General features: G+C 44.6%; 186 protein-coding genes, 5 pseudogenes and 2 riboswitches (1 of these 193 cut by a window edge). Of the genes and pseudogenes, 97 read left to right on the top strand and 94 right to left on the bottom strand.

Translation table 11 applies throughout. From position 1 onward, the window contains the following. The 5 genes from R7127_RS02780 to doeA form a co-directional block, all read right to left on the bottom strand. On the bottom strand, positions 1 to 903 hold the 5' portion of the coding sequence (locus tag R7127_RS02780) for an aspartate aminotransferase family protein (RefSeq protein WP_318141781.1). Its footprint begins 501 nt before the window's first position; the window shows 903 of its 1,404 coding nt (coding positions 1-903); it begins with the start codon at positions 901 to 903; its stop codon lies beyond the left edge, outside the window. 41 nt (positions 904 to 944) lie between these two features. After that, positions 945 to 2,465: an NAD-dependent succinate-semialdehyde dehydrogenase gene (locus tag R7127_RS02775; RefSeq protein ID WP_104980449.1), complete on the bottom strand. Its 1,521-nt coding sequence runs from the start codon at positions 2,463 to 2,465 to the stop codon at positions 945 to 947. 155 nt (positions 2,466 to 2,620) lie between these two features. Next, complete coding sequence (locus tag R7127_RS02770) at positions 2,621 to 3,100, bottom strand: Lrp/AsnC family transcriptional regulator (protein ID WP_053349313.1); 480 nt, start codon at positions 3,098 to 3,100, stop codon at positions 2,621 to 2,623. Positions 3,101 to 3,224: 124 nt separating this feature from the next. Continuing rightward, the gene (doeB, locus tag R7127_RS02765) at positions 3,225 to 4,232 is read right to left on the bottom strand and encodes a N(2)-acetyl-L-2,4-diaminobutanoate deacetylase DoeB (RefSeq protein WP_005373782.1); all 1,008 of its coding nucleotides are present in this window, start codon (positions 4,230 to 4,232) and stop codon (positions 3,225 to 3,227) included. Between the two features lie 54 nt (positions 4,233 to 4,286). Continuing rightward, positions 4,287 to 5,474, bottom strand: coding sequence for an ectoine hydrolase DoeA (doeA, locus tag R7127_RS02760; protein ID WP_005373780.1), 1,188 nt, complete (start codon positions 5,472 to 5,474; stop codon positions 4,287 to 4,289). Positions 5,475 to 5,745: 271 nt separating this feature from the next. Here doeA and R7127_RS02755 point away from each other — a divergent pair, with 271 nt between their 5' ends. Beyond that, on the top strand, positions 5,746 to 6,321 hold the full coding sequence (locus R7127_RS02755) for a GntR family transcriptional regulator (RefSeq protein WP_236716936.1): 576 nt from the start codon (positions 5,746 to 5,748) through the stop codon (positions 6,319 to 6,321). 90 nt (positions 6,322 to 6,411) lie between these two features. Beyond that, entirely contained in the window at positions 6,412 to 7,179 is a 768-nt protein-coding gene (locus R7127_RS02750; protein ID WP_238796078.1) for a PLP-dependent aminotransferase family protein, read from the top strand. Between the two features lie 20 nt (positions 7,180 to 7,199). Here R7127_RS02750 and R7127_RS02745 read toward each other — a convergent pair. Further along, positions 7,200 to 8,212, bottom strand: a pseudogene (locus R7127_RS02745) (AraC family transcriptional regulator ligand-binding domain-containing protein). A gap of 131 nt (positions 8,213 to 8,343) precedes the next feature. On the opposite strand from R7127_RS02745, the gene R7127_RS02740 reads away from it, so the two are divergent. Genes R7127_RS02740 through R7127_RS02730 form a run of 3 tightly spaced genes read left to right on the top strand, consistent with a single transcriptional unit; the run spans position 8,344 to position 10,721 of the window. Then, positions 8,344 to 9,105, top strand: coding sequence for an SDR family NAD(P)-dependent oxidoreductase (locus R7127_RS02740; RefSeq protein ID WP_172563716.1), 762 nt, complete (start codon positions 8,344 to 8,346; stop codon positions 9,103 to 9,105). A 40-nt stretch (positions 9,106 to 9,145) separates the two neighbouring features. Beyond that, positions 9,146 to 9,658 carry a 2,4'-dihydroxyacetophenone dioxygenase family protein gene (locus R7127_RS02735; RefSeq protein ID WP_064376198.1) on the top strand — a complete coding sequence of 171 codons (513 nt, stop codon included), beginning with the start codon at positions 9,146 to 9,148 and terminating at the stop codon, positions 9,656 to 9,658. 4 nt (positions 9,659 to 9,662) lie between these two features. After that, a complete protein-coding gene (locus R7127_RS02730) occupies positions 9,663 to 10,721 on the top strand; it encodes a zinc-binding dehydrogenase (protein WP_172563717.1) in 1,059 nt (352 codons plus the stop codon). 82 nt (positions 10,722 to 10,803) lie between these two features. Here the strand turns inward: R7127_RS02730 and R7127_RS02725 are convergent, their stop codons facing one another. Both R7127_RS02725 and grxB read right to left on the bottom strand, forming a co-directional pair. Beyond that, on the bottom strand, positions 10,804 to 11,928 hold the full coding sequence (locus tag R7127_RS02725; RefSeq protein WP_005392746.1) for an alkene reductase: 1,125 nt from the start codon (positions 11,926 to 11,928) through the stop codon (positions 10,804 to 10,806). A 10-nt stretch (positions 11,929 to 11,938) separates the two neighbouring features. After that, positions 11,939 to 12,568: a glutaredoxin 2 gene (grxB, locus tag R7127_RS02720; protein WP_064376200.1), complete on the bottom strand. Its 630-nt coding sequence runs from the start codon at positions 12,566 to 12,568 to the stop codon at positions 11,939 to 11,941. Between the two features lie 198 nt (positions 12,569 to 12,766). Between grxB and R7127_RS02715 the strand changes: the two genes are divergently transcribed. After that, positions 12,767 to 13,702 (top strand): LysR family transcriptional regulator, encoded by a 936-nt coding sequence (locus R7127_RS02715; RefSeq protein ID WP_064376201.1) that lies wholly within the window; start codon positions 12,767 to 12,769, stop codon positions 13,700 to 13,702. Here the strand turns inward: R7127_RS02715 and R7127_RS02710 are convergent. Continuing rightward, complete coding sequence (locus R7127_RS02710) at positions 13,655 to 14,566, bottom strand: LysR family transcriptional regulator (protein ID WP_053307204.1); 912 nt, start codon at positions 14,564 to 14,566, stop codon at positions 13,655 to 13,657. The genes R7127_RS02715 and R7127_RS02710 overlap by 48 nt on opposite strands. Before the next feature lie 220 nt (positions 14,567 to 14,786). Here R7127_RS02710 and R7127_RS02705 point away from each other — a divergent pair, with 220 nt between their 5' ends. Beyond that, complete coding sequence (locus R7127_RS02705; protein ID WP_172563718.1) at positions 14,787 to 17,666, top strand: MGH1-like glycoside hydrolase domain-containing protein; 2,880 nt, start codon at positions 14,787 to 14,789, stop codon at positions 17,664 to 17,666. A gap of 105 nt (positions 17,667 to 17,771) precedes the next feature. Here the strand turns inward: R7127_RS02705 and R7127_RS02700 are convergent, their stop codons facing one another. Both R7127_RS02700 and R7127_RS02695 read right to left on the bottom strand, forming a co-directional pair. Continuing rightward, positions 17,772 to 19,205: a DEAD/DEAH box helicase gene (locus tag R7127_RS02700; RefSeq protein WP_318141782.1), complete on the bottom strand. Its 1,434-nt coding sequence runs from the start codon at positions 19,203 to 19,205 to the stop codon at positions 17,772 to 17,774. A 285-nt stretch (positions 19,206 to 19,490) separates the two neighbouring features. Beyond that, a complete protein-coding gene (locus R7127_RS02695; protein ID WP_033906339.1) occupies positions 19,491 to 20,201 on the bottom strand; it encodes a biotin/lipoate A/B protein ligase family protein in 711 nt (236 codons plus the stop codon). 225 nt (positions 20,202 to 20,426) lie between these two features. Between R7127_RS02695 and R7127_RS02690 the strand changes: the two genes are divergently transcribed. Further along, positions 20,427 to 20,753: a DUF4156 domain-containing protein gene (locus R7127_RS02690; RefSeq protein ID WP_025767966.1), complete on the top strand. Its 327-nt coding sequence runs from the start codon at positions 20,427 to 20,429 to the stop codon at positions 20,751 to 20,753. Between the two features lie 79 nt (positions 20,754 to 20,832). On the opposite strand, the gene R7127_RS02685 is transcribed toward R7127_RS02690, so the two are convergent. Beyond that, positions 20,833 to 21,861, bottom strand: a complete 1,029-nt coding sequence (locus R7127_RS02685; protein ID WP_033906340.1) for a hypothetical protein — start codon at positions 21,859 to 21,861, stop codon at positions 20,833 to 20,835. A 410-nt stretch (positions 21,862 to 22,271) separates the two neighbouring features. Continuing rightward, on the bottom strand, positions 22,272 to 23,420 hold the full coding sequence (locus R7127_RS02680) for a PLP-dependent aminotransferase family protein (protein WP_017819834.1): 1,149 nt from the start codon (positions 23,418 to 23,420) through the stop codon (positions 22,272 to 22,274). A 124-nt stretch (positions 23,421 to 23,544) separates the two neighbouring features. Between R7127_RS02680 and R7127_RS02675 the strand changes: the two genes are divergently transcribed. Together R7127_RS02675 and R7127_RS02670 are read left to right on the top strand one after the other, a co-directional pair. After that, on the top strand, positions 23,545 to 24,414 hold the full coding sequence (locus tag R7127_RS02675; RefSeq protein ID WP_033906341.1) for an AraC family transcriptional regulator: 870 nt from the start codon (positions 23,545 to 23,547) through the stop codon (positions 24,412 to 24,414). Positions 24,415 to 24,494: 80 nt separating this feature from the next. Next, the gene (locus tag R7127_RS02670) at positions 24,495 to 25,397 is read left to right on the top strand and encodes a LysR family transcriptional regulator (protein ID WP_005373741.1); all 903 of its coding nucleotides are present in this window, start codon (positions 24,495 to 24,497) and stop codon (positions 25,395 to 25,397) included. Between the two features lie 77 nt (positions 25,398 to 25,474). Here R7127_RS02670 and R7127_RS02665 read toward each other — a convergent pair whose 3' ends face one another. Next, entirely contained in the window at positions 25,475 to 26,278 is an 804-nt protein-coding gene (locus R7127_RS02665; RefSeq protein WP_005373739.1) for an SDR family NAD(P)-dependent oxidoreductase, read from the bottom strand. A 228-nt stretch (positions 26,279 to 26,506) separates the two neighbouring features. On the opposite strand from R7127_RS02665, the gene R7127_RS02660 reads away from it, so the two are divergent. Further along, positions 26,507 to 26,746 carry a YdcH family protein gene (locus R7127_RS02660; protein ID WP_005373737.1) on the top strand — a complete coding sequence of 80 codons (240 nt, stop codon included), beginning with the start codon at positions 26,507 to 26,509 and terminating at the stop codon, positions 26,744 to 26,746. Positions 26,747 to 26,818: 72 nt separating this feature from the next. On the opposite strand, the gene R7127_RS02655 is transcribed toward R7127_RS02660, so the two are convergent. After that, entirely contained in the window at positions 26,819 to 27,490 is a 672-nt protein-coding gene (locus tag R7127_RS02655; RefSeq protein WP_005373734.1) for a cupin domain-containing protein, read from the bottom strand. A 208-nt stretch (positions 27,491 to 27,698) separates the two neighbouring features. Here R7127_RS02655 and R7127_RS02650 point away from each other — a divergent pair, with 208 nt between their 5' ends. From R7127_RS02650 to R7127_RS02620, 7 genes are all read left to right on the top strand, one after another. Further along, on the top strand, positions 27,699 to 28,841 hold the full coding sequence (locus R7127_RS02650; RefSeq protein ID WP_005373731.1) for a hypothetical protein: 1,143 nt from the start codon (positions 27,699 to 27,701) through the stop codon (positions 28,839 to 28,841). Then, complete coding sequence (locus tag R7127_RS02645; RefSeq protein ID WP_064376205.1) at positions 28,831 to 29,757, top strand: metal ABC transporter solute-binding protein, Zn/Mn family; 927 nt, start codon at positions 28,831 to 28,833, stop codon at positions 29,755 to 29,757. The genes R7127_RS02650 and R7127_RS02645 overlap by 11 nt, the downstream gene beginning before the upstream one ends. 2 nt (positions 29,758 to 29,759) lie before the next feature. Beyond that, entirely contained in the window at positions 29,760 to 30,554 is a 795-nt protein-coding gene (locus R7127_RS02640) for a metal ABC transporter permease (protein WP_005373725.1), read from the top strand. Positions 30,555 to 30,854: 300 nt separating this feature from the next. Then, positions 30,855 to 31,574, top strand: coding sequence for a 3-oxoacyl-ACP reductase FabG (gene fabG / locus R7127_RS02635; RefSeq protein ID WP_064376207.1), 720 nt, complete (start codon positions 30,855 to 30,857; stop codon positions 31,572 to 31,574). 440 nt (positions 31,575 to 32,014) lie between these two features. Continuing rightward, a complete protein-coding gene (locus tag R7127_RS02630; protein ID WP_050550087.1) occupies positions 32,015 to 32,566 on the top strand; it encodes an AHH domain-containing protein in 552 nt (183 codons plus the stop codon). Beyond that, a complete protein-coding gene (locus R7127_RS02625) occupies positions 32,563 to 33,138 on the top strand; it encodes a hypothetical protein (RefSeq protein WP_033906347.1) in 576 nt (191 codons plus the stop codon). The genes R7127_RS02630 and R7127_RS02625 overlap by 4 nt, the downstream gene beginning before the upstream one ends. Positions 33,139 to 34,133: 995 nt before the next feature. Beyond that, positions 34,134 to 35,507 (top strand): carbohydrate porin, encoded by a 1,374-nt coding sequence (locus R7127_RS02620; protein WP_047123052.1) that lies wholly within the window; start codon positions 34,134 to 34,136, stop codon positions 35,505 to 35,507. 63 nt (positions 35,508 to 35,570) lie between these two features. Here R7127_RS02620 and R7127_RS02615 read toward each other — a convergent pair whose 3' ends face one another. Next, a complete protein-coding gene (locus tag R7127_RS02615) occupies positions 35,571 to 36,557 on the bottom strand; it encodes a LacI family DNA-binding transcriptional regulator (RefSeq protein ID WP_017633789.1) in 987 nt (328 codons plus the stop codon). Between the two features lie 235 nt (positions 36,558 to 36,792). Here R7127_RS02615 and R7127_RS02610 point away from each other — a divergent pair, with 235 nt between their 5' ends. The 6 genes from R7127_RS02610 (at position 36,793) to R7127_RS02585 (ending at position 45,075) form a co-directional block, all read left to right on the top strand. Further along, entirely contained in the window at positions 36,793 to 38,232 is a 1,440-nt protein-coding gene (locus tag R7127_RS02610; protein WP_025767958.1) for a sucrose-specific PTS transporter subunit IIBC, read from the top strand. A 165-nt stretch (positions 38,233 to 38,397) separates the two neighbouring features. Further along, positions 38,398 to 39,321, top strand: a complete 924-nt coding sequence (locus R7127_RS02605) for an aminoimidazole riboside kinase (RefSeq protein ID WP_213895371.1) — start codon at positions 38,398 to 38,400, stop codon at positions 39,319 to 39,321. A 31-nt stretch (positions 39,322 to 39,352) separates the two neighbouring features. Next, positions 39,353 to 40,807 carry a sucrose-6-phosphate hydrolase gene (locus R7127_RS02600; RefSeq protein WP_213895370.1) on the top strand — a complete coding sequence of 485 codons (1,455 nt, stop codon included), beginning with the start codon at positions 39,353 to 39,355 and terminating at the stop codon, positions 40,805 to 40,807. Positions 40,808 to 41,244: 437 nt separating this feature from the next. After that, entirely contained in the window at positions 41,245 to 42,102 is an 858-nt protein-coding gene (gene yghU, locus R7127_RS02595) for a glutathione-dependent disulfide-bond oxidoreductase (RefSeq protein WP_213895369.1), read from the top strand. 1,183 nt (positions 42,103 to 43,285) lie between these two features. After that, on the top strand, positions 43,286 to 44,455 hold the full coding sequence (locus tag R7127_RS02590) for a D-alanyl-D-alanine carboxypeptidase family protein (protein ID WP_213895390.1): 1,170 nt from the start codon (positions 43,286 to 43,288) through the stop codon (positions 44,453 to 44,455). Between the two features lie 212 nt (positions 44,456 to 44,667). Further along, positions 44,668 to 45,075: an SPOR domain-containing protein gene (locus R7127_RS02585; RefSeq protein WP_005373701.1), complete on the top strand. Its 408-nt coding sequence runs from the start codon at positions 44,668 to 44,670 to the stop codon at positions 45,073 to 45,075. Positions 45,076 to 45,125: 50 nt separating this feature from the next. On the opposite strand, the gene R7127_RS02580 is transcribed toward R7127_RS02585, so the two are convergent. The 5 genes from R7127_RS02580 to R7127_RS02560 all read right to left on the bottom strand — a co-directional run bounded on the left by R7127_RS02580 (position 45,126) and on the right by R7127_RS02560 (position 48,018). After that, positions 45,126 to 45,599 (bottom strand): peroxiredoxin, encoded by a 474-nt coding sequence (locus R7127_RS02580; protein WP_005373699.1) that lies wholly within the window; start codon positions 45,597 to 45,599, stop codon positions 45,126 to 45,128. A gap of 125 nt (positions 45,600 to 45,724) precedes the next feature. Further along, complete coding sequence (locus R7127_RS02575) at positions 45,725 to 46,741, bottom strand: adenosine deaminase (protein ID WP_017819853.1); 1,017 nt, start codon at positions 46,739 to 46,741, stop codon at positions 45,725 to 45,727. An 89-nt stretch (positions 46,742 to 46,830) separates the two neighbouring features. Continuing rightward, positions 46,831 to 46,930: riboswitch (purine riboswitch) on the bottom strand. Between the two features lie 237 nt (positions 46,931 to 47,167). Further along, positions 47,168 to 47,308 carry a PA3496 family putative envelope integrity protein gene (locus tag R7127_RS02570; protein WP_053307222.1) on the bottom strand — a complete coding sequence of 47 codons (141 nt, stop codon included), beginning with the start codon at positions 47,306 to 47,308 and terminating at the stop codon, positions 47,168 to 47,170. A 50-nt stretch (positions 47,309 to 47,358) separates the two neighbouring features. Further along, positions 47,359 to 47,568, bottom strand: a complete 210-nt coding sequence (locus R7127_RS02565) for a hypothetical protein (RefSeq protein ID WP_262584297.1) — start codon at positions 47,566 to 47,568, stop codon at positions 47,359 to 47,361. Positions 47,569 to 47,808: 240 nt separating this feature from the next. After that, positions 47,809 to 48,018, bottom strand: a complete 210-nt coding sequence (locus R7127_RS02560; RefSeq protein WP_005373691.1) for a cold-shock protein — start codon at positions 48,016 to 48,018, stop codon at positions 47,809 to 47,811. Between the two features lie 401 nt (positions 48,019 to 48,419). Between R7127_RS02560 and R7127_RS02555 the strand changes: the two genes are divergently transcribed. Further along, positions 48,420 to 49,268, top strand: coding sequence for a pirin family protein (locus R7127_RS02555; RefSeq protein ID WP_017635146.1), 849 nt, complete (start codon positions 48,420 to 48,422; stop codon positions 49,266 to 49,268). A gap of 142 nt (positions 49,269 to 49,410) precedes the next feature. Here R7127_RS02555 and R7127_RS02550 read toward each other — a convergent pair whose 3' ends face one another. The 10 genes from R7127_RS02550 to R7127_RS02505 form a co-directional block, all read right to left on the bottom strand. Further along, positions 49,411 to 50,259: a patatin family protein gene (locus R7127_RS02550; protein ID WP_025767954.1), complete on the bottom strand. Its 849-nt coding sequence runs from the start codon at positions 50,257 to 50,259 to the stop codon at positions 49,411 to 49,413. 257 nt (positions 50,260 to 50,516) lie between these two features. Continuing rightward, complete coding sequence (locus R7127_RS02545; RefSeq protein WP_017635147.1) at positions 50,517 to 50,855, bottom strand: hypothetical protein; 339 nt, start codon at positions 50,853 to 50,855, stop codon at positions 50,517 to 50,519. 690 nt (positions 50,856 to 51,545) lie between these two features. Then, positions 51,546 to 51,977, bottom strand: a complete 432-nt coding sequence (locus tag R7127_RS02540; protein WP_005373685.1) for a YccF domain-containing protein — start codon at positions 51,975 to 51,977, stop codon at positions 51,546 to 51,548. Positions 51,978 to 52,195: 218 nt separating this feature from the next. Further along, positions 52,196 to 53,128 (bottom strand): Gfo/Idh/MocA family protein, encoded by a 933-nt coding sequence (locus R7127_RS02535; RefSeq protein WP_213895368.1) that lies wholly within the window; start codon positions 53,126 to 53,128, stop codon positions 52,196 to 52,198. Positions 53,129 to 53,251: 123 nt separating this feature from the next. Beyond that, positions 53,252 to 54,907: a phosphoethanolamine transferase gene (locus R7127_RS02530; RefSeq protein WP_213895367.1), complete on the bottom strand. Its 1,656-nt coding sequence runs from the start codon at positions 54,905 to 54,907 to the stop codon at positions 53,252 to 53,254. A 21-nt stretch (positions 54,908 to 54,928) separates the two neighbouring features. Continuing rightward, positions 54,929 to 55,285 (bottom strand): diacylglycerol kinase, encoded by a 357-nt coding sequence (locus tag R7127_RS02525; protein WP_017635149.1) that lies wholly within the window; start codon positions 55,283 to 55,285, stop codon positions 54,929 to 54,931. A gap of 127 nt (positions 55,286 to 55,412) precedes the next feature. After that, the gene (locus R7127_RS02520) at positions 55,413 to 55,805 is read right to left on the bottom strand and encodes a hypothetical protein (RefSeq protein WP_005385575.1); all 393 of its coding nucleotides are present in this window, start codon (positions 55,803 to 55,805) and stop codon (positions 55,413 to 55,415) included. Between the two features lie 119 nt (positions 55,806 to 55,924). Further along, entirely contained in the window at positions 55,925 to 57,223 is a 1,299-nt protein-coding gene (locus R7127_RS02515) for an ATP-binding protein (protein WP_005373675.1), read from the bottom strand. Continuing rightward, complete coding sequence (locus tag R7127_RS02510) at positions 57,223 to 57,936, bottom strand: response regulator (protein WP_005373673.1); 714 nt, start codon at positions 57,934 to 57,936, stop codon at positions 57,223 to 57,225. Before R7127_RS02510 ends, R7127_RS02515 begins: the two co-directional genes overlap by 1 nt. Before the next feature lie 213 nt (positions 57,937 to 58,149). Then, entirely contained in the window at positions 58,150 to 58,446 is a 297-nt protein-coding gene (locus R7127_RS02505; RefSeq protein ID WP_017635151.1) for an isoamylase early set domain-containing protein, read from the bottom strand. Positions 58,447 to 58,724: 278 nt separating this feature from the next. Between R7127_RS02505 and R7127_RS02500 the strand changes: the two genes are divergently transcribed. Together R7127_RS02500 and R7127_RS02495 are read left to right on the top strand one after the other, a co-directional pair. Then, positions 58,725 to 59,105: a hypothetical protein gene (locus R7127_RS02500; RefSeq protein ID WP_047102736.1), complete on the top strand. Its 381-nt coding sequence runs from the start codon at positions 58,725 to 58,727 to the stop codon at positions 59,103 to 59,105. 83 nt (positions 59,106 to 59,188) lie between these two features. Continuing rightward, on the top strand, positions 59,189 to 59,788 hold the full coding sequence (locus R7127_RS02495) for a thiol:disulfide interchange protein DsbA/DsbL (RefSeq protein WP_005373667.1): 600 nt from the start codon (positions 59,189 to 59,191) through the stop codon (positions 59,786 to 59,788). 70 nt (positions 59,789 to 59,858) lie between these two features. Here R7127_RS02495 and R7127_RS02490 read toward each other — a convergent pair whose 3' ends face one another. From R7127_RS02490 to R7127_RS02425, 14 genes are all read right to left on the bottom strand, one after another. Then, positions 59,859 to 60,104: a hypothetical protein gene (locus R7127_RS02490; protein WP_017819860.1), complete on the bottom strand. Its 246-nt coding sequence runs from the start codon at positions 60,102 to 60,104 to the stop codon at positions 59,859 to 59,861. Positions 60,105 to 60,256: 152 nt separating this feature from the next. Next, the gene (locus tag R7127_RS02485) at positions 60,257 to 60,700 is read right to left on the bottom strand and encodes a DUF3429 domain-containing protein (protein ID WP_017819861.1); all 444 of its coding nucleotides are present in this window, start codon (positions 60,698 to 60,700) and stop codon (positions 60,257 to 60,259) included. Positions 60,701 to 60,710: 10 nt separating this feature from the next. Then, positions 60,711 to 61,256: a glutathione peroxidase gene (locus R7127_RS02480; protein WP_005373657.1), complete on the bottom strand. Its 546-nt coding sequence runs from the start codon at positions 61,254 to 61,256 to the stop codon at positions 60,711 to 60,713. Between the two features lie 104 nt (positions 61,257 to 61,360). Then, on the bottom strand, positions 61,361 to 62,017 hold the full coding sequence (ribB, locus tag R7127_RS02475) for a 3,4-dihydroxy-2-butanone-4-phosphate synthase (protein ID WP_005373655.1): 657 nt from the start codon (positions 62,015 to 62,017) through the stop codon (positions 61,361 to 61,363). A 113-nt stretch (positions 62,018 to 62,130) separates the two neighbouring features. Then, a riboswitch (FMN riboswitch) is annotated at positions 62,131 to 62,271 on the bottom strand. A 104-nt stretch (positions 62,272 to 62,375) separates the two neighbouring features. Next, a complete protein-coding gene (locus R7127_RS02470) occupies positions 62,376 to 62,993 on the bottom strand; it encodes a cobinamide adenolsyltransferase (RefSeq protein WP_053307224.1) in 618 nt (205 codons plus the stop codon). A 117-nt stretch (positions 62,994 to 63,110) separates the two neighbouring features. Then, entirely contained in the window at positions 63,111 to 64,964 is a 1,854-nt protein-coding gene (locus tag R7127_RS02465) for an MFS transporter (RefSeq protein WP_053307225.1), read from the bottom strand. A gap of 146 nt (positions 64,965 to 65,110) precedes the next feature. Continuing rightward, complete coding sequence (locus tag R7127_RS02460) at positions 65,111 to 65,869, bottom strand: helix-turn-helix domain-containing protein (RefSeq protein WP_182039581.1); 759 nt, start codon at positions 65,867 to 65,869, stop codon at positions 65,111 to 65,113. Then, a complete protein-coding gene (locus R7127_RS02455) occupies positions 65,870 to 66,508 on the bottom strand; it encodes an HD domain-containing protein (protein ID WP_017819864.1) in 639 nt (212 codons plus the stop codon). Positions 66,509 to 66,756: 248 nt separating this feature from the next. Further along, on the bottom strand, positions 66,757 to 68,034 hold the full coding sequence (locus R7127_RS02450) for a cytosine deaminase (RefSeq protein WP_085569158.1): 1,278 nt from the start codon (positions 68,032 to 68,034) through the stop codon (positions 66,757 to 66,759). A 9-nt stretch (positions 68,035 to 68,043) separates the two neighbouring features. Next, positions 68,044 to 69,282, bottom strand: coding sequence for a cytosine permease (gene codB, locus R7127_RS02445; protein ID WP_064354865.1), 1,239 nt, complete (start codon positions 69,280 to 69,282; stop codon positions 68,044 to 68,046). Between the two features lie 805 nt (positions 69,283 to 70,087). Next, a complete protein-coding gene (locus R7127_RS02440) occupies positions 70,088 to 71,434 on the bottom strand; it encodes a magnesium transporter (protein WP_064369371.1) in 1,347 nt (448 codons plus the stop codon). Between the two features lie 112 nt (positions 71,435 to 71,546). After that, entirely contained in the window at positions 71,547 to 72,869 is a 1,323-nt protein-coding gene (locus R7127_RS02435; protein WP_064376223.1) for an ABC1 kinase family protein, read from the bottom strand. Positions 72,870 to 72,970: 101 nt separating this feature from the next. Next, entirely contained in the window at positions 72,971 to 74,194 is a 1,224-nt protein-coding gene (locus tag R7127_RS02430) for an HlyD family secretion protein (RefSeq protein WP_005373637.1), read from the bottom strand. Beyond that, a complete protein-coding gene (locus R7127_RS02425; protein WP_017635162.1) occupies positions 74,194 to 74,520 on the bottom strand; it encodes an MFS transporter in 327 nt (108 codons plus the stop codon). Before R7127_RS02425 ends, R7127_RS02430 begins: the two co-directional genes overlap by 1 nt. Before the next feature lie 107 nt (positions 74,521 to 74,627). On the opposite strand from R7127_RS02425, the gene R7127_RS02420 reads away from it, so the two are divergent. After that, entirely contained in the window at positions 74,628 to 75,629 is a 1,002-nt protein-coding gene (locus R7127_RS02420) for an AraC family transcriptional regulator (protein WP_053304538.1), read from the top strand. An 86-nt stretch (positions 75,630 to 75,715) separates the two neighbouring features. Here R7127_RS02420 and R7127_RS02415 read toward each other — a convergent pair whose 3' ends face one another. Together R7127_RS02415 and R7127_RS02410 are read right to left on the bottom strand one after the other, a co-directional pair. Continuing rightward, on the bottom strand, positions 75,716 to 76,405 hold the full coding sequence (locus R7127_RS02415; protein ID WP_031778833.1) for a hypothetical protein: 690 nt from the start codon (positions 76,403 to 76,405) through the stop codon (positions 75,716 to 75,718). A 12-nt stretch (positions 76,406 to 76,417) separates the two neighbouring features. After that, positions 76,418 to 77,959, bottom strand: a complete 1,542-nt coding sequence (locus tag R7127_RS02410; RefSeq protein ID WP_158159475.1) for a hypothetical protein — start codon at positions 77,957 to 77,959, stop codon at positions 76,418 to 76,420. Positions 77,960 to 78,325: 366 nt separating this feature from the next. Here R7127_RS02410 and R7127_RS02405 point away from each other — a divergent pair, with 366 nt between their 5' ends. Beyond that, entirely contained in the window at positions 78,326 to 79,018 is a 693-nt protein-coding gene (locus tag R7127_RS02405; RefSeq protein WP_005373624.1) for a response regulator transcription factor, read from the top strand. Positions 79,019 to 79,021: 3 nt separating this feature from the next. Then, complete coding sequence (locus R7127_RS02400; RefSeq protein WP_158159476.1) at positions 79,022 to 80,344, top strand: ATP-binding protein; 1,323 nt, start codon at positions 79,022 to 79,024, stop codon at positions 80,342 to 80,344. Here the strand turns inward: R7127_RS02400 and R7127_RS02395 are convergent. Next, complete coding sequence (locus R7127_RS02395) at positions 80,325 to 80,981, bottom strand: pyridoxamine 5'-phosphate oxidase family protein (RefSeq protein ID WP_262584299.1); 657 nt, start codon at positions 80,979 to 80,981, stop codon at positions 80,325 to 80,327. The two genes, R7127_RS02400 and R7127_RS02395, sit on opposite strands and share 20 nt — an antisense overlap. A 100-nt stretch (positions 80,982 to 81,081) precedes the next feature. Here R7127_RS02395 and R7127_RS02390 point away from each other — a divergent pair, with 100 nt between their 5' ends. Next, a complete protein-coding gene (locus tag R7127_RS02390) occupies positions 81,082 to 82,527 on the top strand; it encodes a PLP-dependent aminotransferase family protein (protein ID WP_158159478.1) in 1,446 nt (481 codons plus the stop codon). Here R7127_RS02390 and yjeH read toward each other — a convergent pair whose 3' ends face one another. Beyond that, positions 82,528 to 83,790, bottom strand: a complete 1,263-nt coding sequence (yjeH, locus tag R7127_RS02385) for an L-methionine/branched-chain amino acid transporter (protein ID WP_318141783.1) — start codon at positions 83,788 to 83,790, stop codon at positions 82,528 to 82,530. A 327-nt stretch (positions 83,791 to 84,117) separates the two neighbouring features. Between yjeH and R7127_RS02380 the strand changes: the two genes are divergently transcribed. The 4 genes from R7127_RS02380 to R7127_RS02365 all read left to right on the top strand — a co-directional run bounded on the left by R7127_RS02380 (position 84,118) and on the right by R7127_RS02365 (position 86,911). Beyond that, complete coding sequence (locus R7127_RS02380) at positions 84,118 to 84,573, top strand: Lrp/AsnC family transcriptional regulator (protein ID WP_005373615.1); 456 nt, start codon at positions 84,118 to 84,120, stop codon at positions 84,571 to 84,573. Positions 84,574 to 84,613: 40 nt separating this feature from the next. Then, positions 84,614 to 85,528, top strand: a complete 915-nt coding sequence (locus R7127_RS02375; RefSeq protein WP_158159480.1) for a LysR family transcriptional regulator — start codon at positions 84,614 to 84,616, stop codon at positions 85,526 to 85,528. Positions 85,529 to 85,637: 109 nt separating this feature from the next. Beyond that, a complete protein-coding gene (locus R7127_RS02370; RefSeq protein ID WP_017819876.1) occupies positions 85,638 to 86,252 on the top strand; it encodes a LysE family translocator in 615 nt (204 codons plus the stop codon). 329 nt (positions 86,253 to 86,581) lie between these two features. After that, on the top strand, positions 86,582 to 86,911 hold the full coding sequence (locus R7127_RS02365) for a hypothetical protein (protein WP_005373609.1): 330 nt from the start codon (positions 86,582 to 86,584) through the stop codon (positions 86,909 to 86,911). 125 nt (positions 86,912 to 87,036) lie between these two features. Here R7127_RS02365 and R7127_RS02360 read toward each other — a convergent pair whose 3' ends face one another. Next, complete coding sequence (locus tag R7127_RS02360; RefSeq protein ID WP_021035939.1) at positions 87,037 to 87,258, bottom strand: hypothetical protein; 222 nt, start codon at positions 87,256 to 87,258, stop codon at positions 87,037 to 87,039. Positions 87,259 to 87,498: 240 nt separating this feature from the next. After that, positions 87,499 to 88,932: a glyceraldehyde-3-phosphate dehydrogenase gene (locus tag R7127_RS02355; protein WP_005373606.1), complete on the bottom strand. Its 1,434-nt coding sequence runs from the start codon at positions 88,930 to 88,932 to the stop codon at positions 87,499 to 87,501. Between the two features lie 615 nt (positions 88,933 to 89,547). Here R7127_RS02355 and R7127_RS02350 point away from each other — a divergent pair. Next, complete coding sequence (locus R7127_RS02350) at positions 89,548 to 92,184, top strand: ATP-binding protein (protein ID WP_158159481.1); 2,637 nt, start codon at positions 89,548 to 89,550, stop codon at positions 92,182 to 92,184. A gap of 74 nt (positions 92,185 to 92,258) precedes the next feature. Here R7127_RS02350 and R7127_RS02345 read toward each other — a convergent pair whose 3' ends face one another. After that, entirely contained in the window at positions 92,259 to 93,596 is a 1,338-nt protein-coding gene (locus R7127_RS02345; protein WP_005385628.1) for an MATE family efflux transporter, read from the bottom strand. Between the two features lie 121 nt (positions 93,597 to 93,717). Then, positions 93,718 to 94,032 (bottom strand): DUF496 family protein, encoded by a 315-nt coding sequence (locus R7127_RS02340; protein ID WP_005373603.1) that lies wholly within the window; start codon positions 94,030 to 94,032, stop codon positions 93,718 to 93,720. A 241-nt stretch (positions 94,033 to 94,273) separates the two neighbouring features. On the opposite strand from R7127_RS02340, the gene R7127_RS02335 reads away from it, so the two are divergent. From R7127_RS02335 to R7127_RS02300, 8 genes are all read left to right on the top strand, one after another. After that, positions 94,274 to 94,477, top strand: coding sequence for a hypothetical protein (locus tag R7127_RS02335; RefSeq protein ID WP_031777159.1), 204 nt, complete (start codon positions 94,274 to 94,276; stop codon positions 94,475 to 94,477). A 165-nt stretch (positions 94,478 to 94,642) separates the two neighbouring features. After that, positions 94,643 to 95,293 carry a YceH family protein gene (locus tag R7127_RS02330; protein ID WP_005373594.1) on the top strand — a complete coding sequence of 217 codons (651 nt, stop codon included), beginning with the start codon at positions 94,643 to 94,645 and terminating at the stop codon, positions 95,291 to 95,293. After that, positions 95,290 to 95,607 carry a GIY-YIG nuclease family protein gene (locus R7127_RS02325; protein ID WP_005373593.1) on the top strand — a complete coding sequence of 106 codons (318 nt, stop codon included), beginning with the start codon at positions 95,290 to 95,292 and terminating at the stop codon, positions 95,605 to 95,607. Before R7127_RS02330 ends, R7127_RS02325 begins: the two co-directional genes overlap by 4 nt. 330 nt (positions 95,608 to 95,937) lie before the next feature. Further along, entirely contained in the window at positions 95,938 to 97,035 is a 1,098-nt protein-coding gene (locus R7127_RS02320) for an autoinducer 2-binding periplasmic protein LuxP (protein WP_104980502.1), read from the top strand. Beyond that, positions 97,035 to 99,611, top strand: coding sequence for a quorum-sensing autoinducer 2 sensor kinase/phosphatase LuxQ (gene luxQ / locus R7127_RS02315; protein ID WP_017635176.1), 2,577 nt, complete (start codon positions 97,035 to 97,037; stop codon positions 99,609 to 99,611). Before R7127_RS02320 ends, luxQ begins: the two co-directional genes overlap by 1 nt. A 295-nt stretch (positions 99,612 to 99,906) precedes the next feature. Continuing rightward, positions 99,907 to 100,362: a transcriptional regulator SlyA gene (slyA, locus tag R7127_RS02310; protein WP_005373589.1), complete on the top strand. Its 456-nt coding sequence runs from the start codon at positions 99,907 to 99,909 to the stop codon at positions 100,360 to 100,362. A 35-nt stretch (positions 100,363 to 100,397) separates the two neighbouring features. Beyond that, positions 100,398 to 101,456 carry an HlyD family secretion protein gene (locus tag R7127_RS02305; RefSeq protein WP_005373588.1) on the top strand — a complete coding sequence of 353 codons (1,059 nt, stop codon included), beginning with the start codon at positions 100,398 to 100,400 and terminating at the stop codon, positions 101,454 to 101,456. A 12-nt stretch (positions 101,457 to 101,468) separates the two neighbouring features. Beyond that, positions 101,469 to 102,506, top strand: a complete 1,038-nt coding sequence (locus tag R7127_RS02300; RefSeq protein ID WP_017635179.1) for a DUF2955 domain-containing protein — start codon at positions 101,469 to 101,471, stop codon at positions 102,504 to 102,506. A gap of 2 nt (positions 102,507 to 102,508) precedes the next feature. Here the strand turns inward: R7127_RS02300 and R7127_RS02295 are convergent, their stop codons facing one another. Both R7127_RS02295 and R7127_RS02290 read right to left on the bottom strand, forming a co-directional pair. Then, positions 102,509 to 103,171, bottom strand: coding sequence for a flagellar brake protein (locus R7127_RS02295; protein ID WP_054576118.1), 663 nt, complete (start codon positions 103,169 to 103,171; stop codon positions 102,509 to 102,511). 94 nt (positions 103,172 to 103,265) lie between these two features. Beyond that, complete coding sequence (locus R7127_RS02290) at positions 103,266 to 104,192, bottom strand: DMT family transporter (RefSeq protein WP_064354860.1); 927 nt, start codon at positions 104,190 to 104,192, stop codon at positions 103,266 to 103,268. 148 nt (positions 104,193 to 104,340) lie between these two features. Here R7127_RS02290 and R7127_RS02285 point away from each other — a divergent pair, with 148 nt between their 5' ends. After that, entirely contained in the window at positions 104,341 to 104,796 is a 456-nt protein-coding gene (locus R7127_RS02285; protein ID WP_005373581.1) for an Lrp/AsnC family transcriptional regulator, read from the top strand. 5 nt (positions 104,797 to 104,801) lie between these two features. Then, positions 104,802 to 105,425, top strand: coding sequence for a class I SAM-dependent methyltransferase (locus tag R7127_RS02280; protein ID WP_017635182.1), 624 nt, complete (start codon positions 104,802 to 104,804; stop codon positions 105,423 to 105,425). 526 nt (positions 105,426 to 105,951) lie between these two features. Here R7127_RS02280 and R7127_RS02270 read toward each other — a convergent pair. Further along, the gene (locus R7127_RS02270) at positions 105,952 to 106,500 is read right to left on the bottom strand and encodes an ATPase (protein WP_262584301.1); all 549 of its coding nucleotides are present in this window, start codon (positions 106,498 to 106,500) and stop codon (positions 105,952 to 105,954) included. Between the two features lie 103 nt (positions 106,501 to 106,603). Here R7127_RS02270 and R7127_RS02265 point away from each other — a divergent pair, with 103 nt between their 5' ends. The 4 genes from R7127_RS02265 (at position 106,604) to secF (ending at position 110,828) form a co-directional block, all read left to right on the top strand. After that, positions 106,604 to 107,272, top strand: coding sequence for an SH3 domain-containing protein (locus R7127_RS02265; RefSeq protein WP_213901431.1), 669 nt, complete (start codon positions 106,604 to 106,606; stop codon positions 107,270 to 107,272). A 168-nt stretch (positions 107,273 to 107,440) separates the two neighbouring features. Beyond that, a complete protein-coding gene (locus R7127_RS02260) occupies positions 107,441 to 107,920 on the top strand; it encodes a hypothetical protein (protein ID WP_005373572.1) in 480 nt (159 codons plus the stop codon). Between the two features lie 164 nt (positions 107,921 to 108,084). Further along, positions 108,085 to 109,923: a protein translocase subunit SecD gene (gene secD, locus R7127_RS02255; RefSeq protein ID WP_053349261.1), complete on the top strand. Its 1,839-nt coding sequence runs from the start codon at positions 108,085 to 108,087 to the stop codon at positions 109,921 to 109,923. Between the two features lie 2 nt (positions 109,924 to 109,925). Then, the gene (gene secF, locus R7127_RS02250; protein WP_054577769.1) at positions 109,926 to 110,828 is read left to right on the top strand and encodes a protein translocase subunit SecF; all 903 of its coding nucleotides are present in this window, start codon (positions 109,926 to 109,928) and stop codon (positions 110,826 to 110,828) included. Between the two features lie 58 nt (positions 110,829 to 110,886). Here the strand turns inward: secF and R7127_RS02245 are convergent, their stop codons facing one another. Then, complete coding sequence (locus tag R7127_RS02245; RefSeq protein ID WP_017635186.1) at positions 110,887 to 111,153, bottom strand: hypothetical protein; 267 nt, start codon at positions 111,151 to 111,153, stop codon at positions 110,887 to 110,889. A 15-nt stretch (positions 111,154 to 111,168) separates the two neighbouring features. Beyond that, positions 111,169 to 111,789: a LysE family translocator gene (locus R7127_RS02240; RefSeq protein ID WP_021035942.1), complete on the bottom strand. Its 621-nt coding sequence runs from the start codon at positions 111,787 to 111,789 to the stop codon at positions 111,169 to 111,171. Between the two features lie 739 nt (positions 111,790 to 112,528). Between R7127_RS02240 and R7127_RS02235 the strand changes: the two genes are divergently transcribed. The 4 genes from R7127_RS02235 to phaC all read left to right on the top strand — a co-directional run bounded on the left by R7127_RS02235 (position 112,529) and on the right by phaC (position 116,724). Beyond that, complete coding sequence (locus tag R7127_RS02235; protein ID WP_005373555.1) at positions 112,529 to 113,269, top strand: SDR family oxidoreductase; 741 nt, start codon at positions 112,529 to 112,531, stop codon at positions 113,267 to 113,269. A 12-nt stretch (positions 113,270 to 113,281) separates the two neighbouring features. After that, positions 113,282 to 114,490 (top strand): acetyl-CoA C-acetyltransferase, encoded by a 1,209-nt coding sequence (locus R7127_RS02230; protein WP_170897050.1) that lies wholly within the window; start codon positions 113,282 to 113,284, stop codon positions 114,488 to 114,490. Between the two features lie 44 nt (positions 114,491 to 114,534). Further along, positions 114,535 to 114,882: a phasin family protein gene (locus R7127_RS02225; RefSeq protein ID WP_005373550.1), complete on the top strand. Its 348-nt coding sequence runs from the start codon at positions 114,535 to 114,537 to the stop codon at positions 114,880 to 114,882. Between the two features lie 66 nt (positions 114,883 to 114,948). Next, positions 114,949 to 116,724: a class I poly(R)-hydroxyalkanoic acid synthase gene (gene phaC / locus R7127_RS02220; RefSeq protein WP_054574707.1), complete on the top strand. Its 1,776-nt coding sequence runs from the start codon at positions 114,949 to 114,951 to the stop codon at positions 116,722 to 116,724. A gap of 170 nt (positions 116,725 to 116,894) precedes the next feature. Here phaC and R7127_RS02215 read toward each other — a convergent pair whose 3' ends face one another. From R7127_RS02215 to napF, 6 genes are all read right to left on the bottom strand, one after another. After that, entirely contained in the window at positions 116,895 to 117,029 is a 135-nt protein-coding gene (locus tag R7127_RS02215) for a TIGR02808 family protein (RefSeq protein WP_005373546.1), read from the bottom strand. 11 nt (positions 117,030 to 117,040) lie between these two features. Continuing rightward, positions 117,041 to 117,619: a NapC/NirT family cytochrome c gene (locus R7127_RS02210; protein WP_005373542.1), complete on the bottom strand. Its 579-nt coding sequence runs from the start codon at positions 117,617 to 117,619 to the stop codon at positions 117,041 to 117,043. Positions 117,620 to 117,647: 28 nt separating this feature from the next. Beyond that, a complete protein-coding gene (locus tag R7127_RS02205; protein WP_005389061.1) occupies positions 117,648 to 118,103 on the bottom strand; it encodes a nitrate reductase cytochrome c-type subunit in 456 nt (151 codons plus the stop codon). A 78-nt stretch (positions 118,104 to 118,181) separates the two neighbouring features. Continuing rightward, positions 118,182 to 120,671, bottom strand: coding sequence for a periplasmic nitrate reductase subunit alpha (gene napA, locus R7127_RS02200; protein ID WP_005389060.1), 2,490 nt, complete (start codon positions 120,669 to 120,671; stop codon positions 118,182 to 118,184). Then, positions 120,668 to 120,976 carry a chaperone NapD gene (locus R7127_RS02195; RefSeq protein WP_005373535.1) on the bottom strand — a complete coding sequence of 103 codons (309 nt, stop codon included), beginning with the start codon at positions 120,974 to 120,976 and terminating at the stop codon, positions 120,668 to 120,670. Before R7127_RS02195 ends, napA begins: the two co-directional genes overlap by 4 nt. A 47-nt stretch (positions 120,977 to 121,023) precedes the next feature. Further along, positions 121,024 to 121,509 carry a ferredoxin-type protein NapF gene (gene napF / locus R7127_RS02190; protein WP_082240183.1) on the bottom strand — a complete coding sequence of 162 codons (486 nt, stop codon included), beginning with the start codon at positions 121,507 to 121,509 and terminating at the stop codon, positions 121,024 to 121,026. Positions 121,510 to 121,756: 247 nt separating this feature from the next. Between napF and narQ the strand changes: the two genes are divergently transcribed. Continuing rightward, complete coding sequence (narQ, locus tag R7127_RS02185) at positions 121,757 to 123,493, top strand: nitrate/nitrite two-component system sensor histidine kinase NarQ (protein ID WP_025767926.1); 1,737 nt, start codon at positions 121,757 to 121,759, stop codon at positions 123,491 to 123,493. Between the two features lie 4 nt (positions 123,494 to 123,497). After that, on the top strand, positions 123,498 to 124,112 hold the full coding sequence (locus tag R7127_RS02180; RefSeq protein ID WP_031777156.1) for a response regulator: 615 nt from the start codon (positions 123,498 to 123,500) through the stop codon (positions 124,110 to 124,112). Between the two features lie 90 nt (positions 124,113 to 124,202). On the opposite strand, the gene R7127_RS02175 is transcribed toward R7127_RS02180, so the two are convergent. After that, entirely contained in the window at positions 124,203 to 124,376 is a 174-nt protein-coding gene (locus R7127_RS02175; RefSeq protein ID WP_005373524.1) for a hypothetical protein, read from the bottom strand. A gap of 261 nt (positions 124,377 to 124,637) precedes the next feature. Here R7127_RS02175 and R7127_RS02170 point away from each other — a divergent pair, with 261 nt between their 5' ends. Next, positions 124,638 to 125,501, top strand: a complete 864-nt coding sequence (locus tag R7127_RS02170) for a DUF6279 family lipoprotein (RefSeq protein ID WP_182038386.1) — start codon at positions 124,638 to 124,640, stop codon at positions 125,499 to 125,501. Between the two features lie 170 nt (positions 125,502 to 125,671). Beyond that, entirely contained in the window at positions 125,672 to 126,901 is a 1,230-nt protein-coding gene (gene pepT / locus R7127_RS02165; protein ID WP_033906377.1) for a peptidase T, read from the top strand. An 82-nt stretch (positions 126,902 to 126,983) separates the two neighbouring features. On the opposite strand, the gene R7127_RS02160 is transcribed toward pepT, so the two are convergent. Further along, on the bottom strand, positions 126,984 to 127,448 hold the full coding sequence (locus R7127_RS02160) for a dCMP deaminase family protein (protein ID WP_005373515.1): 465 nt from the start codon (positions 127,446 to 127,448) through the stop codon (positions 126,984 to 126,986). Between the two features lie 419 nt (positions 127,449 to 127,867). On the opposite strand from R7127_RS02160, the gene vmeY reads away from it, so the two are divergent. Together vmeY and vmeZ are read left to right on the top strand one after the other, a co-directional pair. Further along, complete coding sequence (vmeY, locus tag R7127_RS02155; protein ID WP_064369359.1) at positions 127,868 to 128,995, top strand: multidrug efflux RND transporter periplasmic adaptor subunit VmeY; 1,128 nt, start codon at positions 127,868 to 127,870, stop codon at positions 128,993 to 128,995. Between the two features lie 9 nt (positions 128,996 to 129,004). Further along, complete coding sequence (gene vmeZ / locus R7127_RS02150) at positions 129,005 to 132,157, top strand: multidrug efflux RND transporter permease subunit VmeZ (protein ID WP_064369358.1); 3,153 nt, start codon at positions 129,005 to 129,007, stop codon at positions 132,155 to 132,157. 90 nt (positions 132,158 to 132,247) lie between these two features. Here the strand turns inward: vmeZ and R7127_RS02145 are convergent, their stop codons facing one another. Further along, positions 132,248 to 134,017 (bottom strand): methyl-accepting chemotaxis protein, encoded by a 1,770-nt coding sequence (locus R7127_RS02145; RefSeq protein ID WP_318141785.1) that lies wholly within the window; start codon positions 134,015 to 134,017, stop codon positions 132,248 to 132,250. A 100-nt stretch (positions 134,018 to 134,117) separates the two neighbouring features. Further along, complete coding sequence (gene arfB / locus R7127_RS02140) at positions 134,118 to 134,531, bottom strand: alternative ribosome rescue aminoacyl-tRNA hydrolase ArfB (protein WP_017635196.1); 414 nt, start codon at positions 134,529 to 134,531, stop codon at positions 134,118 to 134,120. 76 nt (positions 134,532 to 134,607) lie between these two features. Between arfB and R7127_RS02135 the strand changes: the two genes are divergently transcribed. Beyond that, a complete protein-coding gene (locus R7127_RS02135) occupies positions 134,608 to 135,210 on the top strand; it encodes a beta-phosphoglucomutase family hydrolase (RefSeq protein ID WP_064369357.1) in 603 nt (200 codons plus the stop codon). An 88-nt stretch (positions 135,211 to 135,298) separates the two neighbouring features. Here R7127_RS02135 and R7127_RS02130 read toward each other — a convergent pair whose 3' ends face one another. Beyond that, complete coding sequence (locus tag R7127_RS02130; protein WP_005373499.1) at positions 135,299 to 136,291, bottom strand: OmpA family protein; 993 nt, start codon at positions 136,289 to 136,291, stop codon at positions 135,299 to 135,301. Positions 136,292 to 136,750: 459 nt separating this feature from the next. Here R7127_RS02130 and aroG point away from each other — a divergent pair, with 459 nt between their 5' ends. The 3 genes from aroG to R7127_RS02115 all read left to right on the top strand — a co-directional run bounded on the left by aroG (position 136,751) and on the right by R7127_RS02115 (position 140,902). Further along, entirely contained in the window at positions 136,751 to 137,803 is a 1,053-nt protein-coding gene (gene aroG, locus R7127_RS02125; protein WP_017635200.1) for a 3-deoxy-7-phosphoheptulonate synthase AroG, read from the top strand. Positions 137,804 to 137,957: 154 nt separating this feature from the next. Beyond that, complete coding sequence (locus tag R7127_RS02120) at positions 137,958 to 139,130, top strand: MFS transporter (protein WP_025767923.1); 1,173 nt, start codon at positions 137,958 to 137,960, stop codon at positions 139,128 to 139,130. A gap of 209 nt (positions 139,131 to 139,339) precedes the next feature. Continuing rightward, complete coding sequence (locus R7127_RS02115) at positions 139,340 to 140,902, top strand: methyl-accepting chemotaxis protein (RefSeq protein ID WP_005389027.1); 1,563 nt, start codon at positions 139,340 to 139,342, stop codon at positions 140,900 to 140,902. Between the two features lie 140 nt (positions 140,903 to 141,042). Here the strand turns inward: R7127_RS02115 and tkt are convergent, their stop codons facing one another. Next, positions 141,043 to 143,034 carry a transketolase gene (gene tkt / locus R7127_RS02110; RefSeq protein WP_042522667.1) on the bottom strand — a complete coding sequence of 664 codons (1,992 nt, stop codon included), beginning with the start codon at positions 143,032 to 143,034 and terminating at the stop codon, positions 141,043 to 141,045. A gap of 125 nt (positions 143,035 to 143,159) precedes the next feature. Then, on the bottom strand, positions 143,160 to 144,110 hold the full coding sequence (gene tal / locus R7127_RS02105; RefSeq protein WP_005373488.1) for a transaldolase: 951 nt from the start codon (positions 144,108 to 144,110) through the stop codon (positions 143,160 to 143,162). Positions 144,111 to 144,576: 466 nt separating this feature from the next. On the opposite strand from tal, the gene R7127_RS02100 reads away from it, so the two are divergent. Beyond that, complete coding sequence (locus R7127_RS02100; RefSeq protein WP_005387670.1) at positions 144,577 to 145,578, top strand: sugar-binding transcriptional regulator; 1,002 nt, start codon at positions 144,577 to 144,579, stop codon at positions 145,576 to 145,578. Positions 145,579 to 145,743: 165 nt separating this feature from the next. On the opposite strand, the gene R7127_RS02095 is transcribed toward R7127_RS02100, so the two are convergent. From R7127_RS02095 to moeA, 5 genes are all read right to left on the bottom strand, one after another. Next, a complete protein-coding gene (locus R7127_RS02095; protein WP_042522665.1) occupies positions 145,744 to 146,574 on the bottom strand; it encodes a sulfurtransferase in 831 nt (276 codons plus the stop codon). 129 nt (positions 146,575 to 146,703) lie between these two features. Next, entirely contained in the window at positions 146,704 to 147,204 is a 501-nt protein-coding gene (locus tag R7127_RS02090; RefSeq protein WP_130546363.1) for a hypothetical protein, read from the bottom strand. Positions 147,205 to 147,216: 12 nt separating this feature from the next. Beyond that, positions 147,217 to 149,322: an LruC domain-containing protein gene (locus tag R7127_RS02085; protein WP_172563736.1), complete on the bottom strand. Its 2,106-nt coding sequence runs from the start codon at positions 149,320 to 149,322 to the stop codon at positions 147,217 to 147,219. Positions 149,323 to 149,498: 176 nt separating this feature from the next. Beyond that, positions 149,499 to 150,248: a molybdopterin-synthase adenylyltransferase MoeB gene (gene moeB, locus R7127_RS02080; RefSeq protein WP_172563737.1), complete on the bottom strand. Its 750-nt coding sequence runs from the start codon at positions 150,246 to 150,248 to the stop codon at positions 149,499 to 149,501. Positions 150,249 to 150,257: 9 nt separating this feature from the next. Further along, positions 150,258 to 151,493 carry a molybdopterin molybdotransferase MoeA gene (gene moeA, locus R7127_RS02075; protein WP_172563738.1) on the bottom strand — a complete coding sequence of 412 codons (1,236 nt, stop codon included), beginning with the start codon at positions 151,491 to 151,493 and terminating at the stop codon, positions 150,258 to 150,260. 287 nt (positions 151,494 to 151,780) lie between these two features. Between moeA and folE the strand changes: the two genes are divergently transcribed. Then, positions 151,781 to 152,434 carry a GTP cyclohydrolase I FolE gene (gene folE / locus R7127_RS02070; RefSeq protein WP_005373478.1) on the top strand — a complete coding sequence of 218 codons (654 nt, stop codon included), beginning with the start codon at positions 151,781 to 151,783 and terminating at the stop codon, positions 152,432 to 152,434. Positions 152,435 to 152,479: 45 nt separating this feature from the next. Here folE and R7127_RS02065 read toward each other — a convergent pair whose 3' ends face one another. Together R7127_RS02065 and clcA are read right to left on the bottom strand one after the other, a co-directional pair. After that, positions 152,480 to 153,427 carry a TDT family transporter gene (locus R7127_RS02065; RefSeq protein WP_005373475.1) on the bottom strand — a complete coding sequence of 316 codons (948 nt, stop codon included), beginning with the start codon at positions 153,425 to 153,427 and terminating at the stop codon, positions 152,480 to 152,482. A gap of 261 nt (positions 153,428 to 153,688) precedes the next feature. Further along, on the bottom strand, positions 153,689 to 155,092 hold the full coding sequence (gene clcA / locus R7127_RS02060; RefSeq protein WP_005373473.1) for a H(+)/Cl(-) exchange transporter ClcA: 1,404 nt from the start codon (positions 155,090 to 155,092) through the stop codon (positions 153,689 to 153,691). Between the two features lie 456 nt (positions 155,093 to 155,548). Here clcA and R7127_RS02055 point away from each other — a divergent pair, with 456 nt between their 5' ends. Next, entirely contained in the window at positions 155,549 to 156,163 is a 615-nt protein-coding gene (locus R7127_RS02055; protein WP_080659228.1) for a hypothetical protein, read from the top strand. Here the strand turns inward: R7127_RS02055 and R7127_RS02050 are convergent. After that, positions 156,144 to 156,557: a helix-turn-helix domain-containing protein gene (locus tag R7127_RS02050; RefSeq protein WP_005373470.1), complete on the bottom strand. Its 414-nt coding sequence runs from the start codon at positions 156,555 to 156,557 to the stop codon at positions 156,144 to 156,146. The genes R7127_RS02055 and R7127_RS02050 overlap by 20 nt on opposite strands. A gap of 95 nt (positions 156,558 to 156,652) precedes the next feature. On the opposite strand from R7127_RS02050, the gene R7127_RS02045 reads away from it, so the two are divergent. The 6 genes and pseudogenes from R7127_RS02045 to R7127_RS02020 all read left to right on the top strand — a co-directional run. Next, the gene (locus R7127_RS02045; protein WP_005387688.1) at positions 156,653 to 157,561 is read left to right on the top strand and encodes an aldo/keto reductase; all 909 of its coding nucleotides are present in this window, start codon (positions 156,653 to 156,655) and stop codon (positions 157,559 to 157,561) included. Between the two features lie 367 nt (positions 157,562 to 157,928). Continuing rightward, positions 157,929 to 158,933, top strand: coding sequence for a response regulator (locus R7127_RS02040; protein ID WP_005373466.1), 1,005 nt, complete (start codon positions 157,929 to 157,931; stop codon positions 158,931 to 158,933). Further along, positions 158,933 to 159,370 carry a PAS domain-containing protein gene (locus R7127_RS02035; RefSeq protein ID WP_005373463.1) on the top strand — a complete coding sequence of 146 codons (438 nt, stop codon included), beginning with the start codon at positions 158,933 to 158,935 and terminating at the stop codon, positions 159,368 to 159,370. The genes R7127_RS02040 and R7127_RS02035 overlap by 1 nt, the downstream gene beginning before the upstream one ends. A gap of 86 nt (positions 159,371 to 159,456) precedes the next feature. Then, a complete protein-coding gene (locus tag R7127_RS02030) occupies positions 159,457 to 160,998 on the top strand; it encodes a bifunctional ADP-dependent NAD(P)H-hydrate dehydratase/NAD(P)H-hydrate epimerase (RefSeq protein ID WP_005387691.1) in 1,542 nt (513 codons plus the stop codon). Between the two features lie 436 nt (positions 160,999 to 161,434). Continuing rightward, a complete protein-coding gene (locus R7127_RS02025; RefSeq protein ID WP_005373458.1) occupies positions 161,435 to 162,478 on the top strand; it encodes a GMP reductase in 1,044 nt (347 codons plus the stop codon). A 1,773-nt stretch (positions 162,479 to 164,251) separates the two neighbouring features. Continuing rightward, a pseudogene (locus R7127_RS02020) lies at positions 164,252 to 164,432 on the top strand (IS5/IS1182 family transposase); the annotation flags it as partial. Positions 164,433 to 164,796: 364 nt separating this feature from the next. Here the strand turns inward: R7127_RS02020 and R7127_RS02015 are convergent. From R7127_RS02015 to R7127_RS01980, 8 genes are all read right to left on the bottom strand, one after another. After that, the gene (locus tag R7127_RS02015) at positions 164,797 to 167,277 is read right to left on the bottom strand and encodes a GH92 family glycosyl hydrolase (RefSeq protein WP_064376237.1); all 2,481 of its coding nucleotides are present in this window, start codon (positions 167,275 to 167,277) and stop codon (positions 164,797 to 164,799) included. 89 nt (positions 167,278 to 167,366) lie between these two features. Then, a complete protein-coding gene (locus tag R7127_RS02010) occupies positions 167,367 to 169,823 on the bottom strand; it encodes a GH92 family glycosyl hydrolase (RefSeq protein WP_115386551.1) in 2,457 nt (818 codons plus the stop codon). 72 nt (positions 169,824 to 169,895) lie between these two features. Next, positions 169,896 to 172,601 carry a GH92 family glycosyl hydrolase gene (locus R7127_RS02005; RefSeq protein WP_033906392.1) on the bottom strand — a complete coding sequence of 902 codons (2,706 nt, stop codon included), beginning with the start codon at positions 172,599 to 172,601 and terminating at the stop codon, positions 169,896 to 169,898. A gap of 47 nt (positions 172,602 to 172,648) precedes the next feature. Beyond that, on the bottom strand, positions 172,649 to 173,947 hold the full coding sequence (locus R7127_RS02000; protein ID WP_309304221.1) for a glycoside hydrolase domain-containing protein: 1,299 nt from the start codon (positions 173,945 to 173,947) through the stop codon (positions 172,649 to 172,651). A 121-nt stretch (positions 173,948 to 174,068) separates the two neighbouring features. Next, positions 174,069 to 175,469: a fructose-specific PTS transporter subunit EIIC gene (locus R7127_RS01995; RefSeq protein ID WP_005453038.1), complete on the bottom strand. Its 1,401-nt coding sequence runs from the start codon at positions 175,467 to 175,469 to the stop codon at positions 174,069 to 174,071. Between the two features lie 11 nt (positions 175,470 to 175,480). Beyond that, positions 175,481 to 175,921 (bottom strand): PTS sugar transporter subunit IIA, encoded by a 441-nt coding sequence (locus R7127_RS01990; RefSeq protein WP_064376240.1) that lies wholly within the window; start codon positions 175,919 to 175,921, stop codon positions 175,481 to 175,483. A gap of 233 nt (positions 175,922 to 176,154) precedes the next feature. Next, positions 176,155 to 177,372 carry a mannose-6-phosphate isomerase, class I gene (manA, locus tag R7127_RS01985; RefSeq protein WP_411977851.1) on the bottom strand — a complete coding sequence of 406 codons (1,218 nt, stop codon included), beginning with the start codon at positions 177,370 to 177,372 and terminating at the stop codon, positions 176,155 to 176,157. A 92-nt stretch (positions 177,373 to 177,464) separates the two neighbouring features. Continuing rightward, positions 177,465 to 179,372 (bottom strand): fructose-specific PTS transporter subunit EIIC, encoded by a 1,908-nt coding sequence (locus R7127_RS01980; protein ID WP_053349240.1) that lies wholly within the window; start codon positions 179,370 to 179,372, stop codon positions 177,465 to 177,467. Positions 179,373 to 179,757: 385 nt separating this feature from the next. Between R7127_RS01980 and R7127_RS01975 the strand changes: the two genes are divergently transcribed. Then, on the top strand, positions 179,758 to 180,600 hold the full coding sequence (locus R7127_RS01975; RefSeq protein WP_029802624.1) for a helix-turn-helix transcriptional regulator: 843 nt from the start codon (positions 179,758 to 179,760) through the stop codon (positions 180,598 to 180,600). 34 nt (positions 180,601 to 180,634) lie between these two features. Here the strand turns inward: R7127_RS01975 and R7127_RS01970 are convergent, their stop codons facing one another. Both R7127_RS01970 and R7127_RS01965 read right to left on the bottom strand, forming a co-directional pair. Continuing rightward, a complete protein-coding gene (locus R7127_RS01970; protein WP_318148295.1) occupies positions 180,635 to 181,411 on the bottom strand; it encodes a PTS sugar transporter subunit IIA in 777 nt (258 codons plus the stop codon). An 8-nt stretch (positions 181,412 to 181,419) separates the two neighbouring features. After that, on the bottom strand, positions 181,420 to 181,722 hold the full coding sequence (locus tag R7127_RS01965; RefSeq protein ID WP_005463048.1) for a PTS fructose transporter subunit IIB: 303 nt from the start codon (positions 181,720 to 181,722) through the stop codon (positions 181,420 to 181,422). Between the two features lie 267 nt (positions 181,723 to 181,989). On the opposite strand from R7127_RS01965, the gene R7127_RS01960 reads away from it, so the two are divergent. The 6 genes and pseudogenes from R7127_RS01960 (at position 181,990) to R7127_RS01940 (ending at position 187,537) form a co-directional block, all read left to right on the top strand. Beyond that, positions 181,990 to 183,858 (top strand): fructose-specific PTS transporter subunit EIIC, encoded by a 1,869-nt coding sequence (locus R7127_RS01960; RefSeq protein WP_318141786.1) that lies wholly within the window; start codon positions 181,990 to 181,992, stop codon positions 183,856 to 183,858. Between the two features lie 132 nt (positions 183,859 to 183,990). Continuing rightward, positions 183,991 to 184,770, top strand: a pseudogene (locus R7127_RS01955) (IS5 family transposase). 316 nt (positions 184,771 to 185,086) lie between these two features. Continuing rightward, a pseudogene (locus R7127_RS01950) lies at positions 185,087 to 185,737 on the top strand (sodium:calcium antiporter); the annotation flags it as partial. A 221-nt stretch (positions 185,738 to 185,958) separates the two neighbouring features. After that, positions 185,959 to 186,189: a mechanosensitive ion channel domain-containing protein gene (locus R7127_RS27030; protein WP_373924676.1), complete on the top strand. Its 231-nt coding sequence runs from the start codon at positions 185,959 to 185,961 to the stop codon at positions 186,187 to 186,189. 87 nt (positions 186,190 to 186,276) lie between these two features. Further along, positions 186,277 to 186,417: a hypothetical protein gene (locus R7127_RS27025; RefSeq protein WP_372061284.1), complete on the top strand. Its 141-nt coding sequence runs from the start codon at positions 186,277 to 186,279 to the stop codon at positions 186,415 to 186,417. Positions 186,418 to 186,961: 544 nt separating this feature from the next. Further along, entirely contained in the window at positions 186,962 to 187,537 is a 576-nt protein-coding gene (locus R7127_RS01940) for a hypothetical protein (protein WP_033906398.1), read from the top strand. A 311-nt stretch (positions 187,538 to 187,848) separates the two neighbouring features. Here the strand turns inward: R7127_RS01940 and R7127_RS01935 are convergent, their stop codons facing one another. Next, positions 187,849 to 188,823: a peptidoglycan DD-metalloendopeptidase family protein gene (locus tag R7127_RS01935; RefSeq protein ID WP_115386557.1), complete on the bottom strand. Its 975-nt coding sequence runs from the start codon at positions 188,821 to 188,823 to the stop codon at positions 187,849 to 187,851. A 253-nt stretch (positions 188,824 to 189,076) separates the two neighbouring features. Here R7127_RS01935 and R7127_RS01930 point away from each other — a divergent pair, with 253 nt between their 5' ends. From R7127_RS01930 to R7127_RS01915, 4 genes are all read left to right on the top strand, one after another. Next, positions 189,077 to 199,039, top strand: a complete 9,963-nt coding sequence (locus R7127_RS01930; protein WP_262584307.1) for a tandem large repeat — start codon at positions 189,077 to 189,079, stop codon at positions 199,037 to 199,039. 767 nt (positions 199,040 to 199,806) lie between these two features. Further along, positions 199,807 to 201,519 (top strand): hypothetical protein, encoded by a 1,713-nt coding sequence (locus tag R7127_RS01925; protein WP_033906401.1) that lies wholly within the window; start codon positions 199,807 to 199,809, stop codon positions 201,517 to 201,519. Between the two features lie 3 nt (positions 201,520 to 201,522). Then, complete coding sequence (locus R7127_RS01920) at positions 201,523 to 202,602, top strand: hypothetical protein (protein ID WP_033906402.1); 1,080 nt, start codon at positions 201,523 to 201,525, stop codon at positions 202,600 to 202,602. Then, a complete protein-coding gene (locus R7127_RS01915) occupies positions 202,602 to 207,347 on the top strand; it encodes an OmpA family protein (RefSeq protein WP_064376244.1) in 4,746 nt (1,581 codons plus the stop codon). The genes R7127_RS01920 and R7127_RS01915 overlap by 1 nt, the downstream gene beginning before the upstream one ends. An 80-nt stretch (positions 207,348 to 207,427) precedes the next feature. Here R7127_RS01915 and R7127_RS01910 read toward each other — a convergent pair whose 3' ends face one another. Further along, complete coding sequence (locus R7127_RS01910) at positions 207,428 to 209,059, bottom strand: sigma-54-dependent Fis family transcriptional regulator (RefSeq protein WP_172563742.1); 1,632 nt, start codon at positions 209,057 to 209,059, stop codon at positions 207,428 to 207,430. Continuing rightward, a complete protein-coding gene (gene tssH / locus R7127_RS01905; RefSeq protein ID WP_064376250.1) occupies positions 209,046 to 211,724 on the bottom strand; it encodes a type VI secretion system ATPase TssH in 2,679 nt (892 codons plus the stop codon). Before tssH ends, R7127_RS01910 begins: the two co-directional genes overlap by 14 nt. A 456-nt stretch (positions 211,725 to 212,180) precedes the next feature. Here tssH and R7127_RS01900 point away from each other — a divergent pair, with 456 nt between their 5' ends. The 13 genes from R7127_RS01900 (at position 212,181) to tssG (ending at position 227,701) form a co-directional block, all read left to right on the top strand. After that, positions 212,181 to 212,699: an Hcp family type VI secretion system effector gene (locus R7127_RS01900; protein ID WP_005373415.1), complete on the top strand. Its 519-nt coding sequence runs from the start codon at positions 212,181 to 212,183 to the stop codon at positions 212,697 to 212,699. Positions 212,700 to 212,771: 72 nt separating this feature from the next. Then, the gene (gene tssI / locus R7127_RS01895) at positions 212,772 to 214,850 is read left to right on the top strand and encodes a type VI secretion system tip protein VgrG (protein WP_005373412.1); all 2,079 of its coding nucleotides are present in this window, start codon (positions 212,772 to 212,774) and stop codon (positions 214,848 to 214,850) included. 2 nt (positions 214,851 to 214,852) lie between these two features. After that, positions 214,853 to 215,335, top strand: a complete 483-nt coding sequence (locus R7127_RS01890; protein ID WP_064376245.1) for a hypothetical protein — start codon at positions 214,853 to 214,855, stop codon at positions 215,333 to 215,335. 94 nt (positions 215,336 to 215,429) lie between these two features. After that, a complete protein-coding gene (locus R7127_RS01885; RefSeq protein WP_064376246.1) occupies positions 215,430 to 216,749 on the top strand; it encodes a hypothetical protein in 1,320 nt (439 codons plus the stop codon). Then, positions 216,730 to 217,722, top strand: a complete 993-nt coding sequence (locus R7127_RS01880; RefSeq protein WP_053307562.1) for a DUF2169 domain-containing protein — start codon at positions 216,730 to 216,732, stop codon at positions 217,720 to 217,722. Before R7127_RS01885 ends, R7127_RS01880 begins: the two co-directional genes overlap by 20 nt. Then, positions 217,715 to 218,659 (top strand): hypothetical protein, encoded by a 945-nt coding sequence (locus R7127_RS01875; protein WP_033906406.1) that lies wholly within the window; start codon positions 217,715 to 217,717, stop codon positions 218,657 to 218,659. Before R7127_RS01880 ends, R7127_RS01875 begins: the two co-directional genes overlap by 8 nt. Before the next feature lie 237 nt (positions 218,660 to 218,896). After that, a complete protein-coding gene (locus R7127_RS01870; protein WP_318142725.1) occupies positions 218,897 to 220,897 on the top strand; it encodes a serine/threonine protein kinase in 2,001 nt (666 codons plus the stop codon). Then, positions 220,884 to 222,458 carry a type VI secretion system protein TssA gene (gene tssA / locus R7127_RS01865; protein WP_033906408.1) on the top strand — a complete coding sequence of 525 codons (1,575 nt, stop codon included), beginning with the start codon at positions 220,884 to 220,886 and terminating at the stop codon, positions 222,456 to 222,458. Before R7127_RS01870 ends, tssA begins: the two co-directional genes overlap by 14 nt. A 26-nt stretch (positions 222,459 to 222,484) precedes the next feature. Next, positions 222,485 to 222,991 carry a type VI secretion system contractile sheath small subunit gene (tssB, locus tag R7127_RS01860; protein ID WP_005373381.1) on the top strand — a complete coding sequence of 169 codons (507 nt, stop codon included), beginning with the start codon at positions 222,485 to 222,487 and terminating at the stop codon, positions 222,989 to 222,991. Between the two features lie 8 nt (positions 222,992 to 222,999). After that, positions 223,000 to 224,475, top strand: coding sequence for a type VI secretion system contractile sheath large subunit (tssC, locus tag R7127_RS01855; RefSeq protein ID WP_005373378.1), 1,476 nt, complete (start codon positions 223,000 to 223,002; stop codon positions 224,473 to 224,475). Positions 224,476 to 224,536: 61 nt separating this feature from the next. After that, entirely contained in the window at positions 224,537 to 224,947 is a 411-nt protein-coding gene (gene tssE / locus R7127_RS01850; RefSeq protein WP_005373376.1) for a type VI secretion system baseplate subunit TssE, read from the top strand. Between the two features lie 10 nt (positions 224,948 to 224,957). Further along, the gene (gene tssF, locus R7127_RS01845) at positions 224,958 to 226,706 is read left to right on the top strand and encodes a type VI secretion system baseplate subunit TssF (protein WP_053307566.1); all 1,749 of its coding nucleotides are present in this window, start codon (positions 224,958 to 224,960) and stop codon (positions 226,704 to 226,706) included. Continuing rightward, positions 226,703 to 227,701: a type VI secretion system baseplate subunit TssG gene (gene tssG / locus R7127_RS01840; protein WP_005373373.1), complete on the top strand. Its 999-nt coding sequence runs from the start codon at positions 226,703 to 226,705 to the stop codon at positions 227,699 to 227,701. Before tssF ends, tssG begins: the two co-directional genes overlap by 4 nt. Before the next feature lie 54 nt (positions 227,702 to 227,755). Here the strand turns inward: tssG and R7127_RS01835 are convergent, their stop codons facing one another. Together R7127_RS01835 and tssM are read right to left on the bottom strand one after the other, a co-directional pair. Continuing rightward, on the bottom strand, positions 227,756 to 228,208 hold the full coding sequence (locus R7127_RS01835) for an Lrp/AsnC family transcriptional regulator (protein ID WP_005373369.1): 453 nt from the start codon (positions 228,206 to 228,208) through the stop codon (positions 227,756 to 227,758). 31 nt (positions 228,209 to 228,239) lie between these two features. Then, a pseudogene (tssM, locus tag R7127_RS01830) lies at positions 228,240 to 230,600 on the bottom strand (type VI secretion system membrane subunit TssM); the annotation flags it as partial. Positions 230,601 to 230,686: the final 86 nt, after the last annotated feature.

Here is a 230,686-nt window from a genome sequence, read left to right as displayed (position 1 = left end):
CACGCCAGACAGCGGTTGATACGCTGAGGTTAACCCTTTCGCTACCGTGATGAGATCTGGTTTCATGTCGTAGTGGAGTGAGCCAAAATCGGAGCCGAGGCGACCAAAGCCACACACCACTTCATCCGCAATCAAGAGTACATCGTATTTGTCGAGTACTTTGCGAATCGCCTGCCAGTACCCTGCTGGTGGTGACACAATACCGCCAGTACCGAGCACTGGTTCCGCAATCATTGCTGCTACCGTTTCTGGGCCTTCTTCCAAGATCATCGCTTCGAGTTGATCTGCGCAATATTGAGAGAATTCAAGCTCAGACATACTCTCGTCTTCACGGCGATAATAATATGGCGCGATGGTGTGTTTGATACGCTCAAGTGGTAAATCAAAATGGGCGTGGAACAACGGTAAACCTGTCATTGAACCGGACGCGATACTTGAACCATGGTAGCCGCGGTCACGCGAAATGATTTTTTTCTTCTCTGGTAGACCACGAGCATTGTTGTAATACCACACCAACTTAAGTTGAGTTTCGTTCGCGTCGCTGCCTGACATGCCGTAGTAAACTTTGCTCATGCCTTCAGGCGCCATTTTGATGATGCGATCTGACAGTGTCACGAGCGCTTCGTTCGTATGGCCGACGTACGTGTGGTAGTACGCCAGTTCTTTGGCTTGTTCATAAATCGCATCGGCCATTTCAGTCCTGCCATAGCCAATGTTCACACAATACAACCCGGCAAAGCCGTCTATCAGCTCGATGCCTTCTGAATCGGTGATGCGTATTCCGCTTCCGCTCGAGATAATTCTTCCCGAAAGCTCCCCGGCCGCATACTGCTTCAGGTGGGTTGAGGCATGAAATACTCTCTGACGATCGATCTCTAAAAGTTGTTGGGTTTTGTTACTCATGATCCTTCTCCTCGAATAATTGGATATCCATATTTCGTGCCTCAACTGCCACTGACGGTTGGTAAAGCGCCTAAGCAGCAGTATTTGATTTCGCTGTATTCTTCAAATCCGTGACGGCTTCCTTCTCGTCCAAGACCAGACTGTTTCACGCCGCCGAATGGGATAGGGTGCCCTGTCATTTTAACGGAGTTCACGCTCACCATGCCAAACTCCAAACCGCGCATGCAGTGCCAAATTTGGTGAATATCGTGACCATAAACATAGGCAGCTAAGCCGTACTCAGTGTCGTTGCTCATTTCAATCACGGTATCTAAGTCTTGGTAAGGCAATACGCCTGCCACAGGACAAAAGTTCTCTTCGCGATACACCGCCATTTCAGGGGTTACATCGGCTAGCAATGTCGGCGCGAAGAAGTTTTCGCCTGGTACGGGCTGGTGGTATCCCGCTACCAATCGCGCGCCTTTGTCGAGCGCGTCACGCACCAAATCATGCGCTTTATCCACCGCAGTGCGATTAATAAGCGGTCCCATGGTGGTTTTTTCATCTAAGCCATTGCCCAAAACGATGTGGCTCATTTCTTTGGCAAACGCTTCCAAAAACGCTTCGTACTTATCGTCAGGGACGAAAATACGGTTTGCGGCCAAGCAGTCTTGTCCTGCGGTTTGAAACTTCGCATCCACGGCGGCTTTGGCTGCTTGCTCGACATCCATATCTGGCAGCACGATGAAAGGGGCGTTACCACCGAGTTCCATACTGCACTTCTTCACGGTTTGTGCCGCGTCGCGTAGCAATAGTTTGCCTACTCGAGTTGAGCCTGTGAACGAGAGCGCTTTGACTTTATCGGAGTGACACAAGGTTTGTGACACCATCACCGCATCGCCAGTGATCACGTTAAACACACCAGGTGGAAAGCCAGCTCGATCTGCTAACTCTGCCAACGCTAACGCAGAAAAAGGCGTTTCACTGGCTGGCTTAATGAGCACCGGACAGCCTATTGCTAGTGCGGCTGCGGCTTTGCGTGTGATCATGGCATTAGGAAAGTTCCATGGCGTAATCAGTGCTGCGACACCAATTGGCTCGCGCACCGTTGATAGCTGCGCATTCGGAATATGACTTGGGATGGTTTCGCCATAACAGCGGCGTGCTTCTTCGGCAAACCAACGAACAAAGGATGCGCCGTAGTCAATCTCACCTACAGCATCACCTAGTGTTTTTCCTTGCTCCATCACCATCAAATGAGCAAGGTCTTGCTTTGATTCTAGAATCAGGTCGTGCCAACGCATGAGAATTTCAGCGCGCTCTTCTGCTTGCATTTTTCGCCATTGACGAAAGGCTTGGTCGGCTTCATCAATCGCTTGATAGAGTTGTTGCTGAGATAGCTTAGTGATGTAACCGATGACCGTGCCATCTGCTGGATTATTCACCGGATGAAATTGATCACCACTTACCCATTTGCCATTCACGTACGCTAAACCTCTCACCAAACGTACGTCTTTCATTATCGCCATCATGTCGTGCGAGGCTTTTAATTCTTCAGCGTGTAAGCTGTGCAGTGCTGCCATGAGTCCTTCTCCCAGCATCGTTGTCCATAATGAAACTGTAATGGAGAAGTGACCGAAATAATTTCTGATACCGAGGTTTAAAACGTCAGAACTTTCTTTTTAGTGCCGTTAAATATGGTGTTTTTTCTGTTCACGCCTGATACGCATTTTCCCTTTTATAACAAAGCGTTTTGGTTTACTTCGAATGTGCCCGCATCACGTTTGATTGTTTTTGTCACAATGTAAGTAAAGTAGCGCTCAATGCCCACATCTGAGTCTAACCAGTTGTCGATAAGCCGCTGATATTGGTCGATATCTTCTGACTGAATTTTAAGGATGTAATCGACACCACCGCCCGTGGCATAGCAATCAGTGACTTCTTGTGAATGTTGAACCAGTTGCTCGAAGCGTTTGAACGCTTGGGCGTTGTGTTCTTTGAGCGTAACTTCAACCATAACTGACGTTCGTTTGAACAAAATATCGGTATTTACTTTTGCTCCGTAACCTTCAATGATGCCTGCTTCTTCCAGTTTTTTGACACGCTCCCAGCAAGGGCTCACGGATAGGTTGATGGCCTCGGCAAGGTGAGATTTGGTGATACGACCATTATCATGAAGTATTTGTAGAATTTTTACGTCGTAGCGATCGAGGCGCATTATGAGTCTCCCTGTTGAATACTAATCATTTCATGAAAGGCTGATGACTGGTCGCTGTTATAAGTTGCTTTCCAGTTTGCTTCTGGTATGCCATTTGTTTTGATTTCTTTAGTTGGTTTTTCAATCAGCCTATCTCGCCGCAGTCTTCGGCTATAACTGCGATAGTGTCACCGATATTCACCATAGCAGGAAAACGACGCGCCGCGAAAATACCATTGCGCTGTGACTTGTACTCAACGGGGGCGGTACCTGTGCGCTCGGTCGAGAAGATTCTCACTAATACATCGCCCTTTTTGACGGTATCGCCAAGATCAAATAAGTATTCTGTGATGCCGTGGTGTTGGCTTTGCACATAACAACTTGCATCAGGCATATCTAATAACTTAGTTGGTTGGGTTGGTTGTTCGTAGTCACCGGGCAAGTTGCCTGAGAAGCGTAAGAAGTTGCGAATGCCACGGTCGGAATAAGCGATGGTTTCTGGAGTGCTGGTTCCGCCTCCTCTTAGTTCGGTGGTAACAAAGATTTTTCCCTGAGACTCCACGGCAGTGTCATACAGGCTGGTGGCGTCCATTTCGAGCAAGATCATGGTGTAAGGTGCGCCAAACAGTTTTGCACCTAATATGCAGGCTTCTTCTTGATCGAGATTGTCGAGACGATGGGCAGCGGCGAACGGAACGATATCTAACGTTTTACCACCTGAGTGAATGTCTAACGCAAAATCGCACTTAGGAACTAGGTAACGAGTAAAATAATCCGCAATTTTCTCGGTCACTGTGCCTATGGGGTTGCCGGGAAAGCTGCGATTTAAATTCCCCTTATCGATAAACGACGTACGTGAGGCATTTTGTACCGCAGGTAAGTTCATCATGGGTACAATAATGACACGACCTTGGATTTGATCTGCCTGAAGCGAGTTCGTCAATTTTAGCAGGCTGGTGATGCCTTCGTATTCGTCTCCGTGATTACCGCCAGTAAGCAGTGCGGTTGGTCCGTGACCATTTTTGATCACGGTGATAGGTATCATAATACTTCCCCAAGCGGAGTCGTCATGTGAATAGGGCAGCGTTAAAAAGCCGTGCTGTACACCTTCTCGGTCAAAGTCTATGGTGGCTGTGATCGAGCTTTTTTGCATATCAAGTCCTTTTAGTTCTCAGACCTAGCTCAACAGAGCCTGAGGTTTGAAAAATTAGTGTTTAACAAATAAGTGGCGTGGAAAGTCACACAGCGTTTTTGCTCCATCATGGGTAATGACGATACTTTCCGTTGTTTCTAACCCCCAATCTTTGAACCACAGCCCCGGCATAAAATGGAATGTCATGCCTTCTCTCAAGATGGTTTTATCGGTGTCTCGCAAACTCATGGTTCGTTCCCCCCAATCTGGTGGGTAGCTCAAACCTATTGGATAGCCACAACGGGCGCCTTCGCGTGAGAATCCCGCTTTATCGAGAACCTGGTTTAGTGCATTGGCGATGTCGGCGCAGGTATTTCCGGGCTTTGCCACTTTCAAGCCCGCTTCAAGTCCTAGAGTTAGGGCTTCGTCGGCTCGTTTAAACTTGTCGTCAGGCTCGCCAAGAAAAATAGTGCGTGAGAGTGGGCAATGGTAACGGCGGTGCGCCCCTGCGATTTCAAAAAACGTCCCTTCGCCTTTCTTGAAGGGTCTGTCATCCCAAGTCAGGTGAGGTGCGGAAGCATCAGAACCTGATGGCAAAAGCGGCACAATCGCGGTGTAATCGCCAAAGTGGTCTTCATGCCCGAGCACGGCTTGGCGGTTAATCTCGGCAACAAGGTGGTGTTTCGGTAATCCTGGTTCAATCATGTCGAACGCGACACGGTGCATATTTTCAACAATGCGAGCGGCACGGTACATGTACGCCAGTTCTTGATCGGATTTAACGGCGCGGCACCAGTTGACTAGTCCAGTTGCATCGAGAAGTTGAGCATTCGGTAGGTGCGTGGTGAGTGATTCGTAAGCGGTGGCGCTAAAGTAATAGTTATCTTTTTCTACACCGATGCGACCACGATCCCAAAGGCGCGGAGCCAGTACGGCTTCGACCAGGAAATCCATCGGGTGTAGCGGCGGATTCATTACATAATGGTCTGGATAGTAGGTGATGTTTTCTGCCGACATATACGCAGTCCTGTATGCTCCGTTGGCATCTTGGCAGCGTCCAAACCAAACTGGCTCATCAGATGGACCAACAACGACACATTGTGGCACGTAAAAAGACCACCCATCATAGCCTGTCAGCCACGCCATGTTAGAAGGGTCATGAATGATAAGGACATCCAATTCTCTTTCTTCCATCGATTGCCGAACTTTCGTTAACCGATCCTGGAACTCATCCAGTGTAAAATGCAAAGCAACGCCTCTCATATTTTCTCCTTGTTAGAAATCCGACGCCTTATGGGCCTTCGGAGACGCTGAGGTATTTCTACCTTCTACCAGCTAGCCAGATCTGCGTTAAAAATGATTGCAATTTACCTCTGGGGTTGTATTTGGATTAAACGATGCTGTTTAACATGTTTGTTTAACCCATACATTTCATGTCAATCATTACAATTGTGGTTTATTTTTGTGCATTTCACCTCGTTTTGTGAGTTAAAGTTCGCCATTTGTTAAATGGAAGTTACAATGAGCGTTAAAAATGAATCAATTAAAATATTGTGTCATGACAGTTTCTTTGAACCCGATCATTCGGCCAGGCACCGCTAAATACATCTCCATTGGTAACTATCTTGTCGAATGTGTCCGCAGTGGTTATCTAAAACCGGGGACTCGATTACCCACACATCGTGAGTTTGCAGAACAAATTGGCGTCAGCGTACAAACGGTGAGCCATGCATATGGTTATGCAGAGAAAAAAGGGGCGATCGAGTCTTGGGTTGGGAATGGTACTTTTGTCAAATCAGGTTTTGTGGATGAAAGTACGGACACGGAGTTCATGCTGACACAAGAGATGAAAGAAACGCCGGATGAAATTGATATGTCGATTGCACATCCAGTGGTGACCGATCGCCACATTACGCTTTTTAATCAGGCGTTAATGGAGATTGCTGGGCAAACAAACAATCGTGGTTTGATCAGTAAAGCAAAGCCGGTAACAGGTCAGCCTCATCATATTGAGTCAGGAGCACGATTTCTAAGTAGCCAAGGGCTGGATGTGGGTGCCGATCAAATATTACTCACAAATGGTGCATGCCATGGTTTAACGTTGGCTTAAAGCACAGTTGTTGAACACGGTGATTTAGTTGCTTGTGGTCACTTGGTTGATCATGGCTTGATCTCTCGCTCGAGAATGCTTGGATTTAAGTTGCAACCACTTGAAATGGATGAGTTTGGTATAACGCCGGATGCATTTGAATGGGCATGTAAACACAAACCAATCAAGGTATTGTGTTGCACACCGAGCATGGCTAACCCGACTAGTGCGCATATGGATGTTGAACGCCGAGAGGCGATAGCGAATATTGCGCAGCAATACGACATCTATGTCATTGAAGATGACGTGTATGGAGCACTAGAACCTAACCGTGTCCCACCCCTTGCCACATTGTTACCCGAACAAGCTTTCTATGTCACCAGTTTAACCAAAGTCGTAGCGCCAGGCATGCGCACTGGCTATCTGACGGTCCCACGTCATTTTTTGCAGCACGCGATTGGTCGTTTAGCAGCAACGAGTTGGTCTGCGACTCCATTACCATTTGAAGTTGCTCATTTGTGGATCGAGAACAGTACGTTAAATCGACTTATTCGCTTTCAAGTCAATGAGTTTGCTAAACGACAGCGAATAGCAAAAGCCGCTTTAGAAGGGCATGTTTATAGCTCGCACCCGAATGGACAGCACATTTGGTTGAGACTACCCGAGCAGTGGAATAGCGATGACCTGGTTGCTTCGGCTAAGCGTTCAGGGGTGCAGATTACGGGATACAAACCGTTTGTTCTCGATACTAATCAGCCAATGCCTTACGTGCGAATCAGTTTGGGAGTAGAGACTAATCGAGGCTACATCAAACACGGGTTATCTGTGATTGCTGAAATTCTCGATACCAACCCTCCCACCTCACACTTTTTGGTCTGAGCGATAGGTTATCTATGCTTTTATCTGATGGGCTTAAACGTTTGTAACTGAGTTTTTTCTTGTCGCCATTGTCTCGGCGATTTCCCCGTCCAACGGCGAAAGTGGCGGCTGAAGACCGCAGTTTCTGCATAGCCCAGTTGCAACGCGATATCGGTAATACTCTGAATATTCTCATGCAATCGCTGTTCGGCGAAATCCTGACGCACTTGTTGCAATAGCTGTCGATAACTCGTGCCCTGCTGCTTTGCAGCATTCTCGGGTGTAAATCCAATGCTCTGGCGACACGCTCCACGCTGCATTCTCCAGTCGATAGCAAACGACCAATCATATTGGCCGCTTGGTCACTGAGATTATTAGGGTAACGGGTCTGCAGCTCTTTGAGGTGCTGCTGAAAATGGCGCTCTAGCGCGTCTTCATCTTGGTGGTTCTTAGCGTTAAGTAGACTCGCTTTAAGTAGGATACCGTCAAACTTATCACCGAAACGCAGTTTGCTCTGCTGGGCAAATGCGCTCTGTTCTGCCTCGAAGCTGGCGTGTTGGGTGAGGTGTAAAGAGAAGTGGCTCGCTTCAATATCAAGCAGGCTGGCAATAAACATCGCCAGATGCGACACACTCAATTGCATCAACTGCGCGATACCGCGTTCACTGTGCACATCAATACTGAGCGACAACCGTACCCAATCATCTTGTGGCGTCATGTTGAGAGTGACCCCTGACGAATGCAGATAGAGAAAATCATTCACCCGCGCCAAGGCATCACCAACCGTTTCTGCGCGGGAAACCAACATCGGCAAATCGCCCAAACTTTGCAGGTTTTGGCGATCGGCGAGTAACGCACCAAACAACGGTTGCTGACAACGAGCAGCCGCTTCCTCCAGTAATTCAGCCAACCTTGGATAAGCGAGATAGGTATCGGGATCGCGAAATTGCGCCGCAGACAACCCGACGGCAGCCATAATTTCAACCGGATTCTGCCCTAGTTCGGAAACCAAGCTATCAAATTTATCGGCAGCGCCACTTCGTACGATATACATGTCTCGATTTTTAAATGTTAACAGGTTGTAAATCGCAATGTATCAAATTTACTTCGCAAAAGGTCAAGTGAGTGTCAGTGAGTTGCTCTAGGTTACATTTTGATAACAACAACGCATGGATGAGAAGGTGTATGGAACTTATCAATAAAACGGCCATTGTGACTGGGGCATCTGGTGGAATTGGCCAAGCCATCATTGCAAAGCTGAGAGAGCAAGGAGCCAAAGTGCTTGCTGTCGATATTTCAGAACAATCACTGCAAATGTACACAAGTTTTGACCCAAAGCAGTTGGGAACCTTTGTCGCGGACGTCTCCGATTACCAACAAGTTGAAGCTATGGTGAAGTGCGCGGTCGAACAGTTTGGCTCGCTTGACATCATGGTCAACAACGCAGGCATTGGCGCGCCGAAACCTCTGCTTGACCACGACCCAATTGCCGATTTTGAGCCGATCTCAAAGGTCAACCAAAATGGTGTCTACTACGGCATTCTCGCCGCTGGGCGACAATTCCAAGCGCAAGGCACGCCGGGCGTGATCCTCAATACTTCTTCTGTTTACGGACGAATGGCGTCTGAGATGACCTTTACCTACAACGTCAGTAAAGCCGCAGTCGATATGATGACCAAATGCGCCGCATTAGAACTCGCACCATTGGGTATTCGTGTTTGCGCTGTCGCTCCGGGACGCGTTGATACTCCGATGTTAAGGCAATACGAAGAGGTTGGCCTGTGGGACCACATCCGCAAAGAACAGATGCGTCAAAACTTCACACAACCAGAAGAGATTGCTGATGTGGTGGCGTTTCTGGTCAGCGAGAAAGCCAACTGTATCAACGGTTGTACCATCAGCGCATCTGACGGTTTCGAGAATTTTAAGTACCCACTTATGGGATAGGCGAGTACGCCACATTACAGCAATAGCGAGGATGTAAGTTATGTCATTACCAGAAGTTATTCAGCACCAAGATTTCTTATTAACTCTTAATACCAATGAAGAGTCGATCATCAAAGACGCGCTACCGGGTGTGGATGTTTACCCATTGTTTCTTGATCCAGAAAACGGTACGTGGGTGATTCGCGCCAAATTCAAACCGGGCGTGACTTTACCTAAGCACTTCCATACTGGTGTGGTGCATTTCTATACACTGAGTGGCGCTTGGCACTACATTGAATACCCAGACCAAGTCCAAACCGCTGGTAGTTATTTGTATGAGCCAGGTGGTTCGATTCATACCTTTCACTGTCCAGAAGAGTCGGGTGGTGCTGATGGCTTTATGGTGATCCAAGGTGCGAACATTAACTTTGACGAAGAGGGTAACTTCATCAACATTATGGATGCAGGTTGGATTGAGCAAGTGGTAGTTGCCGCTGCCAAAGCGCAAGGCTTCACTGCGCGCTATATCAAACCGGGTGCGATTGCTGGCCTAAGCGATGAGCTAGCGGAGTAACCCCATGCAACAGATGAACAGTATTGTAATGCAGGATGGCCGAGTCCGCCTGCAGCAAGTCGAAATCCCCAAACCCGCTTCGGGACAAGTGTTGGTTCGCAGCCTTGCCTGTGGCATTTGTGGCTCCGACCTTCACATTACTCGACACGCGGATGAGGTATTTGATGTATTCCACCAGCTCGGGTTGATACCTGATGAATCCGGTGAGCACGCTCAAGTGATGTTGGGGCATGAGTTCTGCGCGGAAATTATCGAATACGGTGCCGATACGCAGCAAACGTTGTCCGTTGGTAGCCGAGTCACCTCAGTGCCGATGTTGCTCAGCCAAAATGGCGCGGGCGTTGGTGTTACTCCGGGTACTTATGGCGCTTACTCTGAGTACTTCCTGCTTGATGAAGCGTTATTGCTACCTGTCCCAGACGGAATGCCATCTGAGGCGGCGGCACTGACTGAACCACTGGCGGTCGGTTTGCACGCGGTCAATCGCAGTGAAATCGAGACGGAAGAAACAGCGCTGGTTGTTGGTTGCGGTCCTATAGGGCTGGCTGTGATTGCTGCACTGAAACAACGTGGCGTCAGCAATATTCTTGCGGTCGATCTTCAGGAAGAAAAGCTGCAACTTGCCAGCGAGTTTGGCGCAAATCGATTGATCAACCCGACCAAGGAAGACGAGATCGCCGTTGGTGATCAGTACGCGATGAACTCACGTCTGGTCATTTATGAATGTGTGGGCAAGCATACCTTGATTGACGATTTTATGCGCCGCGCCCCTGCCCGAGCGCGAATCGTCATCTCGGGTATCCATACGACACCCGCAATCATTAACTACGCGTACGCGACGGTAAAAGAGCTCGACTTGAGATTCTCTTACTACTACCAACCGCACGAGTTTGAGCAATGCCTACAAGCGATTGCCGAACATAAGTTGCCTTGGCAGAAAATGCTCACTGCCAAAGTAGGGATCGATGGTGTGGAAGATGCGTTTAGACAGTTAATGACTCCCAACGACCACATCAAAGTGGTTATCGAACCTTGGCGCAGCGGCGCGTTAGAAGTGATTTAACTCTTAGCCAGATTTAGCTAGCTAAAACCAATTTTAGTTTGGTGACAGCCCCAACCGTAGCAGCTAGGTTGGGGCTTTTTTGTTAGGCCTGTTCTGCGCATTCCTGTTGCAGAGCAGGGTAATCGGTGTAGCCTCGTTCGTTTCCGCCAAACAACGTTGAGCCATCGAGTTCTGCCAACGGATGGTGATGTTGCAAGCGAGAGACTAAGTCTGGGTTTGCTACGAATGGTCGTCCGAATGCGACAAGATCCGCGTAGCCTTTCTCTAACACTTCGTTTGCTCGTTGAGGATCGTAGCGACCTGCGACAATGATAGCGTTGCGAAAGCGCTTTCTAAGTTCGATTCGGAACGTCTCTGGAATCGTTGGTGCATCGGCCCAATCGGCCTCGGACAAGTGCAAGTAGGCAATGTCGCGCTCCTGTAGCTGTTTTGATGCCTCTAAGATCGTTGGCACGATATCTGGGCAGTCCATATCTTTAAACGTAATGAATGGTGCCAATCTCACTCCAACTCGATGCGCACCAACAGCGGCGATAACTGCATCCACTACTTCGATAAGAAAACGGATACGATTTTCTCGTGAACCGCCGTAGTTGTCTGTTCGATGATTTGAGTTGGTTCTTAAGAACTGATCGATCAGATACCCATTCCCGCCATGGATTTCTACACCATCAAAACCCGATTCAATGGCGCGTTTGGCTGCGTTCGCGAAATCACCGACAACTCGGTTGATATCCGCTTGTGTCATGGCGCGTGGCTCAACACAATCGACCATATTGCCGTTGCCTTGTTCATCTGCAATCCAAACTTGCGTCTCTACCGGAGCGAGCGCAGATGGCGCGATAGGCTGTTCACCATTTTGGAATGTTGGGTGAGAGACTCTGCCCACATGCCATAGCTGACAAAACATCGCTGCGCCTTGTGATTTGACCGCTTGGGTCACACCCTGCCAGCCCGCCACTTGAGCATCGGTGTAAACGCCAGGGGTGAACGAATAGCCTTGAGAATCGTCCGAAATTTGTGTGGCTTCGGAAATGATCAGCCCGGCAGAAGCGCGCTGTTGATAATACGTTGCCATCATCTCATTCGGGATGTTGCCCGGCTGAGTGGTGCGTGCGCGAGTCATTGGTGCCATGACAATACGGTTTTGTAGTGACAACGCTTTCAGTTGAGCTGGTTCAAACAGCTTATTTGTTCTTTGTTTCATGATGCGCTCCTTAGATAAGTACTGGCACGTTGGTCGCTTTACGAGCGGTTGCCATCCAATGAAGTACGGCTGGATCCCATTGCACTTCGGGCGCACTGAAAAAGCCGCGTAGAATGGAGAACATAATGGCTTGATCAACCAGTGACGTTTGCTTTTCTGAACTTAGGTTGAGCAAGGGTTTAGTTTGTTCTATCAAAGCGGCGACTTCTTTCGCAATCGCAGGTGTATCGTTAATCAAAGCTTCAAAATTTAACGCTTCGGTTTCTTTTTTTGCACGCCATGCTTGTTTCGCGGTTTCTGTTGCAAATTCCGGTAACGTCATGTTTGACCAACGCGGATACCCGACTTTTTGTAGCGGTAAAAACGCTTGTTTTTGCCAGTCTAAAACCGGTGTTGAGGGTTGGCTGCTTTCATTGGAAGATGCCAATTCAAGGAAGTAGTTGATGATGTCTAAGCTTTCCGCCATGGCTTCACCATCGTCTTTGATCAAAAGAGGAACTTGTTTGGCGCCGATGATGTTTGTGGTGGTGCTCTCGTCGTCATAAGCAATGTTGACGACGTCGAGCTGAATATTCAGCATGCCTGCAACAAAACGGACGCGGGCGCTAAAGGGGCAATGTTCATAAATGTACAGTTTCATGTTTTGTTTCCTATCTCTGGCTGGGCAGGGCGTGTTGTTGTGCGTTGTACAGCGTTACGGCGTTTAACTTTGCCCTGTCACATAACGTTCTGGGTCTAAACAATGTCGATAGGGTCAGTATATGGATTCGATTTAATTTGATAATTGGGTAATATCTGAATTGATTATTCAGTTTTTCCAAACAACAAGGGCGCGAAGATGGATAAGTTTTCGGATATGACGTTGTTTGTCAGCATCGTTAAACATCAAGGTCTGGCAGCGGCGGGAAGGGAGTTAGGTTTGTCTCCGGCGACGGTAACGGCAAGGCTGCAAGCGATAGAAGAACGCTATGGCGTAAAGCTGCTCAACCGAAGCACACGCCACGTATCACTGACAGACGCAGGGGCAATGTACCATCAAGCTTGTCTGAACATCATTGATAGCGTGAAAGAGACGGAAAACTTACTGCAAACGGGTATTTCGGAAGTGCGCGGAACGTTGAAAATTTCAGCTCCACGAGATATTGGCAAACAAATTATTTCGCCGATGGTGTCGGCTTTTTCTGAGCAATATCCGGATGTGACGCCTTATCTTTATCTTAATGATAATTTATCGAACTTGGCTGAATCGGGGCTCGATTTAGTGATTCGTTACGGTGAGTTAGCGGACAGCAATCTCATTTCGCGCAAGCTGGCGTCGAGTCAACGTGTGCTGTGCGCGTCACCTGATTATTTGTCGAAGCAAGGTATCCCAAACAGCCCACAAGATCTCGCGGACCATCGCTGCTTAGCCATGGTGCGCAGCAATGAAGAATTAAAAACGTGGCACTTTAAAGATGAAGAGTCTCACCAATCGATCACGGTCACGCCAAAGCGATTTTCTGATGATGGTGAAGTGATTCGACAATGGGCGTTGGACGGTGCGGGGATTGCGTTGAAATCGATTTTAGATATTCAGCAAGACCTCAAAAAACAACGTTTAGTAACGGTTTTGGATGGGTATATGAAAAACTTCAGCGCCTTTTCGCAAGGCGCTGAAGCGGATCTACATGTCATTTATCAAAGCCGCCAATATCAACCGAAAAGAGTTCGCCTGTTTTTGGACTTTCTAATTGAGCAATTTAGCGCGCTGAGTGATACCAGCAATCAGATCTAGATGCGATTCCGAGGTTTCTCGGCGGTGGCGATAAATCCCGACGGTGCCAGGGTTTGGTTCGTTTTCCATGGTTAAGCATCGTAAGCCAAAGGATTCCAAATACGGTTTGAGGTGGCCGGTATAAGACATCACCGCGACGCTTTCTTTCAGTACATCAATGCTGGCGAGCAGAGAATCCACTTCGTAAGTCGGTCTGTCATCCAGTTGCTGCCTTTCGCGTTCATTTTGCTTCGGGATTGGGTTATCGATGACGTGAGCGAATTTCTTAGCGTCATAAGTGACCGAAAGAGCGGGGTATTCGTGCAGCATATCTTCGGTGACGGTTTTCCCTAGAAGTGGGTGGTTTGGGGAAACAAAATAGGCATCAACCGTTTGAAATAGCGGAATAAACGTAACATCACATTTAGACGACAAGCCGACAATCTCGTGGCCGATGAAGAATTCAATCTGTTCGCTGATTAATGAATCCATCAAGCCTAAGTGGTTGCCAAATTCGACGTGCGTAGATGCCGATGGCTGCTTGCTCAGATGTTCATTGAGTGCTTTTTTGACGAACAGCGGCCACCACGCATCGCCAGTACCCATTTTAATTTTTCCGACTTGGTATTGTTTCCGTTCATCAATGCTTTGCATCATTTGGTTGTATTCATGCTGCATCGCGTTGCTATGGCGATAGAGGATGCGTCCGTATTCGGTCAATACCATGCCATTAGGGTGACGTTCAAACAGCGTCACGCCGAGATTCTCTTCCAGCTTCTTTAAATTGCTTGTTACCGTTGGCTGGCTTAACCCTGCCATTCTTGCCGCAGCGCTGATGCTTTGGCAGCGTGCAACCAGTAAAAATTGCTGCAGAGATTTGTCCATTTTCTTTCCCCTCTAAGAACGAGGGGTATTTTGCACAATTTCATTTATAAATCACAAATCTGTAATCTCATTTGATTGAAATTATGCGCATTTCATAGATCTACATCACTGTTGGGGTTTGACGTATAGATGTTATCTATAGCTCGCTCCTGACTTCCTATTTTCCCCTCAAAAAGGTGTTCTTTAGACTGTCGCCAAAACAACAATCTAAGGGATGAACATGAAACCGAGTTTTATTGCGCTTGCTGTCGCGTCTTGTATTGGTCTTGCTGGATGTGGGTCAGATTCTTCTGATGCGCCAGTGCCGGTCGACAAACCAATTATTTCAGCCGACTTATATTTACGTGGTTTAAATGGGGATTGGGGCACGGCAGAGCATGCCAAGCTAAACTATTTGGGTAATAACGAGTACGAAACCGTACTGCGCGTCGCTCGAGGTAGTAATCAGTTCAAGATTGCTGATCCGGGTTGGCAGATCCAATACACCTACTTTGAGGAGCCCGCGGCGTTCGATAAAGCTCAGGAGTACCTGCCAAAACCAGACACGAATGAAGCGTGTATGAACGATGATTGCAACTCTGAGATCACGTTTGAAGACAAAGGGTATTACAAGTTTTCTGTGAGCTTTGCCGATGAAAGTCGCGCGACAATGACTGTGACGAAAGCAACACAAGAAGAAGCGGAAAAATACTACTCTGATGCGATTCTCGACCCTGCAATGGTGCATGAAGGGCATCAGAGCAAAGAAATGAAACTGTTCGCCAATTACGATGACTCGAGTGATACCGTGATTTTCTCGGTGAAAGATCCTAAAGCGGAGCTGCGTGAATTTGGTATTTCAACGACGACAGAATTGCGTGATGCGCTCGACCAAGGCTTAGTGATTAATGAGCAAACAGGGCCGCGAGTGGTGTCGGGTGATGTCGCGTTTGACGCGTTGTTTGCATTGACGATGAAAGAGCTAGACCAGCTTGCCGTTTCTGAAATCAAAGACGGCAATTACAACTACAACAACCCAATCAAAGCGGAAGTTTTTGAGACGGGCGCGAAGTGGCATTACGTATGGACGCGTGATTTGGCGTACGCAGCAGACCTTTCGCTTGCATTGATGAATCCAACTCGGGTGCAAAATGGTTTGAATTTCAAATTGTCTGCTTTCCGCGACACGACCGATCAGCAATACGATGGCGAGCAGATTGTGCAAGACACGGGCACTGGCGGCAGTTGGCCAATCAGTACCGATCGCACGACTTGGGCGCTTGGTGCTGAACGCTTACTTTCGGCATTAGATGGGGAAGAGTACAACCAATTTTCTGAGCGCGCTTACAAAGCGATCAGCAATACACTTGAAGCCGATCGCCTGGCGGCTTTTGATGCGAAATCCGGTTTATACACTGGTGAACAATCATTCCTCGATTGGCGTGAGCAAACGTATTCAACGTGGACGCCAAACGATGTCAATACAATTGGTAGCAGCAAAGCGTTATCGACAAACGTGGTTCACTACCGCGCGATTCAGCTCGCGGCTAAGTTGGCAGAGAAGTACGATTCAACCAACGCGGTCAAATACACCAATTGGGCTGAGCAGTTAAAAACCGCTATCAACGAGCAGTTTTGGAATGCCGAACGCGGTATGTACGTAAGCTATTTGTTTGACAATGGCAAAGACATCGCGGTCGACAAATATGACATGTTGGGCGAAGCGTTGGCGATCATCAGTGGCGTGGCAAGTGATGCGCAGGCGAAGCAAATCATGGCCAATTACCCCCACAGTGAGTTTGGCGTGCCGGTTTACTTCCCTCAACAACCGGATGTGCCTGTGTACCATAACCGCGCAATTTGGCCATTTGTTACCGCGTACAGCTTGCGCGCCGCGCATCAAACACAAAACGTGGCTGCGGCGAACAATGCCATTCAATCGTTGGTTCGTGGTACAGCGACCAATTTATCCAACATGGAAAACTTAGAGTGGCTTTCTGGTAAGTCATTCATCATCCATAGTGATCATGGCGAAGATCCGAGCTTGGATGGCCCAGTGATTAACTCTCAGCGTCAGCTTTGGTCTGTGGGTGGCTACTTGAACATGGTGGTAGAGACCTTATTCGGCATCCATACCGAAACGGGTAAGTTGGAAGTGAAGCCATTTATCACAAGTTGGGTGCGCAATAACTTGTTGGCTCAGTCTGAACAAATCAAGTTGGAAAACTTTGCCTTCAAAGGAAAGAACTACTCGGTAACCATTGATTTGCCTGAAGTAAGCAAAGATGAAACGGGCTACTACCCAGTTGAAAATGTCACAATGGACGAAGAGGGGCATTTCCACGTGACACTGGGCGCGCTAGTGAACGTAGATAGCAGCATTACTTTAGTTTCTGGTGTGAAACCGTATGTGAGTGAAGATAGCCGCGTTTATTCTCCGCAAGAGCCGACATTGGTGGTAAAAAGCGTTGATAATTCTGTTTCGATTGACGTGACGAGCAAGTACAACGTGAACTTGTATCGCAATGGCGAGCTGATTCAAAAGAACGTGATTGCTCAATCTTATTCCGATACGCCAACAGGTTTTGCTTGTTATTTGGCTGAAAGCATTAACGATAAAGGCTTCCGTTCTAACCCAAGCCAACCTGTTTGTGTCGGTGAAGAGATCCGCATCAAACTCGATGGCGAATATCAGCCACTCAAAGACAATGTCTCAGTGGTTACGGTGAGTAAAGACAGTGGCATCGTAAAAGGTACAGAGTCGTTTACAGCGCCTGTAACGAGCACTTACCAGTTCGATGCTTGGTACAACAATAACCTAGGGCAACTTAATACTGGCATCACGAACACCGTGAAATTGTTAGAGGTATTGGATGATGCAGGTAAGGTGGTTGGCCAAGGTTACTTGCAGATGGGCCATATTGGTGAAAACCAAGGTATGCGTTACTCAACGCCAATTGAAGTAGCGTTGGAGCAGGGAAAAACCTATCAGATCGCGCTGAAGGACCACTTCAATATGAGTTACCTCAAATCGAATGAAACCTACATCTACGCTGGTGGTATTGAGGGTGAAAAGAACGAAGCGCAAATCGCAGATATTCGAATCACACCTTTAATGTAGACTGTTTTAACAAAGCTGTATTCTAAAAAAACTGTGTTTTAAGAAAAAAAGCCGCTGAGATTATCAGCGGCTTTGTTGTATTTGCTATCGGTGGCCGTTTACAGGTTAGTTTGCAGCCTGCGGACGAGGTTTACGGCGCTGACCTGACGGTTTGTTTCCTGCAGGCTTAGCATTGTTTGGCTTGCGGTTACCTTTAGGCTTGCCTGCACCGCCTTGGTTGGTGCTGTTTTTGTTGCCGTTGTTACCAGCGTTGAAGCGACGCTTAGGTTTGTTTGCACCATTGCCTGCTTTCTTATCGGTTGCTGGGGCGTTTTCACTTGCAGCATTTGGCGCTTTTGGTTTTTTCGGCTTCTTAGGTTTTTTCGGTTTGATTGGGCGAGTATCCAGTTTAGATTCTGGCACCACATTGGTTGGCGCAAAACCTTCCAGCTCTTTACGTGGTAGTACTTCTTGAATCAAACGTTCAATCGCAAACAACTCAGATGCTTCTAGCGCACACACGAGTGAAATCGCTTTACCTACTTCGCCCGCGCGGCCAGTACGACCAATACGGTGAACGTAGTCTTCTGCCACTTTAGGTAGCTCAAAGTTCACCACTTGCGGCAATTGAGGAATATCGATACCGCGCGCAGCAATGTCCGTCGCGACCAACACACGAATTTCACCCGATTTAAAATCCGCCAGTGCTTTGGTACGTGCGCCTTGGCTCTTGTTGCCGTGGATGGCAGCAGCCGGTAGGTTTTGTTCGATCAGGAACTTCGCTAGACGGTTTACGCCGTGTTTCGTTTTCGTAAACACCAGCACTTGCTTCCAATCGCCGTCTTTGATCAATTTAACCAACATCGGTGCTTTCTTTTTCACGTCTGCTGGGTAGATGCTTTGCTCAACCGTTCTTGCCGTCGAGTTTGCCGGGTTCACTGAAATCTCAACCGGGTTGTTCACCAAGCCTTTCGCAAGGTCGCGGATTTCATCCGAGAAAGTCGCCGAGAACAGTAGGTTCTGACGCTGTTTTGGTAGCAGAGCTAGGATCTTACGAATGTCACGGATAAAGCCCATATCCAACATACGGTCTGCTTCATCCAGCACTAGCACTTCCAGTTGGTCGAACTTCACCGCATTTTGGTTGTACAAATCCATCAGGCGCCCTGGTGTCGCGACCAACACATCCGCACCTTTGCGAAGACGCAGCATTTGCGGGTTGATCTTCACACCACCAAAAACCACCGCACTGCTTAGTGGAAGATGACGGCCGTACATAAACACGTTTTCTTGCACCTGAGCCGCAAGTTCACGCGTTGGCGTCAGGATAAGTGCACGAACTTGGTTAGCACGAACGCGAGGGCCGTTCGATAAACGCTCAAGAATCGGTAGCGTAAAGCCTGCAGTTTTACCTGTACCAGTCTGCGCTGCTGCCATTACGTCTTTCCCTTCCAAAATAGCAGGAATTGCTTTTGCCTGAATTGGCGAAGGGGTGTCGTAGCCTTTCTCTTGAATAGCTTTAAGGATTGGAGCAGATAGACCTAACGAGGTAAAACCCATATGTATGATTCTCAATTGTAGAGTTAGATAACAACGCGCCGAAAACAAATCGGTGCGAAAAGTGCGACATTCTGAGGCTTTTACGCGCAGGCTTCAACTAATTCCGTCATGGATAAATATTTGAACTGGATCTCATTTCTTTTTGGCAGGCAAAACTGATAACTGGTTTGGTCGATCGATTGAATGGTTTTACGTTGGCGATGCCCATTCTTACATCGTTATCACGGTATGCAGTTTTAGTTTATCAAATGCTGTTCGGAGTGTGGGGGAGGCTTGCTCCTTTCATTACTTCGCTTTTGCATGCGTTAAAAACGCACTCGTCAATTGCTGAAAGAGCGAATCTACCGATGGGCGGTCGGATACATGATGGAAGAGCGGTGTGTGGACATCACCACGAATATCATCGCTGTGACCGCAAAGCTGATTACACATTCGTACTGGTTCGACAATCTTCTCGACGTCGGCATCAATCAGAATGCATGCTTGTGACAATACCACTTGTCCGCCGCCTTTTTTAAGTAAAACACGCTGCGCGGTTCCCACGACTTTTTGCCCGCCAATGTTGAGGTTGTACTCGCCATCGCAGTAGGAATAAGGCGTAGCATGAACATCCACTTTCACGCCGAGCTGTTTAAAGAAAACCGTTAATATCGCACATAAATCGAGATACGCTTTTTTGATGTTGTAAGGCTCGCCTTCTGGCCAGTGGTAAATGTGGGATAGATTGATAATACCTGGCACCTGAGGGACTGGGGCACCACCGGTTTTACGAGAAAAGAGCTTCCAGCCAGACGTATTTAACGCATGTTCTAACTCATTAGACACTGGCCATTTCTTACCCGCGGGAAGCACGAGCGTTGGACTTTTTACTTGCCAAAGTAATAGCACTTGCGAGAGTTGGTTGGACTGAACTTGTTTAATGAGCTCATCTTCTTTGTCAAATGCATCAGCGACTTCCGTAGCTGTGTAGCGAATTAGCTTATTTTTAGCAACCAAACTCTATCCCTCGCGGCTATTTAATCATTACTGTTGTATCTCAGATACAGCTTTATTGCTAGGTCTGTGATTATTAGGTTTTTGCTCGCTAGCTGCATGATCACCTTTTGGATCTTTTCCGTTGTCCATTAATTCTACTTGAACACGCGATAAAAAGTTTTTGCTAGTCATCACATCAGCCATTCATAAAATCTGCCATCTATGAAAAATTTTGGCGATATAAGTATGAAAAAGCGAGTGATGACTCTCGCGTTAGCGGCATCATTAACGGGATGTGTGACGTTCCCAACTCAAGAATCTGAGCAAGTACAGGTGCTTTGGGACAATGTGAATGCGATTGAAAACTGTGAACTAATGGGTACCGTGATCGGCTCAGAAGGACACTTTTACGACTATTGGCTTCACGCCGATAAAGACATGGTTTGGGGGACGCTAAACCAAATGCGCATCAAGGCGGCAGATTTAGGCGCAGATACCTTGTACTTATATCAACCGTTGAGCTTTTCTACGTCAGTGACGATGTTTGCAAATGCTTACAAGTGCAAACAGTAGCTATTGGCTTGATCATAATTGAAAGACAGGCGTTGCTCGCCTGTCTTTGATGCGCTCTACAAATACTGGCTACCTTGCGTTAATTGACGTTTGCTGTCGCCACCGCTGATGTATCAGAAAACGACAATGTAAAGTCTCGCTCAGTATTAAGCACTTTGGCTGGAAACTCTAAGCTCAACTGCGTATGTGGCGCGACTTCTGAAGCAATGCTAGTAACGAATTTTCGGGTTTCTCCAGGAGAGATCGATTTGTCACTTCCACCTTGTGATGAGAGCTCAGCGATACCCATTGTTTCAAGTGTGTTACCTGCAGTATCCGCCAGGTGTAATAAAGATTCTGACTTGTAGATTAATTCTCCACTTTCGGTGCGATAGGCATTAAACGTGTTGAAATTTGGTTGTAATGATCCTTGTGATCCAATGTTAGTAACGGAAAATGTCACATTAGCGCCATCAAAGTTCTCGACTCTTACGAGTACGTTACCGTCTTGGTAACGAGCGGCTGCTGCCGCGGTTGCTTGTTGTTTCTGCCGCTGTTTCTCTTTTTCAATGTCGCTTAACTGTTTCTGCTCATTAGCGATTCGATTCTTTGCCATGGAGTACGACTGATCGACCATTGCTATTAAAGCGGGGATTGAATACAAAGTGAGGCCTTCCAAATGGTCAAAGTCGATTTTGGCATGTTGAGTACGTTTATGATTAGAAAATTGGCAGTAACCATCAATCAAACTGATGAAAGCCACTTCAAAAGTGCCCTGTAATCGGCTTACTTCCTGTGCTGCTTTCTCTAGATTTGAGCGGACTTTCCGAATCTCTTCCAAACTCTTTTGTGAAAGACGACCGTTTGGCGATACGTCGTTAGAAACCGAAACCAGTTCTTCGGTCACAAATGGATTGTTTTCGGCTGGAATCACCGTAGTTATACGGTTGGATTTGGTGATGTCTTCGCCCAATAAAACCATCATTTTTTGCGATGCGGCGGTTGTGTTGCCCGCTAATACGTCACTACAGTTTGGCGACGTATTGGCATACACGGCGAATGCGGTAAAAAGTGAAAGTGTAACGGACCAGCCGATGGTGACGAGTCCTGTCGTGGTTCGAGTATTCATCCTGATAACCCCTCTGTCATTTGGTGCGATTCACTGACGTAATTGCCAATCAAAAGATTGGCTCGCGACATTCAGAATGGTTCTGGTCAACCCTTCGTAGTGGGTCTGCCCACAGATGCTTTTTTAGTCGTTTATCAACCGCTAAGCCACGATTGATAAAGTGTCTGAAATTGAGAGCATTAACGCTGCGAAGTTGATGTCTTTGACTGAAAGATAGACGTAACTTTTCTAACTATCAAATACGTGATTGAGTTCTCATTTTTATATGAGTGAGAGGTTCAAGAGAAAACAGGCACTTACTGTAGAGAGTTGATTTGAAGGAAAAATATAAATTTTTTTGGGGAACTTTTTTGATGCTGCCTTTGAGACTTTTTTGAATCTCAAAGGCAGGTTCTTACACTCGCGCTCAATTACAACGTGTTGAGGACATCCGCGAGTCGAGAGACAGCTGTCGTCAGTTCTTCTGGTGTAGCATTGGTAAAGTTAAGACGCAGAGCGGCTTTTACCTTTGAACCTTCTGGATAAAAGACCGGGCTAGGCACTACAGCAACCCAGTTTGCGAGAAGGTTTTTCGCCAGTTCGAAGGTGTCGCATTCTGGAATTTCGACCCAAACGAACATACCACCATCGACGGGTTTGAGTACGCAACTTTCTGGCAGCTGTTTTTGCAGTTCAGCAAACATGACATCGTAACGTGATTTGTAAAGCGCACAGATGGTTGAAATGTGCGTTTCGAAGTTGTCATGTTGCAGTAGACCATGCAGCAAAGCTTGCATAGGAATACTAGAGTGCAGATCGGCACCTTGTTTAATTTTGATGAGTGGCTCAAGGTAGCTACTCTTGCCCGTAACTACACCAATACGCAAGCCTGGTGAAGCTATTTTGGAGAAAGAGCGCAATACGATGGAGTGCTGTGGGCAGAAGTCCGAAACCAGTGGAAGCGCTTCACCAGAAAAACGTAGCTCGCGGTATGGTGCGTCTTCAATGAATGCCACGTCGTATTGTATACAAAGCTCGGCAACTTTTTGGCGAGTCTCTAGCGCCCAGCACACGCCCGTTGGGTTGTGAAAATCGGGCACAGCATAGAACATTTTCGGTTGCTGTGTAGCAAAGCATTGTTCAAGTTCTTCAAGGTTTGGACCACACTCGGTTTGTGAAACGGTCACGATGTTGGCTTGCACTAGACCGAATACTTGCATAGCACCAAGGTAGCTCGGTGCTTCCATCACCACTTTATCGCCCGGATTCACGTACGCACGCGCAATCAAATCTAGCCCTTGCTGAGAGCCCGTTGTGATCATAGCCAAATGAGATTCCGGCAGCTGGTAATAATCGGTCAAAAAGTTAAGTAGCGGGGCGTAGCCTGCTGTTGCGCCGTATTGAAACACCTCTGGCATATTCGCGAGGTTTTCGAGCGTCGGTTTCATTAAGTCGATCGGGAAGGTTTTTTCGTCCGGCAAGCCACCTGCAAGAGAAATGACGTTCTTATCGCTCGCTGCTGCGAGGATCTCTCGGATGTAGGATGACTTAGTTTGTTGTAATGACTGTGCGATTTCCATGTGCTGTGCTTCTCGTAAATGTCTTTTTTATGTCAGAAATAGTATAGGTAAATTGCCAAGCTTGGTGTGTCCATTTATGCTGTTAAACATGTCCACTTATGCTATTTAAGCGAAAGTTTACTCCGTGAGCCATCAACAAGTTTCCAGAATCAATGACGTGCTGTTTTACATTCACCAAGACATTAGCAGAGATTTATCGGCTAAAGAGCTAGCAGATGTAGCAGCCTATTCTGAACAGCACTTCCATCGTATTTTTAAAGATGTGGTAGGGGAGTCTGTCCATCAATATATCCGTCGCACAAGAATGGAATACGCCGCCAATCAACTGATGTTTGATACCAGCTCATCGGTGTTAGACATTGCTAACAAGTGCGGCTTTAGCTCGGTATCTTCTTTTAGCCGAGCGTTTAGAGCAACGTTCGCTATGTCTCCTGGCGCGTGGCGAAAGCATGATTTACAAGTCGCAGAAAAGCCGTATCTAAAAGATCCGGAAGTGGCTGCGGGTTATCATCGGGTTGCTAAACGCGAGTTGCCAGAACCTAAAATTATGGAGGTTCCACAACGCTTTGCGGCTTATGTGCGACATGAGGGTTATAGCCGTTCTATTCGCAATGCGTGGCTGATTTTGAAGGCGTGGGCAAGCTCTGAGAATCGGGACTTTTCGGTTCAATACGGTTTGCATCACTCCAACCCCGCTTGGGTCGAGCTCGATAAGTGTCGCTATGTGGCTTGTATGGCGATTGATAAGCCGCTTAAAGTACGCGGTGTCGTGAATCAAATGACGATTCCGGGTGGTTTGCATGCTGTTTTTCGCTTAACAGGGGTATATGGAGAGCTTCTTCCTCAATTGAGTATGGTGTTAGAAAAGTGGTTGCCGAATTCAGGCTTTAAGCAGCGTTCTACTCCCGCTTATGTTCACTATCATAAAAACCATTTCCTCAGCCATGATGAGGCGTTTGAGCTGGACTTCTATCTGCCCATCAGCTTTTTCTAACTGGAGTATTTATTTACTATCCGTAAGGAAGAAAATGCTAAGCTCTATATGGTGATTTTTTACAAATAATTGAAAATTAAATGAACATCGATCATGTAAAGCTATTTGTCCGTTTGGCTTCGACACACAACATCAGCATGGCTGGTCAGGAGCTTGGACTTTCTCCTGCTGTCGCTAGCGCACACATCAATAAACTTGAGGACAGCTTAGGAGTTCGTTTAGTTCATCGCACCACACGCAAAGTTTCCTTAACTGAAGAGGGGCAGGCATTTTTACCTCACGCGGAGGAGGTCCTTGCAACAGTGGAGGCAGCAAGGGGAGCTGTTGGCTCAGGGCAGAGCGCGCCAACGGGAGTATTACGTATAACCGCCTCTGCAACTTTTGGTCGCTTGCATATTGTGCCCGCATTAAAAGGTTTTATGGCGCGTTACCCAGGGTTAACCGTGGACTGCCGATTTTCTGATTCCATTATGGATCTGGTTGAGGGAGGTTTTGATGTCGCCATTCGTGTCGCTGAGTTGAAAGATTCTTCATTGGTCGCAAGAAAGCTTGCGCCAGATCGTCGTATTATCGTTGCATCACCAGATTATATTGAACAATTTGGGAGACCCAACAAGCCCCAAGACTTGACGAATCATGAGTGTATTAACTTAGTTGGAATGAATAATTGGTCATTCAATACAAAAGATGGAATGTTCAATGTAAGAACTTCTGGTCGTTTTAAAACCGATAATGGTGATGCGATGAGAGACGCGACGGTAAACGGGTTAGGTATTTCTATCAACTCGGTTTGGAGTGTTTATCAAGAATTACAAAGTGGTCAGCTAGTGGAAGTACTCGAAGATCACCCTTTAGCGATGGATGCTGGGATTTGGGCTGTGTACCCAAGCTCTCGTTTAATTGCGCCTAAGGTGCGTGCCTTTATTGATTACTTTGCTGAATACTATGGCACGCCACCTTATTGGGAGTTTGCGGAAAAGTGATAACAAGTTTCACTTATCGAATACATTGTTTTTAAGGTCCGAATAAAAACGAACCTCAAGATAATTCTTAATTGTTATTAATAGAGTTTGCTTAAGATTAATTCAATAGTATCAATTATCTGCTGTGTTTTGCTTTGATCTAATGCATCAGGGTGTGGGGGCGCGAATGCTTCAATGTCATTATCGAAGTACATACCATGCGCTTGAGCAAACTCTTCTGATAGCGCAGCGCGAGTTAGAATATCTGCCCCTAAGCGGATATCACCACCAGCAACCCCATAAGCATCTTTAACCATCTTACTACCTAGGAATGATTTTGGGTTTACTGATACCAACATAGGGCCAGTGTTCTTAAGCTTTAGTCCGATTGCTCGTGACCACATCGTTAATGCCAATTTGCTTTGGGCATATGCTTCGCCATCTGACAATGGTTTATTACCGACTAAAGCGCTAGTGTTCACTGTTGTTTGTGCAGCTGAAGACAAATTAACCACACGACCCGTATCTCCGAGCAACGGCAATAGCTCTCTAGTGAGTAAGTAGGGAGCAATGGTGTTGACTGCGAAGCGTACATCAAGACCCTCTTTAGTTCTTGGATTTGGTGTTGCGTACACACCAGCATTGTTAATGATGACGTCTAAATGATTGAACCGTTCTGTTATCTCCATCACTATCTGTTTTACCGCATTGGGAGAGGATAAATCAGCAACAAGGCTTTCAACTTTACCACTTTTCATCTCCCTCAAACTTTGCTCAACTTGTTGAACTTTCTCTATATTCCGGCCATGGATTATTACGTGTTGTTCACGGTTAATTAACATTTTCGCGGTTTCTAAACCAATACCGTCAGTAGATCCAGTAACTAGAATTGTCTTTCGCATGATCGCTCTCATTGTTGAGGGTTATTATAGAACGATCATAGTGGCATCTATTGCATTCGACTATTGAGACTAAAAAGAAAACACTTTCTAGGAAAAATTGAAAATAACTTTGTTGTTCTTTTTGTGGGCGGTGCGACGAATTAACGTCTCATTAGATGCTACGGTTATACATGTGGTGCTCGAAAATTAGGCACTAGTTTGTACTCAAATAATAGCCAAGAGGTCTCTATGTTAGGTGAAAATCACTCATTAACTCATGAATTCCCAGAACATTTGGATACCATTACTCAGCTTACCGAAAACGATGCATCATTTGCTGAAACCGTTAAAAACTACAATGCTTTAGATAAGGAAATCCGCGTACTAGAACTTCAAGGAAGCCCGATTGATGATCACGAAATGAACGTGTTAAAACATAACCGGGCTGAGCTCAAAGACTGGCTCCACTCGCGAATAATGGGTTCTTAGTGACGAAATGATCATCGGCTCGTAAATTGCGGGCCGATTTTAGTTCCAATGGACGATGCCAGTGTGCAAACATTAGGATTGCTGAGCAGGAGCTTGGAGTGGCAGGTGGCCTGTTTTTACCCAAATGATCGTTTCTTGCTCTACAAAAGGAAAATGCTCACTCATATGTGGGCTTCGGATCCAAGAGAGAGCGGGATAGGTACCGAGCTCGTCTCTAAACTCTCCTGACAATACGAAAATTTCTTCACCACCAAAGTGACGGTGTGGTTGAAACTTCTCACCTTTTGGCCATTTAACCAACGCGACATGTTCGTGCTCAAAATTATGCAGCGGCATGACTTGCAACCCACCGACACCACTCTGCCAGCTCGCTTGGTTTGTATTAATGCGAACTGTTTCAAGATCCTCAGATTCGAACTGATTTAGTTTAACTAAAATCACACAGCCTTCTTCGCTAAATGGTGCGTGTTGACTTCCTGGAGGGTTACGAAGGTAAGTGCCGGCAGGGTAGTCACCGTATTCGTCAGAGAATACCCCCTCGAGCACCAATATTTCTTCTCCTTGAGGGTGAGGATGAGTCGAAAACTGCGAATTTGGCTCGTACTTAACGACGCTGGTGGTATGCCCTGATTCTTTGGCTTCTCGTTCCAAAGGTTTGCGCCACACACCTTTGGAAGGGCTGGCTATCCATTCCTGTTGAGCAGTATCTATCACGATTCTTTTTGAAAAATCCATATTCAACATATTGAAATTCCGTTACTTATTTAATTACTAATTCTCATTAGTATACGTATAAAAAACATCAATTGATTCATTTGTTGATAGCCCAATTCATGGATTGAGTACGAACAGGAAATCGGAACCTAATTTAAATTTCTGCTTGTGTAATGAGAATTGTTATATTATAACATCGCAAAATTAAATGTTATAACATAACAAAAAGGAAAAAGTAGTGAATAAGAAATTGGTGTCTCTCGTGATCGGTAGCATTTTTGCATCCCCTGTTTTTGCCGACACACTATCGAACCCACAGATTGGTGTTGTTGTTGATGGCTACTACCAAGATGGCCAACGTCATAATTCTGAGCGCGAAGAAGGCTTTGGTCTAGGCCATACGGAATTAAACTTCTCATCGAATATCGACGACAAGTTTTACGGTGCATTGACCGCGGTTCTTGAAAGTCACGGTGATGAGACAGAATTAGAGCTTGAAGAGGCATTCATCGAAACTTTGGCATTGCCATATGGTGTAAATGTGCGCGCTGGCCGATTCCTATCTGACTTTGGTTACCTGAACAACCAACACATGCACACCGATAGCTTTGTCGAGCGTCCAATTGCTTATCGTACTTTCCTTGGCTCGCACTACTACGATGATGGTGTACGTGCAAACATCGTGTTGCCAACCGACCTTTATGTAAAACTTGGTGTAGAAGCGCTCAGTGGTAGCAAAATGTCTTCTGTCGAAGATGGTTCTGAAGTTGGCGTGTACACCACGACGCTGAAGCTTGGTAGTGACTTCTCCGAATCTTCAAGTTGGCAGTTTGGTTTAAGTTACCTGCGTAACGAAAACGGCAAGGTTAAAGAATTCGAAGATCACGACCACGGTCATGAAGAAGAGCATGAGCACGATCACCATCATGGCGCAGCAGTGACAGGTGCGAACCTTTACGGTGCTGATTTTGTTTGGAAATGGGCACCAGACGGTAATTACAAATACAGCAACTTCACGCTATCGGCTGAATACATGCTGTTAGACGGTGTGGTAGATAGCAAATATAAAAACGATGCAGAGTCACCAAACAACTTAAGCGCTTACTATGTTTCGGGTGTTTATCGCTTCAACCCAAGCTGGTCAGCAGGTCTACGTTACGGCGAAGCAGAAAGCTACGATGGTCATGCACATGGCGACCACATGCATTTTACTGAGCTGAATGATAAAGAAATGGATGCGATGATCGCATGGGATTCTTCTCACTTCGGTACTATCCGTGCGCAATACACTCGCATTGATAACCAAGACAGTGAGACAGACAACGTGTTCACTCTGCAATACGTGATGACATTTGGAGCGCACGGTGCTCATGCGTTCTAAGCTGACATTAAATAAATGCAGTTTGGTGATGATGGCGGCAGGAGCTGCCATCATTGCTTCGCCTGCTTTGGCTCTAAACATTTTCGTTTGTGAGCCAGAATGGAAAGCCTTTCTTGAAAGCCACGCGCCAGATGCCAGTATTTATTCAGCGACAACGGCTAAGCAAGACCCACATTACGTACAAGCTCGTCCTTCTTTGATTGCGAAGATGCGCCAAGCGGACATGGCAATGTGTTCGGGCGCAGAGCTAGAGGTGGGGTGGTTACCTATGCTGCAAGTTCGTAGCAGCAATGCGGCGGTGCAAAATGGTGCGCCGAGCATGATCTACGCGACGGACTTCGTGCGCATGTTAGATACTCATGCTCACGTTGACCGTAGCATGGGAGATATACACGCTCACGGTAACCCACATGTTCAATTTGCGGCAAATGACATGATTCCATTATCTCGTAAAGTCACGGAGCGCCTAAAAGCGATTGATCCCGACAACGCACAAAGTTACCAAGTGAATGGTATGAAGTTTCGTGCTCATTGGCGTAAAAAGCTTAAAGAATGGAATGAGAAAGGGGCTGCTTTAAAGGGTAAGCAAGTTGTCGGTTATCACGCGACGTATCGTTATTTGTACGATTGGCTCGGAATGAAGCAGATTGCCGATCTCGAACCTAAACCGGGCATTTCACCGACCACATCTCACCTGCAATCACTCACCAAGTTAAATGCCGACAGTTTTGATGCGATTGTTTACTCCTCTCATCAGGATCAGCGTCCAGCGAACTGGTTGCAAGATCATACTGACAAACCTGTGATTCAACTGCCATTGACCGTTTCTGAGGGTGAAAGCTTGGATGAGATGTACGATCAGGTCATTGATGATTTACTGGATGTGTTAGTGCCGCCCGTTCCTGTGAGGATCTAAGTATGGCGGATTATGCATGGCTTTTACCTGCGGTTTTGTGTGGTTTAATTGCGTTGGTTGGCAACATCGTTCTGGGGCAACAAGTTCTTAATCGTCAGATCATCTTTATAGATTTGGCGGTGGCGCAAGTTGCGGCATTGGGGGCAGCACTAAGCCACTACTGGTTGAGCCAATACGCGCTGTTCTCAGGCTCATTCTTTGGCGAAATGATTGGCCCTTGGGTGATGTCTTTGATGCTTTGCGGTTTGATTGCCTTAATGGAGAAACGATACCAGCAACATTTAGAGCCCATGATTGGCAGCTTGTTTGTCGTGTCTGCATCGCTGGCGATCCTGCTGGTGAGTAAAGACCCACACGGCGGAGACTTTATTCAAGGCATTCTTAATGGGCAATTGTTATGGGCGACTTGGGCAGACGTTTGGCCTCTGGCACTCATTACCGCTGCGATGTTGCTATTGGTTTGGTTAAAACCTGCGTTTATGCGCGGTAGTGGTTTTTATCTGATCTTTGCTATTCTGATGCCCATTACGGTCAAGTTAACCGGCATTTATTTAGAATTTGCTTTGTTGGTGATTCCAGCTTTATGTGCGGCAGCATTGAAGGGAACTCGATTCTTTGTCGCCAGTATCAGCATTGGTATTGTTGGGATCTTATCGGGTATTGCCGCATCGGCTCGCTATGACTTACCGAGTGGTGCGAGTATTGTGATCACCCTGTTTATTGCTGGCATGTTGTTTAATCTCTTGCTTCAGCCTTTTCTGGTGAAAATAACAAAACCAGCTTTTGTAAGAGATTAAGAGACAAGTAATATTGGTCTGATGAAGTAGTATTTGATTAATCAGACCAATACTTTTCTATCCAAGTCCTCCAATCGCGTAACTTTGCGCCTTCCAACACACTTTCTTACGTTGATCTTGCCATAGTCATCAAGTTGCCTTGATTAGTTCACATTCGACTCCCAGACTGTTTCTATAGTTTTTATAAGATATAAAAGACCCTGCGTATGAGAAGCGCAGCTGTAACGCGACTAGGCATAAAAACAAAAAACGCTAGGGATACAAGCGAATTTGTAATCTCAACATTTAAGGAAGACCAAGATGAAACCGGAAAAAGTAGCAGTAGTCACTGGTGCGGCTCGTGGTATTGGCCAAGCGATTTGTGAACAATTACTGGAGGATGGATTCCACGTAATCGGGCTAGATATATCGCCCGTGGAATGGAGCCAGTCGGCGCAGCTAAGCAGTTATCAAGTCAACTTGTGTGATGCCAAAGCCGTCAGTGAAGTAGTAGAAAGTGTTGTAGAGCAGCACGGAAGAATCGATGCTCTGGTTAACAACGCGGGCATCACTCGAGATGCACTGTTGCCAGACATGTTAGAGCAAGACTGGGACAGCGTGATCGACGTGAACCTAAAAGCGGTGTTCTTACTCACCCAGCGCGTTGCTCCTGTCATGCTAGAGCAGGGTACAGGCAGTATTGTTAGCATTTCTTCTATAGTGGGAACGGATGGTAATATCGGCCAGAGCAACTACGGCGCAAGTAAAGGCGGCGTCATCTCAATGAGCAAAGGCTGGGCGAAAGAACTTTCAAGAAAGGGTGCACAGATACGCGTCAACTGTGTCGCACCAGGCTTTATCGCCACCGACATGACCAAGAACTTGCCAGAGAAAGTCATTCAAATGATGGAAGGCAAAACCCCATTAGGGCGCATGGGCTCAGTTCAAGATATTGCCAATGGCGTCTCTTTCCTAACCTCAGATAAGAGCGCCTACATCACAGGCCAAGTGCTCAAGATTGACGGTGGGCTGGTGTTATAGCTCGCTAATCAAAACGTCAAATAACAAACGCCCTTTATTTATGTGAAGGGCGTTTTTGTTTGAGGAACATTAATTGACCTGCTGGTATTTTTTTGCTCCTAAATGATTCAGTGGAATCAGTCAATAGTACGTGATGGAAGGTATAATTGCTTACTTTTATTAGCGAAGAAACTGATTGTATTGAGTGTTTTGTAGCCACTTGTTTTCTGGTAGCTTACAGCTCTTATTAAAGCTGTTGTGCCAGTCACATCTAATTGACCAAACATACAAGGAAGGAATTGTGAAGTATACGCCAAAGCCTATTCGACCTAGCAACCCATCTGCATTAGAGTTGGTTATTTATTACTACGAATGTCAAGCGGCCTGAATATCACGACAAAAAGAATAGTGTTGCGCTTAACAATGAATCTAAAGAAGCTTGCAAGCAGCGTACTGATGCTTTGGAAAAGGATTGGGCACACCTTCAGCATGAGCGAAAAAAGATCACTTCTCAGGTGATGCTACAGCAGGATCTTGAAACATGCCGTGCTGAAAACAAGTTGAAAGATGAAGATGAGTTGTTCGAGGAGGCTCATCATCCGACTTGTGTGCTGGCTCGTAATCTCACTGCAGTTGGTGAACCTAAGCCGAGTAGCATCCATGACCCACATCATATCATTCCGGGTAAAGGGCGGTTTCAGCAGGTTAGACTTGTTGTGACACGATTAGCTCTTCATGCTCACGGTATTGGAATCAATGACCCGTTGAATGGCGCTTGGCTACCTCGCTATAAAAATGACAAAGGTCACTGGGCAGGCAGTGAAGCACCAGCTCATCGAGAGATACATCGGTATAACTATGAATCATGGATTGTGAATACGTTTAGTTCTCCAATGCTGCCTGAGCAGGCAATGATTAGTCGCTTACAAAGAGTAAAGCACAAACTTCTGCATGGTGGATATCCGCAGAAAATTATTGAAAAGAAAGACACTAGCTGGAGCGGTCAATCATGAAAATCTACCAGTTAAAGCAACGCCCTGAGGAGTTTAAAACTCTAACTCTGGATATTATGAATCTTGCTAATCAGCTTGGTAATAAAAAGCTAGTAAGGCAACTCCGACTGCAGCCTTCTACTAATGAGCCTTTACTACCAATTTGGAAAGATGGTGTGGTTGGCGATTTTGAGGATGTTTTAGGAAAAAACTCTACGATGCCGGACATATCAACATGGTATAGCACATATCTAGCGCTAACTGCAGGTGCATGCGATAAGCTAGAATCGGTACTAGCGTCTGAGGGGGAGTTCTTGCCTATAAACGTTGGTGACGAAACCATATATGCTTTTAATTGCCTTAGTTTTGGCGCTGAAGATGAGTCTATGTGCCTTAAGAAACATACCGATGGTTTTGAAGATGGTCTGGAAACCATTGAATTTGATGAAGAGGATATCGAACCACGCTATGTATTCAAATCTCGCTTACAAGGCTGTACAGTGCTCTATGCTACAGAATCTTTCAAGCTTTTGTGCGAAGAGCATGGACTAGAAGGACTTAAGTTTGATGAAGATTTGCTGGATCCGTTTTAGTAGTTGACCAATGGGGTTAATGAATCCAACCACTACACTAGAAATTTGCAATACCTAAGCTAATGTTAGTGGGTTAATCGGGTCGTGGTTTTTCACAGTAGAGCCAAATTAGAAGTTGCATTTATTGCTAGTTCTGTCTTTTCTTTAGTAACAGTAGAATATGAAATCATGCAGTCGAGGCGTCAGGTGGCGGGATTGCAAAGCAGTCTTTATCTCTAGTATCAAAGAGGACGGGGAGCCGCTTTTTACAGGCGACTATATCGAATACACTAATTAGCGCAGTTTTAATAAGCGTAATGAAAATGAGAAGCTGAGAAAGCCCGAGAAGAACTATTAAGTCGAGATTCCTTTCTAATATGTAGTGAGTGGGTTGATTTGGCCAACCGACAAAAGGATTTGTAACATCTATAATTGTCCATTAAATGCTAATTTAGCAAAACCTACAACTCAATTTTCCAAAAATGAGTTTCGTTAGCTTGAATTAGAATAGCAAAGCGCTCTTCACGAAAGTTAAGGGCGTTAACAGCCTTTCATGTTGTTTGAACCAAGGTATCGAGATCCGCTTCGCTCTTAGTTACGTTCAACCTTAGCTGCTACTTTTCATCAACAAATAGAGATGAGTTACCATCAAGTAGCATAGGGAAGCGCGTGAGCACTATTCTCTCAAATGAACACTAAACCCCTTCTTTGTAGCCTGTCACCTTCAAACTACTTCCTCTAGCGCTAACAATTAATTCAAATGTGCGCTGGTTAATGATTTTTCTGTAAGTAACACAATTGAACGTGATAGAAGTAACAAAATCACCTCTTTGCGGTAACGTTCCCGAAAAGTTTATATATTATCGCCCTCATTGATATAAGTAGTAGAGACGCTCTGAGTACGAGCGCTCTGAAATTCAGGCTTTAGATGGACATTTAAAGTCACCATAAGTTTGCGATTTTTCTTGGGAACGTTTGCAATATGCCTAAGTATAAATTTACGTGAGACTATGGAAATGAAACTACACACTTTGACGATGGCAGTAGCGCTTGGACTGGTTACTGCACCTGCATTCGCAGCAACAGATGTTGACGCTCTTGAAAAGCGAATTAATGAATTAGAACAGAGACTTGAGCAGACAGAAAAAGCATCCACAGAAGCAAATGAGAAAGCCTCAAGCTTTGAGTTTCATGGCTACGCTCGTTCCGGGCTACTGATTAATGACGATCTGAATGGTGCAGTGGGTACTGGTCCTTACATGACGGCAGCTGGTGCTATTGGCGCTCCAGTTGGGCGATTAGGGGTAGAGGATGATCATTATGTGGAAGCAAACCTTATTCACAAACGTTTTGCAGATGATGGTTCCAGCGCATTGTTCCGAATCATGTTGGCAGATAGTACGGAAACCAATAACGAATGGACGGCGAGCGAGAGTCAATTAAACGTTCGTCAGGTATATGCTGAGCTAAACAAGTTGAGTATGTTCTCTGAATCAAGAGCTTTTGCTGACGCGACGTTTTGGGCTGGTAAACGATTTGATCGTGATAACTTTGACATTCACTTCTTTGACTCGGATATTGTTTTCTTATCTGGCACTGGTGCTGGTGTGTATGACGTCCAAATGAGCGAATCATGGAAAGCAAACTTCTCGATCTATGGTCGTGATTTTGGTGAGATTGATAGCTCGTCAACGGATGTTGAAAACTATATCGCGACAATGAACAACCGCTTCGGTAATTGGCAATTGATGCTGAGCGGCATGACGTCAGCTGATAACAATGATCGCGTAGAAGGAGCAGCGGACAAAGGTTTACATGCGATGTTTGCCTACCATGGCGATAACTTCTTTGGCATGAGTGAAGGCTTCTCTAAAACCGGTATTTTGATGGGTGATGGATTGGGTGCGGAACTTAAAGGCATCGGTTCAAACGGAGATTTGTTAGAAGACGCAAAAGCCGTACGCTTGTTTAGCTATGGTGTAACACGCATCGGCGACAACTGGCGTGTAGCACCTGCGTTGCTAGCAGAACACAGCCAAGATCGCTTTGCTAAAAATGATGAATTTACGTGGGCTTCGTTCAACATCCGCTTAGCGCAAGAGTTTACGCAGAACTTTGAGATGGTTTATGAAGGCTCATACCAATACATGGACCTAGACAATGCGATTGATAAAGCAAGTGGCAGTTTTTACAAAGCGACAATTGCACCAACGCTTAAGATGTCTACCGCTGCAGGTTTCTTTGACCGTCCGGAGCTACGTTTTGCAGTTAGCTACGTTGATTGGAGCGAAGACTTGAATGGCTACTCGATTAGCCAGGATGCGGGTGCTGCAACGATGGGTGATGGTGGTGAAGTTCTGTTTGCACTGCAAATGGAAACTTGGTTCTAAAGGGACCTAACCTACAAAGAGTAATAAGAAAAGCGCCAACTGATTTCAGTTGGCGCTTTTTCATTAACAGGACTGACGCTCAATAGTTTTGAAGGTTAGTACCATCTTACTCATTTCAAAACTTCTGTTGGCAATTCTATCTAGTAACAGTTTCGCACCATTTTCCCCTGCTTTATCAAATGCATAGTTAAATGTTGATAAGGTTGGGGTGCACACTGATGCGAGCTCATCATCACCAACGCCTAGCACTAAAACGTCTTTACCCGGTGTTAACCCGAGCTCTTGAATCGCTCTCATCGCACCGATAGCAATACGGTCTGTCGCACAGAACAAGCCATCTAGCTTAGGGTTCTTTGTTAAGTGTTGTTTTGCCAATGAATAGCCAGAATCGATGGTAAAGTCACCACGAGCATGGAAGGCGAGCTCAAAACCATGATGCTGTAGCGCTTGAACAAATCCTTCAGAGCGTTGCTTATCTACCGCGATATCGTCACCTTGCACACCAATAAAACCCATAGTTTGGCAACCTTTTGCAACCAGTCTATTTCCCGCTTCAAACCCTACTCGTGCGTCATCATGAATGATGCTTGGAATGTTAAACATGGAACCATCTTGACCGACGAGCACAACTGGAACGGCTGAGTTTTGAATTGCTTTTACCAGCTTGGAATCGAGGTGGGTGGCGTAAAGAATGATCCCTTCAACCCGTTTTTGGTTAAAGATCTGAATGTATTCCAGTTCTTTTTCGTGGGCTTGGTGAGTGCTAGCAAGTAAGACATGTTTCCCGGCTTTTTCAAGGACATCGGTTAATCCATCGACACCTTGGGATGTGGCATGAGAGGAAACCCGAGGAACAATGACACCAACCAGATTGGTCTTTTGAGATTTTAGATCTTTAGCGACTTGGTTCGGCACATAGCCACACTCCGCTACTGCTTGGCGGACCTTCAGTTTTGTCGCTTCTTTTACGCCATATTCATCGTTTATAACCCGTGACACTGTTGATTTTGATACGCCAGCCAGACGGGCGACATCATGCAGACTCGCCATTGTTCCTATCCATTCTGTTTTTCGTTTTTGGGATTGTTTGCAAAGAGAAGATGAAAAGCTCTTTGATAAGTAGCGATTCTAACCTCCTATACTGCTCTTAGGGAGAGAATTTGACGATCATTCTCACATTCTCTCTGCTTTATCTTTGATCATTTGGTTTTATTGAGCAAAAATCTGTTTTGCAAACGTTCCCGAAAATTTCGCAAGCTCAGATAATAATCCAATGGGGTATGAAATGAATTATCCGGCAGTAGCAAAAGAGTTGTTAACTCTATTAGGTGGTAAAAGCAACATCACCGCACTTGCGCATTGTGCGACACGCTTACGCCTTGCCGTTGCAGATGAGCAAAAAATAGATGAACAAGCGATTGATAGCCTTGAAGGAGTAAAAGGGCAGTTCAAAGTTGCGGGTCAGTACCAAATCATTTTTGGATCAGGCATCGTAAACCAAGTTTATGCAGAAATGGCGAAGTTGACGGGGATGAGTGAAATGTCCACCAACGACGTTGCGTCTGCTGGCGCAGAGAAACAAAACATTGTTCAGCGCGCGGTGAAAGGGCTGTCTGATATTTTCGTCCCAATCATTCCCGCAATCGTCGCTGGTGGTTTGTTGATGGGTATCTATAACCTATTGACTGCTCAAGGCTTGTTCATTGATGGCAAATCTTTGATTGATGCCAACCCAGGACTGACAGACTTGGCGAACATGATCAACACGTTTGCGAACGCGCCGTTTGTTTACCTGCCTATTCTGCTGGCATTTTCAGCCAGTAAGAAGTTTGGCGGTAACCCATATTTAGGGGCGGCGCTAGGTATGTTGATGGTTCACCCTGACTTGCTGAATGGTTGGGGATTCGGCGGCGCATCTGTGTCTGGCAACATTCCGGTTTGGAATATTCTTGGCTTTGAAATCCAAAAAGTGGGTTACCAAGGTTCGGTGTTACCGGTTTTGGTATCGGCATTCATTCTTGCGAAGGTTGAGCTAGGCTTACGTAAAGTCATACCTTCTGTTTTAGACAACCTTTTAACGCCATTACTGGCGATTTTCATAGCGGGTTTGCTGACGTTTACTGTCGTCGGTCCGTTCACGCGTGATATCGGTTTCCTATTGGGTGATGGTCTGAACTGGCTATACAACACTGCTGGCTTTGTTGGTGGTGCGGTATTTGGTCTTATTTATGCTCCGTTTGTTATTACTGGTATGCATCACAGCTTCATTGCGATTGAAACTCAACTTCTTGCGGATATTGCGACGACGGGCGGCACCTTTATCTTTCCTATTGCGGCGATGTCTAACGTTTCTCAAGGAGCGGCAGCGTTGGCGGTGGGCGTGATGAGCAAAGATAAGAAGATGAAAGGTATTGCGATTCCATCGGGTGTTACGGGTTTGCTGGGTATTACAGAGCCAGCCATGTTTGGTGTTAATCTAAAACTACGTTACCCATTTATTGCGGCAGTTTGCGCTGCGGCGTTATCGAGCGCGTTCATTACAATGTTTAATGTGAAAGCTCAGGCATTGGGTGCAGCAGGTCTTCCAGGCATCATTTCTATTACGCCAGAGAAGATTGGATACTACATCGCGGGTATGGTGATCGCGTTCTTGACCGCATTTGTTCTCACCATTGTTCTTGGTATGCGTGACCGCGCTAAAGTTGGTAGAAAAGCAGCGGCTTAATCTGAACTCCTTAAGGGTGGAGTCCCCCAAAATCCACTTCTTTTCCTAAATGTTTGGGGTGCTAGCCAAGCACTAATGGCTTGGCTAGCCTTTTTCAATTTTTACTTGGTAGTGAAGGTGTTCAACACGTTGGACTATCAGGGCTTTAATTTCAAGGTAAGCAAGATGAATCAAGTGTGGGTAACTGGTGATGCTGTTGTCGATCTAATACCGGAATCTGAGACTTCTTTACTCAAATGTCCCGGTGGTGCACCAGCGAATGTCGCCGTAGCAATTGCTCGTCTATCTGGTAAGAGTGCGTTTTTTGGACGTGTGGGTGATGACCCATTTGGTCGCTTCATGCAATCAACGCTCGATCAAGAGGGCGTGAGCACGGAGTTTCTCGTTAAAGATCCTGAGCAAAGAACATCAACAGTGGTGGTGGATTTAGACGAGCAAGGTGAGCGCAGCTTTACGTTTATGGTAAAACCGAGCGCTGATCAGTTTATGTCTGTTGAAGACATCCCAAACTTTAAGCAAGGTGACTGGCTACACGTTTGCTCAATTTCACTGGCAAATGAGCCAAGTAGAAGCAGCACGTTTGAGGCGATCAAAAGAGCAAAAGCCGCTGGTGGTTTCATTAGCTTTGACCCTAACTTGCGCGATGAAGTGTGGCAAGATCAATCAGAGATCCAAGCTGTCGTGATGAAGGCTGTAGCGATGGCTGATGTGGTTAAGTTCTCTGAAGAGGAGCTTTTGTTCTTAACTGACTCAACATCGATGGCGCAAGGTTTACAACAAATAGCCTCTTTGAATATTGCTTTGGTCTTGGTGACACAAGGTGCTAAAGGCGTTTGGCGCGTCTTTGAAAATCAGAGTGAGCTGATCACTGGTCAAGTCGTTAGTCCGATTGATACCACAGGTGCGGGTGATGCTTTTGTCGGAGGGCTACTGGCATGTCTGTCTCAGCATGACGATTGGAAAAATCATCCTGTTGTTAGCTCTGCGATTCAATGGGCAAATGGCTGTGGTGCATTAGCGACGACGCAAAAAGGCGCAATGACTGCGCTTCCGACCCAGACTGAGTTGCTGCAATTTATTGGGCAATGATCTCCAGATCCAATTTCAGTTGAGAAAAATTATGAGCTTAAACAACCGTTGGACTGTAGAGCAAAGATATCGCCGACTTGAGCAAATCCCTCAGTGTGATATCGAAGAAATGACACTTTTACGTCAGCAAGATAAAGGCTTTCCTAGTTTTCATATCGCCCCTAGATTTGGGCTGTTAAATGACCCAAATGGGTTGTGTTATTTCAATGGTGAGCACCACATCTTTTACCAGTGGACGCCTGTGGGACCAGTCCATGGAATGAAGTATTGGTATCACCTTTCTACTAAAGACTTCATCCATTTTACTGATCATGGCGTGGGTCTTCATCCTGACCAAGACTACGATTCACATGGTGTATATTCGGGCGGCGCTTTGGTGGAAAACAACAAGGCTTTGCTGTTTTTTACTGGCAACAAGCGTGACCAAAACTGGAATCGAATCCCAACACAGTGTTTTGCCACCATGGATTCAGACGGCAACATTGAAAAGCATGGTGTGGTCATTGAGAACGAACATTACACGGAGCACTTTCGTGATCCAAAAGTTTGGAAGAAAGGCGACGACTATTTGATGGTGGTGGGTGCTCAAACCAAAACCGAGCATGGTTCAATGGCGCTCTATCAAAGCAAAGATTTGAAAACGTGGCAGCATAAAGGTCCTATCAAGACCAAGTTTTCTGACCTTGGGTACATGTGGGAGTGTCCTGATTTCTTTGAGATTAATGGTCAATCGGTGATGCTGTTTTCTCCACAGGGCGTGAGCAGTAATAATCCTTATGATTTCAAAAACATCTATTCTGTTGCGTATATCGTGGGTGATCAGTTGAACCTAGAGTCGATGATTTTAGAAAACCACCAAGATATTTTGCAGCCAGATTATGGGTTTGATTTCTACGCCCCACAAACCTATTTAGATGAGAATGGGCGTCGCATTCTTATTGCATGGATAGGGTTGCCAGAAATCGACACACCATCGGTCACACACCAGTGGGCAGGAATGTTGTCTCTTCCTAGAGAACTAACGTTGAAAGATGGTTTTCTTGTTCAAGCTCCGCTCCCTGAGCTGAAGAGTTTAAGAAAAGAAGAGGTGGTCTTTGCACAATCCCATACACTGGAAAGCACAAGTTGTTTGATCCAATTAGACCTTGAGGGCGATGGCTTTGAACTTGAGCTGAGTAACCTCAAAGGTGACAACATCGTCTTTAGTGCGACAGAGCACGAGTTTATGTTGGACCGTCGTCACATGTCTCATTTGTATGCAGAAGAATTTGGTAGCATTCGAAAAGCACCAAGATTGGACGCTAAGCAGACGATTGATATATATATCGACAATTCTGTCATCGAGATTTTCATTAATGGTGGCAAACACACGATGACCAGTCGTTTCTTTATTGATGACCTTAGTAAAGTAACGTTGATAGGGTTGGAACAAGCAAGGCTTTTCCCTTTGAAAGGTATAACTGGTTTGTTTGAATCAGCTAAGTAACGGTTTCGAATACATTAAAACGCCCTTCATTGATTTAGTGAAGGGCGTTTTTCTTTCTAACTATCTAACTTAACTGCCTATCACGCACGTAAGTTGTTTGAACTAAGGTATCCAAAACAACTTCACTCTTGGTCACTGTATAGTTTAGCAGCGGTCCTAAATCACCAAACAGAGGAGCGCAGCCGAGTGTAGCTTACTCATCGTTGGCATCTCGAACCTAGTTCACATTACCGTGACGTTTTTACTTATAGCGTGAAAGAAAATCCCATAACCAAAGGTTCTAACTAAAAGAGATTGCAGGACTTTTATTTAGCGAATTCGACCTAATATCTTGAGTATGCCTAATCGCAGTTGGCGAAGAGGTGATGTTAATAATGCTTGCTGGCGCGTAAGACCCGTCAGTTTGAAGATGCATTCAAACACAATAAGGGAAAACAATGGCTAACGAATACATTCCACCAAAAGTTTGGACAAACGATAATGAAAACGGCGGTCAGTGGGCGAGCATCAACCGTCCGGAATCTGGCGCACGTCATGAGCAAGAGCTTCCAGTTGGTGAGCACCCATTCCAACTTTACTCAATGGGTACCCCAAATGGTCAGAAAGTGACGATCATGTTTGAAGAGCTTTTGGCGGCTGGCGTAACGGCAGCAGAATACGATGCATACCTGATTAAGATTGGCGATGGCGACCAGTTTGGCTCTGGCTTTGTGGCTGTTAACCCAAACTCCAAAATTCCGGCATTGGTTGACCGTTCGGGTTCTGAGCCAGTGAACGTGTTTGAATCTGGCAACATCTTGTTTTATCTAGCAGAGAAGTTTGATCATTTCTTACCAAAAGAAGGCGCTAAGCGTGCTGAGGTAATGAACTGGTTATTCTGGCTGCAAGGTTCTGCGCCATATCTAGGCGGTGGTTTTGGTCACTTCTACGCGTACGCACCAGAGAAGTTCGAGTACCCAATCAACCGCTTTACAATGGAAGCAAAACGTCAGTTAGATGTATTAGACAAGCGTCTTGCGAACAATGAATTCCTAGGTGGCGATGAGTACAGCATCGCTGATATCGCAACATGGCCATGGTACGGCAACCTTGTGTTGGGTCGTGCTTACGATGCGGCTGAATTCTTAGACGTAGAAAGCTACAAAAACGTTGTGCGTTGGGCAAAAGTAATTGATGAGCGTGAAGCGGTAAAACGTGGTCGAATTGTGAACCGTTCATGGGGTGAAGAATGGGAGCAGTTACCTGAGCGCCACAGCGCAGAAGATATTGATAAAGTATTGAAACTTAAGCCATAAGCAATCTTGGCCTAGCTACGTCAAATGAGTTTAGTTTTATCTATGCTTATACAGTGACCTTAATCAAATCTATAGCGCACCATATACGGTGCGCTATTTTTATTCTCATTTAGTCTCGAAATGCTAATTTATATCACCTCTTGAAGAGCATTTAGTTCGTAGATGAATCTTTAATGTATTTATATATTATGATGCAAAACAAAGCTCATATTTCCATGTTAAATATGGACTGGTCATACTGCTTTCTAATAATTAAATTATTTAAAAATTATAAACTAATTTTATATCCATTATAAATAAAATTAATGATAATTAATATTTGACATAACCACTAAATTTATGTGGAATATGCGGGTTGATTTGTTTTGAAGAAATAAAATTAATTTCTAGTACTTTTATTTAAGACAAGCTTAGCTTTTAGCGATGTTTAATTATTAATGCTTATATCATGAAAGAGGATATGTATGATGTCGTCGTTTGAGTCGTACTGGGTTGGGATACGTCAAAGAATAGCCGTACAAACCGAAGGTAACCGCAGTTTAAAGTCTCTAGTCATTAAAAAGCAGCGTGTGAACTTAAATAACAGTGGGTTATCCTTTCGCGCTAAGTCCGGATGCCTTATCCCTCACTGTTATACCAAGTTCTCTGATGAGATAAACCTAAAAACATCGAAAAAATCGTCTCTTAGTTTTAAAAAAGGAAAGCTGTATTTTTCTCCAGTTTAATAATAAATGAAATTTGCATAAATTATAATATTAGGTTTTTAAATTTATCGATAATTAATTACGATTTTATGATGCGTTTTCAATATGTTTTCTTGGTAAATAATTAGCTGGGCTTATTGTTGATTGTTTTTGTTGTTTCCTATTTAGATATGGATAAAAGCTCAACTACTTTTCCTATACCAACTTACTCCCTGAATTGACTTGCGCGCTTTTTCTCCCCTCTCAAAAAACATAGCGTTACGGAATTATTTTCGCTCCTGTTTCATTCTTCAAGACGAAAGCTCTACCTACCTCTCATTATTTTCGACAAACATTGAGTAAAAGTAACCAATCGTAACAAGGTGGCTGTAACTGAGCGCCGTTTCAATATACTCGTTTTTTAACTAGGTAATCCCGCGCTTTGAATTCATTCGGGTACCGTTTGTAAGCCTTAAATGCTACTAAGATAAGATGTCATGATGAGAAAAAGTACTATATTACACACAATGTTAATTACAGGGTTCGCTGCTGTATCCTCGTTAGCTTATGCTGCGCCTTCAGTTGTGCCAAATGCGCCGGAACTCAGTTCTCGTGGTTATGTTTTGATGGACTTCCATACGGGGAAAGTACTGGTTGAACGTGATGCCCACAAACGTTTAAACCCCGCGAGTTTAACGAAGTTGATGACTGCTTATGTAGCTGGTCAAGAAATTAATACAGGCAATATTACGTTGAATGATGAGGTTGTCATCAGCCGAAATGCTTGGGCAAAAAATTTCCCAGATTCTTCAAAAATGTTTATTGAAGTCAATACTTCCGTTTCTTTGTCTGACTTATACCGTGGTCTGATTGTTCAATCTGGTAACGATGCCAGTGTTGCTATTGCTGAGCATGTTGCGGGAAGTGAATCAGGGTTTGTGAGTTTGATGAATAGTTGGGCCGACAAGCTTGAATTGTCTAACACGGCATTCACCAACCCTCACGGCCTAGACAGTGACGGTTTATATTCGACACCTTATGATATTGCCAAGTTGGGCCAAGCGATTATTCGTGACTTACCTGATATCTATCCGCTGTATAGCGAAACCTCGTTTACTTACAATGGCATCACTCAATACAACCGTAATGGCTTGCTTCGTGATCGTAGTATGAATGTCGATGGCATGAAAACTGGTTATACAAGCGGCGCGGGTTATAGTCTAGCGACTTCTGCAACACAAGGTGATATGCGTTTGATTGCCGTAGTGATGGGAGCGAAGAGTGAGAATGTTCGTGAATCAGAAAGCAAGCAGCTGTTGAGTTATGGCTTCCGCTTTTACGATACGGTAATGCCGACTGAGGCGGGTGCGGAACTTGCGAAAGCTCGAGTTTGGATGGGCGAAAAAGACGAGCTTACTGTCGGCGTAGCTAACGATGTTTATCTCACTTTGCCAAAAGGAGATGTAAAAAATCTGCAAGCGGAAGTTGAATACAACGGTGATTTAGTTGCGCCAATTTCTGAGCAACAAGTGGTTGGTAAAGTGCTTTACAAAGTCGACGGTAAGGTCGTAAATGAAGCCGAGCTCGTTGCATTGGAGTCCGTGGAGGAAGGCAGTTTATTCAAGCGAATTTTAGACTGGTTTAAGCAATTGGTCGCTAGCTGGTTCTAAACAGTAGCGAACTTCTGTCTATATCACTCTATCTTGTTAATGTTCTATTAAATCAATTTACTAAGGCGACCAACGTGGTCGCCTTACGTTTTTGGAATACTCGTTGCGTTAAAACACAGGCCCTCTTGTAAGGGTGTGTTTTTACCTGACCAAGAGCGTTTTGTGTTTTTGGGTGCGAGAGAAAAGAAACTAGAACAAGAATGGAGTGACACGTGCACAAGATTTTATCTTTGACATTGATTTTATCGCTCATGGGCTGCGCTATGCCTTACCAGCAGGAGGTCGATAGCGGCCAATGTGTTGGAGTCATGACCTCTCAGGATGCATATGGTTATTTAAACCCAAACCATTACACGATGCAGGTACTCGCGCTAAAGCAAGAAAAAGATGTGAAAGATTATATTCGCTATATCGATCCTAAGCATCCGGTTTGGGTTAACTGGAAAAACAGCCGAGGCACGCGTTGGTATACGGTAACTGTTGGTGATTTTAAAACGAAGCAGGATGCCTACAATGCGCTTTCTTCATTACCAAGCCGTGTAAAGCAGTCATCCCCGTTTGTGCTGACTTTTGCGGAAATGCAGCGTAAGCAACAAACGAGTGTTGTCAGAATGCGTTAGCCAACAAAAAACGGAAGCGATGGCTTCCGTTTTTGTATTTAGGAGTAAGCTTAAAGCGCCGCTAAAATCGTTTCTGCTTTGCTTGCTTCAAACTCTTTTGGCTCTTCAACGTTAAGCTTAGTCACTGTGCCGTTTTCAATGATCATCGCGTAACGTTGTGAGCGAATACCACCAAAGCCGCCTGTATCCATTTCAAGACCTAATGCTTTAGTAAAGCTAGCGTCGCCATCACCCAACATCAGAATCTCAGAAGCGTTTTGAGCTTCGCCCCACGCTTGCATCACAAATGCATCGTTTACAGAAACGCAAGCAATTAAATCAACACCTTTTGCCTTTAGCTCATCAGCTAATACCACATAGCCTGGTAGATGAGCTTCTGAACAGGTAGGGGTGAATGCGCCAGGTACAGCAAAGAGTACGACTTTCTTGTTCGCAAACAGTTCTGTAACGTCGTGGTTAACCATACCATCGGCAGTCAACTCACTAAGAGTTGCAACTGGTAGAGCTTGGCCTTGTTGAATCATGATTCTATTCCTTTTTGTGTGCTAGTTTAGCTTTCTCAGTCTAGCGTTTATAAATGCGGTTAACCACAGAGTCTTTGTAGGGTTTTAATACCTACGCGTTTGACCTAAGGCGTGGCACTATGTCTTTATTGCAACGCTTCGTGCTGGTTTACGTATTGGCTAACAAGGTGACGATATTTCGCCTTTAACTCGTTATCGATAAAGCTGGCATCAATCGCGTTCATTGTAAATTGGGCAAGTTCACTCTTACTCATTGGATGTGCGTTGTTGACGGCCAGAAAGTTATCCGTCATGTAGCCACCAAAGTACACAGGATCGTCTGAGTTAATCGTTACGGCGACACCTTTTCGTAGCAAATCCACAATATTGTGATCTTTCATATCGTCGAATACACATAGCTTAAGATTCGATAACGGACACACTGTCAGTGGCATTTGGCTTTCGATTAAGGATTCAACTAATGCTTCATCATCAACACAGCGAACACCGTGATCCACGCGGCTCACGTAAAGCATTTCAATGGCATCGCTAATATTTTGTGCGGGGCCTTCTTCTCCTGCGTGAGCAACGGTAAGTAAGCCTTCTTCTACTGCTTGTTTAAATACGCGCTTGAATTTAGCTGGCGGATGACCTTGTTCTGAAGAGTCTAGTCCAACACCAATGATCTTATCACGGTGTTTCAGAATAGCCTGTAGGGTCTCTATGGCGCTCTCTTCTGAAAGGTGACGGAGAAAACACGCAATAATTTGCGAGGTAATGCCAAGTTTTTCGTGACCATCTTTTAGCGCACGAGCGATTCCATTGATAACAGTGTCAAAGTCTATGCCGCGTTCTGTGTGTGTTTGAGGGTCAAAAAAGATTTCGGTATGAATAACGTTGTCTTCTTTACAGTGCAGTAAGTATTCCCAAGTGAGATCGTAAAAATCTTGCTCAGTACGCAGAACTCCCGCTCCTTGGTAATAGAGGTCGAGAAATGATTGTAAGTCTGTGAACTGATATGCGCTGCGTAGTTCACTCGGAGAAGAGTAAGGGATCTCGATGCCGTTTCGTTTTGCTAATTTGAATAAGAGTTCCGGCTCAAGTGAACCTTCGATATGTAAGTGCAGCTCTACTTTTGGAAGACCTTGAATAAATGCGTTCATATTCCACCTTATGTGTATTGTGGATGCAGTTACTCTAAGAATAGGTATAGATAGAAATAAATCGAACGCTATCACAAAGAGTAAGACCCACGATGATCTCAACTCTTCGTAATCAGCACTTTGCGGGAACTGGTAGAGACCCCCAAACCATATCATTGGGGTTATACGAAGCAAACGAGAGGGATTATACGCAAAAATATCGCTTTGGCTATACGCAAATAACCTAACTGTCATTAGTCACGGGTTTTCCTGTGAGCGAAACGACTATTTGCAAGTCACTTGAGTATAGAGGAGCCAGTTGTTTTTGCGTGTGTGAGAGGCACGTGTAATTAGAAGAGTAGTCTAAAAGAGTGGAGATTCGTTTGAGCAAAGGTAGGTGGCGGTACCTTGCACAACGATAAAGGCAGAGAAAGCACTAGAGAGCATTTATAGATCGAATAACTTATCAAATTCTCTTTGTTCCATAATGTCTTCTATGCGGCGTCGAGTTTTCTGCTTTACCGCCGCCGCGTTTTGTTCAGACTCTTTTGTGTCTTTTTCTGACTGCTTCTTACTTTTTCTAGCCATTGGATACCTTCCAAATTAGTTGCATTATCCATTAATGCATGAAAACTGAATCAGTTAACAGTAAAACTTCCTAACTTTGAACCTGAATCACAGAGAATAGTTCCAGATTGCGTTTTCTCACAATATTCAAAATCGATCATGAAGCTATGAGAAAGAAGTTTCGGTAATACGTGCCTTCGTAAAATATCACCATTTAATTGATGTATTTTAACGTTCCAAGAGGTTTGAGGTTGTTCTAAATTAAATTCAATTTCTAACATTTATTCTCCTGTTTTTTAGTGATTTTCTCTTTGTTAAGTAATTGATACCAATGCCTTTGACGGCCAGTTCTTTTTGAGGACATGATTTTTCCTATAAATAATAAATTAAGCAGTACTATTCAGTTTATTTTAGATAGCACAAAGCAATGCCTAAAATTAGGCTGAGTGATTGATGAAAGAATATTTTTGAAGGAGAGAGGTTTGGTGCAGCATGGGCATGCTACACCAAGAAAAGCAGTCTTATAGAGGAGTTACTTCAGTCGCTTGAGGACCTTTTTTACCTTGCTCTACATTGAAGCTTACTTTCTGACCTTCAGTCAGTGTTTTGAAACCGTCAGAAACGATAGCGTTAAAGTGTACGAATACATCTTGGCCGCCGTTGTCTTGAGATAGAAAACCGAAGCCTTTAGTTTCGTTAAACCATTTTACTGAACCAGTTACTTTAGACATAAAAATACCTTTGAATTAAACATTAAAATTATGATTTGTTTTGTGGATCTTTTCTAAGCTATTGAATGTTCAATCAAGAGGAAGTTGTACGCAGGTGTCTGAATTGGGGATTCAAGATTTTACTGAGAGGAAACTTAAACTAAATGTTGCATTAACAGCTCTCTTCTAAGAGCCAAGGCACACTATACACCTTGTTTAGAAAATAGCTACATTTATTTTAGATAAATTAAATGTGCTCATTATTAACTCGATAAATTGTATTATTCGAAAAAGTTGAATAAGTAGAACGAATAGTATGGCTCATAATTTTAGCTCATCAACCTAAAATAGAACCTTATCGATAGCCATAGATTGAACATGCGACTTGCAAGCGGTCACAAAGATAAACTAGGAGAACTAGTATGAGTACATTCAGAGAAATTCGTCAGCTTATTCCTGCACAACCTACTGCTGATGGTGATGGAGTGAAAATTCGCCGTGTAGCGGGTTTCAATCATGCTAGCTTTTCTCCATTTTTGATGATGGATGAACTCAAATCAGAAGACCGCGCTGACTATATCGGCGGTTTCCCTCCGCATCCGCACCGCGGTATTGAGACGCTTACTTATATGTTGAAAGGTCATTTCCAGCATCGTGATCATATGGATAATGTTGGTGAGCTTCGTTCCGGTGGTGCACAGTGGATGGCGGCAGGAAGAGGCGTCATCCATAGCGAAATGCCTATTATGAAGGAAGGCGAATTGCATGGTTTCCAAATTTGGATTAACCAGCCTGCGAAAAATAAGATGCAGCCAGCTCAATATCATGACTTTCAACCTGAAACGATCACTGAGTTTGATACTCCGAATACGGGGGTTGTACGTTTGATTGCGGGTCATATGACTATAAACAACGAACGAATTCAGGGGCCGCTAACAGAGACAGGTGTTGCTGCCACGGTAGCCGATTGGAGAGCGATGGGGGGGCAAGCTTTGAATTTGAACACGGATCAAGACAACAACATGATGCTCTATGTCTATAAAGGTCGTATTCAATTAAAAGGTCGTGAGATCAATCAAGGCGAAATGGCCATTTTATCGAAAGGTGAATGGGTTGAATTGCAGGCCGAAAAAGAGAGTGGTGCACTGATCTTTATTGGTGAGCCAATTAATGAACCCGTGGTGCATTATGGCCCTTTTGTCATGAATAGCATGGAAGAGATAGAACAAGCCATCCAAGATTACAACTCTGGGTTGTTTGAAACTTACTAGTTTGGACTGCCTACTCGCTTTTTCAGTTAGCGAGCAAATTAAAACAGTTTTGAGCCTGAATATTGGGCTCGACCAGAAGCAAATACGATAATCCACTGCCATCGAATTTGCGTTAGCCACGTTTAATCCACGTGGCTTTTTTCTACTTCTGACTCCATCGTATGATGGCTTCCTTTCCTGCTTCAATTCCTAACTCATAAGCATGACGCAGTGGTGCTGGCGATCGACTCAGCCGTTTCAACTTGAATGTTTCAGGAGGACACACTTGAATGATTTCGATACCAGGTGGTGGGTTGTTGATCAGCGCTAAGGTCTGATTGTAGCGAACTTCACGTGTCAACATAGGTTCAATTAATCCGGGCGTTTCTTTCAACATCCTCCTAGTTAGGGCGCTGAATTTTCCTCTTGGCTTTTGATAGCTTGCGGGCTGACTGCGTAAAACCATAATCTTTTTGGCTCCTCGCTTTATTGCTTCTGCAACAGGAAGTGCGTCTGAGACGCCACCATCAACGTATTGAATTCCGTTCAGTGATACGCCATTTCGGTAAAGTACAGGCAGTGCGCTGCTGGCTTTCATTGTTTCTGCCAAGTCGTCGATATCAGGAAGGTGGTACTCCGCTTGCCCATTGTCTTGACGCGTCACGCCTAAAAAGAAAGGTCGTGAATCAGCTTTGAGCGCAGATTTATCGATGCCAAGTTCTTCGAGGGTGACATTCCACATCCAGTCTAAGTTCATCATATCACCACCACGTAGAAGTTGAGATGGAGAGATAAATTCTTTTCTTAAGCTGTAATCGAGGTAGATTTTTAAGTTACGTCCGGGCATTTTAGCTAAGTAGGCAGCCAAGTTGCTAGCACCCGCAGACACTCCCCAAAAGCTATCAAATGGAGAGAACTCGCTAGCAAGAAAATGATCGAGTATGCCGCATGAAAATACGCCTCGCATGGCTCCACCTTCGACAATCAATGCTCGAGAGCCTACTTTTTCCATCACTTCGCTCCACTCTTTATCAATCGGATAATAGCGTGCAGCTTAACGCATAATGGTTTTATACCCAAGTGGGCCAAAGGTCTAGGTTGTGTTCCTTTGAATAAAAAGGGCATCAACGGATGCCCTTGTCACTTTTAGCCTATGGAATTGCGGGTAATTGAGTCGCTAATTTAGTGAAGGAGACCGAGCCAATTAGCCCCCTTACATAGAGCCATACCTGTAGTCCCATACTGATCGTTGTTGGAATAGTTTGATGATCACTTGTTAAATAGGCATACAAACACTATCCAGAGCGTTGTAAGCAAAAGTAATGGGGTGAATACTTTCTGGATAGAAGCGCCATCAGTTAAATTGTAAATTTTGATGGATTCATTATAGAACGCTCGTTTGAATTCTTTGAAGCTAATGTCGCTCTTCGCATGCGACTGTTCATAGTGCTGGTGCGCAGCGTCCGATAGCTGGTATTCCAAGTCTTGGAGCTCGTACTCCTTGTTAAAAAACGCATCCCAAGCCGAAAGGCGGGCTATCGTTTTAGGAGATGGATCCCCATTTAGTTTCTCTAGACGCTTAGCATAAGCTGCTTGATATTTATCCACGGTATATTCCTGTCTGAATAGACGTTGAGTTAGAACATATGTAAAAAGAAAAATAAGTAATAAAAGGTTTTTTACGTTCTATACCTGTGATAAATGCTAAAAAGTTCAATGCTCTAGCACTCCGATGTCGCAAATGATATTGATGGAATTGCTCTGCGACAAATAAAATAATTACTCTAGATAACAACGAATTTTTGTTGTTTTTTAAAAAAACTGATCATGAGATTGAGTGGGGAGTTTTACCGAGAAGAATTTCGCTACTGTAACTCTCTATATTTACTCAAAAAGAGAAAATCTTAGAAGCTTTCTTTGATTGATGTGAGATATTTTAGGTCGAAAAGCATTAATTTTGGCTATGATTATAGTTCGTCTTTTTGTTGTTGAACTCTACTTCGAGGGAGAGAGAACCCATATTTCGAGCATAGGATAGCTCGCTTTTTCGTTACGTCGTTCTTGGAGTTTGAGTCAGTGACGACGCTATGAGTCTAGCATCTTGAACTCGATTGGGCGTATTAATTAATTATAAAAGTAAAGCAGTGCTGAGCTAGGATAAACTTCAACGTAAAGGTGACGGTATGAATATACAATCAGCCATTATTGAATATGCGATAGCGATTATAGGCTTACTTTTGACGGGCGTTACCCTCTGAGCATGACTGCCCAGAGGATAGAAAGTGCATTAGCCGATCGCTAACGATTGATGTTATATCGAGCCATTGCAGCTTCTTCAGACGATACAACCGTTTTACCAATTGGTGCGAGTGAAATAACCGCTAGTTTGAGGTGTTGGAGCGCAAACGGAATGCCGATTATGGTGACAAAGCATGCTGCTGCAGAAAGTACGTGACCGATAGCTAACCAAAGGCCTGCAAACACAAACCAAAGGACGTTACCAATAACGCCGAGCGGACTCGTGCCAATGTCCATTTCATTGGTCAATTCATCGCGTGAGATGGCCTCTTTACCGAATGGGAAAAAGGAAAAATTACCCATAACGATACACGCACGCCCCCAAGGTATTCCGATGATGCTAATAAAGGCCAAAATACCAAAAAACCACCATAGCAACCCCATAAATACGCCACCAAATACAAACCAAATGATGTTACCAAGTGTTCTCATTCTATTTCCTTTATTCTTGAATGTGATGATTCAGATACCTGAGAGCACCGTAAAACAAATCTAAACCGTCTGTTTTGTCAATGTGTGCTTTTGTGCCCTCATTCACCTGATTGATAGAATAATCGCCGTAGTCTTAACAGAGAATGAATGCCTTCCTTAATGCAAGTCTTTTTAGTATAGAGCGTAATACTCAATCAAGCATATAGCCAAGAATCGCATTATATAGAGACAACTTTCTCGAGATATTGACAAATTTGCTCTGCCAATCGATGGCTGGCAATGTTGCGTGTTACTACTTCATCAGCAATATTTCCAGACTCAACGACGCCAAACCAATCGAGCAACATCGAATGGAAACCTTTACTCGTCAGCATTGGCGTCCAGTCTTTCAAATTGATTTTTTGCTCTTGGTTAGCTTGCCATAGTTTGCCTTCAACGAAGGAGTCGAACTCAACTGCCTTGTTTGCATAACAAGCTTGAACGCGCTCTGTAGTGATACCGAAGTGGCGATTCATCGAGGCGTGGAGCAAAGTATCTCCATGTTGCCACTGAATATCTAAACGCGCCAACTGACCACCTTCAAGTTGATGAGTTACATAAGCATCTTTTAGATCTGCTTTGGCTGTGACGTTAACGCTGTCTAATGGGTGAATAAAATCATCAAATATAAAGGTACGAACATCCCCCGGTAGTTGGTGACGGTTCTTTTCCCAGCGTAGCGACTTTAAGTCAGATATGTTGCCTTGCTGCACTTGTGGCATATGTTGGTTATAAAGTGGAATGTGACGACGGTTAAAGCCCACATAGAGTGGCTGTCTCTCTTTTTCGGCAATATCGTACAGCTTTTCGACGTCATCAGCACTGTTCGCTAATGGTTTGTCGACAAAGGTTGGGATTCCATGTTGCAGAAAAAATGCCGCTATTTGAAGGTGTACGCTTGTTGCCGCATGAATCATGACGGCATCGACGCCAAAGTGCAGAAGTTGTTGGTAGTCCTGGCAGATCTCTGAGATTCGATACTGCTTAGCCAGGCTCTCAAGTGTGTTTGGGTTGCGGGTACAAAATACAAGTTCGATATTTGGAAGCTGAGTGATAACAGGAAGGTATGCTTTCTGAGCGATATCCCCTAGACCAATAATACCAATTTTCATCCTAGTCCTTATCTCGATGTATGGATCGCGGACTGTCAGTATAACGCTTGGCGCGGCGATGAGTTTAAATACCTTGTTAGAAAAAGCCTGATTCACACTTTGAGCCAGGCTTTATTGAATGATTTAGGAAACGGCTCGGCAGGCTTTGAATATATCTAACTTGCTATCGTAGGCTTGAGTTTGTACATCCATAATGCCTAATAAAGAGTGGAACACGTTATCATGTGAGTATTGGCCTGCATTCTGTGCTTGTTTATACAAACAGTCGGTATTGATCTGCTTCGCTTGTTTAAAGCCCGAAGACAGCCACATAATCAAAGGAACGCGTTTTTGGAAATCTGGTGCAAGGCCATAAGGCATACCATGTAAGAACAATCCGTTTTCGCCTAGTGACTCACCGTGATCCGATATGTAAATTAGCGCGGTATTATACTCAGACTCTAACGCTTTAAGTTTTTTGATGGTTTCTGCCAATACAAGATCGGTGTAGCGTATTGTATTGTCATATGTGTTCACTATTTGTTCGATGCTACAGTTTTCGATATCTGCACGTGGACAGTCTGGTTTAAAGAAGGCGTTGTCTCTTGGGTAACGCTGAAAGTAGGTCGGACCGTGGCTTCCTATAAGGTGCATGGCGACCACTCGGTTACCGTGCATATCCGCGACTTCCTGATCAAAATGATCTAATAGCGCCATGTCGTAACAAGTTTGGCCATTACACATAGGGCTTACTTGCTTTCGATCCACTTCGATTTTCTTGATCTTGTGGGCTACTTCTTTATCCCCACCGTCATTTTCTTTCCAAATGAGGTCAACCCCGGCGCGCTGCATTATATCGAGAGCATTGTCCTGGTTATCCGCTTTGGCGCGTTCAAACTCGTTTCGCGTGAGCTGTGAAAACATACAAGGCACAGATACAGCAGTCGCGGTGCCACAAGACGCGACGTCTTGAAATGAGATAACATCCAGTTTACTAGTATAAAGGTTTGTCTCTCGTGTATAGCCATTGAGTTGGTAGTTCTGAGTTCGAGCGGTTTCTCCTACGACAAAAACCAGTAGTGTTGGTTTGCTCTGTGCTTGCTGTACGGCGCTATTTGACTGCTTTGCATCTGTGCCGATTTCTCGATATGGCTCTGGCGTGGTGAAATATTTTTCCTTCACATACCCGGTCGCGCTATAAACGAACTGGGTGGGTATGATGATTTTTTTCAGGTGGCTATTGTTGCGCCCTACAGATGCGTAGTCTTGATAGTACACGCTGGCAATGACGGCGATGACAGCTAGCGACGACAGCATCGATACTAATTTGGTAACAGAGAAGTACAGTAATTGGTGGCGTTGAGATTGCAGCTTGACCTTAAAGACAATTATCGCTGGGATAACTCCCATAATCAGCGTCCAAATTACAGAGTGAGCACTCAGGTAAGAACTCGCCTCGCTCGAATCGGTTTCAACAATATTGGCAATCATTCCAGAATCGAAAAGTGTGCCATAGTTATAGCTTGCGTAGCTCACCATACTTGAAACAATGATTAAAATTATAAAGAACGGCTTGCCGATCCAAGGCCAACTAAATAAATTAAAAAGGAAATTGAGCGCGGCAAGAAAGAAAATTGGTATTGTGATAATGAATCCAATCTTGACATTATCTAAGTGTGTAAAGATGCCGATTAGTTCTTTATAAATAGGGATATTTACGACGAGAGCGAAATACAGCGCCAACAAGAAAGTAAAGGTAACGTAAGAGATACCTCTCTGTTGTAAATCATGTGTCTTCATAATGAGTGTCTTGAATAAAAATTAGAGCAAGAACGAAGCCCAAATAAAAAGGGCAAGAGTTAACGCAACAAATACTGCTGCTGAGCCAATATCTTTGGCTCTACCACTGAGCTCGTGCCAGTCATCGCTAACACGGTCGACAACCGCTTCTACGGCGGAATTAATGAGTTCGACGATCAATACCAAGAACAGGCTACTGATCATCAGCACTCTTTCGTATGTGGTGACAGGAAGGAAAAAAGCACAGACGGAAAGCACCAAGGCGAGAATCAATTCTTGTCTAAAAGCGGCTTCGTGTGTCCATGCGGCTTTCAATCCTTGAAATGAATAGCCGGTCGCATCCATGACACGGCGTATACCTGTTTTACCTGGCTTCAAAATATGACCTTACTATTTAAGCATTGGGATGGAACACATATCCCAGAGAGGTAACGAGATTAATCGTTACAGCGTGAAACATTTGTGAATAGAATCCATCGCGCGATAATTTAAGAAAAGTGCTTATTTAATCAAGATCGTAGACGGTATAGCCTTTGTGCTGGAGGCATTTACGCAATACGAGAGATTGAGTTTTGGTTGAATCATTTGTTCCACTCAAAGCACCAGCTCCAGCTCCTACAGCACCGCCGGCAGCAGCACCGACAGCCGCTCCACCTAATCCGTCTTCTAGCGCACCAGCAGCTGCGCCGATCAATGCGCCTGTAACTGCCCCATTAGTGGCTTCAGATTTCGCTGCCTCTGATTTGTCGACATTTTCTGCATAGCCTTGGCAGTAAAGAAAGTCTTGTTCATATGTACTAGGGTCGACATTGGTCATGTCGACGACAGGTTTTTGGTTGTAGGCGCAAGCTGTAAGCGTAGAAGTAAGCGCCATAATCAGGATAAAAGATTTATACATGAGTACTATCCATTTAGTGTGTGAATCTTATGGATTAAATGTACACTGTTTTATTGTTGGGCTCTGTCGCTTGAGTGTATTGAAGTGTCGTCTTCTGTAAACGGGGTAGGAAGGTTAAGTTAACTGTCTGATTTTTTGAGGCTAAGTGTGAAGCAAGCTCCTCCAAGTGGGCTATGGCAAATCGAAACTTCTCCACGTTGAAGCTCCATTATCTGTCTGACAATCGCCAAGCCGAGCCCAAACCCGCTCGTCTTTTTGTTGCGAGATTCATCCGCACTGTAAAATGGTTCGAATAGATGAGGCCAATGCTTTTCTTCAATACCTATGCCATCATCATGAACATTGATGAAGCAGCGGTGCTGATCGTGTTTTATCTCTACTAAAATCTGCTTATCCGCGTACCGCATTGCATTGCGCAGCAAGTTATCTAAGGCTCGCTTTAACAATTTTGGGTCAGCAAACGCGAGAACGTTTTCTGAGTTTACTTCTTGAAGCGAGATAGCGAGCGTAGTCTCTTTTTGCCATCTCTGTCGTAATTCTTTGACTAAGTTGAATAGGACGACTTCTTCTTGAGTTTGTAATGCTGTGTCAGGACGCTCCATCTTTGCGTAGTAAAGCAATTCTTCAACCATTTCTTCCATCTCGTCAATGTCTTCGACGATACTGTAAACATACTTTTTCTGTTGTTCAGTTAAGGTTGAATCCGATAACAAATCTGCTTGCCATTGTAAGCGGAAGATTGGGGTACGCAATTCATGTGCAACGGCGTTAGTTAGCATTTTATTGCTAGTGATCAAGCGAGATACTTTATCGGCCATCGTGTTAAAGCTTTTGTTTAACGTCCCAACAGACTTAGCGCTTGAGGTACTAGCTCGAGCCTTGAAGTTACCTGAGGCAAACTCAACGGTCACTCTCTCTAGCTCTCGAATCCGACGGCTTAAGAACCAGATCAACAATATGCAATACAGAGCAAATCCAGCTAAAAAGAACAACCAAACGATATTGTCATCAAAGTTGGCTGCTTTAACCACAGGACTATTCGGATTATCGCTCATTTTAAAGATAGGCGTGCTCGCATCTAGGCGGAACCAGATATCCCTTTCTTCATCGTAAGCGACGTTAACGGAGGTATCACTTTCAAACGCCTTTTTGATGTCTGTTGGAAGCTCTTCAAGCGTATGAGGCACCAACAAACGATGGCTTGATGTGGCAAATTGTTCCAACTGTTGTTGAGTATATTCTAATCCGTGTTCTTTATAGATAGGGTAGATCAGATCGTGAAAAGCTTGACCCTCATGCTCTTGTAATAGGTAGTCATAATCTGTGTTGATCTCATAAACTAAGAACTCGTATCCCCACAAGCTAGCCATAAACAGAATGATAAGGCCAACAAAGCTTTCCAGATAAATCCGTCTCATTATTCATTCCATGCATCAGGCATAAATAGGTAGCCTTTGCCGCGAACGGTAATGATTTTTTGTGGTGAGCAAGAAGCATCGCCTAGCTTCTTTCTCAGTGTCACTATGCGATTATCAATGGTGCGGTCTGTTCCATCGTATTCAATACCACGTAGTGTTTTGGTCAGCCACTCACGTGATAGTGTTTTTTCAGCATGCGTAGCAAGAACCCACAACAAATCGAACTCGCCGTCTGTCAGCGCAATTTCTTCTTGGTTCATTACGCACGATTTACGCAATCGGTTTAAACACAGAACACCAATTTGTAGGCCGTTTTCGGACTCGGTAGGCGCCGCCTCTTTTCTTCTTAATAGCATGCGAATACGAGCCAGTAATACGCGAGGTTTGATGGGTTTAGTAACAAAGTCATCTGCGCCTATTTCTAATGCGGCGACATGATCGAAGTCATCATCACTTGCTGTTAGCATCAACACTTTGCCTTTGTAGCATTCTCGGATTTGACGACATACACTCAGACCATCTTGCCCGGGTAGCATCAAATCTAACAGCACCACGTCTGGTTGTGTGTCAATAATCGCATTGGGTGCGTCCGTCCCATTGTCGATACATTTGACCTGAAAACCTTGTTCAACAAAATACTCACCCAACATAGTTTGTAATTTGGGATCGTCTTCCACAATGATTAGAGATGGTTTGATTTGTTGTGCGTTCATTTAAGTGATGTATACAATATTTAATATCAATGGAACTTAAACAAATTTACGAATTATTTCAAATAAAGCTTTCTCAGAATAAGGTTATCGGATGAGTTAAATGGATAAAATTGCCAATTAATGTTTTAAATCTAATCACTAATCACATTTCGAGAGATGTAAAAAGGCGCAACGTTTGCGCCTAGGTATGGAATCTTAAAGCGAAATTACCGCTTATTCGGTGGTACACACGACGCTGTTGTCGCTGCCAAAAACATTTGGAACGTAAGCATCAGCTTGTGGGTCATTTTCCCACTTCGCATCATCGAGCAAGTAACGGAACTGAACATTCTGCGCTTTAGGTAAGCGGGTTTTAAATTTAAACTGACGACTTTTCTTCACTAATTTCATCGGTTCTGGCTGCCAGTTGTTGAAGTCTCCAGCAATTTGGACAGAGTCCCACTGATCTTTATCTAGCTCGAACGTGACTTCGACTTCATCTTTTGTCTTAAAGAATCTTTTTTTAAGCATTGATCTTTCCTTGTTCGTACAAAAACTGTTCTAACTATTACTCATGTTTCATAATGATTTCAAGTTTTATCGAATTGTTGCTGGTATCTGATGAGGGGAGTATCCGAACGGTGAATAGCTCGTTGTGCTGATTTCGTGTACTGAGGGAGCGTTAGAGAGAAAATTCACTAGCCTAAAATGGTCAAAGAACAGAGTTTGTTAGCGAGCCGAGAGTCCGTATCTTGAAGTCAAATCGTTATCATGTATTATCTTAAATCACCATTTTCCTTGATGTAGCTATGTTGAAGTTTAACCGTACATTGTTGACTGCGATAGTTTGCTTAGTTGCTATGCTTTTGAGTAGTGTCGCTCCTGTGGCGCAGGCTTCCGCTCCGATGAAAACAATTGAAGTACGCGATCTTATTGTTCAACAGGCTGCTCTGCACAAACAACTTGGCATCAATGACGACTGCGTAGAATCACATCACGATGAGTCAGCCATCAATAAGGCACAACAATCTCACACGAGTTGTAGCTCTTCCTGCATGGTCAAAATTCCCGCCAACTTATCTCAAAACGACTTACTGCTTCTTCCTTATAGCCTTGCATTGATTGATAGGCCTCTAGTCGAAAAAGTAGTGACTGTGATCACCAAGCTTTATCGTCCTCCGATTGTTTAATTCCTCATCTCAAATTACTTGGGGTTTACCCCTTTTTACCAAATGAAATGATTTGGCATTTGAATGCCACAAGGAAATAAACAATGAAAAAACTACTTGCCTTATGTAGTGCACTTTTACTGACTTTTACCGCTCATGCAGCGCAATTTGAAGAAGGGAAGCACTACAAAGTTCTGGATGTTAAGAAAGCATCGAAACCTGTTGTGACGGAATTCTTTTCTTTTTATTGCCCACATTGCTACAAGTTTGAGTCGCTTATTGAGCGTTTAAAACCTGCTCTGCCAAAAGAGGCAAAGTTTGAAAAGGTGCATGTGGGCTTCATGGGCGGAGATATGGCGATTCCGATGGCCAAGTCCTACGCGACGATGGTGTCGCTAGGAGTTGAAGATACAATGATTCCTGCCATGTTTGCCCAAATTCATCAAAAGCGACAAGCGCCAAAAGACGAAGCTGAGCTGAAACAGCTGTTCGTTGATAATGGCGTCGAAGGTAAGAAGTTTGATGCGGCGTACAATAGTTTCGCCGTAAACTCAATGCAGAAAGGTTTTGATAAGCAATTCTCTGCTAGCACGTTGAGAGGGGTTCCGGGTGTGGTTGTGAACAATAAATACATTGTTTTGGCCAACGAAATTCGTACTTACGACGAGTACAATCAATTAGTTAATTACTTATTGACTCTGTAACTATAAATAGCATTGAAGCTTAAAAATGGCGACGGTAGAGTCGCCATTTTTTATGCTTATCACTTTCGTATTATCTAAGAACGCTTGTACATGCTTGAGTCGGAACACTAGTCATAAATATGGCATGCGGATAAAACAAGCTAGCAGCAGTGATTGCAACATTACATGGCTGAGCAATCGTGGTTTTAATCACATTGGTAAGCACAGTGCCTGTATTATTTACTGTTTGAGCGGCGGCTTGTTGTGCCTGGTAAGACACGCAACCTGTCGTTGCGTTGATCATCGCAGTGCTAAACAAAAGTTTGCGAAAAAACATATTCATATCCTTTGTGAATGCTTTGAATTACTTATATGTGGATTGATTCATAAATGAAACAAAACAGTGTTCAAAATATGTGTGCATTCACGAAATGAACATTGTTTTATAAAAAGACGTTTTTTTGTGATCTTAGTACTGGACAGACCAGGTTATGAAACTAAAGCCAATCCGTGCATTACGATTACGCCGAAGGTCAGTTTGCTCCTCATTCCTTGATATCCCTTGGGCTCGGCGTCTTGTTCGACTTTCCTCACGAGCTTTTCTGCATACCAAACAGCAAGATACCCAATTGCTAAGAGTAGGGTAGCGACCGCGTAATGTTTGTGGCCCTGCAGTAATGCGCCCCAAGCCAGTAAGACAAAAAGGTTGCTGAGAATTAATACATTTCGGCTAAGGCGGTGGTAGTAATGCTCAATGCCATTACCCCAAAGGATGCCAGATAAAAAACTTAATATAACGGCGCTATATGCGATGAAAAATTGCTGACCACTTAAATTGAAGAGTGAGATGTCAGTGAAAATCAGCCCTAAACTAAACACAAATGGAACCAGGCCTAAGTAACCGAGTTGTAGCATGGTTGAGCGTGTTGTCATGGTCGTCACCTTACAATTGTTGCTCTATCATATTGGTAAGCGTAGTACTTGTCGGTGATGTGGAGCTTGGAAAAGTAGCAATAACTTTACCTTCAGAGCTAATCAGAAACTTGTAGAAGTTCCATTTTGGTTTTATGCCTGCTTGGTTGGTAATTTGGTTGAAGACTGGGTTCGCATCTACACCTAATACTGAAGAGCGAGCCATCATTGGAAAGGTTACCCCGTAATCGAGATAACAGACTTTCGCAGTGTTCGTTTCGCTTCCTCTATCTTGTCGAAAGTCATTGCTCGGGAAACCGATAACGGTGAAGTTTTGGTCTTTGTAAGTTTGATAGAGGGTTTCTAACTGTTCGAACTGAGGAGTGAAGCCGCACTGGCTTGCTGTATTGACGATTAGTAGTGTCTTTCCCTTAAAGCTTTCGCATAGATCGACTTCTTCCGTTGAGTTTAACAACCTTTGCTTACCTTGAAGAATATCAGGGCACTCAGATGCAAGAGCAAGCGAATTCATGGAGAGAAAGCTAACGAGAGCGGCGAAGTTCAGTAATCCTTTCATGGTGTTGTTCCCCTTGTTTTCAATAAGTATAACTACTTAAGTGCAAAGAGGATCGATCAAAAAAGCCGCACAAATGCGCGGCTTTTTCAAGAGCTGAGATCTGACTATGCCAGTTTCAACTCGAACTGGTTCAGGTACATTACCATGTCTTCAATCGTCAGTACCGGCATGTTGTGCAGGCGACCGAATGCTACGATCTCCGGTGCCTTTGCCATCGTGCCATCTGGATTGGTCACTTCACACAGTACGCCAGCGGGTTGAAGCCCTGCCATTTGCATCAGATCAATCGTACCTTCTGTGTGACCACGGCGAGTCATTACACCACCTGGACGTGCGCGCAGAGGGAATACGTGACCCGGGCGAGCAAGATCTTCCGGTTTTGCGTGCGGGTTTGCCGCCGTTTTAATGGTCGTTACGCGGTCTGCTGCTGAAACACCCGTTGTTACACCAACTTTCGCTTCAATAGAAACCGTAAATGCGGTTTGGTTTGCGCTGTTGTTGTTTACCACCATTGGAGGCAGCTCCAGTTTGTCTGCTTGAGCATCTGTTAAGCACAAACAAACGATGCCGCTACATTCGCGGATCATCAATGCCATTTGCTCGTTAGTGAGGTGCTCGACTGAATAAATGATATCGCCTTCGTTTTCGCGATCTTCATCATCAAGAAGCAGTACGCCACGGCCTTCTTTTAAAGCGATAAGTGCGTTTTCAACGCGAGTAATTGGGTCGCCGAATTCGGCAAGTAGTGATGACTGATTCATGGTTAACTCCTAAATTTCACCAGAATCAGGGCGGTATGAGAGATCGCCGTAAAATACGATCAAAAAGAAGTGCACCGGCATTTTTAGCGATCTGACTCGCTATGCTGGTGTATTCTTATTCTCTTTCATCCGGACTATAACCGTCGGCTCTGGCATCTCACCAGATCTGCTGACCTCGACGAATCGAGCGCTCGCGGGCTCACTTGAAAAAGTATACCGCCGGTGGGGAATTTCGCCCCGCCCTGAGAACAATTAAAAATGTACCACTTCATCCAAGTTGTGAAGAAGTGGAGCTAGGATAGTACTGCGAACTGAATAGCTTGGAAAGTCGATTCCATCTGTATGATGGAAAAGTGTGCTATCGACGGAAATAATCTGTGCGAATAAAGTGATCAATCTGCTGCGGCACGAAGGTGTTGTAAATCAGGCTCGTATGCGTTTGCTTCACTTCGATATGATCTTGCATACCGTCCAGTCTTGTCTCTTCTACGGTAACGGTACCGTCCGACATGGTGTTGTCATTACGGATCAACAATGGGCGAGCGCCAATCGGCATCGTTCCTGCGATACTGCCGAGTTTTTGAGGGAAATCCCAAGCGTCATCATGTTTGTTTAATCCGTGGTGTGGCGAATTGCCTAAAATTGCACCCAATCCGAGATCTTGAATTCGACCTACAATGGACGCGCCTTTCAGAGGCGAACCGATAGCGACAACATGAGAGATTAAGTTAGTGCTCGGTTTTCTGTTGGCGAGATAGCGCTTAATCATCAAGCCTCCCAAGCTGTGTCCCACGAGCACGTTTGTGGTCAGTGGATTAAGCGAATGATCAATAGAATCAAACAGTGAAGGCTCATCGATAGCAACGGTGTTATAGCTGAGTACTTGCGTTTCGTATCCGAGTTTTCTCAGCTTTTGGCTAAGAGGCTGCATGACCAGCCCATGCATATAAAGACCATGTAAGATGATGATTTTCATAATACCTCCTAGATTTATGACATCGTAGATATCCTACTCTAATTAACAAGGAACTACTTGTGCTTTGTGGTGCATATTTACGTTTTTCTGCAAAGTTTGACTGCTGTAGCAAGCGACTCAGCCCAGTAAATCCTGTACTTGTTGTTGCAATTGATGACGATTTAAAGACGCAGGACTTAACACTTCACCGATAACAACATCCACTTTTGACCAAAAACGAGTCGGTCGTTTTGTGAGAGCATGTCCGCCTTTATGGCTGAAAAAAGAACCCCAAAGCCCTTTTAACGCCATAGGGATGACAGGAACAGGGTTACGTTCAAGGATTTTTTCCACACCAGGGCGAAACTCACCCAATTGACCGTTAGACGTTAAACGACCCTCAGGGAAGATACAGACAACCTCACCGTCGTTAAGTGCTTGTTCAATCTGTTCAAATGCTCGTCGGTAAGTGTCGGCACACTTACGTGGAGAACAGATCGGGATAACACCGGCATGACGGAATACATATTTAAGAACAGGTAGCTCGCTGATGGACTTGTCCATCACAAAACGAACCGGGCGAGTAGAGGTTCCCATCAAAATCAATGCATCGACATAGCTAACATGGTTAGCCACGATTAACGCAGCACCTTGTTCAGGAATATGTTGGCGCCCCTTTACGGACACACGATACATACAATGGCTGAGTAAATAACTGATAAAGCGTTGTGTAAATTCCGGTACTTGGCGATATACATAGATCGCCACGAAAAAGTTACCTATTGCCATCATGGCAAACAGTTCCACAATAGAAAGCTCTAGTACGCTGAGTACAACGATCGAAACCAAAGCAGACACCACCATAAACAACGCATTCATGATGTTGTTAGCAGCAATGGCACGTGCACACTCCCCTTTGTTTGAACGCGATTGGATGAACGCATAAAGAGGAACAATAAAGACACCGCCGCTTACACCAACAAGGAACAGGTCAATCATGACGCGCAGATGTTTTGATTCAGCAACGAAGCTTTGCACATCATAAAAGTGCACCGGAAGTGATGGATAACTTGGGACTGCCCATAGCAAGTCGACGCCAAAGACTGTCAGACCAAGGATACCGAATGGCAAAATACCAAGCTCAACGTGGTTGAAAGAAAGTTTTTCACACAACCAAGAGCCTGTCGCGATACCAATCGAAAACAATGCCAACAGTAAAGAAACGACAGTGCTATCTGCGAACAAATGTTCGCGTGCGAAGTTAGGGAATTGAGTTAGGTAAGTCGCACCCATGAACCAGAACCAACTGATGGCAAGAATAGACATCCAGATGCCTCTCTGTTTTTTTGCCACTTTTAACGTGTTCTTTAAACCAGAAATCGGTTCAAATTTCGCTTTGTCATTCGATTGGCTAGGCATCGTTGGAATATTCACGCTGCTCATGAACCCAAGCAAAGACAAGGCAATCACGGTACAAGAAGCAATCAAGGTACCATTAGGAATGGCTAGCAGCAGGCCTGCGCTAAGCGTACCTATAAGAATCGAAAGAAACGTGCCCATTTCAACCCAAGCATTTCCTCTAACAAGCTCATTTGGTTTGAGCGCTTGTGGTAACAAGGCGTATTTCACGGGGCCAAAATAGGCCGATTGAGTGCCTGTCATAAACAGCAGAACCAGCATCAGCATGGCACTTTGGGTGGCAATAGCGGTTGCTGCGCAAGACATGATAGCCAGCTCGATGAGCTTTAGACGTCGGATTAATTTGGCTTTGTCCATGCTGTCAGCGACGGCACCAGCATGCGCTGAGAATAGAAAGAAAGGTAGGATGAATAAGCCTGCCGCCAAATTAACGAATAGATTGACGGATATTGGTAGGTTATCAATTTGGCTGTATGTCACCATCAATAACAGAACGTTTTTGTAGATGTTGTCATTGAGTGCGCCAAGGCATTGCGTCACAAAGTAAGGAAAAAAGCGTTTTGAGAAAAACATACGGGCCCCGATTAAACAAAGTCGAATGAGATGGGAGCACTTTATGCTCAATGAACGATTAAACCAGCTTTCTCTTTCAAGTGACGTTGTATGCCACCAAAAGTAACGAAATTCGTTACTTTCATTTCCATTCGTTTATTGAGTTACTAATTCCGAGACTTCTGAGCAGGTTTTCTTTCCCATGGTTCAAACAAAGGGAACGTCCAACGACGCATCGCAATAATCAGAGAGGTGCCGTGCTTTTCGTCCATATCGAGAGAGCTATCATTTTGGCAAGCCTGATAAAACTCATCGATGACCTTTTGCAGTTTCTGTTGTAGCTTCTTGTTGCTTGGTACACTCATCAGTCCTGTTGCCATGGAGAACTTTTCATCTTCACCAGAAAAGTAGCTTTGGAAAAAGGCGTCTTGAACTTGCTGTTGGAAGAACCGTTGAATAGGGCCGCCCATCTGCCACTTAAATGTCGGAGATATACGCAAACGAATTTTGTTATTTGGCTGCAAGTCGATGATGTTCAGACGATCCAAATGAGCAAGCTTTTGCACCAGTTCAAACTCATTGAAGGTGTATTGCTGAACGATTTGCTCAAACTGATAGCCATTTACAACACAGATTGCCACGAGTAGCAGGGCTTTATCATCAACCAACTGCTTTTCTTGCTCTAACGTTAGCGACTCTAGACCTTTATTGTGCGCAGCCGCGATCTTAAACAGTTCCGCCATTTCTAAACCAATCAATTGGCAAATGCGTTCTAAGCGTTCAAGACTAATGTGCTGACCTTCAGCGAGTAAACGTTTGACGCTTCCTTCACTTAAATTAAGGTGTTGTGCAACATCCGCATAATGCAGCCCAGCTAACTTTAGTTGGCGTTTAAGCTCTTTAATTAACGTATAGCTTTCTGACATTTACGCTGTTACCTCGTCGTGTAACTGCTCTAGGTACGTTTGCATAAAGGTTTTGCGTTTTTGCGCTTCGCGTCTCGCTGACTCCGTGTTCATGGTTTCAGCGATTTTGAATAACTTGGTTTGAAAGTGATCCAGAGTGAATTGTTTATCGTTAAGTTCACGTTCTTCGGCAAATATATCGCTGTCGTTGTAAAGTTGCGCGTTAAATTGAGTGCTGACTTGAATGCATCGCGTCACGCCAATTGCGCCTAAAGCGTCCAGACGGTCGGCATCTTGGACGATTTTGGCTTCCAACGTATTTGGCCTGATGTTTGCGCTAAAGCTGTGTGCCTCTATCGCATGAGCAATGGCATCATGATATTGCTGCGGATAATCGATACTCTCTAAAAATGCGACCGCTTTTTTGGCTGCGATGATTGAGCTCTCTTTGCGATTTGGGTGATCTTTCGGGTAAGTAAAGCAATCATGCAAATAGGCAGCCGGTAATACAATCGCGATGTCTGCATTTTCTTCTTTGCAGAGCTGTTTCGCTGTTTTGACCACGCGTTTTACGTGTTTAAGATCATGAGCTGCATCTACTTGCATCTCTTGCTGCATAAATTCCAAAAATTGCGGTTCTATCTGGCTTAATGACGTCATGGTTCATATCTACAACTAAAATGAAGTCAGAAGTATGCCCAACGCTTAGAATAATTTCCAAGTGCGATGGTGTAATTGAGATTCAGCCACCAGAACCTTGTGCAACGTTTGGTACTGAGCCGTTTTATATGGCCTTTCAATGTGTTCAGTGGTTTATGAGACAAGAATAGACAGAGCGAGCAGTGATGTTTACCAGTAGAAAAAAGGCCTGACGATGTCGTCAGGCCTTTTTCGTTTCGCCGATCTTTTTAGCGTTTGAACGTTACTTGCTCTGCTTGTTCAAGATGAATATGAGTTGTCGCAGGCTGTGTTTCTGCAATCACTTTACCGTGACGAACAGAGTAACGAACCGGCACTTGGCGACGTACTGCGTCAAAACCATTTTCTGCGGGAAGAATCAGTAAACTACCTGGTTTGCCTTCTTCAATGCCGTGCTTGTCTTGAATGTTCAGTGTACGTGCTGAATTGTTGCTGATCAGATCCAGTGAGTTGTTGATTTGGTCGTAACCCATCACCTGACACACGTGCAGACCCATATGCAGTACTTGCAGCATGTTTGCAGTGCCTAGTGGGTACCAAGGGTCAAATACATCATCGTGTCCAAAGCAGACGTTGATGTTGGCATTCAGCATCTCTTTCACTCGTGTTACGCCGCGACGTTTTGGGTAATCATCAAAACGTCCTTGTAAGTGAATGTTCACCAATGGATTTGCCACGAAGTTGATACCGGACATGCGTAATAAACGGAACAGGCGAGATGCGTATGCACCGTTGTAGGAACCCATCGCTGTGGTGTGACTGGCCGTGACTTTATTCCCCATATCAAACTTGTGCGCTAATGCTGCCAGTGTTTCAACGAACCGAGATTGTTCGTCATCGATTTCATCACAATGCACGTCGATCAGGCGGTCGTATTTTTTCGCTAACTCGAATACGTAGTGCAGCGATTCAATGCCATATTCGCGTGTGAATTCAAAGTGTGGAATCGCGCCAATCACGTCCGCACCTAATTTGACGGCTTCTTCTAGCAGCTCTTTGCCATTTGGGTAAGAGAGAATTCCTTCCTGCGGGAAGGCGACGATTTGGATATCTACCCATTCTTTCATCTCTTCACGCACTTCTACCATCGCTTTTAGGGCAATTAGGGTAGGGTCTGAAACATCGACGTGGGTACGAACGTGTTGTACGCCGTTTGCTATCTGCCATTTTAAGGTTTGTTTTGCGCGCGCTTTCACGTCTTCAATCGACAGCATTTCTTTGCGCTCAGCCCAACGTTCAATACCCTCAAACAATGTGCCAGAGATGTTCCAGCTTGGCTCACCTGCGGTTTGAGTTGTATCTAAGTGAATGTGTGGCTCGCAGAAAGGCGCAACCGCCATACCGCCTTCAGCATCGATGATGTCACCGTTATGACTAAGCTCCACATCGTTGCTTTCAATGCGCTTGAATTGACCATCTTCAATCAAAATTTGCTGCAGACCTTCTTGTCCTTTTAGCGTTACGTTTTTGATCAGTAGTGTTGTCATGATGGTTCCTTACGCTGGCTGTGTAGCCAGTGCTTTTTTGTTGAGAACAGGATTAAGAATCAGGAAGCTAATTGCGCCGCCAAGTACAGCGTTAATCGGCACTACGCCAGGCAGGAAGTGTCCCGCACCAACGCCAATCACGACAGCGATAATGCCAGCCCAGTTAACGTTTTGGAATTGGGCGGCTTCAAAGTTTGCGTAGCGTTTACGGTTCGTGAAGAAGTCAGCGATGATCACACCGCCAATCGGTGGAATTGCCAAAGATAAGAAGGTCAGCCAGCCAACAAAGTTATTGTAGAGCCAGAGAGCGCAAAGTGTGCCAACAAGACCGTTCGCCATTGAGATGTATTTACTTGGTAAGCCTGTGATGTTGGAAAATCCAAGACCCGATGCGTAGAGCGCGTTGTCGTTGGTCGTCCAGATGTTCAAGCCAAGAACGATGATAGCTGGAATAAGAAGACCTTGCGCGATCATCACTTCAGAGATGTCTGATTGACCCGTCACCGACGCACCTGCCGCGCCAAAGATAAACATTAACGAGTTACCGATGAAAAATGCCACCATGGTGATCATCACGGCGCTGCGCGGCTTTTTACCAAAGCGTACGAAATCCGCCGTTAATGTACCAGCACTGACAAAAGAGCCGACAACCATCGCGAGAGCTATTGAAAAATCGAGTGGCTCGGTTGGTTGAACCTGTTGTAGTTCGCTTATACCGCCAACACTATTTACTGCCTCGATGACAGAGTAGCCGCCAAGTAGCGCAATGGCAGGAACGGCAATTGCTGACAACACCATCAGTGCGGAGATGCCAAAGTAAACGGTCGCGGTCATGAGCAAACCGGAGACGAGGATCAAAGTATTGGTATCGATGCCCGTTGCTTTGTGCACCGGAATCGCAAACATCGCGACACCAACTCCAAACCACCCAACTTGAGTACCGCCAAGAAGAGCAGAAGGAAGCCAAGAGCCTTTAGAACCAAAAGAGAAACGAGCAAGAAGGTGAGTAGAGAGACCAGTAGAAGCGCCGATGTAACCGAGGAAAGAAGTGTAAATACCGAGGATTAGGTTACCGATGAGAACAGCGAGGAAAAAATCATTAAAGGAGAGCCCAGTACCGAGAGAACCCCCAGTCCACATACTTGCGGAGAAAAAAGTGAGTCCTAACATCACCATTGTAAGTGACGCCACGCCTTTTCTGGCCGTGTTAGGAACTGGTCCAAGACTGTAGTTATTGTCTCCAGCCATTATTACCTCCGCACATTGAAATATTAAATTATAGCACCTGATTTTCAGGCAAACGGCGCGTATTATCGTGATGTAAATTTAATAGTCAATGATAAAATTGCAATTTAAACGTTTGCTTTGTTTTTGATGTGTATTTTTTCTTTTAATAACAATGGTTTGATTTTTAAATTCTAAAAGTGGAAATTTTGATTTTACGTATTTTCTATGATTTATAGACAGGTTTTCTATTTGAAATGAATGTTTTGAATTGCTATTTGTTTTTATGGATTAAATTTATCTATAACTCTGGATTGTTCAGTCGATTTCTATGAAAAGAAAACGATTTCATGATGAGGTTTTTGGTTTGGACGTTATTTGTTCTTTTCTTGGGTGTGTTTTCTTGGTTTTATTTTGTGTAGGTGATTTATTTTTGTTGAAGCTGGCATTTCTAATGGTTTAGTGGGCGAATATTTGAATTTTATAAACAGTAAACAATCTGTTGTGGGTAAGAAAAGTACAACCGAGCTCGGTCAGAGGATAAGAGGGCAATAGCCACATAAAAAAATAGCCAACCGCAAAGAGTGCGATTGGCTTATATACATGTGAACAAAATCAAGTTCACTAACAACGTCAGTTGGCTAGGTGACCCTCGGCTTAAGAAGGGTCGATTTATATAATGCAGTTACTGTGCCAACTTTAATATGCCCTAAAATACGTAGTTTCTGTGACATGCGTTGCTTAAAGTTTGAGTGTGTTTGCAATTTGCAACTGCGTTATGCAATTTGACTCTATTATGCTAATGATTGATTAATAAACAATGAACCTTTTAAAGCATGACTAAACTCGCCGTTCCTAAAAAGGCGAAAAAACCAACTACATCTGTCACTGTTGTTAGAATCACCGAGCCAGCCAAAGCGGGGTCCAATTTAAACTTATCCAGAATGATGGGAATCAGCACACCAAATAAAGCTGCGGTAATAATATTGACGATAATGGCCAGCGCGATGGTTCCCCCAAGAACCGGAGATTGAAACCACAATCCGGCGAGCCCGCCGATGATTAACGCCCAAGCAATGCCGTTCAGAGAGCCAATACCCAACTCATTTTTCAATAGCTTGAAACGGTTACCTGGGGTGATCTGATTAAGCGCCATCGCACGAATCATTAGAGTGAGCGTTTGGCTGCCAGCAATGCCCCCCATGGATGCAACAATTGGCATGAGCACCGCCAAAGCCACCACCTGCGCAATTACATCTTCAAATAGTCCGATAGTGACAGACGCCAAAATCGCAGTAAGCAAATTGATGCCTAACCAAACACCGCGCTTATGCGAGCTTTTTAATACTGGCGCAAACAAGTCATCGCCTTCATCCATACCTGTACCGGCCATCAAACGTGCTTCGTAGATTTCACGCTGTGTACTCAATGCAAACTGCCAATCGACTTCACCGATCAGTGTTTGGTCTGCATCAGTTACAGGGAGAGCGGGCAGTGTGCTGTGTTCTAATGCCTCTACCGCTTCAGGAAGCATCATTTTACTGTCTAGCACCGTCACAGCCTCAATAACGAGTGTTTTTAAGCGAGTATCGGGGTCACCACGCAAGATATCGAAGTAGTTGACCGTTCCACGATACTGTTTATTACGATTAATCAGATACACCTGTTGAGGCGTGTCGTAGCTATAGCGCTCCATTAACTGCTTAGCTGTCCCAATCGTAATGTTGAAGGGCAGGGTGATGATCTTACGTTCAGCCCAGTGGCCGAGTTCTTCATCAGCATACTCGTTTGCTTGATCGTAAAGTTCCAACTCATCTTTTTCTATCAACGAGAGCGCTTCGTTGATGATCGACTCTGGCAACGAATCGGCCCATTCGATGAGCGACAAGTTGTCGAGTTTAGCGAGAGTGAGCTTTAGCTCGACTTCAGATAACGCATTGATGATAGAGAAACGTACGTCCGCACGCATTTCCGTTAACACGTCGATATGTAGCTCTAGTGGTAAAGCTCGCCATAAGCGAACACGATCGTCGATTGGAAATGCTTCTAGAATCAGGGCAACCGCGCCGGGCTCGAGGCCCGCTTCAATAGATTCATTGAGCGTTGCGACTTGATCCGCTTCTTCGGCTTGGCCAATTTGCTGGATTAGAGTGGAGAGATCTTGAAACTTGCTCACCGAGTACCCCGATAGTTAATTCGTTTTATGGAAGTATGGCATGTTATTGAGATGCACAACTATGCATCTTAACCTTGCTCAAGGTACTTGAAAGTAACAGAAAAACAATAGGCTATTCGCTGTTGATGGTGAGATATGGCTGTACCAATTGGCGAATGTTCACTTTTGCGCCAATACGGGCTGCCAGCAAGTACATTCCGCCGATTTTTCTGTGTAAAAATAGGGCATCTGCTGGTGGAGTATGCCAGTATTCTTGCTCCATGCTTAGAATGGTGCCAGCCTCGCGAAGCTTTTGTGCTAAGCCGCTGACTTTGAAATCATAGGGCTCATCGACCAACATAGGTTCACATGCCATTTTCACTAGATCGAGAATCGCTTGGCGTTGGTCTGGAAGGATGGTTTGGCTGAAGAAGCCTATTTGTTCAAGCGCATTATTCAAGCCTTGTTCGTCATTGTTAACGACAGATGCGAAAGCTTGGCGATAACCAGTGCTGAACCGCTCGCTGTACTCGCGAGTGGCCCCGAAATCTAGCAAGCCGATTTGACGAGTGTTTTCGATATATAAGTAGTTGGCGAAATTTGGGTCGGTTTGTACCATCTTAAATTCGAACAGCTCTCGAAACAGTAATTCGAGTAGGCTGTGCATGACAAAATCTCGCGTACTCTGATCATAATGTTCGATTTGCTCAATCGGACTGCCATCAATGAATTCCATCGCGAGAACGGAGTCTGAGCAACTTTCAGTATGAATCTTGGGCACCACAAAATGAGGGTGCTCCTTCAAAGCGTCATGATAACGAATGGCAAATTGTGCCTCTCGTGCGTAATCGGCCTCGTCATGTAGCTGCTTTTTCGCTTCTTCGAGCAATCCTTTGTAGTCGACAGACTCGGGAATCAACCCAACGACCTTGAGCAGTGTACCGACATTATCGACGTCGCTATCGATACTTTTCCGTATGCCCGGATATTGCACTTTGACGGCTAGGTTATCGCCCGCATCGCTGTAAGCTTGGTGCACTTGTCCTATTGATGCACTGGCGATTGGTTTGAAGTTAAATGACAGAAACTCAGCTTTCCAATTCGTTCCTAGCGAACTTTCCATTACTGCGTTGAGTTGTTTTGCAGGCATTGGGTCTGCGTTGGAACGAAGACGGGAAAGAATATCGGCAAGTTCAGGTTCTAAAACATCACCAGCATCCATTGACAGCATTTGACCAAGCTTCATTGCAGCGCCACGTAGGTGAGCAAGTTGGTCAGTTAAACGCGCGATGTTCTGTGGCGTCAGCAAGAGGTCTTTCGCTTTTGGTTTGTTGCCTTTGGCTATCTGCTTCGTGCCTTCTGTAATCACATTGCCTGCGACACGGGTAGCAAGTGAAGCGAACTTGCTGAATCTTGAGATGCGATGGGTAGGTAGGCTTCTTTCCTTTGCCGACATGAATCTTCTCCGCTATTTACTAACTAATTGTTATACGGGAAAAGGATATGTTTGGATACAAATGAAAAGAAAACCGCCAGCGTAACTGGCGGTTTGCGAGTTTAGATAGAGTAGAAGAAGTACAGTTGAGACTTCATTCGGATGATGATCCCGCGAATCACATCCAAGAAGGCCATGAAGCCTATCGGTTTTTCACCGCTGACCCATGCGAGGCCAACAGAGCCAACAGGGATGTCGTAGCCTTCTGGCTCATCAATCTTAAGACGAACAAAGTGGTGTTTGTTCTGTAAGTTCTTTCCAGTGGTGACACGTACGGAATCATCGAAACCCAGTAGATTACCTTGTGACTCACCTGTTGCTTCAACAATGCCTTCGACGGTCGCTGAGAAGATCTTACCTGGGTAAACGGACGAAGAGAATTCCGCTGGCTGACCCGGTTTGATGTTACGAATCGCCTGGTGGTTGACTCGCATCAGCACGTACTTCTCGTTAGTGTACATGTTGATACGCGGCATCATCGATACACGCTGACCTTCACGCAGGATAAAGTTGGTGACAAAGCCATCTGTTGGGGCATGAACTTTTGTGCTATTCAAATCCCATTGCGCTTTTGCAATTTGCTCTTCAGCTTGGCGCAGTTCGGCTTGTTTAGTTTCAACTGCAAGTTCCGCTTTATGAATCGCCAGTTTTGCACGGGAAATATCGACTTGTTTCTTCTTGATTTGAGACTCAAGGGTCAACACGTTGTGACGTGCCATATCAACCGCACTCGATTGTTTGTCGATATCGCTTTCCGTGATGGTGTTGTGCACTACTCGGTTTTGCTCAACATAACGATCTAGCATTTTTTTCTGCAATTTGTAGTCAACTTTCGCCGCTTCCAACTGGCTCTTTGATGTTTCTAGATCTTGCACTAGCGCTTCGTGGTTGGCTTCTTCAATCTCGATGTCGCCTTTTGCCGTAGCTAATGCAACGCGAGCAGAATCAGCGGATACGTTCGCTTGATTTAATGCGATTTTGTATTGCGTTGGGTCAAGTTCATAAATTAGCTGACCTTCTTTAACTTTCTGATTCGGCTCAATGTAAATGTGGTCAACTTTACCTTTTACATTGGTTGAATCTGGACGCAATTGGATGTGTGGTGACTGCACGACAGAACCGCCGGATAAATCCATCGGGGTGAAGTTAATCAAACCTACCCAGACGAACATTAGCCAACCCAAGCCGCCAAGATAAGCGAACGATTTGGTTGCTTTGTTCCAAGGCATGCCAACCAAACGCAACAGATAGATGAAGAGTGCCCATACCGCTAAACCTTCTAACATTATGCTTCCTCTTTTGGCTGTGTTTCTGTTTGCGGTTTACTTTTCCATGTATCACGCAGATTGATGATGGCTTTTTCCATATCAACAAATGCAAAGATCACGGCTAGCACCCAAACCCAGTGCCAGACAAACCCTATCCAGGTCAGCGCAGTGATGAGCCCTATCTGATGATGGTCTTTGCTGTGTGCTTTATTGATAGGCAATTCATGGATTTTCCAAAAGCCGTAACACGCGCCCGCGACACTCGCGATTAAAACGACAGCAGCGACAACATGTAACGCCGTATCTGCGCCTGTACCGACAAATGGGACACTCAGTAAACTCATTAAACACTCCTCTATCAAACTGTTGGCGTATTGTGATCTGAATTTGATTTGCGGCTTTCTTTGTGACAGATTCAATCACTATAGGATTAAATTTGATGTAATTAGTTATGAAAACGGTTCGGTTTATTCGCGCGATGGGCATTCTAAACATGCATAACCTCGCGTTATCTAAATACAATTTGGACTCGGATGAGTTAGGGATCCCAGCATCGGTGTTTCGTAACCCAATGACACTGATCCCGCTAAAAGCCGTTGCGGAATGGTATCGTTGTGTTGAACAAGCTAGTGGTGACCCGGATGTGGTGTTGAGTCTCAGCCGAGGTATTGAACTGCAAAAGCTAGGGCCAGTGGGACGCTGGTTATTCTCCGGCAATGATTTAGCCAGTACCATTCGGCGAGTGAATTATGGTGTGAGCAACCTACAATCAGGGGCGTTTTTTGCTGGCGAACAGTCGGGTAAAATCATCAAATGGACTTACCACAACCCGTTTATAGAAACGTCAGTAAAGGTGCACGATAGTATCCGCTGTGCGGTATTTATGATTAAGGTGTTGCGCGAATTTCTTGGCAAAGATTATCAGCCTTTACGTGTCAAGGTTTCAGGCTCGAGAAAAAATACTGAGCGATACCGGGAATATTTCGGCTGCGAGGTGGAATGGAGTCAGCCAAAAACAGAGATATGGATCCCAGGAGATGACCGACTAGCCTCCCGCCAAGTGAGCCATCGAGAAGACAGCCGTCTAGCGATGAGTTTTTCCGACTTGGATGATTTGCTTAATATGCCCGATCCAGAAGACGAGTTGAAAGTGATTTATGAAGTGGTGAACTACAGCAGCCATTATGGATTGCCAACGTTAGAGCGCGTGTCTTCTCTGCTTGATTTATCTGAACAGCAGTTTCAACGTCGTTTGCATAAATTAGGGCTCAATTTTTCGACGGTTTCTGGCTATGTATTGAGTAATATTGCAGCTGGTTTGTTGAGTAAGCGCGTGAGTATTGATGACATTGCCACGCGCCTTGGTTACACCAATGTGGCGAGCTTCAATCGTATGTTTAAGAAACATCGTGGATTAACGCCCAAGCAGTATACGGGAAGATTAGAGAAGTAGTGCTCCACTTATCTCTATGAGTACAAGCAATAAAAGCCCTCAAAGTTGAGGGCTTTGTTATTTTTTTGTGTCGTTTTATGTGGTGGCTATTTCTTAGGACGCCAACTTAGTGCACTTGCAACAGCGCCGATGGCAATTACATCCTTTTTTTGTTCGCTAAGTTCAGGGAGCATCTGTACCGCAATGGTACCGTTCGTCTGCACTGCGGCAATTTCTTGTGTGCCCTCCTTAAAGCTATAACCCAATGGAATGTCTACCGCCATCATGGCGTCAGGACTAGTATGTACAGTTTCTACATTAAAGTGGGTGCTACCAATACGCACTACGCCCGTCTCTTTTTTTTCAAAGCTGATGTCGATGAGAGCCGATTTTGGCTCCATCGCAAACTCACCGACTTTTTTACCATCTTGAGTAATGTCACAGGTGTAAGGATCATTCCCACCAAAATCGACGCCCATGTAGTTAACCGACATACCGCCTCCGGTGCAGTTCAAAAGCCAAGTTTCTCCGCTGTCGATACGAGTCACTTCTGCGCCCATTGAACCTTCTTTGAAAGAGATACGGTTAAACCAACTTGAGTTAGAAGCACTGCGTGAATACTTGCCTTTGTACTTACCAGCAAAATCAAAATGGCCATCTGCACCGAATCCCCAAAAATCACCGTCGGTTTTGATCAGCATTTCTGGTTGTGCTTTTACGGCATCAGTACGATCCATGACGGCTAGGCCACCACAACCAGCAAGGAGCAAGGGAGCGAATAGAATAAGTTTCTTCATGTTTTTCATTGTTTATAGCTTGGTTACATCTAGGGTTTGGTCGGTGAATTGGATGTTCTGAATGTCGTACAACTCGTCAGTGCCTGTATTTGGGCACTCAACAGAAACGCTCTTTGCTTTGATAACAGTACATTCCGCCAGTTTGTGTGGCACGATATAGGTGTTGATACCGCCTTCACCATAAATGCTGTTGTCTTTGCTGTTGCCTTCAAAAGTATTGTTTTGATCATTACCGATCACATTCATCGCGTCGTCGCCAATGATCTTCACTTTTGTTAACCACTGAGATTTGTAGGTGTACGCTTCTATCAAACCGTCTTTGTTGGGAGCCATACGGAAGGTAGGTACTGTGCCTGGATTTGTCTTTTCTGTGTAGAGCTTGACGCCCGCAGAGTCGATATTCGCGGTATATTGCAAGTATCCGTGGAATAAGCCACTGATCCAATCAACGGCTTGTGGATCTTGGGTTTGCATTTCTTCACGCGTTAACGCTTGGTAGCCATCTAAACCATGTCCGTTTGCTTTTGCTACACCCATGTAAGCTTCAAAAGCGGCAGCAAAATATTCGTGAGAATATGAAGGGCCCGTTTTTTTAACACTTTCAGGATCGAAGTCGTCCGATTTCCAATCGTCCCAGTCATACTGAGTAGGGCGCCACACCGTCGGTTTGCCCGATTGAATATCGTTATAGATGCTTAACGCATGAGCTTGAATGTCATTTTGCAGTGCCGCAGTCGCCGTGTTAGGTGCAATACCTTGCGCTTGGACCAAGTGTAAAATTTCTTCAAAAGCGGCGTCTCGTTCGGCTTTTTTACCAAGATTGGCGCAGTAATCGGCAAAATTACTCATGTAATGGCAATCGCCTTCAACTGTCAGTTCTCGATACATTAAAGATTGGCTATTCCTTAGCCAGTTTGGTGTTTCTTTACTAGTTACTAATGTTGACGCGATAGATGTGACAAGTGTATCCATATCATCTTCGTTAAGTACCATCATGCTTACAACAAACTTTTCTAGAGAACTCGTATCAAAAGAGTGTGCTAAGCCCGAGCTTGTAACTGCATCGTTCAATTTGCCTTGGCGAATCAGTTCGTTGATAAAGATTTTGGTTAGCATCTCATCATTCTGTTCGTCGTTTTCGGTCAGCATTAGTGTGGCATCACGCTCGGCTAATGTCTTAGCGATACGAGACTTGTCAGCGCCGTACTTAGAGTCTGGTTGGTTTGTGAGAAGGTGTTGGATGATTTTGGCTGCACGAAAGATTTTTTCATTATTCGCACCGTCATCAACAGCCACAATGTGAAATGTATCGTTGTTGTTTGCTTCGGAAAGGGAGATTTTCACATAGTGGGTGAAGCCAGCATCAGCAGCCACTTTTAACTTGGCTGGAAACTCTGTAGAAACGACAGTTGGGATTGTGACAGTGCTCAATGTTGGCACTGGTGGTGTTGGAGGTGTCGTTGTCGATGGTTTCGAATTAGATTCACTGCCGCCACAAGCAGTTAGACTTATCGCGCAAAATATGGCTAAAGGTGTTAATTTGGAATATCTCATTTCATGTTACTCGTAGACTTTATTAGAGCAGGAAACTTAGAAGCAACATAAAGTCCTGTCTATATAAGCAAACTAAGTCATATATGTTGATATTGTTTTTTGGTAAGACCTATTATTCGATATATTTAAAAATATAGTGGATTTTTATTCCGAATTTTATTTTCTATGTGAAGCTATATTCTGATAATGAATAAAACCTCAGGTTATTGCATGGTTTTAGGGGTATAGAATGATTAGGATTATCGTATATGTATGGTTTGTAAGCGTATGTAAGCCTGCGTTTTATTAAAATTATCATTTAAGTAGGTTGCGCAGTATAGGACGAGCGATATACTCCCTCCATCATATTGGTGGAGTAAATGATTCATGGTGGGTAATACAATCTTACTGGTAGAAGACGACTCAGAGATTGCTCGATTAACCAAAATGTACCTCGAAGCCGAAGGATATACGGTAACTGTCATCGATAACGGTCAAAATGCATTAGAAACGATTAAGGGGCTCAAGCCGGACCTAGTGCTGTTAGATTTGATGTTACCAGGAAAAAATGGCGCAGAAATATGCCAAGAGGCGCGTAAGTTTTATCATGGTATTATCATTGTTTTGACTGCGACCGATGATGAAATGAGCGAGGTGAGCTTATTTAAGTTCGGTGCTGATGATTACCTTACCAAACCGATAAAAGGCAATATCCTTCTCGCCCGTATTGAAGCAGCGTTGCGTCGCTATTGTCGTCAAGTTGATATCGTTGAAGAAGAAAAGCTGAGCCGATATGGCATTAGTCTTTGTCTTCGTCGCTCCCAAGCATTTTATTTGCAAAAAGATATTGGTTTAACGAGCTCTGAGTTTGAAATTCTAGAGCTCCTGATGCTGAATGTCGATAAGCCAGTATCTCGTGAATCATGTTGCCGTCTTGCCCGAGGCATTGAATACTGTATTACTGATCGTTCGATTGATATGCGTATATCCTCACTGAGGAAGAAATTCTCTAAGGCTCATATCCATACGGCTACCATTAAAACCATACGTCACCACGGCTACATGCTGACAGGTAAATGACGCATGTTTTCCCTGTTTACTCGTCTATATGTGGGGTTAGTAACTGGCCTTGCGCTGACTGTTGCTTTGTTTCTCTTTATGGGGGAAGAGTACATGCGCAAAACAGAAGTCGGTGTTTTTTTGAACGATGGTGCTTATTTTGTCGATCAATACATTGAGCAACGAGGCACTCCGGATTCTCTCTACAAGAAGTTAACCGAAAACGGCAAGCAAGATTTCTTTATCTTTGATTTAACATTGGTTGAAAACTGGGACGGATCACCACCTTGTCGAGATTGTAATCTGCTGTACCGTATGCAAGGGATACCTGTTTATCTTATTGACGGCAGTACCTATGCTGCGGTATTCCCTTTGCCTAACACTTCGAAGAGTTTAGTTTTCAAAGAAAAAACGGATTTCTTTAGCCCACACGTTGATTGGAATGAAGATTCTGAGATTGTATTTATACTTACTCTACTTTTGGTTGTTGTATGCAGTTTAGGCATTATGGTTTACATACCTGTACGACGTCTTGACCGCCAAATTCGGCAACTAACGGCTGCGCAACAACAATTTGGTTCTGGTGAGTTGAATACGCGAGTCGAGCTAAAGCAATTTTCGCAACCCGTGAAAGAGCTCGCCCAAGGCTTCAACTGCATGTCTGAAGAGATTGAGAGACGAGTGCGCCAAACACACATCTTTACTCAAGCTATTCCTCATGAAGTGCGCACTCCGCTGAGTCGTATTCAGCTAGCGACGGATTTAGCTCGACGCACGAGTGGTGAAATGCAGGCAGAGTTACATGACGATATTGAACGATACGTTGATGTCGTGACGGATTTAACGTCCGACATTGTCATGCTGTCTCGCTTGAGTGTGAAAAACCACTCATGGATCGATTCTGTTGAAACCATGGAACTGCCACTTTGGTGTAAAAGCCGCATGAATTACCTAGGCTTAGAGTCCGCCATGTTGAGAGCAGAAAATAAACTCGCGAACCAATTGATTCACTTTCAGCCTACTTTGGGTAACCTTGTCCTCGATAATTTACTGCAAAACGCCAAGCGTTATGGTGAGTCCTGCGTTGAGGTGACGATTCGAACGGTAGCGGATTGCTGGAGCATCGATATTGAGGACGATGGTCCGGGCATCCCTGAGGCAATGCGAGAAGAAGTATTTATGCCATTTTCGCGCTTAGACAAAAGCCGCAACGCCGACATGAAAGGCTTTGGTTTAGGGCTTGCCATCGCTACCAGTGCAGCGCGGCAACTGGGGTGGGAGCTTTCTGTCGGCGAGAGTCACTTAGGCGGCGCACGTTTTACGGTGCTTATTCCTGCCAACGGTTAGAGTAGGCACTGCGGTAGTCTGGCTCTGCGATACCTTCATACAAATCGTCACAAGCTTGCAGTGGACCTATGACGGTTCGGTAGGGTAGGACACCTGCCCAAACAGGGATGTCCATGTCTTCCGCATCGTCGTTGACGCCAAAATTGCTGATTTTCACTGATGCCTCCGTGAGCGGGATACGCAGTAGCATGGTGGCTTTGAGTTCTTTTTCATTACTCAAACGGACTTGTTCTGTTCTCCCCGGAGCGATCTGTTCAATAAAGTGATTCAGCAACCTGTCTTTCTCTTGGTTATCTTCCACCACCTCAAACTGGCCAAAGGCCACAGCACTGCGATAATGCGCACTGTGGTGAAACGCACTTCGAGCCAATACCCAACCATCAAACAAAGTAAAGGTTAAGCACGTTTGCACTCCTTGTTTGAGTGAGCGTAACAGTCGACTGTTGTTGGCACCATGGATATACACGTAATCATCGACACGCCATGCCAGCATAGGGATGACCACAGGGCCTGACTCGTTGGTTATCGCAATATGAGCGATTAGGCTTTCATCTATGATGGCGTGCAGTTTGCTAACATCAGAGACGGCTTTATGTGCGCCTTTCTTAATTTCCGTTCTATTGGTGTTGGATAGCATTTTCTCTCCTTGTTTGCTCACGATTACGAGCGATTGATCCTCATTCTTTGATTGCAATGTAGCGTTTAACTGGTAGCTTAAAGAGAGCCACTTTTAACTAATGGATGGATCCAGTTTGTCTTTGATTGATATCGGTGACCTGCATTTAAAAGACAGTGATGGAACGCGTCAGCAAGCGTTGTTTTTTGCTATTCGCAAGAAAATTGTTCAAGGACTGTGGATGAAGAATGGGAAGCTGCCTTCTACGCGGAAGCTTTCACAAGAGCTTAATCTAAGTAGGAATACCGTGATTTCTGCCTACGAACAGTTAGTGGCGGAAGGGTACTTGAACAGCCAAAAAGGTTCTGGTTTTTATGTTGCCGTAGAACTGCCAGAGCAGTACTTGCCTGAACCTAGTTCAGTTCAGAGAGACTCATCACCGAAAGCTCACTTTGATATCAACCGCGCATTTGCACCGGGTGTACCGGATTTGGACGCATTTCCGATGGCGCAATGGCAAAAGTTACTCACTCGCCATATGTCTCGTACTTGCTTGCTGGGTAATCAAGATATTCAGGGTAGTTGGGCATTGCGCTGTGCTTTAGCTGACTACCTCGCATCAAGCCGTTCAGTGAATTGTTCTCCAGAGCGCATTATTATTACCTCCGGGGCGCAGCAAGCGTTGTCAATTGCGACGATGGTAGTGCTCAAACAAGGTGATAAGGTTCTGATGGAGCAACCAGGTTACGCGCAAATGCGGAAGTTGATTCAGTTCCAAAACTATCAATTTGAGCCTTTGTTCGTAAGAGAGAAATTAGGTTTTGATGTGGAAGCGGTGACCTCAAGCGATGCCGATGCGCTGTATATTACACCAAGTAATCAATATCCGATGGGCACCACACTCAATACCGAGCAAAGAGGAAAGATCATCAACTGGGCGGTCGAACAATCAAGTTGGATCATCGAGGACGATTATGACAGCGAATTTCAGTTTGCTCATCGTCCCTATACCAGTTTACAGGGGCTAGCAGCTCAAATGGGTCGAGATGATCGCGTGTTGTATGTGGGTTCCTTCAGTAAAGTGATGTTTAACGGATTGCGGCTTGGCTACCTTGTAGTTCCTGAACGTTTAGTAGAGCAATGCTTAGTGGTTAAGGACGCGTTAACTGGTGATTCGCCGACGCATACACAAGAAGCATTGGCAGATTTTATTACTGAAGGTGGGTTATTACGTCATATTCGAAAAATGCGTCGACTGTACAAAACTAAGCATGAACAGATGCATGTATCCATTCAACAGTATTTTGGCGACCGTGTTTGCGTCGTTAGCCAAGCGGCGGGGCTTCATATTACGTTGAAATGGCAAGACGGTATGGATGAGCAGCGTTTTACAAAACTGGCAGAGCATGAAGGGATCATCTTGCGACCTTTGAGCTATTATGAACACCCAGATTTTCAAGCACGTCACTGGCATGGTGCCGTGCTTGGTTACGGCAATATCGCGTTAGAGAACATAGACGCTGGTATCCAACGTTTAGCTCACATATTTCGAAATGGGAAGCGATGACTATTCAGCTACACGTGTTTGTCGCTCATGTCGCCACTGTTTCCAAGGCAGTAAAAGTAGAGTAAAAATGCCAAGTGCATAAAACATTGACCAGCCTAAACATATAAAAACACCGGTACAAAGCAGTAGGGACAGTCCCGCAAGTGTTTTACCAAATCCTCGAAGCAATTTAAAAGCGGCTAACATCGCCAACATGTAAACCAGAACGAATACACTGTTTGCGAGTTTTAGGAAAAACTCCAGATCGAGCTGTGATAGGGTTCCTATCACACAAGATATCAATAATATGCCGCCAACTAATATGGTGGCTGAGAAAGGGACACCGCGACGTGAAATCTTGGCTAGTGGACTAGAAGGACGATGTTCACGAGCTTGAGCCCAGACCATTCGCGCTAGGCTCTGTGTGTATAAGTTAACGCTCGCGAAACAAGCGGAGAAACCTATCAAGCTGATTATCCATTTGGCTCCATCGCCTAGTAGTTGGGCACTAAGCCAGGGGATGGATGCGTTATCAAATTGAGCGTTACCATACGCGCCAAATTTTAAAATAACGACAGAGCATGCCCAATAGGTAGCCCCTGCTACAAAACAACCGACCACAATGGCAATAGGGAAATCTCTTTGAGGGTTTTTGAACTCTTCCCCCATATGGGCAAAAGCCTCTATGCCAACAAAACACCAGAACATCACGCCTAACGCTGCGGTAATAGGCCAAATTGACTCTTGTGTGATGGCGGGCATCACAAGATCGGCGCTGTTAACGTCGCCTTTCCATAAAAATGCGCCAACAAGTGCGAAGACACTCAAAGCAATAAGAGTTTGTAAATGACCTGATGATTTTGTGCCCATCAAGTTGACGAACACAAGAAGTACTACCGTGAGAACTTGTGCAAACAGATTGTTGCTAATAGGCTCTGGCAATATTTGTTGTAGAAAGCCTGCGGCGAGTGCAATCGCGGCCGGAACCCCTACCGGAATGACACTAACAAATAGCCAAGCGACACTACTTTCCAGCTTGGCGTTAAAGGCTTTGCGTACAAAAAAGGCTGTTCCGCCCGCGTTGGGGTATCGTTTACCCAGTTGAGCAAAAGTCAGCGCAATAGGACAAATCGCGATGAACAATAAAATCCAAGCCCATAGTGAAAAATGGCCAGCTATACCTGCTGCGATAGCCGGGATCATAAACAGCCCCGTTCCCATTAATGTGGTGGATAACTGTGCGATACCTGATGTGAGTGAAATGTCTTTTTTGAGCTCTTCCATGCGAATTGATTCATCCAATGTTATGAGGCTTATTACGAAAAAGCTTGTGGCTTCTGGTTATTTCGTTTTATGTGTTTAAGCGATGCTATTTATGTGCTGAGTACTTAAGTTGGGAATTTGATTTCAATGTGTTATCTATTTTCTGTTGAAATGGATAACAGCACTCATCTCATGCCCGCCAAATAGCATATCCAAAATGTTAATAACAAAATGATTTACTAAACCGTCAATATGACGGTTGTTTTAAATAATTCCAACAAAATGTTGGTTTCTTATGCAGTTAGAATCGGTATAGAATGAGAAAAATAAGGAAAGCTTGGTAACGGTATGGACAAGTTTGATCATAAGATTGTGGATCTGCTCAGGCACAACGCTCGGCTGTCGGTGACTGAAATTGCGGATAAAGTAAACCTTTCTCGTTCTGCGGTAACGGCCCGTATTCGCAAGCTAGAGCATGACAAAGTGATTCTAGGGTATCACGCTGAAATTGCGCCTTCGGGTGGGGATTCGATTTGCGCCTATTTTGCCTTAAAGTTCGATAAATCAACCTCTACGTATTATTGCGAATCATACGCGGACGAGTTATACAAAATTGATGGCGTAAAATGGTGTCATGCGATCAGCGGTGAGACGGACATGATGGTTTTTGTCGAAGTGCCTACTATGGCTCGCTTGAATGAAATCAGAGATCAAATTCAACGATATCCAGAGCTTCGAAACCTGATGACTCATACCGTCTTAGCTGAATTCTTTAACACGACTGGGAACCTGTTTGTGAAGTGACCATGAATGGATGCCATGTTGAAAACCCTTCTGAGCGAATATGTTAAACAACATTAATTTGCATCTACTTAGATCCTTGCATGTACTTTTAGAGGAGTGTCATGTCAGCCGGACCGCAGACCGTTTGCACATTACGCAGTCTGCCGTCAGTCGACAGCTTGCACAATTGCGCGATCTGTGTGGTGACCCACTGCTTATTCGTCAAGGTAATCAACTGATACCAACGCCACGAGCAATAGCGTTAAAATCAAAGCTTGATGCATTACTGGCTGAGTTTGACCATTTACTCGATGACCAACCTTTTGAGCCGCGGCAGTGGCAAGGTGAGCTTGTTATTGCTTCTAGTGACTACGTGGCGCAATACGTATTGCCCGATATTGCCTCTCACTTGGGTGAACAAGCGCCACAGTTAGATATGGCGTACCGACTGTGGCAACCCAACTTTCTTGATAAACTTCATGAGACGGGCATCCATATCGCGTCTTCTATGTATCCAGAAAAACCACAGAGTGTGTCGAGCGTTAAAATTGGTGAGGATTCATCAGTTTGTTTGATGAAATCTTCTCATCCGTTAGCAAAGCAGGACCAGATCAGTATTGAAGACTTGATTTCATATTCACACATCAAAGTGACTGGCGGCGGAGACAAAGATTCCTACACTGATTTAGCATTGAAAGAGCTAGGGCACACCCGCCACGTTACCTTTAAGGTTCCATTCTTCTCTGCTGCGATCAATCGCTTAGTTGCAAGTGAGCACCTGATGGTGGCTCCTGAACATATTGCCGTTAACCTCGCTAAGCATTGGGACTTAACCCATAAAGCATTACCACTCGAAACACCTATTCATCAATATTGGTTAATGTGGCACCCCAAATACGACACGGATCCTGCGCATAAATGGGTGCGAGAAGAGATTCGCTCAGTAATGCAAATCTCTGAATATTCCATTCGCTAATACGTACACCGTTTAGCTATGACTTGAAGTCATGATTAGTATGAATAACTTTGATTTCTAATTATACCTCTTCCGTTGATAGAGTGAGCTTCAAAGAGGGGAGATTCTTATGACACTAACAGTTTGGTTATCACTTTTTACCGTGTGTTTATTAGGGGCTATGTCACCAGGTCCCAGCTTAGCTATTGTCGCTAAGCACTCGTTGGCTGGTGGACGTATCCATGGATTAGCTACGGCTTGGGCTCATGCGTTTGGCATTGGTATATATGCGTTTATTACCTTGATTGGTCTCGCTGTTGTTTTGCAGCAAAGCCCGATGCTGTTCAAGACGATTAGCCTTGTGGGTGCGGCATATCTTGCGTATTTAGGGTTTAATGCTTTGCGTTCAAAAGGTGGTGTGGCTGCGAAGTTGGAGTCAGGTGAGGAAACAACGGTAATCCAGTCTGCGCGAGAAGGCTTTTTTATCTCGATTTTAAGTCCCAAAATTGCTTTGTTTTTTATCGCATTATTCAGTCAGTTTGTCGCGCTCGGTAATGATTTGAGTAATCAGATGATCATTGTTGCCACGCCGTTTGTTGTGGATGGGCTTTGGTACACCTTTATTACCCTAGTGCTATCGAGCTCTAAAGTCGTTGACAGAATTCGCTCTAAGGCAGTGTTGATTGATCGTTTGTCAGGGGTAGTACTCATGCTGCTGGCTCTTAGAGTGGTCGTAACGGTATAGACAAGCTCGCAAGACAGAAATACTAAAAGCAGCCCGTGTGGCTGCTTTTTTGTCTACTCTCAGTAACCCTTACACAATTTACGTAATTCTGACGCTAAACGTTGCTAAAATTAATATTATCAATAGTGTTACTTTGGTTCATATTCTCATTTGCTGTGAAAGCTACTTTCCAACGCATTGTTATAATGAGAACGATAGCCACTTAACGTTAATACTAACAGTGTCGCATATTAAGTCGAGAGTGCTTTATTGGATAAAAACGGACTTTCCTCTTACTTACCCTATGAAAGGGGTAGAGACTCCATGACCGTTTAGAAGGTGAGAGCAATATGCAAAGAATAGTAGATTTAGCTCCAGTAGTAATTTTGACCAGTGTTTGCAGCGTTGCTTGGATATTCTTTTCAACAAAGAGCATTTGGGTGTTTTTTGAACTGTTTGTATTTACGATGCTTGGCTTTGGCCTTTTGTACGGGTTACTACAAAAGGCTGATCCTAAACACTTTGACTTTGTTTTAAACCACATCGATGAAATTAAGAAGGAAGGCAAAGATGCTTGCCTAAGCGGCGCTCCGAAAGAATCCAACCCATACTCTGGTGTCGATGGTGATTTATGGGAGGCTGGTTACACAGCCTCCTACAACAAAAAGATAAAGCAATAAACCGCTAGGTGTTTATTCAATATTGTGCTTTTCAAAAAAGCACCCTGCCATTTTAAGGACAGGGTGAAAGCAAGAAGTTTCTCAGGAGCGGTCGGGGGAGAGAAACTCATCTAAATCTTATTTACTTACCGGCGAACCTCTTCAAATTCACCTTCAATCGCATCTGCTTTACCTGTATTAAATTCATATTCTTCGTGCATTTCTCTCTGCATTTTCTTGACGCGATTTTCAATACGCTTGCCGGTAATTAATGCTGCGATGGTCAACGGAATCGCAATGATCAAGCTAAATACTAACGTAAAAAAGCCGGTAATCAGTGCTAGTGCAGTTACAATAATCCGATTCATAATCATGACCTCTCTGTAATTTATGTGCTCAGATTAATGCTGTGAACATGAACAAAACATGAATGCTGACGTTCACTTTGTCCGGAGAGTGTCAAATGAATGAAACGAAAAAACGCCTGAGGGTGATCAGGCGTATAAACGGGGAAAAATATTAGTAATGCGCATGGCGCTTATTATTTAGAACAAATATGAGATATTGTCCGCTACGCTATGTGGTTAACGTTGTGGAGCAAAGTTCACCTATCGAGGGAATGTTTGGTAACGAACACCCATCATTTGTTCCATACAGTGCACAACTTGGCAGCTGTAACCGAATTCGTTGTCGTACCAGATGTAAAGTACACAACGCTTGTCTTGTGCGATAGTCGCTTGACCATCTACGACGCCTGCATGGCGAGAGCCAACTAAGTCAGTTGATACAATTTCTGTTGAATCGGTGTAGTCAATCTGTGCCGAAAGCTCAGAGTTCAACGCCATTTCACGCAAGTAATCGTTCAGTGAATCACGGTCTACGTCTTCACCTAAGTTTAGATTAGCGACTGCCATAGAAACGTTTGGTGTCGGTACGCGAATCGCGTTGCCTGTTAGCTTGCCTGCAAGCTCTGGCAATGCTTTAGCAACTGCTTTTGCCGCACCTGTTGAAGTCAGAACCATGTTTAGTGAAGCACTACGTCCGCGACGGTCACCAGAGTGGAAGTTGTCGATCAAATTTTGGTCGTTTGTGTATGAGTGCACGGTTTCAATATGGCCAGAAAGAACACCATATTTATCGTTCAGAGCCTTAAGGACTGGCGTGATTGCATTTGTTGTACAGCTTGCCGCAGAGATGATGGTGTCATCTTCTTTAATTACCGACTCATTTACACCGAATACAACGTTTTTGATGTCACCTTTACCTGGTGCTGTTAGCAGTACTTTCTCTGCGCCTTGACACGCTAAGTGTTGGCTCAGGCCTTCAGAATCACGCCAAACACCTGTGTTATCAACAACTAGCGCGTTATTGATACCGAAAGCTGAATAGTCTACTTCGCTTGGGTTATTTGCGTAGATAATTTGGATGTAGTTGCCGTTAACGATCAGTGCTTTACGCTCTTCATCGATAACAATACTACCGTTGAACTGGCCGTGAACTGAGTCACGACGCAGCAGGCTAGCACGCTTCTCCAAATCGCCTTTTTTACCGCCACGAACCACAATCGCACGTAGTCTTAGTGGGTAACCTGGACCACTTTTCTCAATGAGAAGGCGAGTAAGTAGTCGACCAATGCGACCGAACCCGTAAAGAACCACATCACGCGCTTTCAATGAAGAATCTGCGTCGCGAGCGCCATCAAGTGCAGTGATAAGGAAATCGTTTAGAGAGCTTGTATCGTCATGTTCATTCCAGTACATAGTTGCCAATTGGCCAACATCGACACGGCATGAAGAAATGCTCATTTCACAAAGCGCTTGAATAATAGGCATCGTGTGCTCAAGCGAAAGTGGGTTACCGGTATAACGTCTTGCAACGCGATGAGTTTTGAGAATGTCTATAGTAGTAGCATTAATAAGCGTTTTACCAAACAGAACCACTTCGATTCCTTTTTGACGATATAGCTTACCAATTAGAGGGGAAATAGATTCAGCAATCGTTTGGCTAGTTTGCCAGTCTTGGAGATATTTCTCTGGACTCATTGTTGTATTAGACCTTTCACGTTTTGGGGGCTAACCATACTCTCTGCTGTTGCCTCTTCGGCAGCGTGCAAGAGTGTGGTGGGTTATGTAATCGGGTTGTAATAGTTATGTGTGCGGATTCTAAGGTCGGAGTCCTTATTCTGCTAGGAAAATTAAATCCAGTGTAAAACACTACTTAAGGGGACGTTAGTGGTGGATTAATGTGACTAAAGCAGTGGTTTTCACGTATTGACATTTAGAAAGTAACTTACTTTTTTTGCGATGATAACGTTTGCTTTCAAATTATTTTTGTTGACAAAAATGGATATTTTGCATTTTTGTGTGATTTAACTCGATAAGGCAACTCAATAGGTAAACATACAATAGATGATTTCCTGAAAAGTGATGCGACTCTTAGTTGTGAGTGAAACTTTATTGTTTGCATCCAACTTTAAGATCAAAAAATATGACTTGAATCACAATTGCCACTTCATTAGCCGATGATAAAACACTCACAATAACCATAATCTAGGTAGGTGAATGTTGTTTGAAAGTAACAATGTCGTATATGCCTTTCAATGCAAGAAACTAGTCTAATATTAAATAAACGGATGAAATCAACCATTAGGCTGATGGATGTTGAGATTATCAATAAAAACACGCTTAGCACTCCTCGCACTATTACCCGCTGTGGTAATAGTGGTGTTTGCAGTTCAGCAGTTTTCTGATAATGCGTTGCGCGTGAGCCGTCTCAATCAAACGGTTAGCAATATTCAAGGTTTCCAATTGATATCCAAGGCCTCCCACTTTATTTACTCCATAGAGAAAGTACGCCGACAGCCTGATCTTCAAGTCTCTGCAGCCATTAATATTGAAGAACAAGGTGAAGTTATTTCTTCTTTGCATCAAAAGTTTGTGAGTAACCCTAATACTGCTGAGTATGCTGATGAACTGAAAGAAGCCATGCTGGGGGTATTGTCAGGTAGATTGAGTGAGATGGACGACCTGGGTGATTGGGCATTTCAACAGCTCCAAAATATGTCGCGCTCTTTGTTGCAAAATCATCAATGGTATGGCAGTGACGATGGCATTCGCATGCAAAATTTTATTGCCTACCTTGCTCAGCTCTCTTTTTGGACACAGAAAGAAGCTTGGCTGACGAACCGTTTAGTCCAAGACCCTAAGAGTCGGCTAAGTCAAAGTATGTTTTATCAGGCGATTGACAGACAGCAGCAAAATTTGGATGCGTTTTTAAACTTAGGTGGGTCATACGAGCAAGTGGATAAATTGCTTGGCTTGTTTACTTCGCCGAGATATCAGAGAAACTTGGCGTCTCGCGGACAATTAATGTCAGGAGACATGTCACAAAGTGACTACGCCGCGTATTTAAAAGAACTCGATTTTCGTGTGCAGCGCTTACAAGTGCTCATTGATGGGTTCACCAAACAAACTGAGCAGTCGCTTCTCACGCAGGTTCATGAACAAAAGGCCAATATAGCGATGATCAGTTTTGGCGTCGCCTTAGTGGTTATCCTGCTTTGTTGGCTCGGATTTAGTACTTGGTTCCGAGTTAACAGCAAACTCGATGCGATCATTCATACTTTAAACGCGTTGATCAACTCCGAAGAGAAGCAAACAAAAGTCAAAGTTGATGGAAGTGATGAACTGACCATTTTTGCTCAGCAAGTGAATCGAGTGGTTGAAGAAATGCAGAGACAAACTGAAGAAATACTGCATGCAAAAGAGTCAGCAGTGTCGGCTAATCGTGCAAAATCTGTGTTTCTTGCCAACATGTCACATGAAATCCGCACGCCCCTTAACGGGATCATGGGCATGACAGAAATACTCTCTCAAAGTGAGTTGTCTTCGCATCAACAAGAAGTTGTTGATGACATTGACTCATCATCTCAAACGCTGCTTACTTTACTTAACGATATATTGGATCTCTCTAAAATCGAGTCTGGACGATTGGAGCTGTCACTAGTAGAAGCGGATATCCGAGAAGTCGTGTATCAGTCGATGATTTTATTCCAATCCAAAGCAACATCTAAACAGCTAAAGTTAGGTATTAATTTAGCTGAAAATATCCCCATTCGCGTGATGGTCGATGATCATCGTGTCAAACAGGTAGTTACGAATCTGGTATCGAATGCGGTTAAGTTTACCGAAAGTGGGCATGTATGCGTTGATGTTAGTTATGAAGAGTTACCTGAGAAAGAACGTGGAGTGCTGACGTTTAAAGTAGAAGATACCGGAATAGGCATTGATCAAGATAAGTTAACCACGATTTTTGAACCCTTTACTCAGGAAGATGAAGGAGTGTCGAGGCAATTTGGCGGCACAGGGTTGGGTTTGGCAATTTGTTGTCAGCTTGTGTCGATGATGGGGGGCAAGCTCGTAGCAACATCTACAAAAGGGGTGGGCACATGCTTTGAATTCTCGATTGAGGTTGAAGCAATTCCGGTGTTTGGCTGGCGTTCTGAGGTGATTAATAAAGGGCTTTTGATCTGCTCAAATTACGACTACGCCGACCAAGTATTAAAAGAGTGTCGCTTAGCGAAAATCAATCTCTTTGGTGTTAATAATGTGAATGAAGTGCAAGCGATAAATGATGACTTTGATGTCATATTTCTGTGCCACAGTAACGACGCTAATACCGATGAAATCTTGGATAATCTATCATTTAATTACGATCTTCGCCGTGTGATTATTTGCCAGCATCATTTATCCACTCCCTACGAAAATGCAGAAAAAGTACATGCCGTACTCACATTACCTTTCCTTGGCAATCGATTTAAGCATGTCATTGATGATTTAGCTAAGGTTGAAAAGACTATATCAAGTGACAATGTCACCAATAATGTTGTCAGCTCTGAATATCGAGCGTCGCGCTCTCATCGGAGGATCTTAATTGCGGAGGATAACTTGATGAACCAGAAAATAGCGAGTTTCTTTCTGGATAAAGCAGGTTATGACTATTTGATAACAAGCAACGGTCAAGAAGCGTTAGAAGCCATCACAAAGGGAGAAGAATTCGATGCAATTTTAATGGACTGCATGATGCCCGTGATGGATGGACTGACCGCGACGAAAGAAATTCGTCGTTGGGAAAAGAAAGCAGGACGTGAAAAAACGATGATTATCGCACTCACTGCGAGTGTTTTGGAAGAAGACATCCACAACTGTTTTGCGGCAGGCATGGATGCTTATTTACCTAAGCCGTATAAATCGAACCAGTTGTTTGAGCTCTTTAGTGAATTAAAACTCGCCTAGCTAACATTTCAACTTAGACAAGGTGTCAAAACGATTAAGCCCCATTTCAGGGGCTTAGTTCTGATTATTCATCGTTACGCGTTGGCTTGAGCGCCTGCGAGTTTGCGTATGGTTTGGCGATAGGTTAGGTATGCGGAAACACCAGCTAACAGGTTGCCGATACAAGCGCCTAAGAGTAAACCTCGGATTCCATCCATTTGAGCGCCAACCCACAAGCACGGTAGGAAAAAGACAAACAAGCGCAGCGCTGAAATAGTGAGCGCGGTGTAAGATTTGCCTAATGCATTACAAAGAGAAACCATTAGCATACAAACCCCTAATGAACCCAAACTGATCGGCACTATCAGTAAATGCATTTCCAAGACTTGCTCCACTTGCACATCACTTGTCATCAATAATGCGAGTGGGTTTGCGACGGCAAATGTAATGGCAGCAATCAAAAGTTGGAAACCTAGAATGAATTTTACGGCAATACTGACGAGCCTTTGGATATCTTCATAGTTCTTTGCTCCAAGTAAGCGTCCAACCATTGGAGGCATAGACATTGTCAGCGCCAAGACCGAAACGATAGCAAAGAACTCATAGCGTGAACCAAGCGCCCAAGCGGCGACTGCTGCGGTTCCAAAGCTTGCCAATAATTTTGTTGCTAGCATGGAAGACAACGGTGGCAGCAGTTGGCTAATCATCGCAGGGCCCATAATGTTACCGATAGATGCAACACTTTTGGCTACGTTAAGATCTTGCCATTGTGTCGTTGCCCAGTGATTCTTTTTCACGCGAGGAGCGACGACTAAAATACCAAACCCAAAAGCGACGATGGTTGCTATTGCCGCTCCGTTAATACCCAAGTCAAATGTGAAAATAAATAGCGGATCGAGCACAAGGTTCACGCCGCTGGTTATCATCATCATTGTGCCAGGTAACATTGTATTGCCATTAGCTCGGCAGATACTGTAATAAAAATACAAAACCGCACCAGTCCATGAGCTTAATAACCACCAAGGCCAGTAACTGTCGATTATCGGCATAACAGATTCTGGAGCGCTTAATAGAGCTAAAATGGGGTAGCGCAAAAGCCAAATTAGCCCGCCAAAAATAGCGACACCAATTGAGCCGATCATCAATACTAATCCGCCCAGTTGTTTGGCATACCGACTTTCATTCGCCCCAAGAGCTTTAGAAATGACCGCTGTCGTTGCGATCCCTAGACCGACTTGAATGCCGATAATGACCATTTGCAAAGGCAGAGTGAAACCTTGAGCGGCTAACGGTAAAACGCCGAGCTGACCGATAAACGCGCTATCCACAAGCTGAAAGCTCATTAAAGACAGAACGCCAAAAAGCATTGGCCAGGTCATCGTAAATAATTGTTTTGCAAGCGTTGGTTGTGTACTTGTCGTAGTTGAAGACATAGAAAGCTGAATGCGTTAGGAATAAGAGTTAGATTGATTGTACACGGCGGTTAGTTTAGAGACAAAAATAAACCCCGAGGAAGATATTCTTGCTCGGGGTTCGAAAATCTAGCTTACGCGTTTATTTTTTGCCGCTAGTTTGCTTGTCTTCTTCAGTCAGCTCACGAATGCGACGGCTGATGTCACGACGTGCTTTAGAGATCTCAGCGCTTTTAATGATGTGGTCATCTACACGATCTTCATAGTCTGCTTTCATATTTTTGATGATTGCGACGATTTCATCGTGAGTCATTTCTGGTTTGATGTAGTCTAGAAGGTTTTCTAGAAGATCAACACGTTTGCGGTTATCACGAACTTTCTTCTCGTTATCAAGAAGCTCACGTTTTAGTTTGTTTTTACGACGAGCTTGGTTAACGATTTCAAATACGCTACTCATAGTTCTCTTTCCTAATTTTATGAATATCTTCCTCGATTAAAGCACAACATCCAGTGGCATAACAGTCTTTAGATCAATAGCAATGCAGAGTTGAACATTTCTCAACCAATTGCGCTGTGTACATATAATCGTGCTGCTTTCTTCGAGTTTTGGCCAACATCGTAGAATCCATCGATTCATTGTCATAACGTGGCCTTCACTATATTATCAACACCATTGAATGCAAAATGATGAACTTGATATGGACTCTGGTAACACTGCGGAGCAAGTAAATAGTCAAGATAATGAGCAAGTCACTCGCTCTGTGGCTGAAAAGTTAAAAACGGCGTATATCAACGCCCGTGAGCAACTCGAAATCATCGAAGTTGAGCTTAATCGTTCAAAAATAATGATGGTCGACCAAGATGGCAATTTGACGAGAGTGCCGATTCTCTCGGAGCATTGATACCTGACCCTATTCGTAAGGGGTGTCAGGTCTTACGCTATGCTTTAGCCTGACACCAACACCTGAACCGCTAACGCTTCTTGCACTGCTGTGTGAATTTATGGCGTATGATTTCGAAGCGATTTAGGTACAAAGTCAAATGCAAAAATAATAAGGAAATGCATTATGAAAGTTGAGCTAACGGCAATTGAAGCACGAGTTATTGGTTGCTTGATCGAAAAAGAAGTCACTACCCCAGATCTTTACCCCCTCAGCCTAAACGCATTAACCAACGCGTGTAATCAAAAAAGCAACCGTGATCCTGTGATGTCACTCTCTGAGTCAGACGTTCTCGATGCCGTTGATGCTCTTATTGAGCGCAGGCTTGTCAGTGACGAAAGTGCGTTCAACAGCCGCGTCAGCAAGTATCAACACCGTTTCTGTAATACGGAATTTGGTGATTTAAAGCTGACAGAGCAGGAGAAGGGCATTGTATGCTGTATGCTTTTGCGCGGTGCTCAAACACCTGGGGAAATTCGTACTCGTACTAATCGTCTCGCGACATTTCATGATGTAAAAGAAGTGGAAACGGTCCTTGAGCATTTAGCAAGCGAAGAGAAAGGACCATTAGTGGTCAAATTACCACGTGAGGCTGGTAAGCGGGAGTCGCGTTATATGCATTTGTTCTGTGGTGATGTTGATGCGTCCGAACTTGCAGCGCCTGTGTCTGCTGCAAGCTCGAGCTCCGATCGAGTAAGTCAGCTAGAGCTCGAAGTCGCTCAGCTGAAAGAAGAGCTGGATGAATTAAAAGCTAAGGTTGAGTCACTGCTTTCATGATGGAAAATACAACGCAGCGTTGGAGTGTCTACCTGATACGAAATAACCGCAACGCGTTGTATTGTGGTGTTACCAATGATGTTGAACGAAGATTCAATCAGCACCAAACCGGAAAAGGAGCGAAAGCTTTGAAGGGAAAAGGCCCTTTGGTATTGGAATGGTCATCGGATTTTGACTCAAAGACGCTTGCCATGCGAGCAGAGTACTATATTAAGCAACTAACTAAAGCGAAAAAAGAGCTGCTCGTTATGTCAAAAGCAAATATTGTCGTCGACGAACATCAACAAATGATGTTAGAGATAGTGGCACTCTGATAAGCCCTTGCTACGCAAAGATACACGGAAACCGCCTATGTCACATTGGCGGTTTCTTTTTGTTTTTGGAGTACCATGTAGGAATAAACTGACGCATAATGGGCTGGTGTTCTGTTTAAAGGTCCTGAATATGAAAAGCGCGAAATGTCTCTACGTCATCGAGACAAAGGAAGCGACTCAATGTACTTTATTTGCATCCACTCAGACCAAGAACCAATTTACTATTGAAACAGACACTAAGAGGAAGGTAGATTACAAGAGTATAGGATGACTCGGCTAGGTAATGAATAGAGCTGAATTAGGCTCATAAAAAAGCTAAAAGAGCAGTAGATGAAAAAAGCGTTAGTATTCTCCCTGATTTCAATGGCCGCTTTTACGCCGAATGTGCAGGCCACCCAAGTTCTTAATGGGTATTGGGCATATCAAGAATTTTTAGACCAGTTTCCACAACAGAAGCAGCTAACTAGTGCGTTGGCTGAAGTGGTAAGAGAAACCCCTGTACCCGTAGCAAAAGACAAAAAGCGTCCACTGAAAATTTCTGTTGTTTATCCAGGGCAGCAGATCTCTGATTATTGGATTCGAAACATCGATGCGTTTGAAAAACGCCTAGATAAGCTTGATATCGACTATCAACTAAATCAAGTGTTTACTCGTCCTAATGCAGATATAAAGCAGCAAAGTTTGTCTTTAATGGAGGCGTTGAAAAGCAACTCCGATTACTTGATCTTTACTCTAGATACCACAAGACATCGTAAGTTTGTTGAGCATGTCTTAGATTCAAAGAAAACCAAGTTAATTTTACAAAATATCACCACACCTGTTAGGGATTGGGAACATCATCAGCCGTTTCTTTATGTTGGTTTCGACCACGCAGAAGGAAGTCGTGAATTGGCCGTTGAGTTTGGCAAGCGTTTCCCTAAACATAGCCACTATAGTGTTCTCTATTTCTCGGAGGGCTACATTAGTGACATCAGAGGCAACACTTTTATCAACCAAGTGAACCGCGATAACCAGTTTGAACTACAATCTGCTTACTACACCAAAGCAACAAAGCAATCTGGGTATGAAGCTGCAAAAGCCAGTTTGGAGAAGTATCCGGACGTTGATTTCATTTACGCGTGTTCTACCGATGTAGCATTAGGTGCTGTTGACGCTCTTAAAGAGTTAGGTCGTGACGATGTAATGATCAATGGTTGGGGCGGCGGTTCAGCAGAGTTAGAGGCGCTTTCTAAAGGGGAGTTAGACGTTACTGTTATGCGTATGAACGATGATACAGGTATTGCAATGGCTGAGGCCATTAAGTGGGATTTAGAAGGAAAGCCAGTTCCCACCGTTTACTCTGGTGATTTTGAAGTCGTTACCAAATCGGACTCTCCAGAAAGAATTGAAGCATTAAGAAAACGTGCATTTAGATACTCAGATAATTGATGACAACTACATCAAAAACAAGAAAGCGTCGCTCACTGTCGACGCTTATTACCAAAATAATTATTCTCGTACTTGCTCCGATCATTCTAGGCATCTTTGTTCAGAGTTATTACTTCTCGAAGCAGATTATTTGGCAGGAAGTCGACCGAACCAAGCAGCAGACCTCTGCCCTGATCCTGAACATTTTTGATAGCCATTTTGCAGCGATTCAGATTCATCACAACAGCAATTCGAAAAGTGATGTTGTATTGGATTTTTATACAGAACGTGATGAAGAGGCACTCAATTACTTTTTCATGAGTATTGACCAGAGTGATCCTTCCCATACACCGGAGTTTCGTTTCCTAACCGATCATCAAGGTATTATTTGGGACGATGGCAACGCGCATTTCTATGGCATCAACAACCTGATACTTAGCCGACTTGCCAGTCAGGTGACCTTTAGCAACAACTGGTATTATCTACCCTCACAGACCCCGATGGGAACTCGCCATCTGTTACTTCGTCGCGTACCCGTTTTACAACCTAAAACCGGTGAAGTGATGGGGTACTCTTACAATGTTGTTGTTTTAGATAATAACTTTGGGTTGATGGAAAGGTTAAAAAATGAAGGCAACGTCGACAATGTTGTGTTGGTCGCTAACAACACACCATTGGCAAGCTCATTAGTAGGAGATGAGGCTTATCAAATATTTGACGTACTCAAACGACGAGAGTCCCAGCACAAGCTTGACCAATTATTGATCATCAAAACCCCTATTGAGGTAAATGCTGCCGAGACTGACTTGTGCTTGCTTACTGTGCAAGACAATCAGAGCGTGGTGACATTGCAAATCCAACACCTGCTAGCAATGCTAGCCTCAGTTATCGGTATGGTCATGATTGCGCTAATGACTAAAGAATGGATCGAGAATCGAGTAGTTGAAGAGTTAGGATCCCTGATGGCATATACCCGCTCGGCTCGTGAAGAAAAAGGATTTGAGCGTTTTGAGGGGTCAGATATTGAGGAATTCGATCATATTGGTTCGACACTAGAAAACACTTTTGAAGAGCTTGAAGCACAAAAGCGCTCTTTCCGCGACCTGTTTAACTTTGCGTTATCACCTATTATGGTGTGGTCTGAATCGGGTGTACTTGTCCAAATCAATCCGGCAGCACGCAAAGAGTTAGTCATGGAAAACGATGTTGAAACCATGCACCCAGTGTTCAAAGGTTTCAAAGAAAAGTTGATGCCACACCTTCGCATGGCGGCTCAGGGAGCTACGTTGACAGGCGTTAATGTGCCAATTGGAGACAAAGTATATCGCTGGAACTTATCGCCGATTCGAGTTGATGGAGATATTAGCGGTATTATTGTTCAAGGTCAGGATATAACCACGCTTATTGAGGCGGAAAAACAGAGTAACTTGGCGCGCAAAGAAGCAGAAAAATCTGCTCAAGCCCGTGCCGACTTTCTGGCTAAAATGAGCCATGAGATCCGAACGCCAATCAATGGAATTTTAGGGGTTGCTCAATTGCTAAAAGACTCTGTGGAAACAGAAGAGCAGAATAACCAAATTGACGTACTTCGGCATAGTGGTGAGCACTTACTTGCTGTTTTGAATGATATTTTGGACTTTTCGAAGATTGAGCAGGGTAAGTTTAATATCCAAAAGCACCCGTTTTCTTTCACTGATACAATTCGAACGTTAGAAAACATTTATCGTCCTATTTGTGAAAGTAAAGGCGTCAACCTTGTCATTGAAAACAAAATAGATCCCAATGTTGAAATTTTTACTGACCAAGTTCGTCTGAACCAAATTTTATTCAACCTAGTCAGTAACTCAGTAAAGTTTACGCCCTCGGGTAGCGTGCGCTTGCATGCTGAACTTGAGCAGTTCTATGGCGCTGACAATAGCGTGCTGGTCGTGGAAATTACGGATACAGGTATCGGCATCGAGTCTGACAAACTCGACCAAATGTTCGAACCTTTTGTTCAAGAAGAAGCAACAACGACTCGAGAATACGGTGGCAGTGGCTTAGGGCTGACCATTGTGAAGAGCCTTGTCGACATGCTGGAAGGTGATGTTCAAGTCCGCAGTCAGAAAGGCTTAGGAACGACTTTTGTCATTACAATGCCAGTGAAAGATCGTGAGCGAGTACTCACCCCTCTTGATTCGAGTTTGCGAGTTAAGCCAGGTGAACTATTTGCAGAGAGTCTCAAAGTGTTGTTGGTAGAGGATAACCATACTAACGCATTCATTCTAAAAGCGTTTTGTAACAAGTACAAAATGCAGGTTGATTGGGCGAAAGATGGGTTAGAAGCAATGGAATTCTTAAAAGATCATACTTACGATTTGATACTGATGGACAACCAACTTCCGCATCTTGGTGGAATTGAAACGACCAAAGAGATCCGACAAAAGCTAAAACTAGGCACGCCAATTTATGCGTGTACTGCTGACACCGCGAAAGAAACCAGTGACGCCTTTATGGAATCGGGTGCGAATTACGTGCTTCTCAAGCCGATTAAAGAAAATGCGCTCCATGAAGCATTTGTGGATTTTAAGCAGCGGTTCTTAGTCGAGCGAACATGAATAATTGGCTCACTACGGGATAACCCAATTATTCATTATCTGAAAAGCACAACACCATGACTGTGGGTTGTGCTTTTTTGTATCTGACCCTTTTACTCTTATACAAATCAGACTTTATTGGTCTCGACGTTTGTTGTGTACATCGCTGCATTTCAAATTCAAACATAGTGTTGTGTTACTTAGATTTCTGCCCCTTCACTGACACACCCAGCGTGATTTCAATCACAAAAAGATATTTACTTAGCGTGCTAACTATTTTATATTGCTTAGCACGCTAAGTAATTGAGTAGATCTTATGATTCAAGACATCAACAGTTTGCGAGACCTTTCTCTGGCTGAAAAATTATCTCGTGTTGCTCGTTTGTGGAAAATGGTTGCAGATCGCGAGTTAGAGCCTTTAAACCTGACGTATCCGCGTTGGACTGCGTTATGGAAGCTTTATCGAATGGGTGACAACATCAGTCAGAAGCATTTGGCTGAAGCGCTTGAGATCGAGTTAGCGTCGTTGATGCGAACATTAAAATTATTAGAAGAGCAATCTCTGATCACTCGCCATTGCTGTGAACACGATAAGCGAGCACGTATTGTTAGCCTCACAGAAGAGGGGAAAACCCTACTAAAGCAAATGGAGGCTCGGATTCTTCAAGTTCGAAGCAAGCTCCTAACGGACATCAACGACCAGGAACTTCAGCAGCTTTCATTGATTCTTGATCAGATTGCTCACAATGCGCTTGATTCACTTAGCGAATAAGTCAGAAAACCGAATAAAAAGAGAAGTAAACGCCTATGACTCCAGATCAAAAATTCGCACGTTGGATCAAATATTCTTGCGTCGCGTTTGTCCTTGTCTTTGCCTATTTTCTAGTTGCAGATCTCGCTATGCCGTTGACGCCTCAGGCAATGGCAACGCGTGTGGTAACTAAAGTGGCCCCCCGTGTGAGTGGGCAGATTACGCATCTTTATGTTGCCAACAACCAAGAAATAAGCCAAGGCGATCTACTATTTCAGATTGATCCCCAGCCTTATCAGCTCGCCGTAGAAAAGGCTCAACTTAACCTTGAGCGTGTGATTCAAAACAACGAACAACTTGATGCTTCTATTGCTGCGGCAAAAGCAGACGTTGAAGCGAGCAAAATCGTGGCGGAACAAAAAGTTCGCGAAGCAAAACGTCTTAATACTCTGTTTCACCGTAATGGTACTTCACAACAGCAGCGCGATGACGCACAGAGCAGTGCAACGGCAGCTAAAGCGAACTTACTGGCCGCACGTGCTCGTTTAAAAGAGTTGGAAGTAAACCGCGGTGATTTAGGCGCGACGAATGTGAATATCCGCGTAGCGCAAAACCAGCTAAAACAAGCGGAACTTAATCTGTCTTACACTCAAGTCTCGGCGGAACATGATGGCGTTGTCGCTAACTTGCAGCTGGAGACGGGGGCCTATGCGGCAGCTGGTACACCTCTTGTCGCTTTAGTCTCCGATGACGTGGATATCATTGCCGACTTTCGTGAAAAGAGTTTACGACACTTTAATCAGAACAGCCGTGCGTTAGTGGCTTTTGATAGCTTGCCTGGTGATGTATTTGAAGCTCGTATTACGAGTGTGGATGCCGGGGTCAGCTCGGGTCAATTCGATGCGGATGGTCGCTTAGCAACACCAACTGACTCAAACCGTTGGGTGAGAGACGCGCAGCGCTTACGTTTACATTTAGCTATCGATGAACCTCAGCAGCGCGCATTTCCAGCAGGGGCACGAGCAACCGTGCAGTTGTTGCCAGAAAACGCATTATCTGGCTGGTTAGCGAGGTGCCAGATCCAATTCTTGAGTCTTCTTCATTATATTTATTAACGAGGAGGCGATATGAAGTTATGGGACCACCCCATGTCGGAAAACGACTTCCGTCAGTGTTTGCGCATTGCAACTGGTGCGACCATTGGTTTCACTTTATGTAAAGTATTTGGTTGGAACTATGGCGTATTCTTTACTGTAACCCCGATGCTGTTACTTGGAATGGTGCCAGTCATGAGTCTACATGCCGCACGACAACTGATTTTTTCAGCGGTTGTGTGTGGATTAGAAGTTGGTGTTCTTGGTGGGTTATTTGGTGGGCACCCTGGCATGATGACAATCATTGCATTCGGGTTGTTTCTGTATAAATTCGCCTGTATGTCAAAAGGGAGCTTATTCTTATTTGGAGCGAACAGCGTACTGAGCTTAAGCATCATGCTGCATTTTGCGAGTTATCCAACCACTGACTTAAATGACCTAATATTTAGCAATCTGCAAGCGAATGTTATTTCAGTGATCGTTGCTTATGTGGTGACATTTTTGATTCCCGATGCGGAACCTCGTCAGCCACCAGCGAAACCGTCGCAGCCTAAACAGAGTCATCGCATGCGTCATGAAGCCCTTATGGGGGCGAGTATCGCTACAATGTCTTTCCTTGTATTCCAGCTATTTGACCTCAGTGACTCTATGTCTGCTCAGGCGACAACCTTGCTTTTATTGTTTCCTATGCATTGGAACGGTGCTTTAGGGTATGCGCGAAAAAGAGCAATGGGGACCTTGATGGGGGTGACCTTTGGTATCGTCGGACAACTTGTATTATACGATTGGTCGGATACCTTATTGTTTATCGTCCCATTGCTTTGGATTGGGGCTATGATGTTCAGCTATATGCACGTGAAAGAGTCTAGCGGTTCGGGAGCCGGATTTGGCGGCTTAACCACATTAGGCATTTTGTTCGGCCAATATCTTACTCCGGATGGTGACTTAATGTTCAGTGCGCTGTATCGCGTGAGCAGTATTTTGTTTGCTATTGTTGCGACGCTGCTTGTGACCTATACGGTTCACAGAATACTCAACAGCTTTGAGGCGACGCGCTTTAGCGAGCAGTAAGTTCAGACGTTACTGGTTAGAAAGGATTGCTCCAGTAACTCTGTTTTTAGTTCGTGAGTCATCGCAATGGGACTGGCAAACTTAATTCCAACTACCCATCCCTTCACCAATTTCTTAATGTTGGCAATGACACATCGATTTTCTTCTCCGATATAGTGGCTTAACGGGCATTCGATGGTAACACTCTCACCCACGTTGAATTCGGGTTCAATCAAGGTTGATATACCAACACCTGCTAGAGAAAAATCGATAAGGCTACCGTCGTAGACATTCCCTGCATGAATAACGTTACAGTCCATTTGCAACTTGTAACGCTCATGTTCCCGAACTGGTTTGGTTGCAAATGTTCCTGGAATGCGGATAAACAAAAGGGGGGATGGTCGAACGGTCGTCGTCAGCACGCTGGACTTAAACGCAATGACATGGCCTAACTCCGTATCTGATACTCCACGCACGATGATATCGGCGTTGGGGAGTTTTCTCATCACTTGCTCTTCAAGCAAACGCATTGGTATATCAAGAATCAAATAAGCATTTTCTTTCATCCCAAGATAAGTGGTGGAATACGTATATTGATCCTTAGGCCCAAATTCGAAATTAGTAGAAAGTTTCATTCCCGGTTTGAGAAACCTATGCAGTTCATCTTTAGTATGAGTGGCTGGCATCACATTGGCGTTTTAATTTTTAGTTAAGCTGAGGCTATCAAAACGCCATTTTGTTATTCAAGATAGTAAGGCATAAGTTTTTGTAAAATCATCGCTATCTGTGAAGTGGTGGGCGATAAGTTTGGCTCATTCCACCTTTCATAAAGATTTGGCTTGCCACAATACTGCCGCATGTGACCAACATCAGCGCTAACCAAGTGAGAGAATCTGGTTGTTCACCAAAAATTGGAACGGCAAGAAGTGTCGCGACGACTGGAGTTAATGAACCAAAAGCTGCGCTGGCTTCGGCACCGATGATCCTAATTGCATAAATGAAAGTGAAAGAAGCGATTAAACCTGCGCCAACACCTTGTAGCATCGCGTGGCCAAATAACTCCTTCCATGGCCACTGGCTGAACGGTGTTACCACCAAATAACTGTCTACCCACCCGAAACCAACGGCGATGATGAGTAGAGCCAAAGACGCGATTGCAACGAATCCTGCACAGACGTGTGCATTAAGATTAGCGACACGAGCGCTGATGGTGAAAGCAGCCCACATGATGCTGCCAGTTAGAAACAGGATATGCCCTTGCAACTGAGACCAGTTGTACTCTGCGCCGCTATTAGAAAGAAGGAATACGAAAATCCCTAACAACACCGTAGAAAGCCCGATTAAGCGGTGAGCACTCAGCGACTGTTGATAACAAAGTACCGCGATAGCAGAAACAAACAATGGCAAAGTGCCAGGTACTAATGCACTGCCGTGCGCCACGGGAGCGAAATGCATAGCCGTTCCGACGACCAGAAGATAGGGAAGGCCGCTTCCAACCACAACACCAACCAGGTAGCGTTTAGGCACTACGCGTAGCGACTGTTTATGCTTAATCACAAATGGTAATAAAATTATACTTGGGATTAGAAAGCGAACTAACGCGATATCGGCTGGCTGCAAGGCAGAAATTGCGCCCCCTTTTAAAGAAATAAAGAAACCAGACCAAAGCAGTAAGGTCGTTAATATAGCTGCGTATCCCAAGATCATTATCGACATATCCATTTGTAAATGATGTGTTAATTGTTGAATAAAACTCTTGCCAAAGGGAGGCAAAGTTTGACGTAATTAGGCTTGATGTTGGTGATAAATTGCGTATAAATGTTAATTATTAGTGATTAAAGGCACAGAAGAATAAATGGATAAAATTGACAGGCAACTTATCAACCTAATGCAGAAGGATGCCACTCTGACAACTGCAGAACTTGCTGACCAAGTAGGGCTATCGGCATCACCTTGTGCAAGACGCATTAAGCGTTTGGAGCAGGAAGGTGTAATAAGTGGTTATCGAGCTATTGTGTCCAGAGACACTGTAGGCATCGCGATGACTGTATTTGTTGAAGTGAGTTTAAATAACCACCAAGCTTCTTCGATTGATGAGTTTGAACATGCCGTTGTTGAGATGGATGAAGTGATCTCATGCCATGTCGTATCAGGGGCCTATGATTACCTGTTAGAGGTGGTCAGTAAAGATCTCGCTGGTTATGAAACATTTACTAGAAAGTTACAGCGATTAGAAAATGTGAAAGATATTCATACCCACCTGGCGATTAGACAAGTGAAAGGAAATGGCAGTTTGCCGATTTATGCATAAGAAAGATGAAATTTTTCGATAGACTTAAGATTGCCCACTATCATCGAAAGCGATATAGACAGTTTGGTAAAGACAGAGCCCGAACTCTGGGATGGGCAGATAAGTATAGTCAGATCAGCCGTTTTGAGGCGTTGTGCCGAGGGTTAACGTTAGACGGTTCAAGTATTTTAGATATTGGGTGCGGCTACGGAGACTTGTTAGCGTTTATCGAACTTACGGGGGGGCTTCCTCAAAGCTATATTGGCATTGATCAGCAAAAACAGTTTATCTCTGAAGCCAGAAAACGAGATTTTCGTACGCAAAGTAAGTTTATATGTGGCGACTTTTCAACGTTGGTATTGCCTCGTTGCGACTTTGTTTTTGCTTCCGGATCATTGAACTATCAATCCACCAACCCAAATCATACCATTGAAATGATTGATAAAATGTACCGAGCGACAGAGAAAGGTTGTGTGTTTAACTTGTTGGATGAATCCAAACTACCCAGCATGAAAATGTTAGCGTCGCACAATAAAGAAGGTGTCTTTCGCTATTGTCGGTTGCTGTGTCCGAATACACGATTGATTGAGGGGTACTCCGAGCACGACTTTACGATTGCCATGATCAAAAAAGCGGGGTCCGTTTCCTGACTCCGCTTTATAAATTCTTAAGCCTTATTGGTTTTTGTATTGTGAGATTTCACAGTTACCTGTGTATCTATCAACCTTGAATGAGAACGCGGCTGAATGGTATTCCCTCCCATCACTCCATATTGTTTCTCCGAAGATTTTACAAAGATCCAAATCACTGATTGAACCGAACTCTTTTACGTGCCTAACTACTGACAAAAACTTGGCTTTGGTAGCATTAGGACATTCCCTGTTACTTAATCGATTGATAACCATGTTTGTAGCATCATCTCCAGCCAAATGTGACTTTTTATTAAATTTTATTAATGGCTAAACTAACCAAAAAATGTCCATAAGTAAAGCATTAATGTGACGTATGTCTCTATAAATTGATTGTCTTGGTCATGGTTTAGTCAAGTTTGTCAAAGGGAACAATCCCATTATTTACATTTGATATCATTCACGACTAAGGAAAGATAAAAAGCACGAATAACGTCCAATATTGGAGTGAAAAACCAACATCGTCTATTCAAAACTGGCTCTGTTTTTACTTCGAAACATCTTGAGCGTATTGAAGCGCTCGAGCTTCTTTATCATAGACTTGTGACAGAGTTTGATATTGTGAAGAGAGGCGCTTGTAATCTTCAGCAAGTTCCAAAGCGTTGGTGTTATACCATTCCGCAGTTATTTGATTGGCTGTTTTGTTTGACTCGCGGCACTTCTGGGCCAGTATCTCCCACCCATTTGCTGACCATTGGGATTGTGTGCTCAATTTAAGCAGCTGATTCGCTTTAGTTGTGAGCTCTTCTTTGTATTGAATCGATGCTTTTAATTGCGCTTTGAACACATTTTGGTTCGACTTGGCACGCCAAAGTAGCACGAGCTCATGCAGTGAAAAGGTTTCGGACAATAACTGACGCTGTTTATGTTCGGTCAAAAGTGTATTGAATACCTCAACATGCTGATTGTAATTGGACTCTAAACGATTGAATTGGGTAAGATTGTCATTCCACGACGATGGGTTACATTGAATATTGGCGTGCCCCGTTATCGGGAACAGAAGAAATAGTTGTATCCAATTGAGTCTGTTGATCATTATTGCTCGCGTTAGTTGACCTGCTCTTTTGAGTATATACCCAAATTTCTACGACATGCGTGCTGCTGGTGGGATAAGAATAAAGAATGAAAAGGAAAAGGGCATGAAGAAAATTCTCGTCGCATTGATTGTCATGCTGTTGCTCGGCGGAGCGGGGGCTGGATACTATTTCTTCTTTATGCAGAAAGATGAACCTGAAGCACCAAAGGCTACACAAGTCGAGCAATCGTCACTGCAAAAAGAAACATCCAAACCGATTCTGGATTTAGAAGCCGTTCCCCCGGAAGTTACCGAGTACTACGTTATTGAGCGTCGTGTCAATGTTTACAACAAGCCTAACCTTAATGCTTTAGTTGTCGATACGCTCTATAAGGGAGAAAAAGTATCGGTGTTAGAAAAAGTAGATGGGTGGTACCGAATCTCCGGCTATCTTGTCTATGAAGAGGGTGGAGAAGAAAAAGCCGAATGGTTGAATGCTGAAGGGTTATCGGATGCAGAGCCAGTTATTAAAGAGCAAGAGCGCTTAGAGATATTGGATGAATACCTACAGAAGTCGGATGATTTAAAAGTTCACTTGGATATTTTCCGTAAGAAAACACAGCAATTGTTAGACGATGAAACCTGTGATCCGAGTGATTTTGAGGAGCTCGGGGGTTGGGTGCGTTCTGTGACGTTCAAAAAGCGCAACGTTTACTTCATCTATTGTGGCGGTTTGGAGCAAGAGAATAAGATCTACTTAGATGTTGATAAGGGCGATATTTTTTATCGATAACTCACCACCAATTACACTCGTTCTCTAAAGACGTTTTAATAAATGCAATAACGATGCAAACCTGAAATCAGAGATTTATAACTTTTTAGTTGTGAACCATAATCAATAGGAATACTATCAACGAGTCAAGTGACCTAACTTGGCTCTTTGTGTTTTTAGTGAGTTCCTATGCCTTGGATTTACCTTAGAAAGTTGATTTTGCTGCTATTTGCAATGGTATTGCTACCAGTGCATGTATCTGCTGCGCAAATCGACCACAAGGCTCACGTACCGCACTTTTCTAAGCTACAACCTTTTGTAGCCGTAAGTGTATCGCCAAACTCTTCCGTCGATTTTTCTGAAGTTTCAGAAGAAAGCTCTCAATCTCCAGTATCTGAAGGCCATGCAAGTCTCGATTCCGTTGCTTTGTTTAACTCTCAGCGCTGGACGTCTTACTTACGGGAAGGGCTTGATGACGAGCACGTAGATTTTGTCGGCGATCTCACTACTCCGTTTTACGCTGATGCGGGTTACGCATACAGCTTGATGGACATTAACTGGCGTCACAACCAGTCCACATTTTATCATTTCACAAGCGATCATCGCATTTCTGGTTGGAAAGAGACCAATGCCATGTACGTCGCACTCAATAGTCAGTTTTCTGCCTAAACACCATCTATTTGCACCATTGTGCACTCTTAGCACGACGATTGTATTCGACAGGACGTGAGCGTTCTGAGCATTTCATACCCTGAATTTATTCTGGGAGCATCTGTCGTGTGTTAAGCCTTGTTATTAAAAGCTTCACTTCATTGTGAAGGGATGATGTTTACATGAAAAAAACACCAAAGCAGCAAAAGAACAGAAAGCTGATGAATCACTACTCAGCTTGGAAATATGTCGTATTAATCACGACAGTCATTATTTTAACCCTAAGTGCTATACCAACTTGGTTTGGTGAACAGCCTTCTATCCAGTTGACGTTTGCGGATCAAAACAACAGCGAAATGTCGGTTGTTCATCTGAATCAACTGCTAAAAACCAACCATATTTCAGCCGACAAAATCATCGAAAAAGACGGCAAAACAACCATTGTATTCGATGGTGAAGATGCGCAAAGTAAAGCTCGTGCGTTGTTAAACAAAGAGCTAAATAAAGACGACAGCATCACTTTCTCATACGTATCGGTTGCGCCAGAATGGTTAAATGAGATGGGCTTTAGCCCAATAAAGCTCGGTCTTGACCTTCGTGGTGGCGTTCAGTTCTTGTTGAATGTTGATGTGAATAAAGCGTTTGAAGAACAACGTGATGCGTTGATTGATGAAATCAAAGCGAACCTACGTGATCAACGTGTTCGTGGTGTGCAAGTTCGAGCAGAGAGCGGCAACCGAATTACGGTAAACAGTGACAGCGAGCAAGCATTGTCGGAAGTGAACAAGTTCTTGCGTCAAAACTACCCGGGCTGGATTTCAAAAAGTTCATCTCGTGGCTTTGTGCTTGAACCGAGTGAACAAAATATCCAAGAATTTCAATCGTCGACTCTTCAACAAAACCTGAAGATCATGCGTGGTCGTATTGAAGAACTTGGTATCACAGAAGCACTAGTGCAACGCCAAGGTAAAGAGAGCATTCGAATTGAACTCCCTGGTGTACAAGATCCTGCTCAAGCGAAAAACGTTATTGGTGCAACAGCAAGCTTGGCGTTTTATGAAGTGAAAGATGCGAGCCAAGCACACAGCAGCCAAGATCTTGTTCTTCAAGATAATGATGGTCGTACTGTGATTTTGTCAAAACGACCAGTTCTAACGGGCGAGCACATCGTGAACGCTCGTGCTGGTGTCGACAAAATGGGCATGTCAGAAGTCAATATTTCTCTTGACCACGCTGGTGGTAAGAAAATGAGTGACTTCTCAGCAACTCACATCGGCAAGCCAATGGCGACCGTTTACCGTGAATACAAAACAAACGATCGCGGTGTAACTGAGCGTAGTGAGCGCGTTATCAGCGTCGCGACTATTCAATCTCAGCTTGGTAGCCAGTTCCGTATTACTGGGGCAGGTAGCATGGACGATGCGCAGCAGTTGGCGCTATTGCTTCGCGCGGGGTCACTGACCGCGCCGGTTACTATTGTGGAAGAGCGAACAATCGGTGCTTCTCTGGGGGCAGAAAACATTGAAAACGGTTTTGCAGCACTGGCTTTAGGTATGGGACTAACACTGACCTTTATGGCACTTTGGTACCGCCGCTTAGGTTGGGTAGCAAACGTGGCGCTTTGTGCCAACATGCTTTGTTTGCTTGGCTTAATCGCCTTGTTACCAGGAGCGGTTCTAACGCTTCCGGGTATTGCCGGTTTAGTGTTAACCGTCGGTATGGCAGTAGACACCAACGTTATTATCTTTGAACGTATTAAGGACAAAATGCGTGAAGGCCGCAGCTTCGCTCAAGCGATTGATCTTGGCTTTGACAGCGCATTCTCGACCATCCTTGATGCCAACATTACTACCATGATCACCGCCGTGATTTTGTACGCCATCGGTAATGGCCCAATCCAAGGCTTTGCCTTAACACTCGGATTAGGTTTGTTAACCAGTATGTTTACAGGCGTATTTGCCTCTCGAGCAATGATCAATTTAATTTGGGGCCGCGATGCCCGTCGTGATGTGAGGGTTTAATCATGGTCGAAATGCTAAAACAAAATATTCGTAAAATTCGCTACTTTACTACGCTAGTTTCCATCATTTTAACGGTGATCGCGATCGTCGCTCTAGGCTTTAAAGGGTTGAACCTAGGTTTGGACTTCACTGGCGGTATGGTGACAGAAGTAAAGGTAGATAAGCAGCTAACTAACCATGATCTGCTTGACGTTCTGCAACCAAAGCTTGGTGAATCTGCGTCAGTGACACGCTCTGGTGAAGATGGCCGTTGGGTGATTCGTTACTCTGCGCCGGAAGATGGACAAACGTTGCCAAGTGTAGAAGAGGTGTTGAAGCCAATCTCTCACCAAGTTGATGTTGTCAGCAACAGTATAGTTGGCGCTCAAGTTGGCCAAGACTTGTTTGAACAAGGTGGCTTAGCATTGTTGATTTGTGTGTTGAGTATTCTCGGTTACTTGTGTTTCCGTTTTGAGTGGCGTTTGGCCAGTGGTTCACTGTTTGCTTTGGCCCATGATGTGATCTTAGTGCTTGGTTTTTTTGCAGTTACTCAAATGGAGTTCAACTTAACCGTTTTTGCAGCGGTGTTAGCAATTTTAGGTTACTCATTGAATGACTCTATCATCATTGCAGACCGAATCCGTGAGCTGTTGATTGCGAAACAGAGTTGGAAAACAGAAGACATCAATGATCAAGCTGTTATCGCGACGTTTTCACGCACCATGGTGACATCTGGTACGACATTGATCACTGTTGGTGCATTATGGATTATGGGAGGAGCGCCTTTGGCTGGTTTCTCAACCGCCATGTTTATTGGCGTTCTGTCGGGTACATGGTCTTCGATTTCGATTGGTACTGTTCTGCCGGAGTGGTTGAAACTGGAGCCGAAACATTATCTTCCAGTTGAGATCGACGCTGCGCCGTAGCATTATTTTTAAGGTAAAAGTGCTTGCGCCACTCATCTTGAGTGGCGCTTTTTTGTGCTTATTTCACGCGCATCAAGCGATGTTTCACAAGTCCCAAATCGAACTCTAAGACTTGTGAGCGCTTCATTGCTTCGACTTTATTCAACATCGACTCTTGGTAGCCTTTCTTCTTCATCCACTGAAGAGGTACAGAGAAAGCATCTTCATTAACGACATAAGACTCGCCTTTATGCTCACCGCTATAGACGTTCACAACCCAAACTCGGGCTTGAAAGTCCAATACTTCACCCATGACTTTAGCGATTTTATTCAGAATATTTTTCATTGTTTCCAGTTTGCCTTAGCTTAGTAGCAACCAAACACCAACTCCCATCATTAAAGTGCCTGCGATACGGTTCATTAGGCGTACATTCTTAGACTGACCTAATACGTGTTTCAACCCTTTACCACCAGTAGCGTACAGAGACATGCAAATGAACTCAAACAGTAAAATAATAGAGACAAGTATGATCAGTTGCGGTGCAAGTGCTGCGTTTTGGTCTATAAAAGGCGGTAAAAGAGAAATCATAAATGCCCAGCCTTTTGGGTTTGCGATTGCAGTAACGAAGCCTTGCATGATCAGTGCGATATTGTCACTCTTTGGTGTTTCTAAGTTGTCGACATTAATCGCAAGTTTCCCTCGCGATCGCCACATTTCAACACCAAGATAGAGTAAATAACCGCCACCAATGAACTTTAACGCGATAAACATCCAAGGATAATTGAGCATAATCGCAGCGATACCTAACACCGCAGAGACTGACACCAGCGCAACACCGAGAAGTTCTCCTATCATCATCCATAACGTGCGACGATAACCGATACTCATACCTAACGTTAGGGCGAGAGTCATGCACATACCAGGCGTGATTGAGACAAAAAAGAAAGTAGGGATGAACATACTGAGCAATGCAAGATTCATATCTGTTGATGATTTAGTGATTAAAGAGAAGCCACAAAGATAGTGCAAAGTGGAAAAGGATGCTACTACAAAGCGAACGATTACTTTCACTAGTAGCTAGTTGATGTTCTTCGAGTATATAAATTTAAAATGAAATTATATTTTAATCTATGCGTCATAATAGTGCGTATTGCACCAGTATGAGACAAGCTCTTATATCATGTTTAGATTAAATATGTTTAATTTATTATATTTTATCGGTATTAATCATCACTGTATTAAAATAATCTAATTGATAACTAAATTATCATTAAATGCAGTAATTAAATGATATGTTTGATAATTATTTTTACCGATAATTGAATTATTATTCTAATCTCAAGTTTGTTGTAATCATATAGGCTTAAAATTCAGATCTTAAATCATGACATAATGTAACGTCTACCATTCTGTATGTAAGCTCATGATATTTAATAATTATGTTTCTATTTCTGTTGGTGTGGCTTTTGTGGAAGTGTGATTTAAAACAATGACTTATGTAAAATTAACCATTTTATAACATTTCACGGGTAATGAGATCTAAATCAATCTTATGCAATTGGGTGAGTTTTTTATTTGAAATGTAATATTTCTAGGTTAACTTAAAATAAAGGCAGCACGGGATTGGTTGTCAAAAGAATAAATAAACACGTCAGTTGGTGAACTATTTCATCAGTGTATTAAGTTTGCTTTTTAAATGCCGTTAAGAATGGAGTCTTCAATGAAGAAAGTCGCTTTGATCACTGGATCAAAAGGCGGAATTGGTTCTGCTATTTCCTCTCAATTAGTCAATGACGGTTACCGTGTAATCGCTACTTATTTCACAGGTAACTACGAATGTGCGCTGGAGTGGTTCAACAGCAAAGGGTTTACCAAAGATCAGGTTCGCCTTTTTGAGTTGGATGTAACAAACACGACAGAGTGTGCAGAGAAATTGGCGCAATTGCTTGGGGAGGAGGGAACCATTGATGTTGTTGTCAACAACGCAGGAATCACACGTGATGGCGTGTTTAAAAAGATGACTGCGCAAGCTTGGAATGATGTCATCAATACCAACCTCAATAGTTTATTCAACGTTACGCAACCCCTCTTCGCTGCAATGTGCGAAAAAGGCGGTGGTCGTGTCATCAATATCTCTTCAGTCAATGGTCTTAAAGGGCAGTTTGGTCAAGCAAACTACTCGGCGGCGAAAGCTGGGATGATCGGTTTCTCTAAAGCCTTAGCATACGAAGGTGCTCGCTCGGGTGTGACAGTTAATGTTATCGCTCCGGGTTACACGGGTACGCCAATGGTTGAGCAAATGAAGCCAGAAGTGCTGGAATCCATTACGAACCAAATTCCAATGAAACGTCTTGCGACACCAGAGGAAATTGCAGCATCAGTGAGCTTCTTGGTCAGCGATGCGGGCGCCTACATCACCGGAGAGACTTTGTCGGTGAACGGCGGCCTATACATGCACTAAGGAGAGAAGATGATGGAAAAAGTATTTATCGTAGCGGCGAAGCGTACTCCAATTGGTGCTTTTGGTGGCAGCCTGAAAAATACTTCTGCTGGCGATCTGGCAGCAGTAGCGATTAAAGGCGCGTTGGAAGCGGCAAAGTTGCCTGGCGACAAGGTTGACGAAGTGATTGTTGGCAACGTTGTTGGTGCAGGTCAAGGAATGGGTGTTGGCCGCCAAGCGGCACTGTTTGCGGGGATTCCTGAATCTGTTCCTGCATATGGCGTAAACATGGTTTGCGGTAGTGGCATGAAAACGGTCATGGATGCCGTGTCCCATATCCGTAGTGGCGATGCTGAGATCGTTGTTGCAGCGGGTGTTGAAGTCATGTCTCAGATTCCGTTTGCCGCACCAAGCAGCATTCGTGATGGCAACAAAATGGGCAATCTGGAGCTAAAAGATCTGCTCGTAGCGGACGGTTTAACCGATGTTTACAACCAATATCACATGGGTGTGACGGCAGAAAACGTAGCAAAACAAATCGGCTTAACTCGCCAGCAGCAAGACGAATACGCGCTGTCTAGCCAACAGAAAGCGGTAGCCGCTATCGAAGCTGGCAAATTTCAAGACGAAATTGTGCCAGTGGAAGTAAAGCAACGCCGTGAAACCGTGATGTTTGATACGGATGAATACCCAAAAGCGAACGCGACAATGGAAGCCTTAAGCAAGCTACGTCCTGCTTTTGACCGCGAAGGCACTGTGACTGCGGGTAATGCATCAGGTATTAACGATGGCGCGAGTGCGATTATCGTGGCGTCTGAAAGCGCAGTTAAAGCGCATGGATTAACGCCGCTTGCTGAGATCGTAAGCTACGCGCAATCGGGTCTTGATCCGAAGATCATGGGCCTAGGTCCTGTTGAGTCGGTCAATAAAGCACTCGCAAAAGCGGAACTCAGTGTACACGACATCGACGTTTACGAGTTAAACGAAGCATTTGCAGCGCAAGCACTTGGCGTGATTCATCAGTTGGCGGAAACAAACCAAGTTCCAGTTAACGCGATTCAAGACAAAGCGAACTTTAACGGTGGTGCTATCGCGCTAGGACACCCGCTTGGTGCTTCTGGCAACCGAATCTTAGTCACGCTGGTTCACGAGCTTCATAAGCAAAATGGTCAATATGGCGTTGCTTCACTTTGTGTGGGCGGCGGCATGGGCACGGCTGTGGTTGTAAAGACAGTTAAGTAATTATTTAAACGGACATTTTTAATTCTTTCTCTAGGAGACAAACCATGTACACAGATTTCTTCAAAACATTTAGCGATCAAACTGAAAAAAATCTAGAACCTTACTTGAAGTTCAACAAGCTAGTGACAAAAAACGTAGAAGTGTTGACCGAGCTTCAATTGAACGCCATTCGCACATACAGTGAAGTGGGTCTAAACCAGATGAAAGCAGCGACAGAAATCAAAGACGTAACGTCATTGACTGCTTTCAACAGTCAGCAACTAAGCGTACTTACTAAACTTTCTCAACAAATGATGGATGACAGCAACAAGCTTCAAGCGATTGCAAAAGAGTTCAAAGAAGACGTTGAGAAAATGACTTCGGAAAATCTAAAGACTGTTACTCCAGCGTAATTTGTCCGATTCTCGCCGCCCCTAGATTTGGGCGGCGTTGTTTTTTCCGAATATAGGAGTAAGACTATGTTTCAACACTTCTTTTCGGACTATCTTGTGAAGCTTCAGGAAACCAATCATCAGTGGTGGCATGATTTCGAAGTGAACAAGGCAGTCGTGAACTCTCCTTTAAACAAGGCCATGCAAGAAGTGAACTTTGAGGATACTGCCAAACTGTTCGAACAAGCTGCGAATCAGCCTGCTGCGATTTTAAAGCTGCAAGCACAGTGGTGGGAACAGCAGCTGCAAATTTGGCAGAATGTTGCATTGGCAGGGAACCAAGCACAAATCGTCGAAGCTGAAAAAGGGGATAAGCGTTTCTCAAACGAAGCGTGGCAAAATGAAGCCATGTATAGCTTCATCAAACAATCCTACCTTTTATTTAGTAAGACCTATCTGGACACCATCGAGTCTTTGGAAGGCTTAGATGAAAAGACGAAAGAACGTATTATTTTTTTCTCTCGCCAAGCCATTAACGCCCTTTCTCCTTCCAACTTCATCGCCACTAACCCAGAGCTTTTGAAGCTGACACTTGAGCAAAACGGTCAAAACTTACTGGCAGGCTTAGAGCAGTTGAAAGAAGACGTTGAGTCGAGCGCAGACATTTTAAAAATTCGTATGACGAATAACAATGCATTCCGCGTGGGCGATGACGTTGCGACGACACAGGGCAATGTGGTTTTTCAAAACGAATTGTTTGAGTTGATTCAATATCGACCTCTAACAGAGAAAGTGAATGCGACGCCGCTGCTCATCGTCCCACCTTTCATCAATAAATACTACATCCTTGATTTAACAGCAAAGAACTCAATGGTTCGATGGTTGTTAGAGCAGGGGCATAGTGTATTTATGATGTCTTGGCGCAATCCAGGCAAGGCACAAGCGCACATAGAGTTTGGTGACTACGTGACAGAAGGCGTAGTGAAAGCCGTCGCTGCAATTGAAGATATAACAGGACAAGAGCAAATCAATGCTGCTGGTTATTGTATCGGTGGTACTGTTTTAGCAAGCACGGTTGCCTACTACGCTGCAAAACGTATGAAGAAGCGCATTAAGTCTGCCACTTTCTTCACCACGTTGCTCGACTTCTCTCAACCAGGTGAAGTCGGCGCGTATATCAATGACACCATTGTTAGTGCAATTGAAGCGCAAAATAACGCAAAAGGGTATATGGACGGCCGTTCCTTAAGCGTGACGTTTAGTTTACTGCGTGAAAACAGCTTGTACTGGAACTACTACGTCGACAATTACTTGAAGGGTAACAGTCCGGTTGATTTCGACTTGTTGTACTGGAATAGCGATAGCACCAACGTCAGCGCTGCATCTCACAATTTCTTGCTTCGCGAGCTCTATTTAGAGAACAAGCTGGTGCAAGATAAAGGCGTCAAAATTGGTGGAGTATGGATTGATCTAAATAAGATCAAAATTCCTAGCTATTTTGTGTCAACGAAAGAAGACCACATTGCGTTATGGCAGGGAACTTACCGTGGTGCGCTGAACACGGGTGGTAACAAAACGTTTGTCCTCGGTGAGTCTGGTCATATTGCGGGCATCGTGAACCCTCCAGCTAGAAATAAGTATGGTTATTGGTTGAACGATAATTTGGATGACTCTGCTGATGAGTGGTTGAATAACGCGGAACACAAAGAGGGATCGTGGTGGACACACTGGAACGAGTGGTTACTCCAATTCAACCCTAAAGAGCAAGTTGAGCCTTTCCCTATTGGCTCAGAAAACCATCCGGTTATTGATGAAGCGCCAGGACAATACGTCAAACAGGTTCTGCCAGTGAAAGAATCTTAAACAACTCCCTATAGCAGTAAATCTTAGCGGCCTTTATGGTCGCTTTTTTTATGTATGATTGCTTGTTTATTGTTGGCAAGTACCATTGAGTAATAAATAAAAAGCGCCGAGCATTTGCTCGGCGCTAAGTGTCAACAAATAGGCTAGTTGACGAGTAGAGATGCGTTACGTTACACCTCTTTATCCTTACCAAATGACAGCAGCCAGAGAGAGATTGCTGCTACCGCCACAAAGCCGGAAAGAATAATCACTGGCATAGCACTGTAGCCAAGGATATGCCAAATTACAGATTCTAATGTACTCATGGTAAGTCTCCTTAGTGCCAGCCTTCAACGCCGCTCATGTCGGGTAGTTTGTGCGCAATACCTTTGTGACAGTCTACACATGTTTTCTCGCCTGAAGCTAGAGCGGTGGAGTGCTGTTCTGCCGCACGTGATCCTTGCTGAGAGTAATCCATGAAATCAAACTCATGACAGTTACGACATTCAAGAGAGTCATTCTTTTTCATACGTGCCCACTCTCGCTCTGCGAGGTGTCCACGACGCTCTTGGAACTTCTCTGGCGTATCGATCGTCTTCGTTACGAAGTGTGCAAATAGCTCTTTAGATGCCTGTACTTTACGAACGATCTTATCCGTCCATTCATGAGGAACGTGACAGTCTGAACAAATCGCACGAACACCAGATCGGTTGGAGTAGTGAATTGTTTCTTGAATTTCAGCAACGATCGGCGCGTGACAGCCAGAACAGAATTCTTCTGTGTTGGTTGCTTCCATACCTGTGTTGAATGCGCCCCAAAATAGAAGGCCACCAGCGAAGCCTAGAAATAAAACCACACCAGCGGCAGCTTTACTCGGGCTCGACAGTCTCTTCCAAAACGCTTTAAGTATTTTCATAAGTAACCTCTTAGTACTCGCGTTTCAATTACTGAAGCGAATCGACTGCCTTAAACTCGTTTTCCACTAGTGGTTTTGCATCCGTTTGTGGAACGTGACATTGCAAACAGAAGTAACGACGAGGAGACATATCTGCCAGTACCGCATCTTCTCTGTTTACATAGTGCGTTACGCTAATTTTAGTCGCACCTGACTCTTTTGCATTTTTCCAGCTATGGCATGCAAGACACTTGTTAGCATTTAACGAAATTTCGTAGTGACGAATGCTGTGTGGGATCAACGGTGGTTGATAAACATAGCTGTCTTCAACAATTTGATCTTTAGGGAAGTCTTTGAACTCGTCTGCTGGACGCGTATCTTCCAATTGAGACATTCCACGTAAAGATTCTAGACCTCCAATACCACCTGGATTATCCAACTCAGCTTGCGCAATGCCTGTCACTAACGCACCTACAGATAAAACTGCGACAAGTAATTTTTTCATCATTTCATCTCCGCCTTTATGGCTTAAATTCTTTATTAGGCCGCCATAATGACGGCCGTAGCATTCAGTATCTGAAGGTTAAGCAATCTTAGTGATTTTGACTGGGCACTTCTTAAAGTCTGTCTGTTTAGACAGTGGATCAGTCGCATCTAGGATAAGCTTGTTAATCAAAATACGTGCATCAAAGAACGGTACGAATACCAAGCCTTTTGGCGGACGGTTACGACCGCGAGTTTCAACACGAACGCGTACTTCACCGCGTTTGTTTGCCATGAGTACTTCTTCACCACGACGAACATTGCGTGCTTTTGCGTCTTCTGGGTGCATGTAACACACTGCGTCTGGTACTGCTTTGTATAATTCAGGTACACGACGAGTCATGGTGCCTGTGTGCCAATGTTCAAGAACACGACCAGTACATAACCACATATCAAATTCATCGTTCGGTACTTCTGGTGGCGCTTCGTATGGCGCGGAAATGATCTTCGCTTTGCCGTCAGCATTGCCGTAGAAGTCCCAACCAGAACCTTCTTTCGCGTATGGGTCTGAACCTTCTTTAAAGCGCCACTGTGTTTCTTTACCATCAACAACAGGCCAACGTAGACCACGTACTTGGTGGTAGCGGTCGTATGGAGCCAAATCATGCCCGTGACCACGGCCAAATGTTGCGTATTCCTCAAACAGACCTTTTTGAACATAGAAACCGAAGTGGTGAGCATCGTCATTCAGTTCACGAGCTTCTTCGATAGGGAATTTGTCGACGTTACCATTGCGGTAAAGTACGTCGTACATTGTTTTACCACGGTATTGAGGCGCTTTCGCTAGAAGCTCTTCAGGCCACACTTCTTCCATTTTGAAGCGTTTCGAGAACTCCATTAGCTGCCAAAGGTCGGATTTTGCTTGACCGACTGTGCCCACTTGTTGGTACCAAGCTTGGGTACGACGCTCTGCGTTACCGTAAGCACCTTCTTTTTCAATCCACATTGCGGTAGGAAGAATAAGGTCTGCTGCTTGTGCTGTTGCTGTCGGGTATGGGTCAGACACAACGATGAAGTTTTCTGGGTTGCGGTAACCTGGAAGACGCTCTGTGTTGATGTTTGGACCGGCTTGCATGTTGTTGTTACATTGAACCCAGTAACAGTTCAGAACGCCGTCATTCAGCATACGGTCTTGCAATACGGCGTGGAAGCCAGGTTTTGGTGGAATCGTACCTTCTGGCAGTTTCCAGATGTCTTCTGCAATCTTACGGTGTTTAGGGTTAGCAACCACCATGTCCGCTGGTAGGCGGTGAGCAAACGTACCAACCTCACGAGCGGTACCACATGCTGATGGTTGGCCCGTTAGTGAGAATGGGCTGTTCCCCGGAGTCGAGATCTTACCGGTTAGTAGGTGGATGTTGTAAACCAAGTTATTCATCCATACACCACGAGTATGCTGGTTCATACCCATCGTCCATAGAGACATCACTTTCGTGTTTGGATCCGCGTATTGCTTCGCAAGCTCGATAAGCTTCTCTTTCTCAACACCAGAGATTTCAGATGCTTTCTCTACTGTGTATGGCGCTACTGATTTCTTGTACTCTTCGAATGAGATAGAAGTGAGTTTGCCAGAGTTCGGGTTCTTCGCTGCTTTTTGTAGCGGATCATCGTCACGTAGACCGTAGCCGATGTCAGTGTCTGCTTGAGTGAAGTTCGTGTGTTTGTTCACGAAGTCCCAGTTTACTGCATCGTTTTCGATGATGTAGTTTGCGATGAAGTTAGCAATTGCAAGGTCAGACTGAGGATTGAAAATGTAGCCGTGGTCTGCCAACTCAAATGAACGATGGTAGTAAGTAGAAAGCACGTTCACTTTAACGTGAGGGTGGCTTAGGCGGCGGTCAGTAATGCGAGTCCATAGAACCGGGTGCATCTCTGCCATGTTTGAGCCCCAAAGAACGAAAGCGTCTGCGTTCTCAAAGTCATCGTAACAACCCATTGGCTCATCGATACCGAATGCGCGCATGAAACCTACAACGGCAGAAGCCATACAGTGACGAGCGTTTGGATCAATGTTGTTTGATCGGAAGCCTGCTTTCATTAACTTTGACGCAGCGTAGCCTTCCATTACTGTCCATTGGCCTGAGCCAAACATACCTACGCTTGTTGGGCCTTTTTTCTCGAGGGAAGCTTTCCATTTCTCAGCCATGATGTCGAAAGCGTCATCCCAAGAGATAGGTGTAAATTCACCATCTTTGTGGAATTTGCCATCTTTCATTCGTAGCATCGGTTGAGTTAGACGGTCTTGACCGTACATGATCTTAGAAAGGAAGTAACCTTTGATGCAGTTCAGACCTTTGTTTACTGGTGCTTCTGGGTCACCCTGTGTTGCTACCACTTTGCCGTTTTGAGTGCCAACAAGAACAGAACAGCCTGTACCACAGAAACGACAAGGTGCTTTGTCCCATGTGATTTTGGTTTGATCAGAGCTTGCAATCAGGTTGGCTGCAGATGCTGGTAGTGTCACACCTGCGACAGCAGCAGCTGATGCAGCCGCGTTTGCTTTCACAAACGCACGTCTTGTCATTTTCATACTTCACCCTCGATTTGGGAATGTTGTGTTCCAGTGTCTTCTTCATCCGTTTCTTCAAGCCCAGTTTCGATTTGGTGATAAACCAATACCGTGCTTAAGACGTTCGGTAAATTGTTAATGGCATCGATAGTGTCTGTGATGAAACCTTGGTTCTCAGTTTCAAGTACGACGATAATCTTGCCTTCAGGACTGTCACCATAGATTTCCGCATTTTCGTGTGCTTCTATCTTTTGTTTGATTTCGTCCAAATGTTCCGGCAGCACATGTACTACCAAACTTGAAATATGCACTTCATTTAGTGACATATAGCTCTCTCATTTATTTTTATTGCCTTTGGCCGACGACATTCGGCTTAGGCTGTTATATTGCTCACATTGATGGATGAAGTCGGGCACACTGAAACACAGGCGCCGCAGCCGTTACACTCATCAAGGTCTAAATTGGGTTGTGCTACTTTCCCCAGTTCTAATTTGAACTGAATTGCCATCGGGTCGCACATATCCCCACAGCTTCGGCATTCGACATTTTGTTTTGCTAAGCAGTTATCGTTGATACTTGCTTTTGCTTGCCAAGGTTGTTCTGTTTTTGGCAAGAAAAGGGGCTCAGGACAGGCGTTTGCACATTGATAGCAAAATGTGCATTCATCGATGGAAAAATCGACCGAGGGGAATCCGCCATCACTTTTGGTTATAATCTTTGTTTCACAGGCCTCAATGCATTTACCGCAGCGAGTGCAATCGTCCGTAAACTGTTGCGGTTTAGTTAACCAAGGCAAACGTACGGCGTTGTCGGGGTGCGCTTTTCTTGCAAAGAGTCTTCTTCTGGAAAGGTCTACCACTTAGTCACCTCGAAACTTGGAACCCAAACTAAGCATAGTCCACAATTTTCATTAATAAACTGTCATTTAAACTAACGAAATTGTAGTTTTTGACATATTTGTATAAATACCTCTTAGGGGGTAAATGGTATGCAATATTGTTTTGGATCAATAAATTCCGTCGCAGGTGATCACATATTGATAAAGTTGAAAGGTAATGGGTTCATTGCACGTACAAATAGGATTGTTAATGGGCGAGGAACTCAGATTGTTTAAAAATGTGAAAAAGTCAGTGACGCGCACGATTGCGTCCGCGATGCTTCTTATTTTGCTGCTCTCAGTCGCTACGACTGGTTTTGCGATTTTTACGTTAGCGTCCAGTTTGAACGATGCTGAAGCCGTCAATGTTGCTGGCTCGATGCGAATGCAAAGCTACCGTCTGGCGAATGATATTCAGGTTAAATCTGTTGACTATTCTTCACATATTGACGCATTTGAACATTCGATATATTCACCTTCAATGAAAGCGCTTCAGCATTGGTCTGTGCCTGAAGACATCACTCACGATTACTACCGTCTTATTATCAGATGGCATGAACTCAAGGCGGTGCTGAGAGGAGACAACCCGGCAGAATATCAACTCCTAGTGGCCGGTTTTGTTGAACAAATCGATGAGTTTGTATTTAAGCTGCAAAGCTTTTCGGAGCAAAAACTGATTAACTTAGCCTGGATCGGCGGGTTAGGGTTGGGTGGCATCCTTTGTGTCAGTATGTTTGTCGTTCATTTTGTGCGCCTCGAAGTTGTTCGGCCTCTGCGTGCCTTAGTTTTTGCTAGCGAGCAAATTAAAAATCGCTCATTCAATATATCGCTCAATGTATCTAGCGACAATGAAATGGGAATACTGACTCGAACCTTTAACCGGATGGCGACAGACCTTGGTAAGTTGTACCGAGGATTAGAACAAGCGGTTGATGAGAAAACACGTAAATTGCAGCATGCCAACCAGTCTTTAGAGGTGCTGTATGACTCGTCAAAAGAACTCACGGCGTCGCGTATTAATCAAGACAATTTCCAGGCGATTTTGCAGCATATCGTCAGTCTTGAGGGCATTAAAGCGGTCAAACTTGAAATCGAGCAGCTGGGAGAACCGAGCTGGATATTGATGGAAGGAGAAGAATGCTGCCAAGATTGTGATGAAGATTGCCACGGTAAAGCCCTGATGCTAGATGGCGAGCACTTGGGCTATTTATATTGGAAAGCAGGGTTACCTTGTCCGAACGAGGCTCTTATTGACAACTTCGTGCAGATTTTATCACGCGCCGTGTATTACAATCGGGCGCAGCGCCAAGCAGAACAAATTCTGCTGATGGAAGAGCGAGCCACTATTGCTCGGGAGTTGCATGATTCATTGGCTCAAGCACTCTCTTACTTAAAAATTCAGGTCGCTTTGTTGAAGAGAAGCGTAAAGAACTTGCCTGACGAAAAGGCGATCGCGCAGGCTAATCAAGTTATTGCCGAGCTAGATACGGGCTTATCTGCCGCTTATACGCAGTTACGCGAGTTACTGACGACGTTTCGTCTTACGATTAAAGAGGGCAGTTTTGGCCAAGCATTGCAAGACATGGTTGAAACGCTCAGTGAACAAACTGCTGCGGACATTACGCTAAAAAATAGACTTTCATCAACTGAACTGGATGCACATCAGCAGGTTCATTTACTACAGTTGATAAGAGAAGCGGCAATTAATGCTATCAAACATGCGCAAGCAGATAATATTCACATTCAATGTCTCGATAATGATGGAAAAGTCACAGTAACCGTTAGCGACGATGGAATAGGCTTTGAACATCAAGACGAAAAATTAAATCATTACGGTATGAGTATCATGCAAGAGCGGGCCGCTAGACTGCATGCCGATCTTCACATCGAAGCATCGATAAACAAAGGTTGTACCGTAAAATTAGAATTCCAACATAGTAAGGAAGTAAACAGTGACAGTGTGTAAAGTAATGCTGGTGGATGATCATCCACTCATGCGAAGAGGTATCCACCAGCTTTTAAGCTTTGAGCCTGAGTTTGAGGTCATTGCAGAAGCAAGTAATGGCGCGGATGCAGTAGCGAAAGCGCATGAGCTGGAACTGGATCTTGTACTTCTTGATCTTAATATGAAAGGCATGTCTGGCCTTGATACTTTGCAAGCACTGCGTGCAGATGGCTGTGAAGCCAGAATTGTCATTCTAACCGTTTCGGATAGCCCAGCAGATATAGAAGCAATAGTTCGAAGTGGTGCCGATGGCTATTTATTGAAAGACACTGAGCCCGATGAGTTGGTTGAGTTGCTAAAACAAGCGCACCAAGGGGACAAGGCATACAGCCAAGAAGTTTCTAAGTATTTGAGTGAACGTTCAGAGCAAGAGGACGTGTTTGATACACTGACCGATCGTGAATCGCAGATCTTAAGAGAGGTGGCAAGAGGTTTCCGCAACAAGCAAATTGCCGATCGTCTTTTTATCTCTGAGTCTACGGTTAAAGTACATATGAAGAGTTTACTTAAAAAGCTACAAGTTCCTTCTCGTACTGCAGCAACCGTCCTTTATCTTGAGCGCTTTGGCGACATCAAATAACATTGTTGGATTTGAATCTGTAATAATAAATAAAATCAACCAGTTATATTGATTCTGACGAATAAAAAAACCGCCTGTTAGGCGGTTTTTTTACTTGTCTGGGCGAATAGAGTACAAGTCACTGTTGTGCTTACCACACTCCAAATAGTACTGATAAGCCACTTTTTTGCTTTCAGCAATGACTCTCATGCAGTGCATTTTCCCCTGTTCAAAATATCGAATCTCATATTCTACACTGGTATCAAGTTGCTCAGCGGCTGCCATACTTCGCCTCCATAAACCATCCAAAAAACATCCATGCAAATTATATGCCGTTATAGGGAGCGTCGTTCGGTACGTTTTTTAGCCGATAATTGCGCTCTAACTCACTTTTTTGCGGATAGCTGTGATCAAAAAGTTAATTTCAAACTCTATATATTATTAAGGTGGCAATCAATATTTGTCACACTGGTGTAAGTTTGCCGCAATACTAAGTGATACAGGTTGAGTATAGAACTTAATCAACAGAAAAGGGAATACGAATAAGTGACTAAATTAAAGGATGTATCTAATAAGGCGCTTCGTTATGGCCTTCTATTTTGTTTCGTATTTCTGCTTGCCGGTTGTGCGAAAAAGTTTTTATACAGCAATATCGATTGGTTCGTGCTCGATTACTTAGAGGACTATATCTCGTTGCAAGGGGAACAAGAAGTCCTAGTGGAAGAGCGCTTATTACTGTTGGCAGACTGGCACAAGAAAGAGGAGTTACCATTATATATCGAACATTTAAAAGACCTTGAGAGATTAAAAGCGAGCGATATCACCTTAAATTACTTACAAAAAAATCGAGATAGAATGCGATCGCATTACGATAGAGTGGTCAGCAAAGCAGCACCAGATCTTTTTGCGTTAAGTTTGCAATTAACGAAAGAGCAAGAACGCGAGTTTTTGAGTAATGTACAAGAACACTATCAAGAGCGAAACGCAAAATATGCCGATAAGACAGAAGACGAAGTGCGTGAAATTATTCTGGATAACACTGAAGAGTGGATGGAAGAATGGCTAGGGAATCTATCAGGAAATCAGCGTCAATTAGCTCAAACATTTTCTCAGCAAGTTATTTTAAACAGCCCTTTATGGAGAGATTATCGAGCCACGGTATATCAAGAGCTCGAATACTTGTTCGACAACAAATCTAATGTTGTGACTTATCAAGATATATTTATGCGACTCTTGTTCGAGCCAGAGAGTTATTATAGTGAGCAGCTTTCTCTGAATATTGACTCTAACTTTGCATTGGTTGATCAACTGACATTAGATGTTTCTCGTTCGATGACCGATAAGCAATGGCGTCATTTTCGTGAAAAGGTTAAAGAGTGGCGAGTACTGGCAGAGGAACTTTTAGATTAAATTCATGCTTCAATGAGCGAAAGCAAAGCGCAAAAGCCTTTCTTATCAAAAAATGATTCAAAGCAAATTCTTATTGAACTAAGAGCGTAACATAGCGTGAGGTTTGATGAGGCAACGTCAGCTTATCAATGCGTGATAAGGCCTCATCGTACAAAACAATGAGAATAAATATGAAACATTTAGTTGAAAGATTTCTTCGATACGTCACGTTTGATACCCAATCCAATCCACATGTGACGCTTTGCCCAAGTTCACCTGGTCAGCTTGTGTTTGCTGAGTTACTTAAAAAAGAGATGATCGAGCTTGGTTTAAGTGACGTGACTTTGGATAAAAATGGCTATTTGATGGCTAAACTGCCAGCCAATATTGACTATGAGGTTCCTCCTATCGGCTTCATTGCCCATATGGATACCGCGCCGGATGCATCTGGCAAAAACGTAAAGCCGCAATTCATCGAAGATTACCAAGGTGGCGATATTGCATTAGGGTTGGGGGATGAAGTGTTATCTCCCGTGCAATACCCCGATTTACATCACCTACATGGCCACAATCTTATTACTACCGATGGCACTACATTACTTGGCGCGGATAACAAAGCCGGTATCGCAGAGATTCTTTCCGCGGTAGCTCTGCTACTGGAAAACCCAGACATTCCACACGGCGACATTTGTATCGGTTTTACTCCGGATGAAGAAATCGGTCGTGGTGCAGATTTGTTTAATGTTAAAAAATTTGGCGCGAAATGGGCATACACTATAGATGGTGGCCCGCAAGGTGAGTTGGAATACGAAAACTTTAATGCAGCAAACGCTGATGTAATTTTTCATGGTGTTAGCGTTCATCCAGGTACTGCAAAAGGCAAAATGGTCAATGCGATGAACTTGGCTGCGAAATTTCAAGTTCAAATGCCCCAAGATCAAACTCCGGAAACAACCGAAGGTTACGAAGGGTTCTTCCATCTAAAATCGGCAGAAATGGGCGTTGCACGAAGCGAGCTAGGTTACATTATTAGAGACTTTGACCGTCAAAGACTTGAGGATCGAAAAGCCTTTATGCAGAAACTCGTCGATGAAATGAACACGGGTTTACGCCATGGTTCTGTAGAGCTAAAAATAAAAGACAGCTATTACAATATGAGAGAAATGGTTGAGCCTTACCCTCATATCATTGAGCTGGCAAAGCAAGCGATGGAAGCGTGTGATGTGGAACCGATTATAAAACCTATTCGTGGTGGTACAGATGGTGCTCGTTTATCTTTTATGGGTTTGCCGTGCCCGAATATCTTCACCGGCGGTTTTAACTTCCACGGAATTCATGAGTTTATTTCTGTTGAAATGATGGAAAAATCAGTACTCGTTATCGTCAAAATTGCTGAGCTTACAGCGAAAAAACACAGTTAAAAGACTACGTCGAGACCTCTTGCAGATTTAATAACAAAATAGCCCAGATCTTCCTGGGCTATTTAAATATTAAGATGGAATACTAGCGCACGTCTTTGTCTTCAATTTCAATGTCTTCTAGTGGTAACCAGTCGACTTTCACACCCGCTTGATCGAACATATCTTGACTGACTTGGATTTTATCTCCCCAGCGAGATAAAAAGTCTTCAGACTGCTCAGGGCAGTGTACGTGTGAGATCCCTGTTTGAATGATCTTTGCCGCGCAGTTAGGGCAAGGAAAATGCGTTACCCAAATATCACATCCGTCTAAGTCACGTTTTGAGAACAAAATTGCGTTCTCTTCCGCGTGCAGTGTTTTAAGGTATTTCAACTCGCGCTCATCGGTGTCGACACTGTCAGAAACACCATGCGGATAGCCATTAAATCCAACAGATACAATGCGATTCTGTTTAGTAATAACGGCACCGACTTGTGTTGATGGGTCCTTACTCCAAGATGCCACTAGTTCTGCCATCTGGTAAAAGCGTTTCGCCCATTTAGAAATCATAGTCATCCTCTCTGTCGAAGGCGTTGAATTAATTGAATGATAACCCATTTATATTAAAAAAATAGTCAAAATCGGGGTCTTGAGTATGAAGGCGTCACTTTTTACCTTTTTAGCCATAAAACGTTCTTATCTTGAGCACTGAATCTCACTTTACGCCCGAATACAATACTCCCGTTAGTGTTTCCAAACTCAAATTAAAACTCGCGATCTCCTAAGGCGTATATTAAATAGTTATGATTGAGTTGTATGTATATTGCTCATTGAATACCACTGTTAACTAAATTACTTTATTTTCCTTTTGTTTCTCATGTTTACATTTAGAAACACCTTGGGCGCTTTTCAGTGAAGTTTTCAGTGGCAGCAAGGAGTAAGGTTGATAGGAATTCAACAATATCCTGTTCTATAAAGACGGTAAATACATGCAAAAGAAACCACTTGTCGCACTAATGGCGGCTACAGCAATCCTCGCTGGATGCGGGGAAGCTAATAATGCCCAAACGAAAGGTCAAGCGCCTCTCGTAGTGACTCAGGATGTCACGGTTATCGACTACCAACCGAGCAAGTCTTATATCGGTCGCATTGAAGCAGTAGAAGATACCAATATTACCGCGCAGATTTCTGGCTACTTAAAAGCTCGTCACTTTGAAGAGGGGCAAATGGTAGAAAAAGGGCAGCTCCTTTACTCTATCGAGCCATCTTCTTTTGAAGCCCAAGTCGCGAGTGCTAAAGCCGCACTTGCACAAGCTAAAGCGGCGCTAAAAAAAGCCGAATTAGATCATACTCGAGGTAAAAACTTGTTGCCTCGCGGTAGTATCTCTCAATCTGAGTTTGATGCTTTAACAGCGGCACTTCTTGGTGCGAGAGCAGAGCTAGAAGCGGCAAATGCTCAACTTAAACTTGCTGAAGTTAACCTTTCCTATACTCAAATCCGAGCACCTTTTAGCGGACGTATTAGTGATACCAAAGTGAGTACGGGTGATCTGGTTTCTCCATCATCTGGCGTGCTGACGACATTGGTGAGCTTAGACCCAGTGCATACTTCATTTAGTGTGAGTGAGCGCGAGCGTTTAGCCATGGGTATGGATCAAGTCAAAGGCGACGGCTCAGCAGAATCAAACCGCGTTGAAGTTCAGCTTGAGCTGGAAAATGGTCAGTTTTTTGAGCATCTGGGTAAGCTCGATTTCTTAGGTAATCGTATTGACACCAAAACGGGTACGATTGCAATGCGTGCGCTAGTGCCAAACCCAGAGCAGAAGTTACTTCCGGGTCAGCACATCAAAGTGAACTTAAGAGATAAGAATACGAAGGACGTTATTGTTATTCCACGACGTGCCGTTCAGACTGACTTAGAAGGTGACTTTGTGATGGTGATGGCTGAGGGAAATGTCGCAGAGCGTCGTAACGTAGAGCTTGGCCCTCAGGTTGAACAAGGTATTATCATTCGAGAAGGGCTCGATCAGGAAGATACAGTTATTACACAAGGCCTACAACGTGTGCGTAATGGTGTAGAAGTGCGCCTTCAAGCACCTGCTGAAGATAAGCAGTAGGGGGGCACTATGTTAAGTCGTTTCTTTATTCAGAGACCTAAATTCGCGCTGGTTATTTCGATCATATTAACGCTAGCCGGCGCGATCTCACTGGCGATTTTGCCAGTGGCGGAGTACCCACAGATAAGTCCGCCATCAGTCAGCGTTTCGGCATACTACACCGGTGCGAGTGCGGAAGTTGTCGAGCAGGCCATTGCTGACCCCATAGAGACCTCAGTCAACGGCGTTGAGGATATGATATACATGTCTTCAAAGAGCGCGAACGATGGCTCTTACAGCCTAAACGTCACGTTTGATGTCGGCACCGATCCAGATATGGCGCAAGTTAACGTGCAAAACCGCGTGTCACAGATTGAGTCAAAACTGCCTCAAGAAGTTCGCATGGTTGGTGTGACGGTGAAAAAGCGTTCACCTGACTTGCTGATGGTACTTAACTTCTATTCACCTGATGGCAAATACGATGATCAGTTCTTGATTAACTACATTAACTTGAATGTAAAAGATCAGTTGGCTCGTGCGAAAGGTATCAGTGAAGTTAACGTGATTGGTGGTGGCGAATACGCAATGCGTGTTTGGTTAGATCCTGAAAAAATGGCCAACCTTAAGCTAACCACGTCAGACGTATACGCCGCTTTGGCTGAACAGAACGTTCAAGTTGCGGCAGGGCGTGTAGGTGCAGCACCATACAACAATCCGCAAGAAGTTCAGTTTAACCTTGTGACCAAAGGTCGCTTGGAAAGCGTGAATGAGTTTGAGAACGTAGTCCTTCGAGCTAATCCCAATGGCTCTACGGTTTATCTGAAAGATGTTGCTCGCGTTGAACTAGGCAAAAAGTTCTACGATGGTAACGGTAAGTTCCGTGGCCAGGACGCGTCAATCGTTGCGTTGTCTCTTCAATCGGATGCGAATGCGTTAGAAAGTGGTCAGGCCGTCATGGAGCTCCTTGAAGGCTTGAGCAAAAACTTCCCAGAGGGAATGGAATACGAGACCAGCTACGATACAACCGTGTTCGTATCTGAATCGATCAAAGGGGTAGTAAAAACACTGATTGAAGCGATTCTATTGGTGATTGCTGTAACTTACTTGTTCTTGGGTAGTGCGCGTGCAACGTTGATTCCTGTTGTCGCGATCCCCGTTTCTCTGATTGGTACGTTTGCCATCATGCAGGCAACGGGCTTCACCATTAATACGGTTACTTTGTTTGGCTTGATCCTTGCGATTGGTATCGTGGTGGACGATGCGATTCTGGTTATCGAAAACGTCGATACTACCATGGCGAAAGACCCAACCATCTCACCGCGTAAAGCGACGTTGCTAGCGATGAAAGAAGTAACGGGCCCAATCATCACGTCGACCTTGGTTCTACTTGCGGTATTCATACCCGTCGCCATGCTGCCAGGTATCACCGGTATCATGTATCGCCAGTTCGCTTTGACCATCTGTATTTCGGTTGTGATTTCATCCATCAATGCATTGACGCTGTCTCCAGCACTTTGTTCTCTGGTATTGAAGCAGGGTGGGGGCAATACCGCTAACTGGTTCCAGGCTTTCAACCGAGGCTTAGAGCGCATCACTACGCGTTATGGCCAGATCGCTGGTTTCTTGGTGAAGAAGTCTTTACTGCTCGTGACGTTCTTTATAGTTGCTATCGCAGCGGTCACTTTCTTTGCGAAAACTACCTCTACAGCGTTTGTTCCTCAAGAAGATAAAGGCATTTTGCTGGTTAACGTACAGCTACCAGATTCAGCCTCTTTATCACGTACTGAAGAAGTCACCAATGATTTAATGAAAATGATCGGTGAAGAACCTGGTGTGGATGGTGTGACGGTTGCGAACGGTTACTCGTTTATGACAGGCGCAGCAGCATCAAACGGTGCTTCTGTATTTATCAAATTGCATGATTGGGATACTCGTAACTCGCTGCAAGGAGAGCACTCTGCTAATGCTATCGCGGCACGTATTAACGGGCGAGCGGCGACAGAGTTACCTCAAGCGGTTGTTTTTGCGATGGGACCACCGGCGGTTCCAGGTATGGGCGCTGCGTCTGGTTTTGAGTTTGTGCTTGAAGACACGCTAGGGCGAAGTCGTACCGACTTGTCGATGGTCATGGGAGAAATGATCCAAGCGGCTAACCAAGCGCCTGAAATTGCCTACACGTTTAGCACGTTCCGCGCGAATGTTCCGCACTACTACGTTGATATCGATCGTGAGAAAGCGCAGCAATTAGGTATTTCGCTGTCGTCTATTTTCCAAACCTTGCAAGGCAACTTAGGTTCGCTTTATGTGAATGACTTCACCATGTTTGGTAAGAACTTCCGCGTAACCATGCAAGCTGATAGCCAGCACCGTAGCAGCATGGAAGATCTAGAGCGTTTCCATGTTCGTTCTTCGAACGGTGATATGGTTCCGTTAAGTACGCTAGTGAGCTACGAGCAAGTGTTTGAGCCTGATGTGGCGTGGCGTTACAACATGTACCGCAGTGCTATCATTCAAGGCCAACCAGCACCGGGTTACTCTAGTGGTGATGCGATTGCCGCAATGGAACGCGTTGCTGCTGAAGTTCTTCCACAAGGGTATACGTATGAATGGACAGGTATGGCTTATCAGGAAGTGCTTGCGGGCAACCAAGCCATTTATGCGTTTGCGCTGGCTTTGATATTCATTTACTTGTTTATGGTGGCTCAGTATGAGAGTTGGAGTATTCCACTGGCTATTATTTTGGTGGTCCCAGTAGCAACGTTAGGTTCCTTCCTTGCGTTGAATCTAACTGGCACGCCGCTTAACTTGTATGCCCAAATTGGTCTTGTCTTGCTCATAGCCTTGGCGGCGAAAAACGCAATTTTGATTGTGGAGTTCGCCAAGCAAGAGCGTGAAGAAAAAGATGCTGATATCGATAGTGCAGCGGTTAAAGGAGGCACGTTACGTTTCCGCGCTGTGAATATGACATCTTGGTCATTTATCCTGGGTATCTTCCCGCTTATCTTTGCCGCTGGCGCGGGGCACGTGAGTCAAAACTCACTCGGCGTGTCGCTGATTGGTGGTCTATTGTGTGTGCTTTTAGCAGGTACATTCTTGATCCCAGGCTTCTACGCTCTGGTGCAAAGACAGCGTGAGAAAGTTCATGGCGGCAACACCAAGCTGGTTCCTCTTGATAATGAATAATCACATCCGAAGTGCGCAGTAAGCACGAAGTGACAATTGAAAAAAAGCCCGAAGCAATGGTTGCCTCGGGCTTTCTATTTTGAAAAAGGGTTATTTTAGCGCAGTTTTGAATTGTGCAACGGCTTCATCCATATCATGAGCTTGAGCAGAGACAGAGTTCACTTCATGCAAGCATTCCTGAGCGGATTGCATGTTATTCTCAGATATTGCGTTTAGCTCGGTGATTGAACCGCTAACTTGGTTCATCACGATACCTTGTTCTTCAATTGCTGAAGCTATGCGCTCCGAATTACCTTGAATTGAATGCATGTCAGTGATGATCTGTTGCAGGCTAGAATCCAGTTTTTCAGAAGCATTAAGTGTTTGTTGCCCTTGATCGTTACATTGATCAATATCAGCAACAACTGTAGACATTTGAGTTTGAATATCTGCAACGACCCGCGTGATTTCCTCTGTGGATTGATGAGTTCGGCTAGCTAGGGCGCGTACTTCATCGGCAACAACTGCAAACCCGCGGCCTTGTTCGCCTGCTCGCGCGGCTTCAATTGCTGCGTTGAGAGCTAGTAGGTTGGTTTGCTCTGCAATTTCTTGGATGATGTTCACGGCACCACCAATTTTATCTACATGCTGATTCAGCGAGCCAATCGACTGCTGGCTGTTTGATAAAATCGTGGTTAGTTGACCGATGTTGGTTACCGTCGCCTCAACAACTCCTCGACCTTGTTCGGCATTATTCGCTGCCTGATGTACGCCTTCTACCGCAACTGATGTGCTTTCAGAGATTTCACCTATTGTGGCAACCATTTGCTGAACTGCCGTCGCCATTGATGCAGTGTGGTCAGTTTGAGTGTGGAATTGCTCCATAACGCCTTCTAACTCACGATGCATATTATCGGTACTTGCAGTGAGTTGCGCCGATTTTTCTTGGGTACTACTAATTAGATGCTCAAGCTTATCCAATAGGTCATTGAGGTGATGACTGATATCAAATAGCTCGTCTTGACCTTTCAAATCAGATCGAAGTCCCATGTTGTTCGTTTCGCTGATACTTCGAATGGTGCCAAGTAAGCTATTCACTCGCGTATTGATTGAACGTGAAATTTGCCAAATCAATGCGAAAATAACGACTAAGATCAGAGCTGTAATGACCTGCTTGATGGTCGAAATTTGTTCATCACGTTGTGCGGCAGCAGAGCTAAGGGCTGTGGAAAAGGTTTCAAATTGCTCTTCTACGGCATGAGATAATGCGCGAGTTTCACCGAGTAGGCCTTTGTCATAAGCAACCCCAACAACTTGCTTTTGGGCCGCCAATTGCTTACCTGTTTTGATAAGCTCCGGAGCATATTGCCCCTCAAGCAAGTCACTATTGAATAGTCCTGCTTTTACCGCAGAGTCAAAACGGACTAATGCCAATAACTGCTGGTGGTCTGAACGTTGTTTTGCTTCTAATAGTGCTTGTTCGTAACCAGCGAGAAGTCCACTCTTTGAATCAAGCCCGTATCGTTGGTAAGCGCTGACCAGATTCTGAAAGCCCCTTTGGTATGCGAGCAAGTCTTGCTTAAATTGTTGACTGGAAGGTAATTCATTACTCTTGAGTATGTTCGCAAGCTCTTTTTCTGTGTCTATAAACTTGTCAACATTGGCGTCAAACTTATTTAGATATTTGTCATTACTACGTAGTAGGAAATCTTTTTCATTTCTGCGTAAGTTTAGTAAGCGTATTTCTAGATCACCAACGAGTTTGATGGCGTGATTAAGGTCATTGCTCTTATTTTCAAAATGGGATGACGTACCCAAAAGGGCTACGATGCCTAAAATGGCGATAACTCCGAGGAAGTAGAGTTTTTGCCTAATAGTCATATTGTTGTTTCCTGAATAAGTAACTAAAAAGAGAAATCCAATGAGATTTCCAAGGGCTAGCAAACGTTGTTCAACTAACATGTCGAGAAAACGACATGCACTAATACAGCACTTTTTTACGTTGCTGTTTTTTCGCTCCGTGCTTGTTTTTTGTATCAAGTCGTCGGCGTTGAGAAGCGCGGGTTGGTTTCGTTTTAATACGCTTCTTCTCCTGTAAAGCGGCAGCTTTTATCAATGCTTGAAGCCGATTTAGGGCGTCTTCCTTATTTTGTTCTTGTGTCCGAAATTGTTGCGCTTTGATGATGATCACGCCATCTTTACTTATACGACTATCAGAAAGTGCAAGTAATCGCTCTTTGTAAAAGTCAGGTAAGCTTGAATGCCGGATATCAAAGCGCAGGTGTATAGCGGACGCTACCTTGTTAACGTTCTGGCCACCATTCCCTTGAGCTCTAATTGGGGATAATTGAATTTCCCACTCTTGAATTGTGACGGAGTTCGAAATTTTGAGCATGATAAGTAAATGCCGGTAAGGACGATTGAAAGAGCTGATAAATTAACATTACAGATGCACAAATAGAAGAAAAGACATGAGCACGATTGATTTTAGACCCTATGAAGGATTCATATTTGATATGGATGGTACTCTAATCGATACCATGCCAGCCCACTTGGCAGCTTGGCAAGCAACTGCTGAGCGTTTTGATTTTCCGTTTTGTCAGGAGTGGTTTCACAGTTTAGGAGGGATGCCGAGCTTTAAAATTGTTGAGGAACTAAATCGTGTGCATGAGCTTTCATTAGATCCTAAAACTGTCGCGACATTTAAAATGGAAACATTCGCTGCTATGGAGCTTCATGGTGACGTTATTCCTTGCACGAACATCGTGTTAGAGGAATATTTAGGCCATAAGAAAATTGCAGTCGGGACTGGCAGCCAACGAGAAAGTGCCATGCGCTTATTAAGTCATGCAGGTTTATTAGACAAGTTGGATGTTGTAGTAACCGCGAGTGATGTAGAGAACCATAAACCCTTTCCAGATACCTTTTTGGTGGCCGCGCAACAACTCGACGTGGAGGCGTCACAGTGTCTTGTGTTCGAGGATACTGAGTTGGGGAAGCGAGCGGCGCATGCAGCTGGTATGGATTGCGTTATGGTGCAAGATAATGAGTTGATCTTTTTCCCAAAACCATAGTGGCAATATCCCTTAATATGAGATCAAAATGGGGTGCAAATGCACCCCATTAATTTTTACCACATCATCGATCATGAATCATAGATGCTTATTCTGGTTGAACTAGCTCTTGGTATTCAAATGAAGGTACCACAACTTCTACGCGACGGTTTTTCTCACGACCTTCGCGAGTGCTGTTGTCAGCAACTGGGTTTTCTTCACCCATACCTTTAACTGTCAAACGATCTGAACCAATGCCAGCTGCGGTTAGGTAATCAGCAACAGATTGAGCACGACGCTCAGACAGTTTTTGGTTGTATGCCGCAGGGCCTGAGCTATCCGTGTAACCAGTAATCTCTACTTGAGCTTGAGGATATTCGTTCAAGAATGAAACAAAGTTGTCCAGACGTTCAGAAACGGACTCTGTTAACTTAGCACTATCGAATTCAAACGTACCTGTACCGTACTCTTCTTTGTGCACCTTGCTCATCATCACTGGTTCTGGATCTGGCTCGATCACTTCTTCCGTTACAACTGCTGCAACAACTGGAGCTGCTGCGAATTTGTAGTTAACACCGATACCAAAGAAGTTAGCATCCATGTCGTCCCACACGTCGTCAGACATATCTTGGTAGCGTTGGTATTCAGCGCGAACACTCCAGTTTCTATCGATCGAGTATTCAGCACCCAAAGAACCTGTTGGGACAAAGTCTGTTTCGTCATCAGACATCATGTAAGCACCACCGATCTTAGCAAATAGATTCCAAGAGTCGTTTAAGTGCCAGTTGAATTTAGGTGCAAGTGTTAAAGCCGTTAGATTGCCGTCAATCGTATTAATCGTATTAGCCCCTGACCTAGAGTTTCCTTCATAGTCGCCTAAGAAGTCTACGCCGTACTCTAGCCCGATGATATCGGTAAAGTCATAACCGATATGTAGTCCTGCACCGAACGCTTCATCATCACAAGGGCTATTTAGATAGCAAGCGTCGTCAAGTGTAGTCATGCCCACTTTGCCCCCGATGTACATTTCAGCTTGAGCAGAGTTTAAAAGCGCGCTACTACCAGCTACCACTGCTGCTACTGCAATTGCTACTTTGTTCATAATGTTTCCTTGTATTGATTGCATATTAACTTCTACTTCGTTTTATCAAAAAATTAGAAAAAACCAGCGTTTATAAGAAATTAGTTTAATATTCTAATCATTTCATATCAAGCAACAATATATTTGAACTTGATCAACATTTACTACCCAAAAATACCTCACAAACTTCTGATATTTCTTACATTGTAGTAAAGATTTTTTGGTGCATAAGAAAATTGATGATTATTTTGAACTTTTTTTCGTAAACTTTACTTTACATTGTGCGCGGTGGTTAACGGGTGGTTTTTATTTGCATTTATTTGCAAAAACTGATTGCAAGTCTACGCCTAAGCCGATAAGTTACTTAGACGCTAGACAGAAAATGACCACAGCCCTTGATGCTGCTCGCTTTGTGAACAATGTTGCAATGAGTTCAGTTGGTGAAAATGGGGTCGGAAATAAAACCAGGAAGTAGAAGTAATGTTTCAAACTGATGATGTAAGAATAAATAGAGTAAAAGAGTTATTGCCACCTGTTGCAGTATTAGAGAAGTTCCCAGCGACTGAAACCGCTTCTTCGACCACTTTTGATTGCCGTAACGCCATTCACAATATTCTTGAAGGAAAAGACGATCGATTACTCGTGATCGTTGGCCCGTGTTCTATTCACGATCCGGCTGCCGCGGTTGAGTACGGTAAAAAGCTAAAAGTACTACGTGATGAACTGGGCGAGCAGCTTGAGGTTGTTATGCGAGTTTATTTTGAAAAGCCGCGTACGACCGTTGGTTGGAAAGGCCTTATCAATGACCCTTACTTAAATGACACCTATAAGCTAAATGATGGTCTACGTATCGGACGTAAACTTCTTCTTGATCTAACCGATATGGGCTTGCCAACGGCAAGTGAATTCTTAGATATGATCACACCTCAGTACGTGGCGGATTTGATCAGTTGGGGCGCTATCGGTGCTCGTACGACAGAATCTCAGGTTCACCGCGAGCTAGCTTCTGGTCTTTCTTGTCCTGTAGGTTTCAAAAACGGTACAGACGGGAATATTAAAATAGCGAGCGACGCGATTCGTTCTGCAAGCGCTTCCCATCACTTCCTTTCAGTAACAAAATACGGTCATTCCGCGATCGTAGAAACCGCTGGTAATCCAGACTGCCATATTATTCTACGTGGCGGTAAAGAACCAAACTACAGTGCAGCACATGTAGCTCAAATTAAAGATGAGCTGGACACTGCAGGTCTACCGAAAAAAGTGATGATTGATTTTAGCCATGCTAACAGCTCGAAGCAGTTCAAGCGTCAAATGCTGGTGTCTGATGATGTATCCGAGCAAATCTCTGCTGGCGAAGAAGCCATTTTTGGAGTGATGATCGAGTCTCATTTAGTTGAAGGTCGCCAAGACTTAGTGGATGGTAAAGCAGCCACTTATGGTCAGTCGATTACTGATGCATGTATTGGTTGGGAAGATACGGAAACGGTACTTCGTCAGCTTTCTGATGCAGTAAAAGCGCGCCGCAACAAGTAAACTCAACAGAAAAACTTTTTTTAAAAGTGAATAGTGAAGAGCCAGAGGTACTATGCCTCTGGCTCTTTTTGTTGAGAATTACTCTCATATCTTTCTATTGCTTCTGCTTTCCTATATGTTATCTGTATACGTTGTAACCAAAAGGAATTTGGAATTGAATCGTAATGTATGGCTTCTATCCCTCTGCCAAGCCTTATTAATGACAGGGAATATTTTACTCATATCTGTTATTGCCCTTATTGGCAAAACACTTGCGCCGTCATCAAGTTTTATCACATTACCAGTTGCACTGCAGTTTTTGGGACTGATGGCCGCGACAATTCCCGCGTCGCTAATTATGGGCAAGTTAGGGCGTCGCCTTGGTTTTAGCCTTGGTAATGTCATTGGCATTTTGGGTGCTAGTCTAGCGACGTATGCATTAAGTCAACAAAACTTCTATCTGTTCTGCATGTCTACGTTTTTGCTTGGTGTTGGTATAGGTTTCGGTACTCTATACAGGTTTGCTGCCATTGAAGTGTGTGAAGAGTCGGCAAGGCATAGGGCGATTTCGATATCTATGGCGGGTGGGGTGTTAGCGGCGATCCTTGGACCTAATTTGGCGGTGTACTCACAGCAGTGGTCAGGTGATGGCTTATACATTAGTGCATTTGCTGTGCTTGTCGTGCTTTATATAACCGCGTTGGTTGTGCTACAAACCATTCGTTTTCCACCTGCACACACGCAGGCGCTACACGCTAAGGCGGATAAGCTGAGACTGATTATTCGTCGACCTAATTTCATGCTGGCCGTTATCGCGGCAATGGTTGCGTACGCGGTGATGAACATTTTAATGACAGCAACTCCTTTAGCGATGATTGGTTGTGGCTTTGATTTTGATAAAGCGGCGGGAGTGATCGAATGGCACGTGTTGGGTATGTTTGCACCTGCGTTTGTCACGGGCCGTCTGATAGAGCGGTTTGGCGCTAAGAATATGATTTTGGCGGGTGGATTGCTATTTGTTGCTTGTATTGGAATTAATATACATGGAGTGTCTATCTGGCATTTTAGTCTTGCTTTAATCCTGTTAGGAATAGGGTGGAACTTTATGTTTATCGCAGCAACCGGGCTGTTTAGTCAAAGCTATGAAGCGAAAAACAGAAGCAAGGCTCAAGCGTTTAATGAATTCTTCGTGTTCAGTTGTGTCACCATCACCGCATTACTATCTGGTTGGCTTGAGTCTACCGTAGGTTGGCAGAATCTTAATTTGTATGTTCTTCCATTTGTGTTACTCGTTATCGCGATGTTTGCGTTAAAAACGAATAAAAAGCCAGAATCACAAACCGCTTAATTAAGGCTTAATATATAACCCGGCCGATCGTGTCGGGTTTGTTTATTAGCTCAAATCAACAATCTCTTCTTTATGTTTTTATCGATAATGTGAATTCCCACAATAAAAATGTCGATTTGATAAGACTTTTTATCTAACTTTTTGTAATAAAAATAAAAATCCTGTATATATCTTGCCGAAAATCAATAAAAACTAAAGAAGTTTCGTCTATGTCAGCCAATATTTCTCATAAAGCTCAAGAAACTCTCGTGAGGGAGTCTGAGGAACTCGTCTCAACAACGAACTTACAAGGTGTTATTACATATTGTAATGAAGCCTTTTGCCGCGTTGCTGAATACACTCACGAAGAACTTGTCGGTCAGAACCACAATATAGTTCGTCATAATGATATGCCTAAAGCCGCTTTCGGTGACATGTGGGCACGCCTTAAACAAGGTAAAGCCTGGCGTGGAATGGTTAAGAATGCCACTAAGTCTGGCGGTTACTATTGGGTTGATGCTTATGTCACCCCTATCTACGAAGACAACCATGTTGTTGGGTATCAATCAGTGCGCGTGAAACCAAAGCGAGAGTGGGTTGATATTGCGACAAAAGCCTACAAAAGCATGCGTGCTGCAGAGAAGTCTGGTCGAACTTGGTCGTTGAAAATCAATGAAACCATTCGCTATGCGATTCTACTTGGTGCACTAACCGCACCTGCAACCGCATATGCGTTGTCTGTTGAAGGGCCGTTGGCTTGGCTTGCAAGTGCGTTACCTGCAAGTGTTCTGGCTCTGTTATTCCGCCAAGAGTTAATTGATACACCTCAGCAACTTAAAAAGTTACAAAAGCAATATGACAGCGTAAGTCGCTTGATCTATTCCGGTAACACGGCATTTTCGATTGCCGATTTCCATATCAAAATGCTATCCGCAAGAATTCGAACCGTGTTAGGAAGAATGACTGACTCCGCATTGCCTTTGCAGCATTGCGCCGAAGAGCTCAGTCAAACAACGGCAGAAGTCTCGGCTGCATTAAATCAGCAAAATACCGATATTCATCGTGTGCGAGATGCTACCCAAGAGGTGGAGTCGTCGGCAAATTCGGTTTCTTCGAGTACCAATGATGCCCATATGTTGATTGATGATACATTGAAGTCATGCTTGATGGCGAAGGAGACCATTGATCAAACGCACACCAATCTAGCGCAATTAAGCCTTCAAGCTGAAAAAGCGACGGAAACGACGTATCAACTGAGTGATCAGGCGCAGAAGGTGAACCATTTGATGGAAGAGATTGGTGGGATCGCAGAGCAAACCAATTTACTGGCACTTAACGCGGCGATTGAAGCAGCAAGGGCAGGGGAGCAAGGTCGTGGTTTTGCTGTTGTAGCTGATGAGGTCCGCGCGCTTTCTGGGCGTACATCCAATGCAACTGAACAAATCCAAGCTTCTATCTCCACTATGTTGGCAACGATTCAAAGTTGGCAGAAAGATATTCTGGCAAACAAAGAGCAAACCGATGCCTGTTCTCAAGTAGCAGAACAAAGCGCGTTGCGTTTGTCTGAAGTTGAACAGATGATGCAAACCATGAGTGGGCTGATGGTTGATGTAGCAGAAGCGGCGAATAACCAGTTAAAGCTATCTAGTGATGTAAACCAGCACATTCATTCTATCGCTTCGACCGCAGAACAAAACTTGGCAGCAACACATTCAGTTGAGCAAAATAGCCGACAGTTGAAAGACCAAGTACAAGATTTCTATCAGCTCGCACTTCGATTTGAAGACAAATAGTCGTAACGAAAGTTGTGATGTTTATGCCCTGGCTGCGTTTATGCGAATAGGAGCCAGATAAAGAAAGCCCCGCCATTGCTGGTGGGGCTTTTCAGTTTTCACATTCGCAATAGAGAAAACTGACTATCTTTTTACTGCAATTACGCGAGTAGCTCTTTTGCTGTGTTCACTACGTTTTCAGTTGTGAAACCAAACATTTTGAATAGTTCGCCAGCTGGTGCAGATTCACCGAATGAAGTCATACCGATGATGCGACCGTCAAAGCCTACGTACTTGTACCAGAAGTCAGCAATACCTGCTTCAATTGCGATACGTGCTGTTACGTCTGATGGCAGTACAGCTTCACGGTAAGCGGCGTCTTGTTTGTCAAATGCGTCTGTTGATGGCATTGAAACAACGCGTACTTTCTTACCTTCAGCAGTTAGCTGTGCTGCTGCTTCTACTGCTAGTTCAACTTCAGAACCTGTTGCGATAAGGATTAGCTCAGGCTTGCCTTCGCAATCTTTCAGAATGTAAGCACCTTTCGCGATGTCTGCTACTTGTTCTGCTGTGCGCTCTTGTTGCGCAAGGTTTTGACGAGAGAAGATAAGTGCTGTCGGTGCATCTTTACGTTCAATCGCTAGTTTCCAAGCTACAGCGGACTCAACTTGGTCACATGGACGCCATGTGCTCATGTTTGGTGTTAGGCGTAGCGATGCCATTTGCTCAACTGGTTGGTGAGTTGGACCATCTTCGCCAAGACCGATAGAGTCATGCGTGTACACTTGGATGTTCTGAATTTTCATCAGCGCAGCCATACGCATTGCGTTACGTGCGTACTCCATGAACATTAGGAATGTTGCGCCGTAAGGAACGAAACCACCGTGTAGCGCGATACCGTTCATGATCGCTGTCATACCGAATTCACGTACGCCGTAGTGGATGTAGTTACCAGAGAAGTCGCTTGCTTCTAGAGACTTAGAACCAGACCACATTGTTAGGTTAGAAGGTGCTAGGTCAGCAGAGCCACCCATGAACTCTGGTAGTAGAGCACCAAATGCTTCTAGAGCATTTTGAGACGCTTTACGTGATGCAATGTTTGCTGGGTTAGCTTGAAGATCAGCAATGATTTGGCTTGCTTTCTCTTCCCACTGTGCAGGAAGCTCACCGTTTACGCGGCGTTTAAATTCAGCTGCCAGCTCAGGGTACGCTGCTTCATAAGCTGCAAATTTCTCGTTCCACGCTGCTTCCTTAGCTGCGCCTGTTTCTTTCGCTGACCATTCTGCGTAGACTTCTTGCGGAATTTCAAAAGGACCGTGCTCCCAACCTAGTTCTTTGCGTGTTGCTGCGATTTCTTCTGCACCTAGTGGCGCACCGTGACAATCGTGTGAACCAGATTTGTTTGGTGAACCAAAACCGATGATAGTCTTAGTACAGATTAGAGTAGGGCGAGGATCCGCTTTTGCAGCTTCAATTGCTGCGTTGATTGCGTCAGCATCGTGACCATCGACTGCAGGGATTACGTGCCAACCGTAAGCTTCGAAACGCTTAGGTGTGTCGTCAGAGAACCAACCTTCAACGTGACCGTCGATAGAGATGCCGTTGTCATCCCAGAATGCGATCAGCTTGCCTAGACCAAGAGTACCTGCAAGAGAACATGCCTCGTGCGAAATACCTTCCATCAGACAGCCGTCGCCCATGAACACGTAAGTGAAGTGGTCAACGATGTCGTGGCCTTCTTTGTTGAATTGCGCTGCTAGCGCTTTTTCAGCTAGAGCCATACCAACCGCGTTAGTGATGCCTTGACCTAGCGGACCCGTTGTGGTCTCGATACCTGGCGCGTAACCATACTCTGGGTGACCAGGAGTTTTAGAGTGAAGCTGACGGAAGTTTTTCAGATCGTCGATAGACAACTCGTAACCTGCAAGGTGCAGTAGAGAGTAAATCAGCATTGAGCCGTGGCCGTTAGACAGTACGAAACGGTCGCGGTCTGCCCACTCAGGGTTTGATGGGTTGTGGTTTAGATGAGAGCGCCAAAGAACTTCAGCGATGTCAGCCATACCCATAGGTGCACCTGGGTGACCAGAGTTAGCTTGTTGAACACCATCCATGCTTAGCGCACGGATTGCATTTGCTAGATGTTTACGATCCATAGTGATTACTTCTCGATATTTGATTTAAATAGAGGGAACTCGCCGAAACAAGTTCAAATAGAGTTTTTTGAAAATAGTGCTGATGGTAAAAGCGAGTAGACGGGCTACTCGCTTTTGGTAAGCAATTAAAGCTTAGCTTCGATCATCGCTTCTAGTTTGCCTTGGTCAACGGCGAAGTTGCGGATACCTTCAGCCAGCTTCTCAACAGCCATTGGGTCTTGGTTATGTTCCCATAGGAACTCAGCGTGAGTCATTGGTGCTGGACGCTCAGCTGCGCCTTTAGAATCAACTAGTTTCTCAACTACTTCACCTTCAGCTGCTTCTAGTTCTGCAAGTAGAGCAGGAGCGATAGTTAGACGGTCACAACCAGCTAGTTCTAAGATCTCACCGATGTTACGGAAGCTTGCGCCCATAACTACAGTTTTGTAGCCGTATTCTTTGTAGTAGTTGTAGATCTTAGTTACAGACAGTACGCCTGGATCTTCTTGAGCTTCGAAGTCACGGCCTTCTTTCGCTTTGTACCAGTCCATGATACGACCAACGAATGGCGAGATTAGGAATACACCCGCTTCTGCACAAGCACGTGCTTGAGCGAACGAGAATAGAAGCGTTAGGTTACAGTTGATGCCTTCTTTTTCTAGGATCTCAGCTGCGCGAATGCCTTCCCAAGTTGAAGCCAGTTTGATAAGGATACGGTCGTTAGTGATGCCAGCATCGTTGTACATTTTCACTAGTTGACGAGCTTTCGCTACGCTGCCTTCCATATCGTAAGATAGACGAGCGTCTACTTCTGTAGAGATACGACCTGGGATAGTTTTTAGGATTTCTTTACCGATGTTTACTGCAAGCATGTCACAAGTATCTTGAACTTGTTGAGCTTTGTCGTTGCTCTGTGCTTTAGCGTATTCGATTGAAGCATCGATTAGAGGTGCGTACTCTGCGATTTGAGCGGCTTTAAGGATAAGAGAAGGGTTAGTTGTTGCGTCTTCTGGCTGATACTTTTTAATTGCATCAATCTCGCCAGTGTCTGCTACTACAGTCGTTAGTTTACGAAGTTGCTCTAACTTGTTGCTCATAATCGATCATCCTATTTAAATGGGCTTAAGCGTGATTTTTGTTATCACAGCTTGTGCATTTGCAAGCGAGTTAGCTAACCGTCTCATCGCATTTAATGAGACATCTGCTCAGCCAACTACGGAAAATTTCGTTACCGAACAAATGCTATGAACATTTGATCGATAGCTGAGTAAATGATGTGTCCATATTTATCCTATCTATGCTGAAAGTCAATCGCTGAAATGGACTTATAGTGAACTTCATCAACGTTTTTTTACTGTGTGTTTAGTGGTTAACCCAAATAAACGTTTGCCCTTATTGTTCAAAGCTTGAGCGTTGTCCAAGAGGGTAAAAAATTGTAGTGAGAAAATGTTATTGCGATGAGCAAATGTAGCGTTTAAATTGATAAAGAACATATGCTAAGTCAATGAGCATATGTTCACTTATTGCATACAATATCGATCCTCTTAAAGGGCGAGAGAAACCATGAGCAGTTCTAATCAAGATATTTCCATTGAAAACACGGATTTGTTGACAGAGATTTCCGTCGCGTATTATCAAGACGGTGCGACTCAGGAAGAGATATCGAGAAAATTTGCCATATCACGCGCAAAGGTCGGGCGAATGCTCAAGCAGGCGCGTGATGAAGGCATTGTTGAAATTACCGTTAAATACCATCCGGTGTTCAGCGCCAAGATTGAACAACGTTTGATCGAGCGATTCGGCGTTAAGCGCGCGCTTGTTGCTCTTGATCAACCGAATGAAGAAGCGCAACGACTACAGGTATCGGGATTGGTGTCCAATTATCTCACTAGCACGCTCAAAAACGGCATGGTGGTGACGGTCGGACAAGGGCGCAACGTGTCGTCTGTCGCTCACCATATTGGTGTTATTACGCCGCGTGATTGTAAATTTGTGTGTGGCATTGGTGGTATTCATCCGCGTGGCGGTATGTATAACGCCGACCATATTTGTCGTCAGTTGGCGAAGAAATATGGGGGGACCTCTGAAACACTTTATGCGCCGGCTTACGCAGAAAACAGAGAACAGAAGTTGGCCTTTATGCAAAATGCAACCGTGAAACAAACGCTCGACCTAGCACGTAAAGCCGATGTCGCTTTGGTTGGTATTGGTGACATGAGCGAAAACAGTTACATGGTCGACTTAGGTTGGTTTACGCCTGATGAAGTGGTTCAGTCGAGACTTCAACAAGGTGTGGTAGGGGATTTTGCAGGTTATGACTTCTTTGATATTCACGGTAATGTAGCGAACACGGTAATGAGTGACCGAGTAATTGGACTTGGTATTGAAGAGTTTCGGCCGATCTCGGAAGTCATTGCGATCGCAGCTGAGAACAGCAAGCCACTCGCTCTACTCGGAGCATTAAGAACTGGAGCGATAGACGTGATCGCCACGAGCGTTAGCAACGCATTAACCGTGCTCAACTTAGATGAGCAAATGCACGGCAACGCGACATCTGAACGCTAACGGAAATAGTCGGCTTTTGATGTAGTCAGGCTATGAGGGGTGACAAATCACTCATAGCCAGTTTCTATTTCGAAATGACAAGTTTGGTTTAGAAGCTGCGTTTAGTATATTGGAACACATCATCTTTAGATAAACGTAAGATACTTTGTTAAACAGACACTTGTCTTAACGCTCGATAGGTAGAGAGTGGTCTGCACCCCATTCGGTCCAAGAACCGTCGTACACCGACAGATTGTCCAGACCAATTTGATACGCCGCGAGTAATAAAATGCATGCGGTCACACCGGAGCCGCAACTAAAAATAATTGAAGTGTCACTATCTATCGTTAGTGCGCTAAATATCTGTTGCAACTCTGAATTTGGTTTAATGTGACCGTTGGTTAAGAGTTCTTGAAACGGTAAGCAAACCGAATTTGGAATGTGCCCACTACGTAGACCTTCTCGTGGCTCAGGCACTTCACCAAGGAAGCGTGCTTTGGCTCTGGCATCGATGATATTTGCACTTTTATTGGTGGAATGAGCAAGAACATCTTGTGCACTCAAAAAGGCATTTTGATTGAGCTTACCCGCAAAGTTACCTTTTTCGCTTGGTTGCGATAGGGCACTTTCGACAGGAAATCCGGCTTCAATCCAAGCAGGAAGACCGCCGTTTAAGACTCGAACATTATCATGTCCCATAGCTTTGAACATCCACCAAGCTCTTGGCGCGGCTAAAGTGCCAGAGTTGTCGTAAACCACAATCAAATCTTCGTTGTTCAAACCGAGTTGTTTCGCACTTTGGTTGAAGCCTTCTTCTGTTGGCATCATATGCGGCAGAGAAGAACCGGGTAAGCAAAAGTCATTGTCGTAATCAAAGCGTAAAGTATTTGGAATCCACTTATCTTGAATCTTTTTGCCTTCAGAAGGGATTTGAAACGCAATACTAGCGTCGAGGAGCTTGACGTTAGGTTGGCCGAGAAGGCTATTGAGTTCATCAGTACTAATCAGTGCTTGCATTGTCTTTAGTTTGCTAGGTGGATAATCTTACTGTTTTACAACAAAAAAATCGCATGTTCAAAAGAACGATGCGATTTTTAAGTTAAAGATTGAAGATTTGTTCTGAAAGACAGCTTTCGATTTACCCAGTTACATGGTCCAAGTGTTGTCTCCAGAAGTAATCACTTTCTGAATTGGGTCACTACCGTCATAGAACCAAATTTCAACAAGTAGGCTACCTTGGCTATCAGAAACATTAAAGTCGACATTTGCTGTACCATTGTTGAGTGGAACCGATGCGACTTTGCTTGGGTATTTTGCATCGTAGTTACCTGAACTGTTCTCGACAAACTCTTTGTACACGCTTAGGTGTGCTCGTTGTGAAGAGAAACCACTGATGTCTACATTGAGCGTACCTTCCGTCACTGGGTTGTAGCTAAAGCCATCTGGTACTACTAGATCCTGCATGGTTGCATCTTCCACTGTTACCGTTGTCTCTTCTTCAGTTGTTTCTTCCTGTTGGGTAGTCTCTTCCTCTGCAATGGTGGTTTGGGTTGGTGAAGGTGGTGTACTGTTACCACCTCCGCCGCCACCGCCTCCGCCACAAGCTGTTAGTGCTAATCCCATGATGATTGTGATAAGTGCTTTCATAATGTTATCTCCCTATGGAATGTAGCATTTGTTAGGTGTTGGAGCGGTGTGCCAATCTGTGCTTAGTTCGCCACCAGACTCAGCCCAAGTTTGGAATTGAGGGTATGCATCGACCATGTCTACACGCTCTAGCGGCCAATCCCAATCTTCTACTATCAACAGTGCCCAAGGTAAGTTGTTTGCTGTTTTGAAGTACACACCTTGTGCAGGGTCACTTGCATCGACGCCGACACCGAAGAGGTTTTGGTCATCAAACTGTTCTGTTGGTGCTTGGTCTGCTAAGTGAACCTCCCATTTACGACCTGGTTGGAAGGTAATCCCGTCACCATGGTAAGTCCCCGGCGTTGCGAAGATGAACGGGTCGTATGGCATGGCTTGAATGGCTGAACGGTCAGAGCCTTCGGTGAAGTACACATTCAAGGTAAAGGTGAGTGAAACGTTATCATCACAGCCAGACTCGGTACGGAAGTAGCTACAGCTGCTAGCCGCGTGTGTGCTTAAGTCTTCACTGATGATGAAAATTGCTTCATCAGAAATACTTTCCAAACCATTAGATGCTTGTTCTACACCATTGAAGGATAGCGTTGTTAATCCGTTTTCAATCGAGCTTCTCAATACACCCGGTAGTCGGATTGCGAAGCCATTTTTGTAACTTGCGCCGTAGGCCGCTAGGTCACCTGTAATCTGGATATTCTCAACATGACCAGCAAGACTGGTTTCAGTGATGCGGAATTTCACGACCACATCGTTCATGTCGTAGTCTGCGGTGTATGGCCAGTTATCTTCGTAAGCCACGGTGGCGTAATCTTCTGCACTCGGGAAATACTCCACTGAGTAACCATTACCAGTGATGGTAATTGGGTAATCTTCCACCTCACCAGACGTCGAACCACCATCGTAGTTTAATCCGGTTTGTTGGCTAAAGCGGAATCGGCTCCAGCTAGACCCTTCCGTTGCAGCGGTTGAAACTACAAACGGTAGGGGATTATTACCCGCAGACAGTAATTGGTCGGTAAAGACTTGCTCACCTTCATCATCAAAGTCACCATCGCGGTTCCAGTCAAACCATGCTGATAGGTAGCCAGAAGTAGAAGCTGTCACATTCACAATTGAGCTTAAGCCTGGATCAAGTGCGGATACAAAACCAACACCATCTTCATCGGCTGTGCCCACAGAGTTATCGTTTGCCTGTCCGTCGGCATCACCATCTGGAGCAACAGAGCCAAGCCAAGTTGCACCGTCCACTTCGTGGCGAGGACCGTTTGACGCAAGCGTGGTGTGGTAGCTGTCTGGAGCATCACCAAAATCAATTGGCTCGTCTTCGTTAATCACCGGAGCATTTGCACAACGTGCACCGTCATTTTGGCTTGAGCTTGGACCGTTGGATACAAACTCAACCGCAGGAACGATACCTGCTGCGATATTGGCTGCGTTACCTTCCGAAAGGTCAACGCGATAGATTTTGCCATCTTGGTTACGTGACACGTAGTAGTTGCCGTTTACATCGAAGTAGCCAGCACCAAATGTGCCTTTCTCACCTGTGTCACCTATCGCAGTTGCGCTACCATTTGATGGGTTGAACTGATATAGCACACCAGAGTTGTTGTCGATGCCGTAAAGGGAGCCATCACCTGGATGGAATGCAAAGTCGGTTAGGTTCACAGTCGCTGTTGAGCTGATTTTCACGATGCTCAATGTCGCATTTGGATCAGAATCGAGCGGAGAAAGGTCAATGGAGAAAAGTCCTTTGCCTTTGCGGTACAAGTAGTAGACGTGGTTGTAAACGTCACCTACGTAAAACGTGTGGTCGGTAGGAAGACCCGAAACATCAAGTGTCTCTGCTTGGAAGTCTTGACCAAGACGAACAATCTTTTTGTTTGTGGTGTCGTAGCCGTAGATATAACGGTCAGTGAAGTTAAAGCCTACACCGTTGATGCCCGAAGCCAAACCTGTGTCGTCCTCTAAAAGAGTCGTAGAGCCTGTAACCAAATTGACGCCATAGATTTGAACCGGGGTTGATTGGAACAGGTATGCTTGGCTTGGGCACGTATCAAATGCCGCCGCTTGTGCGTAAGCGCTCGCTATTAGAGACCCAAGTAGTAGTGATGTCCTTTTCATAATTCGCCCTCTCATTGGTTCGTGATATATGCAATGGAAGGAATGTGCCAACTTTTAACTTGTTGAATTTTATGGAGTTAATATTTGTAAGAAGAAGGGTTTTAAATCTGATTGTCAAAATGAGAAAAAAGCCCAACATCGAGTTGGGCTTTTTGGGAATGATTAGAGGTTTAGAGCTAACTACAAACCGGGCAGGTGGGCATTTTCATCAGATTCATTTCTCGCCAAGACATACTGAGCGCGTCCAAAATCAGAATTTTACCTTTCTTAGGTTGACCGTAATCAGCAATCACTTTGATCGCTTCCATCGCTTGTACCGCGCCAACAATACCTACAACAGGCGCCATGACTCCGGCTTCGACACAACTTAACGCACCGCTGCCGAAGAGGGCACTTAAGCACTGGTAACATGGTTGCGCTGGGTCATCATAAGTAAACACACTCACTTGACCTTCCATGCGAATGGCCGCGCCTGAAATTAGCGGTGTTTTGGTGGCAAAACATAGGCGGTTAAGTTGATTGCGCGTATCGACGTTATCTGATGCATCGACAACAATAGTGTGTTGCTTAATCAGGCTTTCTAACGTTGTATCATCAAGACGTTTTGCGATGGTATCTACGATAATGTGCGGGTTAAGTTCGCGTAGTGCATCGGCCGCCGAGTCTACCTTCTTACGACCAATATCCGCATCGTGGTGTAGCACTTGGCGCTGAAGGTTAGACAGCTCGACGATATCATCATCAATCAGCGTGATTTTACCGACACCAGCCGTTGCCAAATATTGGCTTGATGCGCAGCCTAAACCGCCAGCACCAAGCATTAATACCGATGCTTGTTTGAGTGCTTCTTGCCCTTCAAAGTCAAACTGACGAAGAATGATTTGGCGGTTGTAACGCAGCATTTCCTGATCGGAAAGAATATCCACAACGTCTTCCTAGTAAAGGGTTGAGTTGAATAGTTGAATCTGAACCGTTTCGCCCACTTCAACTCGGCCGCGTTCACGTTCCAATACAACAAAACAGTTCGCTAGGCTCATTGAGCGGAATGCTCCAGAGCTTTGGTTACCCGTTGTTTCAACCACAAACTTGCCATCTTCTAATGTGTAGATACCACGTTGGTAATCGGTACGACCTGGCGCTTTCTTAAAGGCGGTTTTGGTTGTTGCAGGAATAGACTCGGGTGCTTTCCATTCGGTGTGGCCTGCAAGTTTTGCCAGCATTGGTTGAACAAGCACGTACATAGTAAGAACTGCAGAAACAGGGTTACCCGGCAGACCACAGAACCAAGCTGTACTTAGCTTACCAAATGCGAAAGGTTTACCCGGCTTGATTGCTAGCTTCCAGAAACCGATTTCACCAAGTTCTTCAAGAATGTCTTTGGTGTAATCCGCTTCGCCTACACTGACACCGCCTGAGGTCACAACCGCATCTGCCAATGTCTGCGCTTGTTCAAAGGTTGCTTTTAGAGTCTCTGGGCAATCTGGAATGATGCCAAGATCAACGGCTTCACAACCGAAGTTCTCGATAAGCGGTTTAATACCGTAACGGTTGCTGTCGTAGATCTGACCTTCGTCTAGCGGCTCGCCCAGTGGTTTAAGTTCATCACCTGTAGAGAAGAAAGCAACTTTTGGTTTACGTACTACTGTCACGTGGCTAACACCTAGAGACGCAATCATCGGAATATCGCGAGGTGTTAAACGTGCGCCTTTTGCCAGTACGATGTCACCTTGTTTGATGTCGTCACCTGTTGGGCGGATGTTGTTTTGTGGCTTCACGTCGGTTTGGTTGAACTGAATGCCAGCATCTGTTACTTCAGTGTTTTCTTGCATGATAACGGCATCACAACCCTGTGGGATTTTTGCGCCAGTCATGATGCGAACACAGGTACCTTGAGGCCATTCACCTTCAAAAGGTTGTCCTGCAAATGATTTACCTGCCAGAGGCAATACAGAAGATGACTCAAGATCTTGAATGCGAATAGCGTAGCCATCCATTGCTGAGTTATCGAATGGCGGTACGTGAATAGGAGACAGGATGTCTTCTGCCAGTACAAAACCGAGTGCTTCAGCAAGTGGAAGAGAAAGCGTTGTTTGGATAGGTTTGATTCGCGATAGCATTTTGTCCATCGCTTCTTCAATTGGCATCAAGCCAGGTGCGTCGCAGCAGCCCATTGAGAAAATCCTGTGTTCTTTTGTTTTGTGGCAACTTTACCATAAAAGGGGACTGAGTAAGAATGTCCACCTATAAAATATGGGTGTAATTATTCAAAAATCCGAGTATCCTTGTCAGCCATCCAAAAGGGGTAAAAAACCTGCGGAGCTCAAGAAAATCAGCTCAGTACCTTCATCTGATGTGACTTGGTGTAAAGACACGAACTGAGCAACTCAAAGCGAAAAGTATGAATGCAATTTTGATTGGGTTTGTACGAAGGCTGAAGTAAAACAAAAGAGGAAGTGGAATGTCAGGTCTTAGCGAGTCAGCGAAGTTAGTAAAAGAAGCGCTAGAGCAACGCGGTTTGGAAACGCCAATGCGTCCAAACAACGTAAGTCGTGAAGAGAAGAAAGAGAAGATCGAACACCACATGCGTGAGATCTTAGGTCTACTTCAACTTGACCTCACTGACGATAGCCTAGAAGAAACCCCTCACCGCATTGCTAAGATGTACGTTGACGAAATCTTCTCTGGTCTGGATTACTCCAACTTTCCTAAAATCACGGTGATTGAGAACAAGATGAACGTGAGCGAGATGGTTCGCGTGAAGGACATCACGGTGACCAGCACTTGTGAACACCACCTTGTGACCATCGATGGCAAGGCTGCTGTGGCTTACATTCCACGTGGCAAGATCATTGGCCTGTCAAAGATCAACCGTATCGTTCGCTTCTTTGCGCAGCGTCCACAAGTTCAAGAACGCATGACTCAGCAAATTCTTGTTGCACTTCAAACGCTGCTTGAGTCCGATGATGTGGCAGTGACGATTGACGCAACACACTACTGCGTGAAATCTCGCGGTGTGATGGATGCAACCAGCGAAACGACAACAACTGCATTGGGTGGCATCTTCAAGAGCAACCCAGCAACGCGTGCCGAATTTCTGCACGGTTTACGCTAGGTAACCAAGTACTATTCTAAGAGGATGGCAAACGCCATCCTTTTTTTATGCTTGTTTAGAAAATGACTTCATGATTTCTGGCCAATACATTTTGACGTAACCTGCCGATACCCAAACAACCAATACAGTCGCGATACTGAGCTCTAGAAAACCAAAGTCGTGTAGCCAGTGCCAGTGAGGGTGCGATTCGGCAAAAAAAGAGGTTAAGCGATGCATTGCGATAGCGCTGATCACGGAAGGAAAGGTTACTGCCGCGATAGAAGGTTGAAACTTCAAGCGAAGTAAGCGGAAGTAACATAAGTAGATCAATAAAGTCATAGTGATGGCGATCCCGGCCAATGCGCCTGTCAGTATCGGATCAGGTAAGGGAAAGTTCACCAAGTATGCTGCTAATGACAAGTTTACCGGCGCGGCCATAATCGCGAGGGTCGGTCTTGCTCGCCTTGGTAGAGAGCCGAAAAACACCAAACGATACAACACGAGTGGCAGCATGAAGAAATAAATGCCGATGCACATCATCGCTAACGTTTCGGAAAATAAGTTGTGACCTAGTTGAGAACCGGCTAGTGAACTACTGATCAGCCCCACCGGATAAAGAAACCAACTCGGTACGATATTGGACATTTTGAAGTTCATTAGCTGAAAGCTAAAAAACAGCACCATCATAGTAAAATGCAGCAAAAGCGCCATAAACCAAAGTGGATAAGCGATGATAGGCGCTACAGCGGCAAGGTAATCTGCAAGGATCAGTAACGCCATACTCATTGGTGCCATTAAACTACCACTCAGCGGGTGACGAATGTCGACCATGAATAATCGTGGATTAGCGGCATATTTTATGAGTACAGGGGCGAGTAAAAGTGCGCCGAGTGACGCCAAAAATGGACGTATCGGTTCACCAATCTCAGGAACATAGAGTGCCCAAGCTTGCCCTAAACCTATCATACCTAGTGCCAACGCGGCTTGAGACGGCGGGACACTATAAAACTGCACAAGTCTTCTCCAGTTCAAATCTACTCCATTTGATTTTTGCCTGAATGAAACGAAACATGACGATTTGGATGAAATGCTCTATTTAAGTAGCGAATACTAACAAGTATGGAGAGGGGTTTCTCATGAAAGGTGGTGAGCAAATATCAGAGAATGATAATTTTGTGAGTTTGGTATCGAATATTTGGGAAAAGATGTAAAAATGCAGAGTTTATCGCTCCAAACCCTTCGATAGTCTGGAGCGAAGTGATAACAAAGAGAATGTTATGTTGATTGATTCTCCGGTAGATCCTGCTGGCGTAACTTTTCGTTTTTGATTGTACGATGCAGCAGCTGGCTGTAAATAGGTTGTCCACCCAACAATTGAGCAATAATCACAGCGCCCAAACAAGTAATGATCAATGGCAGGATTAAGTAGTAGTTATTCGTCATTTCAATCACTAACAGAATACCAGTAATCGGTGCACGTACCGTTGCAGCAAACAGGGCACCCATGCCCGCAATCGCAAATACACCAGGCTCGATATCAAGCGCAGGGAGCAAGACATCAGCACTTGCTCCGAACGCATAGCCAAATAAGGTTCCCAGAGCAAGCATAGGTGCAAAGATGCCTCCCGGCGCACCAGAACCAAAACAGAGCAGGGTTGTAATTACGCGACCAAAGAAAAGCAAAACTAAAATAGATACCGAGTAGTTACCGTTAGTAATGTCAGGAATAAGGCCGATACCACCACCAGTTAGTTGGGGAACGTACAAAAGAAGCAAGCCAAACACGCCTCCCAGTAACGAACCTACAATCAAGTAGCGCTTACGATCGTTTTTGTGAATTGCGACAAAACTGTCTTGTGCCACGGTAATTAGTTTATTGAAGATCACGCCAAACACGCCAAACAATGCGCCAAGCAATAAAAACAGCCATAGGGTTTGAAGCTCTGGCGACTGGTATTGCGGCATAGTGATAACGGCGTCTTGCCCGTTAATGGCGCGAAACACTATGTTCGCCATAATGGCAGAAATGATCACTGCGCGAATTGAGATCAAAGAGTAGCGAAACTGAGGTCGCATTTCCTCCACAACGAACATAATGCCTGCGAGAGGGGCATTAAAAGCCGCAGCCAAACCGCCAGCAGCACCAGAAGCGAGCAGGGAGTGGCGGGTATCGTCATCCTTTACGCGGAATATATCGGTCACCATTCGACCAACAGCGCCCCCCATTTGAACGGTTGGGCCTTCACGACCCAGCACCATACCTGAGCCAAGTGCGCCCATGCCGCCGAAGAATTTTACTGGTAGAACTCGCCACCAGCGCACTGGACGAATATTATCCATTGCCCCTTCGATTTCAGGAATACCAGAGCCTGCCGCTTCTGGCGCAAAGCGGTGCACAAGAAAATAGCCAATAAAAGCTAAAAGTGCGCTAATGAGAACCGCTGCCAGCCACAATGGTAGAACATTACCAATTTCGCTTCTTAACCATTCTGTTCGTGTTTCAGAAACGAAATGAACGGCAAGCTCGAAATACGTACCGACAAAACCAGCCAACGTACCCACAATGGCGGCCATAATGAGAACAGAAAATGGTGTTGACCCTCGAGAGACAAACTGGTTAATCGCATCTTTCGGTACGTGCGCCAACACAGATTTCACAATTCTCTCGCGTTTGGTCATTAAAAAGCTCTCCTGTTGCTGGGGGGAAGGGACGAAAGAAAGTATACGCTTCGCAGAGTCTAGACCTAATCAATAAAGATGCAATTTAGCTTTTCACTATTGAGTGTTCGAAGTGTCGCGATATTATTCATTCACTCAGATTGTGCTATTGCTCTCATAATTTAGGATAAAAAACTTGTTTTTTGAGAAAAATGAACCATGCTTTAAATGTAAAGCAACATGACTGCTTCAGAAGGAGGGATGTGAGGTTTTACACACAATTTGGATGGATTCAAACCCTACGGTAAGTCCTCGTTTTATGTTCGGGATGCATCAATAGACATCGCCGATTCGCACACTCACGATTGAGTAACGAGGTAGAGGCGCACGCACATGTGCGCCTTCTTAATTTCTGCGTTATAACTTTCATCACCACCTGCCACTATTTTTCTCTTGAACATTTTCTTGCAGTTAGTAATGTCTTGGTTCGATGTCAACCAACTAGAGCAGTGCATGCGCTTTTATCTCCGACTCTTACTTTCTTTATGTTGTTGTTCGGTAACGTTTCCGGCACTTTCAACGCCGAGCTGGTGGCAAGACACGTTGTCAGCAATGCCATATTCCAATCTAAAAGAACGTATAGAAAAAAGTGGAAGCTGGTATGGTTGCGAAGTGCAGTTGCGAGACAACTCAACGTTTATCAGCGCATTTTGTTTGGATGATTTTTCGTACTACCAGCAGCACTTGTATGGTGAAGTGGTTTTGAGAAGAGAAAGTGCTCAGTTCTCGTTTCTCACTGAATACGAGTGGCAGCGTCTGAATGACTTACTTCTCAACTTAAGAAAGGATGGGTTAGTTTTACGCAGAGTTACTATCGGACAAGAACACTATGATGTCGTTGAAGCTCTGGAAAAGAAATCTTCCGAGCTTGTCGATAAAGAAGTTATTTTGTTGATGAACCGCTATCCACAAGAAACGATTCGAAGTTTGCTTTGGGTAAAACCGGACGAGTTTCTGACGCCATCACCGTCCTTAAATGTGCAATTGCGCAGTGATGGCGAAATTATCGAGGTCAAAGTGACTCGTTTTTAGATTCTTTATGGAGAGATAGGAAGGTCGCCATTGCAGACTCATCCAAAAAACCATCCGATTTTTTGTGAGCGCGCAGGTATTGATAGCCTGCGATTAGCTTGCGGTGTATCTCTTCTGCATCGTCTGACAACGGCTGATTCATAACGTGTTGAAAGGCAAGTTTGTACGCATCCATATCCACGACTTCAGCACGGCGATATAAATAACCACATCCCGTTGCTAACCATTCAAGAGAGCAATTGGCGCGCATTGCAATTTGATTTGCTTTAGTTAGGCTAGGTTCACTGCCTTTAAGGTATTTGCGTATTAAAGCTTCAGACACATCGACGCGTCGAGCGAACCCGCTGATGCTTTCTTCTCCGATCAGGGTGGCTAGGCGTTGGGCAAAAGACATATTTCGTACTCCAGTTCGAATTGCGAAAGTTTACCCGTTGAGCCGGTACGAAAACAAGACTACGATGAATGCAGATCAATTGAAGGAGAAAACCCATGGTTGCAAAAGTAGTAACTGCACCAAAAGGCCCAGAGTTCTCAGAGCTGGTTCAAGGATATTGGCGTGCAGTTGAGTGGGGAATGACGGCTCAAGAGCGTTTGTCATTTCTTAAGCAACACATTGAGTTAGGCATTACGACAGTCGATCACGCCGACATCTACGGTAATTACGAGTGTGAGGCGTTGTTTGGTGAAGCGTTAGCTTTAGACAAGAGTGTTCGTGAGCAAATTCAGATCGTGACGAAATGCGACATCAATTTGTGTGGCGATAAAACGCCAGAGCGTAAGATCAATCACTACGACACGAGCTCAGCACATATCTACCAATCGGTGAATAACTCGCTAGAACGTTTGAATGTGGATGAAATCGACGTACTTTTAATTCATCGTCCTGACGTGTTAATGGATGCGGACGAGGTTGCAGAAGCATTTTCTGAGCTTCACAAAGTCGGCAAAGTGAAGCACTTTGGCGTGTCTAACTTCACTCCACGCCAGTTTGAACTGCTGCAATCTCGCTTAGGTAAGCCGTTGGTTACTAACCAAGTGGAAATCAACCCACTTAACTTTGAGGTTGCTCACGATGGAACGCTTGACCAAATGCAAATGTTGCGTACGCGACCAATGGCTTGGTCTTGCCTCGGTGGAGGTTCAATTTTTAGTGGTGACAGTGAGCAAGCTGTTCGTGTCCGTAACGAATTAGAAGCAATTCGTGAAGAAGTGGGCGCAGCGAGTATTGACCAAGTAATTTATGCCTGGGTACGTCGTTTGCCATCTAACCCTATTCCAATCATTGGCTCTGGTAAAATCGAGCGTGTGCAAACTGCAGTTAATGCATTGAACATCGAACTTACTCGAGAGCAATGGTATCGCGTATGGGTGGCTTCTAAAGGTCATGGTGTGCCATAGAATTGATATCTTATCGATGAAATTGTTATTAAAGGCATCCTCTAGCAGGGTGCCTTTTTAGTTTTAGCGCGTTACTGTTTACCCATTATGGAAATGGAAAGAATGAAATTCGAGCAAAAATGGGCTTTGGATGTTAGCTGCAACTTTTTGCTTACTTTGGGTGGAGGAGTTTTACCCATGTTTGTTTTATGTCACTAAACAGCGAATGTGATGCTTGCTTTTTAGTCATTTTGTTCACTCATTCATTCATATTGCGTATGCTTATTGAATAATAAAGAAATAAAAAACTCGTCAGTTTTCTCGTATTACATGCTGTAACAATCTGTTAGACTCCGGCGCAGATTGTGGAATATAAAAAGGTGATTGAATGTCTTTTCCCGTACTCATCTGTGATGATTCAGCGTTAGCACGCAAACAGATGGCGAGATCACTACCAGCCACATTGAATGCCGATATTACGTTTGCTATCCACGGAAAAAACGCGCTAGAAGAACTCGAAAAAAACGAGTTTAAATTGATGTTTCTTGATTTGACCATGCCAGAAATGGATGGCTTTGAAACACTAGAGCACATGCAACGGTTGGGGGATAAAACTCCGGTGGTTGTTGTGTCGGGGGATATCCAACCTAAAGCGAAAGAGCGCGTGTTCGCACTGGGTGCAAAAGCGTTTATTCAAAAACCGATCGCCAAAGATGAACTCAAGAAGGCGCTTAAAGAGTTGGTCGAGCCAGAACCTCGTCCTCAAATTATCACGCCTGTCTCTATTGAGTTACCGATTTTACGTCGTCGCGATATTTACATGGAAGTGGCTAACGTTTCAATTGGTCGAGCAGCCGATGCGTTGGCGCGTCACTTTGACGTGTTTGTGCAACTACCTCTGCCGAACGTCAATATCTTTGAAGTGAGCGAACTTCACATGGCGCTACGCGACTTGGCGTCGCATGACAACGTATCGGGCGTTTGTCAGGGATTTTGTGGCGAAGGTATTGCTGGCGAAGCGCTAGTGATTTTGAGTGATTCAAGCGTATCTGATCTCAAAAAGTTGATGAAAGTACCAGCAGACAGCGAAGAGCTAGAAGAGCTTGAGCTGCTAATGGATATTTCTAATATTTTGGTGGGGTCGTTCTTAAATGGTTTAGGCGAGCAGTCTGAAGTCCGATTCTTCCAAAGTCCACCAGTACTCCTTGGTCAACATATCTCAATTGACTCGATCATTGAATCTACAACTGGAGCATTCAGCCGCACGATGACATTCGAAGTGAGCTACAACATTGAAGGAACGTCGATTCGTTGTGACTTGTTGTTTATGTTTGTGGATGAATCCTTGCCGCTGCTTGATAACAAACTGTCTTATCTAATGGAGGAGTTCTAATGTTGAATATGCCAGCAGAGTTTGAACAATTCCATTGGATGGTGGATATGGTACAAAACGTTGACATGGGCTTAGTGGTCATTGATCGAGATTACAATGTACAGGTCTGGAATGGGTTTATGACTCATCACAGTGGTTTGCAGTCTCATGATGCGATAGGTCGTTCTATATTTGATATCTTCCCTGAAATCCCACAGGAGTGGTTTAAATTAAAAACAAAACCAGTGTATGACCTAGGCTGTCGCAGCTTCATCACATGGCGACAACGACCTTACTTATTCTGCTGTCGCAATGTTCGACCAGTTACGCAGCAAGCGGAGTTTATGTACCAGAATGTTACGTTGAACCCAATGCGCACACCGACTGGAAAAATCAACTCGTTGTTTTTGTCTATACAAGACGCGACGGCTGAAGCTCTGATGTCTCAGAATCAATAGCGATAAAAAACTTTCTCAAAAGCCAAGGTCCGCCTTGGCTTTTTTGTATACTTATAATTGTGTTTCCCAATGCGTAGAACGTGAATATGGACTTTAATCTCGCCCTAAAACTCTACACCGCAGAGCAAGTAAAAAACGGTGAAACGCTGGCTGCGCAAATGGCTGGTGTTTCTATGTATAGCTTAATGCAACGCGCTGGTATGGCCGTGTATGAGCGCTTTTTACATCTGTATCCTAAATCAAAAAATATCTTAGTGATTTGCGGTAAAGGGAATAACGGTGGCGATGGTTACGTATTTGCATCTCTTGCGAAACAAGCTCAACTCAATGTACATGTTTTCCAAATTGGTGATGTATCTGTGCTAAAAGGTGATGCTTTGCGCGCATACCAAGACTGGCAGTCAATCGACGGTGTTAACAATGATTGGGATGAATGGAATACCGCATTGCTAGAAGCAGATGTGATCATCGATGCCATGTTAGGCACTGGTTTAAGCGGTGAGGTTCGTTCGGAGTATCGTCGCTATATTGACCAAATTAATCAAATTCATACCCCTGTGATTGCAGTCGACGTTCCTTCTGGTCTGTGTGCTAATACAGGTGCAGTTTTAGGTGATGCTATTCGTGCCGAGCATACTGTAACCTTCATTGGGGTTAAACAAGGCTTATGCACTGGACAAGCGAGAGATCGAGTTGGCGAGCTCTACTTTTGTGGTTTAGGCGTCAATACTAAGTTTGATACTATCGAAGTAGAAAGTGCATTAGGTATTGATCATCAGGTTGTTTCAAGATTAATGCCCAAGCCAAATCCAACGGTCCATAAAGGTGACAACGGGAAGTTGCTTTGTGTTGGTGGCAATCAAGGGATGTCTGGAGCGATTCGTTTATGTTCCTCCGCTGCGATTAGAGCCGGAGCGGGTTTAACTGCCGCAATTACTCACACGAGTAGCCTTATTCCACTGCAGGTTGGTTGCCCAGAAGTAATGAGCCAGAGCATCACCGCTGACTTACTCAGGGATACTGAGAACGACTTAACTAAACGCATTCGCTGGGCTGACGTATTAGTGTTTGGTCCTGGCTTTGGAGATGATGAGTGGGCTTATCAAGCCTATCAATATCTGGCTCAAGAGCAGAAACCTAAAGTTGTTGATGCTGATGGCCTCAATATTCTAGCGATGCTGAGTCAGCGATGCGATGGCACTCTGGTGTGCGACAACCATCGAGTGATCACGCCGCATCCTGGAGAGGCAGCTCGACTACTAAATGTAACCATTCAACAAATAGAAAGTGACCGATACTCTGCTGCAAGACAACTGCAAGAGCGTTATGGCGGTGTAGTGGTTTTAAAAGGCGCGGGGACGCTTATTTACGATGGAACGAGAATGTACGTCTGTCTAGCGGGTAACGCCGGAATGGCGACGGGGGGAATGGGAGATGTGTTATCTGGAGTCATTGGTGCATTACTAGCCAAAGGTTTACCAATTTCTGTTGCCGCACGTTTAGGTGTGGTACTTCACAGTCATGCTGCTGATATAAACGTGAGTCAGAATGGTCAAATTGGTCTTTTGGCAAGTGATGTCGTTAGCACTCTTCGTACCGCTATCACCCAAGAGCTCTATCGAAATTAATTAGATTTCATGCATTGCTGAGAAAATTGGTCGATTTTTTTGAGTACTTTTTTACGAATTAGCAGGGCATCTTAGTATTAGGTGATTGAGTTTTAGGCAGGTTTGAGAGGTGATGCGTTTTAATTTTTAAGATATGACGCAAAGGTTTGCGCAATAGGTTAACTCAAGTACTTTCTCAAGTTGTTGATAGTTATAAATAATAAGAGGTTTTGGTGACTTGGGGAGCGTTTTTGATATGCGATTTTCAAGATGGTATCACAAAAAAAATTCAAATATCAGACTTGTAGGAAATAAATCACAGCCTATAATGCTGAAAACCGGAGCGTCTGCCAACGCTCCGGTTTTTTTGTGTCCGAAGAACAGTGAACTCGTCTGCCAACGAAATCACTACGCACTCTGGAATGACACATATACATATGAATCAAGGAATTACACAATGCGTATCGAACAAGAACTTAAGTTAGGTTTTAAAGATGTACTGTTTCGCCCGAAACGTTCTACCCTTAAGAGCCGTTCTCAAGTAAATTTAACCCGCGATTTTACATTCAAGCATAGTGGTCGTCAATGGTCTGGTGTGCCAGTAATCGCAGCAAACATGGATTCGGTTGGTAGCTTTGCAATGGCTAAAGCGCTGGCTGAGCATGGTGTAATGACCGCTGTTCACAAACATTACACGGTAGAAGATTGGGCTGAGTTTGCTAAATCAGCAGATAAAGTAACCATGAATAACGTTATGGTGTCTACGGGAACATCTGACGCAGACTTCCAAAAAACCAAAGACATCATGGCGCTTTCAGATGAATTTATTTTCATTTGTATCGACATTGCTAATGGTTACTCAGAGCATTTGGTCGAGTATGTTGAACGCGTGCGAGCTGAGTTCCCAGACAAGGTCATTTCTGCAGGCAACGTGGTTACTGGTGATATGTGTGAAGAGCTAATCCTAGCTGGTGCAGACATCGTTAAAGTGGGTATCGGCCCAGGCTCTGTATGTACAACTCGTGTAAAAACGGGTGTTGGTTACCCGCAGCTTTCTGCAATCATCGAGTGTGGTGATGCAGCGCACGGCCTTGGTGGCATGATCGTCGGTGACGGTGGTTGTTCTTGTGCGGGTGACGTAGCGAAAGCATTCGGTGGTGGCGCGGATTTCGTAATGCTAGGCGGGATGCTAGCGGGTCACGAAGAGTCAGGCGGCGAAGTGATCGAGAAAGACGGCGAGAAGTTCATGAAATTCTATGGCATGTCGTCGAAGAGCGCGATGGATAAGCACTCAGGTGGTGTCGCTGGCTACCGTGCGGCTGAAGGTAAAACCGTATTATTGCCATACCGTGGTAGCGTTCACGGCACTATTCAAGACATCCTTGGCGGCGTTCGCTCAACATGTACATACGTAGGTGCAGCAAAGCTTAAAGAGCTAACCAAGCGTACTACATTCATCCGCGTTCAAGAACAAGAGAACAACGTGTTCGGTAAAGAGTAAATCGACTGTATGTAACAAGTGTAAAAAGCAACCATAATTTGATATTGCCTCTTCATAAGTCTATTGCTTTTTAAGTTTATGACATTTTTGAAGAGGCAGTTTTATGTCTGCTCTACCTTCCCCTTCTACAGCCAGCCTGCTTTAACTTGAAACTGCGTTTGACACTCCTGCTCGAAACTAAACTAAATCACGTGAAAAACATACACCGTTAAGTCAGTGCTAAGATGGGAAAAAGAGTCACGGTAGAATCATTTTAGAATGTGCCGCTTGTTATCATTTTGATTTCGAGCTTAGCATCGTTCGTTTTTGCTCCTAGCCGATACGGTTTTCATACTGCTTCAATAGCAAAACCCATACCTATGTTCCAGACTTTCTAGTATCAGTTTGATACCGGTGAATATACGCTGTATGAAGTAAAATCCGATATGGAGAGTTCAAAATCGGAATTTCAATGTGAATGGGAAGCAAAAGTACAAGGCGCGTTTGCGTTAGGTTTGGAGCTAGAACTGGTTACAGAGGAAGAAATACTGGATGAGGTTATCTCTAGCAACCTTAAACTTTTGCATCGATATTCCCCAAGAGATAACCGAACCACTTTCATCAAACTCTCCTTACGATGTTAAAACTGAATGGTACCCAAACAGCGAAAAGTTTAGGACATCACCTCTGTCTAAATGGAAGAAAAATATTTCCATTCCTGTGTGATTTGCTCTCTCGAAGCCTACTTAAAACAAGCTTAGAGATCTCACCTCCTCTCGAATCTGAATTGGGTTGTTATGCCTAAGAAATCGTTCTCGAGTTTTCATCGGAAGTCGGCACTTCAGCAAGAAAAGCCTGAGCCAAATGAGAGGGTGTCGATACCAGCGATGTTGATGAAGAAACATATCGAGATATATCTGCATTTCCTGACAATATAGCCATTCAAATTACTTTTCGTCTAAGCATTCTTCGTTATTTAGCACTGTAAGTGCGAAAAATCATTCCAAAGACTATTGAACCACATCGTGTTGTACTACAACGGTTATATGACAAGATTATTCCAAGTGCAATATCAATACACCGGTGGTTGGTTTTCAGAGTATCTGATTGTATAGCTCCAAGGAATAAAGATAAGGGTAATAGTAAAGTCAAGAACCAACATTCGTTGATGCTTTGATGAAACAAGCTGTAGAAAAAGTTATCTTTGGGCGAAAAGCGCGTATCAGAAGGGCCAACAAGCGCGTGCGAAGGCAATTACGTCAGCATAATCTGAACAATGGAACGAAGTACAAATAGCCAACTTATGAATCCCTTCGGAAACGGGTTAAAAAGAAGGTCCCTTTCGAATTACTGACCGCGGAGAAGGGGGAGCGAGTCGTGAAAATAGAGTTCCGTCGGATGGGAAAAAAGATGTTGAGTTTTTACGTCTTTGAGAGGGTAGAAATAGATCATACGGTAGTAGATCTCTTTGCTGTACATGAAGAACATCGCGTGCCATTGGGCCGACCTTGGCTTACTCAATTAGTTGATTGTTACAGCAAAGCAGTTATTGGTTTTTACCTAGGGTTTGAACCACCTTGTAATTAGGTGGTTAAGTAAATCTCGATGTTTGCTCAGTAACTCATTAGATAAACAACCTAAGTCCGTGACTTCCATACCTACAGTTAAGATTGATTCCAATATTTCGACTGCAACTGAAGTTGAACCGCTCTTGACCAATTTAACTAACACATAATTAATATTGCTGACGGTGCGATTATGCTCAGGTGAAACATTGAAAAGTTGTTTTTTTACCAAAAGCTCTATGGTTCGAAAAAAGTGGGAACGAAAGTATGGTTACCACAGACCTTCATCGTCGGAGACCGCTATGTATCGCGTAAAACAACTACTAGGCGCTTCACTCACGCTTCGAAATTACAACGCACAAGTTGGGGAGACATACGCCATTATCAAAGCACTCAACACGCATACTTGAAAGAGGTTTTTGGTTATATCGATGCGACAACGTTAATAGACATGATGATTACTCCTGTTCTTACTGGTTGCACCATTAGTTTGGTACAACGGTGCTAGAAGGGAGGTGCGAAGATCACATCAAAGCTACTAAGTGCATTAAGATAGAGTTGAGACTTGGACTATCTACATATGAGATCAAATCGCAGAATTCAGCATTGGAAAGGTTCGACCGATTTTGTCAACACGCTGTCCGTTACTTCTACTCATACTAAGTGCGCCATTAGTTTGGCGCAACGAAGCTAGATAGGAGATACGTTCATCACATCAAATCCCCCTGTATTCCTCAAGCTATTTTAGCCTGAGGAACACATTTCAAGTGAAGCTTATTGAGGCGCTTTCATCGCTTCAGATTGCTCGCCCGTCATTACGAAGTGCAACTCACCACCCGGTATGAACTCGGAATGGTCGAAGAAGAAACCGTTATCCAAAGCTTTGCCATTGATGGTGACAGACTTGATGTACATGTTGTCATCGGCGTTGTTCTCTGTGGTGATGGTGAACGTGCCGCCTTTCACTGGAATCACCGCTTTGTCGAATAGCGGACGACCCACAGTGTAGATAGGTTCTGCCGCGTTCACTTGGTAGAAGCCTAATGCAGACATCACATACCAAGCGGACATGGCGCCTACGTCTTCGTTACCAATGACGCCTTCTGGCGCTGCAAAGTACATGTCATCAAGAATGTGGTCGACGACTTGTTGTGTCTTCCAAGGTTCTGCGGTCCAGTTGAATAGGTAAGGAATGTGGTGCGAAGGTTCGTTACCAAACGCAACTTGACCAATCAAACCAGACATATCCGGTGTTTCTGTACCTTGGCTTTCTGCGGTGAAGGTTGCTTCTAGGTTCTTCTGGAACTCAGCATCGCCACCCATGATGGTTTTTAAGCCTGCGATGTCATGCGGTACAAACCAAGTCCACTGCCACGCGTTACCTTCGGTGTAGTTGCCTGTTTCGTGCTCCGTACCGTATGGGTCGAATGGCGTCATGAAGGTTTCATCAATCATCAATGGGCGCATAAAGCCCGTCACGCCATGCTCTGCGTACTCCGTTGGGTTGTAATCGAAGTACTTTTTGTAGCCTTTCGAGCGTTCAAGGTATTGCTCTTCCGCTTGAGTATCACCGGCTGCTTTGGCGATTTGTGCGATAGCCCAATCGTAGAATGCGTTTTCCAGACCGTAAGAAACAGACTCAACCGTGTAGTCTTCAAATACTGGCTCACCATCGACACGTTGGATAGCTGGCGTGAAGCCGTTTTTCTCAATGTAGTCGATGTGCTTGGTTAAAGTGCGATCCAATACGCCCTGATCCCAATCGGCTTGCAGTGCAGGGTAGTTGTCGTAAGTCGAAGAGTCGATCGCGGCTTTCAGCGCCAGGTCTTTCTCTTGTTGAGTAAACTCTTCTGGGAATTTGGTGATCGCATCCGCAATCACTGCTACCGCTGGATAGCCGACCATGGTGCCTGTTTCGTCACCTAAGTGCTCCCATTTCGGCAGCAAGCCGCTTTCAGTGTACTTCTGAACTAGGTTCTTCGCGTATTGCACCGCGCGGGTTGGCTCTGTGATGGTTTTTAGTGGGTGTAATGCACGTTGGGTATCCCATAGAGAGTAAACCGAGAAGTTTGGCTGCTCTTCTGTCGCTTGACCATAAGCGATGGAGTATTCCCCTTCACCTTCACGAATCGAGCCTTTGCCCATGCCACGGAATCGACCATCTACATCTTGATGCACCATCGGCGCAATCTTGGTGTGGTAAAGCGCAGTGTAGAAGATCTCTTTCTGATCTTCTGTGCCCCCTTCGATAGAGAAGTTGAGCGCTTTTGCCCATTTCTCACGTGCGTTGTTGCGCGCAGTATCGAAAGAGACATTCGCTTCGGCATCGTAGTTGTTTTCTGCGCCTTGTGGGTCAACCGCAGATAACGCCACTTGCGCATTCAACTCTTGTGAGCCTTCATCTTCAAATTCGATGTAGGCAGTAACGTCCGCTTTGACACGCTTAACTGGATTACCTTGGTCATCGTAAATCAATTCAGAAACGTGCTCTGCCGTTAGGCCGTCAACAGGTTCGCCATTGGCAAGGATGTAAACGTCTTTGATCTTCTTATCGAAAGTCGCATAGAAGAAGATTTTTTGGTTTTTCGCCCAACCAGAGAAGTGCGCTGCATCGCGCTCACCCGTGATGGTATGACCGTCTTCGCTCACCGTCAGTTTGTTGCGCAGAGAGGTCGAACCCCAGTCGCTGTTGAGGATGGAGTTGAGGTCAATCTTCAAACGTTGTGGTTGACCTTGCGGGTAGGTGTAACGATGGAAGCCGACACGTTCAGAAGCAGTAAGCTCAGCTTTGATGCCGTTTTCTGCAATCTTCACAGAGTAGTAACCTGCTTCTGCCACTTCAGAGGTTTTGTCCATCTTGACCGAAATCGCTTCGCGGTAGTCGTCGCTGTCTTCGATGTATTTAGCTTTATCTTCGGTAAACGGCAGGAACAGAATGTCACCTAAGCCGCCCATACCCGTGCCAGATAGGTGAGTGTGGGAGAAGCCAAATAGGGTCTTTTTATCGAAGTGGTAACCTGATGAAGAGTGCCAGCCGATCAGCTCGGTATCTGGAGAAAGTTGCACCATGCCTTCTGGCACAACAGGACCCGGGAAGGTGTGTCCGTTAAAGCCGGTACCAATGAATGGGTCGACGTATTTTAGGTTGGAAGTATCGACGCTTGGTGAGGTGTTATCGTCGTCATCGTTGCAGCCAGCCAAACCAATAACACTCGCAATCACTGCGGTGGCGATAGCGGTTTTCGTAAAGTTCATAATCTTGATTCCTTAGGCAGGAAGCGCGTCACTTCCTGCCACTGAGTTAATCTATCTGCTTATTCTTTAAACACGAATTACATAAAACGTTACTGAGCTTGAAGCGCTTCTTGCTTGTCACCCGTCATGATGAAGTGAAGCTCGCCGCCCGCTTTGATTTCGCTGTGCTTGAAGGTGAAGTTGGCATCCAGCGGTTTGCCGTTGATGGTTACGGACTTCACGTACTTGTTGTGTGGGCTGTTGTTGTCTGCGATGACGGTGAACTCGCCGCCCTCCACTGGAATGGTGATTTCATCGAACATCGGACGACCAATGGTGTAGACCGGATCCGCAGGCGTCACTTGATAGAAGCCCATTGCCGACATCAAGTACCAAGAGCTCATCTGACCCACGTCTTCGTTACCGATCAAACCAGTTGGTTCGCTGGTGTACATCTCTGACATGATGCGGTCTAGGTACTCTTGCGCTTTCCATGGCTCATCCGTTAGCGCGTATAGGTAAGGAATGTGGTGCGATGGCTCGTTACCGTGCATGTACTGACCGATGTAACCCGTTAGGTCTGGTAGCTCTTCGCCTGTGTTTGAAGAACGTGCATTAAATAGCTCGTCCAAATCTTCACGGAACGCTTTCTCTGGCGTGGTGTCTTTGCCTTGCGCCAAGTCGGCTTGGTAGATTTCTTGTTTCAGGCGGTTGAAATCGTGCATTGGTTGGAACTTCCATTGCCATGCGTTCCCTTCGGTGTAGGCAAACTCGTCCACGTAGTAAGGGTCGAATGGTAGCAGCGGGCATTTCTCTTTCATCACACCTGAGCCTTCTGGCCACTCAACCATTTCACACTCATCCAAACGATCTTCATCAATTGGTTGGTTGAACTCCAAAGGTGGTTTGTTTGGTGATGAGCTTAGCGGGTGGTTTTTCGGACGTAAGAAGCCTGTCTCTGCATCCCAATGGTTAAGCCAGTTGTCGGCACGAATCATAAACTCTTCTTGCAGTTTTACATCGCCAGCCATGCGTGCGATTTCCGCCATTGCCCAGTCGCCGTAAGCAAACTCAAGCGTGTAAGACGCACTGTTCCAGTAACCGTGATGAACAAAGCCGTTTTCTTCGTACACCTTCACTTGCACAACGTTTGCTGCGCCGATGTTGTTGTCTTCCGTCCAATCTGGGAATTCAGACGCCTCGTGGTAACGCACCGTAAACTCAGCTGCTTCTTTGGCAAGTTGTGGGTCGATGTCTAAGCCTTTCGCCATCGCGTCAGCAATGATAGAAACTGCAGGGAAGCCGATCATAGTGCCCGTGTAATGGCTGTGCAGTTCCCATTTCGGCAAGATGCCACCGTCTTCGTATTTACGAATTAAGTCGTTGGCAAACTCTTCGGCACGTTCTGGGTCGATAATGGTTTTCAGTGGGTGCGCTGCACGGAAGATATCCCACATGGAGTACACAGAGTAGTTTGGTGTGTCGCCCGCGTCTTTTTGAATGCGAGTACGCATCGCAGGGTATTGACCGTCGACATCTTGGAAAATCATTGGCGCGATAGAAGCGTGGTAAAGAGCGGTGTAGAAGATCTCTTTTTGATCTTCCGTGCCGCCAGATACCATCATGCGGCTGAGCTCTTGGTGCCATGCATCGTTGGCTTGAGCGCGCGCAGTATCAAATGACACGTCTTTCGCTTCTGCTTCTAGGTTCTTCTCTGCACCTTCTGTGCCTGTTGGTGACAAGCCTACTTGGATTTCTAGCGGTGTTGATGATGGTGCGAATTCTAGGTAAGCGATGGTTTTCACTGCGTCGATGTTGTCGTTGTTTACATCGATTTCCGTTTCTGCGCCGTCAACTAGAGCAATGGCTTTGACGATAGGTTGGTTGAAGGTGGCGTAGAAGTAGACGTGTTGGTTGTTCGCCCAACCGTTCGAGCTACGTAAACCGCGAATGGTGTAAGCGTCGATGAACTCTAAATCACCCTTCATGGTGCGGTTGTTGAAGTGACCTTTGTTGAGAGTGTGGTCTAAATCGAACTTGATGTGTGGCGTGGTGCCTTCTTTGAAGGTGTAGCGGTGGAAGCCAACACGTTGCGTGGTAGTTAGCTCAGCTTTGATCTCGCCTTTGTTCAGTTCAACCGCGTAGTAGCCCGCTTCTGCGGTTTCGTTGTCTTTATCGAAGGTGTTGAAAACGGCGTTTTCTTTCTTGGTGAAAGGCAGAACTAAGATGTCACCAAGGTCGGTAATGCCTGTGCCAGAAAGGTGAGTGTGGGAAAAACCATACACTGGGATTTCAGTCAGTTTGCCGTGGTCGAAGTAACCTGCGGCAGAGCCCCAACCTTCCATTTCGGTATCAGGAGATAGTTGTACCAAACCATAAGGCACAACCGCCCCTGGGAAGGTGTGACCATCTGCGCCTGTACCAATCAATGGATTGACGTATTGAGTTAGTGTGGTGTCGAGGGATGGAGTACCAGATTTGCTGTTGTCGTCATCACTGTTACAACCAGCAAGACCAAACATGGCAGCGAGTATAGCGGTAGAGATAAGAGTTCTTTTTAGTTTCATTTTTATGGTTCCACTGAAGTGAAGTTTTTTAGGGGGCTAGATGCCCCCTTTCGTTATTTGGATAGGTATCGGTTATTGCGCTTTCATCGCTTCAGATTTGTCTGAAGTCATAACGAAATGCAGTTCACCACCGTCTTTCAAATCGCTGTGCGCGAAGCTGAAGTTGTCACTCAATTGTTTGCCGTTGATGGTCACCGACTTCACGTAGATGCTCTCTTGGCTGTTATATTCTGAGGTGATGGTGAATTTACCGTCCGCGACTGGAATCACGGCTTTGTCGAACAGAGGACGACCGATGGTGTAGCTTGCTTCTCCCGGAGTGACTTGATAGAAGCCCAATGCAGACATCACATACCACGCCGACATCTGACCGACGTCTTCGTTACCAATCAGACCTTCATGCGTTGGGTGGTAGAACTCGTTCATCGCTTGGTCGACAATTTCTTGTGTCTTCCATGGCTCTGCTGTCCAGTTGTATAGGTAAGGTACGTGGTGATCTGGCTCGTTCCCCATCACGAACTGACCGATATAGCCTGACATGTCGTGTGACTGGCTTGTATCGGCGTTGGAGTCCGCATTAAACAGCGCATTCAAGTTGGCTAAGAATGCCGCTTTGCCTTGTTCGGTTACGTCTTCAGGAAGAGAGAAGTCAGTGCGGTCGATGTGCTCGCCGCCCATCACGTTGGCCAGACCGTTCAAGTTGTGCGGTGCAAACCATGTCCATTGCCATGTGTTGCCTTCGGTAAAGTCTTCACCACGGTGCTCAGCACGGTAAGGCCAGAACACATCGCTTTCGTTGAGTGCTTTGCGGTCTTTACAGGCGTTGTAGTCCATACCGTCTGGGATAGACAGCGCCATGTTCTCGTCCAAACATTCGGCTTTCAGGTTGTTTGCCCAAACCTTGCTGCCACTGTTCATGTAAGCCGGACGCATAAAGCCCGTCGCACCCAATGCGTTGCCTTTGGTGTCTTGCAACTTGCCGTATTGTTCTGGGTTGTAATCGAAGTAGTTCTTGAACGATTCAGAGCGTGCCATGTAGCGGTCGTACTGCTGGTCGTTGCCCGCAAGTTTAGCGATCTGAGCGATACACCAGTCGTAGTAAGCGTTCTCAAGACCGTAAGACACCGATTCGTTCACAAGCTCGTCGTACTTATCGACTTTTAAGCCTTCTACGTAACCCGGTTTGTCACCAGAATCCGGCGCCCATTTGGTGTTGGCTGGAATAAAGCCGACGTCTTCTTGGTAGTCGTTGTGACGAGTCATGACCGTGAAGCGTTTGTCACCGTTCCAAGCGTCTTGGTAAGGCACCCAGCTTTCGGTTTTATCAAGGTTGAAGTTGACCGTTTCGTCAGCGGCTTTCAACGCCAAATCAAACTCAGCTGCGGTAAAGGCTTCTGGGTGTTTGACCATGATATCGGCGATAACCGAGACCGCAGGATGACCGACCATTTCACCGGTGTAATCCGAGTGCAGTTCCCATTTTGGCAGCACGCCGCCCGTTTGGTATTTGTTCAATAGATCGCGTGCGTGTTCAATTGCGCGGTCTTTATCGATGATGGTTTTCAGTGGGTGTGCGGCGCGGAAGGTATCCCACATTGAGTACACTGAGTAGTTCACTAAGCCATCTTCTGCTTGGTGCACTTTGCCATCCATGCCACGGTATTTGCCATCCACATCTTGGTATAGGAATGGAGCAACAAACGTACGGTAGAGCGAGGTGTAGAACATGGTTTTGTCGGCTTTGTTGCCACCTTCCAGTTCAAACTCGCCAAGGATGTTTTCCCAAGCCACGCGGTTTTGTTGTACGACATTGTCGAAGTCCCAACCGTTAGTGTCTGCTTCTAGGTTTTTCAGTGCGCCGTCAACGCCAGTGCCAGAAATCGCTACTTTGACCACCAATGGCTCATCGCTCTTACCAAAGTTCAAGTGAGTCAGGACATCGTTTGCGCGTTTTGCCAAACGTTCTGGATCAGGTTCTGGTTCGCCCGGCATTGGTTTGTGCTCTGCGTAACCACGGTAATCTTCTAATCCGACTTCCGTAGCGTCGGTTGGAGTCAGTTTGCTTTCAGAAGCCAGCTTGGTGTACAGGTTTTCTTCAATGATTGGATCAGAGAATTCTGCCGCGAAGAACACGGTTTGCCATTGACCCCATTCGTTTGAGGTACGCGCGCCTACGACGGTAGTATCGTTAACGCGTTTGTAGTAGATGCTGCGAGAATGGTTGCCGTATTGCTCCAACAGTTCGTGTTGCAGGTCGATACGTACTTTGCGGTCTTCACCCGGTTTGAAAGTGTAACGCTGGAACGCCACGCGGTCGGTTGCCGACAGCTCAGCTTTTACACCGGTTTCTACAAGGTCAACCGAGTAGTAACCAACCTCTGCCACTTCCGAGCTTTTATCCATGGTCACGGCATCGGTATTAAAGCCTGTGTATGGCAAGAAAGCGAAGTCGTTTAGGTCGCCTTTACCTGCGCCAGAAATGTGGGTCATTGAGAAGCCAGAAAGCAAGCTGTGCACAGGATCGTATTCGACAGGTGAGCCTTTACCATTCCAACCGTTTGGATCGAAGTTATCTGGTGACGGTTGAATCATACCTTCTGGCATCACTGGCGATGGGTTGACGTTGCCAAGACCTTTAGTGCCGATCAAGGTATCAACGAATTCCAAAGTAGGGGTAGAGATAACTGGAGCTTCTGGATCAGAGTCGCTGCCACAACCAGCAAGACCAAGCATGGCGGTTAACACTGCGGTAGAGAGTAGGGTTCTTTTTAGTTTCATTGTTTTTATTCCACGAGAAAAGGGGACACGAGGTCCCCTCAAAATCATTATTCGCCTAGGTTGGCTTGCATTGCTTCAGACTTGTCAGCCGTCATCACGAAGTGCAGTTCGCCGCCTGCTTTGAATTCGCTGTGCTGGAAGGTGTTGTACACATCCAGAGGCTTGCCGTTGATGGTCACTTCTTTGATGTACATGTTGTCTGGACCGTTGTTCTCAGCCGTTACCGTGAAGGTGCCAGAACCAATGTCTACCGTCGCTTGGTCGAAGTTCATGCCCGCAACTTCTGTCATGTTAAGAGAAGCACCAGACTTGCCATTCTCGCCGATTTCAACGTTTGATAGCGCCAATTTCGCTTCAACCGTTAAGCCGTCTTTGGATGTGTCGAACTCAACGTAAGCGCGTGCGTATTGATACTTGCCACGTGTTTCGTTACCGATTTCCGTAATGCCTTCTGGCACGTCCATGTAACGACCTTGCTCTTTATCGTAGTAAGCAAAGCGAACGTTTTTGATTGGTTGGTCGAATTCCATCACGAAGAATTCTTTTTGGCTTGGTGCCCAGCCGTCAGAGAAACGGTGACCTTCAAGACGGTTATTGTCTTTGTCCCATTTCAAGTAAGAATCAGAGGTGTAGTCCCAGTTAATTTTGAAGCCAGTGTTCACGATGATTTCTGACTTCTCATCACGAGGGAAGGTGTAACGGTGTACACCAACGCGATCTGACGCCGTCAACTCAGCTTTGATGTCGTAATCCAATAGATCGACTTTGTAGTAGCCTGCCGTCGCTTGCTCGTCACGATGTTGGAAGCGAGACGCTTCTAGGTTTAGCGTTGCCGAACCTTCATCAATCATGTAATCCGAACGCGAGTTGATTGGCATGACGAGAATGTCGTTCAAGTCGCCAGCACCTGCTCCGGAAAGGTGGGTATGAGAGAAACCGGAAGTACGTGCGTCGTGGTAGTAGTAGCCTGAAATGTATTCCCAGCCGTTAGAACCGTTGTTTGGAGAAAGCTGCACCATGCCGTGTGGTGTGGTTGCACCAGGGTAGGTGTTGCCTAGGTTACCTGTGCCGATGAATGGGTTGACGTAGCGTGTTACGTCCATATCGGCGAAATCTACCGGAATGTGAACGCCCATGTCGATTTCAGGTGTTTCTGGGTTTGGCTTGTCATCGCAGTCGCCATCGCCAACTGGAGGACATATTGGCTTGCCGCCGTCAGGAATATCCGGCAGTGCAGGGTTGGTGTCACCGCCTTCATAAATGTTGGTTGTGTCGTCGTTACAGCCAGTCAGACCGACTAGACCACTGAGAACTGCGCAAGCGAGTAGGGAAGGTTTGAATTTCATTTTTAAAGCCTTGTAAATTGTAGGGTTATGTAATTAAAAAAATCAGGGGTATTACTAAAACTTAAAAACTTGAAATAGAGCCCTTTGGGGGAAAGGGCTCTTAGGGGGAGGAGCTTAAGGTTTAAGCTTTCACAAGAGTCGCTGCGTTACGCATCGCTTCTTTCGTTGAACACTCAACAACGTTTGCTTTTGCAAAGCGGTGAGCGTCTTTTACTTGGATATCGTGAGCTAGAATAACCAGCTTCGCGTTTGCTACATCTAGGTCAGTGATGCGGTTCTGGATACCGTTTTGACCTTGAGTTTCTACTTTGATTTTCAGACCTGCTGCTGCACCTGCTTTCTCTAGTGCTTTCGCTGCCATGAATGTGTGTGCTACGCCAGATGGGCAACATGTTACTGCTACGATGTCGTACTCGCCTTCGCCTGCTGCTGGAGCCGCTTGAGCTTGTGCAGGTGCTGCTTCAACGATCTCGTCTTCTGCTTCTTCTTCAGCAACTGGTTTCCAGAAGCCAACGATAACTGCTGTTGTTAGTGAGCCTAGTGCGATACCCACAACGTACATTGGGATGTTGCTTGATACAGGAGCTGTGATTAGACCGCCCCATGGTGCGTGTAGCAGTACGTCTGTTAGGAAGCCGAACACACAGCCAACGATACCACCAGCAACGATTGAAGGAAGAACGCGTACAGGGTCGTTTGCTGCGAATGGGATAGCACCTTCAGAGATACCGATAGAACCCATGATTGCTGCTGCTTTACCTGCTTCTTGCTCTTGCTTAGTGAACTTCTTCTTGAATAGGAATGTTGCTAGTGCCATACCTAGAGGAGGCGTACAGATTGCGATACCAACACCACCCATTAGCCATGGTTGAGTATCAACTTGAGTTTGAGCGAATAGCGTTGCTACTTTGTTGATTGGACCGCCCATATCGAATGCAGTCATACCACCAAGAATCGTACCTAGAACCACTTTAGAAGCGCCAGCCATAGAAGCTAGGAATTCGTTCATAGACGCCATGAAGATCTTGATTGGCTCGCCGATACCCCATAGAACGATACCTGCAGAGATAAGCGTACCTAGTAGAGGGTAGATGAAGTAAGCGCCCAACGCAGTCATGTTAGCAGAAAGAGGGATCTTCTTAAGTTGGAATACCACACCACCTGCGATGAAACCCGCTACGATACAACCAAGGAAGCCGCCGCCCATGTCAGCCATGATGCCAGAAGAGATCATCGCTGGTGCTAGTGCTGGTTTGTCTGCAATTGAGTAACCAATGAAGCCACCAAGAATAATTGGGAACAGCACCAGACCTTTAATACCGATATTAGAAATATCAGCCAATAAACCGTCCGCAGGAACCGCACCTTTACCTGATGCCATTACCGCTAGCGCCAGTAGTACACCACCCGCAACGATAAATGGAAGCATGTGAGAAGTACCGAATAAAAGGTGACCTTTCATGGTACTTAGGATTTTTTTGAAATCGCTATTATTACTAGCTTGAGCTGTGATTGTACTCATAATTTCACGCCTTATGAATTAATTAAAATATTTAGTATTTGGTTTTCGTCTTTTACGTTATGAATATCTTCAATAAACTCTTCGCTAAATTTACCGAATAATTCTTGAAGAACATAAATATGGTGGTCGGCACCGTTATCTGGTGAGGCAATCATGAAGAATACGGTCGGTTTGACTCCCTCTTCGTCGCCATACTCGATGCCTTCGCGCTTTACGCCAACAGCGATTGCAGGCTCTGTAACCGCTTTGCTTTTTGCGTGTGGGTAAGCGATGCCGTCCATTGAAGTTACGCTTAATGCTTCGCGCGCTTCGATGTCGGTTAAAAAAGCCTCTTTGCTGCTGATTCGATTATTTTCGAATAGCATTTGCGCTAGCTCTTCAAAGACTTCTTTTTTATTATTTGCTTGAAGGTTGCCTTTAATTAAATTGACGTTTGTTAGTTCTGTAATCATTTTTTGACTCATTGGTACTGAAGTAATGAGGCAAATTTAATTAATGTTACGGTTTTCTGAAATAGTAAAAAAAAACCAATAACTATATTTTTGTATCACACAAGCTTAAGTGTGATTTAGCTCTCCAATATATCAATATAAAACTAGGATGAATGAATATCAAAAGCCAATAACGGCGGTTATTGGCTGAACTATAAAATGTAACAGTATGAAGGAAGCTTAATTAGCGTTCACTAACTGTGAGCGCGCGCAACACGACCTTCACAATCCAAAGTGACCTGTTTTGCGTAAGCCGGAATGAAAACTGATTGTCCTTTTTCAACCACGCATGTTTCACCGTTTGCGTGAGTTAGCACAAGTTTGGTATCCAGAGGCATAAGGATCTCAGCGGTTTGAACTTCTAGAGTACGCTGGTGAGCTTGTTTAACGATGGCGAATTTGAAATCGTCCACAGGAATTGGGTATTCCAACATATCGTCGATTTCAGTCGGTGCAAGCAATAGGCTGTCGAATGGCTTCTCATTGAAGCGTGTACATGCAACAAGCTCTTTCACGTCCATGTATTTTGGTGTCAGACCTGCGCGCAGTACGTTGTCTGAGTTTGCCATGATCTCAAGACCTGTACCTTTTAAGTAAGCGTGTGGCGTTTCTGCATCCAAGAACATAGCATCACCCGGTTGTAGGGTAATCACATTAAGCATCAGTGGTGCAAACAAACCAATATCGCCAGGGTATTGCTTCTCTAGCTCAAGAATAAGGTTGAACAGAGGTAAGTCGGTGATGCGAGCTTGAGCCAATAGCACCGTCAACGCCATCTCTTTCTGTTCGCCCTCTAGTGACAGTAGACCCGAGAAGAAGGTCGCCAAGCCCGTTGGCGTTTGGTTTGCGATTAGATCATCTACCAAACCTTGTAGCTCAGGAATCGCCAGCTCAGAGAAGAAGCTGATGATTTCACTTGTTGGGCGGAATCCATTCATCGCTTGGTATTCGGTTAGCGCGTAAACCAATTCTGGTTTGTGGTTTGGATCTTTGTAGTTACGGTTTGCAGCGGTTAGGGGAATGCCTTGTTTTTCTTCCAGTGCAAAACCTAGTTCTGCTTGTTGCTTGTTTGGGTGCACCTGAATCGACAGCGCTTTCTCAGCGGCAAGCACTTTAAACAGGTATGGAAGTTCACCAAAACGGTTTGCGACTTCTTCACTCAGAAAAGCATTCATGTCTTGAGCAATCAGTGAAGAGAGTTTGGTCTCCTTGCCGTTCACCATCACCACTGAGCAACCGTTTGGATGCGCGCCCATCCATACTTCTGCTTGTGGTTCGCCCGTTGGGTTTTCAATGCCAAACAGTTGGTTAACAGAAGTAGTACTGTCCCAAGCGTAGTTTTGAATCACGTTGTTCATCAGGAAAAACGTCGGATGCGCAGCTTGAGTTTGAATCGTTTGTGTATCGGACATCGTTAAATCAGACATAGAGTGTCACCATGAGAGAAAATCATGGCTTGGGCGACATTGCCCAAGCCATAGGAGCCATTTGGGGGTAGGGGTGATTAAGCGGCTGCTTGCATCATTTTTGCTTTACGTACTTTCTTCAACGTTACACACGTTACTGCGGTAACCGTTGCGCCAGCTGCCATACAAATCAGAGCAAGGACTGGGTGGTTCATCGCGCCAAGTAGAGCGACAACTGGACCGCCGTGAGCAACGCTGTTGGTGATGCCGAATGAGAACGCCATTACTGCCGCCACCATTGAGCCAAGTACGTTTGCAGGAATCACTGACATTGGATCTTGCGCTGCGAACGGAATAGCACCCTCAGAGATACCAACCAGACCCATTGCACCTGCTGCTTTACCTGCTTCGGTTTCTGATTCTTCGAACAGGTCGAACTTACGACCAAGCGCCGTTGCCAGTGCCATGCCTAGAGGAGCAACAGGGATTGCACACGCCATCGCACCCATAAATTGAGTTTGACCGCTCGCAATCATGCCCACAGAGAATAGGAATGCGACCTTGTTGAATGGACCACCCATATCGAAGCCAGCCATACCACCAAGTACGATACCCAGTAGAACGACGTTACCTGTACTCATGCTAGTTAGTAGCGCAGTCAGACCGTCCATTAGGCTTGCGATTGGCGCGCCGATAACGAAGATGAATAGACCTGCGATGAATAGCGAACCTGTGATTGGTGCGATCATGATTGGCACCAAAGGTTGGATGAATTTGTGGTAGTTAATCGACGTAATCCACTTCACGAAGTAACCCACAAGCAGACCTGCGATGATGGCACCGATAAAGCCTGTACCAGCGTCTGCGCCGTAGAAAGAACCGTTGTTTGCAATCCAACCACCGATCAAGCCAGGAGCTAGAGCTGGGCGGTCAGCAATCGCGTAAGCAATGTAACCGGCAAGGATTGGGATCATCAGCGTAAAGGCAACCACACCTACGTTGAGGATTTGGTTCCACATGCTGCCTTCAGGAATTGCCATGCCCGCTTCACTTGGTTGACCACCGACTGCAAGAGCAAGTGCAATCAACAGACCACCTGTTACAACGAATGGGATCATGTGTGATACGCCGTTCATCAAGTAGCGGTACAGATCAGAGCGAGCCTGAGAGGCTTTGTTTGCAACAGACGCTTGTGCATTGCTGCTTGCTTCTGCTTGGTATTCTGGAGCGCTTAACGCTTCGTTAATCAGACCTTGAGCATCGCGGATAGGGGCTTTTACGTTAGTTTTAACCACGCGTTTGCCCGCAAAGCGGTTTATGTCGACTTTTTTGTCACACGCTACGATGATTGCGTCTGCACGTTCGATTTCTTCTGCGGTTGGGCTGTTTTTCACACCGATTGAACCGTTCGTTTCAACCTTGATTTCGTAACCCATCGCCGCTGCACCTTTCTCTAGCGCTTCTGCCGCTAGGTAAGTGTGCGCTACGCCCGCAGGACAACCAGTAACACCAATGATGAAGCCTTGGTTTGCTGGTGCGTCTGTCACTGCTTGAGGCTCTTCTTTAGCAAGTAGAAGTGCCAGTGCGTCTTGGCTGTTTGCTGCACCTAAAAACGCATCGATGAAACCATCTTCAATCAGTTTTGAAGACAGTTCTGCAAGTACTTCGATGTGGTGGTTATCGCCACCGTCTGGAGAAGCGATCATGAAGAACAGCTTTGAAGGTAAACCGTCTTCCGCGCCGTACTCGATACCTGATTTGCTTACGCCGATCACAACCGCTGGTTCAATGACTGCTGCACTTTTTGCGTGTGGGATAGCAACGCCATCCTCAAATCCGGTATTACCTAATTCTTCACGTGCTTTTATATCTGTTAGAAATTGCTCTTGGTCTGAAATACGACCTTGGGCGTGTAGAACTGCAACCAGTTCTTTAAATACGTCTTCTTTTGAAGACGCTTTAAGATCAAGCTTAATTAAGTATTCATTTATTAGTTTGGTGATCATTATCGAACCCCTATAAATATAATTTTTATTTCAGAGGTATTTTTAAATTACTGAGAAAAAGACTGTAGTGAATAAAAAATGCATTTACTGGAGGATTGTAACCGACTAACTATAGTGTGATTTAGATCGTTCACTGGACAAATCTAGCTGCATATCTGTGACATGATGGATAAGAAGCTAAACGATAAGTGAAATGTGGCTTTGCTCCCATTTAAAAAGGGATTGAGTGTTTTTGATAGAGTTTTTGTTACTGGAAAATTGATGCGTTAACTGGGTTTTTGTAACATTAAAATGGAAGTGTGATTTTGCTCAATAGCACAAAAATCCAGTCCGGTGTATATCTATAGTAAATAGCATCATTGATGCATATATAGAGTGTGAGACAATGATTTTTCATGATTTAATTTCAGCGGTATTAAATGAAAGAGAGCCATTTCATAATATTTGGTTTGCAGGAGATTTTCATACGCCGCCTGAATTTAGCTATCAAGTTAATTTCCCTCGCCTAGAGTTAGTTCTGGATGGGGAATATATTAATGAAATGGAAAGTCATGATCGAAAAGTAACGCACATCGTTGCTAAAAAAGGCGACGCGATATTTATTCCACCTAACTGTTGGAATAAACCAGACTGGGATACCGATTGCTCAGTGTTAAGTATTTTGTTTGGGCGTCGACAACTTGGGTTAAGTTTGGTGAGCAAACGCAAAGGTGAGGCAAACTTTTACGATATTCAAAAGCATAGCATCCAAACACGCTCAGGATTTGCGATAGATAACATCTTAGAAGCGTTGAGCTCACTGGCTCGTGAGAATACTAAAAAACCAATGGATGAGCTTTTACTGCAAGCATTACTGCAATACGCGAAGACGATGTTGGATGCACCAGTCGAGCAGCAGTCACATAGCCGTGTGCAAGATCTCTATCAAGGGATTTGTATCTACATTCAAGAGAACTTCCATCGCCCAATCACACGTGACAGCATTGCGTTGAGATTCAGTATTTCCTCGAACCATTTGTCGCGCTTGTTCCGTCAGCAGGGGCACATGACCTTGGCAGACTACATTACTTGGGTACGCGTGGATCGTGCGAAGTTTATGCTCAAAAAATACAACTTCAAACTCAATGACGTGTCAGTGCGCTGTGGATTTAAAGACGTGAACTATTTCTGCCGAGTATTTAAGAACCGTACAGGCAGAACGCCGACGGAATATCGTGGTTCGATTTAAGCCTTCAGTCAGAGTGCGTAAATTATAGAGAAGTTTAGGCGAGCAGCCTCGACATGGCGTACATCAGCAGCGCTTGTAAGTCGACGGTGCTTTTTGTTAGTAGTAGGCGTTCCGCTATTTGATCGGTAAGCAGATTTCGTGTGAGGTTAGTAGCCGCAATGATCTGATCTCGGGTCGGCCTTTCTGGCATCACCAGTGCTATAGTCAGATGAACATCACCCATCTTTGAAGCCCAATCCATCGACTTTTCATTTGCAATAACGGCAATGGAAATGTGGTCAACACCTGAAAACATCACATGCGGTAGAGCGATCCCCGGAGTCACGCAAGTTGATGAACGTTCTTCGCGTTTAATAAAAGCAAGAATCAGTTCGTCGGGATGAATGGGGTGGATCAGCTGAGCTAATCCTTTAAGACATTCAAACTTGGTGAGCTCGGTATGCGCTTTGGCGTAGTGCCATTTGATTTCACAAGGTGGGCAAATTTGCGGTAAACGCTCGGCCAGTTGGCTAGAAAACTCATAGTTGATATGAGATCCCACCACCGTAAAGTGTTCAGCAATCATGTCTTTGATGACGAAGCAGGCCAGCTCTGCGTCAATGCCAATCGCTGTGATTTGACACAAATCACCTTGTTGTAGACCTGCTTGCAAAATCGCCACGGACTTGGTGAGTTCCGCAACACGATTTTGCGTTACATTAATGATATGTAAGGTACTTTTGAACTTCTTTGCCACTCGATTGAGTGGCTGAGCAAGGTGCGCACTGGCATTTGCATTATCGACGAAAAAGGTGATTTGGTATTCGTTCATCTGCAAATTTAGTCGCGGCAGTGGACGAGGAATACTTTGTCGACGTTCAGCAAAACCTCTTCAATGGGGATTTGAATTTTGCGCGTCCCTTCGAATCGGCCTGGTTGTTCTATCTCAATATCCGACACGATCAAAACCCGATCCGCTTGAGCAATATCGTGAGGAGTGAGCTGATTCTCTATCCCCATCGCACCTTGCGTTTCTACTTTAATTTGCACGTTATGTTTTGGCGCAGCTTTCATGAGTGCATCTGCCGCCATATAGGTATGAGCGATGCCTGTAGGGCATGCTGTCACCGCTACGATTTTCATGTTCTATCCATTTTATTTTTTGTGGATATTAACACAGCCACCGCAGATTGAATTGATTTGAGCTGGATTAACGCAAGAGCTCTATCACAGTTTGAATCTCATGTTACATTAATCCAGTTAATGCACTTTTAGTCCTATATATCAAAGGGTAGGCACTGGTTAATCTATGCCCAAATAAAATGAGTAGGAACGCATACGAGCCAGGGGATCCTGTATCTCAAACTCACTTGGGTATATATTCGAGCGTGAATATTGGAAGGTAAAGCAATGGACATCACAAACCTAATTGAGCTGGAAACGATATGTTTAGATCTAAAAGCTCAAACCAAAGATGAAGCGCTCAAAGAGCTGGTCGATATGCTAGAGGCCGCTGGCAAGCTCAACAGTCAAAGCCAGTTCTTGGCAGATATCTGGAAACGAGAAGAGATCGGTAACACAGGATTTGATGATGGTATTGCGATCCCTCATGCCAAAAGTGATGCTGTAGCGCAACCAGCTGTCGCGGTCGGGATCAGCCGTAATGGGATTGATTATGGCGCCGAAGATGGCGAGCTGTCCGATGTGTTTTTCATGCTGGCGTCTCCAGATGGTGATGATCATCATCACATTGAAGTATTGGCACAAATTTCCACCAAACTTATCGAAGACGGCTTTGTTGAAAAGCTCAAGCTGGCTCAATCGCGAGAAGAAGCGCTTGAGATGCTGACTGATATTCAAACCCAATCCAATGAATTTCTCCCGACTTCTTTAGAATTTGCATCAGACCCCCTGAGCCCTTGGGCGCAAAAACTTGGCCGCATTAAAGAGCACCTGCTGTTTGGCACATCCCACATGATCCCGTTTATTGTTGCGGGTGGTGTGTTGTTGTCGTTGTCGGTGATGATCTCTGGACACGGTGGTGTACCACAGGAGGGCATTCTGGCCGATATTGCCCAAATGGGGATTGCTGGCCTGACATTGTTTACTGCCGTTCTTGGCGGTTACATTGCTTATTCCATTGCCGACAAGCCGGGCCTTGCGCCGGGTATGATTGGGTCTTGGATTGCGGTCAGTCATTACAATACGGGTTTTTTAGGTGCAATTGTGGTCGGCTTTTTCGCCGGCTTTGTGGTTTGGTTGCTGAAGAAAATTCAACTGCCGGACAGCATGAGTTCGCTCGGCTCGATCTTTATCTACCCACTGGTTGGTACGTTTGTTACCTGCGGCGCAGTGATGTGGGTGATTGGTGCGCCTATCGCCAGCGCAATGACGACCATGAATGATGTGCTGACGGGGATGGCGGGCTCGGGCAAAGTGATGTTGGGTACCGTACTAGGTGCAATGACCGCGTTTGATATGGGCGGTCCTATCAACAAAGTGGCGACTTTGTTTGCTCAGACACAAGTAAATACTCAACCGTGGCTAATGGGTGGTGTCGGTATTGCGATCTGTACTCCGCCGCTGGGCATGGCGTTAGCGACTTTCCTATCGCCAAGTAAATTTAAACGTGATGAACGTGAAGCTGGTAAAGCAGCGGACATCATGGGCATAATTGGTATCAGCGAAGGAGCGATTCCGTTTGCGGCGGGCGACCCAGCTCGCGTCCTGCCTGCGATTGTTGCTGGTGGCATTGTTGGTAACGTGATTGGCTTTATGTTCCACGTAATGAACCATGCCCCTTGGGGCGGTTGGATTGTTCTCCCTGTCGTGGATGGAAAAATTGGTTACATCATCGGCACGATTACGGGCTCAGTTACCACTGCATTGATCGTGATTGCACTAAAGAAAACCGTCACCGAAGATGAAAGCTACACTGGTCATTCTCAAGTATATGGTTCCGTTCAAGGCGAAGGTGAGGCAGATGTTTTGGCGGTTACATCTTGTCCATCAGGTGTGGCACATACGTTCTTAGCGGCGAAGTCATTGGAAAAAGCGGCTTGTGCACTCGGCATTAAGATTAAAGTCGAAACTCAAGGGGCGAATGGCGTCATCAATCGAATTACCGAGAAAGACATCGAGAAAGCGAAGTTTGTGATATTTGCTCATGATGTCGCGATCAAAGAACCGGAACGTTTTCGAAAAGTAAAAGTGTTGGATGTCAGTACTAAGGATGCCTTGCTTCATCCAATTGCTTTATTGCAAAACAAGAATGAATAGCTATCTTTTAGTTAGCACTTTCTTCGTTAAATTTCCTATATATTTGGTCGACTAAGTCGGTAAACTGGCTCCAATTTGGACTATCGAGCACTACCTCAGAGTAGTACGATCTTGAAACCAGTTTGGCCATGGATGACATCTCTAATCAACCGTGGTTCTCTCACTTTCTGGATTGATGAAGAAGCCATTCGCAAGTGGAAGCAGAATAAGCAAGGTAAACGTGGTAAACCTTTTTAGATCAGCGGCTTAGCCATTATCACTGTGCTTATAGTGAAACGAGTTTTCTCAATACCGTTGAGAACATTGCAAGGGTTTATCGATTCTGTTTTTTTCATTGGCTAACGTCCCTATAGCCTGTCCACATTACAGTTGTATCAGTCGAAGAGCTAAGCAAGTCGAGGTTTTATTTAAACCAAAGACTAGAGGTGTAATATATCATCTAGCCCTCGATGCGGCAGGTCTCAAGGTCTATGGTGAAGGTAAACGGAAGGTCAAGAAGCATGTAACTGGCGGGAAGTGTAGAGTCTGGAGAAAATGGCATTGAGCTATCGATACCAGCACTTACGAAATCGTTGCGGCAGAACTGATTTTATCTAATGTTACCTATGCAGAAGTCCTCCCTTACTTGCTCAAGCAAACAAGTCGTAAAATCATAGCGATATTAGGTGATGGCGCTTATGACACAGGGGATTGTCACGATGTCATACGTATCCAAGTGTAAGTGGAAAAAAACGATACGGCTACCATAAACGCTCACTATCAGAGACAGCAATGTATCGAGTGAAGAAGTTGTTAGTTGAGCGGTTAAGCCTGAGAAACTACAATGTTCAGGTTGATGAAACTTACGCCATGATTAAAGAGTTGAACAAACTTACAGGGTTTGGTATGTCTGAAACTCAGTGTGCAGTATGAGAATTGCTCAACTTCAGGCTGTTTGGTGCTCTGACCGAATTACGAAACAAAGACCCGTTTGGTTCTAAAAGCACTCGTCTGGACTACCGATGTGAAGAATATGAAGAGTTAGCTAAAACAGAATCAAATAAATTTGGCAGAGGAGAGAAAATGAATCGAGATATAGGTTTATAGGTTTCGCCTAGCTATTTAACAAAGTATTTAAGATTGATTCGAAACACGTGGTATTACCAGTTCAAATTGAGTTTAGTGTTTACGGTGCAATGAATTTGTTCTGATCCATTGATACTGAATACTCTCGTAAGGGACTTTTTCCATACTTTTAGTCATTACGCTTGACGTTGGTGCAATGCTATGGAATCACCATATCAGCACGTTAGAAGCCTGGACTTTGATTGGTGGATTCATGCTTTTGATTGGTTGGTCAATCTGGAGCGCACTACGCTCAAAGGGAGACTACTTAGAGCAAGAGACGGGCTACGAACTGTCTAGCCAACGTATGTCACAGAAGTCTTCCATTTTCTGGCTGTTTACAGGGTTAGTGTTACTGATTATCAGCTCGCGCATTTTGGTGTGGGGAGCTGTGGAAATCGCACAACAACTCGGTGTCAGCGATTTATTGATTGGCCTAACTATTGTGGCTTTAGGAACGTCATTACCCGAATTAGCGGCATCTATAGTGGCGGCTCGTAAAGGCGAGCATGATATAGCTGTGGGTAATGTGGTAGGCTCAAATATGTTTAACTCCTTAGCAGTCATCGGTATTGCGGGCACCATTGCACCTATTGCCAATATTGGTGCTGAAGTCTTCTGGCGTGACTGGACATCGATGCTTTTTGTCACGGGATTACTGCGGTTGACCGCCGCTCGTTTTGGCAAATCACAGACGATTTCTCGCAGTGAAGGCGTTGTTCTGTTGGTGTGTTATTTGGGATACAACAGTTCTCTAATCTATGGAGCGCTTTAATACATAAATATTGAACAGTGAACTTATTGAGTCACGCAGTAAGATGGAACACATTACGGTTTTTTATGATACGCGTTAGGCACTCGTTGTGCTGATCTTGCAAAATACGCTCTTGACAATTTTATCTTGGCTTATGTGGTATCCAAGCTCGTCAACCTCGGGATATTCAAAAAGACAGACAAAGTCAGTGGTGGAGATGAAATTATCGCTCGCTGTCTCAAGTGGCTTCTTATGCGGTTTGTTTAGTCGCACTTGTAGATGTTGCCAGTTTGATAGCTTTAGTGGGTGCAGCGGGTTTAGCGATTGGTTTAGCTCTGAAAGGCACCCTGAGCAACACTGCCGCAGGTATCATGATTTTATTTCTGAAGCCGAACAAAAAAGGTGGGTTTGTTGAATTCGGAAGCTGCTCAGGTAGCTTGGTTGATATTGGTTTATTCACTCCCGTGTTTTAGACGGCAGATGGCCTTTACATTTCTAGTTAGAACAGTGTTATTTGGAGCTCAACTGTTTGTAATTTTAGTCATAGCAACAAACGTCGTATGTATATCATGGTTGGTATCTCTTACCAATATTTAGTCGAGGTCGGGTTGAACGTACTTAAAGAACTGGCGTTATCCCAAGCGCATATTCTTAAAGATCCTGAGTCTCAAGTAATTGTTCGCATGCTGGCTGATAGTTAGATTGGCCTCCAGCTTTGCGTCTGACGTCCAACGGATAAATACTGAGAAACCTATTGGTCGGTGCAGAAGCAAGTGAAGCTAAATATCAATACGGCTGGGTTAGCTATATTCCTTTTCCCGCAGAGAAATCTTTACATGAAGTGGTTGTACAGTAATACTGAAGGTAACTTTCTTACCTATGGTTTTTTAGTAAACTGTCGGGTTCACAAAAATATCAACTTATGGTTCCTTTAAGTGATATCAACAAATGGTTGCTTTTTGAGTAAGCTATTGAAGTGAAAGAAATCGTAGATATCACTTTATGGTTGTTTCGATAGGAGGTTCGAATCATTATGAGCCGTAAGTAGCGCTCTTTTTGTCTCAGTTTTCTTAGCGGCGATGTATTCGTGTATACATGCAACGGTTTTTAGAGATAGGTTGGAATATTAGTCGAAATTTGAAACTGTAAACGCGTTTTTGGGACTAGAATTAAGTATCATGAAGATAATATTTGTCATTATCTTCAAATTCTTGTGAAGAAAGAACCAGTTTGGAAACTAGCTTAATGAGTATATATCAGGTAAGAAACCTCAATCGTTACTTTAAAGTTCTTGAGCATGATCCGTATCAGAGGGCCATAGATGCGGGCGATGATGATCTGTTGAATAGGCTTTTCAATGAGCCAGTAAGAGCAGAGGGCTTGTCTGATGTTTGGGTAGAAGAGAGTGTTCAATTTACGGCTCACTACAAGACATCGGTAAAAACCCCTGACATATCTGTTTGGGGAACGTGTTTAGTGCTGACGCTGCGAGCGGCTGAAGTGCTTAAACCATACATTGAAACAGATGGTGAGTTTTTACCTATAGTGATTGATGGTGAGAAGTTTCAGGTTTTCAATGTCATGAGCTTTGGAGAAGAAGACCAGGAAAATACGAAACACGAATATATTGATGAGCATCCGGTTGGCTTGACGTCGCTTAAGTTCATCGAGTTGAGCGTTGCAGATAAGTATGTTTTTAAGTCGTTGATGCAAGGGTGTAACTTGCTGTATTGCGATGATAAGCTAAAGAACTTGTGTAATGAACATGACCTGCGTGGTGTCGAATTCGATCTCGATCTACTAGATGTGTTCGACTACTAGTATACTAGTAAGCCGTTTCATTTTTATTGTCTCGTAGTTACCAATTGATTTTTTCTGTGACTACTTAGTAATACTAGTTATGAGTTTCTTTTATGTAATAACGTTTATTGTTGAATTTCTGAGTTTGAAACGTGATGTCACAAAGTATCAATTCATGGGTATGTAAATAAAGATTAGAATCATTAAGAGCCGCATGTAGCGGCTCTTTTTGATCATGAAATTGGTTAGTGGCGACAGACTACGAAGCGCTCAGAGGGTTACGAGGACTCGCTTCAGATAAATGAAGAAAGAGCGAATCGAAGTGGCTGTTGTTACCTATTTGACTGCTCATACCGTTGCCATTCCGCTGTTAACTCTGCTTTTTCTTTTCTCGCTGCAATCAGCATTTCTATATTTACGTCAGTGTTTGGGTGCCTTTGAATGTATCGCTCGTAATCAACCGGAACACCATTGATGTGCAGTTCAAGATGTAAATGCGGCCCTGTTGTTCTTCCTGTGTTACCCGTTTTCCCTATCACTTGTCCTCGGCTGATCTTCTCACCAACATGGACGTTGCGCTGAGATAAGTGTAGGTAGCGTGATACAGAGCCATTTGTGTGGCGGATATTAATGTAGTTGCCGGCAAAACGGTTGTAGCGGGACTTTAAAACGATGCCATCGGCAATACTACGAATCGGTGTACCTACAGGTGTGGCATAATCAGTGCCTAAGTGCGGAGTCGTTATATTGGTCACTGGATGTGTTCGCTTTAAGTCATAGTCAGAGCTCACTCTGTAGTTTTTATCAAAGGGTGAAGAAAACATGAACTGATTATTTATCGACACACCATGCTCATCAAATACGTTACCGTGACCATCATTGATAATAAATAAATCAGTTTTACTGCCTAAATAGTAAAAAGAACTAATGTAAGTTTCATTTTTACTATTTAATTTAGTTCTTAAGATAAAGTTATCACCTCTTTTAATAGAGTCAATAATATTAAACTTGCTTTTGATAAGTGCTAATAGCAAGTTGATCTCTTTTTGATTCACTCCTGATTTTAATAATGAAGCGACAAAAGAGTATTCAACAACACCGATAGTGATTTTTTGCCTACGAGTATTCTTATTAATTGGTGGCTGCACATTCTCACTTTCGAATTCTAAAGGCTTGATGGTAGGTAGCCTATCCACAGGAGTGAGGAAGTAGTGAGAAAGCGATACGCTAATCAATATGATTAACGCAGTAGTGATAAGGGCTACGGTAGGAGCTTGCACACTCCTTTTTATTATTAAAATAGTCATTAGTTTTGTTGATTTATCAATACTGACAGTTGTGCGTAGAGTATAATATTTTAAATAAAAACTAGCATTAAAGCATGATTAATTCCTCTGTTTTAACTAAGTTAATGATTATAGGATGTGAAAATAATTTTAATAATTCAGTCAAAGTGACGGTTGGCTTGGTGTTTATGCCTATTTTGTTGGTGTTAATGTCACGTTGAGAAAATATTTTTCAATAATATAATCTCGGGAAAATATATTTTGCCAAATTACTATGTTCGCTAAAAATACGCTGAAATTAACATTAGGTCTTACGCTTACATCTCTTTTATTGAGTGCATGTGGTGGTGGTGATGGAGGAGACAACACACCTCCAGCTAGAAGCAAAGGAAGCATTTCCGGTATGGTGTTTGACGCCCCAGTCAATGGCGCCAAGATTGAGGTTTTCGAGTTCAAAAATGGAAACTTAGGTCGGAAGTTGGCTAACACAACGTCTGATGCCTTCGGAAACTATCTGCTAGAGTTTGAATCTTCGTCAATGCCTCTTTTTGTTGTTGCAAAAGAGGGGAGTTATACCGATCCGTTTACAAATGAAACGGTATCTGTGAGTAATGCGAAGACACTTAAATTTGAAGGTGTTGTGAACTTTAAAGAGGGGAGTGAGCAAAAGTTAATGCTTACTCCGCTGTCGAACTTGGCAGCAGGCTTGGCAAAGTACAAAATTTCCCAGGGGGCCACAGATGAGAGTGCCTTTTCAACTGCTTTGGATAGTATCAATAGCATGTATGGTTTTGACGTAAATGAGACCAAACCTATTGATATTACCAAAGGTGGGCAAAGCAGTTTTGCTAGTACTGGGCATCAATACGGCGCTTTATTAACAGCATACTCGTCTTACTCTTACGATCTTATAAAAAAATACGGCAACAGCGATAACGTCTACACTTCAATGCATTTCGCTGACATCCAATATCGGGATGTTATTGCAGATGGTGTTCTTGATGGTCTTGAAGTGAGCCAGACTTCAGGAGCAGTGACTCCCCTCAGCTTTGGACAGAAAAAGATAAACAGCGACGTTTACACACGTGACTTATCTCAGCACGTTTTGATCGTGGTAAACGACCCAAGTATCAATATTTCAGGTACTGATGCTGCCGACTATGTCGACTTTAGTAAGAAGCTTAATGACTTAGGTACATATGGCAGTACAGATGGCGTCATTCCACCGCGAGATGGGACGGAGATTGATACCACAGCGCCTATCGTGACACGCATTGACCGTGATGTACTTGCAGGCACCGATAAAGTTGACCTAAAAATTGTTGATGATATCGGTGTAGAAGACGTATCCGCCTTTATTCAGTATCAGATTAATGGCTCTTGGTCTGGTGAATTTCAATGTAACGACATACAAGATTTTGGAAGCACATTCTGTTCGGTTGAATTTGATGATTTTGAAGTTGGCCTTCGAGAGACCAACGTAAAAGTTAACATTAATACCAAAGAGATCGATAGTGTGGATATGAACCCTGCCACAGGGCTCTCAAACGTAACAGCAGCACGGTTAGTCTTGTATACAGCGGATGTACTGGGTAATGAGTTAATTCCAGGCAGCCATTCGGGTCTTCATATCAACTTTGAATGGGATAACGATGCGCCTGTTATCGATATTACATCGGCGAGTGCAATTAATAACCAACTTAAAGAATACGTTCTGAAAGGCGTTGTAAAAGAAAGCTCGCAAGAGATTAGTTCGGTCAGTATTTCATTTAAAGATGGCTTACATGAGGGCGTCACATGTTCTCCTGTCACTGTAGAGTCTGGAAATGCTTGTGAGTTTAGTAAGGCTTACCCAACTGATGAATTCCTATCTACGACGGTCTTTGAGGTTCGAGCGAGGGATAGCAAAGGCAATACGGGCTCTGCGCAGCATGCAGTAAGTCGTGACGATCAAGCGCCAGCACAGACGATAACCTATCCTGAAGGTACGTCAATGACGTACGTAAATGTGGGTTTAGATGGTGAACGAACCACTTACGATGGTATCTACTCTCAAGATACGTACACCCCAGACAATGTTCAAGCAAGCCGCGATTTCCTGAAGATTGATTATGCGTACGCAAGTTTAGGGATTCAGAGCTCATTAAAAGGGATAGATTTTAGTAACTTCAACGCTAATTTATTGAAAGAGAATAAAATCCCTTATGTTCGTGTGAAAGTTTCAGACGTAAATACCGATACGGTTTTAGGCTCTAACGCTAATAAGGTTAAGCTTGTCGTCAAGTACTACGTAAGCCAAAACAACGATAATAATTACTCACTTCAGCAAGTTATTGATACAACCGCATCAGATGACGATTACATCGCAAAAATTCCGCACGAAACACTGTTAGATAGCAATGGGCGAGTAGAGGATGTCATTTATTACATTCCTTTTGTAAGAGATATTTTGGGTGACAGCTTTAAATCGGTATCAGAAAACAGTAGTCAAAAGTTAGTCATTCAAACCGTCGATGAGTCTGATAACGAAAGCACTCCAAGAGAAGTATATTTTAGAAGTAGCTTTGACCTACCAACCATAAAAGTGGTGACACCATTTATTGGTGCGCGAGCTCAACTTGAAGGGTTGAGCCCAAGTGGTGAATTCACTTCACTTGCAAGTTGTACCACTATCCAGCAACTGGAAAGTGACCAGTCTATGGCTCTTGACGTAGCGAGCTGTGAAACCACAACTGACGTAGTGAATTATGATTTCATGCGTGTTCGTTTAATTGGTATCGAAGGCAGTGAGCCATACTATTACCAATGGAAAAGAGATCCAGGGACCAAGAAAGTAACGGTTGACTTAAACAAGGCCAATATTGGTGTGTATTTTAAGCTCAAAGGTTCTCAAACTTACTATATTACTGAACTATCGACATATCAGACTGGTTTGTTTGATTTCCAGTGGGATCAAGTGACAGCGGGAGAGAAAACTTCAGAACGTGCGATTCAAATTCTTGATGAGGTGCGCTACGCGTTATCAGGTACGAATAACAACTCATTCTTTGGGTTTGACCCAACGGTTGTGTCTTATGCAACCAATGAAATGCTTACGACTAAAGCGATTCCAGACAAGCCATCAAATGACTATCTACACCGATTCCTTGTTGAAGCAATTGATAGTATTGCCGAGAGAATGCCAAGAAATAACTCATTAGATTTTGCATCTGCTATTTACGATGATTTTAGCTACGATGGAAAAGCAAATGGTATAGGGGCAGGAGGAAGTCAAGTTACGCTCGATTCTTACACGTTTGGCGCTGAAACTTACCGAAAAGACCTGGCGCAATCGTATTATGAAATCATGGCGAGCAAATACGGTATTGAGACCAATATCGCGCAGCTCTATGCTGATGATATTTCGATGGCTAATCCTGACTTAAATGGTAAGAACATTTTTGATACAGAGGGTAGCAGTATCGATACCTTGCCTCCGCAGCCAAAATTAACCATTGAAAGCGGTAGAGAGACGATGGTTGGTAATAGGCTTTATATCGCTGGCGAGGTTGTTTCTAAAATTGTCCTAGACGATCCTTCTGGTATTGTAGGAACCGACGCTTACGGCCCGAAGTTTAGCACGATGTGGTATCAAGCTAATGAGCCAAATATTGAAATACCACTGGACATCAACATCGTAGAAAACTCAGGCAGCAGCAATGCTTATCGAAAAGAGTACTTCTTCACCCTCAACTCCCAGTCTAGTGAACTAAAAGACATTATAGAGTTTGCCGTGGAGACCAGTGCTATGGACCCACATGGCAATGCGTATGGTTATAATGGTAAATCTCCGTTTATAGAATCGGTGTTTATTGATAACGATTTCCCTAAGGCCAGTTATCTTCCACCGAATGATGTCGATGGTAAACCTGTAGAAAACGGTATTTATTTAAATGCGAACAATACTCATGAATTAACCTTCAAGGTTGAGGATATTGTTGGTGATAAGCTTGCCTCGAGGGGCCTTGTTTTCTACCAGCAAACCGGTGAAAAAGTAACATACACACCAGAAAACTTTGCAAGTAACTCGAAAGACGCGTTTAAAGTCAAACTATGTACGGGCGAGATTTGTTCAAATCAAGGCTCTACGATTTATCCTGGTGATGGAGATTGGTTAGTTGTTGCAGCAGCAGAGGACAACTTAGGTAACTCCGTTTCAGAGTTAACTAGCACCGCTCCGAGATTCAATATTCGTATCGACTCTGAAGCCCCTATTGTAAAAAGTGAGCAGGTTCAAAGCCGTTTAGGTGGTAATAACCAATGGGCACCTGTCATTGATTGGGGGACGTTAAGCTCTGGCAATAACGTAAAAATAGATTTGCGCCGCGGATCTGGTCAGGCTCTGACATTAGAAAGCTGTGACCCTCTAACAGAGGCGTGTGACGTACCATACCTAGTTGGTGAACAGCCTGACGTCAAAGTCCAACTGGTTTCAAAAGCATTTGATTACGATGAATGGAATGAATTTTACGTCACTGCGACGGACAACGCTTACCCTGCCAATGTTAGTACAACAGGGAAATTTACCTTCCAAGTCGATAACAAAGGCCCTGAAATCATCCTAAATACGCCTTGGGTTGAAGACACATTGTCTAAAGAGAACTATGTCATAGGGCGTGAGTTCAATGTGCGATTTAAATCCGTAATAGACGATTCAGACCTTGAGCAAGTCTCGCTGTATCAAAGTGGTAAAGATTCGCCAATTAAGACAATTGTGCCAACGGATTCATCTAAAGAGTTTGTCATGTCTCTTATCAAGAGTGACACAGATAAAATAGACATTTCTGAAGATGAAAAAACAACGTCATTGTATGTAAAAGCAACCGATATTTATGGTTTTGAGTCTAGTTCTAACACGCACAAGGTTATTCTTGATCGTGATGGACCAACATTAGGATTAAGTGGTTTCAATGCGAATGACTACTACTTAGGTAACTATGTCTTTGACCTAACGGCGCTAGACCTAAATGCAAACGGTGATGTTTCAATTAATGGTGTCAATCGAGAAAGCCTAGAGTATTGGACGTTTAGCGATCTGGAACCATTACCTGGCTCTCCCGGTACAAAAATCAATGAGGATCTCAAAGTGAGCCTTGGTGATTTAGGTACGGGTACACACAAGGTTCGTTTAAAAGGGTCTGATGTTCGTGGCAACACAACCTTAACCAGTGATGAGCAAGATTTTACCGTCAAAGTGTACAACTCCATCCCGCAGGTGACGCTGGCGATGAGTTACACGGATGGAACGCCAATTACAAACAACACCATCTATCAAGATGGGAATATCGTACTTACGCTTGATATTGTTGATGATAGTGGCGTTGATCGAATTGACTCAACTTATAGATTCTCTGGAGAGCAAAACGGGACTAACTTTACGTTCTCAGAAACCGCAGATGGCACTTGGACTGCAACGTTGCTTTCTACACAAATTGCCAAAGATGGTAATTATGAACTTGATATCAAAGTTTATAACAAAGTTCGTTACCTTGATGAAAAAGACCGAAAGGTTGGAAAAGTAAACCAAACCTTTAGCGTACAGCGTGAAGGCGTGGTTCTAACAGTTGAAAGCCCGCTGGACTTCCAAAATTACTTATCTGATGGTGTTCTTGATGTCACCTTTACTACATTGAGTGCGGTCAAAGCCAAAACGTTAGAGTGTTGGGTTCGTGAAGAATACAACTCTCTGGATGCGCCACCAACTAATGAGCAACCAACTTCTGGTGTTATCAACGTATCGCAAGAACCTTACAGTTGTAGTGTCAATGTTGGGCAAAACATGACCAAAGCACCTGTTACTTTGATCACTAAAACCTTGGGTACAAATGGGCGTGAAACGATCAACAAGTTCAATTTCTCGATGGTGGATATTGATGCACCGACAGTCGTAGATGGTAACTCATACAGTTTTAAAGGAAGTGATGTTTGGTTTGATGAAGCTTTGAAGAAGAAGATGCTCACATTTGAGCTCTCTTTCAATGATGCTTTATCAGGCGTGAATACCGAAAGTTCAGATGAATATCCAAAGTTGGTTCGTAATCTTGGCAACAAAGCTTATACACCAACGACTTGTGCCAAAGGTGTTGGAAATATCAAGTGTACGTATTCTGAATCCTATGCCGATATTATTGATGGCCTGAGTACAACTCAAGAATACAAAATCAAGAACTTATCTGATTTAGCAGGAAACTTGACGCCAGAGCACGATCTACTGCTTGAATTACCTAAAGGTTCGGTAGTCGTTGAAATTACTGATCCGGTTGGAAACACAACCATTAATGGTCAGCAGCTTGTCGCCAAATTCAGAATTAAGCTGTATGAAAACTCTAGACTAGACAATGTGATGGCCAGGTTTGGAACGGAATCCTACAACTATAAAGATAATCCGGAGAAGTTTGCACAATTAGAGGTGTGTGCAGATGATCCAACCTACAAGTGTTCAACATTTACAAGTGAACTTCCTAGCGATGCGGATGGAAAAACGATCAGGACAACGATTACCGCAACGGATGTGTGGTCGAGAGTCGGTGAAGCGACCGTTGATATTAAAGTTGACAACACACCTCCAAGTGTTGGCGATGAGATTATCGTAACCGAATCGCCAACAAATCCTGATAATGTTCGTTTTCGTTTTGACATAACGGACACTGGTAGCAGCCTGGCAACAGTAAACTACTCGGTTTTAAACCCGAGTTATCAAGAAGAAAGAGTAGAGGATGGGAATGGTTCATCTACGTACTTTGAACTACCGAAATCTCAGTTAGAGGGGCGTGGTTCAATCACAGTAGACATCAAAGCGACAGATAGCGTCGGACTGTATTCTGATATCAGAAAAGTCATTGATATTAGTGTTCCTAAAGTCACAGTTGATTTCGATGGAATTACGAGTTTGCAGGGTGGGAAACTGTTCTTAACCAAGGCAAGCCAGCCGTTTACGGTATCTACGGTGGAAGGAGAAAGAGTGAAAGCTTCACAATATTCTGTGGAGCTTATTCCAAGCCTCGGTGATTCCTTGCGTTACTCAGGTGATGTTATCTCATCTAGTGGTAATGGAATGATGAACTTTGCCGTCGATAACCAAGGGTCATATACCCTTAAGGTGACGGTGACGGACTCAGTTGGAAGAGAGAATACAAGCTTTGAATTACTAGGCAAAAGTTATGATGGAAAGGTTATCGAATCTATTGTTGATTATGACGCTCCAAGTATTTCGGGCTTAAGTGCTAATCAAACCTCTAAGGTGCCGACAAACGATAAGTATCAACTAGAAATTAGTGCATACATTACAGATAAAAATTTAAATCTCGTCACGTCAAAAGCGGTGAGTGGTGGTAGCACAGTAGCTCCTCAAGCGATTACTGAGCCGACAACCGAAGCGGGGCCTTATGTCATAAGCTATTTGTTACCGAAAGGCGATCATACGATCACGGTGGCAGCAACAGACAAGGTGGATAACAAGAGTGAAAGTTCTATTGACGCGCATGTGGAAGCGGCAACCGTTCCCGGGCTAAGTATCTCTACCGCCTCAAGCGCCCCTCTTTTTGGAGGCGAAGAGATTACGCTTGCGTTTAACTTTACAGAAGAAGTTACGAACTTTGATATCTCAGATGTCCATCTTGTCGCTAGTGATAGCGGTGTAACAGGAACGTTAAAACAAGATACTTGGTCGACTTCAGACAATATTACGTGGACGGTTAATTACATCAGTCCAGAAAAGCAAGATAAAAACATAACAATACAGGTAGAGGATGATAGCTACCAAAGTACCAACACCATTCCTGGAAAAGGAAGCAGTTTAAGTATCGCGGTTGAAGGAACCTTACCAAAACTGACCAATGTGACATTTAACCCCGAGCATCAGAGCGTGGGGCAAAGCGTGAGTGTCTCGCTTGAGTTTGATAAAGAGCTCCAAGAGGCGACCGCTACGCTTGGCGGCAATCGCATTAGTTCTCTATCAGCAACGGCAGATAAAAAGGTCTGGATTGGTGATGTACAAGTTCCGAGCACCGCGCTGTTAAGTGTCGACTTGGTTGTTAGTCAATTTAAAGATTTGACTGGCAACATAGGTGAGGATAATACTGCTCACGAATTACCGATCACGCCGACCTTAGCCATCACGCCAGTGGGCAATGTGGATGAAACGCATGCCGCCACGCTACAATTCGAAGGTACGTCAACTCGTTTTGATGGTCAGTCCCTGCGTCTTGAAGTGAAAGCCCAAGGCAGCGCGACGGTACTAAAAAGCGGCAGCGCGACAGTACAAGCCGGTGGCACTTGGATCAGTGACGCAATGGACATGAGTCACCAAACCAATGGTACTTATACTGTGATGGTGACGGGGACGAACTCAGCGGGCATTGAAGTGAGTGAAAGCCAGAGCTTTACACTGGCGCAGTCTCTGCCAACGCTGACTAACGCGACGTTTACGCCTGAGCACCAAGCCATCGGCCAAAGCGTGACGGTGACGCTGGAATTCGATAAAGATCTGCAATCCGCCGCAGCAGAGTTAGGTGGTACGACGATCACTTCATTAGTGGCAACCGCGGACCCAAGTGTTTGGACTGGTGATGTGGTGGTACCAAGCACGTCAGAGCTGAATGTGGCGTTGCTTGTTCGTGACTACCAAGACTTATCAGGAAATACCGGTAGCCAGAACACGGCTTACTCCATGCCGATCACGCCAACTTTAGTTATTACGCCAGTGGGTAATGTGGATGAAACGCAAGCCGCCACGCTACAATTCGAAGGTACGTCGACACGTTTTGACGGTCAGTCCTTGCGTCTTGAAGTGAAAGCTCAAGGCAGCGTGACGGTATTGAAAAGCAGCAGTGCAACAGTACAAGCCGGTGGCACTTGGATCAGTGACGCAATGGACATGAGTCACCAAACCAATGGCACTTATACCGTGATGGTGACGGGGACGAACTCAGCGGGCATTGAAGTGAGTGAAAGCCAGAGCTTTACACTGGCGCAGTCTCTGCCAACGCTGACTAACGTGACGTTTACGCCTGAGCACCAAGCCATCGGCCAAAGCGTGACGGTAACGCTAGAATTCGATAAAGATCTGCAGTCTGCAGCGGCGGAGTTAGGTGGTACAACGATCACTTCATTAATGGCAACCGCGGACCCAAGTGTTTGGACTGGTGATGTGGTGGTACCAAGCACGTCAGAGCTCAATGTGGCGTTACTAGTTCGTGACTACCAAGACTTATCAGGAAACACCGGTAGCCAGAGCACGGCTTACTCCATGCCGATCACGCCGACCTTAGCCATCACGCCAGTGGGCAATGTGGATGAAACGCATGCCGCCACGCTACAATTCGAAGGCACGTCGACACGCTTTGATGGTCAGTCCCTGCGTCTTGAAGTGAAAGGCCAAGGCAGCGCGACGGTACTAAAAAGCAGCAGTGCAACGGTACAAGCTGGTGGCACTTGGATCAGTGACGCAATGGATATGAGTCACCAAACCAATGGCACTTATACCGTGATGGTGACGGGGACGAACTCAGCGGGCATTGAAGTGAGTGAAAGCCAGAGCTTTACACTGGCGCAGTCTCTGCCAACGCTGACTAACGTGACGTTTACGCCTGAGCACCAAGCCATCGGCCAAAGCGTGACGGTAACGCTAGAGTTCGATAAAGATCTGCAGTCCGCCGCGGCGGAGTTAGGTGGTACCACGATCACTTCATTAATGGCAACCGCAGACCCAAGTGTTTGGACTGGTGATGTGGTGATACCAAGTACGTCGGAGCTCAATGTGGCGTTGCTTGTTCGTGACTACCAAGACTTATCAGGGAATACCGGTAGCCAGAGCACGGCTTACTCCATGCCAATTACACCGACAATACACCTAGACGTTATCAACGATGTTACTGGAGTGGAAAGCATGACAGTAAGTGGTAGCAGTGAACGGTTTGAAGATGGTGAGTTCATAGATATTAAAGCAGTCGACGCTGATGGTACAGAAGCCACAGGTATGGCTACCGTGCTTTCAGACTCATGGACGACTGATTTAGATCTTTCAGGACTGAAGGAGGGGGTAGTGACGATTTATGTAAATGGTACCAACAAGCTTTCCGCCTCTGCCGAAGAGGCTCAAGCAACATTTAACTATGATCGTTTCGCAAGTACAGCCTCCTTAGGTGCTGTTTACAACCGATATTTTAGTGAGAACAAAACTTTAAAAAATGCGGCATAAATAAAGCGAGCGTTTAGCTCGCTTTATTTCTTTGGGACTTTTTGTGATATTTATCAAAATAATTGCCTTTATTGATAAGTTACTCGAATTAATGAATCGTCTTAATACAAGGCTGAATAACTATAATAACTAGGCCAATGTTGCTTTTAGGTGTGTATGACGTGATTGTGATGGTCGCTCGGCAGGTGCTGTGGTGAATGTGTCGCGTTGAAAATCTTTTTAAATATTATATATTTACGCTCGTTTCTATACTCTGAGTATAGTGTTCTGCATGAGGTCGATGGGTAATACCTCACCTCTTTAACTCGCGATGAAGCAAATTTAATCCTAGCAAGCTTCAGAGCAGTTACTTTTGTGAGTGCGTAATGCGCTCACCTTTTTATTTAAACTTCCTCAGTAACAGTCAATTTGTTGTTTGTTGCTGAGGAGGGCACCTCATAAACTTCTGAATTTCCTCGTGCTTACCTGAAGCGCACGTTACTACGATTTTTGTTAACTTCAGTCCATAAATTAAATTTTTTTAGATAGTACGATTTTACCATTTTGACAGAGTGCGTGATGTTACTGGCTTTTGTTGTGGTCAAATCGCATGTTTTGATAGCAAAAGTCACCATTTTTTTGGTGTTTTTGATTTCGGGCGATTTTTCTATCTCGTTGAAAATAAATGGCTAAGTAAGTAGGATACGCAGACCAAATCGTACTTGTAAGCCTTATCAGCTTAATTGTCACCGCAGCCATATTTACGATGTTGGTTGTGGAGAATTCAAATGCATTTAGTTTGCAAATTTATACCTAGCTCGAAGCTATCCTCCAACGAGCTATCTTATGTTCTTACACCGGACGAGTGTATAGGGCAGCTTTCGCGTTTGCGAAATTCAGATGACATCCTTAGAAACCTCCCTAAAGAGTTGGCGCAAAAGATTTCCATCTCTGCCAAAAAAACGACCAGCGCATTGCTAGCTGCTATAAGAATCGAATTGGGAAAAGGCAATTGGGTGTCATTATCTACCGTTGCTCGTCGGTCGCCATTGACGGACTCTCAGCTGCAAAGCTTCCCTAGACTTAAATCACTCGTTGACTCTGTATCTGCTTCGAATGAAAGCAAAGCTTTTAAAGCAGGATACAAGCAGGTTACCGACGATGTTGCTTTAGTTCGTAGTTACACGCATGTCCCCTCTGAGCCAAGTCTAGATCAAAAAATCGTTGTCGAGTTTGCAGGGCAGTGGTCTAGCAACGCGGCATGTTTGATGTTGGGAAAAACGGAAGCTCAAAAAGAAAAAGTGACTGTAGGCAAGGCTGATACAGAAAACAAACACCGCAGCCTCGCGACATTTAAAGATCTCGAAGCTGAGGGCAAAACGCTCTATATCAAAATCCCTTGCACTGATCAGCCTCAGCCAATTTTGCTTAAACTCGCCGAAGATATGCAACCCGTTGATAAAGAAATTCAAATGGATGAGTGGGATAACGTGTTGGTGCCTGTACTACCTATGCTAGAGGGCCCAAATGGACATGAGTTGGTTGCAGAAGGTTATTTCTATGTAATCTGGAATAACAAAGTTTGGCGAGAGGTTGAAGTTACACCAAAAGGCTACTTTGCTGATGTCGATTTAGAGTACTACAGAAATAATGATCCTGAATCCTCGATGAAAACACGACATGTCAACATTGATGGGGCCAACCTTGTACCAGACTACTATATTGGCGAAGAAGCATTTGAGATTTATCAATCCGGTCAGAAAGTGTATTCGGGACATCTAAGCCTTGATCAAGGTGCTAGGGTATTCCGCTTTGTAGATGAGGAAGTAGATGTTGTTTTTCCAGAATTAGATATTGATCCTATCACTGTTAAAACGGTGCTAAGCCCTTATAAAGCTGGCAAAGATGGTTTGCGTATTGCGCAAGGCGTTCCTCTACCGCATATTTGGGTGCCATACAAAGTCGCGGGAAAAGCACAAGAATGTTATATCCATTACTCCGAGTTGGCTTTGACAAACACGGAACTGTCTGAGCTAGAGAGTGATCCTGCTTCAATTGCTAAGTCTCTTTCAGAGTTGCAAATATACTCCTCATCCCAAAGCTTTAATAATGCGGGCGAGAATATTATTCCAGTTTCCGGTACCGCATCGACAGGCATCGGCAGTGGAGTCATCAACGAACACAAAGAGAGCAATATCGCGGGGCTTAAGTTGGCTCCAAGAGGCGCATTGCCTTCTATACGTTACCTTCACGAGCCTTTGACAGATCAGCCGGACGATTTCTTTGGGCTTCGTAACATAGAACAGGATTGGATTCACAAATCGTACTTTCGTTCAGCAATGAAAGATGACGATGGTTATATGACGCTTCGGTTCGCATTCCCGCCGGAAGAGGTCAAGAGCGTCGATATTGTTCGAGGTGTTCATTCGAGCCTCTCCACCGGTAGCCAACGTCTTGTCGTTGTAGAAGAAAATGTACCCATTTCAGAATTGCTAGGTTAAACCATGAAGAAAATACTATTACTGTTGCTTGCTGCTTTATCGATAGCGGGTTGTAAAGATGACGGCCGCACTTACATTGGTGAACACAACTATTACACCATGGAGCCAAGTGAGATCTTTAAATCTGACTCTGCGACATACCAACAACGTGACTTTCCTCGTTACTTTATCCATCGCGCCAAAGAATGGCCAAGGGAAGACTTAAATGACGCGAGCTCTTACGATTTGCCACGCGTTCAGTTTACTTGGGCCAACTTATCAAACGACTCAGGCTATGAGCCAGACCCTATGTATAATGAATACGAAGGACGAACCAAAATTTGGAGTATGAAGACTGATGGCACCGATTTACGTTTGGTGACCGATTTGCCATGGCTTGGCGATGGTGACATAACTGTTGATAAAACCAGTCGCTCGCCAAACAATCGTTACGTTGCAGTCGGTTTTGGTTTGACTAACTACCTTTTTGATATCAAAAACCAGAAGCTGATTAAGCTGCCACATGATATTGAAGGCCCTTCCGGATTTTTATGGGCGGAAGATAGCAGCTACGTTTATTACCGCACTGGTAAGGTTGGTCGTGTGGTTTATAAGTGGGATATTGCTAAAGGTGAGGCGGAAAAGACCGATCTTTACATCAGTGATACTGGCTTCATAAAGGACGGGAAAAGATATCAGGTAAATGATTTTGCTGCGCTTATTTACGATGCAAATACAAATCAAAAAGCAAAAGCAGTTTTTTGGGATAAGGACTTAGCGACGAATAAATCAAAAGCGGATTATAAAGCCATAAGTCCAGAAGGGGACATTGTCTGGGCGGCTAATCGCAACTATCACAATGTGTTTGTCGTCGACCTAGCGAAAGGTAAACAGATTAAGCGTGATGGGGCAATGCAATATGCCATCGGTTTAAATAATCGTTTTTCGCTAACAAATTACAACGCGATGCTGATGTCGGTGCAGAAAAACCATACTAAACAAGCGTGGAGCTGGTCTCCATTGGGTTATGGGCGCACGTTAGATCCTGCAATTGTGTATAACCTCTCCGCAAATCAAGGAAATTGGTTTAAGGAGGCGAACTAATGGCTTTTACGTTTGATAATGAAGTCTATCTGTTTGGAGCTTTCTTTAGTGCCGTAAAGAACGATGATGGTGTGGAAGTGTGGCCGGACTGGCATTCCCAGCCAGATCTCACTCAAGTAAATGAGCTAGAGGGTAAGATTCGTCCCATACCTTTGACTCCAGTGATGGTCAATGCCTTGTCGGGAGGTGAACCCGCACTGTGGGGCACCACCAGAGAGGGAAAATTGGTCGAGTTAGGTTTAGGCGAGCCACCACAAGCAATGGGTAAGCAACCTTTATCGGGAGAAAAGGTCGACTCTGAAAGTTCTGTACCGAGTGATGTCAACAATTACGAAGTACTCAAGTTGGGCAACCGACCGGAAGGGATCTGCAAAGGGAAAAGCTATGAATTAAGCTTTCCACCATTGCGTTTGTTGGCGCAGATGATTGCGCCGCTGAATGATCCAGAAAGTACTGGGGGCGCAAAAAATCTAGTAAGTCTTGCAGAAAACATTAAGCATTTTGCCCAGTACATTGATGATGGGACCAACAAAACAAACCAAACGGGTGTGAAGTTCCAACTTACTGAAATTGCAGTAAACCAACTTGCTCCTGCCTATGCTGGTGGTGACCTTTCGCCAGAACAACAAAGTTACAATGATTGGTTAGAGCGTCAGAAAAAAAGAAACAAACCCCTGAAAGGTTTTGTTGTGCCAAGAACGCACAGTTGTGCAGTGTTGTTCACTGATAATCTTTATCGTGGCGCGGAAGTTTCGCTAGTTAGACCGGTTAAGCAGCTCAAAGCGGGCGATTTAGAGAGCGCCGCAGAAGAAGTGATTAATGTGAAGGTAGTCGATACCAACGTTGCAAGATGGGCAATTGAAGTTGGTGAAAAAAACGTTTTACCAAGTGCATTGTTTAACCTTGACCCTAGCCAAGTTGAAGATGGTTTTTATTTGTTGCGCATCCAATTTTGGGAAACTGAATGGAAAGCACTCGATGAAACACGTAAAAAGTTACCTGAAAGTGTGTTGAAGGCCAATGCCACAAAGCAGTTTATGAAACACCCTAAAACTGATGTGGAGCAGAATGTATATACTTATGAGCTGCATGAAAAGCTGACGTTTATCGAGACAGCGGGCATTGGCAAAATGGCGTGCGTGTGTGGTGACATGATCACCTTAGAGGAAGCGCTCATCCAACAATTTCCTAATCAGTTGCCATCTTATTCAGACTACGCGACAAAGGGGTTAACCTATCAAACTAAGCAAAAGCCGGGCGTCGCACCGTTATCTTTGCATGCTGCGATCAACAAAACCTACGAATCGTTGAGCAGTGATTTTCTCTCCATTGACGGTGCTAAGCTTTTTGGCCCACCTGCGGATATGGCGAAAACCATCGGGCAGGCGCTATGGGAAAACAGTGAATCAGGGGCTTTACCTCCATTTCTGATGAGTGGTATCGCGTTACATTCGGCACTTGCCGCCACCAGTGGTGTTAAAAAGAGCGTCAGCCTTGCAAAGGTTTTTGCGCGTAAAGAGCTAACGCTGAAACAAGCACAAGCGTTAGTGTTTAGAAAGCATGTAATCGATATTCCTTATATCAAACGTGCTTTTAAAGCGGCAGGCCCAGAGTCAAAAATCATGCGTGGCGTTGGACGTTTAAGCAGTGATTTTTTGAGCGGAACAAATCGCGCGCTACCAGCAATTGGAGTTATCGCAAGTGGCAAGGAAGCGTTAGAGCAATATTCGGCGTTCTCTGAACAAATTAAAAATGCGAAAGAAGCGCAAGAAACTTTAAGCAAATACTCTGAAAACTATCTTTCTTCTTTAACGTTTGTTCGTCGCTTTGATAATCCAGAACATTGGCAAAAAAAGGCAGAAGCGGTGCAGGAAGCGCTTGGTAAAGAAGGGAATGCTCAGATCTTTGTTGATGGTCAAGGGGTCGTTGTTCGAATGAACTTCAAGTTTAACTCTGCTGAGTTTGAGAACGAAGTTCAAGTACTGCATATCGACTATATAGAAGTATGTAAAAAATTATGCCAGCTTTTATCCAAAAACCCTGATTACCAAGTTGCCATTATTGGCCATGCAGGGCCAATAGGAACGCATGAAAATAACTTAAAAATTTCCAGATTGCGTGCGGATGTCGTTAAAGAGGCCATCCTTGCCAAAGCAAGCGAAAAAGAACGAGCGAATCTAGAATCAAGGTTGTGGATTGAATTTAAGGGTAAGTCACAACTGATTGATGATATCGAAGGTTATGCCGACGTTAACGACCGATCAGATACTGCTGATATCGCTGTGAACCGACGTGTAGAGGTTAGGTTGATCATCCCTGACTTTGCGGTTTCCCTACCACCGAGCCGCTCGGGAACGATGGCATTAAATCGCGCGCATCAAATTTGGGAAGGGCATCAGCTTGCGGCAAAGGAAGCTCAAGATAAGTTGATTATTGCTGCCGTTGATGCAATGGCAAGTGTCGCAATCTGGACGCCTGCCGCACCAGTGGCTGCCTATTATTTTGCCGGTAAAGTGGGTGCAGATCTTTTGGGCGCTGCAACTGATTTCTATGGCGACCTTTTTGGTGATGCGACGTTTAAGGAGATCAAAGCTCAGTACAACAACAAAAGCATGCTAAAGACACTCAGTAGCATCAACAAAGAGCTTATCTCTCTGTACAAAGGGATAAGTCAAGACCTTCAACCTCAGGTCATTGATGCTGTTGGCTTAGCTGACTTTCTCAAAAAACAGGCGAATCATGATGAATTGTTGAAGCGCTTTTTGTTGCGCTCTTATGCTTTGAATTCATTGATTGAGTTACTAACGCTTCTCCGCGCTAAGTGGAGCCTGACGGGGGACTTTGATGATTTCATTGAGGATTATCGAGTTGACGAGTTTATTCAGCTGTATGTCATGAGTGATAACTGGGAAATTCCAGTCAATGATGGTAATACACTGGCCCTGAACTGGGTAAACCGCTTTAAAAAATCTGGTTTGTTCTCTAAATCAGATGCCAATAGCTCGTTACAATGGAGTTACGGTGAAAAAATAGGGGGGGCATTTAATACGGGATTCCCTGTACAAACACGTCTATTCTTGGACCGAAAATCAGATGAGTCCTTGCAAGAAAGAGCTTCTATCCGAGAAGGCCTAAAGGCATTTTGTCACGACTTCAACTTAGCTACAGTAGAACTTGGGCATGATGATATAGAGTTCAGCCGCTTGCTGGTTCAAGACGGTGCTAAATGGACGCCATATGTAGAGTGGGCATTTGCGCAGAATGGACGAAAGCTACGCCCACAAACTCGCGTGAAACTACAGGTGGTTTTAAAAGACAATGTCTCATCTAAGGCACTGTTTTTACAGGAGGTCGCTTATCGCGCCGCTGTTGTTGGTTTGGACTCTCATGGGCCAACCTTTGATGTGTTGTTTACAAAAATGGATGCTTCTCAATTCGAAGACCCTGATGAAGCGATTAAAGAACACTTTAAGAGTAAGCGTGTTGAGGAATTGCATGGTCTTGAATTTGAACCAACATATGAATTTGGTGAGTTTTTAATCCATGGCATCAAGCCGTTATGTCCAAATGTTAAAGTCATAGATGAGGTGAAAGCCTTCTTTACAGGTCAAAGCGTGTTTGAATATGTTCGAGACACTGGTGCTTTTGAGCAGATGAGATATGTCTTCTCACTAGGAGGACATGATTTGCTAGCGGGTAAGTTAGAGGGCTTGGGTACATATAAAAATTACACTCTAGATATTACTGAAGTTAACTTTGGTATCGATGGTCAAAGCCCTGCACAAGAAGCGAAAAACTTTAACGGTCGAACATTGGAAAAGACGAAACTCACAGACACTGACTTTTTAATCGAAGAGTTTGTCATGAGTGAGTCTGCATCATCCCGAGACACTACACCGAAGGTGATCGATGGCAACCTTATTATTTTGCCTGGTGTTGAAATTGACGGTGACCTTGCTTGGGGTGAAGGCAATGCGAATAAACTGATAAGCAACAAGTTTGATTGGTCGAAAGAGCAACGGTTCTCACTTTGTTTTGCGGTGTTAGGGGATGATCGTGCGAGTGACGATTACGATACAATGTTACTCAATGCCATTGAATGTGGGGTGAAACTGCAGATCAAAGATGGTCCAGTTAAACATGACGTGATGCATTATGCTGGAGTGGTCAACATTCATTCTCGTCTTGTTACCGAGAAGTCAAATACTGGGTATAATGGAATAGAAACAAGAACCGTTTTTGATCTAGAGCTTGACGATAGCGGCGCGACTAAGCGTACAGGTCTGGAGCAAAGCGCCGTTCAATTTATTGATCAGAATGACGCGAATTTCTCCCGTTTATTAACTTCAAGCGAGAAAAAGTACCTTTATATCATTCGCTTTGAGTACTCTTATGTGTCGCCTACAGGCAAACTAGTTAATGGTTTAAGACCTTTTGGTGATGTTTTAGATGGTAATGATCTAAAACCTATCAAACTTGAGCTGGCTTCATTTGAACAAATGGATGTAAGTGAAGGTTATGAACTACCGAAGTTTGAGCTTCAAGTTCCTGCGGTGAAAGACTTCATGACGGGTAAGCCATGGATAGAAACGGTTGAAAAGGAAAATGCGACAAGTGAGGCGAATCACTTACACTGGAAAAACCTAGGGGTACAGAACGAGCAGAAAGGATATGTTGAGAATTGGATAACGAAACAAGCGTCTTCGCTCAATGCTCCGGAAATCGCTCTTTTACAGGCAAAGTAACATACAAAAAAACCGCCTTCGGGCGGTTTTTCTTTTCTTATGACTTCATACTGAATTTAGAATTTTCTTTTTAAGCCCCATCAACCCGCTGCAGAAATGTCGTATTTCTTCATCTTGTGGTTGAGTGTGCTCATTGGCAGCGCCAATTGCTCAGCGGCCTTCTTGGTGTGCCAATTGCAGGCATTTAAGCAATCGATGATCACTGTACGCTCGTATTGGCTAACGACGTCTTTAAGGCTCTTTGAAACGTCTTCTAAATCCGCTTGTGCTTGCTGCTCGTAAGCAGGTTGCTCTGGGGTAGGTGAAGCTGCTTTCATGTCGATACTTGGTACATCTTCTGGGATTTGTTCGCCAAACTCAATGTGAGTAATGGTTTCAAAATCGGACAGTAGCACCGAGCGCTCAATGATGTTCTTAAGCTCACGCACGTTCCCTGGGTATTGGTAGGCAAGCAGCTGTTTACGTACGTTGGCACTTAACCCTGGCGCTTGCGGCAAACCTAGCGTGTTGGTGGTGTGTTGCACGAAGTGCTCTGCGAGAGGGAGGATGTCCGACTTGCGTGCTCTTAAAGGTGGCAATGTAATCGGGAAGACATTCAAACGATAGAACAAATCGGCACGGAATCCGCCATCTTTGATTTGCTGCATAAGATTACAGTGGGTTGCGGCGATTACGCGCACGTCCACATCAATCTCTTTGCTGGTGCCGATTGGGCGAACTTTACGTTCTTGTAGCACACGCAGCAATTTAGCCTGCAGTAGCATTGGCATATCACCAATCTCATCCAAAAATAGTGTGCCGCCGTTGGCTGCTTCAAACAAACCGACTTTGTCTTTGTCCGCGCCAGTGAATGAGCCTTTCTTATGGCCAAAGAGTTCTGACTCTAATAACTGCTCTGGGATTGCGGCACAGTTCTGTACGATCAAAGGTTGTTCTGAACGATTAGAGTTTTCGTGAATGTATTTCGCGATCACTTCTTTACCAGCGCCCGTTTCACCACGCAACAGAACGTCGACAGGAAGAGATAGCACCTTATCAAGACGATTCAAGACATTGAGCATTTCTTCGCTCTCTGCAATAGGACCCTGATAGGTTTTTTGGGTACGCTTTTTGAGTTGAGTGTTCTCACGCATTAGGGCGTGATTGTCTGCATTGAGATTTTTAATCACTTGCCCGTATTGCTCTAACCACACAGCTTGGCGAATATTACTCGCGGCCATACGACAAAACTCAGTCAATGCAGCTTCATTGTCGATAACACTTAAATCGAGTAAGACTAACAGTCCAATGGTTTTGCTTTCGCTATCAATCAAAGGCCAAGCCAATAAGTTCTCGCTTTTTAATCTCAGTGTCTGCTCAGTTTGATAGATGCTTTCGCAGTCATAGCCGTTGTACTTATACAACTCGTTAATCAACACCACTTCACCATTACGAATGGCAAAGTTGAATGGATCGTTCTCACTGGCTGAGTCTAACTGTAATGCTTCCCAAGGGTGGGAAACGATAGTTTTATCGTTATGGTGAGCGGTACTTGGAATCAACGCCTGCCCAGTCTGGTCCAAAACATAAATGATGCCGTGCTTTGCGAGGGTCATTTGTCTCGCAGCGGTCAACACGGCATCCAAGGTTTGGGTAAGCTGGCTGCGATCAGCCAAAGACTGACTGATCGCAAGTAGGGCGTTACTAAGTTCGCTATGGTTAGCTGAACGCATAGTTTAGTGTTCCTTGCTCATCGACAGACACTTCGATTTGCGTATGTGAATCATCCTTGTTATGCACTAATAGCTGAGTCGATAGTTGCGGCAGCAACTGACGGTTGATGACTGCGTCGATGTTACGCGCGCCCGTTTCAGCAAGGCGGCAGTTACCTAGTACGAACTCAACCAAGCTTTCTTCGTAGCTCAGGGACAACTTGTGATGGCTCTGTAGACGCTGAGAAACTTTGTTCAGCTTGTGGTGAATAATTTCTGTCATTGCTTCATCAGACAGCGGAACAAATGGTAGTACTGACATACGTGCCAACAGCGCCGGCTTGAAGTGTTGGTTCAAAGTAGGGCGAATAGCTTCTGCGATGATGTTTGCATCGATGTCTTTGGATTGATGAACCAAAGATTCGATCTCATGCGTCGCAAGGTTACTGGTCATGATGATCAGCGTGTTCTTGAAGTCGATTGTGCGGCCTTCGCCGTCGTTCAGCGTGCCTTTGTCGAACACTTGGTAGAACAGGTTCAACACTTCAGGGTCGGCTTTTTCCACTTCATCAAGAAGAACAACAGAATATGGACGTTGACGAACCGCTTCTGTCAGCATGCCGCCTTCGCCGTAACCTACGTAACCCGGAGGTGAACCAATTAGGCGAGATACCGTGTGCTTCTCTTGGAACTCAGACATGTTAATGGTCGTCATAAAGCGCTCACCACCAAACATTTGATCAGCAATTGCACGAGCAGTTTCGGTTTTACCCACGCCACTTGGGCCAACCAGCAGGAATACGCCTGTTGGTGCGTCTGGGTTGCCTAAGCCTGCTTTTGCGGTTTGAATGCCTTCAGACAGTGCATCGATAGCGTATTCTTGGCCTTTGATGCTTTGTGTTAGGCTTTCTTTCAGTTTTAGCGTGGTTTCTGCTTCGTCTTGAAGCATCTTACCCATTGGAATACCAGTCCAGTCCGAGATCACATGGCTGACTTCATCTGGGCCCACTTCAAAGTGAACCAGTGGGTTGCCATTGCGGATTACATCTAGCTGTTCTTGGCAGCCCGAAATTGCAATGCGAACGGCTTCTTCATCCATTTCTGCATATGGAGAAACGTCTTGCTCTTGTTCTGAATCTTCGTCTGCAACAAGCTCTTCTTCGTTTGTTTCGCCAAAGACCAGTTCATGTAAGCGAGAGCGTAGAGCAATCATCTCTTGGATCTGCTCTTTTTCTTTGTGCCATTGCGCTTCTTGTTCTGCTAGCTCTTCTTTCGTTGTTTCCATTGCCAGTTTTAGGTCTGGAATGTTAGCAAGGCTGTGCTTGTCGCCAGTTTGCTGCAGAGCATCACGCTCAAGTGCTTCAAGCTCGCGCTGTTGAGCTGCAAGTTCTTGCTGCAGAGTCTCAACAGAAGCAGGAATGGCATTAAGGCTGATGTTCACTCGTGCACACGCCGTATCTAGTACATCGATCGCTTTGTCTGGCAGTTGACGGCCAGAGATGTAACGAGCAGAAAGTGCTGCCGCAGCAGTGATAGCATCGTCACGCACGTAAACGTTATGTGACTTCTCGTATGCTGGGCGCAGACCACGAATGATCAATGCTGCTTGCTCAGGAGACGGTTCGTCGAGTTTCACCAATTGGAAACGACGCGCAAGAGCAGGATCTTTCTCGAAGTACTTCTTGTATTCCGACCATGTTGTCGCAGCGATGGTTTTCACTTCACCACGCGCTAGGGCTGGTTTTAGCAAGTTTGCCGCGTCGCTGCCGCCCGCTTGGTTACCACCGCCAACAAGGGTGTGTGCTTCATCGATGAAAAGAATGATAGGGGTTGGCGAGTTTTTCACTTCATCCAATACTGCGTTTAGGCGTTTTTCGAATTCGCCTTTTACGCTTGCACCAGCTTGCAGAAGACCCATGTCCAGGCCGTAAAGCTCAACACCTTTGAGGTTGTCTGGTACGTCACCTTGTACAATCTTAAGTGCCAAGCCTTCTACTACTGCGGTTTTACCAACGCCCGGTTCACCAACAGCAATAGGGTTGTTTTTACGGCGACGAGCAAGAATGTCCACGATTTGGCGGATTTCTTGGTCACGGCAGAAAACAGGATCGATTTCGCCTTTGCGTGCTTTACCAGTGAAGTCTGTCGTGAACTTACTCAGTGCTGAACCATCCTCACGAGCTTGTGTTTTCTCTGAATTAGCAACTTGCGCCTCAATAGAGTGGCTTGTTAGTTCTGCAAAGTTACGCTTAAGGCTGTCAGGATTTACCGCCTCAAGGATAGAGGCGTAACCATGTTGGCCGTAACGGAGAGGGTTGCTAACAAGAGTAAGGAGTAGGGCGCCAGAGCGGATTTGTGTTTCGGATAGATCTAAAGAAGAAACCAGCCAGCTTTCTTGCAACCATTCGATTAATAAAGCAGAAAAAACAGGTTTGCTGCCATTTCCTTTGGCGTTGGTGTCGAGTGTGGATCGAACCGATTGTCTTAATAAGTTCTCAGAACAATCAAAATGACTTAATAAGACGTCAAAATCACTATTTGGCCTTTCTAATAGACTCAGTAAATAATGCTCAATTTGAACTTCGTTTGCTTTTTCAGAGACTGCAAGTGCAGCGGCGTCTTCTAATGCTACTTTTGCAATCGGGTGTAGACGCTGAATTAATGAAGAAAGGTTTATATTTATCATAGCCATTTTATTCTTTAGAGGAAAAGAGGTAGCGGCTATTATACTAAAAGTAATTGCGTTCTTTTTTTATCAAGATATTTTGACTATCGTTTGTTGGTTATTTTTAATGATTATTGTGACATTAATGTTTGTGGTTATTTTAATGGCGTTGTTATTCTAAATTAATTGATAGTAAAAGTGTCGGATTTATTAGTTTTAATGACTTTATTTACACGGTTTTATATGGTTATTTTCACTTTTTAAAGTTAGAACAATTTATTATTATCTTAATCCAACTTTTTGGTTTTTTATCCAATAAATTGTACTCAATATATTAGTGAACAATGCCTGGTATTGCTTAAGTTGTTGTTTTTGTTTGATTTTTAAGGTTGGCACGGACTTTGATTATACCAACTAGTCGCGGTGATAAGCGATTTGGTGATTTAAACAAAACAGATTTTAGAAAAGGAAATAGCGATGCCAACTCCAGCATATATGTCTATCCAAGGTGAGACTCAAGGCCATATTACTAAAGATACTTACTCTGCAGATTCAGTAGGTAACACATGGCAAGAAGCTCACGTTGATGAGTTCCTAGTACAAGAACTTGATCACGTGCTAACTGTTCCACGTGATCCACAAAGTGGTCAGCCAACTGGTCAACGTGTACACCGTCCACTTGTTGTAACTAAAGTTCAAGATCGCTCATCTCCACTACTATTCAACGCACTAGTATCTGGCGAAAAACTTCCTGAGTGTGTGATCCGCTTCTACCGTACTTCAGTTCAAGGTAAACAAGAGCACTACTACTCAATCAAATTGATTGATGCGCTACTTGTCGATATCCAAACTCGTATGAACCACTGTCAAGACGCAGCAACAGCTGACCGCGTGACAGAAGAAGTGCTTAAGTTCACTTACCGTGCGATCGAAGTAACTCACGAAAACTGTGGTACTGCGGGTAACGACGACTGGCGTGCTCCACGCGAAGCTTAATTGCTCGTCGCGTAAAGATTCAGGGCCAACGATTGTTGGCCCTAATTCGATTATTTGTATCAGGTAAAAGATATGGTGAATGACGTAGAATTTAAATTTGAAGTGCCTGGATGTGGGCATGAATTTCGGGTTGAGAGCTTTCATGTTCATGAAGAGTTATCTAAGCCTTTCCACATCAATCTCTCATTACTTTCACTTGATCCAGATATCTCGTTCGATGAGTTAATACGTAAAGCAGGAACATTGACACTTTACGGACAAGGTGTTGGGGCTGCGCGTGTGTTCAACGGCGTGGTGAATGAAGTTCGTTACTTAGGGACTGGACGTCGTTTTTCTCGTTATCAATTAGTCTTGGTTCCTCAAGCTTGGTTCTTATCTCAGCGCCAAGATTGTCGTATTTTCCAGCAAAAGTCAGCGCAAGACATCATCACAGAAGTACTCGATGATGGAGCAGTCACCGATTACCGATTTGAAGTGTCGGGTACTTATCCTCCAAAAGAATACGTTCTGCAATACCGTGAGTCTGACTTGCACTTCGTGCAGCGTATGATGGCTGAACACGGTATGTGGTATTACTTTGACCATAGCGATTCAAATCATACGATGGTCATTGTCGACAGTAATGACGCGATTGCACCTTTGATAAGCTCGCCACTAAATGCTTCTTACATTGGGCCGATTGTTTATCATGCCGATGGTGGCGGTGTTGCCGATCGCGAACATATCTCTGATCTCGAGTTAGTTAACCGCGTTAGAACGGGACAGGTTACGTACACAGATTACAACTACGAACACCCTAAAATTCCACAAGAGATGACACAGGCTGGCGAGCTAGACCAAGATCTCAAGCAGTTTGATTATCCTGGACGATACGTCGACCCGCTGATGGGGCAGGTGAGAACCACGGAGTGGATGTCGGAACACATAGTCGATAATCAACAAGTGGAAGCAACGAGTGACGTAATGCGCTTAGCATCTGGTTACAGCTTTAACGTCAGTGACCACCCGCGTTCTGAGATTAACCGCGATTACCTCATGTTGTCCGTAATGCACACAGGTCAAGATCCGCAAGTGCATGAAGATGAAGCGAGTGGTATGCCAACCACTTACTACAACCAGTTCTCGTGTATTCCACGTGATGTGGTGTTTAAAGCGCCTAAACTAGCGGCACCAGTAGTGGATGGCCCTCAAACGGCGGTCGTTGTAGGACCAGAAGGTGAAGAGATTTACACCGACAAGCTTGGTCGAGTGAAAGTACAGTTCCATTGGGATCGCTACGGTGATAACAACGAGCATTCAAGCTGTTGGATTCGTGTAAGCCAATCCATGGCGGCGCCAACATGGGGCGCAGTTTATTTGCCGCGTATTGGCCACGAAGTCGTAGTAACTTTCCTTGAGGGGGACCCAGATCGTCCGTTAGTTACGGGCGCAGTTTACAACGGTTTGCATTTCCCACCGTACTCTTTGCCAGAAAACAAAACTCGTACCACGTTCCGCACGCAAACGCACAAAGGAACAGGTTACAACGAGTTGAGTTTTGAAGACGAAGCGAACCAAGAAGAAGTCTATATTCACGCTCAAAAAGACATGTCGACCAAGGTGCTCAACAACCGTTACCGTGATATCGGTCAAGATGAATTCTTGAAGGTTGCACGTCACCAAACGAATGAAGTTCATGGTGACCATAAAGAAACCATTCATGGGCATAAAACGACACAGGTAAACAGTACGTTTACGGAGACAGTCGAGCAAGACGTTACCGTTACATACAACGCGAACGAAGCCCAGTATGTGAAAAACAATTCTGACTTAGAAATTGGTGATAACCGTACGACTAAGATCGGTAAAAATGATGACTTAGATATTGGCGAAAACAGTAACCTTACTATCGGTGCGTCTAAGAGTTCAGATATTGGTGCGGATGATAACCAGACGGTTGGTGGCAACTTAACGGTATCAGTGAAAGGGAACACCGCTTATAAAGCTGATGGTGCAACGCAAATTATCAGTGGCGACAAGATTGTATTGAAAACGGGTGGTTCCTCTTTAGTGATGAACAGTGATGGTTCAATAAAGTTATCAGGCTCGGCTATTACGATCGAAGGCAGTGACAAAGTCGTCGTGAAAGGTGGCAACGTAGTGGTTAACTAACAATGGAAAAACAACCTCTTACAACAGAAGTAATATCAGAGCAGCAAGCCGAATCAACGGCTTGCTTTTCGCGTTTTGGAATAATAGTGGCTATCAATGAGTCTACGGGCAGTGTGCGAGTTGATTTTGATGGTAACCCATTTAAGCAGCCACTCACTGCGAGACTGGGACGTGGCTTTCGTCGTTCTGAACTGCAAATGGCTATCGATAATCGATTAAGTTGTCGAGTTGAGTTTTTGAACGACGACTTAAGCTTGCCTCTTGTGACGGACATTTTCTTCTCCATTCTGGATGACTCTGACGAGTTTGTATTGCGAGCGAAGAAGATGGTTATCGAGACAGAACAAGAGTTGGTAGTCAAAAGTGGTGAGACAGAAACTCGCTATAGCGGGCGCGATGGACGAATTACCACTAAAGCGAAGTACGTCACTTCTCAAGCAGAAAAAGCACAAAAAATTCAAGGCGGAACGATCGCAATTAACTAATTACCTAGCATTAGCTAATTTACGTCGAGTTAGCTAATTACTTTGTATTAACTAATTGCAATCGCGTTATGGCACGCTAATAACGGATAACTAGATGCGACAAAGAATCGGTGTCGAGCACCTAAAGGCACCCATAACCAATCAAGAAGTCGAAGGCGCGTTAGCAAAAGCTGATCGCGCTGTGAATGACCTTTCCCAGTTGCCAGTAACATGGCTGGATTTCTGTAATGAAAAGCTGTCCATTGCTTCTGAAAGTATCGGTTTTTTAATCAGGCAGCGAGTTCAAATTCACAAAAGGGGTTATCCAAGTAGTGAGTTGGCGTATCTCAAGCTGATCGAACGCCAAATTGAAGAACTGAAGCAGGTGTACTTGTCGTTTTATCGGCTAGCACCGGGGTTGATTCATCAGTTAAGAGGCCAGGAGCCAGAAATCTACAGCTGGCTGATGCTACAGGGCGAGTTGGGCTCAGAGTTGGATAACCTTTTGTGCGGATTGAGTTTACTCGAAGATATTGACGCTAAAACCGCAATGGTCATTGCCGTACAATCTCCGGTTGAATCTATGGATAGCACGCTTTCGGAGCTTATTGAGGGTAATGCGACATCCAGTGCGTTTTACTTTGAATGCTTACGTGTACGTCAAACATTAAGTGTTTCTCTCATCAAGCGCTGGCACAAAGCCAGCATCATTAGCTCTCATGTTGCTTTGCCACTGCTCGCTTTACAAGACGTGAAAGAGGGGATTGATTGGCTCAATGACAATGCAGGCAGCGAACAATATCTATTTGAACGTTTGATTACCAAACGTGACAGAGGCACTTGGTTCCGTCAGTGCTTTGGCATCGAACCAAATGGATTACCATCAGCGCAAGTGCTCACTTATGCCAAGTTACTTGAGTTAAAAGAGTTTGAGGCGTTTGATATCTCTTCTTCATTAGCACCTGTTGATTTTGCGCTGGGTGGTAATTGGAAACTGGTGCCCCAAATCATCGAGCACTTGGAAAGTCTGGAGGAAGCTGAAGGTGAAATTTGGCTTCAAGCCTTGTATGTCGTCTACGGAAAGCTTCTTCCTCTGACTCCGCAAGATGTTGGTGTCGAGTATGAATGGGAAGAGATCGTCGATCTGCTCAATGAGTGGGTGGAAGATGAAAAATACATCCAAAATCTACCAAGCCGCTTGGGTTACGCATTGAGCTTCGAGTCTACGTTAGCTGCGATGCAAGATGCTAACGTTGATGTGCTGTTCCGAGATTGGCTATGGCGTCAACTCTGTATTCAATCCAGAGCCTACGTGCCTTGGGATATGGCAATGCCGATTCATCAACAAGACTGGAACTTCAACAATTTAAAGGCCGCACCTTCTGCGAGCGAACGATTCAACTTAAGGAATAGCAATGCAGTTATGGGATATTGAGGCGCACCCTGAGCTATCACTTAAAGGTCGTTTTCAACGTGACGAAAACGGCGATGAAGTCTGGGTTGTAGTCGCCAAACGCACATGGCAATTCGATGGTGTGGTTTGGCACGAATTAGGTGAAAGTGAAATCTTCGATGATCCCCAATATTTGGGCGAAGAAGGCTTCTCTGCGATGAAAGTTGACCACGAGTTCGCGTATACCAAAGAAAACACAGATGTACTTGTTTACGGCAAAGCGCGCAGCTACGCGAAAAAGCCAGTGACATACCAAGAGTGTCGTGTGCTGATTGATGGTCATATCGATAAGACTCTCGCTATTCACGGGGAGCGAGTATGGGTTGAGCATGCTGGTAGTATAACGCTGAGCAACCCAGTCCCATTTATTGAAAAAGACATTGATTACACTTGCGCGGTAGGCGGTGATTTACGTAACCGAATAGGCGGTGGTGTTGCCGATTCCAACAAAGAATTGCTTGAACAGAAAGTACCCTCGATTTTTTATCCCCGAGAGGACTGGAGTGCCGCCGCGAAAAAACTACGCGTTGCGGGGTTCGGGCCAGTGCCTCCGTTCTTTGAGGCGCGCCAGAAGCTGGCCGGCACGTTCGATGACGATTGGATTGAGAATCGCAAGCCAATGTTGCCACTCGATTTTGATAAGCGGTTCTTCCAAAGCGCGCCTATTGATCAACAGTGCAAAGGCTTTCTTCGTGGGGGGGAGCGTTTGATGATGAGTGGTTTTTGTCATGATGACACGCTTTCATTTCGAATTCCTAAAGAAAAATACCGTGCGATCGCGACGTTTAAAGGTCAAAGTTATCAAGCTGATATGGCGATGTACACCTTATTCGTTGATGCGGAAAAGAAAACTATATCAATCAGTTACACGGCTGCGTTTCCTTGTCAGGGCAAGGAGCATTTGTTGGTGTCGACATCGATCACTAAGTTGGAAGAGGTAAGCGAGCATGCATAATTCAACAGGCCGTTACGTGCTAGGGATGGAAGTGATGACGCCAACCGGTATGAATTTAGATATTGCTAGTGCAGTTTCGTATGCTGATTTAGGAAGATTCGACCAATGTGTAGGGGATGATGGTATCGAGCGTTTTACTTACGCCAAAATCGAATACACCAAAGAAAGTGAGCAGTTTGAGAAAACGTGTGAGTTAATCACCCACTTGCTTGATTCATTGTTAGCACAGTTACCACGTTCATTGAGACCAATACCTTTGCTTATAGCTGTGCCTGCGTCTGTTTCACTAGTAAAGGTGCAAGAATGGCTTGGTGAAAGTAACTATGCTGAATTTCTCTCTGTGGTGAATGCTGTTCATGCCAGTGGGCCCAGTTTCGTTCTCCAGGCCATGAAATCATTGGATAAATATGATGCTATGATGTGTATCAGTGTCGATTCCTTGGTGAGTTCGATGCAAACACTCATCGACGATGCGATGGTAATGAGTACCAATAATCCATGGGGCGTTATTCCGAGCGAGGGTGGGGCGGGTTTAATTCTTTGTCGAAAAAACACCGTAGAAACATTGAAACTTAAGCCTCAAGCGCAGCTTGGCTACATTGATACGGAATTAAACACTTCAGACCGAAGAGGCATGTTTCGACTTGTTCAACGTGCGAGTAAAAAGCTCGATTCATTTGGTGAAGTGTATTCCGATATGACGAACCTGCGCATGCATTCGGAAGATTACGGCTTTGCTCTGGGGGCGAAAGCAGAACGATTCACGAACCCAGAACAACCGCAGCTTATCAATGAGTTGTGGGGCACAATGGGTAGTTGTTCTTCTCTCGCTTTAATTGCCTTTGCGGTCAGAGAGCACCACTTTAAGCAACCAACTACATTGTTAATGTTCGACTTTCATGGTGACAAAGGAGTTCTCCAATTACTGCAATGTTAGTGGGCACTCATCGATCAAATGGCAATGAAAATATACTCATATTATTAGGTTGAAGTTTGTAACACGAAAAAGCGTATAACTCATGCAGTGAAAGCGTAAGTAAAAAGGTCTAATAAGTTAGTAATAATAACTAAAATAATAGGCTTACTGTTTGTTTTAAATACCAACCTTGATACAAGTACGTTCAAGAAAATATTATTCAACTCTAATAATATTTATTCTATGAAAGAGTACTAAGTGTCTAATAATCAGAGTACAGCCAAAGGATATATCGATCAGTTGGTTGTTAAAGCTATTGAGAAAAAGAAACTGAATGAGCAAAGGCTAGCAGAAAAAAATAAGCCGAAGCTTGAGTACGTGCTTTTTTCACAGTTTGATGTATTAGACAAGCTTCCTTCTAAAAATGGTAAGACAACGGTTTACCATCTTGCAAAAAAAGGGCAGCCAGAGAAGAAAATCTGTTGCAAAGTTATCAATGATGACTCGCCAGAATTTGCGAGCAAAATGTTGATTAACGAAGCGAGCAGGCTGGAGCTTTCTCAACACCCTAGCGTGGCTAACTTTGTAAAAATCGGCAACGAATTCGAACGCCCATATTTGATGTACGAGTGGATCCAAGGTGAATCACTGGCAGAAAAAATGGAGCGTCATTCTTCTAAAGGCTTCCGCCACGACCACATCGCTTGGTTGGTGTATCAACTCGCTGGCGCTCTAGAGTTTATGCATACAAGAGGTATCTGCCATCTTGATATTAAACCATCTAACGTATTAGTGAGTGAAGGCGATTACGTTAAGCTCATTGATTTCGGCGCTGCTCGTTACATTGGAGAGACAGAACCTTACGCAGAAGCAAGCTTGAGCTACGCTTCCCCTCTTTATATAGAAACTGGCATCGCGGAACCGCAAGATGATGTTTACTCTCTCGCTTTGCTCGCTGGACACCTATTTTTAGGATCAATATTTGGTGATGCTTGGAATAAGCAGTTAAAAGATCGAAAGCGTCCGGCTTTGATCCCGGCTCATATTTGGAAATTGCTGAAAGAAGTCATCAACAAACCAAGAGGGCATGGCTATACCGCTATTTCTTTTGCTCAACAGTTAGCGCGAATCGATACGCAATCAATTAGCTCAAATTCTAACGCACCAATTTTCAGTAGCTTGCGTAACGCGGACTTGCTGCTTACACACTGTAAGCCAAATGATAAAACGGCGTATGGTCGCTTTAAGATATTAGAGGCGAGCTTAGTGTTGAGTGTGCTGGCAACAGCAGGAAGTTATTTGTATCAACAGAATAAAGATCAATTGGATGCCATTTTTTCCCGAGGTGTCACTACTGTAACTCACGTTATTACGCCCTCTGAAACGGCTTCTTTTTTGGCTCAGCCTCCATGGAAAATCAAAGAAGAATTGTCTCAAGCTACTCAGAGTATTGATATGACAGTAGCTTATCGAACAGCATATCAAGCTCAGCAGTTAAGCCTCTCGAATTTATATGAAGAAAAACAGGCTCAGTTAACGTCGTATCAATCGTTAGCGGATGGCTTACCAATGGCATTAGTCGAATTACGTAAGGAGCTTGTCACCTTGCGAGAAACCCTTGTTAGTGACGGTGCTCTGTTTCCATATGCGGATGAGGCGTTGACTAAAGTGATGTCTGGGTTAAATGTCGCGTCTATCGATTCCATGAAAGTATCTGCCATAGCTGGCAGTCGAGATAAGCAGATTGCTCGCTTAATTTTAGATGGTGAAGCTAAGCTCGCAGAAAATGAAATGAAAGAGACATGGTTGTTAAACCAGTCACAAGCCTATTTCTACAACCAAATCTTACCAAAGGCTGTGATGGAAAATATTAATGACTCCATCGATAAACATGCAGAGGCGCACTTTTACACCAAAGCAATTGAAGAAGCCGAATTAGCCAAAGCCTACTTCGGTAATACGCCAGAACTAGACAAAAAAATAAAGGATTTAATCGTCGCAAGAAGCGAATTTATTTTGTTTAGCACCGTGATGGAGCAATCCGTTTACGACAAACAAAAGCTACATGAATCCCTTGCCGATTTAGAACGGAATGCACCAAGTAAATTTACAGAAATCACGAAAATTCTAGATAGCATGGCGTCAGATGCGATTGAGCAGAGCCATCGATTATCTAAGCCAGCAAATGGCGCAATTGCGGTAGCGCGTGCGTTGAGAGATTACTTGACTGAAGGAGACGTGAATTTTGTCCAACATTGATATCGATCGTCTGCTTAATCCTATTTCTGATGAATCTCCAGTGGGAAACGATGCCCGTTACGAGTTTTGCTACGAAATGATGGAGTCCGAAGTGAAGAAATTCGGTTCCTTGTTTGGCGAAACAGTAGATTGGAGCGTGGTAAAAACGCACGCGACTGAAGTTCTAGAGCACCACAGTAAAGACTTAAAAGCCATTTGTTACCTCGTTCGCGCGCTAACAGAAGAGTTTGGTCTGCAAGGCTTTGAACAAGGTCTAAAGCTGCTTAGTGAGGCGTTAAGTCGCTTTGGCGTTGAATTGTATCCTTCGCGAAAGCGGGGTCGAGATGGCGCGGTCGAATGGTTGAACCATCAGTTTAAACTGGTCAGCAGCAAGTTAGCGGAAAGCGCTCAGTCATGGGATTTGGTATCAAACTGCATTTCGACTATTGAAGAAGTGCAGCGCCAGTACGACGAGGTTTACCAAGACTCAGAAGCGGATTTCTTTGAGATTCGCACTCAACTCAATGTTTTATCTCAACAAGCGGCGGCTGATGAGCAGAGCGATGATGCAGTCGTTAACGTTGAACAAGCGGCGCCTGCACCAGCTACGCAGTCTGCTGCCGAAGAAACGCCAGCGCAGAATGAAGTGCAAACCGCACCGGTGAAGGCGGTTCCGCCGGCCCCTAAACCTGCGCCAGTTAAGAAAGCGGTAGCAAAAGAAGTCGATGTCGATACGGACTTCTCTTCGCCTACGGCTTCTAAGCGCACCTTGAAGAAGGTTGCGGAAGTCATGCTTCATGCGAACCCAAGTGATCCGCTGGCTTACCGGATTTATCGTCATCTGACTTGGGATGACATTGATGGTCTACCCGACCACCAAAATAATCAAACGCCTTTGAGCTTGGCAGTGTCGTCCGATCAACAAGCGGAATACCGAGATAAAGCTGAACAAGAAAGCGACATCGACACCATTAAGCGTTTGGAGCGCACATTAACGGATGCGCCGTTTTGGCTGACGGGCCATTACTTCGTGTATTCGATGCTTAATAACTTGGGCTTTGATGATGCAGCGCTTGCTGTGAAACAAGAAGTGACGCGTTTTGTTGAATCGCTAGAGGGCATCGAGCACCTCTCATTTAAGAATTCTATACCATTTGCAGATGAAGCGACCTTGAGCTGGTTATCGACTCAAGATACTACTTCTTCGACTTCTCAACCCGTTGTTCAAACGGTTGTGATTTCGCAGGAAGACTCGCTGCCAATGGAGGATATCACTCTAGAAAATCTAGGGGAATGTGCCGCAGAGCTTGCCCACAAACTTGAGCTGGATAGCTCGGGACGAGGGCAGTTCATGCTGTATTTACAATTGATAGCAGCTTACCAGTCTGTTGGATTATACCCGTTGTGTTTGCCGTATCTTGAGAAGGGGTGGGAAGTACAAAAAGCGTTTAATCTCGCGAGCTGGGAACCCCACTTATCGTCACAGTTAGAAGACCTAATTCGAAAAACACTCCATCGGTTATTTGGAAGCAAGGATCTTCTACCTGAGAAGTATGAAGAGTGGAAAGCAATTTACGACTAATTAAAGAGTTAGATAAGGAACGAATTATGTCACGTGACGGCTCGGTGGCTCCTAAAGAGCGAATTAATATCCGTTATGTTCCAGCAACTGGCGATACGCAAGAAGACGTAGAGCTGCCGCTAAGCATGATGGTAGTTGGCGACTTTACTGCGCGTGCAGATGAGACACCAATTGAAGAACGTACTCCAATTAACATCGACAAAGACAACTTTAACGAAGTGCTAGAGGGCATGTCTCCAAACGTTAAAGTCAACGTTGAAAACCGTCTTTCTGATGAAGAAGGCGGCCAGATTGGTGTTGATCTGACCTTCCAAAACATGAAGGACTTCTCTCCTGAAGCGATCGCGAAAAGTGTACCTGAACTAAACAGCCTACTTGAGCTTCGCGAAGCCTTGGTTGCACTTAAAGGTCCTCTAGGAAACGTGCCTGCGTTCCGTAAGAAGATCGCATCGGTTCTTCAAGATGAAGAAGCGAGAAAGAAACTGTTGGATGAACTAAGCATTGGCAACGACCAAGACGCGAAAGAAGAGTAAGGGATATCATGTCTGCAGAAGCACAAGCGCCAGAACAAGAAGCAGCCTTAGTTGAATCAGGCTCACTTCTGGATAGCATTCTTAACGAAACACGTTTAAAGCCAAGTGATGAAGGTTTTGACGTTGCAAAACGCGGCGTAGAAGCATTCATCAGTGAGCTACTAAGCAGTTCGAACACAGAGAAAGTCGACCAATCTCTGGTTGATCTGATGATCTCTGAAATCGACCAAAAATTGTCTAAGCAAGTTGATGCAATTCTTCACAACGAAGAAGTTCAAGCGATTGAATCAACGTGGCGTGGCCTTAAGTACCTGGTTGATCACACTGACTTCCGCGAGAACATTCAAATTGAACTGATCTCTGCGAAGAAAGACGAAGTTCTTGATGACTTCGAAGACGCTCCAGAGGTGGTGAAGTCTGGCCTGTACAAGCAAATCTACACACGTGAATACGGCCAGTTCGGTGGTAAACCTGTTGGCGCCGTCATTTGTGATTACGCTATGTCAGCTTCGTCGCCTGACATCAAATTGATGGAATACATGGCTAACGTAGGTGCAATGTCTCACGCACCATTCATCACGTCGGCATCGGCTAAATTCTTTGGTCTAGACAGCTACGAAGAGCTGCCAAACCTAAAAGATCTGAAGTCTGTATTCGAAGGTCCACAGTACGCGAAATGGCGTGGTCTGCGTGAGCACGAAGATGCGCGCTACCTAGGTCTATGTACGTCTCGCTTTATGCTACGTACACCTTACTCTGTTGAAGATAACCCAATCAAGGCGTTTGACTACGATGAGCAAGTAACAGACAGCCATGATAACTACCTATGGGGCAACTCAGCGTACGCGATGGCGTCTAAGATCAGTGAATCATTTGCTAAGTACCGTTGGTGTCCGAATATTATTGGTCCTCAAAGCGGTGGTACTGTACAAGATCTACCGGTTTACAACTTTGAAGCTATGGGTCAAATCGAGACTAAGATCCCAACCGAGATCCTGGTTTCTGACCGTCGTGAGTATGAGCTAGCAGAAGAAGGTTTCATTGCGCTAACCATGCGTAAAGGTTCTGACAATGCGGCGTTCTTCTCTGCAAACTCTGTTCAAAAACCAAAAGTGTTTGCGAACACGCCGGAAGGCAAACAAGCCGAGATGAACTACAAGCTAGGTACTCAGCTTCCTTACATGTTCATTATCAACCGTTTAGCGCACTACATAAAAGTGCTACAGCGTGAGCAAATTGGTTCTTGGAAAGAGCGTTCTGACCTAGAAATCGAACTGAACAAGTGGATTCGTCAATACGTTTCTGACCAAGAGAACCCGCCAGCGGAAGTTCGTGGTCGCCGCCCACTTCGCGCTGCGAAGGTTGAAGTATCAGACGTAGAAGGCGATCCAGGCTGGTACAAAGTATCGATGTCTGTACGTCCTCACTTCAAGTACATGGGCGCAAGCTTCGACTTGTCTCTAGTTGGTAAGCTAGACCAATAACCCATTACTGAAACCATCAAGCAGCCAGTGAAGACTGGCTGCTTTTTTCGTAGGATCGCATATGGAAAAAGGTTACCGTCTTTTAGAGCGGATCGAGCTAGGAGAACCAAAAAACTGCTACGAGAAAGTGGTGTCTCATAAGCATTTGATTGAATCCATTCACTCGCATCTCGCTGACTTGTTGAATACGCATTCCGGCAACGCAATGATCGACAATGAGTATGGTCTGCCAGATTTTAACGACGTACTTTCTAACAACACGAACCTCGTTCGCCATATTCAAAAAAACATCACGTCAACCATAGAACGCTTTGAGCCCCGACTGCTGAATGTCGAGGTTCACTACCGTGAAGACCACCATAACCCATTACAACTCGGCTTTGGTATTCGCGGCGAAGTTTCCCATAACGGCGGTAAAGTCCCAATGTCGATCGATGTCTACATGGGAACCGACGGCCAATTTAACGTTTAGTAGGTGCCACTTGAGTAACAGTAAATACTTTCAAGATGAACTCACGTATTTACGCGAGTCGGGTAGTGAGTTTGCCAAATATCATCCGAAGTTAACTCACTTTCTCTCTGAAGGAACTTTTGATCCAGATGTCGAACGACTGCTGGAAGGTTTTGCTTTTTTGACCGGACGCATCCGCGAAAAGATTGACGATGAACTTCCTGAGCTAACGCAATCTCTGATGACTTTGCTGTGGCCACATTACATGCGTTCGATTCCGTCTTTGTGCATTAGCGAACTAAAACCGCATACCGGAAGTGTTACTGAGAAAACCGTGGTGAAACGTGGTGCGGAAATGGCCAGCGAACAGGTAGAAGGCACGCAGTGTTTGTTCCGTACTTGTTATGACGTCAATCTATACCCAGTTACGATTACTAACATCGAACAAACTAACAGCCGCACCAGTTCGATGATTGATGTGACGTTATCGACGGAGCATGGCCTGGAACTGTCTCGTATCGGTTTAGATACGTTGCGTTTGCACCTGCATGGTGAGATTCATATTACTCGCACTGTCTTCTTATGGCTGTTCCGTTATCTAGATCACGTCGAGTTGGATGTTGGTGGCGGCTACAAACATCGTTTAGGGCCAGAATACGTTAAGCCAGTCGGGCATGAAGAGGACGAGGCGCTGTTGCCTTACAGCAAAAATTCCTTTGCAGGCTACCGTTTGCTGCAAGAATTCTTCTCTTTGCCAGATAAGTTCATGTTCTTCGACATTAAAGGCTTAGAGTGGCTAAAAGGCATTCCACAGCGCAGTACGGTCAAAATCAAATTCCACTTTAAGCGTGCTTTGCCTTCAGAGGTGGTGCTTAAAGATAAACACTTAAGGTTGCACTGCACACCTGCCGTTAACTTGTTTGAAAAAGACGGCGATCCAATCCGTTTAGAGCATCGACGAAACGAGTACAAGGTGCGTCCACAAAGTAACATTCAAGAGCATTACGAGGTTTATTCCATTGAGCAAGTGGAGAGCTGGAGTAAAGACGAGCGTCGCCGAAAACCACTGATTGAATTTGAATCGTTTGAGCACCAAATCAACCAGCGTGATAAGCGAGAGTTCTACAAATCCAAAGTGGGCGAGCGAGTAAGCGGAAGAGGGTTAGAGCGCTATATCTCATTCCATACTCACAATGGCGACATCGCGGATTTAGGGACTGAAACCGTATTGATGAAACTGCAATGCAGTAACGCGGACTTAGCGGAGCGCCTGTCAGTAGGGGACATCACGTACGCGACGCACAAATCGCCAACGTATGCGACGTTTAAAAACATTACTAAGCCAACACAGTCAGTAAGTCCTCAGGTTAATGGTGAACTTCAATGGCAGTTGATTGCCAACATGTCGCTCAACTACTTGTCTTTGGCCAATATCGATGTGTTGAAAGTGTTGCTCTCGACTTACGACTTCCACTCTCGAGTCGATAGACAAGCCCACCGCGCGTCGATTCATCGACTTGATGGCATTATTTCTTCAGAGATGAAACCAATCGATCGCGTATTTCGTGGTGTATCTGTGCGTGGTAACCAATTCAAGCTCGTGACGGACTCTAAGTTCTTCGTAAATGAAGGCGATATGTTCCTTATGGCCACGGTATTGAATGAATTTATCCGTTTATATTCGAGTGTGAACTCCTTTACCGAACTAGAGGTGTTCGATGAAGCGACGGGCGAGGTTTACAACTGGGCAAGCCTAATCGGGCAGCAGACGATACTATGATTAACACACTTTCTGATAAGTCGAATGAGTTTAGTTTCTACCAAGCGGTGTTGCTGTTAGAGAAACACTACCAGCTGGAGCCAAACTCAAATTTTGTTGCCGTGGGCGAGAACAAATACTTTCACCAAGAGCGAATTGAGTTCAGCGTGTCGCCAAACCTGTGCTTTCCAAAGAGTGATATGGACTTTATTACTCATATGGAAAGAAACGGACAGCAATATTCACGTATTGAGACGAACTTTCTTGGCTTGCATGGTTCAAGCTCGCCCCTACCTGCGTCTTACACTGAGAAACTCGTCGGTCGTGATCCCGATGATAACCCAGTGAAGGATTTCTTCGACTTTTTCCACAACCGCTATACAAGCTTACTGTATCGTGTTTGGAAGAAATACCGATATCACGTGCAGTACAAAAGCGGGGCGAGCGATGCGTTTTCTGGGCGCATACTGCATTTGGCTGGTCTTTCTAGCGTTATGCAAGATTGTGAAGTCGCGGAGTTAGATCGAGCGAAAGTTCTGTCTTACGTGAACCAGTTATCTACGCGTACACGTTCACCCAAGCTTATTTCCGGTATTGTTTCGCACTACTTTTCACTGCCGAATGTGCGAATCGAAGAATGGGTTTATCGGCGGGTCGAGATTGCAGAAAGCCAGCGTAACAAACTCAATCGTTCCAATTGTGTATTGGGGCAAAGCTTACACTTGGGACAAAGCATTGCGGATTTGAACGGCAAGTTTAACTTGTGTATCGACAACATTGATTTTGAAACGTTTAAGCAGTTTTCCTACGATGGTGAGTTACATAAGACGCTGGTGGGCTTGATGCGCTTTATTCTGCGTGACCCAATGTCGTGGGACCTAAAGTTGACAGTTAACCTAGACAGTATTCCAGAAAACAAACTGGGTAATGGAGAAGGGAACCAACTAGGTCAAACGTTCTGGCTTGGTAACCCAGGTGATAAAGACGCCAAAATTCGACTTATCGGAAGCATATAAGAAAGCCGCTCAACGAGCGGCCCTTTATGTTTTCCTCGAAGAGGTCAGAAAAGCTTAACGACTGATCGGCTGATGCAGTACAACGGTAGTATCAAGCCTTTGAATGCCGTTAAATGATTCAATTTCATTACAAAGATGATGAATAGACTGCAGGTCGGGCGCTTCAATTAGGGCAATAATATCAAAGTTGCCACCAACAACGCTCGTTAAGCGAACCTCAGGAATTTCTTTAAGTGCATTCGTTACATCATTCTTCTTACCCTTTTCACAAGAGATCAGTAGATAACTAGCGGCTTTTCGCCCTTCATTTTCTACACGAATCTGTGCGGTATAGCCTTTGATAATACCGGTCTTTTCTAAACGATTAATTCTTTCTGCTACTGCTGTTCGAGACAAACCAATGTTTCGGGATAGATTCGCAATCGACTCTCGCCCATTCGACAATAGACTTGAAAGTATTTTTCGATCCAATTTATCTAAACCTTGTAAAGTCATGTTTGAAATCATGTGTTCTGCCTATTTTGTTTTTATATTGTTATTAAATCGACTCTGGGAGCGTAAAGTTATACAGCTCAGCAAGAGTGAATGGGTTTTTCTGTGTCAACGGAGTGATGCGTAAGCTCAAGTCCCTCCCTGACACTTTTATGTCACTGACAAAGCTGCCGTTATGAGTGTTTGTCAAGGTCGAGTCACCTAGCAATCTGTATATCGCCCATTGACCACTCTTATTTAAAACGTGCTGTCTGCCTTCATCGGTTACATCCTGGAGTGTGATACTAATATTGAAGTCACCATTTTGCGGTGGCCATGCCATTTCACGAATGCGGCTTGGACCGTGGTAGTAACTTATATTGGTATCTGCAATTTTTAAGCTCGCTCTAATCGCACTAGAATCAAGATCGAGTACTCTTGCACTAAACGGAATATGAACGCGGTTAGTGCTTTTATTAATTAATGTGTCTCGAATAACGTTATAGTTACGCAGTTGCACTAACAGAGCCGGAGAGATTGGCATCGTCTCGCCATCCACCTGTTTTGGCGTCCACAAATTGGTATCGTAGAACGGTGCAAAATTTTTCTGAATAAATGTGTCTAACAAGCCACCTGAAGCAAACAGTAATTCAAAATCTTCAATTGAGATTTCCTCGGTCGCTGTTAGATCAAATGGGTATCGTCCTAGCCCTATCTCTTTAAACTTGGTGTAAATCTCGCTGTACCATTGGGTTTGAATGCCTTTAGCGGACTCTTTAATCATGACTGACCAGCTTTGTTGAACCACATCTAACAACCAGCTACGAACGGGTTCCGGTGATTTTTGGGCAATTTGTTTAAGTTTTATTAATGGGTCAGCTTCACTGCTGTTCATTCGATGCTGAGCTGCCGCTAGCGCCGCCATTTGCGGGTCGGGTGCATCAGCGATGTCTTTCATATACGTGCGAACACGGCTTAACGCTGTTACGGTCTCATCCCAAGGAGTAGGGGAGTTTGGTGTTTCACTGACCTGAAGTTGGTTTAATAAGTGAAAAGCTTGTTCAACACGTTTCATTAACAAGTAATCAGGCTTAACTACTTCCTCTACTACGTCTGATGCGGAGTCTGCCGCTGCCACGAGTTTCGGGTCTAGCTTTGAAATCAGAGCATTTTTTTCACCAACGGGTGAAAATTGTGTGTTGGCATAGACCTGCTTCAGTACGGTTGTCATTGGTGAAGAAGGGCCCGAGATTAAGTCTATCGCGTTCGTTAGATCGCCGACATTGTCATAGTTCTGGACTTTTAGTTCACTCAGCGCATTGCGCCAATTACTGATGTAGTCGTCAGTATATTTTTTACGTACTTCCTCTTTGAAGGCTTCTTGTTCTTCACTAGTAGGAATAACGTGTTGTGACAGACCTAAAACCCAGTTGTCACTGATGACTTGTTGTGACATTAGGTCCACGCGTGGTCGATAAAAAGTGCTAAAACCAGTGGAGGTATAGGTCTTATCTACGATCAAGCGTTCACTATCGATTGGTGTGTTGAATACATTGCTAAACTCAAAACCCACAGCTCGTTGCAGATCTAGGGTTCCTAAATCAATCGAATTTGCTTCGTTTAAAATGCCTGCATAAACGAGATCAACATTCGAATTTGCTAGCAATGAGCGACGTGTTGCGCGAACAAGATCCATATTGATATCAATTGGATCAAACTGTGTGCGAAAGTAAGCGTCTAAATAACGCATCGCCTGATTGACGACGTCACTTTGGTTGCTCAAATCGTTCATCATTTGGAGAGTTTGATGACGCAAAAAACGGATATCACGCTTTGTTGGATCGTTTAGCATTAGATACCCCTTCAATAGAGGTAAAGCGCGTGTAAAAGTGTTTTGATTTTGTGTCAGTTGTAGACGGTAACCTTTCTCAATGAGAGGTATCAACTGTTGAGCAACGTCCTTAAGTAATGCTTCGTAAGCGATGCGAGTGCTTTGATCCAAACGGCTAATGTTGAGTGGTAATATCTCTTCATCCAAAGCCTTAGAACCTTTAAGCCACGCCCCATAAGAAGGCTCTATTGCTTTCGTCGCCTTCGCTAAAAGCTCATTGAATCTTGCATCTTGCTCCACTTGTGATTTGTCATCGATACTCAAGAGTTGATTCATCACGTGTAAGTTACTGTCTAATGTCGTGAAAAAGAAGTAACTGCCCCCAGTAAGCAGGATAATAGAGCCGAGTATTGCCAAACGGCTTTGTCTCTGAATTAGACGAAGATACGTCTTGTTTTCGCCCGCAAAGTCGCTTTCCGGCAATATTTGTGAATCAATCAGAAAGCGAGAGAAATAAGGCGTTTCTGTTAACTGAGTATGCTCTGACGCGATAATAGGTAAGTTGAAGTAATTACTACAACTTTTTGCAAGTAAATGGCTTTGTTGCGTAATTCGATGGAACTAAATCAAGAAACTACGATCTGAGCGGCTACGCCCATCAATCGTCGTAGCCTCATGCCTAA

The sequence above is a fragment of the Vibrio sp. 1159 genome (genome assembly GCF_033340395.1).
Lineage (GTDB): Bacteria > Pseudomonadota > Gammaproteobacteria > Enterobacterales > Vibrionaceae > Vibrio > Vibrio alginolyticus.
This window is presented reverse-complemented; position numbering and strand designations above follow the sequence as displayed.

Coding starts and splice junctions, on each gene's coding strand:
- R7127_RS02160 (WP_005373515.1), bottom strand. CDS start 127,448: ATGATTTCTAAATGGGCGAAACGCTTTTACCAGATGGCAGAACTAGTG.
- R7127_RS02015 (WP_064376237.1), bottom strand. CDS start 167,277: ATGAACTTTACGAAAACCGCTATCGCCACCGCAGTGATTGCGAGTGTT.
- tal (WP_005373488.1), bottom strand. CDS start 144,110: ATGAGCAACAAGTTAGAGCAACTTCGTAAACTAACGACTGTAGTAGCA.
- R7127_RS02580 (WP_005373699.1), bottom strand. CDS start 45,599: ATGATTCAACAAGGCCAAGCTCTACCAGTTGCAACTCTTAGTGAGTTG.
- secF (WP_054577769.1), top strand. CDS start 109,926: ATGGTCGAAATGCTAAAACAAAATATTCGTAAAATTCGCTACTTTACT.
- moeA (WP_172563738.1), bottom strand. CDS start 151,493: ATGGGCTGCTGCGACGCACCTGGCTTGATGCCAATTGAAGAAGCGATG.
- R7127_RS02360 (WP_021035939.1), bottom strand. CDS start 87,258: ATGAATCGGATTATTGTAACTGCACTAGCACTGATTACCGGCTTTTTT.
- R7127_RS02500 (WP_047102736.1), top strand. CDS start 58,725: ATGTTGAAGTTTAACCGTACATTGTTGACTGCGATAGTTTGCTTAGTT.
- R7127_RS01965 (WP_005463048.1), bottom strand. CDS start 181,722: ATGAAAATCGTAGCGGTGACAGCATGCCCTACAGGCATCGCTCATACC.
- R7127_RS02410 (WP_158159475.1), bottom strand. CDS start 77,959: ATGAGATATTCCAAATTAACACCTTTAGCCATATTTTGCGCGATAAGT.
- codB (WP_064354865.1), bottom strand. CDS start 69,282: ATGGCTGGAGACAATAACTACAGTCTTGGACCAGTTCCTAACACGGCC.
- R7127_RS01915 (WP_064376244.1), top strand. CDS start 202,602: ATGGCTTTTACGTTTGATAATGAAGTCTATCTGTTTGGAGCTTTCTTT.
- R7127_RS02485 (WP_017819861.1), bottom strand. CDS start 60,700: ATGACAACACGCTCAACCATGCTACAACTCGGTTACTTAGGCCTGGTT.
- R7127_RS02605 (WP_213895371.1), top strand. CDS start 38,398: ATGAATCAAGTGTGGGTAACTGGTGATGCTGTTGTCGATCTAATACCG.
- R7127_RS02600 (WP_213895370.1), top strand. CDS start 39,353: ATGAGCTTAAACAACCGTTGGACTGTAGAGCAAAGATATCGCCGACTT.
- R7127_RS02025 (WP_005373458.1), top strand. CDS start 161,435: ATGCGTATCGAACAAGAACTTAAGTTAGGTTTTAAAGATGTACTGTTT.
- R7127_RS01960 (WP_318141786.1), top strand. CDS start 181,990: ATGGACATCACAAACCTAATTGAGCTGGAAACGATATGTTTAGATCTA.
- R7127_RS02730 (WP_172563717.1), top strand. CDS start 9,663: ATGCAACAGATGAACAGTATTGTAATGCAGGATGGCCGAGTCCGCCTG.
- R7127_RS02775 (WP_104980449.1), bottom strand. CDS start 2,465: ATGGCAGCACTGCACAGCTTACACGCTGAAGAATTAAAAGCCTCGCAC.
- R7127_RS02355 (WP_005373606.1), bottom strand. CDS start 88,932: ATGAGTCCAGAGAAATATCTCCAAGACTGGCAAACTAGCCAAACGATT.
- R7127_RS02670 (WP_005373741.1), top strand. CDS start 24,495: ATGAACATCGATCATGTAAAGCTATTTGTCCGTTTGGCTTCGACACAC.
- R7127_RS02265 (WP_213901431.1), top strand. CDS start 106,604: ATGAAGAAAATTCTCGTCGCATTGATTGTCATGCTGTTGCTCGGCGGA.
- R7127_RS02145 (WP_318141785.1), bottom strand. CDS start 134,017: ATGACTATTAGGCAAAAACTCTACTTCCTCGGAGTTATCGCCATTTTA.
- R7127_RS02655 (WP_005373734.1), bottom strand. CDS start 27,490: ATGTTGAATATGGATTTTTCAAAAAGAATCGTGATAGATACTGCTCAA.
- grxB (WP_064376200.1), bottom strand. CDS start 12,568: ATGAAACTGTACATTTATGAACATTGCCCCTTTAGCGCCCGCGTCCGT.
- R7127_RS01875 (WP_033906406.1), top strand. CDS start 217,715: ATGCATAATTCAACAGGCCGTTACGTGCTAGGGATGGAAGTGATGACG.
- R7127_RS02175 (WP_005373524.1), bottom strand. CDS start 124,376: ATGGCAGCCGCTGAGCAACTTGATACCAGTGTAGAATATGAGATTCGA.
- R7127_RS01930 (WP_262584307.1), top strand. CDS start 189,077: ATGTTCGCTAAAAATACGCTGAAATTAACATTAGGTCTTACGCTTACA.
- napA (WP_005389060.1), bottom strand. CDS start 120,671: ATGAAAATGACAAGACGTGCGTTTGTGAAAGCAAACGCGGCTGCATCA.
- R7127_RS02035 (WP_005373463.1), top strand. CDS start 158,933: ATGTTGAATATGCCAGCAGAGTTTGAACAATTCCATTGGATGGTGGAT.
- R7127_RS02215 (WP_005373546.1), bottom strand. CDS start 117,029: ATGAGTACATTAGAATCTGTAATTTGGCATATCCTTGGCTACAGTGCT.
- R7127_RS02755 (WP_236716936.1), top strand. CDS start 5,746: ATGAATCAATTAAAATATTGTGTCATGACAGTTTCTTTGAACCCGATC.
- R7127_RS02330 (WP_005373594.1), top strand. CDS start 94,643: ATGAAAGTTGAGCTAACGGCAATTGAAGCACGAGTTATTGGTTGCTTG.
- R7127_RS02490 (WP_017819860.1), bottom strand. CDS start 60,104: ATGTTTTTTCGCAAACTTTTGTTTAGCACTGCGATGATCAACGCAACG.
- R7127_RS02690 (WP_025767966.1), top strand. CDS start 20,427: ATGAAAAAGCGAGTGATGACTCTCGCGTTAGCGGCATCATTAACGGGA.
- R7127_RS02295 (WP_054576118.1), bottom strand. CDS start 103,171: ATGCCAGCCACTCATACTAAAGATGAACTGCATAGGTTTCTCAAACCG.
- R7127_RS02205 (WP_005389061.1), bottom strand. CDS start 118,103: ATGAAAAAATTACTTGTCGCAGTTTTATCTGTAGGTGCGTTAGTGACA.
- R7127_RS02390 (WP_158159478.1), top strand. CDS start 81,082: ATGGATGGATCCAGTTTGTCTTTGATTGATATCGGTGACCTGCATTTA.
- R7127_RS01835 (WP_005373369.1), bottom strand. CDS start 228,208: ATGATTTCAAACATGACTTTACAAGGTTTAGATAAATTGGATCGAAAA.
- doeB (WP_005373782.1), bottom strand. CDS start 4,232: ATGCAAAAAAGCTCGATCACAGCCACCATAGACTTTGACCGAGAAGGT.
- R7127_RS02285 (WP_005373581.1), top strand. CDS start 104,341: ATGGATAAAATTGACAGGCAACTTATCAACCTAATGCAGAAGGATGCC.
- pepT (WP_033906377.1), top strand. CDS start 125,672: ATGAAACATTTAGTTGAAAGATTTCTTCGATACGTCACGTTTGATACC.
- R7127_RS02535 (WP_213895368.1), bottom strand. CDS start 53,128: ATGAAAATTGGTATTATTGGTCTAGGGGATATCGCTCAGAAAGCATAC.
- R7127_RS02465 (WP_053307225.1), bottom strand. CDS start 64,964: ATGTTTTTCTCAAAACGCTTTTTTCCTTACTTTGTGACGCAATGCCTT.
- R7127_RS02565 (WP_262584297.1), bottom strand. CDS start 47,568: ATGTTAGAAATTGAATTTAATTTAGAACAACCTCAAACCTCTTGGAAC.
- arfB (WP_017635196.1), bottom strand. CDS start 134,531: ATGCTCAAAATTTCGAACTCCGTCACAATTCAAGAGTGGGAAATTCAA.
- R7127_RS02115 (WP_005389027.1), top strand. CDS start 139,340: ATGTCAGCCAATATTTCTCATAAAGCTCAAGAAACTCTCGTGAGGGAG.
- R7127_RS02090 (WP_130546363.1), bottom strand. CDS start 147,204: ATGAAAGCACTTATCACAATCATCATGGGATTAGCACTAACAGCTTGT.
- R7127_RS02375 (WP_158159480.1), top strand. CDS start 84,614: ATGTTAAACAACATTAATTTGCATCTACTTAGATCCTTGCATGTACTT.
- R7127_RS02570 (WP_053307222.1), bottom strand. CDS start 47,308: ATGGCTAGAAAAAGTAAGAAGCAGTCAGAAAAAGACACAAAAGAGTCT.
- tssH (WP_064376250.1), bottom strand. CDS start 211,724: ATGATAAATATAAACCTTTCTTCATTAATTCAGCGTCTACACCCGATT.
- R7127_RS02505 (WP_017635151.1), bottom strand. CDS start 58,446: ATGCTTAAAAAAAGATTCTTTAAGACAAAAGATGAAGTCGAAGTCACG.
- R7127_RS01990 (WP_064376240.1), bottom strand. CDS start 175,921: ATGATTACAGAACTAACAAACGTCAATTTAATTAAAGGCAACCTTCAA.
- R7127_RS02325 (WP_005373593.1), top strand. CDS start 95,290: ATGATGGAAAATACAACGCAGCGTTGGAGTGTCTACCTGATACGAAAT.
- R7127_RS02395 (WP_262584299.1), bottom strand. CDS start 80,981: ATGCTATCCAACACCAATAGAACGGAAATTAAGAAAGGCGCACATAAA.
- R7127_RS01920 (WP_033906402.1), top strand. CDS start 201,523: ATGAAGAAAATACTATTACTGTTGCTTGCTGCTTTATCGATAGCGGGT.
- R7127_RS02195 (WP_005373535.1), bottom strand. CDS start 120,976: ATGTCACTAAATGAAGTGCATATTTCAAGTTTGGTAGTACATGTGCTG.
- R7127_RS02370 (WP_017819876.1), top strand. CDS start 85,638: ATGACACTAACAGTTTGGTTATCACTTTTTACCGTGTGTTTATTAGGG.
- R7127_RS02030 (WP_005387691.1), top strand. CDS start 159,457: ATGGACTTTAATCTCGCCCTAAAACTCTACACCGCAGAGCAAGTAAAA.
- folE (WP_005373478.1), top strand. CDS start 151,781: ATGTCAGGTCTTAGCGAGTCAGCGAAGTTAGTAAAAGAAGCGCTAGAG.
- R7127_RS02470 (WP_053307224.1), bottom strand. CDS start 62,993: ATGAAAATCATCATCTTACATGGTCTTTATATGCATGGGCTGGTCATG.
- R7127_RS02590 (WP_213895390.1), top strand. CDS start 43,286: ATGAGAAAAAGTACTATATTACACACAATGTTAATTACAGGGTTCGCT.
- R7127_RS02560 (WP_005373691.1), bottom strand. CDS start 48,018: ATGTCTAAAGTAACTGGTTCAGTAAAATGGTTTAACGAAACTAAAGGC.
- R7127_RS02680 (WP_017819834.1), bottom strand. CDS start 23,420: ATGGAAATCGCACAGTCATTACAACAAACTAAGTCATCCTACATCCGA.
- phaC (WP_054574707.1), top strand. CDS start 114,949: ATGTTTCAACACTTCTTTTCGGACTATCTTGTGAAGCTTCAGGAAACC.
- R7127_RS02480 (WP_005373657.1), bottom strand. CDS start 61,256: ATGAAAGGATTACTGAACTTCGCCGCTCTCGTTAGCTTTCTCTCCATG.
- R7127_RS02400 (WP_158159476.1), top strand. CDS start 79,022: ATGTTTTCCCTGTTTACTCGTCTATATGTGGGGTTAGTAACTGGCCTT.
- R7127_RS02455 (WP_017819864.1), bottom strand. CDS start 66,508: ATGACGTCATTAAGCCAGATAGAACCGCAATTTTTGGAATTTATGCAG.
- R7127_RS02685 (WP_033906340.1), bottom strand. CDS start 21,861: ATGAATACTCGAACCACGACAGGACTCGTCACCATCGGCTGGTCCGTT.
- R7127_RS02620 (WP_047123052.1), top strand. CDS start 34,134: ATGAAACTACACACTTTGACGATGGCAGTAGCGCTTGGACTGGTTACT.
- luxQ (WP_017635176.1), top strand. CDS start 97,035: ATGACAACTACATCAAAAACAAGAAAGCGTCGCTCACTGTCGACGCTT.
- R7127_RS02320 (WP_104980502.1), top strand. CDS start 95,938: ATGAAAAAAGCGTTAGTATTCTCCCTGATTTCAATGGCCGCTTTTACG.
- R7127_RS01935 (WP_115386557.1), bottom strand. CDS start 188,823: ATGACTATTTTAATAATAAAAAGGAGTGTGCAAGCTCCTACCGTAGCC.
- R7127_RS02640 (WP_005373725.1), top strand. CDS start 29,760: ATGGCGGATTATGCATGGCTTTTACCTGCGGTTTTGTGTGGTTTAATT.
- R7127_RS02665 (WP_005373739.1), bottom strand. CDS start 26,278: ATGCGAAAGACAATTCTAGTTACTGGATCTACTGACGGTATTGGTTTA.
- R7127_RS01925 (WP_033906401.1), top strand. CDS start 199,807: ATGCATTTAGTTTGCAAATTTATACCTAGCTCGAAGCTATCCTCCAAC.
- R7127_RS01995 (WP_005453038.1), bottom strand. CDS start 175,469: ATGAGTACAATCACAGCTCAAGCTAGTAATAATAGCGATTTCAAAAAA.
- R7127_RS02305 (WP_005373588.1), top strand. CDS start 100,398: ATGACTCCAGATCAAAAATTCGCACGTTGGATCAAATATTCTTGCGTC.
- R7127_RS02530 (WP_213895367.1), bottom strand. CDS start 54,907: ATGAAGACACATGATTTACAACAGAGAGGTATCTCTTACGTTACCTTT.
- R7127_RS02040 (WP_005373466.1), top strand. CDS start 157,929: ATGTCTTTTCCCGTACTCATCTGTGATGATTCAGCGTTAGCACGCAAA.
- R7127_RS02130 (WP_005373499.1), bottom strand. CDS start 136,291: ATGAACAAAGTAGCAATTGCAGTAGCAGCAGTGGTAGCTGGTAGTAGC.
- R7127_RS02055 (WP_080659228.1), top strand. CDS start 155,549: ATGTCTTGGTTCGATGTCAACCAACTAGAGCAGTGCATGCGCTTTTAT.
- R7127_RS02575 (WP_017819853.1), bottom strand. CDS start 46,741: ATGAACGCATTTATTCAAGGTCTTCCAAAAGTAGAGCTGCACTTACAT.
- R7127_RS02100 (WP_005387670.1), top strand. CDS start 144,577: ATGAGCAGTTCTAATCAAGATATTTCCATTGAAAACACGGATTTGTTG.
- R7127_RS02735 (WP_064376198.1), top strand. CDS start 9,146: ATGTCATTACCAGAAGTTATTCAGCACCAAGATTTCTTATTAACTCTT.
- doeA (WP_005373780.1), bottom strand. CDS start 5,474: ATGAGAGGCGTTGCTTTGCATTTTACACTGGATGAGTTCCAGGATCGG.
- clcA (WP_005373473.1), bottom strand. CDS start 155,092: ATGACCAAACGCGAGAGAATTGTGAAATCTGTGTTGGCGCACGTACCG.
- tssI (WP_005373412.1), top strand. CDS start 212,772: ATGGTGAATGACGTAGAATTTAAATTTGAAGTGCCTGGATGTGGGCAT.
- R7127_RS02770 (WP_053349313.1), bottom strand. CDS start 3,100: ATGCGCCTCGATCGCTACGACGTAAAAATTCTACAAATACTTCATGAT.
- yjeH (WP_318141783.1), bottom strand. CDS start 83,790: ATGGAAGAGCTCAAAAAAGACATTTCACTCACATCAGGTATCGCACAG.
- R7127_RS02270 (WP_262584301.1), bottom strand. CDS start 106,500: ATGATCAACAGACTCAATTGGATACAACTATTTCTTCTGTTCCCGATA.
- vmeY (WP_064369359.1), top strand. CDS start 127,868: ATGCAAAAGAAACCACTTGTCGCACTAATGGCGGCTACAGCAATCCTC.
- R7127_RS02280 (WP_017635182.1), top strand. CDS start 104,802: ATGAAATTTTTCGATAGACTTAAGATTGCCCACTATCATCGAAAGCGA.
- R7127_RS02435 (WP_064376223.1), bottom strand. CDS start 72,869: ATGTCGGCAAAGGAAAGAAGCCTACCTACCCATCGCATCTCAAGATTC.
- R7127_RS02460 (WP_182039581.1), bottom strand. CDS start 65,869: ATGTCAGAAAGCTATACGTTAATTAAAGAGCTTAAACGCCAACTAAAG.
- R7127_RS02290 (WP_064354860.1), bottom strand. CDS start 104,192: ATGATCTTGGGATACGCAGCTATATTAACGACCTTACTGCTTTGGTCT.
- R7127_RS02340 (WP_005373603.1), bottom strand. CDS start 94,032: ATGAGTAGCGTATTTGAAATCGTTAACCAAGCTCGTCGTAAAAACAAA.
- R7127_RS02450 (WP_085569158.1), bottom strand. CDS start 68,034: ATGACAACACTACTGATCAAAAACGTAACGCTAAAAGGACAAGAAGGT.
- R7127_RS02260 (WP_005373572.1), top strand. CDS start 107,441: ATGCCTTGGATTTACCTTAGAAAGTTGATTTTGCTGCTATTTGCAATG.
- R7127_RS02380 (WP_005373615.1), top strand. CDS start 84,118: ATGGACAAGTTTGATCATAAGATTGTGGATCTGCTCAGGCACAACGCT.
- secD (WP_053349261.1), top strand. CDS start 108,085: ATGAAAAAAACACCAAAGCAGCAAAAGAACAGAAAGCTGATGAATCAC.
- R7127_RS02225 (WP_005373550.1), top strand. CDS start 114,535: ATGTACACAGATTTCTTCAAAACATTTAGCGATCAAACTGAAAAAAAT.
- tkt (WP_042522667.1), bottom strand. CDS start 143,034: ATGGATCGTAAACATCTAGCAAATGCAATCCGTGCGCTAAGCATGGAT.
- R7127_RS02135 (WP_064369357.1), top strand. CDS start 134,608: ATGAGCACGATTGATTTTAGACCCTATGAAGGATTCATATTTGATATG.
- R7127_RS01880 (WP_053307562.1), top strand. CDS start 216,730: ATGCAGTTATGGGATATTGAGGCGCACCCTGAGCTATCACTTAAAGGT.
- R7127_RS01975 (WP_029802624.1), top strand. CDS start 179,758: ATGATTTTTCATGATTTAATTTCAGCGGTATTAAATGAAAGAGAGCCA.
- R7127_RS02230 (WP_170897050.1), top strand. CDS start 113,282: ATGGAAAAAGTATTTATCGTAGCGGCGAAGCGTACTCCAATTGGTGCT.
- R7127_RS02540 (WP_005373685.1), bottom strand. CDS start 51,977: ATGAGAACACTTGGTAACATCATTTGGTTTGTATTTGGTGGCGTATTT.
- R7127_RS02725 (WP_005392746.1), bottom strand. CDS start 11,928: ATGAAACAAAGAACAAATAAGCTGTTTGAACCAGCTCAACTGAAAGCG.
- tssG (WP_005373373.1), top strand. CDS start 226,703: ATGATTAACACACTTTCTGATAAGTCGAATGAGTTTAGTTTCTACCAA.
- R7127_RS02510 (WP_005373673.1), bottom strand. CDS start 57,936: ATGAACGCACAACAAATCAAACCATCTCTAATCATTGTGGAAGACGAT.
- R7127_RS02700 (WP_318141782.1), bottom strand. CDS start 19,205: ATGGGTTTTACCTCGTTAGGTCTATCTGCTCCAATCCTTAAAGCTATT.
- R7127_RS02300 (WP_017635179.1), top strand. CDS start 101,469: ATGAAGTTATGGGACCACCCCATGTCGGAAAACGACTTCCGTCAGTGT.
- R7127_RS02350 (WP_158159481.1), top strand. CDS start 89,548: ATGTTGAGATTATCAATAAAAACACGCTTAGCACTCCTCGCACTATTA.
- R7127_RS01980 (WP_053349240.1), bottom strand. CDS start 179,372: ATGATCACCAAACTAATAAATGAATACTTAATTAAGCTTGATCTTAAA.
- R7127_RS02000 (WP_309304221.1), bottom strand. CDS start 173,947: ATGAAATTCAAACCTTCCCTACTCGCTTGCGCAGTTCTCAGTGGTCTA.
- R7127_RS02615 (WP_017633789.1), bottom strand. CDS start 36,557: ATGGCGAGTCTGCATGATGTCGCCCGTCTGGCTGGCGTATCAAAATCA.
- R7127_RS02420 (WP_053304538.1), top strand. CDS start 74,628: ATGAAAACGGTTCGGTTTATTCGCGCGATGGGCATTCTAAACATGCAT.
- R7127_RS02710 (WP_053307204.1), bottom strand. CDS start 14,566: ATGGACAAATCTCTGCAGCAATTTTTACTGGTTGCACGCTGCCAAAGC.
- aroG (WP_017635200.1), top strand. CDS start 136,751: ATGTTTCAAACTGATGATGTAAGAATAAATAGAGTAAAAGAGTTATTG.
- tssE (WP_005373376.1), top strand. CDS start 224,537: ATGGAAAAAGGTTACCGTCTTTTAGAGCGGATCGAGCTAGGAGAACCA.
- R7127_RS02235 (WP_005373555.1), top strand. CDS start 112,529: ATGAAGAAAGTCGCTTTGATCACTGGATCAAAAGGCGGAATTGGTTCT.
- tssC (WP_005373378.1), top strand. CDS start 223,000: ATGTCTGCAGAAGCACAAGCGCCAGAACAAGAAGCAGCCTTAGTTGAA.
- R7127_RS02095 (WP_042522665.1), bottom strand. CDS start 146,574: ATGCAAGCACTGATTAGTACTGATGAACTCAATAGCCTTCTCGGCCAA.
- R7127_RS02365 (WP_005373609.1), top strand. CDS start 86,582: ATGCAAAGAATAGTAGATTTAGCTCCAGTAGTAATTTTGACCAGTGTT.
- tssB (WP_005373381.1), top strand. CDS start 222,485: ATGTCACGTGACGGCTCGGTGGCTCCTAAAGAGCGAATTAATATCCGT.
- R7127_RS02405 (WP_005373624.1), top strand. CDS start 78,326: ATGGTGGGTAATACAATCTTACTGGTAGAAGACGACTCAGAGATTGCT.
- R7127_RS02045 (WP_005387688.1), top strand. CDS start 156,653: ATGGTTGCAAAAGTAGTAACTGCACCAAAAGGCCCAGAGTTCTCAGAG.
- R7127_RS01940 (WP_033906398.1), top strand. CDS start 186,962: ATGAGTATATATCAGGTAAGAAACCTCAATCGTTACTTTAAAGTTCTT.
- R7127_RS02555 (WP_017635146.1), top strand. CDS start 48,420: ATGAGTACATTCAGAGAAATTCGTCAGCTTATTCCTGCACAACCTACT.
- R7127_RS02335 (WP_031777159.1), top strand. CDS start 94,274: ATGGACTCTGGTAACACTGCGGAGCAAGTAAATAGTCAAGATAATGAG.
- R7127_RS02705 (WP_172563718.1), top strand. CDS start 14,787: ATGAAACCGAGTTTTATTGCGCTTGCTGTCGCGTCTTGTATTGGTCTT.
- R7127_RS01970 (WP_318148295.1), bottom strand. CDS start 181,411: ATGAACGAATACCAAATCACCTTTTTCGTCGATAATGCAAATGCCAGT.
- R7127_RS02425 (WP_017635162.1), bottom strand. CDS start 74,520: ATGAGTTTACTGAGTGTCCCATTTGTCGGTACAGGCGCAGATACGGCG.
- R7127_RS02520 (WP_005385575.1), bottom strand. CDS start 55,805: ATGTATAAATCTTTTATCCTGATTATGGCGCTTACTTCTACGCTTACA.
- R7127_RS02740 (WP_172563716.1), top strand. CDS start 8,344: ATGGAACTTATCAATAAAACGGCCATTGTGACTGGGGCATCTGGTGGA.
- yghU (WP_213895369.1), top strand. CDS start 41,245: ATGGCTAACGAATACATTCCACCAAAAGTTTGGACAAACGATAATGAA.
- slyA (WP_005373589.1), top strand. CDS start 99,907: ATGATTCAAGACATCAACAGTTTGCGAGACCTTTCTCTGGCTGAAAAA.
- ribB (WP_005373655.1), bottom strand. CDS start 62,017: ATGAATCAGTCATCACTACTTGCCGAATTCGGCGACCCAATTACTCGC.
- vmeZ (WP_064369358.1), top strand. CDS start 129,005: ATGTTAAGTCGTTTCTTTATTCAGAGACCTAAATTCGCGCTGGTTATT.
- R7127_RS02085 (WP_172563736.1), bottom strand. CDS start 149,322: ATGAAAAGGACATCACTACTACTTGGGTCTCTAATAGCGAGCGCTTAC.
- R7127_RS02345 (WP_005385628.1), bottom strand. CDS start 93,596: ATGTCTTCAACTACGACAAGTACACAACCAACGCTTGCAAAACAATTA.
- R7127_RS02245 (WP_017635186.1), bottom strand. CDS start 111,153: ATGAAAAATATTCTGAATAAAATCGCTAAAGTCATGGGTGAAGTATTG.
- R7127_RS02010 (WP_115386551.1), bottom strand. CDS start 169,823: ATGAAACTAAAAAGAACTCTTATCTCTACCGCTATACTCGCTGCCATG.
- R7127_RS01885 (WP_064376246.1), top strand. CDS start 215,430: ATGCGACAAAGAATCGGTGTCGAGCACCTAAAGGCACCCATAACCAAT.
- R7127_RS02180 (WP_031777156.1), top strand. CDS start 123,498: ATGCTGGTGGATGATCATCCACTCATGCGAAGAGGTATCCACCAGCTT.
- fabG (WP_064376207.1), top strand. CDS start 30,855: ATGAAACCGGAAAAAGTAGCAGTAGTCACTGGTGCGGCTCGTGGTATT.
- R7127_RS02495 (WP_005373667.1), top strand. CDS start 59,189: ATGAAAAAACTACTTGCCTTATGTAGTGCACTTTTACTGACTTTTACC.
- R7127_RS02210 (WP_005373542.1), bottom strand. CDS start 117,619: ATGAAAATACTTAAAGCGTTTTGGAAGAGACTGTCGAGCCCGAGTAAA.
- R7127_RS02005 (WP_033906392.1), bottom strand. CDS start 172,601: ATGAAACTAAAAAGAACCCTACTCTCTACCGCAGTGTTAACCGCCATG.
- R7127_RS01910 (WP_172563742.1), bottom strand. CDS start 209,059: ATGCGTTCAGCTAACCATAGCGAACTTAGTAACGCCCTACTTGCGATC.
- R7127_RS02715 (WP_064376201.1), top strand. CDS start 12,767: ATGGATAAGTTTTCGGATATGACGTTGTTTGTCAGCATCGTTAAACAT.
- R7127_RS02550 (WP_025767954.1), bottom strand. CDS start 50,259: ATGGAAAAAGTAGGCTCTCGAGCATTGATTGTCGAAGGTGGAGCCATG.
- R7127_RS02240 (WP_021035942.1), bottom strand. CDS start 111,789: ATGAATCTTGCATTGCTCAGTATGTTCATCCCTACTTTCTTTTTTGTC.
- R7127_RS02610 (WP_025767958.1), top strand. CDS start 36,793: ATGAATTATCCGGCAGTAGCAAAAGAGTTGTTAACTCTATTAGGTGGT.
- R7127_RS02660 (WP_005373737.1), top strand. CDS start 26,507: ATGTTAGGTGAAAATCACTCATTAACTCATGAATTCCCAGAACATTTG.
- R7127_RS02625 (WP_033906347.1), top strand. CDS start 32,563: ATGAAAATCTACCAGTTAAAGCAACGCCCTGAGGAGTTTAAAACTCTA.
- R7127_RS01890 (WP_064376245.1), top strand. CDS start 214,853: ATGGAAAAACAACCTCTTACAACAGAAGTAATATCAGAGCAGCAAGCC.
- R7127_RS02430 (WP_005373637.1), bottom strand. CDS start 74,194: ATGTTAGAAGGTTTAGCGGTATGGGCACTCTTCATCTATCTGTTGCGT.
- R7127_RS02515 (WP_005373675.1), bottom strand. CDS start 57,223: ATGAGACGGATTTATCTGGAAAGCTTTGTTGGCCTTATCATTCTGTTT.
- manA (WP_411977851.1), bottom strand. CDS start 177,372: ATGTCCGATACACAAACGATTCAAACTCAAGCTGCGCATCCGACGTTT.
- R7127_RS02415 (WP_031778833.1), bottom strand. CDS start 76,405: ATGAAGAAACTTATTCTATTCGCTCCCTTGCTCCTTGCTGGTTGTGGT.
- R7127_RS02050 (WP_005373470.1), bottom strand. CDS start 156,557: ATGTCTTTTGCCCAACGCCTAGCCACCCTGATCGGAGAAGAAAGCATC.
- R7127_RS02645 (WP_064376205.1), top strand. CDS start 28,831: ATGCGTTCTAAGCTGACATTAAATAAATGCAGTTTGGTGATGATGGCG.
- R7127_RS01900 (WP_005373415.1), top strand. CDS start 212,181: ATGCCAACTCCAGCATATATGTCTATCCAAGGTGAGACTCAAGGCCAT.
- R7127_RS27025 (WP_372061284.1), top strand. CDS start 186,277: ATGTATATCATGGTTGGTATCTCTTACCAATATTTAGTCGAGGTCGGG.